This window comes from Streptococcus infantis SPAR10 (assembly GCF_000279535.1).
Lineage (GTDB): Bacteria > Bacillota > Bacilli > Lactobacillales > Streptococcaceae > Streptococcus > Streptococcus infantis_I.
Genome location: NZ_ALCH01000001.1, coordinates 1 through 230,686, shown reverse-complemented (window position 1 = coordinate 230,686; position 230,686 = coordinate 1). Strand labels below are relative to the sequence as shown.

General features: G+C 40.5%; 211 protein-coding genes, 3 tRNA genes, 3 rRNA genes, 1 other RNA gene, 3 pseudogenes and 1 riboswitch (1 of these 222 cut by a window edge). Of the genes and pseudogenes, 57 read left to right on the top strand and 164 right to left on the bottom strand.

What is annotated here, in order from left to right:
- The 3 genes from fusA to rpsL all read right to left on the bottom strand — a co-directional run.
- A protein-coding gene (fusA, locus tag SPAR10_RS03205; protein WP_004250723.1) for an elongation factor G crosses the window boundary here: on the bottom strand, positions 1-776 show its 5' end (the start). The gene continues 1,306 nt to the left of window position 1, outside the view; 776 of the gene's 2,082 nt are visible here — the first part of the coding sequence; the start codon lies at positions 774-776; the stop codon falls past the left edge of the window.
- A 277-nt stretch (positions 777-1,053) separates the two neighbouring features.
- Complete coding sequence (gene rpsG, locus SPAR10_RS03200; RefSeq protein WP_004250722.1) at positions 1,054-1,524, bottom strand: 30S ribosomal protein S7; 471 nt, start codon at positions 1,522-1,524, stop codon at positions 1,054-1,056.
- A gap of 19 nt (positions 1,525-1,543) precedes the next feature.
- Positions 1,544-1,957 (bottom strand): 30S ribosomal protein S12, encoded by a 414-nt coding sequence (gene rpsL / locus SPAR10_RS03195; RefSeq protein WP_001142332.1) that lies wholly within the window; start codon positions 1,955-1,957, stop codon positions 1,544-1,546.
- A 342-nt stretch (positions 1,958-2,299) separates the two neighbouring features.
- On the opposite strand from rpsL, the gene SPAR10_RS03190 reads away from it, so the two are divergent.
- Positions 2,300-2,740 carry a LytTR family DNA-binding domain-containing protein gene (locus SPAR10_RS03190; protein ID WP_004250720.1) on the top strand — a complete coding sequence of 147 codons (441 nt, stop codon included), beginning with the start codon at positions 2,300-2,302 and terminating at the stop codon, positions 2,738-2,740.
- Complete coding sequence (locus tag SPAR10_RS03185; RefSeq protein ID WP_004250718.1) at positions 2,737-3,195, top strand: DUF3021 domain-containing protein; 459 nt, start codon at positions 2,737-2,739, stop codon at positions 3,193-3,195. Before SPAR10_RS03190 ends, SPAR10_RS03185 begins: the two co-directional genes overlap by 4 nt.
- Positions 3,196-3,234: 39 nt before the next feature.
- On the opposite strand, the gene mutS is transcribed toward SPAR10_RS03185, so the two are convergent.
- Together mutS and argR are read right to left on the bottom strand one after the other, a co-directional pair.
- Positions 3,235-5,769 (bottom strand): DNA mismatch repair protein MutS, encoded by a 2,535-nt coding sequence (gene mutS / locus SPAR10_RS03180; protein WP_004250716.1) that lies wholly within the window; start codon positions 5,767-5,769, stop codon positions 3,235-3,237.
- A gap of 46 nt (positions 5,770-5,815) precedes the next feature.
- Entirely contained in the window at positions 5,816-6,262 is a 447-nt protein-coding gene (argR, locus tag SPAR10_RS03175; protein WP_004250715.1) for an arginine repressor, read from the bottom strand.
- Between the two features lie 153 nt (positions 6,263-6,415).
- Between argR and argS the strand changes: the two genes are divergently transcribed.
- Both argS and SPAR10_RS03165 read left to right on the top strand, forming a co-directional pair.
- Entirely contained in the window at positions 6,416-8,107 is a 1,692-nt protein-coding gene (gene argS / locus SPAR10_RS03170) for an arginine--tRNA ligase (RefSeq protein WP_004250713.1), read from the top strand.
- 279 nt (positions 8,108-8,386) lie between these two features.
- Positions 8,387-8,635 carry a hypothetical protein gene (locus SPAR10_RS03165; protein ID WP_004250711.1) on the top strand — a complete coding sequence of 83 codons (249 nt, stop codon included), beginning with the start codon at positions 8,387-8,389 and terminating at the stop codon, positions 8,633-8,635.
- Between the two features lie 34 nt (positions 8,636-8,669).
- On the opposite strand, the gene SPAR10_RS03160 is transcribed toward SPAR10_RS03165, so the two are convergent.
- The 6 genes from SPAR10_RS03160 to SPAR10_RS03135 all read right to left on the bottom strand — a co-directional run bounded on the left by SPAR10_RS03160 (position 8,670) and on the right by SPAR10_RS03135 (position 13,639).
- A complete protein-coding gene (locus SPAR10_RS03160) occupies positions 8,670-8,879 on the bottom strand; it encodes a hypothetical protein (RefSeq protein ID WP_004250709.1) in 210 nt (69 codons plus the stop codon).
- 70 nt (positions 8,880-8,949) lie between these two features.
- The gene (gene nrdI / locus SPAR10_RS03155) at positions 8,950-9,417 is read right to left on the bottom strand and encodes a class Ib ribonucleoside-diphosphate reductase assembly flavoprotein NrdI (RefSeq protein ID WP_004250707.1); all 468 of its coding nucleotides are present in this window, start codon (positions 9,415-9,417) and stop codon (positions 8,950-8,952) included.
- A gap of 75 nt (positions 9,418-9,492) precedes the next feature.
- A complete protein-coding gene (locus SPAR10_RS03150) occupies positions 9,493-10,023 on the bottom strand; it encodes an ABC transporter permease (protein WP_004250706.1) in 531 nt (176 codons plus the stop codon).
- 61 nt (positions 10,024-10,084) lie between these two features.
- Entirely contained in the window at positions 10,085-11,371 is a 1,287-nt protein-coding gene (locus SPAR10_RS03145; protein ID WP_004250704.1) for a response regulator transcription factor, read from the bottom strand.
- A gap of 2 nt (positions 11,372-11,373) precedes the next feature.
- Positions 11,374-13,047, bottom strand: coding sequence for a sensor histidine kinase (locus SPAR10_RS03140; RefSeq protein ID WP_033630847.1), 1,674 nt, complete (start codon positions 13,045-13,047; stop codon positions 11,374-11,376).
- On the bottom strand, positions 13,025-13,639 hold the full coding sequence (locus tag SPAR10_RS03135) for a YesL family protein (protein WP_004250700.1): 615 nt from the start codon (positions 13,637-13,639) through the stop codon (positions 13,025-13,027). Before SPAR10_RS03135 ends, SPAR10_RS03140 begins: the two co-directional genes overlap by 23 nt.
- A gap of 284 nt (positions 13,640-13,923) precedes the next feature.
- Between SPAR10_RS03135 and SPAR10_RS03130 the strand changes: the two genes are divergently transcribed.
- From SPAR10_RS03130 to SPAR10_RS10675, 3 genes are read left to right on the top strand one after another with little or no spacing between them, the layout of a single operon-like run.
- Entirely contained in the window at positions 13,924-14,295 is a 372-nt protein-coding gene (locus SPAR10_RS03130) for a zinc ribbon domain-containing protein (RefSeq protein ID WP_004250686.1), read from the top strand.
- 7 nt (positions 14,296-14,302) lie between these two features.
- Positions 14,303-15,895, top strand: coding sequence for an ATP-binding cassette domain-containing protein (locus tag SPAR10_RS10610; RefSeq protein WP_004250685.1), 1,593 nt, complete (start codon positions 14,303-14,305; stop codon positions 15,893-15,895).
- Between the two features lies 1 nt (position 15,896).
- Positions 15,897-16,709, top strand: a complete 813-nt coding sequence (locus SPAR10_RS10675) for an ABC transporter permease (protein WP_004250683.1) — start codon at positions 15,897-15,899, stop codon at positions 16,707-16,709.
- An 872-nt stretch (positions 16,710-17,581) separates the two neighbouring features.
- Here the strand turns inward: SPAR10_RS10675 and SPAR10_RS03125 are convergent.
- The 7 genes from SPAR10_RS03125 to SPAR10_RS03095 form a co-directional block, all read right to left on the bottom strand.
- A complete protein-coding gene (locus tag SPAR10_RS03125) occupies positions 17,582-17,788 on the bottom strand; it encodes a CsbD family protein (RefSeq protein ID WP_004250682.1) in 207 nt (68 codons plus the stop codon).
- Between the two features lie 36 nt (positions 17,789-17,824).
- Positions 17,825-18,445: an Asp23/Gls24 family envelope stress response protein gene (locus SPAR10_RS03120; RefSeq protein ID WP_004250680.1), complete on the bottom strand. Its 621-nt coding sequence runs from the start codon at positions 18,443-18,445 to the stop codon at positions 17,825-17,827.
- Positions 18,446-18,456: 11 nt separating this feature from the next.
- A complete protein-coding gene (locus SPAR10_RS10670; protein WP_004250679.1) occupies positions 18,457-18,627 on the bottom strand; it encodes a DUF2273 domain-containing protein in 171 nt (56 codons plus the stop codon).
- Between the two features lie 11 nt (positions 18,628-18,638).
- Positions 18,639-19,202 carry an alkaline shock response membrane anchor protein AmaP gene (amaP, locus tag SPAR10_RS03110; protein WP_004250677.1) on the bottom strand — a complete coding sequence of 188 codons (564 nt, stop codon included), beginning with the start codon at positions 19,200-19,202 and terminating at the stop codon, positions 18,639-18,641.
- Positions 19,203-19,287: 85 nt separating this feature from the next.
- Positions 19,288-19,527, bottom strand: coding sequence for a GlsB/YeaQ/YmgE family stress response membrane protein (locus tag SPAR10_RS03105; protein ID WP_004250675.1), 240 nt, complete (start codon positions 19,525-19,527; stop codon positions 19,288-19,290).
- Between the two features lie 429 nt (positions 19,528-19,956).
- The gene (cadX, locus tag SPAR10_RS03100) at positions 19,957-20,295 is read right to left on the bottom strand and encodes a Cd(II)/Zn(II)-sensing metalloregulatory transcriptional regulator CadX (RefSeq protein ID WP_000711083.1); all 339 of its coding nucleotides are present in this window, start codon (positions 20,293-20,295) and stop codon (positions 19,957-19,959) included.
- An 11-nt stretch (positions 20,296-20,306) separates the two neighbouring features.
- The gene (locus SPAR10_RS03095; RefSeq protein ID WP_004250673.1) at positions 20,307-20,921 is read right to left on the bottom strand and encodes a CadD family cadmium resistance transporter; all 615 of its coding nucleotides are present in this window, start codon (positions 20,919-20,921) and stop codon (positions 20,307-20,309) included.
- 28 nt (positions 20,922-20,949) lie between these two features.
- Here SPAR10_RS03095 and SPAR10_RS11205 point away from each other — a divergent pair, with 28 nt between their 5' ends.
- The gene (locus SPAR10_RS11205) at positions 20,950-21,135 is read left to right on the top strand and encodes a FanG protein (protein ID WP_080581391.1); all 186 of its coding nucleotides are present in this window, start codon (positions 20,950-20,952) and stop codon (positions 21,133-21,135) included.
- 77 nt (positions 21,136-21,212) lie between these two features.
- Here SPAR10_RS11205 and rpmG read toward each other — a convergent pair whose 3' ends face one another.
- Complete coding sequence (gene rpmG, locus SPAR10_RS03090) at positions 21,213-21,362, bottom strand: 50S ribosomal protein L33 (RefSeq protein ID WP_001265622.1); 150 nt, start codon at positions 21,360-21,362, stop codon at positions 21,213-21,215.
- Between the two features lie 15 nt (positions 21,363-21,377).
- On the bottom strand, positions 21,378-21,560 hold the full coding sequence (rpmF, locus tag SPAR10_RS03085; protein WP_000290417.1) for a 50S ribosomal protein L32: 183 nt from the start codon (positions 21,558-21,560) through the stop codon (positions 21,378-21,380).
- Between the two features lie 216 nt (positions 21,561-21,776).
- On the opposite strand from rpmF, the gene ilvD reads away from it, so the two are divergent.
- Positions 21,777-23,480 (top strand): dihydroxy-acid dehydratase, encoded by a 1,704-nt coding sequence (gene ilvD / locus SPAR10_RS03080; RefSeq protein WP_004250671.1) that lies wholly within the window; start codon positions 21,777-21,779, stop codon positions 23,478-23,480.
- A gap of 119 nt (positions 23,481-23,599) precedes the next feature.
- On the opposite strand, the gene SPAR10_RS03075 is transcribed toward ilvD, so the two are convergent.
- From SPAR10_RS03075 to tgt, 6 genes are all read right to left on the bottom strand, one after another.
- Entirely contained in the window at positions 23,600-26,197 is a 2,598-nt protein-coding gene (locus tag SPAR10_RS03075) for a YfhO family protein (protein WP_004250670.1), read from the bottom strand.
- Positions 26,198-26,217: 20 nt separating this feature from the next.
- Entirely contained in the window at positions 26,218-28,836 is a 2,619-nt protein-coding gene (locus tag SPAR10_RS03070; RefSeq protein ID WP_004250668.1) for a YfhO family protein, read from the bottom strand.
- Positions 28,826-29,776 carry a glycosyltransferase PgfS gene (pgfS, locus tag SPAR10_RS03065; RefSeq protein ID WP_004250666.1) on the bottom strand — a complete coding sequence of 317 codons (951 nt, stop codon included), beginning with the start codon at positions 29,774-29,776 and terminating at the stop codon, positions 28,826-28,828. The genes SPAR10_RS03070 and pgfS overlap by 11 nt, the downstream gene beginning before the upstream one ends.
- A gap of 178 nt (positions 29,777-29,954) precedes the next feature.
- Positions 29,955-30,296: a metal-sulfur cluster assembly factor gene (locus tag SPAR10_RS03060; protein ID WP_004250665.1), complete on the bottom strand. Its 342-nt coding sequence runs from the start codon at positions 30,294-30,296 to the stop codon at positions 29,955-29,957.
- 117 nt (positions 30,297-30,413) lie between these two features.
- Positions 30,414-32,231, bottom strand: coding sequence for an acyltransferase family protein (locus SPAR10_RS03055; RefSeq protein WP_004250664.1), 1,818 nt, complete (start codon positions 32,229-32,231; stop codon positions 30,414-30,416).
- A gap of 133 nt (positions 32,232-32,364) precedes the next feature.
- Entirely contained in the window at positions 32,365-33,507 is a 1,143-nt protein-coding gene (gene tgt / locus SPAR10_RS03050; RefSeq protein ID WP_004250663.1) for a tRNA guanosine(34) transglycosylase Tgt, read from the bottom strand.
- 115 nt (positions 33,508-33,622) lie between these two features.
- On the opposite strand from tgt, the gene SPAR10_RS03045 reads away from it, so the two are divergent.
- The gene (locus SPAR10_RS03045) at positions 33,623-34,480 is read left to right on the top strand and encodes a DUF975 family protein (RefSeq protein ID WP_004250662.1); all 858 of its coding nucleotides are present in this window, start codon (positions 33,623-33,625) and stop codon (positions 34,478-34,480) included.
- A gap of 47 nt (positions 34,481-34,527) precedes the next feature.
- Here SPAR10_RS03045 and SPAR10_RS03040 read toward each other — a convergent pair whose 3' ends face one another.
- The 8 genes from SPAR10_RS03040 to SPAR10_RS03005 all read right to left on the bottom strand — a co-directional run bounded on the left by SPAR10_RS03040 (position 34,528) and on the right by SPAR10_RS03005 (position 42,565).
- Positions 34,528-34,890, bottom strand: a complete 363-nt coding sequence (locus SPAR10_RS03040; protein WP_004250661.1) for a DUF1304 domain-containing protein — start codon at positions 34,888-34,890, stop codon at positions 34,528-34,530.
- A gap of 10 nt (positions 34,891-34,900) precedes the next feature.
- Positions 34,901-35,326, bottom strand: coding sequence for a MarR family winged helix-turn-helix transcriptional regulator (locus SPAR10_RS03035; protein ID WP_004250660.1), 426 nt, complete (start codon positions 35,324-35,326; stop codon positions 34,901-34,903).
- A gap of 158 nt (positions 35,327-35,484) precedes the next feature.
- A complete protein-coding gene (locus SPAR10_RS03030) occupies positions 35,485-36,348 on the bottom strand; it encodes a DUF2262 domain-containing protein (protein WP_004250659.1) in 864 nt (287 codons plus the stop codon).
- Positions 36,349-36,498: 150 nt separating this feature from the next.
- Positions 36,499-37,593: a LysM peptidoglycan-binding domain-containing protein gene (locus SPAR10_RS03025; RefSeq protein WP_004250657.1), complete on the bottom strand. Its 1,095-nt coding sequence runs from the start codon at positions 37,591-37,593 to the stop codon at positions 36,499-36,501.
- A gap of 176 nt (positions 37,594-37,769) precedes the next feature.
- The gene (locus tag SPAR10_RS03020; protein ID WP_004250655.1) at positions 37,770-38,384 is read right to left on the bottom strand and encodes an HAD-IA family hydrolase; all 615 of its coding nucleotides are present in this window, start codon (positions 38,382-38,384) and stop codon (positions 37,770-37,772) included.
- A gap of 3 nt (positions 38,385-38,387) precedes the next feature.
- Positions 38,388-39,668, bottom strand: coding sequence for an MATE family efflux transporter (locus SPAR10_RS03015; protein WP_004250654.1), 1,281 nt, complete (start codon positions 39,666-39,668; stop codon positions 38,388-38,390).
- A gap of 60 nt (positions 39,669-39,728) precedes the next feature.
- Entirely contained in the window at positions 39,729-41,213 is a 1,485-nt protein-coding gene (gene thrC, locus SPAR10_RS03010; protein WP_004250652.1) for a threonine synthase, read from the bottom strand.
- Between the two features lie 74 nt (positions 41,214-41,287).
- A complete protein-coding gene (locus SPAR10_RS03005) occupies positions 41,288-42,565 on the bottom strand; it encodes a hypothetical protein (RefSeq protein ID WP_004250651.1) in 1,278 nt (425 codons plus the stop codon).
- 319 nt (positions 42,566-42,884) lie between these two features.
- On the opposite strand from SPAR10_RS03005, the gene SPAR10_RS03000 reads away from it, so the two are divergent.
- Genes SPAR10_RS03000 through SPAR10_RS02990 form a run of 3 tightly spaced genes read left to right on the top strand, consistent with a single transcriptional unit; the run spans position 42,885 to position 45,642 of the window.
- Positions 42,885-43,874 carry a PTS sugar transporter subunit IIB gene (locus SPAR10_RS03000; RefSeq protein ID WP_004250650.1) on the top strand — a complete coding sequence of 330 codons (990 nt, stop codon included), beginning with the start codon at positions 42,885-42,887 and terminating at the stop codon, positions 43,872-43,874.
- A 29-nt stretch (positions 43,875-43,903) separates the two neighbouring features.
- Entirely contained in the window at positions 43,904-44,716 is an 813-nt protein-coding gene (locus SPAR10_RS02995; protein WP_004250648.1) for a PTS mannose/fructose/sorbose transporter subunit IIC, read from the top strand.
- 14 nt (positions 44,717-44,730) lie between these two features.
- Positions 44,731-45,642 (top strand): PTS system mannose/fructose/sorbose family transporter subunit IID, encoded by a 912-nt coding sequence (locus SPAR10_RS02990; RefSeq protein ID WP_004250646.1) that lies wholly within the window; start codon positions 44,731-44,733, stop codon positions 45,640-45,642.
- Positions 45,643-45,876: 234 nt separating this feature from the next.
- Here SPAR10_RS02990 and SPAR10_RS02985 read toward each other — a convergent pair whose 3' ends face one another.
- From SPAR10_RS02985 to leuS, 13 genes are all read right to left on the bottom strand, one after another.
- Positions 45,877-46,569: a leucine-rich repeat domain-containing protein gene (locus tag SPAR10_RS02985; RefSeq protein WP_004250645.1), complete on the bottom strand. Its 693-nt coding sequence runs from the start codon at positions 46,567-46,569 to the stop codon at positions 45,877-45,879.
- A 368-nt stretch (positions 46,570-46,937) separates the two neighbouring features.
- Entirely contained in the window at positions 46,938-47,183 is a 246-nt protein-coding gene (locus SPAR10_RS02980) for a hypothetical protein (protein ID WP_004250643.1), read from the bottom strand.
- Positions 47,184-47,349: 166 nt separating this feature from the next.
- Positions 47,350-47,955, bottom strand: a complete 606-nt coding sequence (locus tag SPAR10_RS02975) for a DUF4230 domain-containing protein (RefSeq protein WP_004250641.1) — start codon at positions 47,953-47,955, stop codon at positions 47,350-47,352.
- 234 nt (positions 47,956-48,189) lie between these two features.
- The gene (locus tag SPAR10_RS02970) at positions 48,190-49,506 is read right to left on the bottom strand and encodes an ISL3 family transposase (RefSeq protein ID WP_004250640.1); all 1,317 of its coding nucleotides are present in this window, start codon (positions 49,504-49,506) and stop codon (positions 48,190-48,192) included.
- A 138-nt stretch (positions 49,507-49,644) separates the two neighbouring features.
- Complete coding sequence (gene pepC / locus SPAR10_RS02965; RefSeq protein ID WP_004250638.1) at positions 49,645-50,979, bottom strand: aminopeptidase C; 1,335 nt, start codon at positions 50,977-50,979, stop codon at positions 49,645-49,647.
- A 107-nt stretch (positions 50,980-51,086) separates the two neighbouring features.
- Positions 51,087-51,809 (bottom strand): pseudouridine synthase, encoded by a 723-nt coding sequence (locus tag SPAR10_RS02960; RefSeq protein WP_004250633.1) that lies wholly within the window; start codon positions 51,807-51,809, stop codon positions 51,087-51,089.
- A gap of 164 nt (positions 51,810-51,973) precedes the next feature.
- Entirely contained in the window at positions 51,974-52,546 is a 573-nt protein-coding gene (locus tag SPAR10_RS02955; RefSeq protein ID WP_004250632.1) for a nucleotidyltransferase family protein, read from the bottom strand.
- A complete protein-coding gene (ruvB, locus tag SPAR10_RS02950; RefSeq protein WP_004250631.1) occupies positions 52,527-53,525 on the bottom strand; it encodes a Holliday junction branch migration DNA helicase RuvB in 999 nt (332 codons plus the stop codon). The genes SPAR10_RS02955 and ruvB overlap by 20 nt, the downstream gene beginning before the upstream one ends.
- Before the next feature lie 166 nt (positions 53,526-53,691).
- A complete protein-coding gene (locus SPAR10_RS02945; RefSeq protein ID WP_004250630.1) occupies positions 53,692-54,546 on the bottom strand; it encodes an ABC transporter permease in 855 nt (284 codons plus the stop codon).
- Entirely contained in the window at positions 54,546-55,409 is an 864-nt protein-coding gene (locus tag SPAR10_RS02940; protein ID WP_004250628.1) for an ABC transporter ATP-binding protein, read from the bottom strand. Before SPAR10_RS02940 ends, SPAR10_RS02945 begins: the two co-directional genes overlap by 1 nt.
- 276 nt (positions 55,410-55,685) lie before the next feature.
- A complete protein-coding gene (locus SPAR10_RS02935) occupies positions 55,686-56,108 on the bottom strand; it encodes a GNAT family N-acetyltransferase (protein ID WP_004250626.1) in 423 nt (140 codons plus the stop codon).
- Between the two features lie 12 nt (positions 56,109-56,120).
- A complete protein-coding gene (locus SPAR10_RS02930) occupies positions 56,121-56,813 on the bottom strand; it encodes a GNAT family N-acetyltransferase (protein ID WP_004250624.1) in 693 nt (230 codons plus the stop codon).
- Positions 56,814-56,923: 110 nt separating this feature from the next.
- Complete coding sequence (gene leuS, locus SPAR10_RS02925) at positions 56,924-59,425, bottom strand: leucine--tRNA ligase (RefSeq protein ID WP_004250622.1); 2,502 nt, start codon at positions 59,423-59,425, stop codon at positions 56,924-56,926.
- Between the two features lie 150 nt (positions 59,426-59,575).
- On the opposite strand from leuS, the gene SPAR10_RS02920 reads away from it, so the two are divergent.
- From SPAR10_RS02920 to SPAR10_RS02855, 14 genes are all read left to right on the top strand, one after another.
- Positions 59,576-61,225: a sensor histidine kinase gene (locus tag SPAR10_RS02920; protein ID WP_004250619.1), complete on the top strand. Its 1,650-nt coding sequence runs from the start codon at positions 59,576-59,578 to the stop codon at positions 61,223-61,225.
- Complete coding sequence (locus tag SPAR10_RS02915) at positions 61,218-61,988, top strand: response regulator transcription factor (protein WP_004250617.1); 771 nt, start codon at positions 61,218-61,220, stop codon at positions 61,986-61,988. Before SPAR10_RS02920 ends, SPAR10_RS02915 begins: the two co-directional genes overlap by 8 nt.
- A 299-nt stretch (positions 61,989-62,287) precedes the next feature.
- The gene (locus tag SPAR10_RS02910; RefSeq protein ID WP_004250614.1) at positions 62,288-63,328 is read left to right on the top strand and encodes an ABC transporter substrate-binding protein; all 1,041 of its coding nucleotides are present in this window, start codon (positions 62,288-62,290) and stop codon (positions 63,326-63,328) included.
- Between the two features lie 161 nt (positions 63,329-63,489).
- A complete protein-coding gene (locus tag SPAR10_RS02905; RefSeq protein ID WP_004250612.1) occupies positions 63,490-64,536 on the top strand; it encodes an ABC transporter substrate-binding protein in 1,047 nt (348 codons plus the stop codon).
- 12 nt (positions 64,537-64,548) lie between these two features.
- Entirely contained in the window at positions 64,549-65,640 is a 1,092-nt protein-coding gene (locus tag SPAR10_RS02900; protein ID WP_004250611.1) for an ABC transporter ATP-binding protein, read from the top strand.
- The gene (locus SPAR10_RS02895) at positions 65,630-67,288 is read left to right on the top strand and encodes an ABC transporter permease (RefSeq protein ID WP_004250610.1); all 1,659 of its coding nucleotides are present in this window, start codon (positions 65,630-65,632) and stop codon (positions 67,286-67,288) included. Before SPAR10_RS02900 ends, SPAR10_RS02895 begins: the two co-directional genes overlap by 11 nt.
- A 145-nt stretch (positions 67,289-67,433) precedes the next feature.
- On the top strand, positions 67,434-68,450 hold the full coding sequence (locus SPAR10_RS02890; protein WP_004250609.1) for an NAD(P)H-dependent glycerol-3-phosphate dehydrogenase: 1,017 nt from the start codon (positions 67,434-67,436) through the stop codon (positions 68,448-68,450).
- Between the two features lie 21 nt (positions 68,451-68,471).
- Positions 68,472-69,368 carry a UTP--glucose-1-phosphate uridylyltransferase GalU gene (galU, locus tag SPAR10_RS02885; RefSeq protein ID WP_004250608.1) on the top strand — a complete coding sequence of 299 codons (897 nt, stop codon included), beginning with the start codon at positions 68,472-68,474 and terminating at the stop codon, positions 69,366-69,368.
- A gap of 127 nt (positions 69,369-69,495) precedes the next feature.
- Entirely contained in the window at positions 69,496-72,045 is a 2,550-nt protein-coding gene (gene pbp1b / locus SPAR10_RS02880) for a penicillin-binding protein PBP1B (protein WP_004250607.1), read from the top strand.
- 42 nt (positions 72,046-72,087) lie between these two features.
- The gene (locus tag SPAR10_RS02875) at positions 72,088-73,020 is read left to right on the top strand and encodes a DMT family transporter (protein ID WP_025170516.1); all 933 of its coding nucleotides are present in this window, start codon (positions 72,088-72,090) and stop codon (positions 73,018-73,020) included.
- Between the two features lie 63 nt (positions 73,021-73,083).
- Positions 73,084-73,782 carry a 2,3,4,5-tetrahydropyridine-2,6-dicarboxylate N-acetyltransferase gene (dapD, locus tag SPAR10_RS02870; protein WP_004250605.1) on the top strand — a complete coding sequence of 233 codons (699 nt, stop codon included), beginning with the start codon at positions 73,084-73,086 and terminating at the stop codon, positions 73,780-73,782.
- Between the two features lie 61 nt (positions 73,783-73,843).
- Complete coding sequence (locus tag SPAR10_RS02865; protein WP_004250604.1) at positions 73,844-74,974, top strand: N-acetyldiaminopimelate deacetylase; 1,131 nt, start codon at positions 73,844-73,846, stop codon at positions 74,972-74,974.
- Positions 74,975-74,977: 3 nt separating this feature from the next.
- The gene (locus SPAR10_RS02860; protein ID WP_004250601.1) at positions 74,978-75,517 is read left to right on the top strand and encodes a 5-formyltetrahydrofolate cyclo-ligase; all 540 of its coding nucleotides are present in this window, start codon (positions 74,978-74,980) and stop codon (positions 75,515-75,517) included.
- Entirely contained in the window at positions 75,501-76,175 is a 675-nt protein-coding gene (locus SPAR10_RS02855) for a rhomboid family intramembrane serine protease (RefSeq protein ID WP_004250598.1), read from the top strand. The genes SPAR10_RS02860 and SPAR10_RS02855 overlap by 17 nt, the downstream gene beginning before the upstream one ends.
- A 79-nt stretch (positions 76,176-76,254) precedes the next feature.
- Here SPAR10_RS02855 and SPAR10_RS02850 read toward each other — a convergent pair whose 3' ends face one another.
- From SPAR10_RS02850 to SPAR10_RS02830, 5 genes are all read right to left on the bottom strand, one after another.
- A complete protein-coding gene (locus SPAR10_RS02850; RefSeq protein ID WP_004250596.1) occupies positions 76,255-77,634 on the bottom strand; it encodes a glycoside hydrolase family 1 protein in 1,380 nt (459 codons plus the stop codon).
- Between the two features lie 110 nt (positions 77,635-77,744).
- Complete coding sequence (locus SPAR10_RS02845) at positions 77,745-79,598, bottom strand: proline--tRNA ligase (RefSeq protein ID WP_004250594.1); 1,854 nt, start codon at positions 79,596-79,598, stop codon at positions 77,745-77,747.
- Between the two features lie 16 nt (positions 79,599-79,614).
- Positions 79,615-80,871 (bottom strand): RIP metalloprotease RseP, encoded by a 1,257-nt coding sequence (rseP, locus tag SPAR10_RS02840; protein WP_004250593.1) that lies wholly within the window; start codon positions 80,869-80,871, stop codon positions 79,615-79,617.
- A 21-nt stretch (positions 80,872-80,892) separates the two neighbouring features.
- Positions 80,893-81,696 carry a phosphatidate cytidylyltransferase gene (locus tag SPAR10_RS02835; RefSeq protein ID WP_004250591.1) on the bottom strand — a complete coding sequence of 268 codons (804 nt, stop codon included), beginning with the start codon at positions 81,694-81,696 and terminating at the stop codon, positions 80,893-80,895.
- Between the two features lie 7 nt (positions 81,697-81,703).
- Entirely contained in the window at positions 81,704-82,456 is a 753-nt protein-coding gene (locus tag SPAR10_RS02830) for an isoprenyl transferase (protein WP_004250589.1), read from the bottom strand.
- Positions 82,457-82,669: 213 nt separating this feature from the next.
- On the opposite strand from SPAR10_RS02830, the gene SPAR10_RS02825 reads away from it, so the two are divergent.
- The 8 genes and pseudogenes from SPAR10_RS02825 (at position 82,670) to SPAR10_RS02790 (ending at position 91,843) form a co-directional block, all read left to right on the top strand.
- On the top strand, positions 82,670-83,065 hold the full coding sequence (locus tag SPAR10_RS02825; protein WP_004250587.1) for a helix-hairpin-helix domain-containing protein: 396 nt from the start codon (positions 82,670-82,672) through the stop codon (positions 83,063-83,065).
- Between the two features lie 370 nt (positions 83,066-83,435).
- Entirely contained in the window at positions 83,436-84,014 is a 579-nt protein-coding gene (locus SPAR10_RS02820; RefSeq protein WP_004250585.1) for a flavin reductase family protein, read from the top strand.
- Positions 84,001-84,576, top strand: a complete 576-nt coding sequence (locus SPAR10_RS02815; RefSeq protein ID WP_004250577.1) for a GNAT family N-acetyltransferase — start codon at positions 84,001-84,003, stop codon at positions 84,574-84,576. Before SPAR10_RS02820 ends, SPAR10_RS02815 begins: the two co-directional genes overlap by 14 nt.
- Before the next feature lie 2 nt (positions 84,577-84,578).
- Positions 84,579-86,559, top strand: a pseudogene (locus tag SPAR10_RS02810) (HsdM family class I SAM-dependent methyltransferase).
- Positions 86,552-87,562 carry a RhuM family protein gene (gene rhuM / locus SPAR10_RS02805; RefSeq protein WP_004250571.1) on the top strand — a complete coding sequence of 337 codons (1,011 nt, stop codon included), beginning with the start codon at positions 86,552-86,554 and terminating at the stop codon, positions 87,560-87,562. The pseudogene SPAR10_RS02810 and the gene rhuM overlap by 8 nt, the downstream one beginning before the upstream one ends.
- Positions 87,555-88,676 carry a restriction endonuclease subunit S gene (locus SPAR10_RS02800; protein ID WP_004250568.1) on the top strand — a complete coding sequence of 374 codons (1,122 nt, stop codon included), beginning with the start codon at positions 87,555-87,557 and terminating at the stop codon, positions 88,674-88,676. The genes rhuM and SPAR10_RS02800 overlap by 8 nt, the downstream gene beginning before the upstream one ends.
- Positions 88,660-89,202 (top strand): restriction endonuclease subunit S, encoded by a 543-nt coding sequence (locus SPAR10_RS02795; RefSeq protein WP_029747241.1) that lies wholly within the window; start codon positions 88,660-88,662, stop codon positions 89,200-89,202. The genes SPAR10_RS02800 and SPAR10_RS02795 overlap by 17 nt, the downstream gene beginning before the upstream one ends.
- Positions 89,195-91,843, top strand: a complete 2,649-nt coding sequence (locus SPAR10_RS02790) for a valine--tRNA ligase (RefSeq protein WP_004250564.1) — start codon at positions 89,195-89,197, stop codon at positions 91,841-91,843. The genes SPAR10_RS02795 and SPAR10_RS02790 overlap by 8 nt, the downstream gene beginning before the upstream one ends.
- A 56-nt stretch (positions 91,844-91,899) precedes the next feature.
- Here SPAR10_RS02790 and SPAR10_RS02785 read toward each other — a convergent pair whose 3' ends face one another.
- From SPAR10_RS02785 to SPAR10_RS02710, 16 genes are all read right to left on the bottom strand, one after another.
- Positions 91,900-92,499 carry a response regulator transcription factor gene (locus SPAR10_RS02785; RefSeq protein ID WP_004250563.1) on the bottom strand — a complete coding sequence of 200 codons (600 nt, stop codon included), beginning with the start codon at positions 92,497-92,499 and terminating at the stop codon, positions 91,900-91,902.
- On the bottom strand, positions 92,500-93,597 hold the full coding sequence (locus SPAR10_RS02780) for a sensor histidine kinase (RefSeq protein ID WP_004250561.1): 1,098 nt from the start codon (positions 93,595-93,597) through the stop codon (positions 92,500-92,502). It lies immediately after the preceding gene.
- Positions 93,597-94,334 (bottom strand): ABC transporter permease, encoded by a 738-nt coding sequence (locus SPAR10_RS02775; protein WP_004250559.1) that lies wholly within the window; start codon positions 94,332-94,334, stop codon positions 93,597-93,599. The genes SPAR10_RS02780 and SPAR10_RS02775 overlap by 1 nt, the downstream gene beginning before the upstream one ends.
- Position 94,335: 1 nt before the next feature.
- A complete protein-coding gene (locus tag SPAR10_RS02770; RefSeq protein WP_004250557.1) occupies positions 94,336-95,220 on the bottom strand; it encodes an ABC transporter ATP-binding protein in 885 nt (294 codons plus the stop codon).
- On the bottom strand, positions 95,207-95,401 hold the full coding sequence (locus tag SPAR10_RS02765) for a hypothetical protein (RefSeq protein ID WP_004250555.1): 195 nt from the start codon (positions 95,399-95,401) through the stop codon (positions 95,207-95,209). The genes SPAR10_RS02770 and SPAR10_RS02765 overlap by 14 nt, the downstream gene beginning before the upstream one ends.
- Complete coding sequence (locus tag SPAR10_RS02760; RefSeq protein WP_004250552.1) at positions 95,398-95,589, bottom strand: hypothetical protein; 192 nt, start codon at positions 95,587-95,589, stop codon at positions 95,398-95,400. Before SPAR10_RS02760 ends, SPAR10_RS02765 begins: the two co-directional genes overlap by 4 nt.
- The gene (locus tag SPAR10_RS02755) at positions 95,586-95,792 is read right to left on the bottom strand and encodes a hypothetical protein (protein WP_025170070.1); all 207 of its coding nucleotides are present in this window, start codon (positions 95,790-95,792) and stop codon (positions 95,586-95,588) included. Before SPAR10_RS02755 ends, SPAR10_RS02760 begins: the two co-directional genes overlap by 4 nt.
- 125 nt (positions 95,793-95,917) lie before the next feature.
- Positions 95,918-97,582: a DAK2 domain-containing protein gene (locus tag SPAR10_RS02750; RefSeq protein ID WP_004250551.1), complete on the bottom strand. Its 1,665-nt coding sequence runs from the start codon at positions 97,580-97,582 to the stop codon at positions 95,918-95,920.
- A gap of 2 nt (positions 97,583-97,584) precedes the next feature.
- Positions 97,585-97,950 carry an Asp23/Gls24 family envelope stress response protein gene (locus SPAR10_RS02745; protein ID WP_004250548.1) on the bottom strand — a complete coding sequence of 122 codons (366 nt, stop codon included), beginning with the start codon at positions 97,948-97,950 and terminating at the stop codon, positions 97,585-97,587.
- Between the two features lie 152 nt (positions 97,951-98,102).
- Positions 98,103-98,291, bottom strand: a complete 189-nt coding sequence (gene rpmB / locus SPAR10_RS02740) for a 50S ribosomal protein L28 (RefSeq protein ID WP_001140948.1) — start codon at positions 98,289-98,291, stop codon at positions 98,103-98,105.
- 106 nt (positions 98,292-98,397) lie between these two features.
- Positions 98,398-99,072, bottom strand: coding sequence for a LiaF transmembrane domain-containing protein (locus SPAR10_RS02735; RefSeq protein ID WP_004250546.1), 675 nt, complete (start codon positions 99,070-99,072; stop codon positions 98,398-98,400).
- A 4-nt stretch (positions 99,073-99,076) separates the two neighbouring features.
- A complete protein-coding gene (locus tag SPAR10_RS02730) occupies positions 99,077-99,523 on the bottom strand; it encodes a LytTR family DNA-binding domain-containing protein (protein ID WP_004250544.1) in 447 nt (148 codons plus the stop codon).
- 118 nt (positions 99,524-99,641) lie between these two features.
- Positions 99,642-100,145, bottom strand: coding sequence for a phosphatase PAP2 family protein (locus SPAR10_RS02725; protein WP_004250542.1), 504 nt, complete (start codon positions 100,143-100,145; stop codon positions 99,642-99,644).
- 97 nt (positions 100,146-100,242) lie between these two features.
- Positions 100,243-102,003, bottom strand: a complete 1,761-nt coding sequence (locus SPAR10_RS02720; protein ID WP_004250540.1) for an ABC transporter ATP-binding protein — start codon at positions 102,001-102,003, stop codon at positions 100,243-100,245.
- A complete protein-coding gene (locus tag SPAR10_RS02715; RefSeq protein ID WP_004250538.1) occupies positions 101,993-103,762 on the bottom strand; it encodes an ABC transporter ATP-binding protein in 1,770 nt (589 codons plus the stop codon). The genes SPAR10_RS02720 and SPAR10_RS02715 overlap by 11 nt, the downstream gene beginning before the upstream one ends.
- Positions 103,746-104,207, bottom strand: a complete 462-nt coding sequence (locus SPAR10_RS02710) for a MarR family winged helix-turn-helix transcriptional regulator (RefSeq protein WP_004250536.1) — start codon at positions 104,205-104,207, stop codon at positions 103,746-103,748. The genes SPAR10_RS02715 and SPAR10_RS02710 overlap by 17 nt, the downstream gene beginning before the upstream one ends.
- A gap of 208 nt (positions 104,208-104,415) precedes the next feature.
- Between SPAR10_RS02710 and SPAR10_RS02705 the strand changes: the two genes are divergently transcribed.
- Positions 104,416-105,090 (top strand): hypothetical protein, encoded by a 675-nt coding sequence (locus tag SPAR10_RS02705; protein ID WP_004250534.1) that lies wholly within the window; start codon positions 104,416-104,418, stop codon positions 105,088-105,090.
- Positions 105,091-105,134: 44 nt separating this feature from the next.
- Here the strand turns inward: SPAR10_RS02705 and SPAR10_RS02700 are convergent, their stop codons facing one another.
- The 5 genes from SPAR10_RS02700 to SPAR10_RS02680 form a co-directional block, all read right to left on the bottom strand.
- Entirely contained in the window at positions 105,135-105,851 is a 717-nt protein-coding gene (locus tag SPAR10_RS02700; protein WP_004250532.1) for a YebC/PmpR family DNA-binding transcriptional regulator, read from the bottom strand.
- Positions 105,852-105,948: 97 nt separating this feature from the next.
- On the bottom strand, positions 105,949-107,319 hold the full coding sequence (locus SPAR10_RS02695) for an MATE family efflux transporter (RefSeq protein ID WP_004250530.1): 1,371 nt from the start codon (positions 107,317-107,319) through the stop codon (positions 105,949-105,951).
- 96 nt (positions 107,320-107,415) lie between these two features.
- Positions 107,416-108,897: an ATP-binding protein gene (locus SPAR10_RS02690; RefSeq protein WP_004250528.1), complete on the bottom strand. Its 1,482-nt coding sequence runs from the start codon at positions 108,895-108,897 to the stop codon at positions 107,416-107,418.
- A gap of 27 nt (positions 108,898-108,924) precedes the next feature.
- Positions 108,925-111,561 carry a DEAD/DEAH box helicase family protein gene (locus SPAR10_RS02685; protein ID WP_004250526.1) on the bottom strand — a complete coding sequence of 879 codons (2,637 nt, stop codon included), beginning with the start codon at positions 111,559-111,561 and terminating at the stop codon, positions 108,925-108,927.
- Between the two features lie 3 nt (positions 111,562-111,564).
- Positions 111,565-113,415, bottom strand: a complete 1,851-nt coding sequence (locus tag SPAR10_RS02680; protein ID WP_004250524.1) for a DNA methyltransferase — start codon at positions 113,413-113,415, stop codon at positions 111,565-111,567.
- A gap of 282 nt (positions 113,416-113,697) precedes the next feature.
- Between SPAR10_RS02680 and SPAR10_RS02675 the strand changes: the two genes are divergently transcribed.
- Together SPAR10_RS02675 and SPAR10_RS02670 are read left to right on the top strand one after the other, a co-directional pair.
- Positions 113,698-113,913 (top strand): hypothetical protein, encoded by a 216-nt coding sequence (locus tag SPAR10_RS02675; protein WP_004250522.1) that lies wholly within the window; start codon positions 113,698-113,700, stop codon positions 113,911-113,913.
- Positions 113,914-113,986: 73 nt separating this feature from the next.
- Complete coding sequence (locus tag SPAR10_RS02670; RefSeq protein WP_004250520.1) at positions 113,987-114,541, top strand: GNAT family N-acetyltransferase; 555 nt, start codon at positions 113,987-113,989, stop codon at positions 114,539-114,541.
- A 46-nt stretch (positions 114,542-114,587) separates the two neighbouring features.
- On the opposite strand, the gene recA is transcribed toward SPAR10_RS02670, so the two are convergent.
- The 6 genes from recA to SPAR10_RS02640 all read right to left on the bottom strand — a co-directional run bounded on the left by recA (position 114,588) and on the right by SPAR10_RS02640 (position 120,646).
- Positions 114,588-115,739, bottom strand: coding sequence for a recombinase RecA (recA, locus tag SPAR10_RS02665; RefSeq protein WP_004250518.1), 1,152 nt, complete (start codon positions 115,737-115,739; stop codon positions 114,588-114,590).
- A gap of 54 nt (positions 115,740-115,793) precedes the next feature.
- Positions 115,794-117,050 carry a competence/damage-inducible protein A gene (locus SPAR10_RS02660; RefSeq protein WP_004250517.1) on the bottom strand — a complete coding sequence of 419 codons (1,257 nt, stop codon included), beginning with the start codon at positions 117,048-117,050 and terminating at the stop codon, positions 115,794-115,796.
- Between the two features lie 76 nt (positions 117,051-117,126).
- A complete protein-coding gene (gene lytR / locus SPAR10_RS02655; protein WP_004250515.1) occupies positions 117,127-118,176 on the bottom strand; it encodes a glycopolymer--peptidoglycan transferase LytR in 1,050 nt (349 codons plus the stop codon).
- 4 nt (positions 118,177-118,180) lie between these two features.
- Positions 118,181-118,702: a GNAT family N-acetyltransferase gene (locus SPAR10_RS02650; RefSeq protein WP_004250513.1), complete on the bottom strand. Its 522-nt coding sequence runs from the start codon at positions 118,700-118,702 to the stop codon at positions 118,181-118,183.
- Positions 118,692-119,135 (bottom strand): tRNA (adenosine(37)-N6)-threonylcarbamoyltransferase complex ATPase subunit type 1 TsaE, encoded by a 444-nt coding sequence (tsaE, locus tag SPAR10_RS02645; protein WP_004250512.1) that lies wholly within the window; start codon positions 119,133-119,135, stop codon positions 118,692-118,694. Before tsaE ends, SPAR10_RS02650 begins: the two co-directional genes overlap by 11 nt.
- Before the next feature lie 89 nt (positions 119,136-119,224).
- Complete coding sequence (locus SPAR10_RS02640; protein ID WP_004250510.1) at positions 119,225-120,646, bottom strand: NCS2 family permease; 1,422 nt, start codon at positions 120,644-120,646, stop codon at positions 119,225-119,227.
- 196 nt (positions 120,647-120,842) lie between these two features.
- Here SPAR10_RS02640 and SPAR10_RS02635 point away from each other — a divergent pair, with 196 nt between their 5' ends.
- Positions 120,843-121,655, top strand: coding sequence for a Cof-type HAD-IIB family hydrolase (locus SPAR10_RS02635; RefSeq protein ID WP_004250507.1), 813 nt, complete (start codon positions 120,843-120,845; stop codon positions 121,653-121,655).
- 134 nt (positions 121,656-121,789) lie between these two features.
- Here SPAR10_RS02635 and SPAR10_RS02630 read toward each other — a convergent pair whose 3' ends face one another.
- The 10 genes from SPAR10_RS02630 to uvrA form a co-directional block, all read right to left on the bottom strand.
- The gene (locus tag SPAR10_RS02630) at positions 121,790-122,215 is read right to left on the bottom strand and encodes an SP_0198 family lipoprotein (protein ID WP_004250505.1); all 426 of its coding nucleotides are present in this window, start codon (positions 122,213-122,215) and stop codon (positions 121,790-121,792) included.
- Positions 122,216-122,300: 85 nt separating this feature from the next.
- Positions 122,301-123,551, bottom strand: coding sequence for a bifunctional folylpolyglutamate synthase/dihydrofolate synthase (locus SPAR10_RS02625; protein ID WP_004250504.1), 1,251 nt, complete (start codon positions 123,549-123,551; stop codon positions 122,301-122,303).
- A gap of 261 nt (positions 123,552-123,812) precedes the next feature.
- Positions 123,813-124,118 carry a DUF1292 domain-containing protein gene (locus SPAR10_RS02620; protein ID WP_004250503.1) on the bottom strand — a complete coding sequence of 102 codons (306 nt, stop codon included), beginning with the start codon at positions 124,116-124,118 and terminating at the stop codon, positions 123,813-123,815.
- Positions 124,119-124,133: 15 nt separating this feature from the next.
- The gene (ruvX, locus tag SPAR10_RS02615; RefSeq protein WP_033630844.1) at positions 124,134-124,553 is read right to left on the bottom strand and encodes a Holliday junction resolvase RuvX; all 420 of its coding nucleotides are present in this window, start codon (positions 124,551-124,553) and stop codon (positions 124,134-124,136) included.
- Between the two features lie 3 nt (positions 124,554-124,556).
- A complete protein-coding gene (locus SPAR10_RS02610) occupies positions 124,557-124,823 on the bottom strand; it encodes an IreB family regulatory phosphoprotein (protein WP_004250500.1) in 267 nt (88 codons plus the stop codon).
- Between the two features lie 97 nt (positions 124,824-124,920).
- Entirely contained in the window at positions 124,921-125,493 is a 573-nt protein-coding gene (locus SPAR10_RS02605; protein ID WP_004250498.1) for an SP0191 family lipoprotein, read from the bottom strand.
- A 60-nt stretch (positions 125,494-125,553) separates the two neighbouring features.
- Positions 125,554-125,952, bottom strand: a complete 399-nt coding sequence (spx, locus tag SPAR10_RS02600; protein ID WP_000591164.1) for a transcriptional regulator Spx — start codon at positions 125,950-125,952, stop codon at positions 125,554-125,556.
- Between the two features lie 135 nt (positions 125,953-126,087).
- Positions 126,088-128,748, bottom strand: a complete 2,661-nt coding sequence (gene mgtA, locus SPAR10_RS02595; RefSeq protein ID WP_004250496.1) for a magnesium-translocating P-type ATPase — start codon at positions 128,746-128,748, stop codon at positions 126,088-126,090.
- Positions 128,749-129,046: 298 nt separating this feature from the next.
- Positions 129,047-129,200, bottom strand: a riboswitch (M-box (ykoK) riboswitch).
- A 53-nt stretch (positions 129,201-129,253) separates the two neighbouring features.
- The gene (locus tag SPAR10_RS02590) at positions 129,254-130,315 is read right to left on the bottom strand and encodes a M24 family metallopeptidase (protein WP_004250494.1); all 1,062 of its coding nucleotides are present in this window, start codon (positions 130,313-130,315) and stop codon (positions 129,254-129,256) included.
- A complete protein-coding gene (gene uvrA, locus SPAR10_RS02585) occupies positions 130,308-133,139 on the bottom strand; it encodes an excinuclease ABC subunit UvrA (RefSeq protein WP_004250493.1) in 2,832 nt (943 codons plus the stop codon). Before uvrA ends, SPAR10_RS02590 begins: the two co-directional genes overlap by 8 nt.
- A 142-nt stretch (positions 133,140-133,281) precedes the next feature.
- On the opposite strand from uvrA, the gene SPAR10_RS02580 reads away from it, so the two are divergent.
- The 4 genes from SPAR10_RS02580 (at position 133,282) to SPAR10_RS02565 (ending at position 136,563) form a co-directional block, all read left to right on the top strand.
- Positions 133,282-134,226 carry a magnesium transporter CorA family protein gene (locus SPAR10_RS02580; protein ID WP_004250490.1) on the top strand — a complete coding sequence of 315 codons (945 nt, stop codon included), beginning with the start codon at positions 133,282-133,284 and terminating at the stop codon, positions 134,224-134,226.
- Between the two features lie 12 nt (positions 134,227-134,238).
- A complete protein-coding gene (locus tag SPAR10_RS02575) occupies positions 134,239-134,913 on the top strand; it encodes a DUF1129 domain-containing protein (protein ID WP_004250488.1) in 675 nt (224 codons plus the stop codon).
- Between the two features lie 200 nt (positions 134,914-135,113).
- A complete protein-coding gene (locus tag SPAR10_RS02570) occupies positions 135,114-135,377 on the top strand; it encodes a SemiSWEET family transporter (protein WP_004250486.1) in 264 nt (87 codons plus the stop codon).
- A 148-nt stretch (positions 135,378-135,525) separates the two neighbouring features.
- Positions 135,526-136,563, top strand: coding sequence for a S66 family peptidase (locus tag SPAR10_RS02565; RefSeq protein WP_004250485.1), 1,038 nt, complete (start codon positions 135,526-135,528; stop codon positions 136,561-136,563).
- 45 nt (positions 136,564-136,608) lie between these two features.
- On the opposite strand, the gene SPAR10_RS02560 is transcribed toward SPAR10_RS02565, so the two are convergent.
- The 3 genes from SPAR10_RS02560 to mutL all read right to left on the bottom strand — a co-directional run bounded on the left by SPAR10_RS02560 (position 136,609) and on the right by mutL (position 139,853).
- Positions 136,609-137,181: a DNA-3-methyladenine glycosylase I gene (locus SPAR10_RS02560; RefSeq protein ID WP_004250482.1), complete on the bottom strand. Its 573-nt coding sequence runs from the start codon at positions 137,179-137,181 to the stop codon at positions 136,609-136,611.
- Between the two features lie 9 nt (positions 137,182-137,190).
- The gene (gene ruvA / locus SPAR10_RS02555) at positions 137,191-137,784 is read right to left on the bottom strand and encodes a Holliday junction branch migration protein RuvA (protein ID WP_004250480.1); all 594 of its coding nucleotides are present in this window, start codon (positions 137,782-137,784) and stop codon (positions 137,191-137,193) included.
- Between the two features lie 119 nt (positions 137,785-137,903).
- Entirely contained in the window at positions 137,904-139,853 is a 1,950-nt protein-coding gene (mutL, locus tag SPAR10_RS02550; RefSeq protein WP_004250478.1) for a DNA mismatch repair endonuclease MutL, read from the bottom strand.
- Between the two features lie 183 nt (positions 139,854-140,036).
- Between mutL and tyrS the strand changes: the two genes are divergently transcribed.
- Positions 140,037-141,293, top strand: coding sequence for a tyrosine--tRNA ligase (gene tyrS, locus SPAR10_RS02545; RefSeq protein ID WP_004250476.1), 1,257 nt, complete (start codon positions 140,037-140,039; stop codon positions 141,291-141,293).
- 77 nt (positions 141,294-141,370) lie between these two features.
- On the opposite strand, the gene SPAR10_RS02540 is transcribed toward tyrS, so the two are convergent.
- Both SPAR10_RS02540 and SPAR10_RS02535 read right to left on the bottom strand, forming a co-directional pair.
- Positions 141,371-143,431: a heavy metal translocating P-type ATPase gene (locus tag SPAR10_RS02540; protein ID WP_004250474.1), complete on the bottom strand. Its 2,061-nt coding sequence runs from the start codon at positions 143,429-143,431 to the stop codon at positions 141,371-141,373.
- 1 nt (position 143,432) lies between these two features.
- On the bottom strand, positions 143,433-143,711 hold the full coding sequence (locus tag SPAR10_RS02535; RefSeq protein ID WP_000910903.1) for a DUF6110 family protein: 279 nt from the start codon (positions 143,709-143,711) through the stop codon (positions 143,433-143,435).
- A gap of 150 nt (positions 143,712-143,861) precedes the next feature.
- On the opposite strand from SPAR10_RS02535, the gene SPAR10_RS02530 reads away from it, so the two are divergent.
- On the top strand, positions 143,862-144,710 hold the full coding sequence (locus tag SPAR10_RS02530; protein ID WP_004250472.1) for a putative RNA methyltransferase: 849 nt from the start codon (positions 143,862-143,864) through the stop codon (positions 144,708-144,710).
- 108 nt (positions 144,711-144,818) lie between these two features.
- On the opposite strand, the gene SPAR10_RS11320 is transcribed toward SPAR10_RS02530, so the two are convergent.
- From SPAR10_RS11320 to malQ, 3 genes are all read right to left on the bottom strand, one after another.
- Entirely contained in the window at positions 144,819-145,025 is a 207-nt protein-coding gene (locus SPAR10_RS11320; RefSeq protein WP_080581390.1) for a hypothetical protein, read from the bottom strand.
- 269 nt (positions 145,026-145,294) lie between these two features.
- Positions 145,295-147,553, bottom strand: coding sequence for a glycogen/starch/alpha-glucan family phosphorylase (gene glgP, locus SPAR10_RS02525; protein ID WP_004250470.1), 2,259 nt, complete (start codon positions 147,551-147,553; stop codon positions 145,295-145,297).
- A 22-nt stretch (positions 147,554-147,575) separates the two neighbouring features.
- Entirely contained in the window at positions 147,576-149,093 is a 1,518-nt protein-coding gene (gene malQ / locus SPAR10_RS02520; protein ID WP_004250468.1) for a 4-alpha-glucanotransferase, read from the bottom strand.
- A 416-nt stretch (positions 149,094-149,509) separates the two neighbouring features.
- Between malQ and SPAR10_RS02515 the strand changes: the two genes are divergently transcribed.
- The 5 genes from SPAR10_RS02515 to SPAR10_RS02495 all read left to right on the top strand — a co-directional run bounded on the left by SPAR10_RS02515 (position 149,510) and on the right by SPAR10_RS02495 (position 155,037).
- Positions 149,510-150,778, top strand: a complete 1,269-nt coding sequence (locus SPAR10_RS02515; RefSeq protein ID WP_004250466.1) for an extracellular solute-binding protein — start codon at positions 149,510-149,512, stop codon at positions 150,776-150,778.
- Between the two features lie 123 nt (positions 150,779-150,901).
- Positions 150,902-152,191 carry a carbohydrate ABC transporter permease gene (locus SPAR10_RS02510; protein WP_004250464.1) on the top strand — a complete coding sequence of 430 codons (1,290 nt, stop codon included), beginning with the start codon at positions 150,902-150,904 and terminating at the stop codon, positions 152,189-152,191.
- A gap of 1 nt (position 152,192) precedes the next feature.
- Positions 152,193-153,035 carry a sugar ABC transporter permease gene (locus SPAR10_RS02505; RefSeq protein WP_004250462.1) on the top strand — a complete coding sequence of 281 codons (843 nt, stop codon included), beginning with the start codon at positions 152,193-152,195 and terminating at the stop codon, positions 153,033-153,035.
- Positions 153,036-153,240: 205 nt separating this feature from the next.
- Positions 153,241-154,041: a DUF1189 domain-containing protein gene (locus tag SPAR10_RS02500; RefSeq protein WP_004250460.1), complete on the top strand. Its 801-nt coding sequence runs from the start codon at positions 153,241-153,243 to the stop codon at positions 154,039-154,041.
- A gap of 9 nt (positions 154,042-154,050) precedes the next feature.
- The gene (locus tag SPAR10_RS02495; protein ID WP_004250458.1) at positions 154,051-155,037 is read left to right on the top strand and encodes a LacI family DNA-binding transcriptional regulator; all 987 of its coding nucleotides are present in this window, start codon (positions 154,051-154,053) and stop codon (positions 155,035-155,037) included.
- 53 nt (positions 155,038-155,090) lie between these two features.
- On the opposite strand, the gene SPAR10_RS02490 is transcribed toward SPAR10_RS02495, so the two are convergent.
- From SPAR10_RS02490 to SPAR10_RS02425, 15 genes and pseudogenes are all read right to left on the bottom strand, one after another.
- Positions 155,091-156,032, bottom strand: a complete 942-nt coding sequence (locus SPAR10_RS02490; protein ID WP_004250457.1) for a YitT family protein — start codon at positions 156,030-156,032, stop codon at positions 155,091-155,093.
- On the bottom strand, positions 156,010-157,773 hold the full coding sequence (gene aspS, locus SPAR10_RS02485; protein ID WP_004250455.1) for an aspartate--tRNA ligase: 1,764 nt from the start codon (positions 157,771-157,773) through the stop codon (positions 156,010-156,012). Before aspS ends, SPAR10_RS02490 begins: the two co-directional genes overlap by 23 nt.
- Positions 157,774-157,910: 137 nt before the next feature.
- The gene (locus SPAR10_RS02480; RefSeq protein WP_004250454.1) at positions 157,911-158,126 is read right to left on the bottom strand and encodes a hypothetical protein; all 216 of its coding nucleotides are present in this window, start codon (positions 158,124-158,126) and stop codon (positions 157,911-157,913) included.
- Between the two features lie 18 nt (positions 158,127-158,144).
- Complete coding sequence (locus tag SPAR10_RS02475; RefSeq protein ID WP_004250453.1) at positions 158,145-158,786, bottom strand: CPBP family intramembrane glutamic endopeptidase; 642 nt, start codon at positions 158,784-158,786, stop codon at positions 158,145-158,147.
- 9 nt (positions 158,787-158,795) lie between these two features.
- Entirely contained in the window at positions 158,796-159,518 is a 723-nt protein-coding gene (locus SPAR10_RS02470) for a DUF3169 family protein (RefSeq protein WP_004250452.1), read from the bottom strand.
- A gap of 13 nt (positions 159,519-159,531) precedes the next feature.
- Positions 159,532-159,882: a PspC domain-containing protein gene (locus SPAR10_RS02465; protein ID WP_004250451.1), complete on the bottom strand. Its 351-nt coding sequence runs from the start codon at positions 159,880-159,882 to the stop codon at positions 159,532-159,534.
- Positions 159,879-160,082, bottom strand: coding sequence for a hypothetical protein (locus tag SPAR10_RS02460; protein WP_004250450.1), 204 nt, complete (start codon positions 160,080-160,082; stop codon positions 159,879-159,881). The genes SPAR10_RS02465 and SPAR10_RS02460 overlap by 4 nt, the downstream gene beginning before the upstream one ends.
- Entirely contained in the window at positions 160,082-160,288 is a 207-nt protein-coding gene (locus SPAR10_RS0101770; RefSeq protein WP_001176235.1) for a helix-turn-helix transcriptional regulator, read from the bottom strand. The genes SPAR10_RS02460 and SPAR10_RS0101770 overlap by 1 nt, the downstream gene beginning before the upstream one ends.
- Positions 160,289-160,297: 9 nt before the next feature.
- Positions 160,298-160,713 (bottom strand): annotated as a pseudogene (locus SPAR10_RS11315) (hypothetical protein).
- 66 nt (positions 160,714-160,779) lie between these two features.
- The gene (gene pgfM1 / locus SPAR10_RS02450) at positions 160,780-163,743 is read right to left on the bottom strand and encodes a glycosyltransferase PgfM1 (RefSeq protein WP_004250446.1); all 2,964 of its coding nucleotides are present in this window, start codon (positions 163,741-163,743) and stop codon (positions 160,780-160,782) included.
- Between the two features lie 209 nt (positions 163,744-163,952).
- Entirely contained in the window at positions 163,953-165,740 is a 1,788-nt protein-coding gene (locus tag SPAR10_RS02445) for an Ig-like domain-containing protein (protein WP_004250443.1), read from the bottom strand.
- A gap of 154 nt (positions 165,741-165,894) precedes the next feature.
- Positions 165,895-172,209 carry a G5 domain-containing protein gene (locus tag SPAR10_RS02440; protein WP_004250441.1) on the bottom strand — a complete coding sequence of 2,105 codons (6,315 nt, stop codon included), beginning with the start codon at positions 172,207-172,209 and terminating at the stop codon, positions 165,895-165,897.
- 273 nt (positions 172,210-172,482) lie between these two features.
- The gene (gene hisS, locus SPAR10_RS02435; protein ID WP_004250439.1) at positions 172,483-173,760 is read right to left on the bottom strand and encodes a histidine--tRNA ligase; all 1,278 of its coding nucleotides are present in this window, start codon (positions 173,758-173,760) and stop codon (positions 172,483-172,485) included.
- Between the two features lie 78 nt (positions 173,761-173,838).
- Positions 173,839-175,086, bottom strand: a complete 1,248-nt coding sequence (locus SPAR10_RS02430) for an MFS transporter (protein ID WP_004250437.1) — start codon at positions 175,084-175,086, stop codon at positions 173,839-173,841.
- A gap of 188 nt (positions 175,087-175,274) precedes the next feature.
- On the bottom strand, positions 175,275-176,126 hold the full coding sequence (locus SPAR10_RS02425) for an Rgg/GadR/MutR family transcriptional regulator (RefSeq protein WP_004250435.1): 852 nt from the start codon (positions 176,124-176,126) through the stop codon (positions 175,275-175,277).
- A gap of 131 nt (positions 176,127-176,257) precedes the next feature.
- Between SPAR10_RS02425 and SPAR10_RS02420 the strand changes: the two genes are divergently transcribed.
- Entirely contained in the window at positions 176,258-176,827 is a 570-nt protein-coding gene (locus tag SPAR10_RS02420) for an MptD family putative ECF transporter S component (protein ID WP_004250433.1), read from the top strand.
- Between the two features lie 24 nt (positions 176,828-176,851).
- On the opposite strand, the gene SPAR10_RS02415 is transcribed toward SPAR10_RS02420, so the two are convergent.
- The 11 genes from SPAR10_RS02415 to SPAR10_RS0101765 form a co-directional block, all read right to left on the bottom strand.
- The gene (locus SPAR10_RS02415) at positions 176,852-177,544 is read right to left on the bottom strand and encodes a methionine ABC transporter permease (protein WP_004250431.1); all 693 of its coding nucleotides are present in this window, start codon (positions 177,542-177,544) and stop codon (positions 176,852-176,854) included.
- Position 177,545: 1 nt separating this feature from the next.
- On the bottom strand, positions 177,546-178,607 hold the full coding sequence (locus SPAR10_RS02410) for a methionine ABC transporter ATP-binding protein (RefSeq protein WP_004250429.1): 1,062 nt from the start codon (positions 178,605-178,607) through the stop codon (positions 177,546-177,548).
- Complete coding sequence (locus SPAR10_RS02405) at positions 178,600-179,973, bottom strand: M20 family metallopeptidase (RefSeq protein WP_004250428.1); 1,374 nt, start codon at positions 179,971-179,973, stop codon at positions 178,600-178,602. The genes SPAR10_RS02410 and SPAR10_RS02405 overlap by 8 nt, the downstream gene beginning before the upstream one ends.
- Positions 179,974-180,094: 121 nt before the next feature.
- Complete coding sequence (locus SPAR10_RS02400) at positions 180,095-180,949, bottom strand: MetQ/NlpA family ABC transporter substrate-binding protein (RefSeq protein WP_004250426.1); 855 nt, start codon at positions 180,947-180,949, stop codon at positions 180,095-180,097.
- A gap of 151 nt (positions 180,950-181,100) precedes the next feature.
- Complete coding sequence (locus SPAR10_RS02395) at positions 181,101-181,943, bottom strand: amino acid ABC transporter substrate-binding protein (RefSeq protein ID WP_004250424.1); 843 nt, start codon at positions 181,941-181,943, stop codon at positions 181,101-181,103.
- A gap of 102 nt (positions 181,944-182,045) precedes the next feature.
- Positions 182,046-182,369, bottom strand: coding sequence for an AzlD domain-containing protein (locus SPAR10_RS02390; RefSeq protein ID WP_004250422.1), 324 nt, complete (start codon positions 182,367-182,369; stop codon positions 182,046-182,048).
- Positions 182,359-183,054: an AzlC family ABC transporter permease gene (locus SPAR10_RS02385; protein ID WP_004250421.1), complete on the bottom strand. Its 696-nt coding sequence runs from the start codon at positions 183,052-183,054 to the stop codon at positions 182,359-182,361. The genes SPAR10_RS02390 and SPAR10_RS02385 overlap by 11 nt, the downstream gene beginning before the upstream one ends.
- A 199-nt stretch (positions 183,055-183,253) precedes the next feature.
- Positions 183,254-184,264 carry a tRNA (adenosine(37)-N6)-threonylcarbamoyltransferase complex transferase subunit TsaD gene (gene tsaD, locus SPAR10_RS02380; RefSeq protein ID WP_004250419.1) on the bottom strand — a complete coding sequence of 337 codons (1,011 nt, stop codon included), beginning with the start codon at positions 184,262-184,264 and terminating at the stop codon, positions 183,254-183,256.
- Positions 184,254-184,691 carry a ribosomal protein S18-alanine N-acetyltransferase gene (rimI, locus tag SPAR10_RS02375; protein ID WP_004250417.1) on the bottom strand — a complete coding sequence of 146 codons (438 nt, stop codon included), beginning with the start codon at positions 184,689-184,691 and terminating at the stop codon, positions 184,254-184,256. Before rimI ends, tsaD begins: the two co-directional genes overlap by 11 nt.
- On the bottom strand, positions 184,688-185,371 hold the full coding sequence (gene tsaB, locus SPAR10_RS02370; protein WP_004250415.1) for a tRNA (adenosine(37)-N6)-threonylcarbamoyltransferase complex dimerization subunit type 1 TsaB: 684 nt from the start codon (positions 185,369-185,371) through the stop codon (positions 184,688-184,690). The genes rimI and tsaB overlap by 4 nt, the downstream gene beginning before the upstream one ends.
- Positions 185,372-185,481: 110 nt before the next feature.
- Positions 185,482-185,688, bottom strand: a complete 207-nt coding sequence (locus SPAR10_RS0101765) for a hypothetical protein (RefSeq protein WP_025170512.1) — start codon at positions 185,686-185,688, stop codon at positions 185,482-185,484.
- A 272-nt stretch (positions 185,689-185,960) separates the two neighbouring features.
- On the opposite strand from SPAR10_RS0101765, the gene SPAR10_RS02365 reads away from it, so the two are divergent.
- Together SPAR10_RS02365 and rnjA are read left to right on the top strand one after the other, a co-directional pair.
- Positions 185,961-186,194, top strand: coding sequence for a DNA-dependent RNA polymerase subunit epsilon (locus SPAR10_RS02365; RefSeq protein WP_004250411.1), 234 nt, complete (start codon positions 185,961-185,963; stop codon positions 186,192-186,194).
- A gap of 1 nt (position 186,195) precedes the next feature.
- Positions 186,196-187,875, top strand: coding sequence for a ribonuclease J1 (rnjA, locus tag SPAR10_RS02360; protein ID WP_004250408.1), 1,680 nt, complete (start codon positions 186,196-186,198; stop codon positions 187,873-187,875).
- A 40-nt stretch (positions 187,876-187,915) separates the two neighbouring features.
- Here rnjA and SPAR10_RS02355 read toward each other — a convergent pair whose 3' ends face one another.
- From SPAR10_RS02355 to SPAR10_RS02325, 7 genes are all read right to left on the bottom strand, one after another.
- A complete protein-coding gene (locus SPAR10_RS02355; protein WP_004250407.1) occupies positions 187,916-188,953 on the bottom strand; it encodes an aldose epimerase family protein in 1,038 nt (345 codons plus the stop codon).
- 13 nt (positions 188,954-188,966) lie between these two features.
- Positions 188,967-190,130: an SIS domain-containing protein gene (locus SPAR10_RS02350; RefSeq protein WP_004250405.1), complete on the bottom strand. Its 1,164-nt coding sequence runs from the start codon at positions 190,128-190,130 to the stop codon at positions 188,967-188,969.
- Between the two features lie 219 nt (positions 190,131-190,349).
- Positions 190,350-190,754: a PTS sugar transporter subunit IIA gene (locus tag SPAR10_RS02345; RefSeq protein WP_004250403.1), complete on the bottom strand. Its 405-nt coding sequence runs from the start codon at positions 190,752-190,754 to the stop codon at positions 190,350-190,352.
- A 3-nt stretch (positions 190,755-190,757) separates the two neighbouring features.
- Positions 190,758-191,579: a PTS system mannose/fructose/sorbose family transporter subunit IID gene (locus tag SPAR10_RS02340; RefSeq protein ID WP_004250397.1), complete on the bottom strand. Its 822-nt coding sequence runs from the start codon at positions 191,577-191,579 to the stop codon at positions 190,758-190,760.
- Positions 191,566-192,471: a PTS mannose/fructose/sorbose/N-acetylgalactosamine transporter subunit IIC gene (locus tag SPAR10_RS02335; protein ID WP_004250396.1), complete on the bottom strand. Its 906-nt coding sequence runs from the start codon at positions 192,469-192,471 to the stop codon at positions 191,566-191,568. Before SPAR10_RS02335 ends, SPAR10_RS02340 begins: the two co-directional genes overlap by 14 nt.
- Positions 192,472-192,497: 26 nt before the next feature.
- The gene (locus tag SPAR10_RS02330) at positions 192,498-192,974 is read right to left on the bottom strand and encodes a PTS sugar transporter subunit IIB (protein WP_004250394.1); all 477 of its coding nucleotides are present in this window, start codon (positions 192,972-192,974) and stop codon (positions 192,498-192,500) included.
- Positions 192,971-194,758 carry a glycoside hydrolase family 35 protein gene (locus SPAR10_RS02325; protein ID WP_004250393.1) on the bottom strand — a complete coding sequence of 596 codons (1,788 nt, stop codon included), beginning with the start codon at positions 194,756-194,758 and terminating at the stop codon, positions 192,971-192,973. The genes SPAR10_RS02330 and SPAR10_RS02325 overlap by 4 nt, the downstream gene beginning before the upstream one ends.
- A 321-nt stretch (positions 194,759-195,079) precedes the next feature.
- Here SPAR10_RS02325 and SPAR10_RS02320 point away from each other — a divergent pair, with 321 nt between their 5' ends.
- The 3 genes and pseudogenes from SPAR10_RS02320 to SPAR10_RS11350 all read left to right on the top strand — a co-directional run.
- Positions 195,080-195,796 (top strand): GntR family transcriptional regulator, encoded by a 717-nt coding sequence (locus tag SPAR10_RS02320; RefSeq protein WP_004250391.1) that lies wholly within the window; start codon positions 195,080-195,082, stop codon positions 195,794-195,796.
- Positions 195,797-196,065: 269 nt separating this feature from the next.
- Positions 196,066-196,374, top strand: coding sequence for a YSIRK-type signal peptide-containing protein (locus SPAR10_RS02315; protein ID WP_004250390.1), 309 nt, complete (start codon positions 196,066-196,068; stop codon positions 196,372-196,374).
- A gap of 63 nt (positions 196,375-196,437) precedes the next feature.
- Positions 196,438-196,524, top strand: a pseudogene (locus SPAR10_RS11350) (LPXTG cell wall anchor domain-containing protein); the annotation flags it as partial.
- A gap of 46 nt (positions 196,525-196,570) precedes the next feature.
- Here SPAR10_RS11350 and purB read toward each other — a convergent pair.
- From purB to SPAR10_RS02240, 15 genes are all read right to left on the bottom strand, one after another.
- Positions 196,571-197,869, bottom strand: a complete 1,299-nt coding sequence (gene purB / locus SPAR10_RS02310; RefSeq protein WP_004250388.1) for an adenylosuccinate lyase — start codon at positions 197,867-197,869, stop codon at positions 196,571-196,573.
- Positions 197,870-197,924: 55 nt separating this feature from the next.
- On the bottom strand, positions 197,925-198,152 hold the full coding sequence (locus SPAR10_RS02305) for a hypothetical protein (protein WP_004250386.1): 228 nt from the start codon (positions 198,150-198,152) through the stop codon (positions 197,925-197,927).
- Between the two features lie 9 nt (positions 198,153-198,161).
- The gene (gene purK, locus SPAR10_RS02300) at positions 198,162-199,253 is read right to left on the bottom strand and encodes a 5-(carboxyamino)imidazole ribonucleotide synthase (protein WP_004250385.1); all 1,092 of its coding nucleotides are present in this window, start codon (positions 199,251-199,253) and stop codon (positions 198,162-198,164) included.
- A complete protein-coding gene (gene purE / locus SPAR10_RS02295; protein WP_004250383.1) occupies positions 199,240-199,731 on the bottom strand; it encodes a 5-(carboxyamino)imidazole ribonucleotide mutase in 492 nt (163 codons plus the stop codon). The genes purK and purE overlap by 14 nt, the downstream gene beginning before the upstream one ends.
- A 188-nt stretch (positions 199,732-199,919) precedes the next feature.
- Positions 199,920-201,182 (bottom strand): phosphoribosylamine--glycine ligase, encoded by a 1,263-nt coding sequence (purD, locus tag SPAR10_RS02290; protein WP_004250381.1) that lies wholly within the window; start codon positions 201,180-201,182, stop codon positions 199,920-199,922.
- A 122-nt stretch (positions 201,183-201,304) separates the two neighbouring features.
- Positions 201,305-202,852: a bifunctional phosphoribosylaminoimidazolecarboxamide formyltransferase/IMP cyclohydrolase gene (purH, locus tag SPAR10_RS02285; protein WP_004250379.1), complete on the bottom strand. Its 1,548-nt coding sequence runs from the start codon at positions 202,850-202,852 to the stop codon at positions 201,305-201,307.
- Between the two features lie 74 nt (positions 202,853-202,926).
- Positions 202,927-203,481 carry a phosphoribosylglycinamide formyltransferase gene (gene purN, locus SPAR10_RS02280; protein WP_004250377.1) on the bottom strand — a complete coding sequence of 185 codons (555 nt, stop codon included), beginning with the start codon at positions 203,479-203,481 and terminating at the stop codon, positions 202,927-202,929.
- On the bottom strand, positions 203,481-204,503 hold the full coding sequence (gene purM, locus SPAR10_RS02275; protein WP_004250375.1) for a phosphoribosylformylglycinamidine cyclo-ligase: 1,023 nt from the start codon (positions 204,501-204,503) through the stop codon (positions 203,481-203,483). The genes purN and purM overlap by 1 nt, the downstream gene beginning before the upstream one ends.
- A 226-nt stretch (positions 204,504-204,729) precedes the next feature.
- The gene (purF, locus tag SPAR10_RS02270; protein ID WP_004250374.1) at positions 204,730-206,172 is read right to left on the bottom strand and encodes an amidophosphoribosyltransferase; all 1,443 of its coding nucleotides are present in this window, start codon (positions 206,170-206,172) and stop codon (positions 204,730-204,732) included.
- A 12-nt stretch (positions 206,173-206,184) separates the two neighbouring features.
- Positions 206,185-209,910, bottom strand: a complete 3,726-nt coding sequence (locus SPAR10_RS02265; protein ID WP_004250373.1) for a phosphoribosylformylglycinamidine synthase — start codon at positions 209,908-209,910, stop codon at positions 206,185-206,187.
- Between the two features lie 55 nt (positions 209,911-209,965).
- Positions 209,966-210,673 carry a phosphoribosylaminoimidazolesuccinocarboxamide synthase gene (gene purC, locus SPAR10_RS02260; protein WP_004250372.1) on the bottom strand — a complete coding sequence of 236 codons (708 nt, stop codon included), beginning with the start codon at positions 210,671-210,673 and terminating at the stop codon, positions 209,966-209,968.
- Between the two features lie 199 nt (positions 210,674-210,872).
- The gene (locus SPAR10_RS02255) at positions 210,873-211,109 is read right to left on the bottom strand and encodes an acyl carrier protein (RefSeq protein WP_004250370.1); all 237 of its coding nucleotides are present in this window, start codon (positions 211,107-211,109) and stop codon (positions 210,873-210,875) included.
- Positions 211,110-211,119: 10 nt separating this feature from the next.
- On the bottom strand, positions 211,120-212,112 hold the full coding sequence (plsX, locus tag SPAR10_RS02250; protein WP_004250369.1) for a phosphate acyltransferase PlsX: 993 nt from the start codon (positions 212,110-212,112) through the stop codon (positions 211,120-211,122).
- Complete coding sequence (recO, locus tag SPAR10_RS02245; RefSeq protein ID WP_004250368.1) at positions 212,109-212,879, bottom strand: DNA repair protein RecO; 771 nt, start codon at positions 212,877-212,879, stop codon at positions 212,109-212,111. Before recO ends, plsX begins: the two co-directional genes overlap by 4 nt.
- Complete coding sequence (locus tag SPAR10_RS02240; RefSeq protein WP_004250366.1) at positions 212,876-214,045, bottom strand: pyridoxal phosphate-dependent aminotransferase; 1,170 nt, start codon at positions 214,043-214,045, stop codon at positions 212,876-212,878. Before SPAR10_RS02240 ends, recO begins: the two co-directional genes overlap by 4 nt.
- A 154-nt stretch (positions 214,046-214,199) precedes the next feature.
- Here SPAR10_RS02240 and SPAR10_RS02235 point away from each other — a divergent pair, with 154 nt between their 5' ends.
- Positions 214,200-215,210: a YeiH family protein gene (locus SPAR10_RS02235; RefSeq protein WP_004250363.1), complete on the top strand. Its 1,011-nt coding sequence runs from the start codon at positions 214,200-214,202 to the stop codon at positions 215,208-215,210.
- A 28-nt stretch (positions 215,211-215,238) separates the two neighbouring features.
- Here the strand turns inward: SPAR10_RS02235 and SPAR10_RS02230 are convergent, their stop codons facing one another.
- The 19 genes from SPAR10_RS02230 to SPAR10_RS02150 all read right to left on the bottom strand — a co-directional run bounded on the left by SPAR10_RS02230 (position 215,239) and on the right by SPAR10_RS02150 (position 230,645).
- Positions 215,239-215,676: a CoA-binding protein gene (locus tag SPAR10_RS02230; RefSeq protein WP_004250362.1), complete on the bottom strand. Its 438-nt coding sequence runs from the start codon at positions 215,674-215,676 to the stop codon at positions 215,239-215,241.
- Between the two features lie 133 nt (positions 215,677-215,809).
- The gene (gene srtB / locus SPAR10_RS02225; RefSeq protein ID WP_004250360.1) at positions 215,810-216,652 is read right to left on the bottom strand and encodes a class B sortase, LPKTxAVK-specific; all 843 of its coding nucleotides are present in this window, start codon (positions 216,650-216,652) and stop codon (positions 215,810-215,812) included.
- Positions 216,653-216,728: 76 nt separating this feature from the next.
- Entirely contained in the window at positions 216,729-217,358 is a 630-nt protein-coding gene (abpA, locus tag SPAR10_RS02220) for an amylase-binding adhesin AbpA (protein WP_004250358.1), read from the bottom strand.
- Positions 217,359-217,628: 270 nt separating this feature from the next.
- Complete coding sequence (locus SPAR10_RS02215) at positions 217,629-218,597, bottom strand: ribose-phosphate diphosphokinase (RefSeq protein WP_004250356.1); 969 nt, start codon at positions 218,595-218,597, stop codon at positions 217,629-217,631.
- A 215-nt stretch (positions 218,598-218,812) separates the two neighbouring features.
- Positions 218,813-219,307, bottom strand: coding sequence for a beta-class carbonic anhydrase (locus tag SPAR10_RS02210; RefSeq protein WP_004250355.1), 495 nt, complete (start codon positions 219,305-219,307; stop codon positions 218,813-218,815).
- Between the two features lie 161 nt (positions 219,308-219,468).
- Positions 219,469-220,164, bottom strand: a complete 696-nt coding sequence (locus tag SPAR10_RS02205) for a TIGR00266 family protein (protein ID WP_004250353.1) — start codon at positions 220,162-220,164, stop codon at positions 219,469-219,471.
- A 71-nt stretch (positions 220,165-220,235) separates the two neighbouring features.
- Entirely contained in the window at positions 220,236-221,597 is a 1,362-nt protein-coding gene (radA, locus tag SPAR10_RS02200; RefSeq protein WP_080581389.1) for a DNA repair protein RadA, read from the bottom strand.
- Positions 221,598-221,610: 13 nt separating this feature from the next.
- Positions 221,611-222,177 (bottom strand): histidine phosphatase family protein, encoded by a 567-nt coding sequence (locus SPAR10_RS02195; RefSeq protein WP_033630843.1) that lies wholly within the window; start codon positions 222,175-222,177, stop codon positions 221,611-221,613.
- Complete coding sequence (locus SPAR10_RS02190; RefSeq protein ID WP_004250347.1) at positions 222,128-222,571, bottom strand: dUTP diphosphatase; 444 nt, start codon at positions 222,569-222,571, stop codon at positions 222,128-222,130. Before SPAR10_RS02190 ends, SPAR10_RS02195 begins: the two co-directional genes overlap by 50 nt.
- Positions 222,572-222,624: 53 nt before the next feature.
- Positions 222,625-222,723: signal recognition particle sRNA small type (gene ffs, locus SPAR10_RS10640), an RNA gene on the bottom strand.
- A 32-nt stretch (positions 222,724-222,755) separates the two neighbouring features.
- Positions 222,756-223,223 (bottom strand): tRNA adenosine(34) deaminase TadA, encoded by a 468-nt coding sequence (gene tadA, locus SPAR10_RS02185; RefSeq protein WP_004250346.1) that lies wholly within the window; start codon positions 223,221-223,223, stop codon positions 222,756-222,758.
- 198 nt (positions 223,224-223,421) lie between these two features.
- Positions 223,422-224,708 carry an adenylosuccinate synthase gene (locus tag SPAR10_RS02180; protein WP_004250345.1) on the bottom strand — a complete coding sequence of 429 codons (1,287 nt, stop codon included), beginning with the start codon at positions 224,706-224,708 and terminating at the stop codon, positions 223,422-223,424.
- Between the two features lie 239 nt (positions 224,709-224,947).
- Positions 224,948-225,184 carry a sigma(X)-activator ComW gene (gene comW / locus SPAR10_RS11195; protein ID WP_006149115.1) on the bottom strand — a complete coding sequence of 79 codons (237 nt, stop codon included), beginning with the start codon at positions 225,182-225,184 and terminating at the stop codon, positions 224,948-224,950.
- Positions 225,185-225,382: 198 nt separating this feature from the next.
- Positions 225,383-225,456 (bottom strand) — tRNA-Asn (locus tag SPAR10_RS02175).
- Positions 225,457-225,461: 5 nt separating this feature from the next.
- Positions 225,462-225,577, bottom strand: a 5S ribosomal RNA gene (gene rrf, locus SPAR10_RS02170).
- 77 nt (positions 225,578-225,654) lie between these two features.
- Positions 225,655-228,553: ribosomal RNA gene (locus SPAR10_RS02165) — 23S ribosomal RNA — on the bottom strand.
- Between the two features lie 125 nt (positions 228,554-228,678).
- Positions 228,679-228,751: transfer RNA gene (locus tag SPAR10_RS02160), tRNA-Ala, on the bottom strand.
- A 50-nt stretch (positions 228,752-228,801) separates the two neighbouring features.
- Positions 228,802-230,346, bottom strand: a 16S ribosomal RNA gene (locus tag SPAR10_RS02155).
- The 16S, 23S and 5S rRNA genes sit together here with 3 tRNA genes alongside, the layout of an rRNA operon.
- A 227-nt stretch (positions 230,347-230,573) precedes the next feature.
- Positions 230,574-230,645: transfer RNA gene (locus SPAR10_RS02150), tRNA-Glu, on the bottom strand.
- Between the last annotated feature and the right edge of the window lie 41 nt (positions 230,646-230,686).

Sequence of the window (230,686 nt, the reverse complement as noted above, 5' to 3'; positions counted from 1 at the left end):
CCACAAAGTACTGGGTAGAATTCAACGTTGATAGTCGCTTTACGGATACCAGCTTTCAATTCCTCGTTAGTGATTTCTTCACCTTCGAGATATTTCATCATCAATTCTTCATCAGTTTCAGCAACTGCTTCAACCAATTTTTCACGGTATTCTTGAGCTTGGTCAAGGTATTCAGCTGGAATATCTTCTTCAAGGATATCTGTACCAAGGTCGTTAGTATAGATTTCAGCTTTCATCTTGATCAAGTCGATGATTCCACGGAAGTCATCTTCAGCACCGATTGGCAATTGAATTGGGTGTGCATTTGCTTGAAGACGATCGTGAAGTGTGCTTACTGAGTAAAGGAAGTCAGCACCGATTTTGTCCATTTTATTGGCAAATACGATACGTGGAACCCCGTACTCAGTTGCTTGACGCCAAACTGTTTCAGTTTGAGGCTCAACACCTGATTGTGAGTCAAGAACTGTAACCGCACCGTCCAATACACGAAGAGAACGTTGTACTTCGATTGTGAAGTCCACGTGTCCTGGTGTGTCGATGATGTTTACGCGGTGGTTGTTCCATTGAGCTGTTGTTGCAGCAGATGTGATAGTGATACCACGTTCTTGCTCTTGCTCCATCCAGTCCATTTGAGACGCACCTTCGTGAGTTTCACCGATTTTGTGGATTTTACCAGTGTAGTAAAGAATACGCTCAGTTGTAGTTGTTTTACCAGCATCGACGTGAGCCATGATACCGATATTACGAGTTTTTTCAAGTGAAAATTCGCGTGCCATGAGGTTTGTTTCTCCTATATTTTTTATTTCTATTCTATTATAACACGATTTCAATAAAAACGGATAGGCAGGACCCACCCGTTCTCAATGTTTATCTTGTTTAGTTGGTTTCAACTTGTGAGATGGGAAGTTGAATTGTACTCGGGCTAAAGTTAGTTAGCCGATTTGAGCCGGAATGGGATGCTGTGTGAAAAAGATAAACTTCCTTGTATTCGTCGAATACTGCGTCAGTTTCCTATTTTCACCTTGCATCCTTACCATTCCTAGCATCATTTTATTACCAACGGAAGTGTGCGAAGGCACGGTTAGCTTCAGCCATACGGTGAGTGTCTTCACGTTTCTTAACTGCTGCACCAGTGTTGTTAGCAGCATCCAAGATTTCTTTTGCAAGACGGTCTTGCATTGTGTGTTCACCACGAAGGCGAGCAATTGTTACCAACCAACGAAGTCCAAGTGTTGTACGACGTTCTGGACGAACTTCAACTGGGACTTGGTAGTTAGATCCACCAACACGACGTGCACGTACTTCAAGTACAGGCATGATGTTTTCCATAGCTGTTTCAAATACTTCAAGTGCATCGTTACCAGTAGCTTCTTTGATTTGCTCAAAAGCACCGTAAACGATTGAAGCAGCTGTACCACGTTTACCATCAAGCATAACGCGGTTGATAAGACGAGTAACTAATTGTGAATTGTAAAGCGGATCTGGCAATACTTCACGTTTTGGAGCTCTATTTTTACGACTCATTTCTCTTTATCCCCTTTCCTTATGCTTTTGGACGTTTAGTACCGTATTTAGAACGGCCTTGTTTACGATCGTTAACACCTGCAGTATCAAGTGCACCACGGACGATATGGTAACGTACCCCTGGAAGGTCTTTTACACGTCCACCGCGAAGAAGCACCACGCTGTGCTCTTGCAAGTTGTGTCCGATACCTGGGATGTAGGCAGTAACTTCGATAAGGTTGCTCAAACGTACACGAGCAAATTTACGAAGGGCAGAGTTAGGTTTTTTAGGTGTCATAGTTCCAACACGAGTTGCTACACCACGTTTTTGTGGTGAAGAAACGTTTGTTTGAACTTTTTTATGACTGTTGTAACCAACGTTCAAAGCTGGTGATTTAGATTTTTCTACTTTTGATTTACGCGGTTTGCGAACCAATTGGTTAATTGTAGGCATCTACATTCTCCTGTGTTTTTTTATTTTTGGTGATGATACACTTGGTGACAGCTATCATCTGTGTGTACTTTTGCAACATTTGTCAGCACGTCCCTGTACACTCTTGAGAGACCAAAAGTAAAAAGTACCGTCTAACATTGTACCACTTTTTTTCTATTTTTGTCAATATATTTCTTCTTATTTTTTGACTTCTTTGCTCTAAAATCTCTTTGAAAACGCTCGCCTGCCAGATAGTCTCTTCAACCGACCACATAGACATAGCTTCTTGTATTTGTCGACAAAATGGTGTTTAATAGATTTGTAAGTAAGAGATCTCTATTACAACTTTATAAAGGAGAAATTATGAAACTCAGACTTGATATTGATCAGCAATACACCGAAGAGCAAATCATCATAGAGGCACCGACCTTGTCCCCTAGAGTTCAAAAGGTTCAGGACTTTGTACAAAATCTTGAACAAAAAGAAACTCTTAAAGGAAAATTCCAAGACCAGGTCTACTTGATTCAGATTAGCAAAATTCAGCGTGTATACATTGAAAATCGTAAGGTTCTGGCCGAAACGGATAGCCAAACCTATGCACTTGACATTCGTCTCTACCAAGCAAGTGAAATTCTACCTGCTTCCTTTATCCAAATTTCCCAATCGGAAATTGTCAACATTGATGCAATTAGTCATCTAAAACTAACCTCTAACGGCTTGATTGAAATCTATCTAAAAAACGAAAGTTTTACCTACTCATCTCGCCGTTACCTCAAAACTATTAAGGAGAAATTAGAACTATGAAAAAACAAGTATTCCACGATGCCACAACTGGTATCCTCATCGGCCTCACCCTATCTATTATCTTTTCTTTTATCTATTCACCAAGCAACTACGCACCTCTCAGCCCTGAATCTCCTGTTGGTCAATTCATGAGCAGTCATCAGGTTCACGGTGCTCTAGTTTTACTCTACTGTACACTTATCTGGTCAGCTATTGGAGTCCTCTTTAGTTTTGGTAGCCGTCTATTCGCTCAAGATTGGAGTCTTCTTCGTGCGACTGTCACTCACTTCTTCCTTATGTTGCTAGGTTTTGTACCTCTAGCAATCCTAGCAGGCTGGTTCCCTCTTCACTGGACTTTCATCCTCCAACTCATCCCAGAGTTTGCCATCGTCTACCTCATCATTTGGGCGATTCTCTATAAAAGAGAATCAAAGAAGGTTGCCCACATCAACCAACTATTAGCTCAGAAAAAATAAGACCTAAAAACCCACTCCGTTTTGTGAGTGGGTTTTTGCTTATAATTTTTGTTTCAGCTCTAATAAGAGATTCATGGCTTGCATCGGTGTCATATTGTACACATCTACTTGGGCCAACTCTGCTAGGATAGGATTTTCTTCTTTTTCATCAAAGAGAGACATTTGCTCATTGACAATATTCCTTTGATTGATAGAAATTGGATTTTCCTGACTTTGGCTCTCTAGTTGAGTTAGAATCGCATCCGCTCTTTTTAGCAAATCTGCTGGCAATCCTGCAATCTTAGCAACGTGAATACCGTACGATTTGTCTGCTGGACCTGGTTCAATCTTATGAAGGAAAGTGACCTGACCATTTTGCTCAAGCGTAGCCACGTGTACATTTACTAGATGTTCAAGACTAGCTTCCAGACTGGTTAATTCATGGTAGTGCGTGGCAAAGAGAGTCTTGGCACCAATATGCTCATGGATATACTCGATAATAGACTGGGCTAGAGCCATACCATCATAAGTTGCGGTTCCTCGACCAAGCTCATCAAAAAGAATCAATGAATCCTTTGTCGCATGACTAATGGCATTATTAGCTTCCATCATCTCTACCATAAAGGTAGATTGACCTGAAACCAAGTCATCTGCCGCACCGATACGGGTAAAAATTGCATCAAAAATTGGCAGTCGAGCACTTTCTGCAGGGACATAAGAACCCATCTGAGCCATAACCGCTGTAATGGCTAGTTGACGCATGTAGGTTGACTTCCCGCTCATGTTCGGACCTGTAATTAGTTGAATGCTAGTATCTTCATCCATCTGGATACTATTGGGAATATAGGTCTGAGCTCCCATGACCTTTTCAACAACTGCGTGACGACCATTCTGGATATCAATCCGCGACTCTTGCCCAAACTCTGGTCGAATCAGGTGTTGTTTTTCTGCAACTACTGCCAAGCCTTGCAAGACATCGACAGCAGCAATTCCTTGAGCCAGAGCCTGTAGACGTTGGATATACTTGCCAACCTCCTCACGAATACGCATAAAGATTTCGTACTCTAGGTTTGCTGATTTCTCACGCGCCTCTAACATTTCTCCTTCGATACGCGCCAACTCCTCTGTCCCAAATCGCTCAGAGTTTTTCAGCGTAGCCTTGCGGAAAAAGTGAGCTGGTACGTTACCTAGCTGCGAGTTGGTTACATGGAAATAGTAGCCATCTTTTTTATTGTAGTCAATCTTGAGAGTATTGATGCCAGAGTTTTCTCTTTCCTTGACCTCAATCTCAGCAATCCAGCTGGTCCCTTCTCTCAGCACACGACGGTATTTATCCAAGGTCTCATCAAAGCCCGTTCGGATAATACCACCTTCGGTAATCACGTGAGGGGCCTCAGGAGCAATGGCTGCGCTAATGAGATTTTCCAACTCAGGAATAGCATCCAGTTGTTCAATCAGATAAGCGAGAGCTGGTTGCTCCATTCCTTCTAAAATGGCGCGAATTCGTGGAACACTTCCCAAGGTAGTCGCTAATTGCAAGAGGTCTTTGGGGTTGCTTTTGCCAAAAGATACTCGACTAGCCAGACGTTCGATATCGTAGACTCCCTTAAGGCTTTCTGTTAAATCACTGCGCTCAAAGAAATAATCCAGAAAGACTTGCACAACCTCCTGACGTTCTATGATACGATCTAAATCAATTAAGGGGCGTTGAATCCAAGAACGTAGAAGACGCATACCCATTGCAGTTTTAGTCTCATCTAGCAACCAGAACAGACTCCCTTGTTTCTTACCTGAGCGAGCATTTTCAACCAAATCAAGACTAGCCTTGGTCGCAAAATCCATCTGCAAGAAATCTTTGATTTCATAACGAATAACTGGCTTCAAGTGGCTGAGCTCTCTCATCTGCGTCCGATGAACATACTGAAGAAGTTTCCCACTAGCTGCTCCTTCAACAGTTGTCAATCTTGAATCCAACAGATGGACGTCTTCATATGTTTCTTGTTCATAGGAAAGCACTAGATTCATTTGACGACTGAGAATCTGTTCTTCCACTTCAGACAAGTCGTAACCAATCACCACTTCTCTGGCCTTGAGGTTACGGATTTCACCACAGACTAGAGAGAAATCTGATAATCCCGTTACATAGAAATCACCTGTCACTAGGTCCATATAGGCTAGTCCATACTGGGAACCTTCACGATCAATAGCTACTAAAAAGTTATTGTGACTATCTGGCTTACTACTATCAACCACTGTTCCTGGTGTAATGACCTGAACAACCTCGCGCTTAACGACACCAACAGCTTGCTTAGGGTCTTCCATCTGTTCAGCGATGGCAACCTTGTAGCCACGTTCAACTAGAACATCAATATACTGTTGGGCAGAATGATAAGGAACTCCAGCCATGGGAATAGGATTTTCAGCATTTTTATTGCGACTGGTTAGTGAGATTTCTAGTATCTGTGCAGCATTGACTGCATCTTCATAAAACAACTCATAAAAATCACCCATACGAAAAAGCAAAAAAGCATCTGGATATTGTTTTTTGATATCCACATACTGTTGCATACCAGGTGATAATTTTTCAGTAGTCATTTACTCTCTCCTTGTAAAAACAGTCCTGAGAGAAGCTCTCAAGACCTTATCTATCTTCCATTAACTCTAGCAAGCGTTCTTCCATGACTTTAGCTGCATGTTGATCCTTACAGATAACCAACAAAGTATTCGCTCCGGCAACAGTACCTAAAATCCACCCATCTTTATTTGAATCTACTACATTGGCTAAAACGGATGCTTCTCCAAGTTTAGTGTGGAGAACCAAGGTGAATTCGGCTCTTGCAACACCCTCTAAGTGATGTGAAAGGAATTCGACCAAATCAATCTTCTCTGTCTCATTTGCTAACACATAGTAAACAACATCGTTTTTCTTAACTTTGGTTAAGCCAAGCTCTCGCAAATCACGAGATAAGGTTGTTTGTGTCACAAAGACATCACAGGCTTCCAATCGATCTTGAATTTCCTTTTGAGTTCCTAATTTTTCTTCTGTAATCATTCGCTTGATGAGCTGATGACGTTCTCTTTTTCTCATAAGATCCTTTCAAGTGTATATTTATAACATTTTACATTTTTTTAGTAAGAACATTATATCAAAAAAACTGGATATTTCAAAAAATATCTCTTCTTTCAAAAAAAATGTAGTAAATTGTGATAAAATAGTAGAAAAGCCCTAAAGGAGCCCTAAATGAATACAAAAGAATTGATTGCTAGCGAGTTGGCTAGCGTCATTGATAGCCTGGACCAAGAGGCTATTTTAAATTTACTAGAAACACCTAAAAACTCAGATATGGGAGATATCGCCTTCCCTGCCTTCTCATTGGCAAAGGTCGAACGTAAAGCTCCTCAAATGATTGCTGCTGACATCGCTGAAAAGATCAATAGCCAAGCTTTTGAAAAGGTTGTAGCAACAGGTCCTTACGTCAACTTCTTCCTTGATAAGGCTGCCATTTCTGGTCAAGTTCTACAAAACGTTATCACTGAAAAAGAGCACTACGCTGACCAAGAGATTGGCAATCAAGAAAATGTCGTCATTGACATGTCTAGCCCTAATATCGCTAAACCATTTTCAATCGGTCACCTTCGTTCAACAGTTATCGGAGACAGCTTGTCACATATCTTCCAAAAAATCGGCTATAAAACTGTCAAGGTCAACCATTTGGGAGACTGGGGTAAACAGTTTGGGATGTTGATTGTTGCCTACAAAAAATGGGGTAACGAAGAAGCTGTCAAAGCTCATCCAATCGATGAACTTCTCAAACTCTATGTCCGCATTAACGCTGAAGCTGAGAATGATCCAAGTTTGGATGAAGAAGCACGCGAATGGTTCCGCAAGCTTGAAAACGGCGATGAGGAAGCTCTCGCTCTTTGGCAATGGTTCCGCGATGAAAGCTTGGTAGAATTTAACCGTCTCTACAATGAGCTACAAGTTGAATTCGACAGCTACAACGGAGAAGCTTTCTACAATGATAAAATGGATGCAGTTGTAGACATCCTTTCTGAAAAAGGATTATTAGTCGAATCAGAAGGTGCTCAAGTTGTTAATCTTGAAAAATATGGAATTGAACACCCAGCTCTTATCAAGAAATCTGACGGTGCAACTCTCTACATCACACGTGACTTGGCTGCGGCCCTCTACCGTAAAAACGAATACCAATTTGCCAAATCTATCTATGTCGTTGGTCAAGAGCAATCAGCTCACTTCAAACAACTCAAGGCTGTCTTGCAAGAAATGGGTTACGATTGGAGCCAAGATATTGTCCATGTTCCGTTTGGTTTGGTAACAAAGGAAGGGAAAAAACTTTCTACTCGTAAAGGGAATGTTATCTTGCTAGAACCAACTGTAGCAGAAGCCATCAGCCGTGCTAAAGCGCAGATTGAAGCCAAAAATCCAGAACTTGAAAACAAAGACCAGGTCGCTCATGCTGTTGGAGTTGGGGCCATTAAATTCTATGACCTTAAAACTGACCGTACAAATGGATATGACTTCGACCTTGAAGCTATGGTATCCTTCGAAGGGGAGACTGGCCCTTATGTTCAATACGCCTACGCTCGTATCCAATCAATCTTGCGTAAAGCCGATTTCAAACCTGAAGCAGGTGCCAACTATAGCTTGAACGATTCTGAAAGCTGGGAAATCATCAAGCTAATCCAAGACTTCCCACGTATTATTAAACGTGCAGCTGATAATTACGAACCTTCTATCATCGCTAAATTTGCAATCAGCTTAGCTCAAGCCTTTAACAAATACTATGCCCACACTCGTATCTTAGATGAAAGTCCAGAACGTGACAGTCGCCTAGCCCTTAGCTATGCAACAGCAGTCGTCCTCAAAGAAGCCCTTCGTCTGTTGGGTGTAGATGCGCCAGAGAAGATGTAATTCGTTACAAGAGACTGGAACTAAAGTTACTAGTCTCTTGACGGCAATCGCTATCGGGCGATTTGCCTAAACGCCTTACTAATGCATCCAAATAAATAATATCGACTTATTTGGATGCATGTCGTGATCTATTAAATTAATTTATTACTAAGCAAGCTAAGTAACTAACGCCAAATCCTATTTGGACTTTGGCTAGGCACCTACAGTACTATCACTCGAAAAATAAAAGAATTACTTTTATCTTACCACTTACTTCTTTATTACCTAGGGAGAATTTTTATGAGCCAGTATGCTTATATTCTAGTTGTTATCAGTCTTCTTTTTCTCTTTCTTGTCAATAAATATGAAAAAGAGAAACTTCAAAGACTGCTTCAGGATCAACTATTGAAAGATCCAGCTTTTCGTGCAACTATCAAAGAGAAAATCCAAACGATAGAAAATATCAATGATGTCATTGACTACATCAACAAAGGCTACCGTTTAGGAATTCCAATTGCAAAAGAAATCGTTGACGAAATTCGCAACTAAGAAAAAGACTCGAGATGACATTTCTCGAGTCTTTTTATTTATTTCTGACAGCTAAGATTCCTACCAGGATAACAATCCCTAAGGATACCATGGTTCCAACTGGTGCTACATTTTCATCAAAAATTTTCTCAGAGAACAATAGCAGAGCAATCGCTAATAGTAGCAAGGCACTGCATAGCATAATATCCTTGAAGCTTGGTTTGCGTTTTATATACTTTAAAAATGATCTCTGTAATTTACTCATTTGAACTGGTCTCTTTTGAAATAATTCTATGATCCATGGGATAAAAATCTAACCCAACAACTCTATCCTCTTACAAGGATTCAAGTTCATAAAGCTCTGCAATAATCCCAGCAACCTTTTTGATATCTCCTAGCATTCCGCGCATTTCAAAGTCAGCTAGGACTGGAAAACCAAAGCGTTGGCTGTATTGCTTGGCGGTCAAACAGTATTGGTTGTTAAAATTGCGGTTACCCGATCCTACGACACCAAAACACTTGCTAGCATTATCACCATATGCGATAAAGTCACCTACCGGAGTGGTCAAAATTTCTACATCACCATTGTCAACCCCATTGCCACCTTCTAGGTAAGTCGGTAGAAAAGCCACATATGGGGTGCTCATCTCAAAGAAGTCTTCTCCTTCCTTGACCAAGTCTTTAATATGAATTTTTTCCACATCAATATTCGCATACTGCTCCAACAAATAAGCTTTCAAACGTGTTACAAAGCTCTCCGTGTTGCCGCTTAGACTGATATAAACTAAGGAAATTTTTTTCATCTTTTCCTCCCTCTTTCTCGAATCCAAAAAAATAACTACCAAGATTGTATCTTGATAGTTATCCTTTGTCAAATCTTAGGCGAGTTCTTCCTCTTGAGATTCTGTTAATTCTTTTTGCTGACGCCATATTTTATAGAAGACGATTCCCAAAAAGATAACATTGATGACGATGAAAATAATAGTGGTTGCTTTCGACATGACTTCCATTCCTAAACGTAGGGTGTCATCTTTAATCAATTGCATAGCATCTTGTAGATTCATATTGTCATGGACTAGTCCAACAATAGCTAGTAAGGCATATCCAACATAAGTGTAGTTAGCCAACTGCAAGTTCTTACGAATTAAGAAAACAAAGGCTACTACAACTAGGATAGCAGATAGAATAATGAGTATCGTGTTAAAAATAGAGTGAGATGACTCTGACACTTGGTGGGCATAGTTAACAGCATCTTCTATTTGTTGAGCACTAAGTGTCCCAACATTTTCTTGGCTAGCACGAAGGGCGTCCTTACTAGGTACTGGAGTGAATATTCCAACTACTGCCAAGGCTGAATTAATCGCTGATAAGACTAATAAAATCCATAGATAGATTGGTTTCTTTTTCATAAAAGTAACCTCCTCATAATTTTTAATTTATTATAGCATATTTTAACAAGTAAAACAAATCCTACAAGTTTACTTCCACCTGCTTACGGTATGCTTTCGGAGACTTCCCACATAGTTTTCGAAAGACCTTATAGAAATAGCCTACATTACTGTAACCAACCGTATAGCAAATATCCTCAATACTATCATTTGTAGATAGTAAAAGTTGCTGGGCTGCCTTGATGCGTTGCTTATTGAGAAGCTCAGCAAAGGTTGAATTGGTTTCCTTCTTGATTAACTGACCTAAATACACAGGATTGATAAAGAGATCCTTGCTGATATCCTTGAGAGAAAGCTCTTTTTTATAGTCTCTACCAATAACTTCAAGTACACTGACGACATTTTCATTCATACGATATTGACCAAAGAAGGACGTCAAGGTTTCCTTGGTATAAGCCACTAAATCTTCAAAGTTTGTAATGGCATGAATTCTTTTGACAATATCTGTCATATCATCTGCTTTCAAATGCTCAAAGAGATGGAAAACATCCATCACAAACTGAGTAAAGAGTTGCTTGGTAATGGACACCCTCGGTGTGTTTTCCAACACAATCTTCTCAAGTAGGTTCAACTCCTCGATAATCTGTTGAAGATTGCCCTGGATAATAACTCGATAGATGGGTTCATAATAAGAAAAGAGACTGTCAGATTGATCTAGATTTACAGTCCCATAGAAGAGGGCTTTTTCAACGTCAAATTTCCATTTTTCAAAGTTGGATTGATAAGGTGCTTCAAAAGGCATGACCAACAAGCCCTCAAATTCCTGATCAGCAAGGACGATCTGCCAGTCTTGACCTAGGACGTAGTAAGGAATGACAAAATTCCCTTGTTTTTCTTTTGAAAGTCCAATCCACCAGTTTTCTTTTTGGCTGAGATGAGTCTTGAATGCTTCTTCATCTAGTTGCTGACTCAATATTTCGGGCTCATGAGATTTTTCACCAAGCTGACTGGCAATCTTTTCAAGCAAGCGTTCAAGCTCAACCTTATCAACTGGTTTGACAAGATAATCTACAACATTGAGGTTCATGGCTTTCTTGACATATTCAAATTCTTGATAGCCGGAAAGAAGGATATAGTAAGCCTCTGGCAAGAGTTCCTTCATTTCCCCAATCATTTCAAGTCCTGTCTTGCCAGGCATGTTGACATCAGAAATGACGATATCTACGGGATGTTCTCGAACATAGTCCAAAGCGTCGTCAGCATGATTGGCTGTTGCAACGACTTCCATATCCCATTTTTCAAAAGGGATCAAACGCTTAAGTCCTTCTGTAATCATGTACTCATCGTCAACTAATAGTACTTTATACATCTTTATCCTTTCTCTTCATCCTGAATGGTGATTCTATATTGAACACCTTTTTGTTCAGCTGATTCTACATTGATGTTATAGTGGTCTCCAAAATAGAGCACAAAGCGTTCGTGGATATTAACAATCCCAATAGACTGTCGTTGCCCCTTATAATCTGCTGTGTGTTCAAAGGTTCTTTGAGCCAGTTTAGCTTGAATTTCTGCTAGTTTTTCAGCAGACATCCCACGGCCATTATCGGTTACTAAGATTTCGACATAGCCATCTTTTTTCAAAGCCTTGATACTGATAACATTATCTGTTCTTCTGTGATCAACTCCGTGGGCAAAATAATTTTCCACTAACGGTTGGAGGGTGAATTTTGGAATGCGCATTTCTTCCAAGCCAGGGTCAATCTTAAATCCGTAAGCAATGGATTTTGGATAGCGAACCATACAGAGATAACTGTACTTCCGACAAAACTCCACTTCTTGTTTGAGTGTCGTTTCTCGCTCGTCAGAGATATTATTGCGCAGGAGACTACTGAACTCATAGATAATATCTGCTAGTTCATTTTGGTTCTCCATTACAGCATACATCCGCAAAAATTCCAGAGTATTGTACATAAAATGCGGATTAATCTGAGCTTGTAGTGCTCGCATGTTGGCATCTTTTTGATTGAGTTCCAGTTGATAAATATCGTGAATATTACTTTCTAGTCGATCCAACATATCATTTGTCGACTCAGCAATTAGTAGCAATTCCTGGTCCTTTTTATCTGTGTCGATTCTCTTGGTCTGATCTCCCTTAGTAATGGCTTGGATAGAGTCCACCAAGTCCACAACTTGACTTTGATAGTCAGAAAAAGTCCTTCTTAAGGTCATATACAAAATGATGATAAAGAGAGCGCTCAAACCTAAAATAAGTGCCGAACTCGCTAAAGTCCCACTCCAAACATAATCCTTTGGTACAGCTACTCGAACTTGATAACCATGGGCAGTTGTTCCTACCAACCAAGACTCATTCGTTCCCTTCGCTCCAATATAGAACATATCTGTTTCATATGGTGCAATGACCGTTACGGCAACAGGAATTGTTCCCCTGGTATTGTCAATCGCCTTATAGAGGAATTCTGGTTCTACGGAAATATAAATGACCCCTAGAGCTTGATCCGAGATGGGATCAGACACTGGAACAGCGAAACTATTGGCATCTGGTTTAAAGCTCTCAGCTGGAATCTTCTGTCCACCTCTGTTTCCTCTTTTGGAAACAAATACATCCGTTGAATCCTGTAGAACAATCGAAATACCTGTTACAAAATCGTTTCGCACGTATATATCATCGATATTTTCATAAATAGAAACGGAAATATAGGGTGACGCCTTGCGCTCTAACTGCCAGTAAAAATAATCCGGCGTGCTGAGGCTAAAATACTTGTAAATCCCTTCAATGCGGGCTTGATTCTCGACCAATCCCTGAGCTAGGCGGGTTGACTCCCGATAGTAGTATTCAACCTCATCAACTGTTCGAGCGAGAACACGCTGACCGACACGATTGGCTTCCCTTTCACGCATATCCCAGTCTGCATAAGAAATCAAGAGAGCAAAGCAGGAAATGATGACAATCATTACCAGACTATAGATTCTTAGGAGTGAGTGGAGGCGAAATTGTTTGGTCTTATTTGGTTGCCAATTTTTCATGAATACTTTCATAAACAGGCTCCAATAAATCACTAATAAAGAAGTGCCACATCCCAATACCTACAAAAGCGATGAGGGCCGGCATATAGAAGCCAATAATGGCTAACAAGACGCTACCAAATAGAACTTTGGCCACTGCTGATAAATTCATAAAAATTCCGATAAAGGCAAGCTTTAAGGTGTTTTTATAGGACAATTCAAAGTAAACCTGTAACTTTAAAGATACCGTATAGGCCAAAAATACCAAGGCTACTAAAAAGATATTTAGAAATGTTGCTGCCAAGTGGATAATGGTCTGGTTGGGCAACTGAATCATCAGATACAAGCCATAAATCAAGATTAAGTCAATCCCTATAAAGGTGTAGAAACTGAGATTACTTTTGACAAAATTGCTCTTAAATAAAGCCCATGCTTCCTTGAAACGATAAGCACGGTAAGAATAGCCATTTTCAGCAAATAAACTCATAAGAGTTGCACTAGCGGGTGCTATACCAAAAATCACTCCTCCTGCTAGTGTCAATAACCAAAAATAAGCCGTCGCAATCATCCCCAAAAAGAAACGATGAAAGACTAGCTCAATGAAATTCCCCACGGTTTTCCTCCAAAAATTTAATCTAGTTTTATTATAACATATTTCAAGCGCTCTCAAAAACAGGAGCAATAAATATAAATAGAAAAAAGCTAGATTGGAATTGTGTCCGTTACAACCATCACTTCTCTAAATACAAGCTTGATTAGAAATTATGAATCTCAATATCAAACTATTTTCTATTAGCTTTTAAAACGGTATATGAAAATTTTGATAATGTTATCATATGTGTTATACTGGAATCAAGTGAAATATATACTTACAATAAGCATAGATAAGGAGAACAGATGGCTTTTTTAGATCAATTGAAAGATGGAGCTAGACTTGTCAAAGAGACAACAAGCACTGTTATTTCAGAAGGAAAGCAAAATGCAGAAAATCTTCGCAAGAAAAAGGAAATTCAAGTACTACAAAATCAAATCAATGACTTGTATAGATTAATAGGCATCAAATTTGTTGAAGAACATTTAGAAGAAATAAAGGAAAATCCTCTCTATTCAACTGAAATCGCTGAAATCACTAAGCTCTTTCAAGAGCAGATTTCTCTTCAAAAATCTATTGATTCATCTGGTCAAGACTTAGTTTCTTGTCCCCATTGTGGAACAAGTCTATCAAAAAGCTTCGAATTTTGCATCAATTGTGGAAAAGTAGTAAAGTAGAGTCGAAATGAAGGATTATATTGTAAAATCAAAATGTCCTAGCTGCTTCAAAAATATTGGAATCGGTTGGAAGTTCTGTCCTTTTTGTGGAGAATATGTAGATAATACAAAACCCAAGGTGGACTTAAAGTATGTCGATAAAATTTATAGAGACAATGATCAAGAAAACAAAAACATTCCTTTCAAAATGCCATCAACCCTCAAACATATGGGTGATAGGATAAAAGAAACGATCTCTGAAAAATTAGACAAAGGAGAGGAAGTTCAAGATCATACAATTTCCTTTTTTACCTTCGTTCTCAAAGAAGCTAGTGTTGTGACCAAGGAAATACCTGAGATTTTGAACGATGATAAGAATATATTATTAGAAAAAGATCATATTGGTTACTATTTACAGAGTGATTCAGAAGTCATCTATATAAATAATGCAAAAATTGATATCGGTAAAAAACACTACCTAAATAATCGAGATACCCTCCGTGTTGATGATACTATTTATATTTTTAGTCTCATGAACCAGAAGTATATCGAATGGAAGCAAAAGGAAATCAACACAAGTCTAGCAGAGAAAGTAGACAAGCATTTTGAAGTCCTAGACAACAGTAATATATATGTCCACCCTCTCGGAGACATGATTTATTTGAATAATCATCTAATTAAGGATAAAACATACCTAAATAACTATGATTTAGTATCCATAAACCATCGACTCTTCGTCATTTATAATAATTCCTTAGTTTTTCAACATGAATTAACTGAAAGTCAAGAAAAGAGTCTCGCAGATAATATCAATAGAATTGAACAAGATACACAGTTATCTGTTCGAATTCGAAAGCGTCTCGCAGGAGAGAAACTTTTATTATCAGAGATTGACTTTCAAGTATCCTCTGGCGAAATCGTGCTCATTTTAGGTGGTTCAGGAGCAGGAAAAACCACACTGATCAATGCAATCATGGGCATAGAAAAAGCGGATGCTGATATCTTATTAGGAAATATAAACATCTATAATCAATTTGACAAAGTTCGAAGAATGATTGCCAATGTCCCTCAATTTAGTCTTCATCGTGAAAAAGATAGTGTTTATATGACTCTGAAAAATGCCGCAGAGATGAAACTAGTACGAGATTTTACTAAAGATCCTGCTTTATTAGAAGAAAAAATTTCAAAAGTATTAGAAACAGTCAAACTAACAAAGAAAAAAGAGGCTTTGGTCTATGAATTAAGTGGCGGAGAGAAAAAAAGATTGAGTATTGCTACTGAGTATATTGCAGATCCAGTTGTATTTGTTCTAGATGAACCAGATTCTGGAGTAGATGGCAGTAACGCTCGTTCAATTATGGCTAGCTTAAGAAGTATCGCAGATGACAATAAGATTGTTTTTGTTATCTCACATAGTCCAGATCGAACACCAGAATTATTTGATAAAGTATTAGTTCTCGCTAAAAGTGAGGAAGAATCGTGCGGTAAAATGGCCTTTTATGGTTCTGTAGAAGATACCCTAGAATTCTTTAATGTCAATCAACTTGAACTCGTGGTGTCTGAAGTAGAGCGAACTTCAGATTACTACATCGAAAAATATAGAGAATATAGAGGAGGTTAAGATGAATTACGCATCGAATAAAGAACAAATTTTGATCTATTTGGGTAAATTTAAACGAAATTTTTTAAATTCTAACGGATGGTATTCTTTTATAAGTACTGCTATCATTGCCCTTATTACTTGCATTGTAGCTGGAAAAGACGGATTTTCAACCGGCTTAGGTGCAGAAGTGAAATCCACTTCATTCATTATTGTTTGTGCCTGTATTTGGATAGGAGTTTTTAATTCTATTACATTGATCTGTAAAGAAAGAGATATTATTAAACACGAATACCGAGGGGGCATGAACCTATCATCGTATATGTTCGCCCACATGTTATTCCAAGCCCTTGTTTCTCTAATTCAAGCTATTATTTTCTCCAGTATTTTATTCTTATTCTATCACCACTCGATTTCAGAATTTAAGACTATCTTTGATAATGATAGTTTACGATTCATCTCTTATTTCTTAACTATATTTTTAACCATTTATTCGGCAGATGCTTTGGGTCTATTTGTCTCTTCAATTGTTAAAAATGTTGAGAAAGCAATGACTGTTATGCCCTTTGTCATTCTCCTTCAATTTCTCTTTGCAGGAAATATCCCCTTAAATGGCTTTTTGCAGTTCTTATCTTATTTTACACTTAGTCGTTATAGTTTTGATGGGCTTTTAGACTTAGCCGGCTTTAAAGAAGGAGGATCATTTTTCAGTACCTCAACCAAGGTACAAGTAAATTTATTATTTGCTTGGATTCTACTCATTGCTTTCTCTATTCTTTTAGCCTATCTAGCAAGTAAACTATTAAAATCAGTTGAAAAAGATACTAGAGGTTAACATTGCTTGAATTAGTTTAGTAAACTAGATTTATAGTTCAAAAAAGGTAGTAAGATTTTCTCTTACTACCTTTTCTATCATAAGATGTTTAAATTAGTAAAATTGGAATCCATATTAGCTACGATATTGACTCTGACAAATGTGCATTAATAAAAATAAATAACAAAAACAACCCAAAAGTTAGATTTTTTTCTGTCTAACTTTTGAGGTGCAATTCATATGACTAAATCGTTTTCTATATATCCGAACACCTAATTTATTTCACAAAAAATGTAGTCATTTTATCCAGTTGTTAGTTCTGAGATTTTTTTGATAAATATCAACTGCTTTAAATTGCTTTTTTAGGAGTAAATTCAGAGCAGGTATCCCTCGTTTTCATAATTTTACAGATGCCAAACTATAAAAAATTACATTTATTGGTTTAATAAGGATATTTGTACTATAATTAAGATAGATAGAGATACCGATTAATAATCAAAGAACAAAGGCTTTACCAGGGCAGATGGATATGTTTGAAAATTATATAATTACTATTCAACTTATTTACTGGATTAACAAAATAACGAAAGGAGTATGGACTATGACTATTTTTATTTTAAGAACTACTTTGTTTTTTGTTGTGCTTGGATTGAGTCTTTTCTCTGATAAATTGTTCAAACAACAATATGTAAAAATCGTAAAAATAATTTGCACTATAATCTTATTAGTCATTTCATTAACATATCTGTTCTAAGTTATTTTAAGAATACAGGAATTTGTTTGTCCTGTATTCTTTTTTTCTCTATAAAACGTGCATTGATAAAAACGAATAACAAAAACACCCCCAGTTAGGGAGTGTTTTCAAGGATAATAGCAAGATTACCTAAATTTTATTATTTAGCGTCGTCTTTTTTAAAGATGTTTTTAACACCTTCAACAGCGCCTTCAATAGCGTCTTTTGCATCTTCAGCGACTTCTTTAACTTTAGAAGCAACTTTTTCAGCAGCTCCTTCGCTTTCAAGTCCTTTGTCACCTACTAATTTACCAACGCCTTCTTTAACAGCTCCTGCTGCTTGGTTGAATTTTTCTTCTGTAGACATAAGTATGTCCTCCTTTTATTTTTTCTAAATTAGTAATTATTGAACACGTGGTTCTGCTTTGGCTGCAGCGTCTTTAACATTATCAACGCCTTGGCCAACTTTTTCTTGAACGAATTCAGCGCCTTCACTAATTTTTTCTTGTGCTGCTGCGACACCTGAACCGATACCAGATTTCACTCTAGACAATTGTTCTGACGCGAACTCGCCTGTTGATTCTGCCACGTCAGTTACACGATCTTGAAGGCTAACTGAGTCTGCTTCATATTGTTCTTTAGTTTTGATGTCAACAACATTAACGTTAACTTCAACTACTTCTAGATCAGTCATTTTCGCAACTTCTGATACGATAACGTCTTTGATTTCCTTGTATAGAGTTGGAACGTTTTTTCTGTACTCTACGATAACGTTCAAGTCAACTGCTACTTGTTCTTTACCAACTTCAACGTTAACACCGTGTGTTACATCATTAGTATTGACAAGTTTTTCTGTAAGATTTGAGAAGAATCCGCCGTCAACATGTAATAGTCCTGGGACTCTTTCTAGTGAAAGACCGATAATTTTTTGAATAACTTTATTTTCGTAAGTTAATTCTCCTCGAACATCTTTAGAAACAACAACATCTTTTTTTTCAGTTACATTTTTTTCTACGTTTGACATATGAAACTCCTTTATTTATTTAAATAATTCTTCTGTACATAGTATCCCAACCAAATTCCTAAGGCTCCACAGATTAAAACGAACAATGTTTTAAAGAAACCGAAGGATAGGATGAAGCAGGCTAGAATAATACCTACTACACCACATAGAATTGGGTATTGATATTTTTTAAACCATTCCATTTTTTACTTCCTTACTTTACACGACTAACAATTTTCTTAGCTGCTTTTTGAGGGTCATATTCTTTCACTGAAACTTCCAGTTTAACCTCTCGATCAATACCAAAGAATTCTTTCAGTCCTTGAGTGATTTCGTTTTGAACTACTTCAAATTTGTTAGCAATGTTATCTGAAAGAACAGCTGTACCTTCTACATAAACGAAACATTTCTTTTTCCGAGTATGTACCTGAATTTTGGGATTTTTGACTATCTTGTGTTCATCCAATAAACATCGAACAAACCCTTCAATAGCTGAATTTTTTAGTTTTAATTTATCGTCTTTAGTTCCAAGTTTTATTTCCAGATATTGTCTAGGATAAAACAGGATTACTAACATCCATAATAAAACTAAGATAGACAGGCCTAGAAGCCCCCAAAATACATATCTAGCGAGATAATATTCAAATGATGTCTGTCGCCAGCTAGTCAATTGAATTCCTAAATCACTAACCTGGTGGTAATCTATCAAAATAGGAAGGAAAATTGTCAAGATTAAAATACAGAAAATAAACAATAATATTTTCTTTGATTTTGACATATAAAATCCTTTCAATTAGTGCAACAAACCATAGCTTTACCCGTCATTATAAATTAAAAGCTATAGTCTGCTTTCGAGTAAAACATTAACCTTTTTTACCCAAAAAGAACGATACCACAGAAACTACAATCACTGCACCAATAATAGATGGAATGATAGCCATACCAGCTAGTGAAGGTCCCCAAGTACCAAGGAGTGATTGACCTACTGATGAACCGATTAAACCGGCAAATATATTAGCAATTACTCCCATTGAGCCACCTTTTTTAGTGATTGCCCCTGCTGCAAGGCCGATAAAACCTCCTACAATAATGGACCACAACATAATATGCGCCTCCTTTCATAGCCCCAATATATCTGGGTTAAATTTAGTATATCATAACATGAGAGCGCACTCAAATTATATGCTCACGAATATGTGCTTTAATAAATTTTAAAACAATACAAAAACGCTCTAGTCATTGTGACTAGAGCGTTTTCTATATATCCGAACATCTAATTTATTTCACAAAAAATGTAGTCAAAAATGTAGTCATTCGGTTGATTATCTTTGAAATACTTTGAATTTGGAAAAAAGAAAAAACGCTTAAAATCGGCGTTTTTCTTATATATTGATTCGTATTGAATGCTTACTTCACTTCTATAAAAAATTAAATAATTTCTATTTTAGCTGTTAGAAACGTTGGTACATCAATGTTTTTAGAATGCTACATAATAAAAGGCAGAGTGGATGGTAGAGTAGTAAAAATAGTTGTTATCCTAGTTGATTAAAAAAGTCTTTGATTTCCTCATCTTTTATAAAATAATATATAATTTTCCCCTCTCTTCTAGTATCCAAGATGTTTTGATTGGCTAGTTTACGAAGATGGTGGGAGGCAGATGCCATACTGAGATTTAGTAAACAGGCTATATCACAGACACAGAGTTCTTCAACAGCAAGGAGATAAAAGATGATATTTATCTGTTTATTATCGGTAAACTTTGATAAAATACGAAGTGATTTTTGGACTTTTTCCTTTTCAAGGTAGTTCGTTGCGGTTGTAACATTTTGTTGATTTATAATATTCACTTGGCAGATACTATCTTTTTTCATAATTTTTTCTCCTAGCCGAACACAGTCCTTAGCATGTCAAAAACGTTGTTTTCAATCAGGATATATATCCCCAGTCCTAAATAAACACTGGCAATAAACCATCTGCTATATTTTTCCAAAATTTCTCCAACAGAAGGTACTTGTACCAATTTTTGGGCAGAAAAAACCAAGAGATAAATCATGACTAGAAAGGTAAGTAAAGCCACTATCAAATTCGCTAAATTTAAGGTAATAAAATATGGGACAAAAACACCAATATTGTCAGCACCACAACTTGCAAAAGTAATCATAGCGACTAGAAAAATCAGGTTTTTATCATCTTTGCGCAAACCATCTTTTGCAATAGCTTCTCCATCAGAATCTCCTAAAAGCAAAACTTTGAGTCCTAGGAAAATTGGAATCAAACCGAGCAAACCTAAAATCTCTTTACTAGGAATATAATTTAAGACAAATGCAAAAAGTAAACTTAGCAATATTAGACTAACAGAGCCTAGAAATTGTCCTAAATAGATGTTAATAATGTCTTTTCTGCTTTTTCTTTTGGCAAAAAATAACATTAGGATAATAAGTAAGTCTACGGCTGTCCCAGAATACAGGATTATTGAAGTAACAACATTTTGAACCATAAAACACCTCATTCAAATATATTTTTGAATGTATTTTAACATTAAACTTTGTAGATGTCAACTTCAGCTCCATCAAAATATAGATAAGAAGGTAGTGTACCAAACATTAAAAAGCCCTGCCATCGAAATGATAGCAGGGCTTAACTTCAATATCCATATGATATATTTATCTAAAAAAGGTAGAGAAAAAGGTAGAGTTTGGACTGAAATATAGTGAAATGTATTGAAATTGAAAAAAGAAAAAACGCTTGAAATCAGCGTTTTTCTTATGTATTGATTCGTATTGAATGCTTACTTCACTTCTGTAAACACAACGTGTTTGCGAAGTTTTGGTGAGTATTTCTTCAATTGAAGACGGTCTGGAGTGTTACGTTTGTTTTTAGAAGTAAGGTACAAGCGTTCACCAGATTCTTTGTGTTCAAGTGTAATATTTACGCGCATGGTATCTCCCTTCTATTATTCAGCTGATGCAGCTTTAGCGATCTTACGTCCTTTGTAGTATCCTTTAAGTGATACGCGGTGAGAACGTGAGTAATCTCCAGTAGTTTCGTCAAAGTTTACAGATGGAGCTGTTACTTTGTAGTGTGTACGACGTTTGTTTTTCTTCGCTTTTGATGTGCGACGTGCAGGTACTGCCATTTCGTTTTTCTCCTTTTAAGATATAAATTCAATTAGGTTTGATTTTCATCAACTTTAATAGTATATCAAAACTTTTTTGTAAAGTAAAGTTACTTGACAAAAAAAGTTGTATTTTTTATCGTACACTGCTGAATTGTCTGAAAATTTAAAAATTTTCTTCTGTTATTCATGTGAAAATTGTGCTATAATGGAACAAACTGAAATGGGAGGGAACAAATGACAGAATTAGATAAACGTCACCGCAGTAGCATCTATGACAGCATGGTAAAATCACCTAACCGTGCCATGCTTCGTGCGACTGGTATGACTGATAAGGACTTTGAAACACCGATTGTTGGGGTCATTTCGACTTGGGCAGAAAACACTCCGTGTAATATTCACTTGCATGACTTTGGGAAATTGGCTAAAGAAGGTGTTAAATCTGCTGGTGCTTGGCCTGTGCAGTTTGGAACCATTACGGTAGCCGACGGTATTGCCATGGGAACGCCGGGTATGCGCTTCTCCCTAACGTCTCGTGATATCATCGCGGACTCTATCGAAGCAGCTATGGGTGGTCATAACGTCGATGCATTTGTAGCTATCGGGGGTTGTGACAAGAACATGCCTGGTTCCATGATTGCCATTGCCAATATGGATATCCCAGCTATTTTCGCTTACGGTGGTACTATCGCCCCTGGAAAACTGGATGGCAAAGACATTGACTTGGTTTCTGTATTTGAAGGAATCGGAAAATGGAATCACGGCGATATGACCGCTGAGGACGTGAAACGTCTGGAATGTAATGCCTGCCCTGGCCCTGGTGGTTGTGGTGGTATGTATACTGCCAATACTATGGCTACTGCTATCGAAGTTTTGGGGATGAGTTTGCCAGGTTCTTCTTCTCACCCAGCTGAATCTGCTGATAAGAAAGAAGACATCGAAGCAGCCGGTCGTGCAGTTGTCAAAATGCTTGAACTTGGGATCAAACCTTCAGATATCTTGACTCGTGAAGCTTTTGAAGATGCCATTACAGTGACAATGGCTCTCGGTGGTTCTACTAACGCCACTCTTCACTTGCTTGCTATTGCCCACGCAGCTAATGTTGACTTGTCACTTGAGGACTTCAATACCATCCAAGAACGTGTGCCTCACTTGGCCGACTTGAAACCTTCTGGTCAATATGTCTTCCAAGATCTTTACGAAGTTGGTGGTGTGCCTGCGGTTATGAAATACTTATTGGCAAATGGATTCCTTCATGGAGACCGTATCACATGTACTGGTAAGACTGTCGCTGAAAACTTAGCTGACTTTGCAGATCTTACTCCAGGTCAAAAAGTCATCATGCCACTTGAAAATCCTAAACGTGCGGACGGTCCGCTTATCATCTTGAACGGTAATCTTGCTCCTGACGGTGCGGTTGCCAAGGTGTCAGGCGTTAAGGTTCGTCGTCACGTTGGACCAGCTAAGGTCTTTGACTCAGAAGAAGATGCTATCCAAGCTGTCTTGTCAGATGAAATCGTTGATGGCGACGTTGTCGTTGTTCGTTTCGTTGGACCTAAGGGTGGTCCTGGTATGCCTGAAATGCTATCACTTTCATCAATGATCGTTGGTAAAGGTCAAGGAGACAAAGTTGCCCTCTTGACAGACGGACGCTTCTCTGGTGGTACTTATGGATTGGTTGTTGGACATATCGCTCCTGAAGCTCAGGATGGTGGACCAATTGCCTATCTCCGTACAGGGGATATCGTTACGGTTGACCAAGATACTAAAGAAATTTCCATGGACGTTTCCGATGAAGAACTTGAAAAACGCAAGGCAGAAACAACCTTGCCACCACTCTATAGCCGTGGTGTCCTCGGTAAATATGCCCATACCGTATCTTCTGCATCACGTGGTGCCGTTACAGATTTCTGGAATATGGAACAATCTGGTAAAAAATAAGCTCTCATATTATCCTATAAAGAATTACCTTATTACAGTGGTATAATAGGCACACAAAAAGGATGAAGTTCTTACGAACTTCATCCTTTTTCATTGGAATAGGCAACAAAGTATGTTATCTACTCCACTTTTTTCTTTTTCCACAAGTAAATGAGTACGATGAGAGAAGTCATTGAAAGTACTATTCCAGTGTTTAACCCTGGTGGGCTATAACTCCATATAATCTCATGTTCTCCTTCAGTTAGTGAAACACCCATAAAGAAACCAAGAGATTTTTGAGCTTCTTGATTTTGACCATCTACTGTTACACTCCAACCTGAGTGATATGGAATAGTGAAGGTTGCAAAGGATTGTTCACTATTTGGAACATTGACATGTGCTTTCACCGTTGAATTTGAATAGGAATCAATGGTGATGTCATTTGCTTTTTTAAACTGTTCCAATGCATTTGTTAGCGTTGGTATATCAATTGAATAAAATTTAAAACCTCGAAAATCCCATTCTTTGGCTTTTCCTTCTTCAAAAGTGAGAGTAATCGTTTGATCTAAGTTTCCATTGCCAAGCATCCAAAATTGATTATCTCGGAATCGATTTTCATAGGGATAACTTAATCCGTTGAGCTTCACCTTTGACTTATTTACCGAACCAGCTTGTCTTTCTGGAATTTCAACAAAGTACAACTTATTTGGTTCAAGAGTCAACTTCCATTCAATGTTAGAATATTCTCCTTCATTTGATAGAGTGTATTTGTCTCCCGACTTTGTTAAATTCGAGGTAACTGGTTCCCCAACACTCACTTCGCTTAGTGCATTTGCTCCAGATAATCCAATCACTTGTAATAGCTGATTCAAATTGGCAGCGGGTTGATGTGCTTCAAATGAGATATTCGTCGCTGAACTTTCATTAGTTAAATATCCAAGAGAAAAGGCATATGGATTACGATAAACAGCAAAGTTCTTTAACGTACCTACTTTCTCATACAATCCACGAACGTCTGAAAAAATACGTTTTTCATCTCCATCCATCATAAAGTTTGAGATTCCAAAGAATGAATCCAGAATGACATTACGACTTGTATAGTTAACAACTGATTGCGATGACGGCAATCCTAGATAGCTCAATTCCTCAATCAATGAATACTCGAGACTCGAAGTGAAATGTGATACCCCATTATAATTATAGGCAATAGGGAAGTTGGCATGAGACAAGCCCTTATGCATTTCCATCCGTGTAAATACCTTTGAACCGCCGTAGCCTTCTTGGTCAAAAGCAGTGGCGTATTCCATTTGACTCTTTAATCCTTCATTACCAATGAAAAAAGGTACCCTTTTTAATCCAACAAAAGAACTGATCATTAGTTCGATAATCACCACTCCGGCCACTAATTGTAACCTACGAACTTTATCTACTTTTCTAAAGAAAAACGCTAATAAGATGGTTGTCCAAAAGCAAAATGCGAGTATTTTCTGCGGCGTTTCAACAAATTGAAGACTTCTTTGAGTCGATAATACAAGTATTGAACCAAACCCAAAAATAGCCACTAGAAACTCGCTTAATCGAAACTTATCTTTCCATTGTAGTAAGCTTTCTGATGCCAATACCAGCATAAAACTGTTGGCTACCCATGAATTTCTAAAGAAGAAACCAACGGGACGTTGCCCCATATGCCAAATTTGATCGAAACCTTGAATAGAGAATGAGAGAAACAACACAAGAAGGACGACTATCGCTGACAACTTCTTAAGGAGAGTAATCTCTTTCTTAGCAAAGAATGTAAACAACCCGAAGAGAGCCAAGCCACCAATATATAGCTGTGGTAGAGCCTTAGGATCACCCCATTCTTTTTCTCCGAAGGATCCTAAAATAAATTTTTGAGGCATTCCTACTACATCATTGACGAAGTCCCATGACCACGCGAAGGTACTCCCAGCGCTCGCTTTACTCTCTAACAAGGCACTAAAGACCGGCAATAACCAAAACGCTGCAATTCCTACACCAATTAGTGCAAATAAAGCAACTTTCCCCATTTTTAGTAGCGCCTCAATCAGAGGGTCATCCGTTGAGAAGATAATATAAAACGTATACAGTGCTACAAAAAGGCACATCATATAGCCTGTATAGAAATTCGTAATCAAACTAATGGAAAGAAAAATCGGTAATTTAAACGATCGCTTTCCACCCGCAATTTCTTCAATTCCTAAAAGAATCAATGGTACATAAATTAGATTATCTAAGAAATTAGGATTGTACTGTTGCGATACGATAAAGCCACTAAGAGCATACGACGAAGATAATCCTAACGATAACCAGTAATGTTTAGACACTCCTTGAAATTTCTTTTCCAAGAAATACCCAAAGACGACTCCCATTATCCCAGAACGAATTAGTGGGATTACATAACTCAAAATTTGAAATGTTGAAACCGGGAAGATTACGTATAAAAACGTGAATGGACTTAAACTATTAAAACCCCAAACACTTGGCATTGCTCCTCCAAGTGATTTCTCGAAGGACCAAAACAGACCGCCATAATCTCCACTCCAGAACAGTTTATGTAATCCGATATATAGCGGAAAATATTGTGCAAGAAAGTCTCCACTATGTATCGAATTTTGTGAAAAGGGAGTCAACCCTAAACAAAGGAAGACCCCTAACATAACCATAAATGGAACAAAGAACAGCGAACTATATTTTAATTTCATTTTTGAAATTTTCATTATAGTCTACTCCCACTATATTAAATCCATTTTTTGTAAATTGCAAATCCATAAAGAGCGATAGATACGGTTGAGATTATAAAACCTAAAACAAATCCCTCTGGCAAGTAACTCATTTCAACTGTATGCTCACCTGGTGTAATTTTATATGCCAACAGGCTATCCCAAACTCTTGCAGTTTCAACTACTTTTCCATCTACTTTAACAGTCCAACCTTTTTCAAATGGAATACTTGTCATCATCCAGGTACTGTCATCAGTAATATTCACTGTCCCTTTAAAACTACGATTATCCCAATGAGACAATTTTATTCCTTGAAGCTGACGTTCTTGAATGATACGATTTACTAATGCACCATTTGAACGAGCTAATCGTAATCCAGATAAGTCATATTCATTATCCGTTTCAATTTCAATCGTTAAATCTACAGGTTGGCCAGCAGAATTATGCGCAATTTGTATGAACTGTGTTTGTTGAAATTTATCTTGGAATTCGTAATTTTTGCCATTCAACAAGATACGAACTTTGTTTTTATCTGTATGAGATAATTTTTGCGGAATTGATACCCAATAATCTTCAGCAGATTGAGGTAATAAGTGATAGGTAATCGTTCCTGGTTTAGATGAATCAATTCGTTTGTAAGTTTCTGGTTTAGATGATTCCATATTATCTAACTTCAATTCATTTGCTGCTAATATAGCTAAATAATAATCGCTCGTCGCTCCCATTGCTTGTACTATCTTATTTTGATTTTGAATCGGTTGGTGGTTCTCTAATTTTACATTCACCGTTGCATCATTAACACCATAAGCAATTGGTAAAATCAAATCTGTCTCGAAAGTCTTTGTTCTAGCAGCTTCATAAACAGGTTCTTTTGTCGTAATATCTTTACGCGTTACCATATTTCCGAATACATACAACTTGGATGTATCCGGATAGTCCTCTTTAAGCACTGGTTTTGGAGTCACTAAGTATTTCACTGAGAAGAGTGCATCTTGTAGCGGAGTTCCTTGATAGTAGGTCGTTGCGTTAATTCCATTATTTCCTAAACGGTCAAATAAATCTCGCGTACTATTTTCTAAGTTGGAACTAAAAATTGATAAGCCAGGATAATCCACCATGAATGGATCATTCTTACTTAGATTAAATGATTTATTAATTCTGTAAAAATCACTGTGGTCAGGTCGAATAGGGTTAATAGCATCCTTTAATTGTAAAACAGCATCGTGATACTTGTAGGCATCTGTATAGCCAACACGTGATTGAACAAGTGCTGCATTAGCTGTTAACTCAACTACAGTCAAAGCAGCTATAATCATCCAAGCTCTTTTTACTTTAGGATAGAATAAAGCCCCAAGCAGAACCACAAAAATCAAAATCGTTGCAAGACGTTGCCAAACTGTTAAGAAAGAGTGTTGTTGTAACTGTACAATAGAAAAGATAACTGCACCGCTAATCAGCAGGAAGCTAGCTTCTCTTTTAGTAAATTTCTCCACTTCTCGTAGACTTAGATAAGCCAAATAAACTAAAAAGAAAGCAATAATCCATGAGAATCGATAGAAAAATCCAGCAGGATTTTGTCCCATATGCCACAACTTACTTGTAAATTCATGGGCACAAGAAATCAAAAACACTACGAGAACAAAACTTGCTGCAATTTTACTCCATTTTGAAATCTTACTTGAAATAAAGTAATAAAGTGTTCCTAGTAAACCAAAGCTAGCCACATATATATTTGGCAAGTTAGGTCCAGCTGGCCAAGAAGTATTATCAAAAGCTCCTAAAAAGAGTTTTGCTAAAATCTCAAACGGATTGATTTGTAACTTCCAATCAAATCTCAGAGTGCTTTGCAAGCCCCCTTTTGTTGATACCAAACTAATCAGAATTGGGAGCAATACAGCTGATACTATTCCAACAGCTAGTATAGATGCGGCAGCTAATTTCCCCAGTCTTGTTAGAATAACCTTTCTATTTCTTAAATTCTCTGAACGAATAATGTAGAACAAAGCATAAATGACCACAAAAATGCAGGTCATATAACCCATGTAAAATTGAACAAAGAGAGATAATGCCAGCATGCCAATATAGCCTCTTGGAGACTTATTATCTAGTACTTGTTCAACCCCAATTAAAACTAATGGAAGCATGATCATTCCATCATAGAAAATTGGGTTCATTTGATAACTAACATTAAACCCATTTAATGCGTAGATGGTAGCGACGATTGGAACCAAGTAGGCCTTATTCTTTAATCCATCATATCGTTTAACCAAGAAATGTGCCATGGTTAATCCCATCGCTCCATAACGTAAGGCAATAACAATTGGAACCACCCATTGGAAATTTTCTTCAGAGGTTAATAGAAAGAGTAAGTTAAATGGACTCAACAAGTTGAAGCCCCAAATCCCTAACATCCCCCCTCCAATGGATTTAGAGAAAGAGTAGAAGAAACTACTCCAATCGCCATTTAAAAATAAATGTTTGAAATAAGCATATAAGCCAATATACTGTGCGTTAAAGTCAACCGCCATGAGTGACTTTGTCCCGAAAGGAAAGAAGCCATCAATAGCCCAAGCTACAAACATAATGAGCATAGGCGCAATAAAACTTGCTAGATAGACTTTTTTCTTAGTCGTCATTTTGCTCTCCTTTCACAGTAATGTTCGTTTGGTCAACAAGATAATGTGGACGTTTCTTCACTTCATAATAAATCTTACCGATATATTCTCCGAGTACCCCAATAGAAATCAATTGAATTCCACCAAAGAGAACGACTGAGAAGATTGTAGTAAAGTATCCACTCACGAGTGAATCCGGTACTACGAGATATTGGATAAAGGTCCAAAGAACATAAACCAATGAAATTAATAAGCAGAATAAACCAAAATTAATACACATACGTAGAGGTTTATCGTTGAATGATAAAATCCCTTGAATCGCATAGTTCAATGAGAACTTCAACGAGTATTTTGTTTCACCTACAGTACGAACTTGGTTTTCATATTCGATAACTTTTTCGTTAAAGCCGATCCAAGCAAAAATTCCTTTAGAAAAACGATTGTATTCTTGCATAGATATAATGGCGTTTACAACTTTACGGCTAAACAATCGGAATTCAGAGACTCCGTCCATTAGCTCGATATCCATCATTTTATTGGCAAGTTTATAAAAATGTTTAGCTAAAAAAGTACGGTGACGTTTTTCTCCTGTACGTGTACGACGAGCACTTACAACATCGTATCCTTGCTCATAAGCTTCAATCATTTGTGGAAGCATTGCTGGTGGATGCTGCAAATCTCCATCCATTAGAATAACTGCTTCTCCTGTTGCATATTCAAGCCCTGCAATAGTTCCAGCTTCTTTCCCGAAATTCCGACTGAAGCTGATGTATTTAACACGTGAATCGCCAGCTGCGATGGCTAACATACGTTCAAAAGTACGATCCTTACTTCCGTCATTAATAAAAATAATTTCAAATTCCGCCTTTGTAATTTGATTGATTTCTTTAACCAATTCATCATACATCTTCTGAATCATATTCTCTTCGTTATAAAACGGAATTACTACAGATAATTTCATATCTATTCTACCTTATTCTTTTTATTATAATCACTTCTACTATAATAACATTTTTTTGAGTGAAGTGGTTACTCTTAACAAAAATTTTTGTTTATTGTATGAAATAAATAAACAAAAAAAGAAAAATATAAATCAGGTCTTTAATCCCGATTCATAATTCATCTTATCACTCTATTTTTTATCGCGGAGGCAACCCTAAGGCTATACGTCCATAACGACTAATGCGTGTAATCTTCCATGCTGGAGACCAGGTAACCTCAACCTTGACATCCTCAATCCCATCAATTTGTTTTAAACCTGCCACAATCTCGATTGGTAGACTTTCTGCACAGTCACAGGCAGTATCAGTGAAGGTCATAACAACTGTACAAAGGCCAGCCTCATCTAAATGAATCTCATAAATCAATCCAAGATTGTATACATCTAACTCTACATCTGTATCATAAACTTTTTCGAGTACTTCAATGATTTGATCTTCCAATGCTAGAGCACGGTCATTAATCTTGATGTCTTCTCTCATTGCATTCCCTCCATTTTTTGATTGTTCCTATTTTCTCATAATTCTGACAATTTGGCAAGTTTTTCCCAATTCTCGTTAAAGCAAAAAAGTAGAGATACAATCTCTACTTTTTAGTGATTATTTTGATTTGACAGGTTTGTCTGCAAGAGCTTTAACAGCAGCATTAATGGTTTCTGCGTAAAGTTTTGCTCCTTCATCCTGCTTGGTCGTATCACTACCGAAGTGAACCTGGTCTGTTCCCTTCCAAATATCTGGATGATCTTTAGCGACTTGGTTCCAATCTGCTAGTGCTATATATGAATATTTTTGTGCCAGTTCACGCGCATAGCTTGCATACTGCTCAACATAAGGTTGTGTTTCCTGCGTTGTGTCTCCCTCGTATGGAGTAACTAAAACAAGTTGATGTCCTTTTGGAAGGTTTGTTATCAGCAGATCCAAATCAGCTTTATAATTTTCAGGATTATTAACGCCAGTCGCAATGACTACAATTTTAGGCAAGGCTTTATTCTGACTGTAATTCAACATCAATTCATTTGCCTGTTTGGTATTTCGACTGATCTGACCATCAATCTGCGCATCTGGTAAGATTTCTTTTAGTCCATCTGAAGCACGCAAGGTTACTGAATCACCAATGATGGATACACCCTCAGCTATATTATAGCGACTGGCTTCTGCTTGATCTGCCATGGTTTTTGTTCGGTTTATATTGGTTTGCGCCTGATTGAGACCATTAACCATCAAATCCGTTTCAAATGCGCCTACTTGAGGAGCTATCAGTATCACGATTAAAGTAATCAAACTAAGCACTCCTGCACTACCAGCAAAAATTGGTTTAATGTGCGGAATTTCTTTTGCCTTTTGCAAGAGTTCCGTAGTTTTTCCTGCTACCAAAGGTTCGATGACATAGAAAGAAAGAGTTGCGAAGATATAAGAGAAGATGGTGGTTAAAATCACTGCTAGCAGGTTGCCCATCAATTGAGAAAAGATAATATAAAACGGCCAGTGGAAAAGATAGACAGCATAGCTGGTATCCGCTAAAAAGCTGATAATCTTTGGCTCTTTGATCGTCGGTGTTTTCTCATGCAAGACGCGTGCCGCAACAATCATCAGAAGCGCTGCCAAACTTGCAAACAAGAAGCCGAGTAAATAAGCAAAGAGATATGTAAATTTCACAAAGAAGGTCAATAATAGCAAGACTCCGAGCCCAGCTCCAAAGACTAGCAAAGTCTGCTTCAAATCCAAGCTTCTATTCAAACGTTTAAAAAGTGGCGTTGCATGACGAACCCCTATTACGGTAGCAAGCACACTACCTAAGAAGAATGGATACACATGAGTTAAGCTTGAAAAGTATACTGTTGAATAAGAACTTACAATAAAACTACCGATAAACATCGAAAGGAAACTGACGATAAAGACAGCTGATGAAAGTAGAAATATTGTTCCTCGCAGTTGTCCGCTTGATTTCGCTCGCTTAGATAGGAACCAGACTGCCAAACCCCACAAGATATAATAATGAACTTCAACAGCTAAGCTCCAGTTGTGAACAAAGAGGTGAGGGATAAACTGAGATTCATAACTTCCTCCTGTCAGCATTTCATAGAAGTTAGTCATAAATCCTAGAACACCGGCAATCTGCCCACCAATTCCTGCCACATAATCTTGGCGAACCAAGAAGGTGAATGGCATGATGACAAGAATCATTAAAACGACCGGTGGAAAAATTCGATAGAAACGTCTTCTAAAAAATCCTAAGATATCAATCTTCCCTTTTTGTCCAAATTCTTCTAATAAAAGTGATGTGATCAGAAAACCTGAGAAGGTAAAGAAGACGTCAACCCCGAAGAAACCTCCTGGGAAAGCCGTTTGAAAGAAATGATACAAGAGTACCAAAAGCAAACCTGTAATCCTAATCAAGGAAAACCATTTAATACGCATACGAGTTTATTCTCCATTCATTAGATTGGCAAAAAAGCCATCTAACTTTCATTCATAGTACCTTTATTTTATCAAAAAAAACAGAAAAATCCTAAGATAAAACTTAGGATTTTTAGCTGATTTCAAGCTAAATTTAGAAATTTCGCCCTGACTTGTTATAACCATATTTTTCAACAAAATGTTCACGGAATTCCAGGAGATTATCATCCATGATAGCCTGGCGAACCTGCTTCATCAGATTGAGCAAGAAATACAGGTTATGGTAACTTGTCAAGCGGATACCAAAGGTTTCATCAGCCTTGAGCAAGTGACGAAGATAGGCACGGGTGTAGTTCTTACATGTGTAGCAATCACACTCAGGATCAAGTGGTGTGAAGTCCTCCGCGAACTGGGCATTCTTGACAACCAAACGACCTTGACTGGTCATACAAGTCCCGTTACGAGCGATACGAGTCGGCAAGACACAGTCAAACATATCTACCCCACGAATCACCCCATCAATCAAGCTATCTGGCGCTCCCACTCCCATCAAGTAACGAGGTTTGTTCTCAGGAAGCAGTTGAGTAGTAAAGTCCAAAACTGCATTCATCTCCTCATGGGTTTCTCCAACTGCTAGTCCTCCGATAGAGTAGCCTGGGAAGTCCATACTTACAAGATCATGCGCCGACTGACGACGAAGATCTTCAAATCCAGCCCCCTGTACAATTCCAAATAGACCTTGATCATGTGGACGACGGTGAGCCTTTAAACCACGCTCTGCCCAACGGCTAGTACGTTCTATTGACTTTTTCACATAATCATAGGGTTGGTAGAACTGAGGACATTCATCAAAAGACATCATGATGTCTGAGCCCAGATTGTTCTGGATAGAAATAGCCTTTTCAGGCGAAAGGAACATCTTAGAACCGTTGAGGTGGTTCTTGAAGGTTACCCCTTCTTCTGTAATATTACGGCTGTCTGCTAGGGAATACACTTGGAATCCACCGCTATCCGTTAAGATTGGTTGGTCCCAATTCATAAACTTGTGAAGACCTCCAGCACGGGCAATGAGTTCATCCCCAGGGCGAAGCCACAAGTGATAGGTGTTGGATAGGATAATCCCTGAACCCATCTCTTTCAATTCTTCTGGAGACTGAGTCTTGACCGTTGCCTGAGTCCCTACTGGCATAAACATAGGCGTCGGGAAGGTTCCATGGGGTGTGATAATCTCACCCAAACGAGCTCCTGTGTGTTTTTCTTTTTTAATCAATCGATATTTGATTGGCGAATCTGACATTTTTTACCTCCGAAGCTGGGAAAGACAGTCCCAGTTCTTACTTTGCGCCCAGGGGCATACTGTATGATTCTATCAAAAAAATAGGAACTGTCACGAACTATGGTATAATGAAAGAATGAAGTATCCAAAAATTAATTTAAAAGAAGTTCGCGAGCAGGCTAGACAATTTCAAGCCGAGCACCCTCGCTTGCTGCTTGTCTTTTTATTACCAAGTATTCTCTTGATTCTATCGAGCTTTATCAGACCTTTATCCCTACTTGATGAAGGCATTCTTGAACAGTCCTTCTTGAGTTTTCTAGGGATTACAATCCAGTCTGCTCTCTTTCCGATAGCCGTTGGATTTACAAGTTCCATCATCCTAGCTGGTGCTCTCTTTACCACGATTAATCTTTACAGAATTTCTGAGATAGAGCTTTCCTTTAAAGATAGCCTGTCCTTGCTTGACAACCGCTTCTTTACCCAGACATTTCTAACGCTCTTACTCAAGCGTTTCTATCTCTTTTTATGGAGCATCCCTAATCTTTTTGGAGTCTATTTGCTCTTTTATAGCAGCGCTATGGCTCGTAAATTTGTGGAACTTCATCCCGAATTTCCATCTGTCGACGTGACAAATCCAGATATCGAACACTTCCTACTTACTTTTGCTCTCTATTTCTTTGGTAGCGTCCTAGTAATGATTTTGGGAACCATTATCTATCTTCCACAATATTATGCCTATTCCCAAGTTGAACTACTTTTATGTGACACCCTTGCAATCGGAATTGCCAAGCCAAGTCGCGTACTCAAAACTAGTCGCTTCCTTATGAAAGGCTATAAGTTCCAACGCTTCGTACTTGATTTACAACTCCTACCATGGTATCTTCTTATCTGGATCAGCTTTGGAATTGCGAGCATCCCTTCTTTCCCTTATATCTATAGTAGTCAATTCTTCTTCTATCAAAGATTACTCGAAATCAAGCGGAGAAAAGTTTAATGTGAATGATTAAAACCAGCACCTTCAATAGAAAGTGCTGGTTATTTTTATCTCAAGAAAAGGATACTCAAGAGTGCTAGGATTGCTGGTCCGCCTTGCTTTAGAATGATTTTTTTATCTGCTGTTAAGGCACCATAAGTCGCTGCTCCTACGACAAACAACACAAAGATTGTTACGATTTCTAAGCTATGTGAGAAATAAATTCCATAAATAAGAAATACCCCAATCAAGGCATTATAAATTCCTTGGTTTTTAAACAGTGAGGTGACAGAGGGGCGAGTCAACTCTTCCTTGTCCATATTAAAGACTCGGCTGGTTGCATCTGATTGGGTTGCGATACTTTCCAAATAAAAGATATAAAAATGCTCTAGAGCAACAAGGGTTGCTAAAATAGTAGTAATGATTGACATCGTGTTCTCCTTAAAATTCTATTTTTTCTAAACCTGACACTAGTTTCGTCAGTAAGGTTGTTAGCTCTTTCTGCTCGGCTGTCGATAAGATACTCTCCATCTGTTCCTTCACCTTCAGGTGACGTTGAGGAGGATTAACCAAGAGTTGATTCTTGGCTTCTTGGGTTAATTCAACTAAGACTTCTCGCTGATTGACTGGATTCCGATTGCGACTGACATAGCCCTCTGACTCTAGTATCTTAAAATGACGGGTCAAGGCTGCAGGGTCAATCTCTAACTTCTCCTGAACGGCAATCTGGTTGCAGGGTGACTGCTGCAGTAAAAACTGCAGGATTTGATAGCGGGTCAAACTAATTCCCAATTGTTTCTCAAAAAGTTGAGTGATGGTCTGATCTGTTAAATGGAGCTGGTACAGTAAGTCGTTAATTTCTTTCATTTCTACCTCCCTGCGTAAACTTGATTTATCAACTATTGACTTATCAAGTATATTACAGAAAGATTAAAAACGCAACTATTTTGCTTACTCACGAAAAATAGCCTCTTGGTTTCAATCCCAAAAGGCTATTATTTCTATATTCTAGATAAAATCCAGCACTAACCTACCAAATCTGCTCGAAGGATTTCTCCCTCTTTATCAATGACAACTTCGATGGCATGGCCTGCAAAAATTTCTTCACGATCATCATAGTAGAGGGTCAATTCTCCATCTTCGTTGATCGATAGTTCACTCAAGGAAAGTGAGTTGGTAAAATACTCTTCTGTTAACTCCACATCATTTTCATCTGAATCTATCCAGTCTTGAGCTGTTTCCCACAGTTCTTTGACAATATAGTCTTTAATCCGAGTATCTTGAACTTGGAAAGTTCCCATAAATTTCTTTAGATCATCAAAAGAACTTGGAGGGAGACTTTCATCTGCACTCGCAGCAAAGATAGCATGAATCTTACCACCCTCGTAAGTGATAAATCCTTCAAACCAAGAATAGGCTCTGTTTAAGGTGAATTCGCCAATATCGTCTTGAATGATGACCGGTTTTTGATAGGTTTCAATCAAGGTCTCTAACCTAGAGTCTGAGGATTGGTCATCTAGGTATTCCAGCAAGTGGTAGCAGTTATTAGCTACTTCTGACATATATGGCTCTAGCTCCATGAAGGGGCGTTTTTGACATTTGATACGATGAATTTTGTAGGGTTCAAAACTAAAGCCCCAATGCTTTTCTTCAAATTCTTCTGGGGTCAGGAGCCATTCCAAACGTCCCTCCCGTTCAGAGAAGTCCTGAGTTTCAACATTGACACTAGCTTTAAAATGAACGGACGGCATTTTACAACCATTTTTTAAAGAAGCAGCCCCATTTACATTTTGGAGGGTAAAAATCAAGAGCTCAACAATTTCTCCAGTAAATTCCTGTTCAAAATCATCTCTTGTTTTCTCAAATGGAGTTTTTAATCGATTTGTCATTCTTTTCATCCTTTCTCTCTATGCTTAAAAGCGTTAGTATAGTTTTGTATCCGCTTACATTCTAACATGTTTTAGATTTTATTTCACTTATCAATACTATTTTACACAAAAAGAAGCTACACATTTTAAATGTATAGCTTCTTATTATTCTTAATTCATAGATACGTGGACGTGGTCATAGTGGTTTTCTGTGATACTACCACGGTCTGGCATTGGATTCCAAGTGTAAGCAGGTCCATATTTACTTGGGTATGGTGCGTAGAAACGTTGTTTCCAGATGATGTAGCTAATGCCACGGCTAGCCATATTTTGGATAGCATAATCTGCAATTTGGTCTCCAAGAGCTGAGCTTACTGGAACCATAAAGTCAATTGCAAGGCCTTTCCCGTGGTCTCCGCTATCTCCAGGACGGTAGCCGCTAAATGATGTGATACCAAACAAGTTAGCAATTTCTTCTTTAAAGGCAGCCGTTTGTGGTTGTAGACCTGCATTTTCTGATTTTGAAGCTGCAATACTTGCATAATCAGGTGCTGCTGGTGCTGCATAAGTCGCTGATGAACCTTGGCTTGCTTCAGCTTGGTAAGTTGATGGTGTTGATTGAGTCTCTGCTACAGTTTCTGTAACAAGGGCTTCTGTTGTAGTGGTTTCTTCCACTACAGGTGTTTCTGCTACTGCTTCTTCTGCTGGTGCTGAAACTTCTGCCGTAGTTTCTGTAACAGGTTCTGCTACTGGTACTGAGGCTTCTGTTGTAGTTTCTGCTACTGCTTCTTCAGTCACTTGTGGTGTTACTGCCTCAACTTGAGCCTCTGTTTCTTCAACTGGTTGAGTTAAATCTTCAACCTGTACAGTTTGGTCATCTACAGTGACTTGGTTGGTTGTCAAATCTGCTCTTGCAGTTGTGCCTTCACCTGCCTGAGCTGTGTCAGGGGTTTGGATTTCAACTTCCGTCACTTCTTCCTCATCATTAACAGTTGTAGTAAGCACTGTCTCAGGGAAAATCAGATCAATATTGCTGATCTTGTTCAAGTTAGCAAGAACGGTCACATCCACTCCCAAAGCTTCGGCAATGGTACTTAGAGTATCTCCATACTGAATCGTATAGCTTGTTTTATTCTCATTCTTAGTAACATCGTTTTGAATTTGCTCAACACTGCGCGCTGTCCATACTAGTTCTTCTGCTTGAGTTGCCAATACAGGGGCAAAGGACAAGGCTACTGTTGATGCTAAAATAATTCTTTTCTTCATACTATCAAACTCCTTTTCAAATGTAGTACCTGTCTATCATAACACAAAGAAAATAGAAAAAAAGCCCTTTTGGGGCTATTTAACAGAACTGTACATTCGTTGTAACAAATCACATTACTTGAAATAGTTTGTTAGTTTCTTGTCATCAGGCTGACACATTCTTCTTAAAGAAAGTTCTAGAAAGAAAGTGAGCTAATATCTTCTAAACGCTCTATCTGTTGATTACAAGCTGTAGGTGAGGCAAGAAAATTGATACTCTGAATCCCACTATTTTGGGCAAATTCTATATCCAAAGTCCGATCGCCGATATAATAAGTCTGCTGAGGATTTAATCCATACTTATCTAAAAGATAAATCGCAGCTTCTGGACTAGGCTTCCGAGCAAAGCCACTTTGATTGGTTAAAATTTCTGTGAAATAGTGGGCCAAACCCAAATTCTCCAAAATTGTAAAAGCATTGTCCCCTTTATGGGTATAAACAAACTGCTCAATACCTTGCTGGTCTGCCCAAGCTAAGATTTCACGCGCCCCTGGCATCAGAACCACTTGAGCATTCTTCTCAGCCAAGCTCTGAGCACGAACCTGATTGAGCATATCTGCATCCAAGCCTCTTTCTTCTCCCGCCTTTTCCAACAGATCTTGAACGGAAGTTTGTAGAATAAAGGCACGAACCTCAGCCTTATCATAAGGAATGTCAAACTGGGCAAAAGTCTCTTCGATTCCTGCTAAAATAGCTTCATAAGAGTCCAACAAGGTCCCATCTAAATCCCAGATAAATCCAATTTTTTTCATATGTCATCCTTTCAAAGAGATATATTGCTTATAACGATAGTGCAGGAAAATCCAGCGAAAACCATTATCCAAAAGCGTTCCTGCCCAAATACCAGGCAAGCCCCAACCAAGAACAATTCCCATCAGATACCCTGTTCCGATACGGATACACCACATTCCGATACTTGTCGCATAAAAGGGGAGGCGTGCATTTCCCAAACCCTGCCAGACAGCTGTATAAATGACTGTTCCCGTCGTCATAGGAGTCCCTAGTAGAGAGAACAGCGTCACCATAACACTAGCTTCAATAGCCACAGGATCACTAGTATAGAGGTGACTTAGGGGCGTTCCGAGAGCATAGATACTAAGTGTTAAGGGCAACATAAGAAAGAGGGAAAGCCAAAAAGTTTGCTTACTTAAGTTGTCTACCCTTGCCCAATCATCTTCTCCAACTGCTCGAGCTACCTGCATGACTGTTGCTGTAGCGACACCAAAGGCTGGCATATAGTTAAACTGGGTCAAGACTTCACCGATTGCATTTCCTGCGACTGCCTCAGTTCCGAAAGAAACAACTAAGGCAATAATGACCACATCTCCAGCTCGCATCATGAGACGTTCTCCCGCTGCAGGTAAAGCCAAAGTCAGCAAGTCTTTGTCCAGTCCAAAATTTGGTCTCGTATATGGAAGTTTTAATTGTGACCACAAAATCACAACCCCGACCAAACGAGACAAAATAGTCCCCCAAGCTACACCAGCTATCCCCATATCAAGGATAAAAATGGCGACACTTGAAAATAGGATGTTTAAAGCATTGGATAAAAAACTCACATAAAGGGGAAGTCGAGGATTGTGGGTGGCGCGAATCAAGGCTCCCAGACTAGTCATCAAGCCCAAGAGGACGATTGTCCCACCGACCAAAGCTAGGTATAGTCCACCACTCTTAGCCACAGGCGCTTCAGTACCCAAAAGACCAATCATCTCTTGACCTGCAAAGATGGACAAGCCACCTAAAATTAAACTCAATAGCAAGGTTATCTTGAGAGCTTCTGTCACATGGTAGGCTAGTCTAGACTGATCTTTCTGTCCCAAACTTTTTGATATAACACTAGAAATTGCTGCTCCCAAGGCAATAAAAATAGCCTGATAAATGGTGATAATATTTCCAGCTACAGACACACCCGAAATGGCGATCAACCCCAGATTAGCTACCAAGTAGCTATCTACCATCCCCATGAGCATCTGCAAGAAATTTTCACCCATGGCAGGTAAAGCTATGTTGAGAATATCCTTATTTTTCTTAAACAATCCTTCCTCCTGATGAAAAGAAACTCAGTTAGTTTCCCAACCGAGTTTACTTCCTCTGTTTTAAAGTCCTAAATAAGATTCTACTGCCGCCTGCATATCTGCCGCTGCAACAGTTGTCTTGTGACGAACTGGAGCTGTTTCAAGGCCATCAACTGCTGGTGGCACTGCCACTCCTGAAATTTCGTGCAACTGAGTCAAGGCCTCAAAGTCGCTCAAACCTGATTTCCCTGTTACAGCTTCTACTGCAACTACTGGGAATTTATATGGACTAGCTGTTGATGCAATCACGGTCTTAGCCACATCGCCTGTCGCCGCTTGGTATTTTTTATATACGGCCGAAGCAACTGCTGTATGAGGGTCCTCAATATAAGCATCTGACTCATAAACACGCTTAATTTCTGCTACGGTTTCTGCTTCCGTCGCATACTCAGCTGCAAAGAGATCCAGAATCTCTGCATCAAAATTAGTCAACTCATACTGACCTTGAGTGTTCAAAGCATTCATAAGTTCAGCTGTCTTAACCGCATCATTTCCCAAAAGATGGAAAATGAGACGCTCCAAGTTTGAAGAGACCAAGATATCCATAGATGGGCTAGTAGTTACCTTAAACTCACGCTTCTTGTCATAAACACGAGTTTTGAAGAAGTCTGTCAAAACATTGTTGTCATTTGAAGCACAGATTAGCTTACCGACTGGTAGGCCGATTTGTTTGGCGTAAAAGGCAGCCAAGATATTTCCAAAGTTTCCTGTCGGTACGGTGAAGTTAACCTTGTCACCAGCCTTAATCTCACCAGTTTTAACAAGCTGAGCGTAGGCATACACATAATAGACAATCTGTGGGACCAAACGACCGATATTCATAGAGTTAGCTGATGAAAACTGGAGCTTGTTGGCTGCCAATTTCTCACGAAGAGCCACATCATTGAACATATGTTTTACGTTTGTTTGAGCATCGTCAAAGTTTCCATCAATAGCGATAACATGGGTATTTTCGCCCGTTTGAGTGGTCATTTGCAACTCTTGTACCTTGCTGACACCGTCTTTTGGATAAAAAACGATGATTTCAGTTCCAGGAACATCCGCGAATCCTGCCATAGCAGCTTTACCAGTGTCTCCAGACGTCGCTGTCAAGATGACAATCTTGTTTTCCAAGCCGTGTTTCTTAGCAGCTGTTGTCATAAAGTAGGGCAAGATAGACAAGGCCATATCCTTGAAGGCAATGGTTGAACCATGGAAAAGTTCCAAGTTGTATTGGCCATCAAGTTTGACAAGAGGGGCAATTGCTGGTGTATCAAACTTGCTGTCATAGGCGTTGGTGATACAGTAGTCCAACTCTTCTGCTGTAAAGTCATCCAAGAAGGCTGACAAGACAAGCTTGGCTACTTCTTGGTAAGAAGCGTCTTTCATTGTGTCAAAATCCAAGTCCACCTTTGGATAGCTAACTGGAGTAAACAAGCCTCCATCTGTTGCCAAGCCCTGCAAAATCGCTTGGCTGGCTGTTACGGTATTGTTCGCATCACGCGTTGATTGATAAACTAATGTCATAAATCTCTATCCTTTATCTATAGTCTCATTCATTATAACATGATTTTTCAGAAAATTCTTCCGTTATAAGAAAATTATACGTCCAATTCTTCTTTCAAAGGTTCTAAATAAGTCGTTTCACTCTGACCTCTCATCTCAAGTCCTTGCTCTGCTATCGCTAGCAAGTCTTTGGAGAACTGGACAATCCCAGCTGTTTCTTCATCTGTGAGGTGTTTCTTAGAAAATTGTCTTCTCAAAGACTTGTAGTCACGACCAAAACTTTCAAAGAAAGGAGCTGTTTCTAGGTAGGCTTCAAGCTTGTCAAGATCCACCAACAAACCTAGATGAAAGGCTGCTGAAGCAAAGGTGCGGTCTAGCGACTGTGTACAAACACTCCGAAATTCAACTGTGCCTCTTGTTGTCAAGTCTTGAAACTGGTAGCTACGGTGCGTTTGGAAATCCTTTTCTAGAGGAACAAGAAGAGTTTCTTTCCCATTTAGAGTATAAGCAGGAATCTCATCAGTAGCTAGGTAATCTCTAGCTTGAATCGGAGAAAAATAATAGGTTTCTCCATCTCGTTCTGCTGTGAAAATCGCAGAATGGTCTAAATAATCAAAGAAATCATCCTCATTTTGAAATAGTTTTGAATTGACACCAACATTCTCTGGATAAATCCCATGCATAGAGTCTTCCCAAAAAATATCTCGTGAAATCTGGGTGTCCCAGTCCGCTCCAGAAAACTCAGAATTGGCAAACAGGTACGCTTTGGCTGCCTCTATCTGTGTGAAAGCATTGATGACACGTAGGTAGTTATCGGTCGAAACATCCAACTGGACTTGACTCCCGCAGATGAAGGCTCCGTATTGTGGAAAGTCATGTAAATGCGCACTTTCTTGGTGACTCCCCATACTCAGATAATCCATCAGCATCTGATAGCGTGGATAAGCCACAGGTCGATTGTCATTTTGATTCCAGTTTGGGTGAATCCCCCAACCCTGGATAGCATGATTCTTTTCGCCTAGCTTTTCTTGGATTACCTTCATATAGGCCTGAAAACGTCCTTCAACCTCTTGGATATTCTGAGCCCTACCAAAGGCAAACTCCAAGGTCGTGTAAGAAACTTCAAACAAAATCCGATCTTGACTCATCGGTTCTACAAGTTGAATCGGATTGCCCTCCTGGTCTACCTTTTCAACTTCCAAACTGAGAGCATCCACCAAAAAGCGCAGCAAGTCCTTGCTGACTTCAATATCTGTAGGTTGGCCTTTCGTATGAACAATAGGAAACTCCAACTCAATACCGATATAGAGATCTGGATTTTCTTTGATATTTTTTAAATAGCGGTCTTTTAATAACTGAATTGAAGGGGACATACATACCTCTCACTCTAACTTCTCATACTAGAAAATAAATCACTCTCTATTATACCAAAAATCGGAGATAATCTTGTCGAAAACAAACTTTTTACAAAATAAGGGCAGATTTGGAATTTATATTAAATTTTACATGTTTGCTTTTAAAACCTCTTCTAAAAATGTTGATATATCAATATCTTTAAAAATCATTGCTCCTATAATTTTTGTATAATTTAATTTAATTTGTTGATTTTTTTATGAAAACGGTTTATACTTAGTTAGTCTTAAAGTTTTCTTAAACTACAAGTCAAACATTTTATAAGGAGGAATGACAATAATGAGTATCGGAATCATTATTGCGAGTCACGGTGAATTTGCCGCGGGTATTCATCAGTCAGGATCTATGATCTTTGGTGAACAAGAAAAGGTTCAAGTTGTAACCTTTATGCCAAACGAAGGTCCAGATGATTTATACGCAAAATTCAACAATGCTGTGGCTGCATTTGACGCAGAAGATGAGGTTCTAGTCTTGGCTGACCTTTGGAGTGGTTCTCCATTTAACCAAGCTAGCCGCGTAATGGGAGAAAATCCTGAGCGTAAATTTGCCATCATCACAGGACTTAACTTGCCGATGTTAATCCAAGCCTACACCGAACGTCTGATGGACGCTAATGCCGGAGTGGCTAAAGTTGCTGCGAACATCATTAAAGAAGCCAAAGATGGCATCAAGGCTCTTCCAGAAGAGCTAAACCCAGCTGAGGAAGTTGCAAGTGCTGCAACTGCTCCTGTAGCCCAAGCTGCTATTCCAGAAGGAACTGTTATCGGAGACGGTAAATTGAAAATCAACCTTGCACGTCTTGACACACGTCTCCTTCACGGTCAGGTTGCCACTGCTTGGACTCCAGATTCAAAAGCAGATCGTATCATCGTTGCTTCAGATAACGTTGCTAAAGATGACCTTCGTAAAGAATTGATCAAACAAGCAGCTCCTAACGGAGTGAAGGCTAACGTTGTTCCAATCCAAAAATTGATTGAGGTTGCTAAAGATCCTCGCTTTGGTGAAACACATGCCCTTATCTTGTTTGAAACACCACAAGATGCCCTCCGTGCTATCGAAGGTGGTGTACCAATCAAGACTCTTAACGTAGGATCTATGGCTCACTCAACTGGTAAAACAATGGTCAACAACGTATTGTCAATGGACAAAGACGACGTTGCTACATTTGAAAAAATGCGTGACCTTGGTGTTGAATTTGACGTACGTAAAGTACCAAACGACACGAAAAAAGATTTGTTTGACTTGATTAGCAAAGCTAACGTTCAATAATTTACATTAAATAGAAAAGGAATAAAACCATGTCAGATATTTCAATCATTTCTGCTATCTTGGTTGTAGTTGTTGCCTTCTTCGCAGGTCTTGAAGGTATCCTCGACCAATTCCAATTCCATCAACCAATCGTAGCATGTACCCTTATCGGGCTTGTAACTGGTAACCTCGAAGCTGGGGTTATGCTTGGTGGATCACTTCAAATGATCGCTCTTGGTTGGGCAAACATCGGAGCTGCCGTAGCTCCTGACGCTGCTCTTGCTTCTGTTGCTGCTGCAATCATCATGATTAAAGGTGGTAACTTTACTACTGAAGGTATCGCAGTCGCAACTGCAACTGCAATCCCTCTTGCCGTAGCTGGACTTTTCTTGACTATGATTGTTCGTACAATCTCAGTTGGTTTGGTTCACACTGCTGACGCTGCTGCTAAAGAAGGAAATATTGCAGCTGTTGAACGCGCTCACTACTTTGCCCTTGTTCTTCAAGGTCTACGTATTGCGATTCCTGCAGCCTTCCTTATTGCTATCCCTGCTTCTGCTGTTCAAGATGCTCTTAAATTGATGCCAGACTGGTTGAACGGTGGTATGGCTGTCGGTGGTGCCATGGTCGTTGCCGTTGGTTACGCTTTGGTTATCAACATGATGGCTACTCGTGAAGTATGGCCATTCTTCGCTATCGGTTTTGCTCTTGCAGCAATTTCTCAATTGACTTTGATTGCCCTTGGTGTCATCGGTGTTGCCCTTGCCTTCATCTACCTCAACCTTTCTAAACAAGGTGGAAACGGTGGCGGAGGAGCTGCAACTTCTAACGATCCAATCGGTGATATCCTAGAAGACTACTAGAAAGGGGAACAATCATGGCTGAAAAAATTCAATTATCAAAATCAGATCGCCAAAAAGTTTGGTGGCGTTCACAATTCCTTCAAGGTTCTTGGAACTACGAACGTATGCAAAACTTGGGTTGGGCTTACTCTTTGATCCCAGCTATCAAGAAACTTTACACTAAAAAAGAAGATCAAGCAGCTGCTCTTGAGCGTCACCTTGAATTCTTCAACACTCACCCATACGTAGCTGCTCCAATCATGGGGGTTACTCTTGCACTTGAAGAAGAACGCGCAAACGGTACTGAAATCGATGACGCTGCTATCCAAGGTGTTAAGATCGGTATGATGGGACCTCTTGCTGGTATCGGTGACCCAGTCTTCTGGTTTACAGTTCGTCCGATCCTTGGTGCCCTTGGTGCATCACTTGCTGCAACTGGTAACATCGTTGGACCACTTCTCTTCTTCTTTGGATGGAATGCAATCCGTATGTCATTCCTTTGGTATACACAAGAGTTTGGTTACAAAGCTGGATCTGAAATCACTAAAGACATGTCAGGTGGTATCTTGAAAGACATCACTAAGGGTGCATCTATCCTTGGTATGTTCATCCTTGCCGTTCTTGTACAACGTTGGGTATCCATCAACTTCACTATCAACCTTCCAGGCAAACAATTGTCAGAAGGTGCCTACATCAACTTCCCAGAAGGTGCTGTTACTGGTGGAGAATTGAAGGGCATTCTTGGTCAAGCGCTTAGTGGTATGAGCCTAGATAGCGTTCAACCACAAACGCTTCAAGGTCAGTTGGACTCATTGATTCCAGGATTGATGGGACTTCTCCTTACTTTCCTTTGCATGTGGTTGCTTAAGAAAAAAGTATCTCCAATCACAATCATCCTTGCCCTCTTTGCAGTTGGTATCGCAGCTCGTTTCTTCGGTATCATGTAATCTCGGCGAGAATGTACAAACAAAAAAAGAATCAGGTTTATCACCTGATTCTTTTGGCTCTTTGTCAAATAGTGTTGATGAAGAACCTAATGAAAAAAGAATCCAACAAAAATTGGACTACCTGTCTCCGGTTGAATACCGAAGACGGTAGCCCTAGGGTGTTTTTATTAAATTCTCACTTTTTGGGGTCAGTCCCTAAGCCTGATAGTAGTTTCTTGTTCATACTATTCCCCTTTAGTCATTTACTACTTTGAGTCCTAAACTATTGGCAGCCTCTTCTGCCTTTGATCCCTTAGGTGTATGGATTTCTACATTCTTATTTGAATTTTCTGGGAAGTAAAATAAGTCTGTTATTTCAATTACACTTTCAGGTATTGTGATCGATTTGATTGATGGTGTGTCTGAAAATACCAATTGACCAATTGATTTTGTTCCTTCTGGAAATACAACAGACTCTAGAGAACTTGCTCCTAAAAATGCGTGATCATCAACAGTTTCTAATGATGTTCCTAAATAAATGTACTTCAATGCTTTATCTTGACCAAAAGATGACTCTCCAACATATCTTACTGTATCTGGTAAGACGATTGCTTCACATTTTTCAAGATTTGCCATACCACGCTGTGCAATCGCTATAACAGGTTTACCATTAATGGTTTTTGGTACACGAACAACCTTGTCGTCAGAAGTACAACTATAGATTGCGTATCCTTCTTGCCACTCTTCATATGTGAAGTACTTTTCATCTGTATCCGGGAAGTCTTTGAAGTTCTTCTCTGTTACTTCAGAGTTATTTGTTGTGGTATTTTTTGTTTCTATTGTAGAAGTACTTGTTGTGGTATTTTGTTTTGACTCCTTAGGTCCGCATCCTACTAAACCTGATAAGAGTACTGCTGCACATAAGCCTGATAATAGTTTCTTGTTCATTATTTCTCCTCCTAATATTTTATGAATATATTAATACCTATATGTTATAAGATGTAGATATTCTTGCTAATATCAAATATTTCTATTTAATCTTCCTATAAATATACGCATGTTAATATATTAATATCTTTAAGTATTTATAACTATAGTTCCTTAATTTTCCCAGTAAAAAACGAAAGGCACCACAAGTTATTTATATGTTTTCTTTAAACGATTCATGTACTTCTGTCGCAACTTCTCGCCCGTCTTTAATTGCGGTTGCGATAGATTGAGGACCTAAATATGCATCACCTGTTATTATTTATTTCTAATGTATTCTGATGTTGACCGAAAGTCAAATTTTTACCTTTCATCTAGAACACTAAAGTCTACTTTTGTTCAATTGCTGCAACGACAAGATCACATGGAATAATATGTTCACTACCTGCCACTTCATGCGTTAATCTTCTTCCACTTTCATCTGATTCACCAAGTTCCATTGTAATAACCTTTACACCAGTTACTTTCCCACTCTCATCACGCAATACTTCTTTAATATTCTCTAAGAAATGGAATGTAACACCTTCATTGTGTGCATCTTTGATTTGTAGTATAGCTTCTAGTATATTGTTCATATGGTCATCATCCTTTTGTTTTAGGTTTAGGCGCTTTTAATATAATGGATGTTGGCCTTTTTGTATACACTAAAATAGGGTTGGTGGAAAATTTCCATCAACCCTAAAAATTATAGAACCACACAAAACCCTGACCAGAGATGGTCAGGGTTTTGTATTTCAAAAATTATTCTGTAAATTCTATAGTTACTTTTACTTCAGAATCCATTGAAGAAAATATTGTTTTATAATAATTGATTGCAGATTCTTTAATTTCACTCTTAAATTTATCTAAATACTCTGCTTGTTTATCACTAGAAAGTTGGTTTGTGACCAATTTCCCAGTATCAACATCTTCTGTAGTCCCACTTAATAACTCTCCATGACTATCATATAAATCATAAGGATCATCTTTTGAAAGTTCAACACCAATTACTTCCAATTTTGGAACAATAACCTTATATTCTTTTTCGCTTATTTGTTCAACCTTTACACTACTTTTAATTCCAAATTTAGCGTTATAATTTAAAATTACTAATGCTGCTTTTTTAGAGAACGGCACATCAAACCCAAAAACTTGAGTTGTTTTTGTTTCAGAAATAATTTCATTAATTCCCGCATTCAAAAATACAACTTCATTCACTTTTTCAATACTTTCGATATTAATTGACGATTTGACTTCTGATTTATGTTCCTTAGGTAAGAAAAATAGCACTCCAATAGCTATAATAGCTATTAATACCAGATTCAATAGAACACTAAACTTATTAAATTTCTTCTTTAATATAGACAAGATAAAAAAACCTCACTTTAAATAATCTATCTAAATTTTACACATTCTAAAGAAAACAGTCAATATTTTTTCGTACTATCTTCTAAAATTAATTGTGCCTATTAAAAATGAAATTAGTTTGTTGCATTTGATTATATTTTTTGAACACCAAATCCATTTAAAATTGAGTGCTATTTTGAGCACTAAAAAAGGGCTCTTTGTCAAATAGTGTTGATGAAGAAATTTAGGAAGGGATTAAGCAACTAATTGTTGCTTAATTCCTTTTTGTTTTGGGCCAAACATTTTTGTTATTAAAATAATCCTATTTCTAAAATAGTAATAGTTTCTAAAGCCGTAGGCATTTCTTTTAAGCACTTTTATTTTATTGTTTATTCCTTCAATAGGGCCTTTTGTTCTAGTTGGATACTCACAAGTATTTTGAATATATGGCAAGTAAGTCATAAGAGTCTTTAATACTCTTTTTAAACCAGGAGATAGGTCTAATTGCGTAGCTGCTTCAATCGTTTCCTTGAATTCTATATAATCTCTATCCTGTATACATTCACGAGGTGAATGTACAACCTCATAATCATTTTTTAGAGATGGATTGTTTTCTAAGATATAATCTACGATTCCTTTACTTGTTATGAAGCTTTCAAAAAGCTTATAACGATTATATTTATAGTTCTGAAGTTCATTAGGGTTCTTTAAAATTAACTTCCAATAATGTTTTAACTTTCGATATAATTTAGGATTTTTATAACGATGCTGATTCATGATACGTACCCGAGTTCGATTTAGTTCTCTATTCAAGGCTTGTACAATGTGAAAAGGATCAATGATAATTTTTGCGTTAAGAAACATTTCTTTTATTAATTGAATGTATGGCAAGTACATATCGATGGAGATAGTTTTCACCTTTAATCTAGTCTTAGGCTCAAAACGATAAAAATATTGTTTCAAACTGTAAGATTTTCTATCTCGTACAACATCGACCAACTTGTGTGTAGTGCTATCACAAATAATGAAGCTCATATTACTATCGGAAGATTTAACAGATTTAAATTCATCAAAACACAAATGCTCGGGTAAATCATGTAATGGTTTAATCGTTAATAATCGTGCTGTATCATCTATGATACGTCTAACGGTATGAATTGAAACATTTGTTTCTTTGGCAATATATGTTTCAGATACTGTTTCACTTATTTTTGCCTTAATTTCATTTTTTAATCGTTTCGAGATATGACAGTATTTTTCTACAATTCGACTAGTATCTGCAGTAAATGAAGAACCACATTCTCTACAGAGAAATCTCTGATTTCGTAGATTTAAGTAGGCTGGAAGGCCTGAAACAGAACAGAGAGTGATACGAGAAGTTTTCGTCCCGTTTTTAACTATATTGTTATTTTGGCTAACGCACCCACAAACGGCACAAAATTCTGGTTTATGCGTATATGTAGCTGAATAAAATAAAGATTTTCTATTTTTTAATATCTTCTCTTGAACATTATTATCCCAAATAATGTTTTTATCTTTGATTTGTAGTGTAGCTTCTAGTATATTGTTCATATGGTCATCATTCTTTTGTTTTAGGTTTAGGCGCTTTTAATATAATGGATGTTGGCCTTTTTGTATACACTAAAATAGGGTTGGTGGAAAATTTCCACCAACCCTAAAAATTATAGAAACATTCTTTTTATATCTCATTTATTCTGCCAAGGCACCCATTGGATCCCATGGTGCAAGGACGATTGGTTCTGCTTCATAAGCAGCTCGTTCTTCTGCTGTCAGTAATTCTTTACGGACAACGATTTGGTAAGTATATTCGTCCATCCAAGCATCTGAAGCAACAAAGTAACCATCTGTTCCGACCTTGTCTCCCCATGAGTTTTCAACTTTCCACTTAGTTGATTTACCATTTTCATCCAAATCAACACCTGTCAAGACCATAGCGTGGGTCATCAAGCTTTCGCTGTAGTCCAAACGTCCAGCCTTGTCTTGAGTGAGTTGAATATCCATACTTGATTCAAAATCATAGACATCTGTCGCAAGGATTCCTGCTTTACGGTTGCTGAGCTGGCCGACATCTGAACCAAACCAAACAGTTTCTCCTATTTGCATTTGGGCAATGGCCAATTCCTTCAAGCGTTCCATCGGTACGTTAATGTAGCGAACTGCACGGCTACCAACAACATTTCCCAACATCTCAACTGTATAGGATTTGCCATATGGTTTATCAGCAGTTGGAGCATTGATCACAGAAACATAGTCTTCTAGTGGAAGGTCAACATATTTCTTGTAAAACTCTTGTGGAGTGATGCCTTTTTCGCTTTGGTAGTTGTCATCCTTATCGCGATAAGCAAAGTTAAATTGACGTGGTGGGAGCCCCAATGACATAGCAAGGAAGTTAAAGATTTCTTGCAAGAGGTCTTCTTTCTTGGCTTGAACAGTTGCTTGGTCAGCGCCAGAAGCCAAGAGGTCACGCAAGATTTGAGCATCTTGACGAAGCAATTTGTTAAGGATTGCATTGAGCTCACGGCTGCTACTAGATGAAACAGACTCTGGATAAACAGACTTAGGAACGACACCGTATTTCTCAAAGAGAGAAACTACCATATCCCACTGACCACCATCTTGTTGTGGAGTTTGGAGTAGGAAGCTAACCTTGCGGCTTGTCAATTCTTGGTCAGCAGTCGCAATCACTTGCTCCAAGAACCAATTAGATTTTTCATACTTGTCCCAGAAGAAGGTGTGGGCTTGTGACAATTCAAAGTTTTCAAGTTTGTATTGAGAGATGAGTTTGTGGCGGAAAGTATTAAGTGCCGCAAACATCCAGCAACGGCCAGATGCTTTCTGGTTAGTGACCTTGTCCTTAGTCAAGTCAAGTGAGAAAACAGGTGTGTTGTCTACATGGCTTTGACGACGCTCAAGGGCTGCAAAAATTCCATTGTGACTGGCAGCATTTTCGATAGCTTGGTATTTTACATTTGCTTCATAGTTAGCAAATAATTTATCTGTAAATGATTCTTGAATCGCGTTCATAAAATCCTCCTTTTTTCTTACTGTCTATTATAACTCTTTTCACAAAGGAAGCAACCAAAAACTGAAAAAGGCAGGGACATTTCCCCTACCTTTTCCTATTATCCAGTTTATTGAACACTTTTAAGCAAGCCTTCTAGCTCTTCCTTGCTTAAACGACGCCATTCTCCACTTTTCAAATCCTCATCCAAGGTCAAAGTTCCCATGGTTAAACGTTGCAAGTCCACAACTTCTTTACCACAGTAGGCCACCATCCGTTTGACCTGGTGAAATTTCCCTTCTGCAATGGTCACTCGGACCAGGCTTTGATCCTTTTCCGTATCAATAGACACAAGCTCCAGTTTGGCAGGCTGACAGGTAAAGTCCTTGAGCGGAATTCCTTGCGCAAATGTCTCAATGTCTTCATCCGTCATGATTCCATTGACTTGCGCTAGATAGGTTTTATCCACATGACGTTTTGGTGAAAGAAGAGCATGAGCCAGCTTGCCATCATTGGTCAAGAGCAAGAGTCCATGCGTATCGATATCCAAGCGCCCTACCGGGAAAACTTCCTTGGCACGTGCATAGTCATCCAACAAATCCAAAACAGTCTTGTGTTTAGGATCTTCAGTCGCTGAGATAACGCCCTGGGGCTTGTTCATCATATAGTAAACAAACTCCTCGTAGTCTAGCTTTTGTCCGTCAAAACAAATCTCGTCTGTCTCTTCATCAATTTGTAGCTTGGCAGATTTTTCTTTCTCGCCATTGACCGTCACGCGCCCAGCCTTTAGAAAGTTTTTTACCTCGGTCCGACTCCCGACAGCACAGGCAACTAAAAATTTATCTAATCTCATAGGGCTATTATATCATGAAAAAACATAGAATTAGAACAAAAAAAGCCGCCTGATTGGGCGACTTAATTTTTTATAGGGAGATTATTATGAAAAAGTTTTAGGAGTATAAGTTAAGGTCTTCTTAACTTATGAGATAAGTATACAGCTCCTATCTTAAAGTTTCCTTAAGTATTTTTAAATGTGAGATTTTTCCATTTTTCTCGCCAGTTTTTCTTAGATAAACGCTGTTGATAAAGCTTCATCCGGTCGTCATTTTCTAAAAAATGGGGAGTTGGAGAAACCTGAAAGTTCAAAATATCCTCCAAACCATAAGGCGCAAAGAGCTCTAAAGTTGCGTCAACTTGCAAGCGAAGTCCTATCGCCGTACAACGTTCGGGATATTTACTCATAGCGTCACAGGAATTCACATACGGTTCCGTATGGGGACTATGCTGATGCATATAGGCTTGATTTTTCAACTCCCATTGATACTGGGGAAAATCCTCTCTCAACTTACTTTCTATAGCCAGCGTTTCTTCATAACTCACCTCTGGGTCAAAGAAAATGACGTCCACATCCGTTTCACGGTCAAAAGCTGGTTTATCTGACAAGAGATTCCAGATAAAATTTCGAACCGAACCAGCCGCCAACCAGGAATCTTTCAACTCCAAGTCACGAATGATAGTCAGAATAGCCATCATATCAGGATTTTCTCTGAAAGAGTCTAAAATATCAGCCTTATTTTTCAATGTATTCATACCCCAAATGCTCATAAGCCTTGGCTGTCGCGACCCGTCCTGAACGAGTTCGCATGATAAATCCTTTCTGGATCAGGTAAGGTTCGTACATATCCTCAACCGTCTCACGCTCTTCAGCGATATTAACCGAAAGAGTTCCTAGACCGACAGGACCCCCACCGTACATCTCAATCATGGTGCGAAGGATTTTCTGGTCTACATAGTCCAAACCTTCATGGTCTACATCCAGCATAGTCAAGGCCTTATCCGTAATCACATCATCAATCAAGCCATCGCCCATAATCTGCGCAAAATCACGCACGCGCTTGAGGAGACGATTGGCGATACGAGGAGTTCCACGACTGCGTAAAGCTAACTCGGAAGCCGCCTCATGAGTGATTTCCATCTCAAAGATATCTGCCGTCCGCTCGACAATCTCTGTCAAGTCAGCATGTTCGTAATATTCCATGTGACCTGTAATCCCAAAACGGGCACGAAGAGGATTGGACAGCATCCCAGCTCGTGTCGTTGCCCCAATCAAGGTAAAAGGTGGCAAATCTAGATGGACACTACGGCTAGCTTCTCCTGCACCAATCATGATGTCAATGTAGAAGTCTTCCATGGCACTGTAAAGGACCTCTTCTACCGACATGGGCAAGCGATGAATCTCATCAATAAAAAGAACATCTCCTGGCTCCAAGTCATTCAAAATCGCTACCAAATCACCTGCTTTTTCGATGACAGGACCAGACGTCTGCTTAAGATTGACTCCCAATTCATTGGCAATGACAAAAGCCATGGTTGTTTTCCCGAGACCTGGAGGGCCAAACAAAAGAACATGATCTAGCGCCTCATCACGCATTTTTGCTGCCTCGATAAAGATTTGAAGCTGATCCTTGACCTTGTCTTGTCCGATATATTCACGTAAATATTGGGGACGGAGGGTACGCTCTACCAACTCCTCATCACCCATGATTTCATTATCTAAAATTCTACTCATGTTCCTATTATAGCAAAAATCCAGCCTACAAACAAAAAAGCCACCTGATTTGGTGGCTTCTTTAGGGAGATTATTATGAAAAAGAAAAGTTTAGGATTTCTATTAAATAAAGTTAGGAGGTCTTTACTTAATGATTACATGATACAGTAGAAGACTTAAAGTTAGCTTAACCTATAAATTTTATTTTTTTGCTAGAGATTTTAACTACTACCAGCCAAAGCAGAAAAGTTAGGAGGCAGATACTCACCACTATTAAGTATGTTTCTTCCTTTGTTAAAAGGTTCTGCCAATTAAGCCGGATTCCTAATTTTTCTTGAAACTCTTCTAATAAGCTACTATTCCCCATAAATGTAGTTTCTAATTGCTCCTTCATTAAGACCTGTCTATAGAGAGAAGCAAGATAGGTAGCCGGTGTGCACTTCATGAGAACTTTAGCGAAGTTAGGAAGAATTCCCATTGGTACATAAGTTCCCACTAAAAATCCTGAAGCTGTACCTACAATTGTAGCCAATTTACCCAGACTATCTACTGACTGGAAATGATAAATCAAGAGTACATTTACCAATGTTGAAAGGAGACTACTCAGCAGCATGATTAAACTTATTTCAAATAGCTTACTCATAGCTGGAATTTCTTGAAAATAAAGGCTCATAACAACAAGCATAAAGGCTTGCATAACAAAGGAAATGATAAGGCTACTAATAAGATAAGACAGTTGCAAGCCCCAGCTCCCTAAATCTGTCAAAAAGAGATCCTGATCCACTTGATTTTCACGATCTTGTACCATCTGGGTCAAAGCTGTAAAACTGGTTGTAATCCCAGTCACAGCCAATGTTCCACCCATCAGCCAGTTATTTAAAAGGCTCTTATTATCAGGAAGTTGAGACCAGGCATCCATCAGATTTTTCTGCAAAAAAATGATATAGAGTAGAAAGGAAATCAAAGCTCCCAGTAATGAGAAAAAGACTCCTGAACGATTACGAAAATACAACAAAAAATCACGTTTTAACAAAGCTAACATTAGCGCACCTCTCTTCCTGTAAGGGCTATGAAGGCATCATCCATAGTTCCTGGACGAAATTCAAAGCTAGCAATCTTCTCACGAACTTGGGTCAAATAATCAATAGCTTCCAATTGGCTCTTAGGATAAAGACTATACTCAAACTCATTTTCCTTTTCCACAGGCATATTTTTAGGTAAGAATTTCTCCACCTGCTTGTCTTTAAAACAAATTTTTAAAAGATTGGAAGCGTACTCACTTTTAATTTCAGCAGCAGAACCTTGGGCAATAACCTTTCCATGATCTATAATATAAAGTTGATCTGCCTCATCTGCTTCATCCAGATAATGAGTCGTTAAGATAATAGTCATCCCTTCATCTCTTTGTAGACGATACAATAAATCCCAAATGGATTTGCGAGTCTGAATATCTAGTCCAGTCGTAGGCTCATCTAGAAATAAAATATCGGGATTGGCTAGGAGAGCCCGAGCAATGTCAACTCGACGTTTCTGTCCTCCTGATAAAGTTCCATAAAGTTGTTTCTGAAAAGCAGTCAACCCTAGTTGATTGATTAAATCTTCCACACGACCACCTTTAATCCCCTTATACTGCTGAGCGCGAATGGCTAGGTTTTCTTTGACCGTCAACTTTTCATCCAATACACTTGCTTGAAAAACAACTCCAATCCGAGTATTGGGCGCATAGATGATTTGACCATTAGTTGCTCTTTTAAGTCCGATTAACATTGAAATCGTGGTCGATTTGCCAGCCCCATTAGGTCCTAAGATTGCGTTAAAACTTCCTTTTTTAAACTCTAAATTTATATCTTTTACTGCTGTATAGTCTCCATAGTTCTTAGTGAGGCCTTTTACTTGTAAAATCATATTTCCTTCCTCCTTTTTACACCTTCAGTTTAACAAAAAGGAAAAAGAAAAAATATAGTTTGGTGCTATGTGGTCGAAATGGATGATTATGTGGTCAATTCTACCTTAAAACTTCTGCATTTGAACATAAAAAAAGCCACCTGATTTGGTGGCTTCTTTAGGGAGATTATTATGAAAAAGAAAAGTTTAGGATTTCTATTAAATAAAGTTAGGAGGTCTTTACTTAATGATTACATGATACATGAGTAAACTTAAAGTTAACTTAAGATAAAAGAATTATTTAAATTTTTTTCGATCCACCCAAATCATTCCTGTACAATCATAAGTAGATAAGGTTTCAAACCCCAGAGAACGGTAAAAACCCAAGTTTTTTTCTGTCTGTTCAGTCGCTAGTTGTATTTGGTAGGCATCCTTATAGTCAGCTAAGGCTTCTTTCATCAAATTACTACCAATTCCTTGGCGCTGATAGCTAGGCAAAACAATCAAATCCTGGACAAAAACGGATGAAAAACCGTCTCCAACCAGACGCATTAAACCAACGATTTCCTCACCATCACGCGCAAGATAAGTCGTTAGCGAATGAGACAAGGCCTGCTCCAACATCTGTGGCTGATTGGTATAGTTTGTCCAACCAACTGCCTGATAGAGATGTAAAACGTCATCAATTGAAACAGAGGATTCTTTTGTAAATTTTATCATAGTAGAACCTTTCTAACATTGCCTAAGCGATTTTATCTGCTGCCCATTTTTATCAAAGTTTTTAGGAGCCAACCATGTTTCCAAACGAGCTTTGACTTGTGGCCAGTCCTTATCGATCATGGACAACCAATCCGTATCTCTGGTGCGACCTTTATAGATAACAGCTTGGCGGAAGGTGCCTTCATAGACAAAGCCCAAACGTTCTGCTGCTTTTCTAGATTGAAGATTGAGGGCGTCGCACTTCCACTCATAGCGTCGATAGTTGAGTTCTTCAAAGACATAACGGGCTAGCAAACAGTGAGCTTCTGTTCCCATCCTGGTCTGTTTGAGAGCCGGAGAAAAAGTCACCGAGCCAACTTCAATGGTGCGATTGGCTTGGTCAATACGCATGAGCGAAAAAGTACCCAGTGCTTTACCAGTCGCTTTATCGATAATCGCGTAGTAAAAGCGATCCTTTTGCTCAATCATCTGCTTTAAAGCTACCATTAACTCTTCTAGATTAGCCACAGGTGGTTGAAAAAGGTAGGTCCACATCTCACGAGGACTATCTGGGCCATAGACAGCTAATAAATCCTCTGCATGCTTTTCCACCGATAGAGCTTCTATAGTCGTATATCGCCCTTCTATCCGTATAAGTGAAGGCAAAACTCCAGGTGTATCATCTACAGATTCACCAATCATCTGACCGTATTCATTTACTGGCATAACTTTCTCCTTGTCTCCCACTTATAAGTTTAAAGATGTGAATAGTATATCACATCTCACAGGTAATCTACAAAAAATCCTCCAGATTCTACTCTGAAGGACTTTTAAATTTATTTCGTTACGATATTTACAAGCTTGTTAGGTACACTAATCACTTTCACGATTTCCTTGCCATCAATCTCTGCTTTGACTTTTTCGTCAGCTAGAGCGATTTCTTGCAATTCTTCGCGTGAAAGATCCTTCGCAACCATGAGTTTAGCACGGACTTTACCTTTGATTTGAACGACGATTTCGATTTCGTCTTCAACCAATTTACTTTCGTCCCATGTTGGCCAAGCTACATAAGAGATAGACTCGCCTGTTTCTGCGACAGTTTGCCAGAGTTCTTCTGCCAAGTGAGGCGCAAATGGGGCAATCAATTGGATAAAGCCTTTAGCGTAATCCACATAGAGTCTATCTTCCTTGTTAGCCGCATTGACAAAGACCATGAGTTGAGCAATGGCTGTGTTGAATTTCATAGACTCGATTTGCTCTGTGACAGATTTAACGGTTTCATTGTAAACCTTGTCTAGAGCGCCATTGTTTTCCGCAACGATTTCTTTACTTGTAATCAAACGGTACACACGGTCAAGGAATTTACGACTTCCTTCCAGACCTTCTTCAGACCAAGCGATGGAAGCATCGAGTGGTCCCATGAACATTTCATAGACACGAAGGGTATCGGCACCGTATTGTTCCACTACGTCGTCTGGATTGACAACGTTCTTGAGGGATTTAGACATCTTAGCTGGTGCTTGCTCCAACTCTTCTCCTGTTTCCACATTGAAGAAGGAACCGTCACGTTTTTCAACCTTATCAGTCGCTACAAGAGCACCACGGTGGTCACGGTAGCTTGTTCCTAAGATCATTCCTTGGTTAAAGAGTTTTTGGAATGGTTCTTTGGTTGGAACAACACCGAGGTCATAGAGGAATTTATGCCAGAAACGAGCGTAAAGCAAGTGAAGCACGGCGTGTTCTGCACCACCTACGTAGATATCTACTGGCAACCATTGTTTGAGGAGGTCCTCATCAGCCAATTTCTCTGTGTTATGTGGGTCGATATAGCGAAGGTAGTACCAGCTTGAACCCGCCCATTGTGGCATAGTATTGGTTTCACGACGACCTTTCACTCCATCCTCACGAGTCACTTCAAGCCAGTCTGTCAAATTAGCCAATGGGCTTTCACCAGTACCTGAAGGGCGGATGTCCTTGGTTACTGGCAAGACAAGTGGCAATTCACTTTCTGGAACGGCTGTTGAAGTCCCATCTTCCCAATGAATGATTGGAATTGGTTCACCCCAGTAACGTTGACGGCTAAAGAGCCAGTCACGAAGACGGTAGGTAACCTTTTCTTGACCAAAGCCTTTTTCTTCTAGCCAAGACACGATTTTAGCAATCGCTTCTTCTTTGTTGAGACCGTTCAAGAAGTCAGAGTTAACGTGAAGGCCATCTTCTGTGTATGCAGCTTCTTCAACATTTCCACCTTCAAGTACTTCTACGATTGGAAGGCCGAATTGGTTAGCAAATTCCCAGTCACGTTGGTCGTGGGCAGGTACAGCCATAACAGCACCTGTACCATAGCTAGCAAGAACATAGTCGGCAATCCAGATTGGAATTTCTTTACCATTGACAGGGTTGATAGCATAAGCACCAGTCCAAACCCCTGTTTTTTCCTTGGCAAGGTCAGTACGAGCCAAGTCTGATTTGAGGCTGGCTTGGTGTTTGTAGTCCGCTACAGCCTCAGCTTGTTCAGGACTTGTGATGGCATCTACCAAGTCATGCTCAGGAGCCAAGACAGTGAAGGTCGCACCAAAAAGGGTGTCAGGGCGAGTGGTAAAAACTGTGAATTCCTTGTCTGTCCCTTTTACCTTGAAAGTTACGTTAGCACCTGTTGATTTCCCAATCCAGTTACGTTGCATGTCCTTGATAGATTCTGGCCAATCCAACTCATCCAAGTCATTGAGCAAGCGTTCTGCATAGGCCGTGATTTTAAGCATCCATTGGCGCATTGGTTTACGAACAACTGGATAGCCACCACGCTCAGATGTTCCATCTGGAAGAACTTCTTCATTGGCGATAGCTGTTCCCAATTCTTCCACCCAGTTTACTGGCACTTCAGCTTCATAAGCCAAACCTTTTTCGTAAAGCTTAGTGAAGATCCATTGCGTCCACTTGTAGTAGTTCGGTTCTGTAGTATTGACTTCACGGTCCCAGTCGTAAGAGAATCCAAGCGCATTGATTTGGCGTTTGAAGTTGGCAATGTTTTCTGCTGTGAATTCCGCTGGGTCATTACCAGTATCCATAGCGTATTGCTCTGCAGGTAAACCAAAGGCATCCCATCCCATTGGGTGAAGGACGTTGTAGCCTTGCGCACGTTTGAAACGGCTAAGGATATCTGTTGCTGTGTACCCTTCTGGGTGTCCTACGTGAAGACCCGCTCCAGATGGGTAAGGGAACATGTCGAGTGCATAAAACTTAGGTTTTGAAGCATCTGTTCCTGTCTTAAAAGTATGATGGTCAGCCCAGTATTTTTGCCACTTAGGCTCGATTTCTTTATGATTGTAAAAACTCATGCTGTCTCTCCAATTTTCGTGATGCTCCTATTATACCATTTTTAGAGGGAATTAGCCTCTTTATTCTTAACTCTTTTCTTTTTTGACCTTGCCTTCCATTTTTAATACTGCTATACTTACTTTAACAGACTCTTCCCAAAGAGGTGAATTATGCCCCATTCTTTCAAAAATTCTCTCCAAAAAGAGATTCTTCACCGTAGTTCTTTAGCTGCCCTAGCGACTTCTCTCTTACTCCTTATCCTTCTATTTGGATTTTCCTATTTCCTTCAAAAGCAGCAACTAGCTAAGGATACTCAACAAATTTCTCAACATGTTCAAGACATGAAACAAGCAAATTATGAATTATTGGAAACCATGAATAAAAAAATGGTTCCAGAATTTATAGAAGGTAAACACACTGATAGAGAATTATTTAGTCTATTTTATGAAACAAAAGCTCAACTAAAACTCAGTTCTGATTTTGTCATTCTCGATGAGACTGGCGAACTTTTATTTAGCACCAATCGCAATCATAAAGAAACTCTTTTAGCTCCCTATTATTTAAAATTATTAATTCAAAACACTACCCAAGGATCCATTTCAGAGAAAGTTGCTCTATCGATGGACAAGCAACATTATGCTGTCTTTATTATGCCCATAGTTCACAACCAGCGAGTACAAGCTTACAGTATTTCCTTTGTGAATGAGAACGACTTTTTGTCAAGCATCCCCTTGATTAATTCAAAATACGTCATCACAGACACTTTCGGTAATATATACTCGAGCAATACCAATCAATTCACACAATCAACTCTGGAAAAATTTGATGAGAAATCGCTCCGTTCAAAAACACATTGGTTCGTTGAAAATCCAATTTTGATTGAAAAACGTAAAGTTGATTCAATTTTTTCAATTTACACTTTCCAATCATTCTTTCCTATTCCTAGCTTACTTAGCCTTGCTTCCATACTAACACTTTGTATCTTTCTATTATATTTTTGGCAGGCTAGAAGAATTGCCCATAAAATCGCAACCCATAATGCTGGCCCTATTGAAAGTTTAGTCTTTCAATTACATGAAATTCCTAAGAAAAAAGAAAAGAAACTTACTCTCCATACTGAGGATGAATTTGAACTGATAGCTGAGAAAATTAATGATATGCTGCAGGAGTTGGACGAGCTTCATCAAAAGATGTTAACTATCGAGAAGGAAAAATGGGTTTTTGAAAGAAAGATGCTAGAAGCTCAGTTCAATCCTCACTTCCTCTACAATACCTTGGAAACCATTAAAATCACGAGTATGATTGATGCGAGTATTACACAAGACCTTATTCAAAATCTCACACGCATCCTGCGATACAGCGTGACTGAATTAGAGAAAGAAACGACTCTTGGACAGGACTTAGAGATTATTGAAGCTTACCTAAAGATTCATCAAATCCGCTTTGAACAATTTTCTTATCATATTGACTGTTCTCAAAAACTATATTCCCAAGTCATCCCAAAACTTTTCCTATTACCCCTTGTAGAAAATGCTCTAAAATACGGAAGACAGTATCGTATCGACCTTGCTATCTCTATAAAAATCACTCAAGATCAGGAAAAACTAACCTTTATCGTTATGGATAATGCCGGTGGTTTGACTAAACAAGAACGACTACATATCTTAGAATCTCTGAATAGTCCACATACGCAACATGGTATTGTCAACAGTTATAAACGATTAAATAACTTTTTTGATACTGTCGAATTGGATTTAGGAGTGAACCCTAAAGGCGAAACCTGGGTAAAATTTGTAACGAAAGGAAGAACACATGTTTAAACTTATCATTGTCGAAGACGAACATCTAATTCGAAAATGGCTTGAGATTGCTGTAGACTACTCTTCCTTAGGTATTCAAGTTGTAGGAACCGCTAGTCATGGACAAGAAGGGATGGAACTGATTCAAAAACTAAAACCACATATTGTGCTGACGGACATCACCATGCCAATCATGGATGCTTTCATGATGTTTGAAGCTACAAAGTCTCTCTCTTATGAAAAAGTAATCCTATCTGGTCATGACGATTTTCAAAATGCTAAAAAAGCTATGCAATATGGAGCAGTTGATTTCTTATCCAAACCAATTGATACCAAGGAGTTGACAGAATGTCTTCAAAAAATTGTTTTGCGATTACGAGTTAGCACTCGTCAAGAAACTCCTTTTTTAGAAGAATATCAAACTTTACTCACCTCTATCCAACAAATTGATACACAAAATCAAATCATTCAGCAAATTCTTGAATTTGTGCACCAACACTACTGCATGCACTTTACCATTTCTACCATTGCAGAGAATCTAGGATATAGTGAAAGTTATCTATATAAGGTTATCAAAGAAGACTTCCCAATGACGCTAAATGAATATATCTTACGCTACCGCCTCAAGCAAGCTATAGATAAAATGGCTGAGTCCCCTAATTCTCCCTTAAGCGATATCTCTGAACAAGTTGGATTTTCAGACTATAAATATTTTGCCAAAGTTTTTAAAAAATATCTCCATATTTCTCCAAAAGAATTAAAACTCATGGATAAAAACCATTGATGTAAAAGGATTGCTCAAATCAGGCAATCTTTTTATTTTGTACTTATACTAGAACAAACTAGGAAACTCGCTACAAGCTGCTCAAATCATAGCTTTGAGATCACAGATAAAATGACGTGCTTTGAAGAGGATTACCATCGAAATCCCAGTTACAGTTTCCCCATCCTTGCGCGAGATACCCATTTCCTATTCCCCGTTTTAGATTTCTTTAAGGTTTTTATTATATCCTGTAGAACTCTGCAAATTATAAACATTAAGCAAGTCGTAGAGTAAAAACGTTCGTAAAAAAGGAAATACTTATGAAAAAAATACTATTCTTTCTCTCTTGTGGATGGATATTTCTTACTTTATCAGGATGTTCTTCAACAACAGAAGCGGAAACTAGCGCTGAAAAAGATTCAGATAACACTTTGGTTGTCTACTCGCCTAACCCTGAAGACCTTATCGAAGAAATAATCCCAGCCTTCGAAGAAAAATATGGTATTAAGGTTGACTTAGTACAAGCCAGCACTGGTGAATTGTTTAAAAAAGCTGAGTCAGAAAAAGAAGCTCCTGTAGCGGATGTCATTTTCGGAGGCTCCTACGCCCTCTTCTCTTCTAACGAAAATCTTTTTGAACCTTATATTTCTCAAGAGAACGACCAGATAATCCCTGAATATCAAAATGAAACTGGATTCTACACTCCTTATACACTTGATGTCAGTGTCATCATTGCCAATTCATCTCTTACAAAAGGTATTAAAATTGAAGGCTACAATGATCTACTCAATCCTAAATTAAAAGGAAAAATCGCTACTGCTGATCCAAGTAATGCTTCTAGCGCCTTTGCACAACTAACAAACATGCTTGTAGACCAAGGTGGATACGAAAATGAACAAGCTTGGACCTATGTGAAAAATCTATTTACCCTAGTAGATGGAAAAATTGCATCTAGCTCTTCGAATGTTTACAAAGCTGTCGCCGATGGAGAAATGGCTGTAGGACTCACCTATGAAGATCCTGCCTTAAAACTCTTAAATGATGGGGCTGATGTAAAAGTCATTTATCCAAAAGAAGGAACCGTCTTTTTACCTGGTAACGCGGCTATCGTCAAAAACGCCAAACATATGGAAAACGCTAAGAAATTTATCGATTTCCTCCTTTCTCAAGAAATCCAAGATAAGCTAGGAACTGAAACAACCATCAGACCCATTCGTAAAAATGCTAGAACCAATAAAAATATGAAGGCTATGACAGAAATCAATATTGCCACTGAAGATTCCGATTATGTCATTAAAAACAAATCCGCTATTCTTAAAAAGTACAATGACATTTTTACAGATATCCAATCTAAAAAATAAAATTTGACTTACCAGTTATTAACTGCCAAACCCTGCTATAAAATCAAAAAGATTACTTCCGTTTTTGTAGAGAATTTTACCCTATTAGGATAGAATTCTGAGTTTTAAAAACGCTTACATTTTTTTACAATAGTATTATCAAAACTTTGGAGGTATCCATCATGAAAAAGAAATGGATGTATTTTGCTGCTTGTGGACTTGCTATTTTGGGGCTGACTGCCTGTTCTTCTGATGACGCTTCAGGAGATAAAGCTACTGAAAACGGAGGTAGCGATACTCTTGTAGTCTATTCGCCAAACTCAGAAGGACTAATTGGTGCAACAATCCCTGCCTTTGAAGAAAAATATGGCATTAAAGTTGAACTCATTCAAGCAGGAACTGGTGAACTCTTTAAAAAATTGGAATCTGAAAAAGAAGCACCTGTTGCAGATGTCATCTTTGGTGGTTCTTATACTCAATATGCTACTCATGGGGAGCTTTTTGAAAACTATGTTTCTCCTGAAAATGAAAATGTCATCAAAGAATATCAAAATACAACTGGTTACTCAACTCCTTATACATTGGATGGTAGTGTATTGATTGTAAATCCTGACTTAACTAAGGGTATGAATATCGAAGGATATAGCGATCTTATCAAACCAGAGCTCAAAGGAAAAATTGCAACAGCTGACCCTGCTAACTCTTCTAGTGCCTTTGCTCAACTAACAAACATGCTACAAGCTGAGGGTGGCTATACAGATGAAAAGGCTTGGACTTATGTCAAAGATCTCTTTACTTTAATTGATGGTAAAATCGGTTCAAGTTCATCTGGTGTTTATAAGGCAGTGGCAGATGGAGAAATGGCTGTTGGTCTTTCATATGAAGATCCTGCAGTTAAACTTCTAAATGACGGTGCTAACATTAAAGTTGTTTATCCAAAAGAAGGAACTGTTTTCTTACCAGCAAGTGCTGCTATTATCAAAAACGCAAAAAATAAAGAAAACGCTAAGAAATTTATCGATTTCATCATTTCACAAGAAGTCCAAGACACCCTTGGTACAACAACTACTAATCGTCCAGTTCGTAAAAATGCTAAAACTAGCGAAAATATGAAACCAATCGAACAAATTAAAACACTAACTGAAGACTATGACTATGTCATCAAAAACAAATCAGACATTGTTAAGAAATACAACGAAATCTTTACAGATATCCAATCTAAACAATAATAGGGGTTGACCATGAGCGAGATTAAAATTATTAATGCTAAGAAAATTTACAATGATGTACCCGTTATCGAAAATTTAAATGTTACAATTCCTAAGGGGAGCCTTTTCACTCTCCTTGGGCCTTCAGGATGCGGAAAAACAACTTTGCTTCGTATGATTGCTGGATTCAACAGTATCGAAGGAGGAGAATTTTACTTCGATGATACCAAAATTAATAACATGGAACCTAGCAAACGAAATATTGGGATGGTTTTCCAAAACTATGCGATTTTCCCACATTTGACAGTGCGTGATAACGTAGCATTCGGACTCAAGCAAAAGAAAGTTCCGAAAGAGGAACTCATCAAACAAACAAATAAATACCTTGAGTTGATGCAGATTGCCCAGTACGCTGATCGTAAACCAGATAAACTTAGTGGTGGTCAACAACAACGTGTTGCTCTAGCACGTGCCTTAGCTGTTAATCCAAGCGTTCTCCTCATGGATGAGCCCCTCAGTAACCTAGATGCCAAACTTCGTCTAGATATGCGTCAAGCCATTCGCGAAATCCAACACGAAGTTGGCATTACAACTGTCTATGTAACTCACGACCAAGAAGAAGCTATGGCCATTTCTGACCAAATCGCGGTTATGAAAGATGGTGTTATTCAACAAATTGGTCGTCCAAAAGAGCTATACCACAAGCCCGAGAACGAATTTGTCGCAACCTTTATCGGTAGAACAAACATAATCCCTGCTCGTTTAGAAAAGCAAGCTGATGGAGCTTACATCGTATTCGAAGACGGCTACTCTCTTCGTATGCCAGATCTTGACCAAGTTGAAGAACAAAATATTCGTGTCAGCATTCGTCCTGAAGAATTTATCCGTGATGAAAATGGCACAATCGATGGAACAATTACCGACAGCGTTTACCTTGGCTTGAATACTGAATACTTCATTGAAACAGGATTTGCTCCAAAACTTCAAGTGAGTGAAGAATCTACATTCGAAGAAGATTTAGAAAAAGGAAATCATGTTCGTTTACGTATCAATACTCAGAAACTCAATGTCTTCTCTGAAGATGGTTCTCGGAATCTCATAAAAGGAGTCAGCCATGGAGCGTAAAAAACTTAATATCTGGACTGCATCTTCCTTCTTCATTTTTCTTACATACTTAGTTTTCTTAGTCTACCCAATCGTGACTGTATTAAAACAAGCGTTGATACATGAAGGTAGTTTCTCTTTAGAAAATTTTGTAACATTCTTTAGCAAATCTTATTATTCTGAGACACTCATTAATAGTTTTAAGGTTTCTGTAACTGCCACAATCACTTCTGTCGTTGTTGGTACCTTGCTAGCTTATCTTTTTTCAATGTATGACTTCAAGGGAAAGAAATTTTTACAAATTTTGATTATCATCGCATCCATGTCAGCTCCCTTTGTAGGTGCCTATTCTTGGATTCTACTTCTTGGTAGAAACGGAGTTATCACAAAATTTCTAACCAACACACTACATTTGCCAGGATTTGATATCTACGGCTTTAAAGGTATTGTACTTGTCTTTACACTCCAACTTTTCCCTCTCGTCTTCCTTTATGTAGCTGGAACTATGAAGAGTATTGACAATTCCCTCTTGGAAGCTGCGGAAAGCATGGGATCTTTTGGATTTAAACGTATTGTAAAAGTCATTTTACCTCTTTTGGTCCCAACTTTATTAGCAGCAGCCCTACTGGTATTTATGAGAGCTTTCTCTGACTTTGGTACTCCAATGTTGATTGGAGAGGGATACCGTACCTTCCCAGTGTTAATCTACACACAGTTCATTAGTGAAGTTGGAGGCAACTCAGCATTCGCATCTGCCTTAGCAATCATGGCTATTACAATTGCACTGGCTATCTTCCTCATCCAAAAGTACATTTCAAATCGTTATAGCTTCAGTATGAACTCGCTTCATCCAATCGAACCTAAGAAAACGACAAAAGGAAAGATGGCTGCTATTTATGTGACTGTTTATGGCATTATCTTATTCTCTGTATTACCTCAAGTTTACTTGATTTATACATCATTCCTTAAGACATCCGGTATGGTATTTGTTAAAGGATACTCATTAAATAGTTATAAGACAGCCTTTAACCGTATGGGGTCTGCTATTTTCAATACCATTCGAATCCCTCTACTTGCCTTGGTTCTTGTTGTTGTCTTTGCGACCTTCATCTCATACCTTGCAGTTCGTAAGCGCAACCTATTTACGAATCTAATCGATAGTCTTAGTATGGTGCCTTATATTGTACCAGGAACAGTTCTCGGTATTGCCTTTATTTCTTCATTCAATACAGGTATCTTCGGAAGTGGCTTCCTTATGATTACAGGAACAGCTTTCATCTTGATTATGTCCTTATCTGTCAGAAGACTTCCTTATACTATTCGCTCTTCAGTTGCTAGTTTGCAACAAATTGCTCCTAGTATCGAAGAAGCTGCCGAAAGCTTGGGAAGTAGCCGTCTCAATACCTTTACTAAAATCACAACCCCAATGATGCTTTCAGGTATCATTTCAGGAGCAATCCTATCATGGGTAACAATGATTTCAGAACTTTCTACTTCGATTCTCTTATACAATGTTAAAACTAGAACAATGACCGTAGCAATCTACACTGAAGTACTTCGTGGAAATTATGGCGTGGCAGCTGCTTTGTCAACTATCCTCACTGTCTTGACAGTTACTTCATTGTTACTATTTATGAAAATTTCTAAAAACAATAGTATTACACTCTAGTTTTTCTCCTAAAAACAGTCAAATTTCTTATTGGCTGTTTTTTATTTATACTCTCTATAAGTTAATTCTTAATAAATAATATTAATGCAAGTTAGTCCTTTTTATGGTAGAATATAGGAAAGTGCTTTCTCAGAAGGAGGAAAATATGAACAAACAAACTATCGCTGTCTTAGGTCCTGGTTCTTGGGGTACTGCCTTGTCACAAGTCCTCAATGACAACGGACACCAAGTACGTATCTGGGGAAATATTCCTGATCAAATTGATGAAATCAATACACAACATACTAACAAACGTTATTTTAAAGAAGCTGTATTAGACGAAAAAATTGTTGCCTATCATGATTTGGCAGAAACCTTGAAGGGTGTTGATGCTGTCTTGTTTGTGGTACCAACCAAGGTAACCAGATTGGTAGCTCAGCAAGTCGCTGCAGTTCTTGATCATAAAGTGGTTGTTATGCATGCCTCCAAAGGGCTTGAACCAGATAGCCACAAACGTCTCTCTACTGTTTTGGAAGAAGAAATTCCTGCTGAATTAAGAAGTGATATTGTCGTCGTCTCTGGACCTAGCCATGCTGAGGAAACCATTGTCCGTGACATTACCTTGATTACAGCAGCTTCAAAAAATCTGCAAACAGCACAGTATGTTCAATCACTCTTTAGCAACAACTACTTCCGTCTATATACAAATACGGATGTTATTGGAGTTGAAACAGCTGGAGCTCTAAAAAATATCATCGCTGTTGGGGCAGGGGCTCTCCACGGTCTTGGATTTGGAGACAATGCTAAAGCTGCTATTATCACGCGCGGTCTTGCAGAAATTACACGTCTAGGTGTTCAACTTGGAGCAAATCCACTGACTTATAGCGGTCTCTCAGGAGTTGGGGATTTGATTGTTACAGGAACTTCTGTCCACTCACGTAACTGGCGAGCAGGTGATGCTCTTGGACGTGGCGAAGCCTTGGCAGATATCGAAGCCAATATGGGAATGGTCATCGAAGGAATTTCAACAACCAAAGCTGCTTACGAGTTGGCACAAGAACTTGACGTTTACATGCCTATCACCCAAGCTATTTATCAAGTTATTTATGAAAATGTTAATATTAAGGATGCCGTTGCTGAACTTATGAGCACTGAGTTCAAATCGGAAAACGAGTGGTCATAATCACCGTTAGGAAGGAAGCTCATGAAGCAAAAAGTTAGAAAAGCCGTTATCCCTGCTGCAGGACTTGGAACTCGTTTCCTACCCGCAACCAAAGCCTTGGCCAAAGAAATGTTGCCAATCGTGGATAAACCAACCATCCAGTTTATCGTTGAAGAAGCTCTCAAGTCTGGAATTGAGGATATTCTTGTTGTAACAGGGAAGTCAAAACGCTCCATCGAAGATCATTTTGACTCAAACTTTGAGTTGGAATTCAACCTTAAGGAAAAAGGAAAAACTGATCTTTTGAAATTAGTTGATGAAACAACTGGTATGCGTCTTCACTTCATTCGTCAAACCCACCCACGTGGTCTCGGAGATGCCGTTTTACAAGCCAAAGCTTTCGTTGGAAATGAACCGTTTGTGGTCATGCTTGGAGACGACCTCATGGATATCACTGATGACAATGCTGTCCCATTGACCAAGCAACTTATGAATGATTACGAAGAGACTCACGCTTCTACCATCGCTGTAATGCCTGTACCACACGAAGAAGTCTCTGCTTATGGTGTCATTGCTCCTCAAGGAGAAGGAAAAGACGGACTTTACAGTGTTGAAACCTTCGTTGAAAAACCAGCACCTGAGGATGCTCCTAGTGATTTAGCCATCATCGGTCGTTACCTTCTCACACCAGAGATTTTCGGTATTCTTGAAAATCAAAAACCTGGTGCCGGAAATGAAATCCAGCTAACAGACGCTATTGATACCCTCAACAAAACTCAACGTGTATTCGCCCGTGAATTTAAAGGTTCACGTTATGACGTTGGAGATAAGTTTGGATTCATGAAGACTTCCATCGAATACGCCCTCAAACATCCTCAAGTTAAAGACCACTTGAAAGACTACTTAATTGATCTTGGAAAAGAACTTTCAGGTGAATAACAAACTCTTAAAACCAGGTTGAATTTACCTGGTTTTTTTGTTGCCTAACTCCCTCTAAATCTCGTCCATGACTAATTTCTTGCAATCATTGCTTTTATGGTATAATAAAATAAGAGTGAGGAAAGAAATGAAGAATAAATTGTTAGAACTTAAAGAAAAAGGACTGGCTTTCCTTCAGTCCCTAAAAACAAAGTTAAAAAATATACATTTAGGAAAAAGTAGTCCTAAAAAATCTAAAAAGAAAAAGCAAACCAAAACGAATATTTGGACTATCTTTGCCAATATCTTACTGGGAATTAAGGCAACCTTTAATACCCTATTCATTATCGCCTTTCTTGGTGGACTTTTAGGTACTGGAGTTGTTTTCGGTTATGCAGTTTCCCTGTTTGATAAAGTAAGTGTCCCTCAAACAGAAGATTTAGTCAAACAAGTGAACGATATTTCATCCATCTCTGAGATTTACTATGCTGACGGTTCCATGATTGGCGCTATCGAGAGTGACCTCCTTCGGACATCTGTCGCATCAGATGCTATTTCAGAAAATCTCAAGCAAGCTATCGTTGCGACCGAGGATGAACATTTCGCCGAACATAATGGAGTCGTTCCTAAAGCGGTTATTCGTGCTAGTTTAGGAAACTTTATCGGACTTGGTTCTTCTAGTGGAGGTTCTACACTAACCCAGCAGCTCATCAAGCAGCAAGTGGTTGGGGATGCTCCTACACTAACTCGTAAAGCTACTGAAATCGTGGATGCCTTGGCCTTGGAGAGAGCAATGAGTAAGGACGAAATCTTGACAACTTATCTCAACGTTGCTCCATTTGGTCGTAATAATAAAGGTCAAAACATCGCAGGAGCTCAACAAGCAGCCAAGGGTATTTTCGGGGTTGACGCCAATCAGCTAACGATTCCTCAAGCAGCCTTCATAGCAGGATTGCCACAAAGTCCTATCTCCTACTCACCTTATGAATCAACTGGGGAAATGAAGAGCGAAGAGGATATGGAACTAGGTATCAAACGTTCAAAAGATGTCCTTTACAATATGTACAGAACAGGGGTCCTCAGTCAGGAAGACTACGAAACCTATAAAGCATACGACATCAAACAAGATTTCTTACCAGCTGAAAGTGTAGACGTAACTTCTAGGGGCTATCTCTACTTTACTGCTCTCGATGAAGCAACTAATCTCATGTATGACTACTTGGTACAAAAAGACAACGTCTCTGCCCAAGAACTCAAAAACGAGTCTATCCAAAAATCCTATCGTGAATTAGCTGAAAAAGAAATTCAAAATGGTGGTTACCGTATCACTACTACAATCGACAAAACAATCCACGCTGCCATGCAAGATGCTGTGGCAAATTATGGCTACCTTTTAAATGATAGTAGTGGTCAACCTGAAGTCGGAAATGTCTTAATGGATAATAAAACAGGAGCCATCATAGGATTTGTAGGAGGACGAGATTACCAAAACAATCAAAATAATCATGCTTTTGATACTAAACGCTCTCCTGCCTCTACTACTAAGCCACTATTAGCTTATGGTATTGCTATTGACCAAGGATTGATGGGAAGTGCTAGTATCCTATCAAACTATCCTACCAACTTTGCTAACGGAACCCCTATCATGCACGTCAACAGTCCAGGAACAGCTATGATAAACCTTAAGGAAGCCCTCAATTATTCATGGAACATCCCTGCCTACTGGACCTATCGTATGCTCCGTGAAAAAGGAGTTGATGTCCGTTCTTACATGGAAAAAATGGGCTATGAGATTCCAGAATACGGTATTGAAAGCCTTCCTATGGGCGGAGGAATCGAAGTTACTGTAGCTCAACATACAAATGGATATCAGACACTTGCTAATAATGGAATTTACCATAAAAAATACATGATTTCGAAAATCGAAAAAAGCAATGGCGAGGTCATTTATGAGCATAAAGACGAACCTGTTCAGGTCTACTCTAAAGCTACTGCAACCATTATGCAAAGTCTACTGAGAGATGTACTTTCATCCCGGATAACTACAAGCTTCCAAAGCGATCTTTATAGCATAAATTCCAGTCTAGCAGGTGCTGATTGGATTGGGAAAACTGGTACAACTAACGAGGAAGGTGATATGTGGCTCATGCTTTCAACGCCACGATTGACTCTTGGTGGTTGGGTTGGTCACGATGATAATAGTCCCCTAGCTAACGGCGCATACTTCCGTAATGCTAAGTACATGGCTAATCTGGTAAATGCTATTCAACAAGCTTCTCCTTCTGCTTGGGGAACTGAGCGTTTCAGCCTTGATTCAAGTGTAACTTCTTCTCAAGTTCTTAAATCAACTGGTCAAAAGCCAGGACGAGTTAATCTCAACGGAAAAGATTACGAAATTGGTGGAGAGACTGTTACAAGTTACTGGGCCAACCAAGCTGGTGCCCCAACTACGACATTCCACTTTGCAATTGGTGGTAGTGAGGCTGACTATCGACATGCTTGGAATACAATTGTTGGAAATTTAATAAAACAAGACAACAAAGATAAAGATAAAGACAAGGATAAAGATAAAGACAAGGATAAAGATAAAGACAAGGATAAAGACAAGGATAAAGACAAGGATAAAGATAAAGACAAGGATAAAGATAAAGATAATAACAATAATAACAGCTCTTCTTCGAATAGGTCTCAACGCTAACATACCTATTATCAAGAGTATGTCACCTAACTCGACTTTTATATGAATCACTATCAAAAAAATATTTTCAAGGGAACCATATACTCTCTCCTATCCGGATTAATATGGGGTATCTGTGGCATTTTAGGAGAATTCTTCTTTACGCATTATCCAGTCTCCTCTGGTTGGATCACTTCTATGCGACTAAGCCTTGCAGGTGGTTTCGTACTTATCTTGTCCGGCTTTAAGTTCCGTTCACAGTTATTCGACCTTTGGAGAAACCGCAACAATTATATACCTTTTCTGGCTTATGCTATCCTAGGAATCTTCTCCGTTCAGTATTTCTTCTATCTCTGTGTAGAATACTCTAATGCGACAACGGCAACCATCCTACAATTTATCAGTCCTGTCTTCATTCTTATCTACAACCGCATCATCTACAAGAAAAAAGCTTCTAAAAAAGCAATCTTCTATGTTTTAACTGCTATGCTTGGAGTCTTTTTGATGGCTACCAAAGGCGATTTGTCTAAGTTATCCATCACTCCTATCGCTTTATTAACTGGACTACTCAGTGCACTGGGAGTTATGTTTAATGTCATTTTGCCCCAGCCATTTGCTCGAAAATACGGTTTTGTTCCTACTGTTGGTTGGGGAATGATGCTAGCTGGACTCTTTAGTAATTTTCTCTACCCTGTATATAGAATTAGCTTTCAGCTAGATTGGGTGAGCATCTTGATTTGTTTGACCATTGCCTTTTTGGGAACAGCTTTTGCCTTTTTCCTATCTATGAAGGCTGTCTCGCTGGTATCCCCATTGGTGGTGTCAGTGGTCAGTGCAAGTGAACCGCTATCCTCTGCTATTCTAAGCGTTCTATTTCTAGGTCTGGTCTTAGATGGCTACCTGCTATTAGCTATGATTTTGATTATTATTCCCATGATCTTCTTATCCATCGAAGAATCAAAGGATAAACTGAAAGAATCTTCTTTTAACACTTAAGGCTTCAATTTTGAAGCCTTTTTTGGTAGAATAGTAAGCATTACAAAGAGTGAGGAGACCCCTATGACTGCTACAAAAATGAATGCACAAGAAATTATCCAATTTATCGCCAATGCTGAAAAAAAGACAAGTGTAAAAGTAACCTTTGAAGGACAACTTGCTGGAACTATCCCTACTTCTGTTACCAAGCTTGGTAATGTTCTTTTCGGAGACTGGAAGGATATTGCTCCTCTTCTCGAAGGACTGACTGAAAATAAAGACTATGTTGTTGAGCAAGATGCTCGTAATTCTGCAGTTCCTTTGCTAGATAAACGTGCTATCAACGCTCGTATCGAACCAGGGGCTATCATCCGTGACCAGGTTGAGATTGGCGACAACGCTGTTATCATGATGGGAGCTGTGATCAATATTGGTGCTGAAATCGGTGCTGGCACTATGATTGACATGGGTGCTATTCTAGGTGGACGTGCTATTGTTGGTAAAAATAGTCACGTGGGTGCGGGAGCTGTTCTTGCAGGTGTTATCGAACCAGCTAGTGCAGAACCTGTCCGTGTCGGTGACAATGTACTCATCGGTGCTAACGCTGTGGTTATCGAAGGTGTTCAAATCGGTAGCGGATCTGTTGTTGCAGCAGGTGCCATCGTCACTCAAGATGTTCCAGAAAATGTTGTGGTTGCTGGTGTCCCGGCTCGTGTTATCAAAGAAATCGATAGCCAAACCCAACAAAAAACAGCGCTAGAAGATGCGCTTCGTACCTTGTAATTAGTAACAGAGGCGGAAACTTTTCCAGCCTCTTTATCGTATCAATAGAAGGAAATTAGATATGTTAGATTTGATTCAAACTCGACGTGATCTTCACCAAATTCCTGAGATCGGTTTAGAAGAAGTCAAGACTCAAGCTTATTTGCTCAATATCATTGAGAAATTAACAGCTGGTAAGGATTTTGTTCAGATTCGTACTTGGCAAACAGGTATTTTAGTTTACTTGCAGGGAAGTCAGCCAGAACGTACCATCGGTTGGCGGACAGATATCGACGGACTCCCAATCGTTGAACAAACAGGTCTTGCCTTTGCCTCTCAGCACCCAGACCGTATGCATGCTTGTGGGCACGACTTTCACATGACCATTGCCTTAGGAAGTCTCGAACGTGCTCTAGAAAACCAACCTAAAAACAATCTCCTCTTTCTCTTCCAGCCTGCCGAGGAAAATGAAGCAGGTGGCATGCTCATGTATGAAGATGGGGCCTTTGGCGACTGGTTGCCTAATCAATTTTATGGACTTCATGTCCGTCCAGACCTAAAGGTTGGTCAGATTGCGACCAATACCCATACACTCTTTGCAGGAACTTGCGAGGTCAAGATTCGTTTCAAGGGTAAAGGTGGTCACGCTGCCTTTCCACATCAAGCAAACGACGCTCTGGTTGCAGCTAGCTATTTTGTCACTCAAGTTCAGTCAGTTGTCAGCCGTAATGTCGATCCTATCGAGGGAGCTGTCGTCACTTTCGGTGTCTTTCAAGCTGGTACAACCAATAATGTCATCGCTGATTCAGCTTTCTTGCATGGAACCATTCGAGCCCTCACACATAGCATGAGCCTCTTGGTTCAAAAACGTGTCAAAGCCATCGCTGAAGGTGTCGCAGCTGCTTTTGATATGGATGTGGAAGTTGAACTCAAACAGGGAGGTTACCTACCTGTCGAAAACAACCCTGAATTAGCTCGAGAATTGATGACCTTCTTTGATGAAAAAGAAGGGATTGAACTTATAGATATTGAACCTGCCATGACAGGAGAAGACTTTGGTTATCTTCTCTCTAAGGTTCCCGGTGTCATGTTCTGGCTTGGAATTGATAGTCCCTATGCTCTTCACCATCCACAGATGAGTCCTAAGGAAGAAGCTCTGGCAATTGGAATCGAGGCTGTATCAAGCTTTTTAGCAAAGAAAGCTGCGGAGTAAACAATGAAAAAAGCCCTACGCAAGCAGGTCTTGCAAGAACTCAAATCTCTATCAGCCGAAGAAAAGGAAGTCATGGACGCTTGGTTGACTGAGCAACTACTTCTACATCCCTTCTATAAGGAAGCAAAAACCATCGCTACTTACCTGTCTTTTCCTCATGAATTTCAGACAGCTAGACTCATTGAACAAGCTCAAAAAGATGAGAAGACACTCCTCATTCCCAAAACCTATCCACATGGGAAAATGGACTTTGTTCTATATGAACCAGAGAAACTCGAAAGAAATTCTTTTGGACTTCTTGAACCTCAAGGAGACTTCACAATCCTTGAACCCTCTCAGATTGACCTGATTCATGTTCCTGGTTTGGCCTTCAATTCTTCTGGCTATCGGATTGGGTATGGTGGTGGCTACTATGACAGATATTTGAGCAATTATTCTAGTAACACCATCAGTACGCTTTATCCTTGTCAGATTCAGAATTTTCAACCTGAGCACTACGATATTCCTGTTGAGGAGGTACTCATCTATGAAAGAAATTTTTGATCGTCGGTATCCTGTCACGAGCTTCTTTCTACTCGTGACAACCCTGGTTTTTGTACTCATGTTTCTAACCAGTGGTTTCAACTATACCAGCGCAGCCACCTTGTATAAATTTGGAGCTGTGTATCCCCCTGCTATCAAGGCCATGCCTGAACAAATCTGGCGCTTATTCTCCGCAACCTTTGTCCACATTGGCTTGGAGCACTTTTTAGTCAATATGCTATCCCTCTACTTTTTGGGGCGTCAGATGGAGGACATCTTTGGTTCCAAACAGTTTTTCTTTATCTACCTTCTATCAGGTATGATGGGAAATCTCTTTGTCCTAGTTTTTAGTCCCAATGCTATTACTGCAGGTGCTTCAACTGCCCTCTACGGTATGTTTGCCTCAATTGTTGTTCTCCGATATGCTTCACGCAATCCCTATCTCCAACAACTTGGTCAATCCTACCTCTCCCTCTTGGTCATTAACCTAGTAGGTAGTGTCTTAATCCCTGGAATCAGCCTTGCTGGACATCTAGGTGGAGCTGTTGGTGGTGCATTGCTGGCTATCGTCTTCCCAGTTCGAGGAGAACGAAAGATTTACAGCCCAGGCCAACGTGGTCTATCAACCCTAGCCTTTATTGCTTTATCAGCTCTACTACTTTTTATCGGACTATTCTAAGAACAAGAAAAACCATTGGAAGTTCTCAAATTGAGAAGTTCATTTCCAATGTTTTTTTTGAATCTATTTGAAAAGTAGCTTAAAATCCATTATTGTCACTGAGTTCTTTGAACCAGTGGCCTGATTTCTTCAAGCGACGTTCTTGTGTTTCAAGGTCAAGCTCGACCAAACCATAGCGATTTTTGTAACTATTGAGCCATGACCAGCAATCGATAAAGGTCCAGATCAAGTAGCCTTTACAGTTAGCACCGGCTTCAATGGCGCGATGAAGTTCACGAAGGTGACCTTTGACAAAGTCAATACGATAATCATCCTGAATCATTCCATTTTCGCGAAATTTGTCTTCACCTTCAACACCCATCCCATTCTCTGTCAACATCCACTCGATATTGCCATAGTTTTCCTTGATGTTTTGGGCAATGTCATAAATTCCTTGCTCGTAGATTTCCCAACCACGGTGGGGATTGATCTTACGACCGGGCATGACGTAAGGCTCATAGAAATGTTCTGGCAAGAGCGGGCTGTCAGGATGCTTAGCAAAACGTGGCGCCATGACACGCAAGGGTTGGTAGTAGTTGACTCCAAGGAAATCTACTGTGTGCTCACGAATAAGCTCCAACTCCTCAGCTGTAGAATCTGGCAGCAAATCATGCTCAGCTAAAATTTCCACTAATTCTTCTGGATAAGTTCCCAAGACAGATGGATCTAGGAAAGATTGAGCTTGGAATAGATCAGCAATGCGTGCAGCTTTCACATCCGCAGGATGTTGACTACGTGGATAGGCTGGTGTCAAGTTGAGGACAATCCCAATCTTAGAATCAGGCAAAATCTCATGGCAGGCCTTCACCGCAAGAGTGCTGGCTAGCTGGGTATGATAGGCAACCTTAACGGCAGCTTTGGCATCTACCTTATGAGGATAATGGGCATCATAGAAATAGCCAAACTCTACAGGAACGATAGGCTCATTGAAGGTAATCCATTGGTCTACCAAGTCTCCATAAGTTTCAAAACAGAAACGCGCATAGTCTTCATAAGCCTTGATGGTCGCCTTATTTTCCCAACCATCGCCATCTTCTTGAAGGGCAAAAGGCAGATCAAAGTGATAAAGATTGACTAAGAGACGGATTCCCTTGGCCTTAATAGCTTCAAAGACCTGACGGTAGAAAGCCACACCTTGAGGATTGACTTCACCACGACCCTGTGGGAAAATACGAGACCACTGGATTGAAGTCCGAAAGGCTGTATGACCTGATTCTAACAATAGTTCGATATCTTTTTCCCAATTTTCATAAAAGGTCGATGTTTTGTCTGGTCCAATCCCATTGTAGTAGCGATTTGGTTCTACTTGGTACCAATAATCCCAGAGATTATCTCCCTTTCCGTCACCAGGCACTCGCCCCTCTGTCTGTGGCCCAGAAGTTGAGGAACCCCAGACAAAATCCTTTGGAAATTTTAGCATAGCTCTACCTCTTTATTTACTCTTTTTATCTTTATTTTATCTCATTATAAAGAAAAAACAAGGCAAAAACTAGTTACATTTTTGTCTTGTTTTTCTTCTGATTATAGATTTTATTTATTTGTTAGGATTTCAAGGGTTTCAAGCAAGCTATCTGCGTGAACTTCGATTGTATCCCCTGTCGCCTTAATCTTGACTTCTACAATCCCGTCAGCTGCTTTCTTACCAACAGTGATACGGATTGGAAGACCAATCAAGTCGCTATCGCTAAATTTAACACCGACACGTTCGTTACGGTCATCCGTCAAGACTTCGTAGCCTTTATTGACCAAAGCTTCTTCGATACGATCTGTCAATGCAAGACTTTCTTCATCCTTGACATTAACTGGAATCAAGTGCACATCAAATGGCGCCAATTCTTTAGGAAAATTGATTCCCCAAGCGTAACGGTATTCACCTTTTGGAGTCTTGTTAACAAAGAGGCGAGCGTGTTGTTCCATGACTGCTGAAAGGAGACGGCTGACACCGATACCATAACATCCCATGATAATTGGAATCGCACGACCATTTTCATCCAAGACATCTGCTCCCATACTTGCTGAATAACGAGTACCGAGCTTGAAAATGTGACCAATCTCGATACCACGCGCAAAGTTGAGCACACCTTGTCCGTCAGGGGAGATTTCACCCTCACGAACTTCACGGATATCGACATACTCAGCAGTGAAGTCACGACCTGGGTTGACACCTGTCAAGTGGTAACCATCTTCGTTAGCACCTGCAACAGCATTGCGACTATCTTGGACCTTGCGGTCTGCGATAATCTTGACATTTTCTGGAAGATTGACTGGGCCAAGTGAACCAAAGTCCGCTCCCAACAATTCTTTCACTTCCGCCTCGGTTGCAGGTTCCAAGAAGTCTGCACCAAGGTAGTTTTTCAATTTGACTTCATTAAGTTGGTCATTGCCAACGAGTAGGGCAACAACTGGCTCCTCGTCTGCGATATAAACCAAGGTCTTGATTGTTTGCTCTTCAGAGACATTCAAGAAAGCAGCAACTTCATCAATCGATTTGACACCTGGTGTTTCCACGCGAGCTACTTGATCTTCAGTCACAACACGGTTGCTCGGTTTGTAGGCGTTAGTTGCCATTTCCAAGTTAGCTGCATAGCTTGACTCACTTGAGTAGGCAATGGTATCTTCACCAGAAACCATCCATTTGAGCAATTCTGCCTTGATTTCTTTCTGTACATCTACAGGAATCTCATCAAATGATGCGACAGACTTGTCTAAAACAACCCAACGGTCAAGGTCTGTACGAGCAGGTGTGATGGCCATAAATTCTTGGCTATCCTTACCACCCATAGCTCCACCGTCACCGATGATGGCTTTGAAGTCCAAGCCACTACGAGTAAAGATACGCTCGTAAGCTGCCTTATACTCATCATAGGTTACATCCAAGCTATCGTAGTTAGCGTGGAAGCTATAGCCGTCTTTCATGATGAACTCACGGGTCCGAAGAAGTCCATTACGTGGACGTTTTTCATCACGATACTTAGGCTGGATTTGGTACAAGTTCAAAGGCAATTGCTTGTAAGACTTGACAGAATCACGGACAATCGCTGTGAACGTTTCTTCGTGAGTTGGACCCAAGATAAAGTCTGACTTCTCACGATTTTTCAATTTGTACAAGTCTTCACCGTAGGTTTCATAACGGCCAGATTCACGCCAAAGGTCAGCACTGAGAAGGGCTGGAGCCAACATTTCAACAGCACCCATCTTGTCAAACTCTTGACGCATGATTTTCTTAGCTTTTTCGATAACACGGTTAGCAAGTGGTAGGTAAGAATAAACACCTGCTGATACTTGGCGAACATAACCAGCACGCAACATAAGGGCGTGGCTGATAACTTGAGCATCGCTTGGCATTTCGCGAAGCGTTGGGATTAGCATTTTACTTTGTTTCATATTTTTCCTCTAATTCTTAAAAGAAGGTACGCATGATGTCGTTCCAAGTCACGGCGATCATCAAGACAACCATAATCACAACTCCAACTAGAGTAACATAGGTTTCAATTTCTTGTTTCAGCGGTTTACGGCGAATAGCCTCAATAATATTGAGCACGATTTTTCCACCGTCTAGTGCCGGGATAGGAATCAAGTTGAAAATCCCGATATTGATGGAAATCATAGCCAAGAAGAACAAAACATTCTCAAGACCATTTTTAGCAGCATCACTACTTGCCTTAAAGATAGCAACAGGTCCACCCAATTTATTCAAATCAGGCTGGAAAATCAAGCTCTTCAAGGCGTTGAGAATGCGCAAGGCCGAGTCAGCTGCAGAGGTGAATCCACCTACAAACATAGACCAGATATCTGATTTGAGTCTCGGTTGAACACCTAGAATATAGCGACCTTGGTTTTCCTCAGGGGTCACACTGACTTGCTTCTCAGTCCCATTTTCAGAGACTGTTACATCCAATACAGGCGCTGTTTTATCTTTGGTCTCTACTTCAACTGCCTGAATCAAATCTTGCCAGTTACTAATTTCGTGTGAACCGACTTTAGTGATTTGTGCTGTATTTTCAAGGCCGACTTTTGCTATCGCGCTATCAGGGATGATACTAAAGTTGTTGCTTTGTGTATCACGAACACCACCTTGCATGAAAATCAAAATCCAGAAGACGATGACTCCCAAAATAAAGTTGTTCATGGGGCCCGCAAAATTGGTAATCAGCTTGCCCCAGACAGTCGCATTCTGATATTGAACATCTAGCGGAGCGATACGAACTTCTGTTCCATCAGCTTCCACGATAGTTGCATCATGGTCTACAGAGAAAGTTTTTTCCTCTTCCAAAACCAGACCTGTGATAAAGAGTTTATCCTCAAAGTCAAACTGAGTGACCTGCATAGGTAGAGCCGTTTGGTCGACCTTCTTACCAGAAAGATTGATGCGCTTCACCTTACCATCTTCGGCCAAGGTCAAACTAACAGGAGTTCCTGTCTTAATCTCTGTGGTATCCTCTCCCCAACCTGCCATGCGGACATAACCACCAAGCGGTAGGAGACGAATCGTGTAAGCAGTCCCGTCTTTCCCGATATGGGCAAAGATTTTCGGACCCATACCAATGGCAAATTCACGAACCAGAATTCCAGACTTCTTAGCAAAGTAGAAATGGCCGAACTCGTGAACCACCACGATAATTCCAAAAACAAGGATAAAGGTTAATAATCCTAACATTTAATATTTGTTCACCTTTCCTTAAAATAAGCCAAAGAGGTGCATAATAGGGAAAACAGCCAACATAGAGTCAAAGCGATCCAGTACTCCACCATGGCCTGGGATAAAGAAGCCCGAATCCTTGACACCAAAATGGCGTTTCATAGCACTCTCAATCAAGTCACCCAATTGCCCTGCAATACTAAAGAAAATAGCAAAGAGCATCATTTTGTAAATGCCGTAAGGAAGGGCAACCGTACTATCCACTAACATAAAGATAAGAGTGACAAGCATGGCAGCTAAAATTCCACCAAAGGCTCCCTCGATTGATTTGTTCGGAGAGACTCTCGGAGCCAATCTTCTCTTACCGAAATTCATTCCGACCAAGTAAGCACCACTATCAGTTGCCCATACGATACAGAGGGCCAAGAGGGCTTTATCCAAACCTGCGATTCGAGCATCCACTAAAGCATTGAATCCAAAACCAACATAGAAACTCATGGCAATCGGGTATACAGCATCTTCAATGGTGTAATTCTTGCTAAAAACAGTGCAACCTAACATGATAAAAATCACAACACCATATGCGACAACATTCCCATCTACAGGTAAAAATGTCAAGTAGTTTTCTAGGGGGATTGTCAGTGCAAAAGTCGCTAACAAGGTCAGCAAACCTTCAGGGGTCATGGTGTTTAACCCTTTCATCTGAAGCAACTCATGAACCCCTAGCATAGCTAGAAGTCCCATAGCAATCTGTAACCAAAGCCCACCAATCACCAAGAGCGGGATAAAGATTGCTAATGCCAGAGCGGCAAATATTGTCCTCTTTATTAAGTCCTTTTTCATAATGTTCCTATACTCCTCCAAATCGACGATTGCGGCGATTATACTCTGCAATAGCTTCTTTCAAAGCTTCCTCATCAAAGTCAGGCCACAAGACATCTGTGAAATAAAGTTCACTATAAGCTGCTTGCCAAGGCAAAAAATTACTCAATCGAAGCTCACCACTAGTTCGGATGATTAAGTCTGGGTCACGCAAGGTTTTCGGCAAATGTCCTGTAAAGAGGTATTCCCCAATCAACTCTTCCGTAATATCACCTGGATTCACCTTGGCATCCAAAACATCCTGCGCAATCAACTTGACTGCTTGTGTAATTTCAGCTCTTCCACCGTAATTAAGGGCAAAATTGAGAATCAAACCTGTGTTCAACTTGGTCAACTTTTCTGCCTTTTTCAAAGCTTCAAAAGTCTGATTCGGTAAACGATCCGTTTCCCCAATCATTTGAATCTTCATGTTCTTTTGGTGCAACTCAGGAACATACTTATCATAAAATTCAACCGGCAAGTTCATGATAAACTTGACCTCCTGGTCTGGACGAGTCCAGTTTTCAGTCGAGAAGGCATAAACAGTCAAGGCCTTGACACCCATATCACTAGCAGCAATGGCTACCGTTCTCAGAGCATCCATCCCAGCCTTATGCCCAAAGACACGTGGCTGCATCCGTTTTTTAGCCCAACGACCATTCCCATCCATGATAACTCCGATATGAGTTGGCACTACCGCTGGTGTTTCTGTAACTTTATCTTTTTTTAAAAATCCAAACATGATTGTATTCCTATTCAAAAATCTATCGTTTCATTATACCATATTTTTCGCTTTTCTTCTATCATCTTTTCTTATTCTAGGACGGATTTTCCTATAGGTATCCTGTCTTTCTAAACTAAGAAGCCTTGCATTTCCCAAAGAAAGTTGATACAATAAAACATAAAGATTTATCCTTGTTCAGTCACAGGGGTTTTTTATTGAAAGGATCTTATCATGTCAAAAAAACTACAACGTAAAAAACAATTAAGAAATAGCCTTCGTCGTTCAGGCGCACTTTCAAACGCTGTAAACAAGGTCGTCGAAGAAACAAAAAAAGTTGTGAAGCATGCTGAAAAAGCAGCAAGTGAGGCAGGAAAAGCTGTCTCTAAGCAAGTAGAAAAAGCTGTAGAAGCAACTAAAGAGCAAGCCCACAAGCTTACAACTTCTGTTGAAGATTTCGCAGCTGACCTAGGCGGACTTCCACTTGACCGTGCTAAAACGTTCTACGATGAAGGAATCAAGTCTGCTGCTGACTTCAAAAACTGGACAGAAAAAGAACTCCTTGCCTTGAAAGGAATCGGTCCAGCTACAATCAAGAAATTAAAAGAAAACGGCATCAAGTTCAAGTAATCTTTCTTGTCCCTTGCATTTCCGTCAAAAACTTGTTAAAATAAAGCCATTAGAGGTGTTTTGAGTCCCACATTTTACAGAAAGTGGCGGAGCTGAGAAGTCCACAAATGTGTCAAAACTGGTTGCTAGTGAGTTGAAATTAAAAATTGAAATATAAATCTTTTTGTTTCCTTTTAGGACTAGGCAGCGAGTTGCAGGCTGTACTCAAGTACGCCAAGACGAGCTAACGACGTCATAAAAGTGTAACAAGAAGATTAAAGATGCGGGCATCTGCCCGAAATTGGGTGGTACCGCGGATAAACACATTCGTCCCTGTCATGTAGATGGCAGGGACGATTTTTTTGTTGCGACCTAGCAAAAGGAGGTTGTCATGAAACAATCTTTCAAAACAAGTAAACTCTACTATGGTTTTCCTATCTTCATCTTAGGGTATCAGGACCAGAACTTTGGGTACAATATCACAACCTGCAGTTCCTCTTATAGTCTGGGCGATTGGCTAGTCATCGGTGTTGGTGCTGAGGAAAATGCAGCCGACCAGATTAAGCATTATCAACAGTTTACCGTAAACATCCTTGATGAAAACCTCATGCTTGAGATGGAGCAGGCTGGCTTTATCAGCCATCGGGAGAAATTGAAACATTTGGGACTTGACTACGAGATTTCTGAACAGACTCAGGCGCCGATTTTAGAGGCTTGTCCAGTCGTATTGGATTGCCAGGTGGATAGGATTATCGAGGAAGATGGCATCTGCCATATCTTTGCCAAGATTATCGACCGTCTGGCTGACCCAAAGCTCTTAGATGATAAGGGCCATTTTAAAAATGACTGCTTTGCGCCGACTTACTTTATGGGGGACGGCCATCAGCGCGTTTATCGTTATCTAGATGACCGAGTCGATCCCATGGGAAGCTTTATCAAGAAAGCGAGGAAGAAGGATGACAAGAACTGAACTGCCAGAACGAATAGAAACCGAGCGACTTGTCTTGCGAGTCCGTACAGTGGCGGATGCTGAAGATATTCATGCCTACGCTAGTCTGCCAGAAGTTTCTTACCCAGCTGGCTTTCCACCCGTCAAGACCTTGGAAGATGAAATTTATTACCTAGAACATATCCTTCCTGAACGCAATGAAAAGGACAATCTCCCAGCTGGCTATGGCATTGTGGTCAAAGGGACTAATAATGTTATCGGCTCTGTTGATTTCAACCATCGCTACGAAGATGATGTACTTGAGATTGGCTATACCTTGCACCCCGATTATTGGGGCCGAAGTTATGTGCCAGAAGCAGCGCGTACCTTGATTGACTTAGCTTTTACAGAACTAAACCTACACAAGATAGAATTGTCTTGCTTTGGTTACAACCTTCAAAGTCAACGAGTCGCAGAGAAACTTGGCTTCACCCTCGAAGCTCGCATCCGAGACAGAAAGGATGCTCAAGGTAACCGTTGTGATGATTTGAGATATGGCTTGCTGAAGAGTGAGTGGGAATGTTTAGTAATTAAAAGGAACTAATTATGGCAAAAAAAGAAGTAAATACTGATTTATGGGTTCATGAACTTTTGAAAGAAGCAGGAATTCGTGAAAATTTTGATGCACAGGGAAGTAATATTAAAGAGATTGATGAAGCTCTGAAAACTGCCTCGAAAAAAGGGACTGGAAATTCAGGTTTCCCAGAATACGTTGGAATTGTTAAAGATTTCTTAATCATTATTGAGGATAAACCTGGGTTATCAAAACATATCAATTATACAGATGATGACTTGATTGCTGATGATATTAAATCAAATACAGACTATGCAGTTAACGGAGCGGTCTTTTATGCAAAGCATTTAGCAGATAAGGTTAGTTATAAAAAATTATTGCTATAGGCATTAGTGGTAATGAAAAAAACACCGCATTACTCCTGTTTTTGTAAATGAACGTGGTGAGTATTTTGAACTTGCAGACATTGAAACTTTGATTTCCTTTTCAATAGATAATATTGATGAGTATTACGTAAAAGAGATCCTTCAAGAGGAAACTAATTTTGAAAAAGAAACAGCTGAAATTTTAAAAGATGCAGCAACTTTACATAATGATCTAAGAAATTACGGTAATATTGAGGAAAAGAATAAGCCACTAATTGTTTCAGGGATCCTGTTAGCGTTGAGAGAAACGGAGCATGGAAATTTTTCACTGGAAAGTTTAACAGGAGATACTGTAAAAACAGATGGTTCAAAGATTTATGCTGCCATTAAAGCTAATCTTCAGCGTGCCAATGTATCTCCCGAAGTAAAAAAAGATAAACTACTTAGTCAGTTTGCCATCATCAGAGACGATGTAAAAATTAATGAGAAGAATGCTAATCTAGGCAAAACACCTATCAAACACTTTACAGAATTTCTTTATAAGAGTATTTATCAAAGTTTAAGATATAACAGTTCTGCTGAAGATTATCTTGGTCGTTTCTACGGGGAATTTATGTCCTACTCTGGAGGAGACGGTCAGAACTTAGGTATTGTCTTAACACCAAAACATATTACAGAATTATTTTGTGATTTAGTTGATTTAAAGCCAACGGATAAGGTTTTTGACCCGACTTGCGGTACAGCAGGTTTCTTAATCGCCGCTATGCACGATATGTTAACAAAAGCGGAAAGTGATTCTCAACGTGACCAAATTCGCAAACATCAGCTCTTCGGAATTGAGGAGCAATCTTATATGTTTACAATTGCTACGACGAATATGATATTACGTGGCGATGGGAAAAGCAACCTTGAAAACCAAGACTTTCTACGCCAAAATCCTAGTAAGCTTCAGCTAAAACAATGCAACGTTGGTATGATGAATCCGCCATATTCAATGGGTTCGACAGCTAATACCGAACTGTATGAAATCAACTTTACAGAACATCTGTTAAACTCTTTGGTCGAAGGTGCTAAAGCTGTTGTGATTGTTCCTCAGTCCACCTTTACAGGAAAGACCAGGTTTGAAAAAGAAACTAAACAAAATATTTTAAAACATCATACTTTAGAAGGTGTTATCACACTTAATAAGAATACCTTTTATGGAGTGGGAACAAATCCTTGTATTGCAGTATTTACAGCTGGTATACCACATCGTCCGGAAAAAGAATGCAAATTTATCAACTTTGAAAATGATGGTTTTGAAGTTTCTAAACATATTGGTCTGGTTGAAACAGCTACAGCTAAAGATAAAAAACAACACTTGCTTGATGTCTGGTTTGATCGCACGGAAGCAGAAACTAAATTCTGTGTTCAAACAACGATTGAAGCTGATGATGAATGGCTTCACTCTTTCTATTATTTTAATGATGAAGTTCCTTCTGAGGAAGATTTTCAAAAGACCATTGCAGATTATCTAACTTTTGAAGTCAATATGATTACTCATGGACGAGGTTATCTTTTTGGAATAGAAGAGAAAGAGAATTACCAAGAAACTACCGATATTGAGGAGCTTCCGATGGTAGCAGAAAAAGGTGACAAATATGAATGAAATTTCTAATTTTGTCCTTTATACGACACCTAATGGTGATGTTAATTTAGATATTTTATTACAAGATGAAAATCTTTGGTTGACACAAAAAGGGATTTCTGAGTTGTTCGGAGTTTCTAAATCAACGGTTAGTCACCATTTATCAAATATTTATAGTGATGGCGAGTTAGATAAGCTGGCAACTGTTCGAAAATTTCGAACAGTTCAAAAAGAGGGTACTCGAGCGGTTCAGCGTGAATTGGAGTATTACAATCTTGATGCCATTATATCAGTTGGTTATCGCGTCAATTCAACAAAGGCAACACAATTTCGAATTTGGGCGACTAATACTCTAAAAGAATTTATTATTAAGGGATTCGTACTTGATGATGAACGTCTTAAACAGGGACAAACGGTCTTTGGTCAAGATTACTTCCGTGAACTCCTAGAGCGAATCCGTTCCATTCGTGCAAGTGAACGCCGTATTTATCAGCAAATAACCGATATTTTTGCGGAATGCGCTATTGACTACGATAGAAATTCTGAAATTACCAAGAATTTCTATGCTATGGTGCAGAACAAGTTTCATTTTGCTATCACAGGTAATACCGCTGCTGAGATTATTTATCATAAGGCAGATGCTGATAAGAATCAAATGGGGCTAACGACCTGGAAGAATGCACCAGACGGCCGAGTACTGAAGTCGGATGTGACAGTTGCTAAGAATTATTTGCAAGAAACCGAAATCCGTCAACTAGAGCGGACCGTAACCTCTTACTTTGACTATATTGAAGGTTTGGTTGAGCGACGTAATACCTTTACCATGCAATCTTTGGCAGAAAGTATTGACCGCTTCCTTTCTTTTAATGAATATGATATTCTAGAAGGAAAAGGATCTATTTCTAAAAAAGAGGCAGATGAGAAAGCCAGTCAAGAATATGAGAAATTCAACCGCACCCAGAAAATCGTATCGGATTTTGACAAGCAAATCAAAAAACTAATAGCAGGTGACAAAGATGAGTAAGTTAAAATTGACGGATGTGGAATGGGGAGAGTTTAATCTAATTGATATTTTTGATATAAAAGATGGTTATTATAATAAAAAGCCTCCTCTTGATAAAGATGGGACGATACCATTTTTAGGTGCGACTCAAAATAATAATGGAGTGACAGCATTTTATAGAAAAGAAACTATTGAAAAATGGGATAAAGTTGGCAACTTATCTTCAAAAGATATTCATCTAAGATTTTTCCCTGGAAATTGTTTAGCTGTTACAAACAATGGCTCAGTTGGACATATTTATTATCAGTTGCAAATGTTTACCTGTAGTCATGATATAACTCCGCTTTATCTTAAAAATTACATGTTAACAAAAGAATTGGCCCATTTCTTGATACCACTCCTTCAAAAAAGTGGAGAAAGTTTTGAATATGGTAAAAAATGGAGACCAAAGAGGATGAGAAAATCAAAACTCATGCTCCCTATCAATTCCCAAGGTAAGCCTAACTGGCAGTTAATGGAAGATTACATCAAGCAGGAACAGAAACAACAAGCTCAGAGAATCATTGATTACTATGAGCATAAATTAGTTGAGTTAGCTGGTGATGTGGTTGGGCTAGACAAGGTAGAATGGAAATCGTTTCATTTCACTGAAGTTTTTCAAGGAATTCAAAGAGGAAAACGTCTGACAAAAGCCAATCAGACAGACGGTCCTACACCATATATTTCATCAACGTCTGAAAACAATGGTGTAGATGCCTTTATTGGAAATGAAACAGGAGTCCGAAAGTTTGAAGATGTCCTCACTCTTGCTAATAGCGGAAGTATCGGATCCACTTTTTATCAGCAATTTGAATTTGTGGCTAGTGATCACGTAACAGCTTTAAAGTCTGAGAATGCAGACAAATACGCTTATCTATTTTTATCTACCGTTGTTAAACGCTTAGAAGAAAAATATTCTTTCAACAGAGAAATCAATGACACTCGTATAAAAAGAGAAAAAATCATTCTTCCAGCTGATAAACAAGGTAACCCTGATTTCCAATATATGTCTGACTTTGTGAAAAAATTAGAACTTGACAAAGTCCAAGAAGTACTCGAATATATATATATATATCAGAATGATGACCATTCTTGAAGAAAAAGTTTGTGAAATTTCTTGGAAAGATTTCTGGATTGAAGATATCTGTGAGATTAAATCAGGCGTTCGTTTGACCAAAGCAAATCAAGAAATTGGATTGAGACCATTTGTAGGTGCTAGCGATAGCGATAATGGAGTTACAGCCTTTGTATCTAATAAAAATAAAAGTCTTGATGCAAATGTGCTTGGTGTGAATTACAATGGTAGCGTCGTTGAGAATTTCTATCATCCCTACGAAGCCATTTTTTCTGATGATGTCAAACGATTGAAATGGAAAGATGAAATACACGGGAACAAATATACCTACCTTTTCTTGAAACAAATGATTTTGTCTCAAAAAATCAAATATGCCTACGGTTATAAATTCAATGGCGAACGTATGAAACGTCAAAAACTTATGTTACCAGTTACTGAAACTGGATTGCCAGATTATGACTATATGAAATCTTATATGCAAAAACAAGAGTTAGAACAAATTTTTAAGATATTGAACTACTTAAACAAGGAGCACACACATGTCTAAAGAACTTTCACCTAAATACAATCCAGCCGAGGTTGAGGCTGGTCGTTACCAAAAATGGCTTGATGAAGATGTTTTCAAGCCTTCAGGAGATAAAAAGGCTAAGCCTTACTCAATCGTTATTCCACCACCAAACGTAACTGGGAAACTTCACCTTGGTCACGCTTGGGATACGACTTTGCAAGATATCATTATCCGTCAAAAACGTATGCAAGGTTTTGATACGCTTTGGCTTCCAGGGATGGACCACGCGGGGATTGCGACTCAGGCTAAGGTTGAGGAGCGCTTACGTGGTGAGGGCATTACACGTTATGACCTCGGTCGTGAAAAATTCCTCGAGAAAGTCTGGGAATGGAAAGACGAATATGCCACTACCATCAAGGAACAATGGGGCAAGATGGGGCTCTCTGTAGACTACTCTCGTGAGCGTTTCACTCTTGACGAAGGTTTGTCAAAAGCTGTTCGCAAGGTCTTTGTGGACCTTTACAAAAAAGGCTGGATCTACCGTGGTGAATTTATCATCAACTGGGACCCAGCGGCTCGCACTGCCCTTTCTGATATCGAAGTTATCCACAAGGATGTCGAAGGTGCCTTCTACCACATGAACTACATGCTAGAAGATGGTTCACGCGCCCTTGAAGTGGCGACAACTCGTCCTGAGACTATGTTTGGGGACGTAGCCGTTGCGGTCAATCCAGAAGACCCACGCTACAAGGACTTGATTGGTAAAAACGTCGTCCTTCCAATCGCTAATAAACTCATCCCAATCGTCGGGGATGAGCATGCGGATCCTGAATTTGGTACTGGTGTCGTGAAAATCACACCTGCCCACGATCCAAACGACTTCTTGGTTGGTCAACGCCACAATTTGCCACAAGTCAATGTCATGAACGACGACGGAACTATGAACGACTTGGCCTTCGAATTTGCAGGCATGGACCGTTTCGAAGCTCGTAAGGCAGTCGTTGCCAAGTTAGAAGAAATCGGTGCTCTTGTCAAAATCGAAAAACGTGTCCACAGTGTTGGGCACTCAGAACGTACAGGTGTCGTGGTTGAACCACGCTTGTCTACGCAATGGTTCGTTAAGATGGACCAATTGGCTAAGAACGCTATTGCCAATCAAGACACAGACGACAAGGTAGAATTCTACCCACCTCGTTTCAACGATACCTTCCTCCAATGGATGGAAAATGTTCACGACTGGGTTATCTCTCGTCAGCTCTGGTGGGGTCACCAAATCCCTGCTTGGTACAATGCTGAGGGTGAAATGTACGTCGGAGAAGAAGCTCCAGAAGGTGACGGTTGGACTCAGGACGAAGACGTCTTGGATACGTGGTTCAGTTCTGCCCTTTGGCCATTCTCTACTATGGGCTGGCCTGATGTCGACTCAGAAGACTTCAAACGTTACTTCCCAACTTCAACCTTGGTTACAGGTTACGACATCATCTTCTTCTGGGTGTCTCGTATGATCTTCCAATCATTGGAATTCACTGGCCGTCAGCCGTTCCAAAACGTCCTTATCCATGGTCTCATCCGTGACGAGCAAGGACGTAAAATGTCTAAATCTCTCGGTAACGGGATTGACCCAATGGATGTCATTGAGAAATACGGTGCCGATGCCCTTCGTTGGTTCCTTTCAAACGGTTCTGCTCCTGGTCAAGACGTGCGCTTCTCTTATGAGAAAATGGATGCTTCATGGAACTTCATTAACAAGATTTGGAACATCTCACGCTACATCCTCATGAACAATGAAGGCTTGACCCTTGAGCAAGCAACTGCCAATGTCGAAAAAGTTGTTAACAAGGAAGCTGGAAATGTCACAGACCGCTGGATTCTCCACAACCTCAATGAAACTATCGGAAAAGTCACTGAAAACTTTGATAAATTTGAGTTTGGTGTCGCTGGCCACATCCTCTACAACTTCATCTGGGACGAGTTTGCGGACTGGTACGTTGAGTTGACCAAGGAAGTCCTTTATAGTGACAACGAAGAAGAGAAAGTCATTACACGTTCTGTTCTCCTTTACACTTTGGACAAGATCCTTCGTCTCCTTCACCCAATCATGCCATTCGTGACAGAGGAAATATTTGGACAAATCTCAGAAGGTTCTATCGTTACAGCAGCATACCCAACTGTTAACCCAGCCTTTGAAGACCTGGCGGCTCACACTGGTGTGGAAAGCCTCAAAGACTTGATCCGTGCCGTTCGTAATGCGCGTGCTGAAGTAAACGTTGCTCCAAGCAAGCCTATCACCATCCTTGTTAAGACAAGCGATAGCGACTTGGAAGCCTTTTTTAACAGCAATGTCAACTACATCAAACGCTTCACAAATCCAGAACACTTGGAAATCGCTTCAAACATTCCTGCACCTGAACTCGCTATGTCAAGCGTCATCACAGGAGCAGAAATCTACCTGCCACTCGCAGACCTCCTCAATGTCGAAGAAGAACTAGCTCGCCTCGACAAGGAACTGGCTAAATGGCAAAAAGAACTGGACATGGTCGGTAAGAAGCTCTCTAACGAACGTTTCGTAGCCAATGCCAAACCAGAAGTCGTCCAAAAAGAACGCGACAAACAAGCCGACTACCAAGCGAAATACGATGCAACTGTAGCACGTATTGATGAGATGAAGAAGTTGGTGTAATAAATATAAAAACATCTCTTAGATCTATTTCTAAGAGATGTTTTCTTTCTCTCCCCTCACAACCAGCCTTCTTCTTCGGCAGTTTTGGCTGCTTCGGTTCGGTTGCTGGCACCTAGTTTGGAGAGGATATTGGTCATGTAATTACGGACGGTGCCGTTTGAGAGGTAGAGCTTATCCGCAATTTCTTGGTTGGAGAGACCTTGGGCTACTCCATATAGAACAGCGACTTCCTGCTCGGTCAAGGGATTGGGATGGGTCATCATGACTTCCATGAGCTCTGGAGAATATTCCTTGCGTCCCTCTAACACCGTATGCAGGGTTTGCATGAGCTCGGCAATGCTTCGCTCTTTCAAGACATAGGCATCGACTCCTGCTTTGACCGCTCGTTCAAAATAACCTGGACGTTTAAAGGTCGTAACGATAACCACCTTGGTTTCAGGAATTTCTTGTTTGATCCACTCGAGCGCTTCTAGTCCCGTCTTTACTGGCATTTCGACGTCAAGGATGGCAATATCTACTGCTTCTTTCTCCAAAACCTCGATAGCCTCGGCTCCATTTTTTGCCTGCAAGACAGCCTCCACATCTGGTTGAAAGCTCAAGAGTTGACACATGGCATCTCTAAGCATACTTTGATCTTCTGCGACTAATACTTTCATCTACTTTCTCTCCTTATAAGGCAGATGCACGCGCACCTCTGTGGGATCTTTCAAACTGACCAGCTCTACTTGACCTGAGAAGGCTGCTGCACGGTCTCGGACTGTATGAAGTTCATTCCCTTTTACAGTTGCAAATCCTTTCCCGTCATCTCTGACTGTCAGGACCAATTCCTGATCTGTACGTTCCAGTTTTAGATAGGCTTTTTCAGCGCTGGCATGCTTGATGATATTGGTCGCCAGTTCTAACAAAATCATAGCAGCCGTCGACTCCACATCCTGGGTCAAACTAGCCTTGTCCAATTGATTGTCAACCTCAACCTCAATCCCAGCAATCTCCAGCATCTTTTGGACAGTTTCAAGTTCTGAAGCTAGGGTCCGTGATTTCAGATTTTCCACAATGGTTCGCACTTCATTCATGGAATCCTTGCTGATCTGGTGAATTTCTTTTAATTCCTTCTCCACCTGTGGATAGGCCTGCATCTGAAATAACTGTAGGGCCAGATCTGTCTTGACACTCAGCATAGCAAAGGTATGCCCCAGACTATCATGCAAATCCTGACCGATACGACTGCGTTCATTTTCAGCAAGCAATAGATTTATCTGGGCATTTTGCTTGGCCTGTGCTTTTTTCAAATCCTCGACAATGCGAATCCGAACCAATCCAAATGTCATAAGATCGACAAAAGTAAGAATTCCAAGCAGATAAACTAGAAACTCAACTTCAACTTCCTGAAAAATCAAAAGTTGCCCCACAACAAGGAATTGAGCAAGGAGAAAAGTCCGGACATGTAAAGAATTAAAACTACGTACGCCAAAATGATAAATTAAGAGATTAGCAAGGAAAAAGAAGAACCAGATATAATTTACACCAACAAAGGCGGTATACCCAGCTACATAGGCTAGCATGATAATCCAACAGAGCCAGGATAAGCGCTGGCTCTTGGTGGTTAAAACGCCTAAGTAAGCCACTACAAATAGAATATCAATCAATAAATGCCAGCTAGGAATTTCCCCAGTCATTACAGGAACGATGGGAAAAACCATAAAAATCAAACTGGCCCAGTACATATAGTCTATGCTTTTCAGTCTTTCAAGCATTAAGAATTCTCCTTATGACCTTGAAGGTAAATGGTCAAACCAAGCAAAACTGCTGAAAAAACAAGTAGATAAACTGTGGCTGATAGATTGATGCTACCCTCATTTAAGAAGGTCTTGAGCAACTCCATCAACTGGTAGGTTGGCAGGCACTTACCGATTGCTTGCATCCAGTCTGGAAATAAAGTGATAGGCATCCAGAGTCCGCCTAAAACAGCCAAGCCTAGATAGAGAAGATTCCCCACGACTGACATCAGCTGACTAGAAGGCAAGAGTGTCAGGGTCAAGCCAAGCGCTACAAAGGCTATACTTCCTACTATCAGCAAGAGCGCAGCCCCAACCCAGCTTCCTAGAGGCATCTCCACACCTCTGACCAAGTGACCAACTGAGAAAACAACCAGGATTGAAACCAGATAATCAACCATCATACTTGTTATCTTTGATAGATAATATTCTACCATATTTACTGGAGTATGGCGTAATGTTTTCTGCCAGTTGTTGATTTTATCGGTATGTAAAACAGCTGGGAATGAAAACATAGCTGTCGACATCATGGAAAAGGCCGTCATAGAGATGAGGTAATCACGCATAAAATTAGCCGGTCCACCGGGTGTGTCCTGGTACATGCCTGAAAAGAATAAATAGAAGGCCGTCGGCATCCCTACGGATAATAGATAATAGACTAATTGTCGTTTGGTCAATAGAAATTCGATTTTGTTTAGTGCGATCCATCGTTTCATCTTAGTCATCTCCCTTTTGTGTTTCTTCAAAAATTGTATCCAGCAAGCTACGATTATTGACTTCAATTTCTTGAATCCTACAGCCCGCCTGAACTAACAGTCCCCAGAAAGCATCTGCTTCGCGTGTGACTACTTGCAGGGCATCTTGTTTTTGTGACCAGTTTTCAACCAAGTTAGACTGTTCGACGACTTCCTTGTAAGCTAGAGGTAGGATGAAGTGCTTTTCAATCTCCTCACTGCGCATGGCTAGAGGTGTTGTATCACGAATCAACTCTCCCTTATTTAAGACCAAAATCCGGTCCGCTGTATGCTCTACCTCTTCGATATAATGGGACGAATAGAGAATGGTGACTCCCTGTGCTTTTAGATCCTGGACAATTTCCCAAAAACGTTGACGGGTAGAGGTATCCATGGCAGCGGTTGGTTCATCTAAAAAGACAAGCTTTGGTCGCCCAATCAAGGTCAAGACAAAAGAGAAGAGACGCTTTTGCCCACCTGACAATTTTTCTGCCAATTGTTCTTTTTGTTGCTTGTCAAACTGCAATAGTTGATCAATCTCCTGGTTGCTCAAGGGATTTGGGTAAATGCTTTGAAAGAAAGCAATCAACTCTTTGACCTTTAATTTCTGAACAATGACATTTTCTTGAGGGAGATAGCCTCTAATATAGTCTAACTGAGAACTCGTCACTGGCAAGCCTTGGATAGATATTTGACCGCTGGTGACTAGCTTATCCCCAAGCAAACAATCCAAGAGTGTTGTCTTACCGGCACCATTGGGCCCAATCAAGGCGACGCATTCGCCCTCTGCTACCTCAAAGGAAATATCCTTCAAAATAGCCTTGCCCTTGATGTTTTTATTTAGGCTTTCTACCTTAATCATGTTCATGATATTCTCCTTTCAGCCACTCCTTCCCCATCGGAAAGGCGATAAAAATCATAAATCCTAGTCCCCAGGCACCGCGGATGACTTGGTGAAGGAAGGCTTGGTCAAACCAACCTGTAAACATTTCAACCAACCATACCACTAGTGACAATCCAATAAAGAGATAGAGAATCGCTTTTTTCATTTTTCAAACTCCTTTTTCACATCTGAGACCAATTTCAAACCTTCTCGGATCAACCAAGACATCATACCAAATCCTGCAAATAACTCCCAAGGAAAATGATAGAAGCCTTCGTCCAATCCTGAAAACATGAGATAAGTCATGACTCCTGCTGCTACTAAACTCATTGCGATAATTACTTTATGTTTCATTTTTCAAACTCCTTTTTCACATCTGAGACCAATTTCAAACCTTCTCGGATCAACCAAGACATCATGCCAAATCCTGCAAATAGCTCCCAAGGAAAATGATAGAAGCCTTCATCCAATCCTGAAAACATGAGATAAGTCATGACTCCTGCTGCTACTAAACTCATTGCGACAATTACTTTATGTTTCATTTTTTCTTCCTCCATTTGATACATCTATTATAATTCTTTGAAGGTTGTGTCACTAGAAGCTTCTGTCATGAGGAAATATGACAAATGTCACAAAAAAAGAAAGTTGATTTCTCAACTTTCTTTTTTCTATTATTTAATCTTTATTCCACACTGAAAAGATATGGGTAAACCGGTTGTTGACCTTGGTGGATTTCTACTTCGACATCTTCGAATTCTTCTGCGATTTCTTGAGCAATTTGGTTAGCCAATTCTTCACTTCCGTCTTCTCCGACATAGAAAGTTACGATTTCACTGTCTTCGTCCAACATATGTTTCAATGTTTCAGTCAAGGTTTGGTGCATATCAGGGTTTGATACGAGGATCTTACCATCAACCATACCAAGATTGTCATTTTCATGGATTTCCAAACCATCGATAGTTGTATCACGAACGGCTGTTGTTACACTACCACTGATAACATCGCCAAGGGCTGCAGTCATGCGTTCTTGGTTTTCTTCGATTGATTTGCTTGGGTCAAAGGCAAGAAGACTAGTCAATCCTTGAGGAATTGTACGAGCTTCTACTACAACAGCTGGTTGTTCCAATACTTCAGCTGCAGATTGAGCTGCCATGAAGATGTTTTTGTTGTTTGGCAAGAAGATGATGTTACGGGCATTAACTTTCTCAACAGCCTTGACAAAGTCTTCTGTCGAAGGGTTCATGGTTTGTCCACCCTCGATGACATAGTCCACACCTTGTGCACGGAAGATGTCTGCCAAGCCTTGTCCAGCTACTACTGCGATAAGAGCATATTCTTTTTCTTCAGCTGGCTTGCTGACTTGCGCTTCTTTTTCTACTTGCGCTTCGTGTTGGTTACGCATGTTATCGACTTTAACCTTGACCAAGCTACCATATTTAAGACCTTCTTGCATAACAAGTCCTGGATCTTCTGTATGGACGTGAACTTTAACGATTTCGTCATCATTGACAACAAGTAGAGAATCCCCAAGTTCGTTCAAGTAGTTACGGAATTCTTCGTAGTCAAACTCTTTAGCATAAGTTGGACCTTGCTTGAGGGCAACCATGATTTCAGTACAGTAACCAAAGGTAATGTCTTCAGTTGCTACATGTCCGGCTACAGATTTGTGGTGTTCTGCATTGATCATCTCACCCATATTGGCTGGAGTAGCAACAAAGTCTTCAGATGCACTGTATTCACCAGTAAGAGCTGAAAGGAATCCTTCATAGATGAAGACCAAACCTTGACCACCTGAGTCCACAACGCCAACTTCCTTCAATACTGGAAGCATTTCTGGAGTTTTAGCAAGGGCTGTTTTAGCTCCTTCCAAGGCTGCACGCATAACCTCAACTGCGTCATCTGTCTGCTCTGCTTTTTTCTTAGCACCGATGGCAGCACCACGTGATACTGTCAAGATTGTTCCTTCAACAGGCTTCATAACAGCCTTGTAGGCAACCTCAACACCTGATTGAAAAGCAAGAGCTAGGTCTTTCCCTGTTAGCTCTTCTTTTGTCTTGATGGCTTGTGAAAATCCACGGAAAAGCTGAGAAGTGATAACTCCTGAGTTTCCACGCGCACCCATCAAAAGACCTTTAGCCAAGATACTTGCAGCCTCACCAACAGTTGAAGCTGGTTTGTCTGCTACTTCTTTAGCACCATTTTCGATAGTCATTCCCATGTTTGTTCCTGTATCTCCGTCTGGAACTGGGAAGACGTTCAATGAATTGACATATTCGGCTTGCTTGTTCAAACGAGTTGAAGCAGCCTGTACCATTTCTTGAAATAAGCTTGTAGTAATATTTGACACGATTATTCTCCTACAACTTTGATATTTTGAATGTAGACATTCACAGTTTGAACAGTGATTCCAAGTTGGTTCTCTAGGCTAAAGCGAACACGTTCTTGGATGTTTTTTGAAACTTCACTGATTTTTGTACCGTAGCTCAATACAGTATATACATCAACTGCAATACTACCGTCTTCAGCTGCTTTAACGACTACACCTTTTGAATAATTTTCCTTACCAAGAAGGGCTTGGAAATTATCTTTGAGGGCATTTTTACTAGCCATACCGACTACACCAAAAATTTCAGTTGCTGCACCACCTACGACAGTAGCGATTACATCATCTGTCAGTTCGACTTGACCATCTTTTGTATTAATTTTTACAGTCATTTTTTTTACCTCAAATAGTTGATACTCTATTTTATCATATTTCAGCCCAACTGTAAAAGCAGAATGATGTATCATCGGATATTTGCTTGATTTTTCAAATGATTTCAGCTTTCGAGCAAAAGAAAAAGACCACTTAGGTCTTTTCATGTTTATTAAACGCGTTCTACTTTTCCTGATTTCAAAGCACGAGCTGAAGCCCAAACTTTTTTAGGTTTACCATCGATAAGAACAGTAACTTTTTGAAGGTTTGGTTTTACGGCACGTTTAGTTTGGTTCATCGCGTGTGAACGGTTGTTTCCTGATACAGTCTTACGACCTGTAAAGTAACATACTTTAGCCATTGTGTTTTCCTCCTATTAGATCTAATATAGCGGATGTGCTAGCACCACATACCGTACTATGTTATCACACTTTCTTATTTTTGGCAAGGGAATTGGAAGACTTTTTTTATTTGACGTAGACGACACCAAGTTTCCCGAAAGCTACGTCTCCACGGATAATCAAGGTTTTGCTGGTTGGGGCTACAGGAGCATCTGCCTTGGCTGCACCACAAAAAGTTTCTACCTTCAGGTCCACTCTCCAATGTTGGGGCACATAGATAACTGCATTCCCAAATCCGACTTCTATCTTCAAGGTTGCGCTATCTCCTAACATCTCTGCATTATCATAATAGATTTTGGCATTCCCAAATCCGACTTCAAACTCGTCTTCTACCAATTCTTGGTCTTGCTTGTAAAATGTACCCGCCCCAAAAGCGACTTCCTTGTCTGTCAGAATGGTCTTTTCACCGTCATACCACCATTTTTTCCCATTCCAAGTTCTGTTAGTATGAGTCAGCATACTTACTCCAAGCACGATGAGAACACTTGCCCAGAACAGTGATTGATTGGGAATCGGTAAAATGTCATAAAAATGATTAGCAATCATGAGGGCCACTAGGGCTGTAAAGGAGGCTGAAGTGAAATGACGACGAAGCAGAGCCTCAACTGATTGATAGGCAAAAAATCCAATACCAATCAAGGGCCAAATCTGCCCTCCAAATGAAGGAATTCCAAAATTCCCCTGTAACAATACTAAAGCTGCCAATACTAGCAACACAATACCAAATGCTTTCTTTTTCATGTTCTTACCTCATGTTTCTTAGATTTTCTTTTAGGAGGGATTGATAGTGCCGTGACACGTGAACCTCCTTGTGGGTTTGATAAAAGGAAATAGTGCCTGTCCCTGAGAAGGACTTGTCAACCGAGTAAACTTGCCGGATATTGGCAATGGTCGACTTGGATACCCGACTGAAATAGCGTGGCAGGATGGACTCTAACTCATAAAGCTTGAGCCGAACCTCGTAGGCCTCTTTCTGGGTATGGGCGTAAATCTTGCTACCTTCCGTCTCAAAGAAGAGGATTTCTGCCAAGTCTAAGTAATATTCACCCGTCCCCTTATAAAAGATCAACCTAGGAGCCTTGGTTTCTTGCAAGAGTCGTTGCAAGTCAGCTATCTCATCTGTCAGGGCTGCAGCCTTGATGACAATCTCTGTCTCAGTTAATTCACTATCAATCTCGATTCGTAACTTCATCCTATCTCCTTTCTGCATCTACTATACCAAAGCCTAAAAGACTTTACAAGGGCAAAAAAGCAAGTGGTCACTTTTGACCCGTAAGTGGTTACGAGGCCAAGCCCACTTGCTTTGCTTCTTACAAAATAAAGAAAAGAATTCCCAAGAGGAGGCCACAGGCGTAGCCAACTAAAACATCCTTGGGATAATGAACGCCACCCAAGACTCGGACCAGACCGAGAAGAGCTGATAATACTAATAAAATCAACCCTGCAGGCAGATTTGCGTGCAGACAAGCCATGGAAATGATGGTTGCTGAAAAGACATGGCGGCTGGGCATTGAATTGCCTGCACTATCCTTGTCTAGTAGCGGGATAATTTCCCAAGCCTCATAAGGACGCGGTTGATTGATCCACTTACGAACTAGCGTTAATAGGACAAAGCCAGAAGCCGGCACCATGATATAGGTGGCAAGGTCTTTCCCCAAGCCTTTGCTGATAAAGCTTGCTCCCAGTAAGGTCAAGTATGCCAAGGGCATCAGGACTGTCATCATGCGATTAAAAACACGCATCAGTTGCAAAAGCTGTGGATGTCTAAGGAGATTTGATTTCCTTTTATCATACCACTCTTGATAGTTTTTCATTATTTCTCGATATTCCTATTCTTTACACAAGAAGCCTGTTAGCTTCTCCTACTCTAGTATAGTGTAGAAAAAGAAGGCCGTCAAGCCTTCTTTTAGTTTATTCTTCTACTTGGTCTTCTGTAAATTGACTATTGTAGAGGTCAGCATAGAAACCACCTTGAGCCATGAGCTCATCGTGATTGCCTTGCTCAATGATATTTCCATCTTTCATGACAAGAATCAAATCAGCATTACGAATAGTTGACAAGCGATGGGCAATGACAAAGGACGTACGTCCCTCCATCAAACGGTCCATGGCTTTCTGAATCAACTCCTCTGTACGTGTGTCGACTGAAGATGTCGCTTCATCAAGAATCAAGAGCGGTGCATCCTTGAGAAGGGCACGAGCAATGGTTAAGAGCTGTTTCTGTCCGACTGACAAGGTCACTGTATCATCTAAAACAGTATCGTAGCCATCTGGTAGAGTCATGATAAAGTGGTGGATTCCTACTGCTTTTGCTGCTTCAATCATTCGTTCATCACTAATCCCTGTTTGGTTGTAGATGAGATTATCACGAATGGTTCCTTCAAAGATCCAAGTATCCTGTAAAACCATTGAGAAGGCATCGTGTACTTCTGAACGTTTCATAGACTTGGTATCCACACCATCAATGCGAATGCTTCCCTTATCAATCTCATAAAACTTCATCAAGAGATTAACAATAGTCGTCTTCCCAGCTCCAGTTGGTCCAACAATGGCAATCTTTTGCCCTGCATGAGCTGTCGCAGAAAAGTCATGAACGATGGTTCGCTCAGGTGTGTATCCAAAGGAAACTTGATCAAAGACTACTTCACCTTTCGTATCAGTCAATTGTGTTTCCTTATGAGATTCATCTTCCATCTCAGCTTCACTTAGAAATTCAAAGACACGGGTCATAGCTGCACTGGCTTGTTGTAAGCTGGTAATCCCTTGGGCAATCTGTGATAAGGGTTGAGAGAAGGTACGAACATAAACCATAAAGGCTACGATAATCCCAATACTGATATGGCCTTCAAGAGCCAAGGCAGCACCGACGATAACAACCAAAACATAACTAAAGTTTCCGACAAAGAACATAGCAGGCATCATGATGCCAGAAATAAACTGAGACTTCCAGATACTATCATGTAGATTTTGATTCAATCCTGCGAATGTTTCTTTAGTTGGTTCCACAGCATTATAGCTGGTCACAACATTGTGGCCAGAGTACATTTCTTCTACATAACCGTTTACGGCTGCTAGGTTGTTTTGCTGGGCTTTAAAGTAACCCTGTGACTTAGCCATAATCACTGAAACAGCAGCAAAACCTACAAGGGTTGAAACAACTGTTACCAATGCCAAAATCCAGTTCATGCCAAACATGGTAATCAAAACAGCAATCAGTAGAAAGCTAGCTGAGAGAACCGTTCCCAGACTTTGATTGAGGGACTGAGCCGCCGTATCGACGTCATTGGTTACACGAGAGAGAGTATCTCCTTGAGAATGACGGTCAAAATAAGCAAGAGGCAAACGATTAATCTTTTCAGCGATAGCCGTCCGCAAGCGTTTTGAAAAATGTTGGATACTCGTTGAAAAAATATAGGCTTGTGTATAGTTGAGAATGGCACCAAGCACATACAAAATAGCTAAAAAGCTGGCGATACTTGACACAGCTACCAAATCGATTTCTGTAGCCAAGCCATCTGAAATCAAGTTGGTGATTTCCTTAATCTTAGTTGGTCCATAAACCGTGATGATGCTTGAACATACAGCCGCCACAACCGCAACTAGTAGAGGAAGTTGGAGACCTGCTAGAAAAGGTTTATATTGTTTCCAAAAGGACATCTTCTTATTTTCCATGTTCCAATTCCTCCTTCGATAGTTGTGAATAGGCAATTTCTTGGTAAACTTCGTTGGTCGCAAGAAGTTCCTTGTGGGTGCCTTGTCCCACGACTTTACCTTGATCCAATACTAAGATCAAGTCAGCATCCATAATTGTTGAAATACGTTGGGCAACGATTAACTTAGTCATAGATTGCGTTTTTTCAGCTAATTCTTGGCGCAAGATACGATCTGTCTTGTAGTCCAAGGCCGAGAATGAATCGTCAAAAATGAGAATTTCTGGCTTACGAGCCAAGGCACGCGCAATGGCCAAACGTTGTCTTTGACCTCCTGAGAAGTTAGTCCCACCTTGAGCCACTTCTGAGTTTAGACCTGCTTCCTTATCTTCGATAAAGCTTTTAGACTGGGCCAACTCAAGAGCTTGCCACATAGCAGTCTCGCTTAGCGGAGTTTCTGGACTCTTACCAAAGTCGAGATTGCCCTTGACATCTCCAGAGAAAAGGACTGCTTTTTGTGGGATATAGCCGACTTTATTCCGCAAATCTTCCAAATCATAATCCTGTACATTGACACCGTCCACTAGGATTTCCCCATCAGATACATCATAAAAACGAGGCAAGAGGTTCACAAGCGTAGATTTACCAGAACCAGTTGATCCGATAAAGGCAATGGTTTGACCAGCTTCTGCCTTGAAGCTGACATGTTCCACAACTGCTTCTGAGTTTTTAGAATAGCGGAAGGTGACATCACGGAATTCCACTTGACCTTGAATAGAAGAATCTGCCGTCTGTGGTTGACTAGGATTTTCAATAGAAGAATGCAAGTCTAGCACCTGATTGATACGTCCTGCAGAAACCAAGGTACGAGGAAGGACGAAAAAGAGAGCACTCATGAGCAAGAAGCCCATCACGACCTGCATGGCATAAGACATGAAGACCACCATATCACTAAAGAGTGGTAGACGGTCTGTCAGGCTAGCATCGTTGATGATATAGGCACCAATCCAGTAAATGGCTAGACTCAAGCCACTCGAAATCGCCATCATAATAGGATTCATAATCGCCATCAAACGGTTGACAAAGAGATTAAGACGAGTGACTTCCTCATTGGCTTCTTCGAATTTCTTGTCTTGATAATCCTCGGCATTATAAGCACGCACCACTCGAATCCCTGTCAAACTTTCACGAGTAATACTATTGAGTTTATCTGTCAATTTTTGGATGACAGATTGTTTTGGAAAGGCCAGAGTCAGGAGAACAGTAGTCATCAGAACATTAACGATAACAGCAACCACGACTGCCCAGAGCCAGTACTCAGACTTCCCAAGGATTTTTCCAATGGCCCAGATAGCCATGATTGGTCCACGAGTGACCACCTGGAGTCCCATGGTAAAAAGCATCTGAACCTGTGTGATATCATTAGTCGTCCGAGTCAAGAGACTTGGGATTGAAAAACGTTTGATCTCTGTCTGCGAGAAATCTAGAACACGATTAAAAATATCACTTCGTAAATGAGTTGTGTAAGACGCTGCAACGCGAGCGGCAAAAAATCCAACAGTAACGGATGAGAGAAAAGCAAGTAGAGACAAGCCTATCATCTTAATGGCTGGTGACCAAAGTGCGTCCAACTGCGTACCTGGAGTTCCAAGTAGTTCTGTAATTTCTGAAATGTAAGTCGGTACTTCTAACTCTAGATAGACCGAGAAACAGGTAAAGAGGACAGTCAAGAGAATCATTCCCCACTCTTTTCCTGTGATACGTTTAGCGAGTTTCTTCATTCTTACCTCCCATTTTATCTACATTAGCCTGTAGTAGACCCATGACTTCTTCAAAAACAGCTAGTTTTTCCTCAGAAATTCCATCAAGTAGACTACGGTCAATTCGATCAAAGAAAGACTTGATTGGCTTCATCTGAGAGCGTGATTTATCCGTCAATCGAACGTACTTGGCTCTCTTGTCATTTGGACTCACTTCCAATTCCACCAAACCATTTTGTACCATACGCTTCACTAGATTGCTGGCGACTGACTTGGTGATATTGAGTTCCTGCTCAATATCCTTGATTAACACCGCCTGTTCAGACTCCTCACGATAGTCTAAAAATCGTATAACTTGGCCCTGCGGTCCGCCCATAAATTCAATACCACAACGCTTGGCTTCCTGTTGCACCATAAGGTGAACCTGATGACCAAAACGTTTAAAAGCTAACATTGGCTTATCCATGATTGCTCCTTTTTACATATAAATAGTTCTCTAGAGAACCAATTAGTTTTCATGAGAACTATTTTATCACTTTCAAATAGGATGTCAAGAAAAAAGTTCTTATGAGAACTATTTTATTTAAAATTGACATTAGGGCTCATTTTATCTATAATAAACACTATCTTACACGAATAAGATTCCACCCTGACTAGAAATGAGAAAGCCACAAATGAAACAAAAAGAAGAGAAAATCTTAGGAATCATTGCTATCATCTTGGGAACCCTTGCACTTCTCGGATCCTGGTTGCCAATTATCAGCGTACTATCTTTTTTCTTTGCTATTATTGCAATAGGTCTAGGTGTTTTTGGTATCATCCTCAATCTCCAGAACCGTAAAATATTGGCGATTATTGGTACCGCTCTAGGCATTGGATCCATTTTCCTTGTTTTGACAACGCAAGTACTCCCTTCTGGTGTTTTTACCGACTTGGCTAGAAATTTTCGTCACCCATACAGAAGTTTAACCTCTTTAACAGAAGATGACGATTTTGGAACGCTACCAAATAATAGCATCGATGAGGATGAGGACGACGAGGATACCGATTCCTTCACTTGGACCAAGGAACAATTCGATGCTTTGATAGAAGGTGATACTGCAAATAGAGGAAAAGGGGGCTCCAACTATAAAGATATTATCAGCAAGCATGGACTACCAGATTCTGAAATTGAGTCAACCTCAGGTGACTACGACATCAAGAGAATCACCTATCTATCCCTCGGTTCAAACACCAAGACAGTCGTACTCACTTTCGCAAAGCAGGAAAACGGCCAGTTTCTTCTCATCCGTAAATTTGCCCTAGGCTTGGATAGAAAAGAGCAAACTGATGATGGAGTGAAAGTTTAACATAACAAAAAAGCGAACAGCTATTAAGCCTGTTCGCTTTTTTATTAGAATCCATCTACGTTTGTGTAGATTTTTTGTACGTCTTCGTCGTCTTCAAGTACGCTGTATAATTTTTCGAATGTTTCTAAATCTTCACCTGACAACTCAACTTCTGATTGAGGAATCATCTCAAGTTCTGTTACTTGGAATTCTTCGATACCAGATTCACGCAAAGCCACAATAGCTTTGTGAAGGTCAGTTGGAGCTGTGTAAACAGTGATTGTTCCTTCTTCTGCTTCTACATCGTCTACATCGACATCTGCTTCAAGCAAGAGTTCAAAGATAGCATCAGCGTCGTCACCAGCAAATACGATGACACCCTTGTTGTCAAAGAGGTAAGATACTGAACCTGAAGCTCCCATGTTTCCACCGTTTTTACCAAAAGCAGCACGGACATTGGCAGCTGTACGGTTAACGTTTGAAGTCAAGGTATCCACGATGAGCATTGAACCATTTGGCCCAAAGCCTTCGTAACGTCCTTCTGTAAAGGTTTCGTCTGTATTTCCTTTAGCCTTATCCAAGGCCTTATCAATAACGTGTTTTGGCACTTGCGCTTGTTTAGCACGGTCGATAACGAATTTCAAAGCTGAGTTTGATTCTGGATCTGGATCACCTTTTTTAGCTGCTACATAGATTTCTACACCAAATTTTGCATATACTTTAGAGTTAGCTCCATCTTTAGCCGTTTTCTTGGCTACGATATTGGCCCATTTACGTCCCATTAGGAATCTCCTTTTTTCACATTTTAATCTTTCTTATTATAACACAAGTCTAGTCGATTTTCACTAGAGGAAATGGATTTTTCTTTTATAAATGAAGCTAGGATTGTCCGCCGACAGCCAAGATTTTCTTGCCTTCTTTTATCCAAGGATGCTGAGAGAGTGAGATATAAAGCTGTGCAGTCATAACAAGCCAAAGTAGCGGTTCACATAGAATCACACCTGTATAACCTGCCCATGGAATAATCCAAGCGACGAAAACAATTTTCCCGATAAACTCGATAAAACTAGAGATGAGGGGTAAGAGTTTTTGACCGAGTCCTTGCAAACTATTTCTATAAATCAATAAAAGACTCAAAAACGGATAGAAAACAGAACTAATACGTAGGTACAAGGTCCCATTTTCAATCAAGTAACCATCTGTTGAACTCGCTAAGAAAGAAACTAGGCTAGGACTTGCAAAAAATAGGAACATACAAGCAAAGGTTGCCCAAGCCATACTCAAATAGCTCCCTACACGAAGACCTTGGACGATACGATCTGGACGTTTTGCCCCAAAGTTTTGAGAGATAAAAGTGGTCATAGAAGCTGAAATTGCAGTCATTGGCAATAGGGCAAAGGCCATGATTCTACGTGCTGCCGTTTGGGCACTGATAATAACTGCTCCAAAGCCATTAACAGAGGATTGTAAAATGACACTTCCGACAGAGACGATTGAACCCATCAGCCCCATGGCTAGCCCCTGCTCCAAGAGATCGACATAGAGAGCCTTATTCCATTTGAAGTGCTTCAAGCTTGGAAGAAGCTCTGGAACACTCTTTCGGATATAGAAATAACAGAGAATAGCGGACAAACCTTGCGAGATGATGGTTGCAAGACCTGCAGACTGAACACCCAACTGCAGTTGTGTAATAAAATATAAATCTAGAATGACATTAACAATGGCTGAAAAGATAAGAAAGGCAAGCGCCGCAAGGCTATCACCAATCGAGCGTAGCAATCCTGCAAAGAGATTATAGGCAAAGCTAACTCCCACACAGCTGACAATCATAGAGATGTATTCATAGGATTGGGGGAGGATTTCTGCAGGTGTTTCGAGATATTGTAAGAGCGGATAAAGACCGAAGAAACCCATCAGCATCACAAGACCACTCAGGATTGCACCTAAAATCCAAGTCGCTGCAACAGCCTCTTTAATCTTTGTAAAATTACGAGCACCGTAAAGACGGGCAATAACAACTCCCATCCCATTTCCGACTCCGAGGGCAAATCCAATAATCAAATCAAAAATGGCTGTCGTAGCTCCGACTGCCGCCAAGGAATTTTGTCCCAAAAAACGCCCAACAATCAAAATATCAGCTGTATTGTATAGTTGCTGAAAGATATTGGACAGTAAAATCGGTAATGCAAAACTAATCAGTGAAGGAAGGATTGGACCATGAATCAGGTCTACCGTTGACTTTTTTTTCATAAGGCTATTATACCACAGCTCGGACAGCAGTCCAAAATGATAATATCCCCATAATCCAAAACAGGATGTTCAATTTAAAACATCCTGTTTATGTTTTTACACTAAACTATGCAAAATATTCAAAAGTAATTCTGTTGACTCTTCCAACTCTTCTGCAGTATAACTATTATTTTGATTTTCTGGATGATAGATGATATTACGGATTGCAGTAGGAAGAGTTTTTTGCTCTTGCCGAGTGTCTCCATTTCTTAATAAGCGATTATACCCTCTATTTTGAGTTAATCCTCTACCAACAAGCCATTGTTCAAATTCTCTCTCGTTGTAATTGTTCTCGTTTTCGTCAATTGCTTTAGCTTGGATAAAACCATATAGCTCATTGTGAAATTCTACACTATTTACTCCGAAAGCAGTATAATTTATTTCTCCAATTGTAGGTGAGGAAACTCCAAATAAATTTAATTCTTGCTTATCTGATACAAAATTCACCCCGTCATCATCCTTGGAAAAAATATTGATTTGCTGAGTTCTACTATCAAATTTTTTTAACAAATAAGGAGAATGAGTAGTAATAAAAACTTGATATTTTTCAGAAATTTTATTGAGTGAATCAATAAGTTTATCTTGTGCTTTAGGATGTAAAAACGTCTCAGGTTCATCAATAAAAAACATAATGGGCTTAGATAATGTATCCTCTTCGTTATCAAGAACACCAGCATAAACCTGAATTAAGCTCAGAGCTAATGCACGTTGCATTCCAGTACCTTTTTCCGAAACGGAAGTAGAAATACCATTATCCGAAAGTAGAAGATTTCCTGTTTTAAAGAAATTATCAATTTCTGGTAACCCAAAGTTAAATTGAACTTCACCATCTCCATATTGCTCTTTTAATACTGAAGAAATTTTAGTCGCAATTCCTTCAAGAATCCTACCTAACCCTTCATCTCCAAAAGTCTTTTTATGAGCATTTTGAAATTCTTTCCAAGTATCACCTTTCTGAAAATCTTTTGTTATATCATTAATTATTTTACCTATTATTTTTGTCTTACCAAAATCTTGATAATCTTCATTCTTTATATCCGAATAAACAAACTGAGCATCAAATAATGCAGTAATCGTTTTATCAATACCTGTAGGGTTTTCGAACCTTTTTATATCTTCTTCCTCAGTTGAATTTGGGTTATAAATCCTTACTTTTGAGATATCTAAGGGAACAGTCTTTCTACCTTGTGTTACTTCACATTCCTGTGACGTCCTTAAAACTCTAAGGCTATATGTCCCATCTTCATTGCCTATTAAATACTCACTGTATTTATTTAAATTGAGATTTTCATCATTGATTATTTCACTAAGATCTGCTCCCCTAAATTCAATTTCAACAGATACATTTTCTGTATCAAAACCTTGAGTTACGAAATCTGACTTATTTTTTCCGCTCTGAATAAATTCGACTGCTTTAAAAACTGTCGTCTTACCACAGTTATTATTTCCTACGAAAAAATTAACACCTTCTGAAAATTCAATAACATGCTCTCCCTTAAAGCTTTTAAAGTTTACTAGCTTGATTTTAGCAATATACATCTTGTTATCTCCTATTTACGTCATATATTAAAGCATTAGTAATTCTTCCTTAACTTCATCCTTACTGACGGTTTCATTAAAGAACGGTAAACCGACAATTCGATAACGGTCATCGTCCATCAAAGTTCTTGCCTCATCTCGTTCAGAAATCTGACGCAAGAATTCCTGCTTCCAGCCTTCTTTGCTATTCTTGAAGGTGTTATCAGCATCCAAGAACTGACTTCCTTTTGGTTCAATGAAAATTTGCCAAGAAACATTTCCTGTCTTTTTGTCGTTAGCAAACATGAGAAAGTCTGGTTCAAAGGCTTGACCTTTATCGAAACTATAAATCTTCACAGCTTTTTCATTTCGGAGCAAGTAAATATCTGACCATTTTTCTTCAAGTTCCGCCATCAAATCCTTAATCAACCGAACAAGAAGTTTTTCTTCACTTGTGCCAAAGTTATCATCGTAAGCGTACCAGTCCAGATTATCCAAATCTTCGAAATATTGGGTTTCGGCTGGATTTTTCTGCGACAAGCCAAACTCTGCTTGCCTTTGGTGATTGATGGTATATTTCCGTAAAATATTATCCTCAAACAGGTCTTTAATCTTATACTGTTCAAATTTTTCCGAACCAAAGAAACGTTCCTCGGTCGCAATCCAGTCTTTTTCGATATGATGAAGAAGTTTTTCAGCGACGTAAAGTTTATCATCTGGCGTCAAATCATTAACTAACTTATACTGAGACTCCACTCGCATATCAATATCCGAAAGCATATTAATGAAACTAGCAACACTTGCAAGCCCAACAAAAGCTTTTTGAAGATTATCGAATGAAAACTTCTTATTACGATTAATAGCCGTTCTGACGATATTACCTCCGATAACCTTACCAAATTTAAAGGTCATAGCATCTAACGCCTCCGAGACGTAAGTCGTCTCGTCGAACGCTTCAATATCTCGCACACCATGAGTTGGAAGTTTAACTTCGAACGACTGAGGAATAAAGTTGGTATCAAAAAGATTTTCCTGACGTTGCTCTAACAATTGTTCATAAGATAAGCGTTTGTTCATCCAAATGACACCATCTGTGTAGGTTCGAGTTTTTTTGAATGACTCCTTGAGCTTCAGTTCACGCTCTTCCAGATTTTGGTCATCAAAAATACCAGACTCACGCAAGACTTGCTTGAGCTCTGAAATGTAGCGAGGATTATTGGTAGAATGATAATGGAGTTGTTCAATCACCCGAAGTTCATGATTTTCATTTTCGTCAAATTTTCGAGTGTATTTTTCTTCAAAATTATCACCAATGACAAAAGGATAATAGCGAGCACCACGACCAATCAACTGCTTCTCAGTGTTGGTAGTTTTTCCTGCGACAAAGCCGTTTTTTGTCGTTTTCCCATCTCGAGTGTTGTAGAGACGAACAATGTCAAAAAGGTTCAAAACATCCCAGCCTTCATTGAGCATATCCACGGCGAAAATGGCACGAATTTCATTTGTTGGTAGTTCTAAGGTATTGAGGAGATTGAGACTATCTTTATGCTTGTTCTTTCCGTCAACTAAAAGCAGGCGTTCTTTCCGAAAATCCTCTTGAAGTTCCGCCACCAAATCAGTATCTGTAATACCAGTTTTTTCGAAATAAGAGAAGGATTTTTTTAAAATACTGGATTTTTCGTCCATTTCTGAAACGAGGTCACGCTGTGCTTGAATATCTTCTGGAGAAAGATTGTCTAGTACCCCCAAAAATGCGTCCAGATTTTCTTGACTCTCAGCAATCTTCTGCGACTTGAACATGACCAAGGGTTTTAGGTTGATACCATTTTTCAGAGCGATTTTCTTGCGATATTGACTGATAAGAATGGCTTGAAGCATACGATGGTTGATATCACCATCTACTAAGTGAAAGAGAACATCTTTCGAATACTTGTCCAGTCGAAATTCTTTCAAATCGTACTTGAAAAGTAAGGATTTTTCGTATTTTTGAGACAAAGTTGGATTGGTCAAATCAATCGTCGCTGTAAATTCGAAGATACTAGATTTTTTGGATGTCTTTTGAATAGTTTCAATAGTGCTAGTCCAGCTGGTGTTATCCTTTTTCTCATTAGTATCCAACCCAGCATTCAAGTGATGGGCTTCATCTGCCAGCATGACCACAGAAATATCCTTAAATTGTTCATAAGAGAGGCGATTTTCTCGTGGCGTATTGAGGTCTTGGTGGAGCTTCTGAATAGTAGTGAAAACAATATTAATACTATCATCACGGCTATCTGAAAAATCCATCACTTCACGAACTGTCACGACTTGCCTATCCATGACAATCTTTTCCGCAAAAAGGTACTTACCAGAAGAGCTCTCCAAGAAATTATCCTTGGATTTGGTAAGAATATTATCGTTATTGACAAAGAAGATGAAGTTCCGCTCGCCTTGCTGGTACTTTTCCAAGATAACCGCCGCCATCAAAAGCGTCTTCCCAGAACCAGTCGCCATGTTATAAAGTACTTGTTCAGGGATAGCACGATTATCATCATTTTTATAATATAAATAACGCCCAAGTGCTTCCTGCTGGTATGATCGTAAGGGATATCTTAAATTTTGGGTGATATAATCAGGTAACTCTTCCTTGAAATTTTTAAAGCCTGACTTGCTAACCGTATCATAAGTTTCGTAAATGAAAGTCATAGCTTACTGTTCCTTTCCGTAGAAAGCATGATTGAACTTTTTATCTTGAGCGGAAATCCCGTAATCAATATCGTCAATATCCGAGTAATTCACGTAGAGATTATTGTTATCTATAATTTCAGATAGTATTTGCTTTTGTTCTGCCAAGGAAAGCTTTTCAAACTCACTCGCTTTCAGTTTTTTAGGGTCGATACGGTAAGACAAGAAAGATGATTTTTTAGCAATTTCAAATAACTCTAATAACTCTTCTGTTGTTGTCGCTTCAAAAATTGAGTTTTTAAAATCTTGAGCATCATTTTTAATTTCAGCGTAGACAAAACTACCGCCGCCAGACCAGTTAACGTCTTTTGAGACACCACCTTGTTCACCAGCGATAACCTTTTTCAGTCGCTCCACCGAAACCGTCTCAATATAGTCCATCTGCTCGATACCTATATACTGTCGGTTCATCTTATGAGCGACGGCTGCAGTTGTACCCGAACCAAGGTGGTAGTCAAGGACGATGTCGCCCTTACTGCTTGAAATAGAAATCAGATTCTGAATCAATTTTTCAGGTTTAGCAAAGGTAAAAACTCTGTCTCCAAATAATTCCTTAATTTCATCAGCACTTCGTTGATTAGTTCCATAGGAACCATCCCAGAAATCACTAGTTATTTGACCATTTTCAATCGCATCTTTAAGGTACATTTTTCCATATGGAATTTGTTTTCCTTTTGAAGGCCAATGTATCCCATCAACAGAAACTAATCTATTAAACTCATCTTTATTTATCATCCATGGACCGGATAATATTGTTCCTTCAGGTGTCTGAATATCATAATTGTATTTTCCTCTGGTTAAGTCCAGTATATTTGACCTTCTATATTTCCCGTTTTCATCTTCATATGAATATTCTTTTTGAGCTTTATTGGAAAGTGGTAACCTTTTTAGTTTTGCATCAGAATTTTTTCTATATATCAAAATAAAGTCTATAACATTTGCATAATCACCAATATTCGGCTGATTATCTGTTTTTCTCCAAGTTATCTGTCCTACAAACTTTTTATTATCTGAAGAAACATCAAATACTTCATCTGCTAACAATTTTAAATGATTAACCCCATCTATGCCTATGATAATTGAAATAAAACCATTTTCAGATAAGAGTTCTTTGGCCACTTCTAATCTATTTTTCATAAAAGTTAACCAAGTTGATAGTTTAAAATTTGAATTATAGCTGAATGAATCGTCTGATTTATTTTTATTAAAAAAATATGGAGGATCAATTATTATACTATCAATTTTCCCCACAAAGCGTTTTTTGAGGCTATGAAGGGCAATGAGATTATTACCTTTGATGATGAGGTTATCACTATCACTGAGTTCTTCTACTTCATGCTCACCAGTTTCATCATACCGTTTGAAGTTAGTTAAAACCTTATTATCTAACAGACGATTAATCTCAGTCGGTGCGAGTGTCTCGTTAAAAAAAATTTCCTGTCGTTTGGCATCATCCTTAGTCTGTCCACCCTCTAGCACACAATCTTTGTATGGAAAATTCAGGACAACTTCCTGATTTTCTGATAGGTACTTGTCACCTGTCGCTAAACCGATTTTTGTCTTGTAAGATGTAAAGCTGTCAGGTAAAAACTCCTTGTTATTCAAAAACTGTAAAAAGACATCTTTCTTAAAGATTAGGACGCCGGTTTCAAGCGTCGCAAAGAAATGTTGGGAGATTTTTTCGTTACTCATTAAGAGATTTAGGAGTTCCGGGTTGTATTGTCGTGCCAGCTCCGCTAGTTTGTTTTTGTTTAGCTCTCCCTCAACTAAAAATGCGTCATGTTGTGATAACAGTTGCTCAAGTTCCTGTTTCATCCTAAATTTCACCTTTCAACTTTTTAGAGCGAAGGGCTGATAGGATTCCTTTATTATGAATATAATAAAGGAAGGGTACCCTTCCTTTATTATGAATATAATAAAGGAAGGGTACCCTTCGGGTTTATTTAATTTTTCTAGTTCTATTATAACATATCTCGAGATTGTTTTCACAATCTTCCTATCACTCATCGACCCCCACTTTCTTCAAAAAATACTGTACTTTTCTCGTGAAGAGAGTTATCCTCTGAAAACATCAACTCAACCCGAAAGGAAATTTTTATGGAAAAGATAAAACAAGCACGGATTACTGAACTCAAAAATACCGAACGACTTAATGATATTTATCGACAGGCTTGCTTAGAATTGGAAGTTGGAGACAGAATTAAACTGTCACGTTTCGATAATTTCAAAGTAGACTGGAGGCAAGTCGAAGAAGAAAAGGCCTTCGAGTCGTTTCATGATTTGAATGATGAAGAGGAACAAGGTCAGACTTAGTCTCTAACTCCCAAGAAAGCGTTGCCTATATGTAAACAATCTGGTATAATCGTGACAGAAAAGGAGGGTATGTATGAGCTTAACAAGTCAGTTAATTACAGATGTATTCCCAGACCTTGAGAAAGTGGAACAATTAAACAAGGAGGCCTTCCCCGAAGAAGAACGCGTCTCTTTGGAGGAATTTTTAAGTTACCAGGATAGAGATGACGCCCACTTTTTCGCCTTTTATAACGAAGAAGAATTTGTCGGCTTCGCTTTTGCCATTTCTAATCAAAAAGCTTTCTACATTAGCTTCTTTGCCATTATGCCCCATCTCCGCAGTCATGGCTACGGGAGAGAAATCATTGAAAAACTCATTGATTTTTACCAGCGTACTATGATTCTTGAAGTGGAGCGATTAGACGAAGACTGTGATAATCACGAACAACGAAAGGCCCGCATGGACTTCTACTTGCAAAATGGCTTCAAAACTGCCAATGCCTTTTTAGAATACGAGGGAATGAGTTTTGAAATTCTCTACCGTGGCGACCATTTTGATGAAGAGGCCTATCGAAACATCTTTCAAAAATTGCAAGAAGAGAATTACTTCGACTTTCGCATCAAATACCGACGTTTTAGCGAACATTAGTTCTCATGAAATAAAAAAAGTAGCAGTTTTACTGCTACTTTTCTTTTTATTCTTCAATTTCGATTTCAAGAGCGTCTCCCAAATCAAGTGTTACTTCTTGGTTAGAATCTGCATCAACTGCTGCCGCACTTGCTTTAGAGCCTTCTTCCTCTTCAATCAAACCATATTGAACACGAACTTGGTGGTCAATTTCATCAAAGATTTCTGGGTGATCCGCCAAGTATTTCTTCGCATTTTCAGAACCTTGTCCGATTTTTTCACCCTTGTATGAGTACCAAGCACCTGCTTTTTGGATAATATCCAAATCACTAGCAATCTTCAAGAGTTCACCAGTTCTAGAAATCCCTTCACCATACATGATTTCAACAAGAGCTTCTTTGAACGGTGGAGCCACCTTGTTTTTCACAACTTTAATCTTAGTTTCTTTACCAACGTTGGTATCTTTTTGGTCACCAGTTCCCTTGATTTGTGTACTTCCACGCACATCCAAACGGACTGAAGCATAGAATTTAAGGGCGCGTCCACCAGGAGTTGTTTCTGGATTTCCAAACATAACCCCTACTTTTTCACGCAACTGGTTGATGAAGATAGCAATTGTCTTTGTCTTGTTGATAGAAGCACCGAGTTTACGCATAGCTTGGCTCATCATACGAGCTTGAAGACCAACGTGGCTATCTCCGATATCTCCATCGATTTCCGCACGAGGAACAAGGGCTGCAACTGAGTCAATAACAACAAGGTCAACCGCACCTGAATCAATCAATTTCCCAGCAATTTCAAGACCTTGCTCACCTGAGTCTGGTTGTGACAATAGCAATTCGTCAATGTTAACCCCAAGAGCTGCTGCATAGGCTGGGTCAAGAGCGTGTTCCGCATCGATAAAGGCTGCAATTCCGCCTTCTTTTTGTGCTTGCGCTACAGCGTGAAGGGCAACTGTTGTCTTACCTGATGACTCTGGACCGTAGATTTCGATGATACGTCCCTTTGGATAACCACCTGAACCGAGTGCAATATCAAGTGCCAAAGAGCCTGAACTCATCACTTGCACTTTTTGTTCTGCTCGCTCACCCAAGCGCATGATTGAACCCTTACCGAAGTCTTTTTCAATCAATTTAAGGGCATCATTCAAAGCTTTTTCACGATCAGCTCCAAATTTTTTCCCAATTTCATCTAATTTTTTTGTTGGTTTTTTCGCCATTTTGTTCTCCTATATTTTAATGATTCTAAGAACCTTCTTCTATTATATCAAAAGTCAGTCACTTAATAAAGCTTTGCGAACTAAGTTAAAAGCATGCATGACTGCAATTTTACGAACATCTGCTCGACTTCTTCCAGCTATATTGACCTGAACAACTTCTGTGCCTGATACTTGAGACAAACCGATAAAAACTGTGCCTGCTGGATGGCCTTCTAGACTATCCGGACCAGCCACTCCTGTCAAGCTAACCCCAATGTCTGATTGAGTTTTAAACCGTGCCTGATCTGCCATTTTTTCCGCCGTAAAGGCTGAAACAACTCCATGTTCTTCCAACTCTACTTGTGAAACATCTAACATCTTAGCCTTTTCTTCCAGACTATAAGTGACAAAACCACCTTTAAAGATAGCTGACACTCCCGAAAAGTCTGCCAAAGTTGCTTGAAAAAGCCCTGCTGTCAAACTTTCCGCAGCCGTTATGGTTTTATGCTGCTTTTTCAAGTCCTCAACAACTACACTAGCTAGACTCGCTTCCTCACCATAACCATAGCAGATATCCTTTAAAGCAACACCTTCAAAAGTCTGGCGTGCAAGAATTTGAACCTCAAGACGATCCAAAGATTTTCTTGCTTCTTCTTGACTAGTAGCCTTGGTAGACAAGCGCAGAGTCACTTCTCCTATTTTTGCATAAGGTGCCAAGGTTGGATCTGTCTGCTCTTCAATCAAATCCGACAGAATCGTTACTAGCTGGCTCTCGCCAATGCCAAAGAAACGTAGCACACGTGAGTATAACCTAGCTCCAGTTGTCAATCTCGGAAGCAATTCATTTAAAACCATGGGTTTCAGTTCACTTGGCGGACCTGGTAGGACGACATAGGTTACGCCAGCCACCTCGATCATGCCTCCGACTGCTAGTCCTGTTTCATTAGGTAGCGGGATTGAACCCTCAACGATTTGAGCTTGGCGTTCATTATTTGGAGTTCGGGCATAGTCTGGGCGATGGGCAAAGAAATTATCTAGTTTAGCCTGTGCTTGAGCATCAAAAGTTAAATCACGCCCTAGAAAATGGGCCAAGGTTTGTTTGGTCAAATCATCCTCTGTCGGTCCCAATCCTCCTGTTAGGATAACCAGATTGCTGCGATTCTTAGCAATCTCCAACAAAGATAAGAGACGAGATTCATTATCTCCTACAGCCGTTTGGAAGTAGACATCAACACCGATTTCAGCCAACTTTTCAGATAAAAACTGAGCATTGGTATTGACAATTTGACCTGTTAGAATCTCTGTTCCAACAGCTATGATTTCCGCTTTCATTTTTTCCTCCTACCTATCTATTCGGATTTCTTTGAAAAAATCGCAGGAAAATTCCTACGATTTTAGTATGCACTTCTTATTGTTCTTGTTGGCCTTGTTGTTCCTGATCTGCAACAGAACCAGTTATTTGTGGTAAACGCCCATAAATATTTTCATACAAGACTACATTTGTCTCCAATTCGGTAACTTCTGGCTTATCCAATGAACGACGTAAGAGATTTTGCATTTCTAACATATGCTCAGATGTCACGATTTGGTAAGATGTCTCATCAATCATTGCATCCTCTCCACGCAATTGCTGAGACTCAATATTCTTAAAGGAATCTTGGTAGCCCATCAACTGAGGAATCGTTGTTGTCGTAATCTCGATATTTGTCTGCATGTTATCGCTAAGAGCCTTCAAAATTTCTTGATAGTGGCTGACACTATTCAAACTAAGAATTTTTTCAACAATCTTTTGGATAACTTCGCGCTGACGTTTCTGACGACCGTAGTCTCCCTCTGGATCCTGATAGCGCATGCGTGAATATACTAGCGCCTCGTCACCATTTAGGGTTTGTTCCCCAACACCGATAGAAATCGTGTTAAATGGTTCCTGGTCTTGGATAGAGATTGGGAAACCTAGAGTGTTGTTTACTGTGATACCTCCGACAGCATCAACCATTCTTTGAAGACCGTGCATATTGACCATCACATAGCGGTCGATATGGATATTCATCATTTTTTGAATGGTCGAAATGGCAAGCTCTGCCCCACCGTCAGCATAGGCAGCGTTGAGTTTAGCTTCTCTAACACTACCATCTGGTTGTTGGATTTGTGTCAGAATATCACGTTCCAAACTCATCATAACGACTTTCTTGGTTTTAGGATTCACTGTTACCAAGATCATTGAATCACTATTTCCTGCCCATGGGTCTGTACGTTCAACATTCCCCGTATCTACCCCCATAAGAAGGATTGTCAATGGTTCAGTTGCCTCGATAACCTTGGTTTCTTCTCCGATTTGTTTGTAAGTTTTGGCTAAAGTCTGTGTACTTTGTTGGTAGATAGTATAGGCATAAGCTCCCACACCAAGCACTGTCACAAGAACAAAGCCTAAAAACATTCCGATTATTTTTTTTGCCATATATTTATTTGTCTATCAGTCGACCCATCAGGTAAACATCAAGAAACTCTCCTCCTTCTATACAAGCGCCGCGTTCCTGCTGGCCTTCAATGATGAAGCCCAGCTTTTTATATAGATGAACAGCTGCCAGATTTCGTTTTTGAACTGTCAATTGTAAGCGTCGAATACTTCCGCTCGACTGGGCCCACTCAATAGCTTCTTCCATCACGATACTACCGAGACCATTTCCCCAATAGGCTTTTTTAATACCCAAAAAGATATCCCCAATATGCCGAACTCGCGGACGTTGATCAGCCGTTATATTGATCACTCCTGCCAATTCGTCATTCAAATAAGCTAGTAAAGTAATCTGATTATACGACTGGGCCTGCTTGTTAATAAAACGCTGCATCTCAGATTCACTCATTGCAATTCCATTTTCATCCAGACTGGTAAAACTAGATTCATGACCAATCTGATCCAAAAGTGCAATAAGTTCTGTAGCATCTTGGGCTTCTGCTTCACGAATTAATAAATCATACTCCATCTGTCAACCTCTGCAAGAGTTCTGTCGCTCGTTGACCATGAGCATGAAAAACAACTTCACGGCCCTCACCATCTTTAAGAATTTCTAATTCCAGATAGTCGGCTGGAAGAGCCTCACCTAATAGCTGTCCCCACTCAATAACCGTCACACCTGAACCAAAAAGAAATTCGTCCAAATCGATAGAATCTGCATCCCCTTCGATACGATAAACATCCAAGTGATACAGGGGTAGGCGTCCTTCATATTCTCGAACAATGGTATAAGTAGGACTTTTGATCATTTGATGAATCCCTAGTCCTTTAGCTAGACCTTTTGTTAATGTGGTTTTTCCAGCACCTAATTCACCAGTTAAAATCAATACATCATTTTTTTCAAGTAGACTACCCAACTCTTGTCCAAGAACGATTAGTTCATCTTCATTTTTTGTGTGCATGTTATTATTATACCAAAAAGTTTTCTTTTGCGACATTTCTAGTAATAAAAAAAGAGGAGTTTCCTCCTTCTTTTTTAAAGTTTTTGTCTTTAGTTTAGAGCCATGCTAATGTAGTTCAAGATGAACAGAGCGTCTAAAATCCAAATCATGACATGCACTTCCTTAACTTGACCTTTAACAATCTTCGCTAAAGTGTAAGTTAGGAAACCAACGGCAATCCCTTGTGTAATGGAGTAACTAAATCCCATAAAGATAGATGTGAAGAAGGCTGGAACAGCTTCTGACATATCATCCCAAGGAATGTTTTTCAAATTAGAAAGCATCATAATTCCGACGATAATCAAAATTGGTGCTGTCGCAGCTGAAGGCACAATGGCAAGAAGTGGGCTAAAGAAGCTTGATAGAGCAAAACAGATAGCAACAACTAAGGCTGTCAATCCAGTACGTCCACCAGCACCGATCCCTGCTGCTGACTCAATATAAGTTGTAACGTTTGAAGTACCTGCAATGGCACCAACTGATGTCGCCACCAAGTCAGAATATAGAGCCTTATCCAATTTAGCTGACTCATTGTTTTCACCGCTTGATGCGATGATCCCAACTTTTTCACCTGTACCGATAAGAGTACCAATTGTATCAAAAATATCAGTCAATGAGAAGGCAAGAATGGCCATCAAGGTTTCAGGTAAACGTGAAGTATTTGAAATCAGAGAACCCAAACCTTCTGAACCAAGGGCTGCACCAAATAAAGTTCCTAGGTCGTTAACTGCTGCTGAAAGATTGTTGCTAGCAAAATCGATTCCTGACAAATTCACAAGACCAACCGCAATCGCAAGGACAGTCGTTGTCAAAATAGAAAGAATAATTCCACCTTTAATACCTTTAACAACAAAGAAGATTGTAATGGCAAGACCTGCAATAGCTACCAATACTGCTGGAGTATTGAAATCTACCAATCCTGGAACAGCTGCTGCATTTGCAGTAATCGCTGCTTGAGCCTTATCTGCTCCTTCACCTGCTACAGTATAAGTCCCTGGGTCAATCGAGAATTTCAAGAGACCAGCATTCTTAATACCAACATAGGCAAGGAAAACACCAATACCAGCTGAAATTGCTGAACGAAGAGTTGCAGGGATAGACTCAATGATCATTTTACGAACATTGGTTAATGTGATAATGAGAGAAATAATCCCACAGATGAAGACCATACCAAGAGCTTCTTTCCAAGTATAGCCCATTCCGAATACAACCGTAAATGTAAAGAAAGCATTAAGTCCCATACCTGGAGCTTGTGCGTATGGCAAGTTAGCATAGAAAGCCATCATCAAAGTTCCTACTACAGAACCGATGATTGTTGCCAAGAATACACCCTGAACAGGCATTCCTGTTTGCGAAAGCATTTGAGGGTTTACAAAGAGAATATAACTCATTGCAAAGAAAGTTGTTAAACCAGCAAGCACCTCTGTACGGACATCTGTCCCGTGCTCTTTTAGTTTAAATAATTTGTCCATTTTTAATCTCCTTTGTCATTTTACGAACAATATGACTATTATATCATCAATCATTCACATTTTCAAGCTGTTTTTCCTATTTTTAAAAATTCTTAGAGGATATGATTCTTCTTATTTTTGCTTATAGTCAGCTTTTCTTTCAGCTTTTTGATATAATAGGAAACATCTTATCTGAAACTAAATTCGGGAGGATTTTATGACTAAAAAAATGATTGCCGTGGACTTAGACGGTACCTTACTTAATGGAGAAAGCAAACTCTCTGACTTTACAAAAGAAACCATTAAAAAAATTTCTAAGAAAGGCCACCATGTGGTTATCGCAACCGGTCGCCCATATCGTATGGCCAAAGATTTTTATGACCAACTTGAACTTGAGACTCCTATGATTAACTTCAACGGTTCGCTCACTCACCTACCTGGTAGGGCTTGGAAACATGAAAAATGCCTTACTGTGGACAAAAAATATCTCTTGGATATCGTAAAACGAAAAGAGGATATCGAGGCAGACTTTATCGCAGGTGAATACCGTAAAAAGTTTTACATTACATCCCCAGACAAGGAAATTGCAGATCCTAAATTGTTTGGTGTTGAAAACTTTCGCCCTGAAAATCAATTCAAGCCTGACTTAGTGACTAAGGGGCCTAACTGTATTTTATTACAAACTAGGGCAGACGATAAATATGCACTAGCAGAAGAGATGACTAGCTTTTACAAGCATCAGCTTAATATCAATACTTGGGGCGGTCCCTTGAACATTCTTGAATGTACTCCAAAAGGTGTTCACAAGGCCTTTGCCCTTGAATACCTCCTCAATGTCATGAATATAGACAGACAGAACCTGATTGCCTTTGGTGACGAACACAATGACCAAGAAATGCTCTCCTTTGCAGGTAGAGGATATGCCATGAAAAATGCTAATCCCGCTCTACTTTCTTTCGCAGACGAGCAATTACCACTAACCAACGAAGAAGACGGAGTCGCTCACTTTTTACAAGAGCAGTTCCTTTAATAAAACCTATCCCTCCATACTTTTTTGGTAGAAAATAGCTACCTTAATCGTATGGTTTTTTTATGCCAAAAATCGATTAAAGAAAAAAGGACCCGAATCCGTGTTAACGAGATTCAAATCCTTACAAAAGATGTCTATTTTTTTAGAACGATACGATCAGAAATTTCGCGACCCATATCATCAATGATCATTTGATTGCCATCAGCTACATAAACCTTGATATCATCTCCAATAAAGACTCTCTGATTTTCTGGTTCAAAAGTGACCTTTTTAATTTCCTGATCACCATCAGCTTCGACTTCTGTCCATGTTCCAGTATTACCAGTAACTACGAGAGTAATGCTATCTCCCTCATCTTGCCCTTTATAGGTCCCATCAATGTTGGTTACTGAGCTAGCAGTTGAACTAGAAACAGTCGTTTCCACTTGCTGACCAGTTGTTACTTCCGTACTAGTACTTGCTTGGGTTGAAGGAGCCGCCTGCTCTTTTGGCGAACATGCAACTAAGAGACTAAGACTTGCCAAAGAAGCAAGAGAAAGTGTGAATCTTTTTAATGTCATGATAGCTCCTTTCTTTTGGCGGCTAAAAGTAGCAAAAAACTGCTGAAACATTCCACCTCAACTATATCAAATAAGGGAAGGAGGGTCAATCAAATGAATCTAGAGCCATGAGACAAGCTCGAACCTCTGATATAAAATAGAGAGAACCTGTCACAAATAGCAAGTCTTTCTCTTGTGCAGAAGCTTCAAAATTATCTATAAAATCTCGATAGGAAGCAATGCTTGTATAATCTCCAAAGTCTTGCTCTTCCAAGGAACCCTGATAGTCAAAACTCGTAACATAGAGAGCTACATCAGGTAAATGCTCTGTTAAATAAGTAAGCATCCCACTATAATTTTTCCGCTTTAGAGCACCAAATAGGATGTGAGGCTGATACCCTTGCTGGATTTTTTCTTGGATAAACTCAACCAAACGCTCTAGAGCTGGTAAATTGTGAGCCCCATCCAAATAGATGTGCTCAGTGACAGCTTCTAGTCTTCCAGCCCATTTAGTAGCTTGCAAGGCAGCACGTACTGCTTCTTGATCTACTTTCTTGTCTCTTTGTGCCATAAATAGTAGAAAAGCCTGCAAGGCAAGACCTGCATTTTCCTCCTGATATGCTCCCTCCAATCCCAATATTAGGTGGTTAAAGTCAGCTAGAGAAGAAGAAAAGTTCCCATTTTGGAAAGAAAAATCTTTATTAGCTTGGTAGAGACTTACACCCAAATCAGTGGCTGTCGTTTGACAAACGAGTTGGGCTTCCGGTGCTAAATTTGCAATCACAGCTGATTTCCCAGGCTTAAAAATTCCTGCTTTCTGCTCTGCAATTGCTGTTAAACTATCGCCCAAGGTCTCCTGATGATCGAGGCCGATTGATGTGATGATTGCAATTTCTCCTGTCACGACATTGGTAGTATCAAGAAGTCCACCTATCCCAACTTCTAGTAGGACCAAATCTACTTCTTGCTCTTTAAAATAAAGCAAAGCAATCAAGGTCAGTAACTCAAAAAAAGAGAGCTGATCGTGGGTTTCTAGAAGTCTTTGCTCCATTGCTTTGACTTGATTTGCTAAACGAATAAAATCTTCGTCCGATATAGGCTCACCATTAATACAGATACGGTCATGGATGCTGACAATGTGGGGCGAAGTAAAGGTACCAACCGTTTTCCCATGGGCAACAAAAAGCTCTCTCATAAAAGCAATAGTTGACCCCTTGCCATTTGTCCCTGTCACATGGATAATTGGATAGGTTTGCTCAGGATTCCCCAGCAAATCTACTGCTCTTTGCATCCGTCCCAATCCTGATCTAAAATTCAAGCCAATCCGACTATGAAGCCATTTTTCTACTTCAATCATGCTTATCTCCTTAACAAAAAAGCGAAGATTCTCTTCGCTTTTTACTCATTTTGCTAGATACTAGCTAAATTTTATTTTTAGCGTCAGGCTAAAAACGTCCACTGGACGTTCCAACTCTTTCTAGTTTCTAGGAGTTGGGCTAAAAACGTTCCCCGAACTTACCAGTTCTCTCTTATTTTAAGGAACTGGGCTGATACAGTCTCCCGGACTACCTGCGTTTCTATTTTCTAGCGCAGGGCTAAAAACATCCCCCGGATGTTTTTACTCCTCCATAAAGCTGTTGAAGACTTCTTCAATCATGTTCCATTCATCATCTGAATCTTCAGGGATTGGTTGCAATTCACCTTCAGTTCCATCTTCATTTTCGATGAATGAGTATGCTTGGATTTCAACTTCACCGTTTTCATCTTCTTCTGCATTAACTGGTACAAGAAGAACATAGTTTTTACCAAATTCTTCTTTTCCGTCAATAGTCAAAAGGATTTCAAATAAAGTTTCGTTTCCTTGCTCATCTACAAGTGTAATAAGTTCACGTTCTTCGTGATCGTGGTTGTGATCGTGTGACATAGTTTCTCCTCTGTCTTAAAATTTTCTATCTAAATAATTTTGCAAAATCAACTGAGCTGCCAATTTATCAATAACTTTTTTACGCTTATTGCGACTAATGTCTGCTTGCTCAATCAACATGCGCTCTGCAGCAACCGTAGTCAAGCGTTCATCTTGATACTCTACTGGCAAACCAAAAAGTTCTTCTAGCTTTACACCATAGGCTTGACTAGCTTCAACCCTCGGTCCACTGGTATTATTCATGTTTTTAGGTAAACCAACAACAAAGCGCTCCACCTTATAGGTGTCAACCAATTCCTTGAGTCGTTCAAAGCCGAACTCTCCTTGATCTTCATTGATTTGGATGATTTCAAGCCCTTGTGCTGTAAAACCTAGCGGATCGCTAATCGCTACTCCTACTGTTTTGGAACCAACGTCCAATCCCATAATTCTCATAGATTATAGATCGACTCCTTGTCCCTTAAGGTAGTAGCGAACCAACTCTTCAACAATTTCATCGCGTTCATACTTACGAATTTGATTTCGTGCATTGTTATAACGAGGAACGTAAGCTGGGTCTCCACTGAGAACATAGCCCACAATCTGATTAATAGGGTTATACCCCTTCTCATTCAATGAAGCATAGACTTCTGTCAATGTTTCACTAATTTCTTTTTTATTGGAATCATCCAATTTAAAACGTACGGTTTCTTCAGTAAATCCCATTCTAACACCCTCTTTCCTTAGAATAGTACTATTATAGCACATTCACAGCCATTCTACAAATGACACAGCCTGATTTTGCTGATTTTCTGTGACTTCCTTACTGGACAGTCGCGCCACTTGCAACTCGATTTTCAATATATTCTTCTGGTTCGTTTTTTAGTAGATTTTCTAATCCCACATTTTTTAAATATTCGCTTTCGCTTGCCTTTTTAACGTCTAGAACTTGAAAATCATAACTTGTTTTTGTTTCAATCTCGGTTTCACTTAAAAGATTGGTTTCAATGTTAAATCCAGGAATTTTACGTGCTTCTTGGACCGATTCATCCTTGTCTTCTCCTTCTTTCAAGGCCTTTCTTGCTTCCTCTAATCCATGCTCTGCAATAAAGTTCTTGAGGTCTTCTGAAACTTGTCGTTTTTGCTGAATCGTTAAGGTCAAAAACTGTTTGCCCTTATAGGTAATGGTCTGGGTTTGTTGAACCCCATTTTCGTCAGCAGGTAGAACAAGCGTCTTTGTTACAACTGTATTGTTATTGGCATTTTCTAGGACTGGTAGAGTTGATTGGAGAGCTTCTGTCGTTGTATCTTTAGAAGGTTCCGCAGACTCTTTTTTCTGTCCACAACCAACTAGCAAAAATAGGAGCGCAACTGTACCGATAACTATCTTCTTCATATTTATTTTTCCTTATTTATCTATCAAATAAGGCTAGGAGTCACTCCCAGCCTTTATGTTTTATAGTGCTGCACGTAAACGTGCTTCTGCATTTTCTACATTGCGGACAGAGCGTGGCAAGAAGGCACGAATGTCATCTTCTTTATAGCCAACTTGTAAACGTTTCTCGTCAACAAGAATTGGACTTTTTAGGATGCGTGGTGTTTCCATGATTAAATTAAGCACTTCATTGACACTCAAATCTTCGATATCAACTCCGAGAGCTTTAGCGTAGCGATTCTTTGATGATACAATGCTCGCAATTCCATTGTCTGTTTTTGTTAGAATATCTAATAATTCTTCTCTAGAAATCCCCTCTTTACCGAGGTTTTGTTCTTTATAACTTAACTGGTGGGCATTGAGCCAGGTCTTAGCTTTTTTACAGCTAGTACAACTTGAGACTGTATAAATTTTGATCATGTACCTACCCCTTTCGCTACATGTTACTATCAGTTTATTCTATTATACCATAAAAAACATCCGACTTGCGACCTATTTTTAAAAAAATTTAACTTTTTCTCCAGTTTTCTATCTTTTTTCTTGACAAAAACCGAACTATAACCATTCTTTGTACTTCCTAATGTAAAATTTCTTAATAACTGTGACGCTAAACATGTACAAGAAAATAATACAGGTTAGGAACAAGAAATAAGGAAGTCCTAATGGAGCTAAACGAAGAATATTTACTAGCGGTCCATAAGGCAGACTAGTTACGAAAATTGCGGCAACCAAGGTTGTCAAGATTACAAGCCAAGCTGGTCTGCTTTGTACAAAAGGAACTTTTGCCGTACGAAGCATATGGATAACCATGGTTTGAGACCACATAGATTCAATGAACCATCCTGTTTGGAACAAGATAATAAACTGAAGGGCAGATTCTGACCCATGAACATAATGGTGGCCTGTCATCAAAGGAACAATAATAAAGTAGAGGAAAATAAAGGTCAAAATATCAAAGACAGATGAGATTGGGCCCATCCAAACCATAAATCTAGTAATAGATTTTGCTTCCCATGTATGGGGTTGTTTTAGGAAGTCTTGATCCACATTATCAAACGGCAATGCCACACAAGATAAATCGTAGACTAGGTTTAGGACAATGAGATGAACAGGAGCCATTGGTAAAAATGGCAAGAAAATACTTGCAACCAATAGTGAGAAGATATTCCCAAAGTTTGAACTAACTGTCATCTTAATATATTTGGTCATGTTGGCGTAGACCTTGCGCCCCTCAACGATACCTGTTTCAAGAACCATGAGATCCTTGTCCAACAAAATAACATCCGCAGTTTCCTTTGCGATATCTACTGCTGTATCAACGGAAATTCCAACATCTGCTACCTTCATAGATGGGGCATCATTAATACCGTCACCCATATAACCAACGGCATGACCATTTTTCTTCAATTGTAGAATAATTCGAGCTTTTTGGTCAGGTGACAATTTAGCAAAGACTGTTACTTTTTCAACCGCTTCTGCCAATTCTTGGTCTGTCATTTGATCAATGTCAGCACCTAAGAGCATATGCTCAACGTCCAATCCAACCTTTTCACAGATGGCTTGGGTTACTTTCTCGTTATCTCCAGTTAAAATTTTTGTTCTGACACCATGCTCAAGTAGAGCTTGAATAGCGGGTGCTGCAGATGGTTTTGGTGGATCCAAAAAGGCAAGGTAACCTGTAAGAATCATGTCACTTTCATCAGTCACAGCATAGGCATAATCTTCACGGAGACCTGACTTGTAACCAACACCTAATACACGCAAACCTTGACTGTTTAATTGACCAACTTCTGCCAGTACTTCTTGGCGAATATCTTCCGTAATAGGGATTATTTCTCCACGATATTCCACATGTGTCGAAATGTTCAACATTTCTTCCAAGGCGCCTTTGGTCACCATACTAACAACATTACTATCATCTTTGACGATAACACTCATGCGTCTACGTTCAAAATCAAATGGTAGTTCGTCGATTTTTTGGAAGCTAGTATCCAAATTTTGTAGGATAACATGTTCCTTGGCTTCTTTTTCAGTTCTACTGATGATGGCACGGTCCATCAAGTTCTTCAAACCTGTTTGAAAATGTGAATTTAGATAAGCTCTTCTTAAGACCGCCATATCCAAATCACCATGGATATCCAAGGGATATTCTAAGACAATCTCATCTTGTGTTAGTGTTCCAGTTTTATCCGTACAAAGGATATCGATTGCTCCTAAGTCTTGGATAGCATTGAGTTTTTTGATGACTACCTTTTCCTTGGCCATGATAATGGAACCTTTTGCTAAGCTGGCTGTAATAATCATCGGAAGCATTTCTGGTGTAAGACCGACACCGACGCTCAAGGCAAATACTCCAGCCTCTAGCCAGTCTCCATCGGTCAATCCATTTGCGAAAAACACGATTGGAACCATGACAAGCATCAAGCGGATCAATAGCCAGGAAATGCTGTTCATTTCACGTTCAAAAGAAGTTGGTTCATCATAAGTGTTGAGAGTTTGCTCAATGGCTCCCATCATGGTGTCATCACCAACTGCTAGGACCATAGCTGTCGCACTTCCTGAGATAACGTTTGTCCCCATGAATGCCAAAGATTCTGTTTCTAAGAGACTATCTACATTTTGACCAGTGGCTTTATTTAAAGCTAGCTTTTCAACTGCATCACTTTCTCCAGTCAAACCTGACTGTTGAACGAAAAAGTCGCGCGATTCGAATAAGATGACATCTGCTGGAATCATGTCTCCCGCACTCAATTTCACGAGATCTCCCACAACCAACTCATCGATTGGCAACTCTTGTTCAAGACCATCGCGAATAACAGTTGCAGTGTTGACAATCATTTTTGAAAGATTGGTTGTCGCCTTGTCGCTCCGCAACTCTTGGACAAAACGGATGCCTCCTGAAATCAAAACCAAGACAACGATAATAATAGAGGTCGTAGGGTCCTCTTGGCCAGGTTTGGCAAGCCAAACGTTTGTAACGAGAGAAATAAAGGCAATCACAAGCAAAATGATTGTGAAAGGATTGATAATAGACTCATAAATCTTTTTAAAGATGGAATCCTCTTGACCTTTTGTGATGGTGTTTTCACCATATAGGTCACGGTTTTCTTCGACTTGTTCTTGGTCTAAGCCTTTTAGACTTGTATGGTAAAAAGCTAGACTATCTTTTAATGGAGTTTGAATAGCTACTGCTAGTCTTTCTTTTGTAGTTTTCATTGGTTTCTCCTATCTGTATGAATGGTGATTTCATACTCAATGAAAATCAAAGAGCAAACTAGGAAACTAGCCACAGGCTGTACTTGAGTACGGCAAGGCGACGTTGACGTGGTTTGAATTTGATTTTCGAAGAGTATCATACACAGAGACCAATCACTTTATAGGGACAGAACGACACAAATCAGTGATTGGCTGTGTATGTGCGGTTCTGGATGATCGTCAATTTGCATCGTTTGTCTCCTTTCTGTGTTCTAAAACAGCAGAAAATCCTGCCATAAAATGGCAGGACTAAAAAACTTATTATCTGTTTTCGTTCAAGCTTTAACTCCATAGGGCGATGTAATGAGCTTAGTCTTGACCTTCGCGACCAGGACTGTTGACCAACGAGTAGTGTCTCCACTGCTTTGCGGTAGTCATCCGTATCCCTATGGTAGCCTCACCTACCGTTTTCGCCTTTCAGTATAAACCTTTAACTAGTAAAAGTCAACGATTTATCTCATTTTTCTTAGATTACGATTAATTCTTTTGGAGCACGGGTTAATAACTCACAACCTGTATCTGTAATCAGGATATCATCTTCAATACGAACCCCGTATTTCTCTTCAATATAAATACCCGGTTCATCAGTCAAGACCATACCAGTTTTGATGACTTCTTTGGAAGTTTGGCTAAAGTACGGTTCTTCGTGGATATCAAGTCCAATACCGTGTCCAATACCGTGAGTAAAGTATTGTCCATAGCCTGCTTCCACAATAATATCACGAGGGATTTTATCAAAGTCACGGAAACCTAAGCCATCCTTAGCTTGGTCAATCAGAGCTTGGTTAGCCTTCAAAACAGTGTTGTAGATTTCTGCTTGTTCATCACTGACATGACCTAGATAGATGGTACGTGTCATATCACTGACATAGTGTTTATAAAGGCACCCAAAGTCCATAGTGATTGCTTCGCCTAGTTCTACTGGCTTGTGCATTGGGTGAGCATGGGGTTTAGAAGAGTTGATACCACTTGCTAGGATGGTATCAAAAGACAAACCAGCAGCGCCTAATTCACGCATACGGAAGTCCAGGAAGTTGGCAATTTCAATCTCTGTCTTACCTGGCTTGATAAAGTCAAGAGCATCATGGAAAGCTTGGTCTGAGATGGAACAAGCCTTGCGAATAGTCGCAATTTCTGTCTCATCCTTAATCATACGAAGCGCTTCAACAAACTGAGATTGAGGAAGTAATTCCAAACCTTCAAAGGCGGTTTGCATGCGGTGGTAATAAGAAACCGAAATCTCATCTTCAAAACCAATACGAGAAAGGCCCATATCTTTTGCAATCTTTGCGATAGTAGCCAACTCGTCACGTTCTGCAAAAATCTCAAAACCAGTAACTTCTTGCTTAGCAGCGATAATATAGCGGGCATCTGTCACCAAGACCTGACGGTCACGACTGATAAAGACTGTTCCATTTGAACCCCAAAATCCTGTCAAATAGTAGACATTTTTAAGGTTATTGATAATGATTCCATCTAGTTCTTTTTCTTGCATTTTATCGAGAAATGCTTGCACACGTTTATTCATGATGTAACTTTCCTTTCAAATACTGTCCTGTATAGCTAGCTTGGTTGGCAGCTACTTCTTCTGGAGTTCCTGTTGCAATGATGGTACCACCACCAACACCGCCTTCTGGACCTAAATCGATGATATGGTCTGCTGTTTTGATGACATCTAGATTGTGCTCAATCACGAGAACTGTATTACCATCATCTACAAAGCGAGACAAGACCTTCAGTAGACGCGCGATATCCTCGGTATGAAGACCAGTTGTCGGTTCATCTAGAATGTAGAAGGATTTACCGGTCGAGCGCTTATGAAGCTCGCTAGCCAACTTCATACGCTGCGCTTCTCCACCAGAAAGGGTGGTAGCTGGTTGTCCCAAGGTCACATAGCCTAGACCTACATCCTTGATCGTTTGGAGTTTGCGTTGAATTTTTGGAATGTGTTTGAAAAATTCTACCGCATCGTTGACTGTCATATCCAAGACTTGCGAGATATTCTTTTCCTTATAATGAACTTCTAGGGTTTCACTGTTGTAGCGGGTTCCGTGGCAGACTTCACAAGCTACGTATACGTCTGGCAAGAAGTGCATCTCAATCTTGATAATACCATCACCAGAGCAGGCCTCACAGCGACCGCCCTTGACGTTAAAACTAAAACGACCCTTCTTATAGCCACGAATCTTGGCTTCATTTGTCTGAGCAAAGAGGTCTCGAATGTCATCAAAGACACCTGTATAGGTTGCAGGATTGGACCTTGGAGTTCGTCCGATAGGACTCTGGTCGATGTCAATCAAACGATCGATATGCTCAATCCCTGAGATAGTCTTAAACTTTCCAGGCTTGTCTGAATTGCGATTAAGCTTTTGAGCAATGGCTTTTTTGAGGATACTATTAATAAGTGTCGACTTCCCTGAGCCAGAGACCCCAGTCACCGCAATGAATTTCCCAAGTGGGAAACGAGCAGTGATATTTTGCAAGTTGTTCTCACGCGCACCTGTCACTTCGATAAAACGACCATTTCCAACGCGGCGTTCTGACGGCACTGGAATCGCACGTTTCCCTGACAGATATTGCCCTGTAATGGATTTACTGTTTCGAGCCACCTGCTTGGGCGTTCCTGCAGCGACAATCTCACCACCAAAGACCCCTGCACCAGGGCCAACGTCAATCAAATAATCCGCCTCACGCATGGTATCTTCATCGTGTTCTACCACGATCAAGGTGTTCCCCAAATCACGCATCTTTTTCAGACTGGCAATCAGGCGGTCATTGTCCCTCTGGTGAAGACCGATAGACGGCTCATCTAAGATATAGAGGACTCCTGAGAGATTGGAACCAATCTGGGTCGCTAAGCGAATACGTTGGCTCTCCCCACCTGATAGTGTTCCTGCAGAACGAGAAAGGGTCAGATAGTTAAGACCGACATTATTGAGGAAGGTCAAGCGATCCTTGATTTCCTTAAGAATCGGACGAGCAATAATGGCTTCATTTTTTGATAGGGTCAACTGGTTAATGGCTTCCAAGTGGTCTGCAATAGAAAGGTCAGAAACTTCTCCGATATGAAGCCCCTTCTCTCCTCCTACACGAACGGATAAGGCCTGATCATTGAGGCGATAACCGTGACAAGTGCCACAAGTTAGCTCATTCATATAAAGACGCATCTGTGTGCGGGTGTAGTCGCTATTGGTTTCATGGTAACGTCGCTTAATATTCCCTATAACACCTTCAAAAGGAATGTCGATATCACGAACTCCACCAAATTCATTTTCATAGTGGAAATGGAATTCTTTCCCATCTGAACCATAGAAAATGAGATGTTTCTCCTCCTCAGACAAGTCCTCAAAAGGAGTATCCATGTCCACTCCGAAGGCTGTCATGGCTTGTTCCAGCATATTTGGATAATAGTTAGAAGAGATCGGATTCCAGGGCGCTAAGGCTCCCTCACGAAGAGTCTTACTAGCATCTGGTACGACTAAGTCCGTATCAACCTCTAGCTTGATCCCCAAACCATCACACTCGCTACAAGAACCAAACGGAGCATTGAAGGAGAAGAGACGAGGTTCTAGTTCCGGAACTGTAAAGCCACAAACTGGACAAGCGTAGTGTTCTGAAAAGAGTAACTCGGAATCATCCATAGTATCAATAACTACATAACCTTCAGCGATACGAAGGGCTGCTTCGATGGAATCAAAGAGACGACTACGGATGCCTTCTTTAATGATAATACGGTCTACCACCACATCGATGTTGTGTTGTTTATTCTTTTCAAGTTCAGGAACTTCGGTCACATCATAGACAACCCCATCGACACGGACACGAACATAACCATCCTTTTGAATTTTTTCAATCAGAGTCTTGTGTTGCCCTTTTTTCTTACGAATTACAGGAGCCAAAATCTGCAGACGCTGGCGCTCTGGCAATTCCAAGACCTTGTCGACAATCTGCTCTACAGACGAAGCCTTAATAGCGCCATGTCCATTGATACAGTAGGGTGTTCCTACACGAGCATAGAGGAGACGTAGATAGTCGTTGATTTCCGTCGTTGTCCCAACCGTTGAGCGAGGGTTTTTACTAGTCGTTTTCTGGTCAATAGAAATGGCAGGGCTGAGACCATCGATAGAGTCCACATCTGGCTTTTCCATATTGCCCAAAAACTGACGAGCGTAGGCTGATAAACTCTCTACGTAGCGACGTTGCCCTTCTGCATACAGGGTATCAAAGGCAAGACTGGACTTGCCCGAACCCGACAGCCCCGTCACCACAACTAGCTTGTCACGTGGAATTTCCACGTCAATATTTTTTAAATTATGGGCGCGTGCCCCATGGATGACAATCTTATCTTGCATGTTACTTCTTTCTAGTCCATTGTTGCTTTCCATTATACCAAAAAAAGTGAAATTCTATTACCAAAAAAGCCGAATTTGTAGTATAATAGTACGGTGCTAAAAATCACTTAAACACAGAATAGATTAGGAAAGGATAGGAGATATGAAACAAGTCTTTCTCTCAACAACAACTGAATTTAAAGAGATCGATACGCTCCAGCCGGGCACTTGGATCAATCTCGTCAATCCTACCCAGAGCGAATCGATGGAAATCGCTTCTGCTTTTGATATTGATATCGCTGACCTCCGTGCACCACTCGATGCGGAAGAAATGTCTCGTATTACCATTGAAGATGAATACACTCTGATCATCGTAGACGTCCCAATCACAGAGGAAAGAAATAACCGTACCTACTATGTGACCATTCCCTTGGGGATTATCATCACAGAGGAGGCTATTATTACTACTTGCTTGGAACCTCTCCCACTTCTAGATGTCTTTATCAATCGGAGACTTCGAAATTTCTATACCTTTATGCGTTCTCGCTTTATCTTCCAAATCCTCTACCGCAACGCTGAAATCTACCTGACAGCCCTTCGTTCAATCGAACGCAAGAGTGAGCAAATCGAAACCCAACTTCACAAATCTACTCGAAATGAAGAATTGATTGAACTCATGGAGTTGGAAAAGACCATCGTCTACTTCAAGGCCTCTCTTAAGACAAACGAGCGCGTGATTAAAAAATTGACCAGCGCAACTAGCAATATTAAGAAATACCTTGAAGACGAAGACTTACTTGAAGACACATTGATTGAAACGCAACAGGCCATCGAGATGGCGGATATCTATGGAAACGTCCTTCACTCTATGACAGAGACCTTTGCCTCTATCATTTCAAACAACCAGAACAATATCATGAAAACCTTGGCCCTCGTGACCATCGTTATGTCTATCCCGACTATGATTTTCTCAGCTTACGGAATGAACTTTAAGGACAATGAAATCCCTTTAAACGGAGAACCGCATGCTTTCTGGCTCATCGTCTTTATCGCCTTTGCTATGAGTGTTTCTCTCACTCTTTACCTCATCCATAAAAAATGGTTCTAAACAGGAGTTATTATGTCACAGATTGATTTAAAAGAATTAACAAAGAAAAACCAAGAATTTATCCATATTGCAACCCAGCAATTTCTCAAGGACGGCAAAACCGATGCCGAAATCAAGGCTATCCTTGAAGAAGTGATTCCTCATATCCTTGAAGAACAACCAAAAGGTGTGACTGCTCGTTCTATCTACGGAGCACCAACTCACTGGGCTCACAGCTTTAGTGAAAAAGAGCAATACGAAAAAGAACATCCAAAGGAAAATGACGATCCAAAATTGATGATGTTGGATTCAGCCCTTTTCATCACAGGACTGTTTGCAGTGGTTAGCGCCTTGATGAGCTTCTTCTCAAACCAACCCGTAGCTTACGGATTGGTAACACTTATCAGTGTAGGGGCCTTTGGTGGAGTTGCCTTTTACCTTCTCTATCACTTCATCTACCGCTACTACGGACCAGATACTGACCGTAGCCAACGCCCTCCATTCTGGAAATCACTTTTGGTTATGTTAGCAACTATGTTTGCATGGGTTCTCATTCTCTTCTTGAGCAACTTCCTTCCACAAGCCGTCAACATCAGCCTCCCACCACTTGTTTTATTGGTGATTGGAGGAGCTCTCCTTGCCCTACGTTTCTACCTCAAAAAACGTTTCAACATCAAGAGTGCAAGTGCTGGACCTGCTAGATATTAAGATAAACAATAAAAGTAGTGTGTTTTACAGACAGACTACTTTTATTATGGCTCCAAAGCTTTTTTTTATTCTCCAAAGAAAAGTAGCTACATTTTCTAAAAACGTTCTAATGTAAAGGCTTTCCTTAGAATCCCGAGGTTTTGTCCTTGAATCCAAGTTGTTTTTCTGTTATACTAATAAAGTAATAAGGAGAAATATATATGACTAAACAGAGAATTAATCAAATTGTTGGTTCAATTGGTGCCTTTATCGGGATCATTGTATTTATAGCCTACATCCCTCAAATTTTTGCCAATTTACAAGGGAACAAAGCTCAACCATTCCAACCTTTATCAGCAGCTGTCTCTTGCTTAATCTGGGTCATTTATGGATGGACAAAAGAACCTAAGAAAGACTGGATTCTAATCATTCCAAACTCGGCTGGGGTTATCCTTGGCGGACTGACCTTCCTTACTGCTCTATAAGAATGCAACTACTATAAAAAGCAACCACACAATTGGTTGCTTTTTACTACTTTCTTGATCCAAAAGCCTTCTTCTGGCTCTAATTCTTGTTGTTTTCCCTCATCTTTTGTGATAAAATAAGCTCAATCTATTTCTCGGAGGATAAGATATGGTTTCTACTATTGGTATTGTGAGCTTGTCTAGTGGCATTATCGGAGAGGACTTTGTAAAACACGAAGTGGACTTGGGTATCCAACGTCTCAAGGACCTAGGACTCAGTCCTATCTTTTTGCCCCATTCGCTAAAAGGCTTAGACTTTATCAAAGAACATCCTGAAGCTCGTGCGGAGGATTTGATGCAGGCATTTTCTGATGAAAGCATCGACATGATCTTATGCGCCATCGGTGGAGACGATACCTATCGTTTATTGCCTTATCTTTTTGAAAATGACCAACTACAAAAGGTTATCAAACAAAAAATTTTTCTTGGCTTCTCGGATACAACTATGAACCACCTCATGTTGCATAAACTAGGCATCAAGACTTTTTATGGTCAATCCTTTTTAGCAGACATTTGTGAGTTAGACAAAGAAATGTTGCCATATAGCCTCCACTACTTCAAAGAATTGATTGAGACGGGAAGAATCTCAGAAATTCGACCTAGTGACGTTTGGTATGAGGAACGGACTGATTTTAGTCCCAAAGCCTTGGGAACACCTCGTGTCAGCCATACAAATACAGGTTTTGACTTGTTACAAGGAACTGCCCAGTTCGAGGGAAAAATCCTCGGTGGTTGCCTCGAATCCCTCTACGATATCTTTGACAACTCTCGATATGTAGACAGTACAGAACTCTGCCAAAAGTACAGACTCTTCCCTGACTTATCCGACTGGAAAGGAAAGATTCTATTGCTAGAAACAAGTGAAGAAAAGCCTGAACCTGATGTTTTCAAAAAAATGTTGCAGGCTTTAAAAGAAACTGGGATATTTGAAGTCATCAGTGGACTCTTGGTCGGAAAACCTATGGATGAAACTTTCTATGACGACTATAAAGAGGCACTATTGGATATCATTGACAGCAATACCCCGATTGTCTATAATCTAAACGTTGGTCATGCCACACCAAGAGCAATTGTTCCCTTTGGAGTCCACGCGTATGTAGACGCAACGGAGCAAGTCATTCGATTTGACTATAACAAAGAAAGCTGAGATGAATTTCTCAGCTTTTTCTGTATTCTCCGATGTTCTAGCCATCTACCGGCACTCATTTCTACTTTTCCATTCACAATCATTCTCATGGTCATCAACCAAACCTGCAGCTTGTAGAAATGACAAAACTGCAACAGGACCCGTAAACTTAAAGCCTCGTTTTTTGAGATCTTTGGATAATTTCTCAGATAGAGCTGTTTTGGCAGGCGCCTGGCTGTAGTCAGGCACATCATTGTCAATGGTTTTCCCATCTACAAAAGACCAGAGATAGCTATCAAAAGAGCCATAGTCTTCCTGCACTTGTAGAAAGGCCTGGGCGTTGGCACGTGTCGCAAAAATCTTGGCTCGATTTCGGATGATGGCTGGATTATCCAGCAAAGCTTCCAATTCTTCATCAGTCATGTCCGCAACATCTTGAACTTGATAGTCATGAAAAGCTTCCCGAAAGGCTTGTCGTTTATTGAGTACCGTTTCCCAAGACAGACCAGCCTGATAGGTCTCCATGCAGAGCAACTCAAAAAGAGCCTGGTCATCATGAAGGGGCTGGCCCCACTCCTCATCATGGTAGGCTACATATAGAGGGTTGTTCATTTTAACCCAGCCACAGCGTTTTGGCATAGAAATCTCCTATTTCACCAACATCTTGAGAGCAGATTTAATGTAATTTTCTGCTGTATCCGAAGTTCCTTCAAAGAATTTCTTGATTTTCTTAAGCTCTGTTGCCTTGTAGCCCAAGGCTAACATGGCTTCCATAGCTTCTTCCAATTCTTGGTTGTCGCTGCTAGATGGAACTGCAGCCTTGGCAGGAAGGTCATCACTAGCCACGACTACCTTGCCTTCCAAGTCCAGCACCATCTGTTGGGCTGTTTTCTTGCCAATTTTGGGGAACTTGGTCAAGTAGGTGATGTTCTTAGTCTCGATGGCTTGAACCAAGCCTGCATTGTCATCAGCTGCGATGATAGCCAGAGCTGAAACTGGGCCGATGCCTGATACAGAGATTAAGCTGAGAAAGAGTTTCTTCTCATCTTCCGAGCGAAAACCGTAAAGTAGATGAGCATCTTCGCGAACGACTTGATGCACATAGATTTGTGCTTCTTGGTTGACTTGCCCTGAGTAGGCATAAGGGTTAGCTACGTGTAGGATGTAGCCGATACCGTTAGCTTCTAGAACGATGTATTTAGCAGTAATTTTGGTAATAATACCCTTTAGATATTCGTACATAATTTTCCCTTCAATTTATACTCAATGAAAATCAAGTCTAAACTAGGAAGCTAACTGTAGGCATAACTTGAGTTAGGCAAGGTAAGGCTGATGCAGTTTAGAGAGATTTTCGAAGAGTATTAGTATTTTCCTAGCTCTCGGAGGCTGGTATGATTTTCCTGAATGCGACGGAACATCTTTTCCATGTCCGACTTGGTAAAGTGTACCAAAACAGGACGTCCGTGTGGACAGTTATAGGGGTTGTCACATTGAGAGAGCTGATAGAGGAGTTGTCTAGCCGAGTGGTCATCAATACGATGGTTAGCCTTGATGGACCGCTTGCAGGACATCATAATGGCTAGTTCAGCTCGGTATTTCTTGATTGAAACTTCCTTGGTCAAGAGGAGCATGTCGCACATCTCATAGATTCCAGACTCGATTTCCTCCTCTGCCATCCAAATAGGATGTTCGCGCAAGATAAATTGATTCTCCCCGTACTCTGCTAGAAAGACGCCTACTTCCTCTAAAAGAGACATTCTTTCTTTGAGACGAAGGGCATCATCCGCAGGAAATTCAAAGATATAGGGCACTAGGAGTTGCTGCTGGCTCTGGTCAACATTGCCAATGCTCTCACGGTACTCCTCATACTTAACCCGTTCCTGAGCCGCGTGCTGATCTATGATGTAGAGCCCATCTCGACCTTGTGCAAAGAGATAAGTCCCGTGCATCTGACCAAAAAATTCCAACTCTGGGAAGCTTGAAGATTCTTCCCGCTCCAGCTTATCATAAGCCTTATCCAGACTAGCCAGGTCTAACTCTGGATGGTCCAGTTGGTCATAGCTAGCAGGCTTTCTCTCTGCAAAATGCAGTTTAGCTGGCTTGGTCATCTGGTCTAAGGTTTCCTTAGCAAACAGATTCAAAGCCTGTCTTTCTTCCGTCAGATTCACCTGATGGTCTGCCACCTCAGCTTGTGTCGGTCTTGTCAGCTCCGTTTGCTCGTAGTAAAGATTATTTTCTTTAAGTGGGAGAATGGTTTGCTCTACTTTTTCACGATTGCGAACAGTAGATTTTGCCAGATTTTCCAAGGCATCTGGAATCAAGGTCTGTTCCTTGAGACTCTTTGCGATAGCTTCTGAAACCAACGCCATCAGTTCTCTTTCCTTGGAAATCCGTACTTCTTGCTTGGTTGGATGTACATTGACATCTGCTAGATAAGGATCGATATGAATGTGAATAACGGCTAGTGGAAAACGCCCCACCATGAGCTTACTGCCGTAACCATCTAAAATAGCTCGATTGAGCAAGAAGTTTTTGATATAACGGCCATTGATAAAAAGACTGATATAATTGCGATTTGCACGTGTTAATTCCGGCAATGAGACAAAACCTGAAATTTCAAAATCTAGGTCAGAATTTTCAATCTCAATCATCTTTTTGGCACTAGCCAAACCATAGATTCCAGCAATCGCTTGGCGCAGTTGACCCGTGCCAGCTGTTCGTGTCATTTCCTTACCATCACTAATCAGGCTAAAGGAAATCTCAGGATGGGCCAAGCCTAGACGATTGACAATATCAATGATATGAGACAACTCTGCCTGTTGACTCTTCATATACTTGAGACGGGCTGGTGTGTTGAAAAAGAGATCCTCCACACAAACCTTGGTCCCAACAGGACTGGTCGCAGGGATGATTTCCTCAACTTCTCCCCCACGAGCCACTAACTTGGTCCCGTGACTTGCTCCATCCACCGCAGTCAACAAAGTTAAAACACTAACAGAAGCGATTGAAGGCAGGGCTTCACCACGAAAACCCAGCGTGCGAATCCGAAAGAGATCTGCCTGATTCTTTATCTTACTAGTGGCATGACGACGGAGAGCCAACTCTACTTCGTCGTGGGCAATCCCGTGACCATTATCTGTGATTTGGATCTTCTTAAGTCCAGCTTCCTCGATTTCAACGATAATCTGGCTAGAGCCAGCATCAATGGCGTTTTCAATCAGTTCCTTGACTACACTAGCAGGGCGCTCGATCACTTCTCCTGCCGCAATTTGGTTGGCCAAGACTTCTGGCAATTCAATAATATGAGACATCTTTCAGCCCCTTTCTTAACTATTTTTATCTATTTCTCTGAAAATAAGCTAGTGCTATTATACCATATTTCACTCGTTTCCAAAAAAGTCCAAGCAGCAACTTTCTTCCCGATTTTACTAGGTTATTTACCAAGTTTGTGGTACAATAGGTAGAAACAATATTTTATAAAGGAGAAAAGACACATGCACATTTTTGATGAGCTAAAAGAGCGTGGTTTGATTTTTCAAACGACTGATGAAGAAGCTTTGCGTAAAGCCCTAGAAGAAGGTCAAGTTTCTTATTATACTGGCTACGATCCAACTGCTGACAGCCTTCACCTAGGCCACCTTGTCGCAATCTTGACAAGTCGTCGCTTGCAGTTAGCAGGTCACAAACCTTATGCGCTCGTTGGCGGTGCTACAGGTCTCATCGGAGATCCGTCCTTCAAAGATGCTGAGCGTAGTCTCCAAACAAAAGACACAGTAGATGGCTGGGTCAAGTCTATCCAAGGACAACTTTCTCGCTTTCTTGATTTTGAAAATGGTGAAAATAAAGCTGTCATGGTCAACAACTACGACTGGTTTGGCAGCATCAGCTTCATTGACTTCCTCCGTGATATCGGAAAATACTTCACTGTCAACTACATGATGAGCAAGGAGTCTGTGAAGAAACGGATCGAAACAGGGATTTCTTACACTGAGTTTGCCTACCAAATCATGCAAGGTTACGACTTCTTTGTCCTTAACCAAGATCACAATGTTACCCTGCAAATCGGTGGTTCTGACCAATGGGGAAATATGACTGCTGGTACTGAGTTGCTTCGTCGTAAGGCTGACAAGACTGGTCACGTAATTACTGTTCCACTGATTACAGACGCAACTGGTAAGAAATTTGGTAAATCAGAAGGAAATGCAGTCTGGCTCAACCCTGAAAAGACTTCTCCATACGAAATGTACCAATTCTGGATGAACGTCATGGACGCTGACGCTGTTCGCTTCTTGAAAATCTTTACTTTCTTGTCATTAGACGAGATTGAAGACATCCGTAAACAATTCGAAGCTGCACCACACGAACGCTTGGCTCAAAAAGTCTTGGCTCGTGAAGTCGTAACTCTTGTCCACGGAGAAGAGGCCTACAAAGAAGCCCTTAACATCACTGAACAACTCTTTGCAGGAAATATCAAAAAACTTTCTGTCAAAGAACTCAAACAAGGACTTCGTGGCGTACCAAACTACCAAGTACAAGCAGATGAAAATCACAACATCGTTGAACTTCTCGTATCTTCTGGCGTGGTTAACTCAAAACGTCAAGCCCGTGAAGATATTCAAAACGGTGCCATCTACGTCAACGGCGACCGCATCCAAGACCTTGACTATGTCTTGAGTGATAGCGATAAATTAGAAAATGAATTGACCGTTATCCGTCGCGGTAAGAAAAAATACTTTGTTTTGACTTATTAACCTATTAAATATTTTCTTATAAACTAAGGAGTTACCCTCGAGAAAGGTAACTCCTTTTTGCTGTGAATAGTCCCCACCTATCCCTTAATAGACAGGCTACGCAGTACAATGCGTAAGGTTGTTAGATTATGTAAGATAGAAAGATTTGAAGGGCTGAGCCAGTTAAACAAGCCAAAGCCAATCAAACTACTATTTACGACAACGGTATCTTGAATATTCTTCTTGATGAGTGTTTGCAAAGATGATGATAGCGAATCCAACTCTTGGAAGAAATCCAAACGATTATCTAACAATAAGATATCGCTCATCTGCTTAGAAATATCTGCACTCTCATTCATCACCACACCGATATCTGATAGGGTTAGAGCCGCTGAGTCATTCAAGCCATCTCCAACCATCAAAATAGTGTGACCTGCTTTCTGCAGTTCCTCTACTAACTCAAATTTTCCATCAGGTTTCAAGTCTGTATAGACCTGATCAAAGGGCAAATCTTTGACTAATTCCTCTGTCCTAACCAAGGTGTCCCCTGTTGCCAGAATCAATTTTTTCCCTTGTGCCTTAAGTTTCTCCAAGGCTGCTTTTGCTTCTTTTCTCAAAGGAGTATGAATGCAGAACATTCCAATCAATTCATTCTGGTAGGCTAAGAATAAGAGATTGTAGTGACTCTTGTACTCTTCAATTAAAGCATTTTGTTCTGAACTGATATGAATCTGTTCATCCTGCATCAAGACATAATTCCCAATAAGAACTGGTTGCCCATCTATATGAGATTTGATCCCCTTGCTTGCGATATATTGGAGTTTCCCATGCATTTCCTCATGTTCAATTCCCTCTATCTCAGCTTGCTTGACGATGGCATTAGCAATAGGATGATAGATGTGCTCCTCAAGACAGGCACTGATTCTGAGAATATCCTCCTCACTATAGTCCCCAAAAGGTAACACCTTTTCAACTATCGGATAACTAGTTGTGATTGTTCCCGTCTTGTCAAACAAGAAAGTATCAACTTCCAGGTATTTCTCCAGAACATCCCCATCCTTAATCACCATTTCACGGTTCAACCCCTCCTTGATAGCTGTCAAATAAGCTACAGGAGTAGAGATTTTCAAAGCGCAGGAGAAATCGACCAATAGGAAAGAAATAGCCTTAGAAAAAGAACCTGTTAATAGGTAAGTCAGACCAGCACCCAAGAAATTATATTTGACAACCTTGTCCGCCATCTTGATGAAATAGCGTTGTTTCGTTTTCTTGTTTTCTTCAGATTTCTTCATCAACTCAATCAGCTGTAAAATACGGCTGTTCATCTGATTATCGGTTACACGAATACGCAACTCTCCAGTTTCTAATACTGTATTTGCACAAACCAAATCAGACTCTCTTTTTTCAACTGGAAAACTCTCTCCTGTCAAGGAACTTTCGTTGACCATACCTAAACCTGAAACTACTTGTCCATCAAACAGAATTTCATTTCCTTGAGATAGGACCAAGACATCTCCTATTTGAACATCGGAACTCTTGATACTAACAACCGTATCACCCTGTACCAAGAATACATCGCTCTCTTTTGCAAGAAGGCTTTGTTCTAAATCTGTTGCAGTTTTTTTCAAGGACCACTGATCTAAATGATTCCCCAAATCAAGCATAAACATGATATTACTTGCCGTCTTGGATTGGTTCATAAATAAAGATAATAAAATAGCCGAACAGTCCAAGACCTCCATCGTTAGTTCCTTACGCGCTAGGGTCTGATAGGCTTCTCTAACATAACCCAAAGCCTGATAACAAGTCCATATATAGCGAATAGGATACGGCACAAAACTACGAAAAAATATACGCTTAATCGCTGCACCTGAAACAATAGAATAAGCACTCTCTTCTCTACGAATGGGAAGAGTCATCAACTCAGAAACTTTCCCTTTATCAATTCTTTTTAAAAAGGCTTCTGCATTGTCTAATACAGAGAAGCCTTCTTTTATACGTAGAGTAAAGTGCTGTTGATCCATGTAAAACTGGATAGACTCAATTCCCTTTTCATCTCTCGCCAAGGAACGAAGATAGTCTTGAATATCCAAGGTGAGCGAGAAAGATGATGATAGTCGGATATGTTGGTATCCTCTATGTAGCACTTTAAAAGACATATTATTCCCCTATAAGGCTATCTAATTGCTCTTCTTTTTTCTCTTGCTCGTACAAATATTTGGCATCTTGCAAGACATCGTCTCCATGTTGCTTCACAACAGAAACAGATGCATCTAGCTCGTCCTTTAATTTGTAAGCCTTAGCCAAAGCTTTAGAATAACCTTTTTTAGCTTCCTTACTTGCTAAGATTTTCAAACCAAGGGTACCAAATGCAACACCACCCAAAAAGAGTGATGATTTTTTCGCAACTTTTGCGACGCTTAATACTTCTTTTAACATACTTATTTCCTCCTAGCTATTATTATATATTAATTTGTATATAAAAGCAATTTAATTTTGGTACTTTGAAAAGTAATTATACTACTATTTAATTCTATTACAAATCATCCTAAGGTTGCTTTCATTTGTCTCTTTTGATACACTTAAACTATGAATACAAACCTCAAACCCAAACTCCAACGCTTTGCTTCTGCTAGTGCCTTTACCTGCCCTATCTGTCAAGAAAATCTGACTCTGGTAGAGACTAGTCTCAAATGCAACAATCGCCATTCTTTTGACTTGGCGAAATTCGGCTATGTCAACCTAGCTCCTCAAATCAAGCAATCTACCAACTACGACAAGGAAAATTTTCAAAACCGTCAACAAATCCTAGAAGCTGGCTTTTATCAGGCTATTTTAGAAGGTGTATCGGACTTACTAGCAGCTAATCCATCTGCAAAAACTGTCTTAGATATCGGTTGTGGCGAAGGATTCTATTCTCGCAAACTCCAAGAAAGTCATCCTGACAAAACCTTCTATGCCTTTGATATTTCCAAAGATTCAGTCCAAATCGCTGCCAAGAGCGAACCCAACTGGGCAGTCAATTGGTTCGTTGGCGACCTAGCTCGTCTCCCTATAAAAGACGCCAGCATGGATATTCTACTAGATATCTTTTCACCTGCCAACTATGGAGAATTTCGTCGCGTTTTATCCAAAGACGGTATCTTGATAAAGGTTATCCCAACTGAAAATCACCTCAAAGAAATCCGCCAAAAGGTACAAGACCAGCTGACAAAGAAGGATTATTCCAACCAAGATATCAAAAATCATTTCCAAGAACACTTTACCATCCTATCTAGCCAAACGGCCTCTCTGACTAAGTCTATCACAGCAGAGCAACTCCAAGCCCTACTCAGCATGACTCCTCTACTCTTTCACGTTGACCAGAGCAAGATTGACTGGAGCAAACTGACAGAGATTACCATCGAAGCAGAGATTCTGGTCGGAAAAGCACTGTAAATAAATTCTTGAGATACTACAAAGCCCGCACCTCTTCTTGAGATGCGGGTTTAAAACACGATTTTTCACTGTCTTTCCGAAAAGTATAAAAAATTTTGACCTCTCCATTTATTTTCGATTTGAAATGACAAATTTATCAATAAATAGCAAGTGATATAAGGCAAGTGATGTCCCATAACAACATCCATGAAAAGAGATTTCTTGATGAGTCAGTGGAAACGAAATGCTATTGCCCATATAAAGGCATGACCAAATTACAAAAAGAATCCAAAATAAATCAGTCCATTTATATTTTGAAAAATATTTTTTCCACATAAAAACACCCTCTTTCTTTACTATAATACTATTATAATACTATTTGTAAACGAATACAAGAAATTTGAGGTACAGCTAAGAAGAACCTTAGACTTAATCAGCCTTCTTAGTGTTCTCTAGGTTTGATTTTTAAGGCTAGAAATTATTGACAAATTATTTTTTCTTTTGAGACCAGTCAACCTCAAATCCATAACATTCAAAAAAAAAGCGAATTTCAATTGAAACTCGCTTTTTTGCTAGATAGTGTAATAACTATTAAATTGTATATCTTAGTTCAAGTGCCAGATATCTTCGTTATACTGAGCGATTGTACGGTCAGATGAGAAGAATCCTGCTTTAGAAATGTTAACGATAACTTTGTCCAACCATGCGTCACGGTCTTCGTAGTCAGCCAACATTTGCTCTTTAACTTTGATGTAGTCTTCCAAGTCAAGAAGAGTCATGAACCAGTCTTTGTTGATTAATTCGTTATAAAGACGTTCCAAGCGTTCAATCTTACCAACTGCAAGAACAGCGTCGCTCACGATAAAGTCAACCAATGGTTTGATCGCTTTACGAGCGTAGAATTCGCTTGATTTGTAAGCTGATTTTGCGTAAAGATCGATAACAGTTTCTGAATCTTCACCGAAGATGTAGATGTTTTCATCGCCAACCAACTCAGCGATTTCCACGTTAGCCCCGTCCATAGTACCAAGAGTCAAAGCTCCGTTCAACATGAATTTCATGTTACCAGTACCTGAAGCTTCTTTAGAAGCAAGTGAGATTTGTTCTGATATGTCACATGCTGGGATAAGGAAACTTGCTGCAGTAACGTTGTAGTTTTCAACCATTACCACTTGCAAGTGTGGAGCTACTGCTGGGTCGTTAGCAATCACTTCTGACAAGCAAAGGATCAAGTGGATGATGTCTTGAGCGATTGTGTAGGCAGGAGCTGCTTTACCACCAAAGAAGACTGTGATTGGACGAGCAGGGATGTTACCAGCCTTAATGTCCAAGTATTTGTGAATCACATACAAAGCGTTCATTTGTTGACGTTTGTACTCGTGAAGACGTTTGATTTGGATATCAAAGATAGAGTTAGTATTGATTTCCACACCTTGGTGTTCTTTCAAGTGACGAGCCAATTTACGTTTGTTGTGGGCTTTGATGCTTTCCAATTTTTCTTTGACAGCAGCCTTGTCTTCGTAAGAAAGAAGGTCTTCCAATTTAGAAGCTTCATGGTGCCATTCGCGTCCAAGGATCTCATCCAAGTAGTGAGACAAGCTTGGGTTAGCATGCATGAGCCAACGACGGAAAGTAATACCGTTTGTTTTGTTGTTGAATTTTTCTGGGTAAAGATCGTAGAAAGCTTTCAACTCAGAGTTCTTCAAGATTTCAGTGTGAAGAGCCGCAACTCCGTTTACGCTGTATCCATAGTGGATATCCATGTGAGCCATGTGTACACGATCGTGTTCATCAATGATTTGAACAGCTGGATCTTTGTATTCAGTACGAACACGACGGTCCAATTCTTTGATAATTGGTACCAAGTGAGGAACCACTTCTTCCAAGAATTCAAGAGGCCATTTTTCAAGGGCTTCAGCAAGGATTGTGTGGTTTGTGTAAGCAGTCATGCTACGAACGATAGAGATTGCTTCATCAAGTTCGATACCACGTTCAGTCAAAAGACGGATCAACTCAGGAATCACCATTGATGGGTGAGTATCGTTGATTTGTACAACTGCGTAGTCAGCAAGGTCATGCAAGTTGCTTCCTTTTTCGATTGCTTCATCGATGATCAATTGAGCACCGTTTGAAACCATGAAGTATTGTTGGAAGATACGGAGCAATTCACCTTGTTTGTCGCTATCGTCTGGGTAAAGGAAAAGAGTCAAGTTGCGAGCGATGTCTGTCTTATCAAAGTTAATGCCATCTTCAATGATAGATGAATCAACTGAATCCAAGTCAAACAAACGCAAGCGGTTTTTAGTAGCTGTTTTGTAACCAGGTACATCGATATCGTAAAGAGTAGATGTCAATGTGAAGTGTGCAAATGGTACTTGGTAGCTACGGCTTGAACGAACCAACCAGTTTTGGTCAGTCAACCAAGCGTTAGGGATTGTTTCTTGTTGGTTGTTTTTAAGCACTTGTTGGAAAAGACCGAAGTGGTAGTTCAAACCAACACCGTCACCATTCAAACCAAGTGTAGCGATTGAGTCGATAAAGCAGGCTGCCAAACGTCCCAAACCACCGTTACCAAGTGATGGTTCCAATTCTACTTCTTCGATTTCGATTAACTCTTTACCTGCATCAGCAAGTTCTTTTTTAACTTCGTCATAAAGACCAAGGTTAATCAAGTTGTTTGACAAGAGTTTACCAATCAAGAACTCAGCTGAGATATAGTAAACTTTTTTCTTACCAGTGTTCACTGGTTTTTGGCTGCTAGCAAGTTTGCTGTAGTTAAGAAGAGCAAGGTAAAGCTCTTCGTTACTACATTCTGCGATAGATTTATTGTAACGATTTTGTACAAATTCTTTTAATGGTAACATTTTTGTGTCTCCTGATAATGTCTTATTTCTTTAATTCTACCAAATTTTCATTGATTCGGCGATAAATTGTAGTCAAGTCAAGCAAAGTTTCTTCGACAGCAGGAGTCAATTGATCCTCTGTCATACGCCATGACCAGTTTCCACCAAGAGTAGATGGGAAGTTCATACGAGCTGAACCATCCAACTCTAGCAAGTCTTGCATGGTAGCGATAGCCATGAAGCTAACTGATGAAAATACTGTGCGAAGCATTGCGTGTGGCACTGTTTCATACTCTTTACGGTTCGTGTAACGAGCCATGTATTCACGAGTTGGATCGTCAATCTCATTACGGTACCAACCAAGAACTGTATTGTTATCGTGTGTTCCTGTGTACATAACTGAGTTAGCTGGTGCCAAGTGTGGGCTGTCGATACTTTCGTGCTCTGGATTGAAGGCAAATTGAAGGACTTTCATTCCTGGGAAGCCAGTGCGCTCGCGAAGCTCGATAACTTCGTCAGTCATAAATCCAAGGTCTTCTGCAATGATGTTCAAGTCACCAAGTTCTTCTTTAACCGCTGCAAAGAGTTTGTAATCAGGTCCTTTCACCCATTTACCAGGTGCCGCTGTTTCAGAACCCGCAGGGATTTCCCAGTAAGACTCAAATCCACGGAAGTGGTCGATACGCACGATGTCGTAAATCTTAAAGCTTTCACGCAAGCGTTCAATCCACCACTTGTAACCATCGCGATCCATTGCTTCCCAGTCATAGATTGGGTTACCCCAAAGCTGACCAGTCTCAGAAAACTCATCTGGTGGGCATCCTGCAATGCAAGTTGCTTTTCCGTTTTCATCAGTTTTAAAGAGGTGTGGATTTGCCCACATATCGCTTGAATCTTCAGCAACATAGATTGGCATATCCCCCACAATCTCGATGTGGTTTTCGTTAGCGTATGCTTTCAATTTCAACCATTGTTGGAAGAAGAGATATTGGGTTACTCGGTGGAAAACAAGTTTGTCTGTCAATTGTTCACGGTAGCTTTCAAGAGTTGAAGCTTTACGAGCACGAGCATCTGCATCTGGCCATTCTGTCCAAGCAAGATTATCAAAATGTTCCTTGATAGCCATGTACTCTGCAAATAGTTCAAGCCATGATTGATTTTCTTGAGCAAATTTTTCGAAGTCTTTGACATCTCCAGCTTCAAGGAAACGTTTGACAGCTTTCTCTAGAAGTGGACGACGTGCATAGTAGATTTTAGCGTAGTCAACTTCAGTTGGGTTGCTACCAAAGTCCACACCTTCAAGATCACTTGCTTCCAACAAACCTTGCTCCACCAAAATATCAAGGTCGATAAAATGAGTGTTTCCAGCAAAGGCTGAGAATGATTGGTAAGGAGAATCTCCGTAGCTAGTTGTTCCCAAAGGAAGGATTTGCCAGTAACGTTGCTTTGTACGAACCAAGAAGTCAACGAAATCATAGGCGCTTTGACCAAATGATCCGATTCCGTATGCTCCTGGAAGTGATGAGATGTGCATCAACACACCGCTTTGACGTTTTTTCATATTAGCACCTCAAGTGTTTATATTGTTAATTATTTCAATTTTGCGCAAACGTTTGCGCTAAGTCAAGTATACCCCATTTCTAAAATAAATGCAAGCGTTTGTAAAAAAAACTTTTTCCCTACTTTTTATTTCCGAAATCGGAAATTCCCTATATTTTAAATTTCCCCCTCCCTTTGTTTCGTCTTCTATTTATGCAATCGTTTCCCTTCGATTATTTTTGAATTGAAATTTACACGATTTCCTATTTCTCTTCTATTATACAAACAATTTTAGGAATTAGCCAGTCACAAGCTTTTTAAAATTTTTTCAAAAAAATGCTTGCAACCGTTTTCTGTTTGTACTATACTAAGGTCATAAGGGAAAACGTTTGCGTTTCCTCGAAATTAAAATTTGTTATTCTTTAGGAGGAATACACTATGTCAACTAAATTCATGAAGAGCGCTGCTGTACTTGGTACTGCTACTCTTGCTAGCTTGCTTTTGGTAGCTTGCGGAAGCAAAACCGCTGATAAAGCAGCTGATTCATCTGCATCAGGAAGCAAAGAAATTACTTTCTACGTTGAAGACCAATATAAAGCTTACGCTGAGAAAGTTGCTGCTGCTTATGAAAAAGAATCAGGAACAAAAGTTAACATCAAATCTGGTGACCAACTTGGTGGACTTGACAAACTTTCACTTGACAACCAATCAGGTCAAGCCGCTGACGTTATGATGGCTCCATACGACCGTGTAGGTAGCCTTGGTACTGACGGACAACTTTCAGAAGTAACTTTGAGCGACGGTGCTAAAACTGATGACACTACTAAATCTCTTGTAACTGTTGGTGGTAAAGTTTACGGTGCTCCAGCTGTTATTGAGTCACTTGTTCTATACTACAACAAAGACTTGATTAAAGAAGCTCCAAAAACATTTGCTGACTTAGAAAACCTTGCTAAAGATAGCAAATACGCTTTCGCTGGTGAAGAAGGTAAAACTACTGCTTTCCTAGCTGACTGGACTAACTTCTACTATGCATACGGACTTCTTGCTGGTAACGGAGCTTACGTATTTGGTGACAACGGTAAAGATCCTAAAGATATCGGTCTTGCTAACGATGGTGCTATCGCAGGTATCGAATACGCTAAAACTTGGTACGAAAAATGGCCTAAAGGTATGCAAGATACTGAAGGTGCTGGAAACTTGATCCAAACTCAATTCCAAGAAGGTAAAACAGCTGCTATCATCGATGGTCCTTGGAAAGCTCAAGCATTCAAAGATGCTAAAGTAAACTACGGTGTTGCAACTATCCCAACTCTTCCAAACGGTAAAAACTACGCAGCCTTTGGTGGTGGTAAAGCTTGGATCATCCCATCAAGCACTAAGAATCTTGAAGGCGCTCAAAAATTTGTAGACTTCCTTGTTTCAACTGACCAACAAAAAGCATTCTACGATGCTACTAACGAAATCCCAGCTAACACTGAAGCTCGTGCTTATGCTGAAGGTAAAAACGATGAGTTGACTACAGCTGTTATCGAGCAGTTCAAGAACGCACAACCAATGCCAAACATCTCTCAAATGTCAACAGTTTGGGATCCAGCTAAAACAATGCTCTTTGAAGCTGTAAGTGGTAAGAAAGATGCTAAAACAGCTGCTAATGATGCTGTAACATTGATCAAAGAAACAATCCAACAAAAATTTGGTAACTAATTGATTGATTCAAGGGAGATAATTTAAACATCTCCCTTGATTTTTAGATATATTGACAATGTTTTCAGCAATTTTGCTGATTAGCATCGAGCTCAATGCTCGTATCTTATGAAAGGAGCACTCATGGAACAACAACCAAAAAAAGCAGCCTTGCTTTCATTGATTCCTGGGTTGGGACAAATCTACAACAAACAAAAAGCTAAAGGTTTTATCTTCCTTGCTGTAACAGTGGCTTTTGTCCTCTATTTTATAGTACTTGCAGCACCTGAATTGAGCAACTTAATCACGCTTGGTGAAAAACCTGGCCGTGACAACTCTCTCTTCATGTTGATTCGTGGTGCATTCCACTCTATTTTTGTAATTGTTTATCTAGCCTTTTATATTCTCAATATTAAAGATGCTCACACTATTGCAAAACGTATCAATAATGGCATCCCTGTCCCATTGACACTTAAGGATATGATTAAAGGTATCTATGAAAATGGATTCCCTTACTTGCTTATCATTCCATCTTACGTTGCCATGACATTTGCCATCATCTTCCCGGTTATTGTAACCTTGATGATTGCCTTTACTAACTACGATTTCCAACACTTACCACCAAATAAATTATTGGATTGGGTTGGATTGACTAACTTCACAAATATCTGGAGCTTGAGTACCTTCCGTTCAGCCTTCGGTTCTGTTCTTTCTTGGACTATTATCTGGGCTTTATCTGCATCTACTTTGCAAATCGTACTCGGTATCTTTACAGCTATTATTGCTAACCAACCATTCATCAAGGGTAAACGTATCTTTGGTGTTATCTTCCTTCTACCTTGGGCGGTTCCAGCCTTCATCACTATCTTGACATTCTCAAACATGTTCAACGATAGTGTTGGTGCTATCAATACTCAAGTTTTGCCACTTTTTGCTAAGGTTCTTCCTTTCTTAGATGGCGTTCTTATTCCTTGGAAGACAAATCCAACTTGGACTAAAATTGCCTTGATTATGATGCAAGGATGGCTTGGTTTCCCTTATATCTACGTCTTGACTCTCGGTATCCTACAGTCTATTCCAAATGACTTGTATGAAGCAGCTTATATCGACGGTGCAAACGCTTGGCAAAAATTCCGTAACATCACTTTCCCTATGATTTTGGCTGTTGCGGCGCCTACTTTGATTAGCCAATACACCTTCAACTTCAACAACTTCTCTATCATGTACCTCTTCAATGGTGGTGGTCCTGGTAGTGTCGGTGGTGGAGCTGGTTCAACCGATATCTTGATCTCATGGATCTACCGTCTGACAACTGGTACAGCTCCTCAATACTCTATGGCAGCTGCCGTTACCTTGATTATTTCAATCATCGTCATCTCTATTTCTATGATTGCATTCAAGAAACTACACGCATTTGATATGGAGGACGTCTAAGATGAATAACTCAGTCAAAATCAAACGTAGACTGTCTCAAACCCTTACTTATCTTTACTTAATTGGACTTTCAATCGTTATTATCTATCCTCTTTTAATCACGATTATGTCAGCCTTTAAGGCCGGTAACGTTGTGGCCTTCAAACTCGACAGCAATGTCAATTTCAGTCTTGATAACTTCAAAGGGCTCTTTACAGAAACCTTGTACGGCACATGGTACCTCAACACTTTGATCATCGCTTTGATCACTATGGTTGTTCAGACAAGTATTATCGTACTTGCTGGTTATGCCTATAGCCGTTACAACTTCTTGGCTCGTAAACAAAGTTTGGTCTTCTTCTTGATTATCCAAATGGTGCCAACAATGGCCGCTTTGACTGCCTTCTTCGTTATGGCCCTCATGTTGAACGCCCTTAACCAAAGCTGGTTCCTCATCTTCCTCTACGTTGGTGGAGGTATCCCGATGAATGCTTGGTTGATGAAAGGTTACTTTGACACCGTGCCAATGTCTCTTGATGAGTCTGCAAAACTTGATGGTGCAGGACATTTCCGCCGCTTCTGGCAAATCGTTCTCCCTCTTGTTCGCCCAATGGTTGCTGTACAAGCACTCTGGGCCTTCATGGGACCTTTCGGAGACTATATCCTCTCTAGTTTCTTGCTTCGTGAAAAAGAATACTATACAGTTGCCGTTGGTCTACAAACCTTCGTCAGCAATGCGAAGAACTTGAAGATCGCCTACTTCTCAGCAGGTGCTATCCTCATCGCTCTTCCAATCTGTACACTTTTCTTCTTCTTGCAAAAGAACTTCGTTTCAGGACTTACAAGCGGTGGCGACAAGGGGTAATATACCCCCGCCACCCTTTTTCATTTTTGAACTTGTACATCGATTGTCTGGTGAGAAACAAGAGCTTGCTGAGATTACCTTGTTAGTTAGTGGACGAATCATAACAATCATTCACTTTTACCAAGGATTCTACTATCCCCGCTTGAAATAAAAAACATTTCTCTATATAATACTCATATAGAAAAATGCCTATAGAAAGAGATTTATGTTACCATATCCATTTTCTTATTTTAATAGTATTTGGGGATTTCGTAAGCCCCTCTCTCATCGTTTTGGTCTAAACTGGTTTCAACTGATTTTTACCAGTATTTTCTTGATTAGCTTATCCATGGTGCCTATTGCTATCCAGAACAGTTCTCAGGAAACCTATCCTTTAGAGACGTTCATCGATGATGTCTATGCTCCTTTGACGGACGAAGTCGTTCAGGATCTAGCTACCAATGCTCAGATTGTAGATGGTAAACTAAGCTATACTGGTTCGACTCCTCATCAAGCTTCTGTACAAATCGGGGCTACTGCTAGTTCAAGTTTCCCTAAGGAATTACTTCTTAGCTTTGAACCCGAGCATCTCGTCATCAGTAAGCAAGGAAAAGAACTAACCAGCATTCGCTATCATGCTATCACAACTGATAGTTTCCAAAGCAAGGAAAGCTTGACTCAGGCTATTTCTAAAGACTGGTATCAACAGAACCGCGTCTATATCAGCCTCTTCCTAGTCTTAGTTGCTGGTTTTCTATTTGGACTCAATTTTTTCATTGTAGCTTTAGGTGCTAGCCTTCTGCTCTACTTCACGAAAAAATCTCGTCTCTTCTCATTTAAGACCTATAAAGAGTGCTATCATTTCATCTTGAATTGTTTAGGATTACCAACTTTGCTTGCCATGATTCTCGGTCTCCTAGGCCAAAACATGTCAACTTTGATTACTATTCAAAATATTTTATTTGTTCTGTACCTGGTCACTATCTTTTACAAAACGCATTTTCGTGATCCAGACTACCATAAGTAGGAGATTATTATGCCTGTTACGATTAAAGACGTGGCCAAGGCTGCAGGAGTTTCTCCTTCAACCGTAACCCGTGTTATTCAAAACAAATCAACGATTAGTGACGAAACAAAAAAACGAGTTCGAAAAGCAATGAAAGAGCTCAATTATCATCCTAATCTTAATGCTCGAAGTCTTGTTAGCAGTTATACGCAAGTTATTGGCTTAGTCCTTCCAGATGATTCAGATGTTTTCTACCAAAACCCTTTCTTCCCTTCTGTTCTTAGAGGGATTGCACAGGTTGCCTCGGAAAATCACTATGCCATTCAGATTGCGACTGGTAAGGATGAAAAAGAGCGTTTAAACGCCATTTCACAAATGGTCTACGGAAAACGTGTGGATGGACTTATCTTCTTGTATGCTCAAGAAAATGATCCCTTGGTACAACTGGTTGTCGAGGAGCAATTCCCCTTCCTCATTCTTGGAAAATCACTTTCTCCTTTCATTCCGCTTGTTGATAATGATAACATCCAAGCCGGATTTGATGCGACCGAATATTTCATCAAAAAAGGTTGTAGTCGCATTGCTTTCATTGGTGGTACCAAGAAACTCTTCGTTACCCAGGACCGTCTGACAGGTTACGAGCAAGCTCTTCAAGAACACAATCTGCCTCTCGATAGTCACCGTACCTTCTTTGCAGACGAGTTTCTAGAAGAAAAGGGCTATAACTTTAGTAAACAACTCTTTAAACACGACCCTCAGACCGATGCTATTATCACAACGGATAGCCTCTTAGCTGAAGGTGTCTGTAATTACCTCAACGAACACCAGCTTGATGTTCCGGTTCTCAGCTTTGATTCGGTCAATCCAAGATTGAATCTAGCTGCCTATGTTGATATCAATAGTCTTGCTCTTGGTCGAACTTCATTTGAAACCATTCTTCAAATCATTAATGATGTCAAAGAGAATCGTCAAATCTGCTATCGTCAGGTGATCGCACACGAAATCGTTGAAAAATAAAAACCAACTCTCTATTTTGAGTTGGTTTTTTTGTATCCTATTTACCTGAACAACTAGTTTTCAACTTCGACAAATCGCCCAAGAATATGGACATTTTCTGAGACAGATACAAAGGCTGTCGGATCCACTTGTTTCATGATTAGTTTAAAATCATTAAACTCTGCGCGAGTGATAACCGTTATCAAAACTGCCTTACGCTCATGGTTATAGGTCCCTTCCGCATCGTGAATCATGGTCGCACCACGGTGTAATTTGTGATGGATTTTCTCAATGACTGCGTCAGGATTGCTAGTGACGATCATGGCCTGCATGCGTTTCTGTTTGGTGAAAACTGCATCTGTTACACGGCTTGAGACAAAGATCGTAATCATGGAATAAAGGGCATATTTCCAACCAAATGTCAAGCCAGCAATCAGCATGATTGTCCCGTTCACTAGGAAGGAGATGCTTCCAACGTTACGACCTGTCTTCTTGCGAATAGTCAGGCTGACAATATCTGTTCCACCACTGGAGATGTTATGGCGTAAAGCAAAGCCGATTCCCAGTCCCATGACGACCCCACCAAAGAGAGCATTGATGATTGGATCCTCTGTCAAGACCACCACTGGCACAAACTGGATAAAGAGCGAGCTCATGGATACCGTGATAAAGGTAAAAATCGTAAACTTATATCCAATTTGGTACCAGGCTAAAATCATCAGCGGGATATTGATAGCGTAAAATGCTACTGAAATTGGGAAATAAAAGCCAAACAAGTGATTACTAAGCGCAGAAATAATCTGAGCCAAACCTGTTGCTCCACTTGAATAAACATGTCCTGGTTGGAAGAAAAAATTGACAGCTACTGCTGATAGAAAACCATATACTAGAGAAGCTGAAATTTTTTCATCGTATTTTTCTCGGGAGATACTTTGCAAAACACGCAAAATCTTCACTCGGTGAGCAAAGCGGCGCAAATAATAGTGCCACTTTTTAGTTAGTTTCGTTTGTTTCATCTTGTTCTACTTGTAGATTGAGTTCTTCTAATTGTTTAAGAGCTACTGTTGATGGCGCTTGGGTCATTGGGTCAGTTGCTTTGTTGTTCTTAGGAAAGGCAATCACTTCACGGATATTTTCTTCGCCTGCTAAGAGCATTACAAAGCGATCAAGTCCGATAGCCAAGCCACCGTGTGGTGGGAATCCATAGTCCATGGCTTCCAAAAGGAATCCAAACTGGTCATTAGCTTCTTCAACTGAGAATCCTAGGGCCTTGAACATGCGTTCTTGGAGTTCTTTTTGGTTGATACGAAGGCTACCACCGCCAAGCTCATAACCGTTCAAGACGATATCGTAGGCAATGGCACGGACATTGGCCAAATCACCTTCAAGCTCATGAGCAGTTTCTGCTTGAGGAAGCGTAAATGGATGGTGGGCGCTCATATAACGACCTTCTTCTTCAGACCATTCAAACATTGGCCAGTCAACTACCCAGAGGAAGTTAAATTTGTCGTTATCAATCAAGCCAAGCTCTTTGGCAATACGTCCACGAAGTGCCCCAAGTGTTGCATTGGCTACTTCAAGCGTGTCAGCCACAAAGAGAACCAAGTCTTTATCTCCAAGACCAAGCGCACTTATTAAATCGCCTTGAATGCTAGTCAAGAATTTAGCAACAGGTCCGTTCAATTCTCCATCAACAACCTTAACCCAAGCAAGACCTTTAGCACCATACTGTTTGGCTACTTCTGTCATTTTGTCGATGTCTTTACGTGAGTAGTTGTCTGCTGCACCTTTGACCACAATGGCTTTAACAGCAGGTGCTTCTGAGAAGACTTTGAAATCGACACCCTTGACAAGATCTGTCAAGTCCTGAAGCAACATCTCAAAACGAGTATCAGGCTTGTCAGAACCATAAAGAGCCATGGCATCATCATACTTCATACGAGGGAATGGCAGCGTTACTTCAATCCCTTTTGTTTCCTTCATCACGCGCGCAATCAAGCCTTCTGTGATATCTTGGATTTCTTGCTCAGTAAGGAATGAAGTTTCCAAGTCAACCTGAGTAAATTCAGGCTGGCGGTCACCGCGCAAGTCTTCGTCACGAAAACATTTGACGATTTGGTAGTAACGGTCAAATCCAGCATTCATCAACAACTGTTTTGTAATCTGCGGACTTTGAGGAAGTGCGTAAAAATGCCCTTTATTGACACGAGATGGCACCAAGTAGTCACGCGCCCCTTCTGGTGTTGACTTAGAAAGGAATGGCGTTTCCACATCGATAAATTCCAACTCGTCCAAGTAGTTGCGGATCGAATGTGTCACCTTGGCACGAAGCTTAAGGTTCTCCAACATCTCTGGACGACGAAGGTCAAGGTAACGGTAACGTAGGCGTGTATCGTCGTTTGCCTCAATGCCATCCTTGATTTCAAATGGTGTTGTTTTGGCTGTATTAAGCACAGTAAGAGCCGTTACATTCAGTTCAACCGCTCCAGTCGCCAGTTTATCATTTGCCTGCTCACGTGCTGCAACCTGACCAGTAACCTCGATGACAAATTCACTACGAAGGCTTTCAGCTGTTGCCATCACATCTGCAGAAACTTTTTCAGGGTTGATAACTAACTGCATGATCCCTTCACGGTCACGAAGGTCGATAAAGATCAATCCACCCAAGTCACGACGACGGGCAACCCATCCTTTCAAGGTAATTTCTTGTCCGATGTGCTCCTCACGAACACGACCAGCATACATACTACGTTTCATGTTTTCTCTCCTCTTGTATTCTGTTACTATTTTACCATAAAAGCGCAGGCTCTTCATGAAAATCAGCAGAAAAGTTGAGAGAATCCTCTTATAAATGAAAAAATCCAGCAAAGTCATTCGCTGGATTTAGGTTTTCTTTATTTTTTACGCTTTTCAGCAATCCCTTCTGTTTTCTTAGGAAGGACAATTTCTGTCACATAAGCTGTCGCAAATCGTATCACTCCTGCGATAGGAGCAAAGATAATCGCTAGATTGTTATAAAAGAAATCCCCCTTAATGAAATAGACAAGTAGGCCGATGACAAAGAAGAGAAATACAGCCTGAATAACTGCTAATAATAGTACTCGTTTCATGATTTCCTCCTGAGTCTATTATAGCATGACTATCATTAAAAATGCGATTAAATTATTCAAAGCATGTAGGGCTATACTATAAGCCAAACCACCTTTACTGATATAAGCCAAGCCCATGCTAAATCCAAGTGAAGCATAAACTAGGAACTGTAGTGGAGTTCCAGGAAAATGAACAAGAGCAAAAATGAGACTACTTACAAGAAGAAAGATAGCTGTTTGCTTGATGTTATCTTGCTGAGGGAAGACAAAGCGAGCTAACATACCTCTAAATGTTAACTCTTCTGTCAGAGGTGCAAAGACAACCACCATAAAGAAAGAGAAAAGAGGTTGATTATGAGTCAATTCTTCTACCATCTTTTGATTGACTGATGGATCATGTGGTAAAAAGTTTTCTGCAACAATGACAAGGACCCATACCAAAGCTGGTAGCCAGATGTATTTGTTAAGGGCCGTTTTTTCTATTGTAACAGTTCCTGTCTTATACCACTTGTAGGTAACGAAGGTGAAGATTCCTGCTAATAAGACATAAACAGGGACAGCAACGTAGCTAGGTGCTCCCAATATCAAGGCGGCTAAACCTACGCCCTGAATAAAACTATAGACCATAAGAAATGATAAGAAGGCAAGGGTAAACCATCCAATATTTTTAAGTGTTTTCATAATATTCTCCTATTTAAAATAACGTTTTATCATCGGTATCTGCATTATATTGATATAAACATGGACAACAGCTACGGCTAATAGGGCTAATAACTGAATTTCTCCTGTTAGTACAGAAACGATATCAATCAAAATATACAAACCTGGTAAAACATATTGGTTTAATTGGAATAAAACCCGAAAACTCTGTTCCAAATTAGCTTGTCGTTCTCCTTCGTCGTAAGAATTTATATAATCTAACACATCCTTTGGAATAGAGAAAAATGCCAAATCAAACTGACGAACAATCGAAATCGTCTTGAAAAGATATTTTTGAAGTACTGCAACTAAAATAAGAGCTGGGAAAGAAAGTCCTAGAACGATAGAACTTGTATGGAGTATTATCACTTCATTCATAGAGATAAATAAAGCTAATATAGTCATAACTGAAGCAATGTTAAACGCAAGCGTACCGAACTCAAGATTTCGATACATTTGCACATAATAAGTTTTATTCACATCGTCATCTATTTCCATTTGATATAAAGCATGGAATTTCCGACTCTTTTTTAAGAAATAGATAGTTAAAAAAATGCTAATTAAAGCTATCAATAAACAAGATGCTGAAATCCAAGGAACTAGAGTATTCAAATTAAAACTTGTCCCCAATGCCCAAGCACGGCCTGCAAGCATACCAGTAAAATAGCCTAAAACAACAGTCACTAAGAAGTATAAAATTCGTTTCTTTTTCATATTCATCCTCCCTCTAAACCAATCCAACTAACCACTGACCAAATGCTTTCCCTGATTCGAAGATAGCAGTCAAGCCTTCTGTTCCAAGTGATACCAAAATCAAACAAACAGCAAGTAAGAGAATAGCTTGATTTCCTGCTTTTTTTGCTCCATCTCCCAAGGGCTCATTTCCAAGCCAACCTGCTAGATAGGCATAGAGAGTTACTGTTATAATCCCAATCTCCGTTGAAGAAAGAAACAAGAAGACTGTCATCAAACGAACGACGTTGGTCTGGATGTTAAAATAATTTCCTAGACCCGCACAAACACCTGCAAGTTCTTTGTGCTCAGTATCTACTTGAAAACCTGCTAAAAATTCTTTCATAATTCTTCTCCTTTTAGAATCTCTTTAAACTTTATCTTTTTCCCTACCCATCTAAAGACTAATAGTAGCACTATATTATTCCAGAAGAGGTACTTGCCTTCTACGAACGTAAACCAACCAAATAGGCTTCCAATCATAGCCAAAAGATTTACGATAAACACAACTATAGATAGATAATAAATCACTTTATACTTGTTCATCACTCATCCTCCTCTAAGCGAAAGACCGACTCGACCGGCTCATTGAATATCTGAGCAATCTTCAGGGCAATGACGATGGATGGGGTGTACTCATCCCGTTCTAGCAAACTGATGGTTTGCCTGGACACGCCAGCTAGTTTGGCCAGCTCGGTTTGATTCAGGCCATCGCGAGCCCGAAGCTCTTTTAGACGATTTTTTAGTTGCATGTCACACACCTACTCTCCGTCAAATTCAACAGTTTGGATATCCTCAATACGTTGCAACTTGAATTTTTCTTTCCCCTTTTTATCAACATGACGTAGTTTGACCCATTCCTCATCAACATCCACAACTTCCCATAAATTTGTTCCAAACACTTGTCCAACGATTGTTGGGCTTTTCCCAATTAATTCTTGCAATAATCTTGACATATCTATATTTCCTTTCTCTTTTCTTTCGATTACCTTTAACCTCTTCTCTAACCGCTTGATTTTTTTAGATTGACTACTATAAATCAAGACGAGAAAAGGAAAAAAATCCATACCCACATGTGGCTCCCTCCTATTTTTTTATTTCTTAACTTGATTTCATTGTAACACATCTTTTTATTTTTGACAAGCATATTTGTCAAAAAGTTTAAGATTTTTGTCATTTTGTAAAAGAAAACGGTCAGGAATGGTATCCTGACCGTATTTTTTTATAGTTGATAAAAGATTGCTTACTCAGCTGATGGAGCGTCTTGATTTTCTTTCAGCTGGTTTTTATCATCCTTCTTGTAATTTCTTCTGACGATATAAAGCGTTGTTAGACTGATGAGAGTCAATACAGCACCTGTAACCCTTCCTTTTTGAGAGAAGACAAATTCTACTTTGTGTTGTCCAGAAGTAATCGGGAATGAAATAAAGCTGTTCCATGCTTTTGTCACAGGGACATCCTTACCATCCACCTTCACCTTCCAACCCTCACTATAAGGGATAGAGGTCATCATGTATTTACTGTCGTCAGTAATATTCACTGAACCGACGATATGAGTATTCGAGAATTTCTCAACTTGTAGACCTTGTTCCTTCCGCTTTTCTAAAGCACTTTGAATTTGACTGATTTCTGCGCGGTAAACTCCTGCGTTTGAAAGGTCAACCTTGTCTGTTTTAAAGCGGAACTCCAGTACAGACTCTTGATTCTCTGCATTGTCAGCGATTTGCCATAGTTGACGTTGCGTATTTCTCTTAGAATGAGTGAACCACTTGCCGTTCAGAAGGACGGAGTAATCTTTCTCTGAATTTAGACTTGCTGGTACGAAGAAGTAATAGGTCAAGTTTGTTCGCGGAGTAATTCGGTAGCGAACGATTGCATCCTTAGAAGAATCCACCCGCTTGTAGACTGCAGTTCCTTTTTCTTTGTCGACATTTTCCTCAGTAAGATTTTCTGTTTCAACATCTCCGTAAGCTAGGGGTTTGAAGTAGTCGAGATAATTCTCTTCGCCTTTTTTCACGCCTTCCATAGAGTTAAGGATGATATTTTGATTTTGGATAGCGTTGTTTCTACCAAAGTTGATGTTTCTTACTAAATCATTTGTTCCATAGGCTAATGGGAAAGAATTTGGATTTTCGTACACGATATAGCGTTCATCTTCGTAGACCTTCTGCGTGAAATAACGCTGCATATCAAAACGACTTGCAAAACGTGTGAAATACATTCTCTCAGGATGAGCTTCTTTCTCAGTAGGATCCAGGTCTTTGACATCCATATAGTAGCGAACACCGTATAAGGCATCTGTCAGAGGAGTTCCATTTTCATACTCTGTCGCTGCATTAATCCCTTGGTCACCCATAAAGGCAAATTGATCCATGGTCGTACGCTCTAAGCTTGAACTGAAGGTACTTAAACCTGGGTAGGAAACAAGCGATGGCACTGTTTTTGAATAGGCAAAGGTTGTAGCAATTCGGTAGAATGGTTGATCTGCTTGTTTCTGAACATCGTCTGTCACTTGTTTTACAGATACCGTCGCATCTACAAACTTGTCTACATCTGCATACCCAAAGGTCACTTGAGATAGATAGGCATTATAGCCTAACTCAAATACTGTCAGAGTTGATAACAAGACAACAGCTAAGCGAATCATTCGTGGACGTAGCAAGGCCAGTACAGCTAAGTAAATGAGTAGAGTTAAGACTACACGAGAAAAGAGATAACCTGTTTGCAACAATAACAGCAATACCACCACAGATCCAGCCGCAATCACCAATACCCTCTCCTTTTCTTTCTGGGACTTGGCAGAGCGTTCCCAGTATAGATAAAATCCTATAGCTGTAGCTGATACAACCAGTGTCACAATGGCAATAAAATGGCTATTGATAAACAGAGTTAGAGCCTCAGGTTGTTTTTTGGGTAGATAGGTAAAGTCTTTAGTATAGAGGTAGATTGCCGATAAGACTAGGGCTACAACTGATAGCAATTTCCCTCGGCGAGAGATTCTAAATTTCTCTTTTAACGCTTGATAGGCTAGAAGCAGCATGAAGAAAGAGAATAACCATGAGAAGCGGAAGAAGAATCCGGCAGGGTTCTGTCCCATATGCCAAATCTTACTAACAAATTCGTTTACAAAGGAAGTAAAGAAGATGAGAGTAACCACTCCCGCAGCCCATCTTCTTTCTTTGACTATCTCTCTTGATACAAAGTACAAGATAAAGCCGATAAACCCGAGAGCTCCAATATAGATATTTGGCAGGTTTGGTCCAGCTGCCCAACCTGATTGCGCATCAAAGCCCCCGATAGTTAGTTTGGATAAAATGTCTAAGGGATTAATCTGAAAGGCCATGGAAAATGTCATGGCCCCTCCTGCTTGTCCCTTACTTTCAATCAAGTTGAAAAATACTGGAACAAATAAGATTGAAGCCGCAGTAGACCCTAGGATAGAGTAGAGAAATACATCCCATAAGGGTTTGACGTAATGTTTGAGTTTTACTTTCCATGTCCCCTCGATAGAAAGACGAGGTGAAAGATAATAGCAGGTATATAAGACAACAAATAGCGATATCATATAGCCCATGTAGAATTGAAGGAATACCGTAAGACCAAGTACAAAGGCATATGGATAAGCCGCTTTGCCATCTAACAACTGCTCTAGATATAGGATGACAAGAGGAAGCATGAACATGGCATCATAAAAGATAACATTCATCTGGTAGGATACCAACATACCAGACAGGGCATAAGCTGTCGCAAACAAGGGAACCATCCATCGTTTTGACTCTGCACCCTTATAACGTTTAATTAAGAGATGAGCAAAGGAAAGTCCAAAAGCTCCATATCTGAGCCAGATTGTTAGAAAAACAGATAACCCTATATATTTTAAAGGCAGCAGAACATAAATAACATTGAAAGGGCTCATCAAATAATAGCCCAACTCACCAACCATATCTCCACCTATAGATTTAGTAAAGGAATATGTCAGACTACTTAAATCACCAGATAGAATGGCATTCTTTAGCAATCCATAAAAACTAATATACTGCTGATCAAAGACAACTGTCATTAAACTTTTATTTCCAAAAGGATAACTCCCCATGAAAAACCATACCACCAGCATGATGGTCATTGGTAGCAAGGCACTACTGACATAAAGGACACCCTTCGGATATTTTTCCTTTAATTTCTGCCATTGTGTCAACCAATTTTCCATTATTGATTTCTCCTCTATGTTTTTAACCAACTTCTGTTTGTTGTTTGCCACCGGCTACGTTAGCTAGTATTGTAATGTTGGCTTTGTGACTTTGTGATAAGTAGGGTTTCCCCTTGAAAAGGGAAGGATAGTATCTACTATTCCATCATTTTAACATTTAAAAAAGGAGAGAGCAATGCTCTCTCCTCTCTAAAGAAATTTATCTAATATTATTTAGTAAATTTACGTTTCATTACTACAGTACCTGACAAGATTACCACACCTGCCAATACAAGTACTAGGCTTGTAGCTTCACCAGTAAATGGAAGAGTTGGTCCTTCTTCTGTTGTAGTCGTTGTATCTGCAGGTTTTGGAGCCTCAGTCGTTGTTGGAGCCTCAGTTGTTGTTGTAACTTCTGAAGGAGCTTCTGTTGTTGGAGCTTCTGTTGTTGTTGGAGCTTCTGTTGTCGTTGGTGCTGCAGTTGTTGATTCAGTAGTCGTTGTTGACTCTGTTGTTGATGCAGTCGTTGATTCAGTAGTCGTTGTTGACTCTGTTGTTGATGCAGTCGTTGATTCAGTAGTCGTTGTTGACTCTGTTGTTGATGCAGTTGTTGATTCAGTAGTCGTTGTTGACTCTGTTGTTGATGCAGTCGTTGATTCAGTAGTCGTTGTTGACTCTGTTGTTGATGCAGTCGTTGATTCAGTAGTCGTTGTTGACTCTGTTGTTGATGCAGTCGTTGATTCAGTAGTCGTTGTTGACTCTGTTGTTGATGCAGTCGTTGATTCAGTAGTCGTTGTTGACTCTGTTGTTGATGCAGTTGTTGATTCAGTAGTCGTTGTGGTTGTTGTTGGAGCTGCAGTTGTTGACTCTGTTGTCGTTGTGGTTGTTGTTGGAGCTGCAGTTGTTGACTCTGTTGTCGTTGTGGTTGTTGTTGGAGCTGCAGTTGTTGACTCTGTTGTCGTTGTGGTTGTTGTTGGAGCTGCAGTTGTTGACTCTGTTGTCGTTGTTGTAGTCTTATCACCGCTACCTTCACCTGAACCAGTCTCTAAACGAGTATATTTAGTGATAGTACGTTCATTAGGGAAGTTAGTTGCTTTCCACTTCAATGTGTTAGCTACTTTAGTTTTTGCTGGAAGATCTTCTGTAAGTTCTGTTGAATACTCAATCCAAATTGGCCAGCCCCAAACTTCTTTTAGTTCAAATTTGAATCCTGTGATTTGACCTGCTGCATTTCTTGTGAATTCAGCTGTCTTAGTGAAGTTATCGTCTGGAGTCAACTTGAAGAGTTCATTTTCATTTTGGATTCTGTTTGGTTGTTTTGGGTAACGAACTGCACGCAATGTACCTTCTACAAGAACTTGACCTTTATCACTGAAGTCATCTTCGATAACCATGTTATCCATTTTATCTTGAACAGCATTCAAAAGGATACGCCATTTGATACGTTTAGGGTTTTCTTTGTCTTGGTAACCGTATTTGTACTCATAGTCACCTGGAGTACCTACGTATTGCTCATAGGTTACATTGTAAGTTTCTTCACCAAACTTAAATGTGTACTTACCAGATTCTTTCAAATTTGTTGCGTTCGGACGAACTGAGTATTTCAAAGACATGACTTTGTCTTTGTAGTTTTTAGAGAAGTAATCCGTGAAAGTAATGGTTACTTTACCAGTTTTTGGATCCGTTACGGCATCACCAACCTTTTCACCGTTGGCGTGAAGGATTGGGAACTCAAGTTTAGTAACAAGTTCCAATTCTTTTGGAAGGTCCAAAGTCAAAGTATCCCCAGCATTAATCGCTTGTGAGTCTGGGAAAGTAAGGCTATTTGTTGCCTCCAAGACACGACCAGTCGTAATCTTTTTGTCCGCAGTTATAGGTTTACCATCAACCTTAACTTCTGTGTGCATAGTATATTGAGTTACTTCAGTAGCGAAAACTGTCGTCAGTGTCGCCAATGAAAGAACTAAGATGCTTAACATCGCTAAAATACGCGTAGTGCTAAGTTGTGAATTCTTCATCACAATAAACTCCTTTAATTTAATCAGACAAATCATAGCATTTTTTTAATCCTTTTACAAGCCCTTTTTAGTTGTTTTTAAAGGATTTTTTATTGTTTTTTTGCTAAGAATGTTCTTTTTTGTTTTTTTATTCATTTTTAGACGTATTTCGTCTTTAACGATCGTCTTTTTTCTCTCGAATTCCGACCAAGGTTAAGAACATCATCAAGATTCCAAGCAGGCTAATCCACCAGTTTGATTGGTCTCCAGTCTCTGGTAGGAGCTGGTCTTGGACAACTGGCGCTTCAGCTGTTTGAGGTTCTTGAGCTGAAACTGCTAATGGCTTCATTTCCTCCTCCTGTTTAAGAGTTGGAATTGCTGGGATAACCTTATCGGCTGGTACCATTGGTTTCGATTCGGGTTTCAATTCTGGCTTCTCAACCAGTGGTTGAAACTCAGGGATGTGAGCCTGTGGTTTTTCAACCAGTGTTCCGATTTCAATAATCTCTGTTTGTGGTTCTTCTAAGACTTCTGAGCCAAGCAATTCTTTCTTAATCACAACTCCATTCTGCAAAGTCAAACGATACATATATTGACGTTTTCCTGGTTTACCTTTTTGTAGAAGAATTTGTGTACCTTTAGCAAACTTAGGATTTTCAACTATTTGTTTCTCAAAGTCAATTTCTTCTACTTGGATGAGTTCCTCTTGTGTAATAGTAGGAATTCGTTTTGTCCCTATCAAAATAACACGATTTACTGCTTTTCGGATAACTTTCGTATCAACCAATGTTGCAGAACGTTCTTCATCATTGAAGTAGTATTTTTCAAAAGTCTTATGGATGAGTCCATCTTGACCTTCTTGGAAAACTCTAGTTTCACCTTCTGGTAAGCTATCATCATTGCGATATTCTGTTTGATGAGTAATGACCTCATCCTCAGTTACTAGGACTGTACGCTCAACTCCAGTACCCACCACAAGAACTTGGTTGACAGGTTGAGTCGTGATCACAGTTCTTAGATACTCACGTTGAGTTTCTTTACCATTGACATAGGTTACTTGATAGTAGTCTGTTTGAGTTCCTTCTTGGCCCTCTACTTCGACCAGACGGTAGCTAACAGGCTTAGTCTTGTCCTCACGAACGATGATATTGTAAGGAATTGAACTTGTTGTGCTGATTTCCCTAGTTTCAGTAACTTGAGAACCGATATGGATGATCTGTTCTAGAGCTGGACGTAACTCCTTGATGCTAATCAAATCAGTCTTGACCAGAACACCATCTCTGTAGGTTAGTTGATAGACTTTTTCAACTAGACCTGCACGACCTTCTTGAACAAGTTTATGTTCACCCTTCGGCAAATTTTCATCTATAACAGTCACAGTTCTAAAATCAGTTTCCTCGGTTCTAGTTTCTTGCTTGACTGTAATATTTGGAACATGTTTTGTTCCGACTAAAATGATGGTTGGAACTGCTTCTCTGACAACTTTAGTTTCGATTAGTCTTGAAGAACGTTCTTCATCATTGAAGTATTGCTTCTCGATTGTCTTATGAATTAGACCATCTTGACCTTCTTGGATAATCTTCGTTTCACCTTCTGGAAGAGTGTCATCATTACGGAATACCGTTGATCTTGTGATTCTCTCTTCTTGAATTTCGAAGATTGTGCGTTCGATACCAGAACCTTCAACTAGGACTTTATTGACAGGTTGAGCTGTAATGACTGTTCTGAGGTGTTCACGCTTAGTTTCCTTGCCATTGACGTAAGTTACTTGATAGTAGTCTGTTTGAATTCCCTCTTGGCCCTCTACTTCAACAAGGCTGTATCCAACTGGCTTGGTCTTATCCTTACGGATAATAACATTGTATGGAATTGGACTTGTTGCGTTGATTTCCTTAGTTTCAGTGACTTGAGTACCGATATGGATAATCTCATCTTGGACTTTCTGAACTTCCTTGCTACTGATTAAGTCTGTCTTAATCAAGACTCCGTCTGTGTAGGTCAGTTGGTAAACTTTTTCTATGATTCCATTTTGACCTACTTGCACTACCTTGGTCTCTCCTTTTGGTAGGTCAGGATCTTCGATCTTTTGGGTCTTATAAGCAATATTCTCAATTTGAGTATTTTGCTCTACCTTGATCGTCGGTACATGTTTTGTACCTACTAAGATGATAGTTGGAGTTGCTTCTTTAATCAGTTTGCTGTCTACTAATTTCGTAGAACGCAATTCGTCATTGAAGTATTGTTTTTCGATTGTCTTGCGAAGGAGACCTTCCTCACCAACCTGAACAACTTTTGTTTCACCTTCTGGAAGAGTATCATCATTACGATACTCAGTTGTGCTGGCTACTTTATCTTCTTGAATCTCTAAGAGAGTTCGTTCCACGCCTGCACCTTCGACGATGACCCTATTGATAGCTTCTTTAACAACTGTTGTCTTAAGATGTTCGCGTTTTGTTTCTGCTCCGTTGATATAGGTAACTTTATAGAGATCTGATTGTTCTCCGTCTTGACCTTCAACTTCCACGACCTTATAACCAATTGGTTTCGTAATATCTTTGCGAACTATTACAGTGTATGGAATTGGACTTGACTCACTTGCTTCTCTAACCTCTTTAACACGAGTTCCTACTTGGATGATTTTATCCTCAGGCTCTATAGTGATGTTAGATTCAACAAATGTTCGAGAAGTTTCTTCACCGTTCACCTTAGTTACAGAGTAGCGACTTGTCTTTTGCCCCTTCTTACCAGGCTGAATAATCTTAGTTGTTCCTGAAGGAAGTTGGTCTGTAAATTCCTCAACAGTATTGTAGTCAATTACTTCTGTTTCTTCTACAAGTTCCGTTGTCTCAACAATAGGTGTTGAATTACCGACACGGACGACACGATTGACAGCATCTGTAACCTTGTGTTCCGAAACGATAGTACGACTAATCTCATTACCATTCTTATAGCTTACCAAGAATGTTCGGATAATTTGTCCAGGACTACCTTCTTCCTCGACAACACTTTCACCTGCCGGAAGTGTATTGTCAGCGATATAGATTGTCTTAAACGGAACATCAATCTGCTCATCCACTGTACGTTCTGTCATTTTAGAAGTTCCGATTACAGTGATTTCATCAATCGCTTTTGGATCTTCCACTTTCGAAAGTTCCTTGCGAGCAACTTCAATATCGTCCTCATAGGTGACTTCATAGGTTATTGTTATTGCCCCTGGGGAACCCACTTGAGTAACCTTGTTGTAACCCTCAGGTTGGGTTTCGTCTTTTTCAATGACCTTGTTGAAGTCTTTTTCTTCGACAACAACTACGGATCTGACTGAGACAACCACACCCAGACCTTTAACAATAATCTTGTCTTTCTTCTCTTTGAGGCTGTTTTCATTGACTAAGGCACGGTCAACAAGTTCATCATTGAGGTAAGTCAGTTTGTATTGCTTTTCAATTCGACCTTTCTCACCGTCTTGACGGACTTCTTCGTAACCTTTTGGTTTCGTGTAGTCATATTCGATGACAGTTTCAAAGTCTACATCTTTGATTTCAGTAGTGTATTCTACTTTTTCTACTGCACTACCAACTGTGATAATACGTTTAACTGGTTGATCAATCACTTTTTCAGACGTCAAAGTCTTACCAGCTTCCTTACCATTCAGTTTTCTGATTTGGTAAGTCTTTTCAACAGAACCGTTCTTACCAGCTTGATTTTCAAATTGGTAAGTCTTTGGTTTTGTTGGATCCGTTCTAACCTCTGTATCGTATTCGACCGTTTCTTTCTCAGAGACAGTTTCAAAGGTTTCTGTCGCTGTACCAATCAAGATAATCTCTTTTGTAGGTTCAAGAATTGTTTCTTCAGAAATGATCTGACGTCCTACTACTTTATCACCAACTTTGGTAATCTTGTATACATTAACTTTCTTACCAGCGATACCTTTTTGAACAGTCTCCTTAAATCCAATAGGAAGCTCGTCTGTCTCACGAGTTTCGATGATGTACTCTGTTATTGTCGTTGTACGAAGTGTTTCAACCGTTTTATCACCAACGATATCCACTGGAGCTAATGGTTTGCCGTCTAGAGTGTTACGTCCTAGGAAGACATTCTTACTCTTAGCATTCAAGTTCACCCATTCCCCATTGTATAGTCTAAAGAAACCATTTTTGTTTGGTGTGTCTGCGATGAATTTGTTGTCTGTTGCTGTTACTTTAACACTATCGTTGAGACGGTTGATACCAAAGAAAGCTTGCATCAAGTCTTTGATAACTGCTCCGTCTGTTTTACGAGTGACATCGTAACGTTGCCATGGCTCATTGTCTTTATACTTGAAGGTATTGCTATTGACGTCAATAGAAGCTGCGTTTGTACTTTCAATAGCGACCGCATTCTTCCATCTTGATTTAATTTTCGATACGGTCAACTCATTGTTGTCAATGTTGATGCTTCCTCTAGTCTTGGTAAATGGTACTTTTGTAACCTTGTTGACACGTTTTCCAGTAGTACGGTCAATAACACTTGCTACATAAGTTGTATCATCATTGATGTAAATCGGTAACTGCTTGATGTCATCTACTTCAATCTTGTTTCTTGAAATAGTGATGTCACCTGAACCGCCACCTTCAACACCTCTAGATGCTTGAGCAGTATTGTTGTTGACAGAGATGATATAGTCTGTCGAATCACCAGTGATGGTGTTTCCTTCAATGTTTAGGCTATAATCATTTGAACTTTCGTTGTTTCTAAAGAGAATACCAAATGTTCCTAGTTGTCCATTTTCAAATGATTTTGTTAAACCTTCAATGGTGTTATTTGAAATGACATAACGACCTTTATCAAGAGGTTTGGTCCATTTATGGTTTTTCTCATTTGTCAGGATAGAGATGGCTGTGTAACCACGGTAACGAGCTGGATCATCATCATCGTTTTCCAACTTAGAGTTTGGATCTTGTGTTACCTTGTTGTTACGAATAATGACATCTGTCATTGGATTGGCACGGTTATAGACCTCAATACCATTCAAACGGTCTCCAAGCGAGACGTTGTTTTCGATGAGGATCTTATTCCCGTCGTGAATATCCAAGCCTTTACGGTAGTTGTAGTTTGTATAGTTTCCAGTATAGGTAATGCCATCATTATAAGACCCTGCCATTGAGGCAGCACCATATCCAGTACCACCGTCCAACACATGACCGTTGTATGACAGGATATTATTGTCTACCACAAAATTACGTTGGTAACCGAACATAACACCAGCAACACGGTTGTTATGAAGGAAAGAGTTGGTTACCTTGTTACCGTCCATGATAGGAACATCTGGATCTCCAATAGACTTGACTTCATTTGAAACCTTCTCAGAGATACTGCTGTAACGGATTGGTCTACCGCTAGCATCATACTCTTGAGCTGTCGCCTTGCTTGAACTAAAGAAGACACCGGCTCTGTTGAATTTCATAGCACGAACATCATTGATCGTAACATTTGAAGAATCGTTTACGTAGATACCGTTTGAACGCCCAAAGTAAGATTTTCCTTTACGGTAAAACTCATTATCCTTAGTGTAGTCTGATGAATCATAGGCGTGCTCAACAGTTAAGCGGCCTACAGTAAAGTTATTCTGATTTTGAATGAGGACCGCAGACTCGTAACGGTTATCCGTCAAGTTTGTTTCAGGATCGTGCTCTCCATCTTGCTTTTTGTTAAACACAATTTTTGTATTGTTACGACTTGGACCACTACCAATCAAACCTTTTACATTGGCATAGTTCTCATCGATAACCAAGGTTTTCTTCAAGAGGACATTCCCTGAAACCATTACGGCAGCTCCTCCCTCGACCTCATTGGCTGCTTTCAGAGCTTTTTGAAGAGAATCACTTGCTTCAACCTTACCTGTTGTATCTAATCCGAAATCCGTAGCTTTTACATACTTACCGTATGTTGCATCTTCATATACTTTTGTATTGCTAGCAGCAGCTCTTCTGCGACGAACTTTAGGGATTGTAGATGCCTCTTGAGTTTTCTCTTTAGAAGCATCGGATAATTTCTTATCCCCCTCAGCAACTGATGTTTCTGCTTTGCTTTTCTTCTCAGCTTCTGGTTGCTCTTTTTCCCCTTTATCTGACTTTTCTTTATCTGCTTGTTCTACATGTGGTTTCTCTTGGACAGGTTGTTCTGTTGCTGGTTTCTCTCCAGCAACTTCCTTCTCAGCAGGAGCCTTGTCTGCTTCCTTTTCTGCCACTTCCGTTGTAGTAGTAGAGTCTTCTGGCGTTAAAACTGCAGACTTACCCTCATTAGTTATCGCCTCTTTCTTGTCTGTAGCAGTAGTTGCACTCTTTTCATTTAAGTTCTTATTTAATGAAGTGTCTTTTTCATCCTGATTTTGAACAACTGTATTATTTAAAAAATCAATTGTATCAGCTTTGACATGCACTTGACTTAATTGGAAGGTAGTTAAAATCCCAATTGTCAATAGTGAATATTTTGTTGATTTTTTAATATTCATTTCCTTTTTCTCCAAATTCTCATTTAACCATCATCTCTTTATAAGATTTGAATTATGCATAAATATTTTCATCATACCTAAATTAGGGCGCAATATGTTCATTCTATTCTATACAATAATACAGTGACCAAGAGGGAAAGTCAATAAATTTTAACCAAAATTTTGATTTATCCAACTAATACCTTTTATTTGCTATTTTTTCTAATATTTGTGTCTTTTTGGTACTTTTTATTCAAAAAAGCTAGGAGTTTTTCCCTAGCTTTTTTGGTTCTTTTATACTAATTTTTCAAAGATTTCTGAGAAATTTTTGCTAATAGTTTCAAGCGAAACTTCTACTTCTTCTCGAGTTTGGTTGTTCTTAACCTTGACTTGTCCACTTTCGACTTCGCTCTCTCCCAGAGTGATAAGAGTCTTAGCTCCAAAAACATCTGCTGACTTGAACTGAGCTTTAAGTTTACGATTGAGGTAATCACGCTCTGCTTTGAAACCTTGTTGGCGCAATGCTTGTACTAACTCCAAGGCTTTCAGATTTGCTCCTTCACCAAGGACAGCAATATAAACATCTAGGGCGTTTTCGATAGGTAGGGCCACACCTTGCTTTTCAAGAACTAAAAGGAGACGTTCTACACCAAGTCCAAAACCAAATCCAGCAGTTTCAGGACCACCGAAGTAGGCAACCAAACCATCGTAGCGACCACCTGCACAGACTGTCAAGTCATTGCCCTCAATCTCTGTGATAAACTCAAAGATCGTATGGTTATAGTAGTCCAAACCACGTACCATATTGGTATCGATGATGTAGTCTACTCCAAGATTTTCCAACATCTGACGAACAGCATCAAAGTGAGCTTGGCTTTCTGCATCTAGGTAATCCAAGATAGATGGTGCATTCTCCACTGCCACCTTGTCTTCTTTTTCCTTCGAGTCCAAGACACGAAGAGGGTTTTCCTCCAAACGACGCTGGCTATCCTTAGACAAACTATCTTTCATAGGTGTCAAATAGTCAATCAAGGCCTGACGGTAGGCCGCACGGCTCTCAGGATTTCCAAGGGTGTTGAGATGTAGTTTGACACCTTGAATCCCAATTTCTTTCAGGAAGTGGGCTGCCATAGCGATTGTTTCCACATCCGTAGCTGGATTGCTAGAGCCAAAACACTCCACACCAATCTGGTGGAATTGACGCAAGCGACCTGCTTGTGGACGCTCATAGCGGAACATTGGACCCATGTAGTAGAACTTACTTGGCTTTTGCACTTCTGGTGCGAAGAGTTTATTTTCCACATAAGAACGAACGACTGGAGCGGTTCCTTCTGGACGGAGGGTAATATGACGGTCTCCCTTGTCGTAAAAGTCATACATTTCCTTGGTTACGATATCAGTTGTGTCTCCAACAGAACGACTGATGACTTCGTAGTGCTCAAAAATAGGGGTACGTACTTCTGCGTAGTTGTAGCGTTTGAAGATTTCACGCGCAAATCCTTCAACGTACTGCCATTTGGCAGACTCAGCAGGTAAAATATCCTGCGTTCCTTTTGGTTTTTGTAATTTCATAGGGAATCCTCTTTATAACTTAATAGTCCTATTTTACCATAAATGAAAGGATTGGGATAGTGTGAAGAAAACATGGATTTAAAGATTATTTTTGAGATTGAGACTTGTCATAAGAATAGCTATCAGAGAAAGACCTACGAAAAGTATCCAAGTCAACTGTATATCCCATACCGCTACCAGTGAAAAACAGGCAGTCCCCACTGGTATGGATAGAGTAAACAATAAACCTAAAAAATTACTGGTACGAGAGAGAACCTCTGGAGCAAGATTTTTCATGAGCAGAGCACTAATTTTTGGAGAAATTTTCCCAGAGATATACATGGTAAAAAAGACGAAAATCATCCCGAACAAGACTTGGTTTAACAAATTAGATAGACCAACTAGACTGGCTCCTAATGTGACCCACATCATCAATCTAGGCAAAGATTGCTTCCCAAAATAATCATTTCCAGTAAGGCTACTGATGATAACTGCTAATAAGGTAATCAATTGTAGGATAAACAATGCATCCTTGTAGGAGAAATCCAGTAATGAATGATTTAAAAGGAAGATGTTATAGATACCACCTAAGGCACCACCCAAAGCATTGATAATCAAGATAGCAAAGAGCATAAAACCAAAGTTTTTCTGTCCACTTTTAAGAAAAACGAGACGTAAGTTTCGGTAAATCGTTAAAAACTGATCTTTGATAGAAAGTTTCTCACTTTTCAGTGATTTACTGTCAACAAGTGGAGTTGATAAGCTTATTTCAGCCCTTCCTAAAAAGAGAATGAGAGCTGATACTAGGAAAAATATGGCATTGATTCCTGCTACGAGCGAAAAGTTCTGCGTCGATACCCCTAATAGCCAAACACCGAAAGCTTGGCCACCAATAGCAGAAATATAGGTAATAAACTGAGAAAAGGAATAGGCCTCCATCAGATCTGACTCTGCTACTTTTTCTTTAACGAGAGGCATTCGCAAGCCCCCAGCAAAATCACTGGCTACATCACTAATGACATTGATGAGACAAAGGGTCGAAAAGGCAAAGAAACTAGCTTGCTGAACAACTAGGGCTGCTAGAAAAAATAAAACCGCCTGAAATAAACCGACATAGGTCATCCATTTTACCTTGTCCCTCGTATAATCTGCCCGAATCCCCACAAAAACTGTAAAAAGAGTTGGAAGCATCATCACAACATTCGCAATGGCAACGGCAACAGAAGCCTCTGGCAAAGTCGAGGCATAGACCACAAATACTAAATTAAAAATGGAAGCTCCAAAAGCATTGAAAAATCGTGATAAGCTCAAAACTCTATATGCTTGATTTCTTAGTAATAGTTTCATATAATTTCCTTTCTTGCTAACATACTACTTTTATGGTAGTTCTAGTATAGCATCAAGAATCCCTCGAGAATAATTTTTTGAATATATGCAACAGGCTAAAGCCCTAACGAAAACGATAGAACTTGCTAATACTAATAAGTATCTTTACAGTCCTATCGTTTCAATTTAATTTATCCAGTTGCAAATACTCAACACTCTATGGCGCTTCTATAATAATCTGCAGATTTGCTACAACCAATCATCTCGAAAATACGGACAGCATCCTCCATTTTTCTCTGCCCATCCTCTACTCTTCCTTGTTTACTATCAAGCAAACCTTCTGCCCATAGGTAGACTATTCGAAAATAGGTTTCATTTTCTTCAAAGAAGTTCTTTTCAATTTGTTTTTTGAAATAGAGGGCATTGGTAAAATCATCAACTTCAATACAGGCCATAAAACCATTGAGGAGCAAGGTGTGCATCATGTTTCGATTTTTTCCAACTCCTTGCAAAAAATCTGACTTCCGCAACATTTCCCGAGTATACTTTGTCAAAAGCTGGACTGATAATAGAGGAGAGCAGAAAGAAAAGAACGAAAGTTCATAGAGTCCCCAAATTTCAACAGAAAATAGATAATCATGTAGGACTCTTTCTTCCTCAGAGGTCAATGTAATCGTCTCATCAATAGCTTTCATATAGGATTTTATCAAAATAGCATTGAGAATATGTTCTTGTTTATCCTTTGAAAAAGGGATTTTTTGGTATTCTCTCTGATAGAGGGTATGCAAAGATGTTAAATCTTTTGGGTTTACGGCTTTAAACAGTTGATTTCTGAATTCAGAATTAGCATCGTGGTGAAAGTCTCTCGCTAAAAATAAGAGTTCTTCTACGTTAGCATGGATATTCTCTAAAGCAGCAAATAACTTTTGAGCAGATATTTCACTCTGACCATTTTCAAAACGCGACAATAAGGATGCTGAAAAGCGTCCACCTGTTGCTTTTCTCAAGGAAATTTTTCTTGATTCTCGTAGCTCTTTAAAAACTTTTCCTAAATTCTTCATCCTCTTACCACTCATCTTTTATTTTTTCCTATTTTACCACATTTCCTAATAAATACTAGTTCCAAACTAGCATTTACAATCTGCCACAGGCATGATACAATGAAAACCATCAGATATACGAAGGAGAACTTATGAAAAAGAATATCTTGACAACTCTTGTGGCTGCCCTTGTCTACTTTCTCTGTATCGGAGTGGGGGTTCTACTAGGAAACCTTATCGACCACACTGGAAATATGTTTTATGCCCCTGCCTTTTCTGCTCTTGTAGGTGGTAGCGTCTATATGATTCTTTTAGAAAAAGTGCCTCGCTTTGGAGCGATTACAACGATTGGGCTCGTTATCTCTCTCTTTTTCCTCGGGAGCAAGCATGGTGCTGGAGCCTTTCTCCCAGGAATCATCTGTGGACTTGCAGCGGATGGCATCGCCCATCTTGGTCATTACAAGGATAAGGTCAAGAACCTTCTTTCCTTCCTAGTATTTGCTTTTGGCACCACCGGTCCCATTCTACTTATGTGGATAACCCCTCAAGCTTATATAGCAACTCTAGTAGCTCGTGGGAAATCTCAGGACTATATTGACCGCATTATGGTCTCACCGAATCTCGGTAATATCCTACTTTTTATCGCAAGTGTCCTCATTGGTGCTTTACTTGGCACCCTGATTGGACAAGCACTTAGTAAGAAGTTGACACATAAAAGATAAATAAAAAGAGCCGAATGGCTCTTTTTATTTATGACTTAATTTCTTGGTCAAGAAGTCTCCCAAAAACTGAATTGTAAAGATAATCAGGATAATGATGAGCGTCGCAAGGACTGTCACATCATGATTGAAACGGTTAAATCCATAAGCGATAGCTACGTTACCGATACCACCTGCTCCGACCGCTCCCGCCATAGCTGTTTCACCGACTAGTGAGATCAAGGTCACAGTTGTCACACGGATCAAGTCTGGTAGACCTTCTGATAGGTAAACACCTACGATGTCCCAGAAAGTAGCTCCACTAGCTTGAGCTGCCTCGATGACACCACCATCTAGCTCAGCTAATACCACCTGTACTTGACGAGCAAAGAAGGCAAAGACTGCAAAAGATAGGGGTACAATAGCCGCATTTGGCCCGATACTTGTCCCTACGATTAGATGAGAGAAGGGTGACAAGACAGCCAAGAGAATGATGAATGGCACCGCACGGAAGATAGAGGTAATCTTGTCCAAAATCCAGAAAACAACTTTATTTTCCAAGACACCACCTGGAGCTGTCAAGACAAGGAAAAGCCCTGCAACCAGCCCTAGGAAACCTCCGATGATGAAGGAAAGAACCGTCATATAAAGGGTCAAGTAGATTGCTGTTCCCCAGCCAGCTTGACCAGACCAACCCATCTTGTAGACGTTTGGTAAGTATGCTTTAATCAATTCTGCCATCTTACTGTCCTCCCTTCAATACTTTTAGTTGCACACCAGCCTGACGGATGGCATCTTGAGCGATTGCCAATGCTTCTTTTTCTCCTGACAAGACGACGACTAATTCACCCACAGGGGTACCATCCAAAATTTCAATGTTCCCATAGAGAATATTGGCTGTTACTTGGTAGTGTTTGTACAACTCATTTAAAAGTGGCTCATCTGTAGAAGCACCTGCATACTTGAGTTGTACCAAAATGCTGTTTTCAGATAAGTGCTCTACAATTTCTTGTTTCTCAATCTTGACCATGGCTTCATCAATACCTGTCGCAGTTGAGATAAAGTCCTGAGTCAATGGTTGCTTAGGATCTGAGAAGATTTCAAGAACACTGCCCTCTTCAATCAAGCGACCATCCTGCATCACAGCTACACGGTTAGCAATGTCTTTGACAATCTGCATCTCATGTGTAATCAAGACAATGGTCAAACCTAGCTTACGATTCAAATCTTGCAAGAGAGATAAGATTTGTTTCGTTGTCTTAGGGTCGAGAGCTGAAGTCGACTCGTCTGAAATCAAGATTTTTGGATCATTGGCCAAGGCACGTGCAATAGCCACACGTTGTTTTTGACCTCCAGAAAGTTGTGAAGGATAGTTTTCGGCACGGTCAGCCAAGCCGACCAAGTCTAATAATTCAGCCACTTTAGCCTTCTTATCTTTCTCGCTAAGTCCAGAGTGTTTGAGGGCGAAGGCTACGTTTTCCTCTGCTGTTTTCTGGCTCATGAGGTTAAAGTGTTGGAAAATCATCCCAATATCTTGACGTTTGCGGCGCAATTGTCCCGCAGTCAAAGTCACCTTATTATCAAAAATTACATCATCATCAATGGTAATTCTACCTGCAGATGGTTTTTGCAAAAGATTAATAACACGAACCAGGGTTGATTTTCCTGCTCCAGAATATCCTACAATTCCGTAGATATCCCCTTCTTGGATGTGAATGGTCACATCCTTGACCGCTGTGATGGTTCTTTTCTTTTGGTGGAAAGTCACATCAATCTGGTCTAATTTGATAATGTCTCTACTCATAACTTCTAATCAGCTCCTCTACTAATTCAATATGGGTGTAATAATCGGCGATTCGCACATTTTCATCTCCACCGTGGTCTCGGCTATTGGCATTTCCTAGACCAAAGGCAATCATAGGTACTTCTAAGGCATCAAATACCGTATGCATAGGACCTGTACCAGCCGTTGTTGGCAAGACAGATACGCCCTGTGGATAGAATTTCTTGGCTAGCTCAATAACATTGAGAATAGATGGTGCACTCATGTCACTTCGATAGCTCATCTCACCCAAGGTATAGTACAATTCTACCTTATCAAAGCCATTTTTGTCTAGTTGTTTTCGGATTTTCTCCAAAACATCATGGGGTTCAAGCCCTGGAACCAAACGGACTTCTAGCTTGGCACTAGCCTCTGCTGGCAAGATTGTTTTGACTCCTTGACCTTGATAACCAGACTGAATTCCTTCGATATTGAGCGCTGGCTCAAAAAAGAAACGTTTTAGAAAGGCGGTACGTTCCTCTTGTAAAAGTGGTAATTCCAAGCCATAAATCTGGCTGATTTCCTCTGGATTGCGTTGGGCATAAGTTTCAACCAAGGCTAACTCTCGTTCGTTTGGTTCCTGCACATCATCGTACAAGCCTTCTACCAAGATACGGCCGTCGGCAGCGCGAAGACTAGTCAAAGCTTGAATGAGATACCATGGAGCTGATTCGATGACTCCACCATAGCTAGAATGGATATCGACGTCTGCACTCTTAACCTTGGCATCAAAGGTCACAATCCCCTTGTTTCCACCAGAGATTTCTAACTGTTCTAAGGCATTCTTTGTTCCTTGTTCCCAGACTAATAAATCTGCGCCTCGGAGTTTGTCCGCATGTTTTTCTAAATATTTATCCAAATCCATAGAGGCCGATTCCTCTGCCCCTTCCATGATGAAGCTGATATTGACTGGAAGATCATCGTGATGTTGCATATATTTTCTCAGAGCGCTCAAGCGAGCAGTGATATGCCCCTTGTCATCATCAACCCCGCGTCCATACATGATGCCATCACGGACAGAAAGCGTAAATGGATCCTCGGTCCAAACTTGATCACCATCTGCTGGTACTGTGTCATAGTGGTTGTAGAAAATGATAGTCTTGGCATTTGGTCGTGAACTTTTGAAATGTGCCGTGACAAAAGGCGCTGTATAGCTCTCATCAATCTCAACTTCTGCACCAACACGTTTAAAAATCTCACCTAGATAACGAGCCACCTCTTTCAGGCCAACTCGTTGGGCAAAGACTGATTTTTTAGAAATCAAGGTACGCAAAACTTCAAAATAATGTTGCGCTACATGATCCTTTTCAAACTTTTCAATTTGTTCTTCTTGGCTAGGGAAAACCATTTTCTCTCTACCTTTCTACTAGGACTTGTACCTTTAGAATCAATACAAGTGGATTTCATTTGCTTGAGGCTCTATATAAAAGCAAGAGGTGGAAAAAATCTCTCCCACCTCCCTGTGTTTATTACCAAACTGGTTGATCCAAGCCGTCTGAAGTTTCTTCGATGACTTTTTTCACTTCATCAGTGTGGTAAGCTGCGATAATTTTCTTGATTGCATCAGCTTTAGGTGATGATTCCCAATCTTTTTTCGCAACGATGATGTTGTACCATTGTTTTGAGTTTTCGTCAGCTTGCTCTTTAAAGAGTGCTTTCTTGTAGTCCAATTTGGCTTCTGTAACAAAAGTGTTGTTTACAACAGCTGCATCAACTGATGTCAATGAACGAGCTGTTTGGCTAGCATCCAATTCAGTGATTTTCAAGTTCTTTGGATTTTCTTTGATGTTTGCGATTGTAGCAAGTTCAGTTCCTGAAACATCCAATTTAATCAAACCAGCTGATTGAAGAAGGTAAAGGGCACGGCTTTCGTTAGTAGCATCGTTTGGAATTGCGATTTCACCCTTATCTGGGATTTCTTCCACTTTAGTGTACTTGTTTTCTTCTCCGTTTTTACCTGAGTAAAGGCGGATTGGTGAGATATAAGTATCTGCAATCGCTACAAGATCTTTACCGTTTTCTTTGTTCCAGTTGTTCAAGAAGTTGTAGTGTTGGAAAGCGTTCAAGTCTACTTCACCATCAGCAGTTGCTTTATTTGGTTGTGAGTAGTCTGTAAACTCTGTGAATTCCAATTTAATTCCGTCTTTTTCAACCAATTCTTGGACTTTGTCCCAACGTGCTTCTTCTGAACCGCTACGGTTAACAGTCGCAATTTTAACTGTAGTTGTATTGTCCGCTTTCTTGTCTGAATTTCCGCAAGCTGCAAGTGTAAGGCCTGCTACTGTAGCGATAGTTGCTACGCTTAACCATTTTTTGATTTTCATGATTCATTCTCCTTTAAAAATAATACCGTAATAGTATCTCATACTTTATTTGATTTCGCAAATTGTTATTAGATAGGCAGACGTATAGTTTGAAACTATATGCCTAAAAGTTGCAAATCATCCATCTCTGAGAGATGGATGATTTACAAACTTATTTAATGTCAGCTTCTGCTGGGAGGTAAGAACCACCGAAGAACTGTTGAGATAGTTTTTCAAGAGTTCCGTCTTTATATAGTTCTTGGATGCGTTTGTCTACAAATGATTTCAACTCATCTTGACCTTTGGCAAGAAGTGGGTATACGTAAGGTTGTTGGTCGCTTGGGAGTTCGATGACTTTCAAATTATCCAAACCTTGGTTTTTGATAACTGTCTCTACACCGATCTTGTCAAAAATCTTATAGTCAAATTGTCCATCGCTCAAACGAGACATGATTTGTTGGAAATCTGCCTTAGTATAATTAAGGATAGTTGGATTGTCCGCATGTTCTGTGTTGTATGCTTCCAATTGTTTAGCTGAGGTTGTTCCTTGAACGACTTCAGTAGATTTTCCACCGATATCATCAAGAGACTTGATGCTAGTGTCGTCCTTCTTCACAACAAGAACGTTAGGGTTTTTAGCAGTTGGCGCTGCGTAGAGGTATTTCTCTGCACGTTCTTTAGTGTAGCTGATGTTGTTAACTGCCATTTGGTAACGATCTGCGTCAAGACCTGCAAAGATACCTGACCATTCTGTCTTTTCAAACTTGACATCATATTTGTCAGAGTCTTTAAAGATAGCACGAATAACTTCGATTTCGTAACCAGTCAACTCACCATTATCTTCATAGTTAAATGGTTTTGGTGAAGCGTTAGTCGCTACGATAATTTCTTTCTTACCAGATGTTGCTTCACTAGTTGCAGCATCTTTCTTCTCACCGCCTGAGCAAGCTGCTAATACACCGGCGGCAACAAGCCCTAGGGCAGCAAGTGATGAATATTTAACGATTTTTTTCATGATAATTCCTCCAAAATAAAATACAGTCTTATCTTAACAGAAAAATTAGGATTGCGCCATTATATGATTTCTATATTTGTGATAGGTTTTCTTTATGGCTGATTAAAAGACCAAACGGAGGACTGCTATCAAAACCACTCCAAAGAGAACCGTCCCCACCAGATTGCGGTAGCGAAAGGCTACAAAGGCTGTCGGAAAGACTGCTAAAAAGTCCAACCATTTTATCTGTGGGAAGCTTCCAACTTTTCCGCTCACAACACTTGAAAGAATCAAGGCAAAGATAATAGAAACTGGGAGGAATTTCAAAAAGCGTTCGACAATAGGCGGCAACCCCTTGTATTTGGCTAGGATGAAAGGAACCATTCTTGGAATCCAAGTCACCAAGCCAGAAAAGATGATTGCCATTAAAATATACTTACTGACCATCTAAAATCACCCCCATGGTACAACCTAGCAAGGTCACAAACAGGACAGCTAGAGACTGAGACACTACTGTCAAGAGTACAAAAAAGGAAACAGCAACAACTCCCAGAATGATGAAGAGATTGCGTAAGGGAATCCGTTTTTGCATAATCTGAAACTGGGAAGTGAAAATCCCGATAAACATTCCCACTAAGGCAAAATCTAGACCAAAAACTTCCGGATTTGGCAAAAGGCCGCCTAGAGCAGTTCCGACAACTGTTCCCAAAAACCAAGAAATATAGCTATTGAGATTGTTCCCATGCATCCACATTGGGTTGACCTTATCCCTATGCACTAGCTCTCCCATCAAGACCCCGTAAGTCTCATCGGTCAAGAGACTGGACATTCCGATATTATGCCAGAGACTAGTCTGACGGAAATAGGTCGACGCATGCAAACTCAGCAAGAAGAGACGCAGATTAATCAAAAAGACCGTCATAGCAATGGCTGCCACAGGTGCTTGAACTGCTATCAAGGCTATCATGGCAAACTGAGCACTCCCAGCATAGACAAAGAGGCTCATCAAGCCCATTTCCACAGGTGTTACATAGGGAGATCCGATAATACCGCAAGCAAGGCCAATGCTGATATAACCTAAAGCCGTCGGCACAGCAGCCTGTACACCTTCCCAAAATCCTTTTTCTTTCATAAACCTCCTCACTATTCATTCCTTCATCAACTGCTTTCTAAACAGTCATAGCAAAAATTATTATAACACATTCATAAAATAGAAAAAAGTTTAGAATTTGAAGTTAATAAAACACTGTTTGTTTTTGTCATCAAATAGCTGCTATCTTAATAAACTCTCTCATTTGTCCAAACAAAAAAGCCAGCCTAGAGCTAACTCTTTATTCCATAGTATCAAAAGCGAGGCTAGGTTTGGCGTTTAGCTCCAAGCCTGCAAAGTTTTCTTTGTTCCACTCGCTGACGCTGGCGTAGGCAATCATGCCTGCATTGTCTCCGCAAAGACGCAGAGGAGGAATGATAACCTTGACGTCGGTGATTTCAGCTGCTAAGCGTTCTCTGAGACCTTTATTGGCAGCCACACCACCGGCCACAACTAGAGTTTTAACAGGATATTTCTCCAAGGCTTTCTTGGTTTTTGCCATGAGAATATCCATGACTGCCTCTTGGAAGGAAGCAGATAGGTCTTCCTTGGACAAGCTTTCTCCCTTTTGCTCGGCATTGTGGTGGAGATTGATAAAGGCAGACTTCAAACCTGAGAATGAAAACTCCAGATTGTCTTCCTTGATCATGGCACGAGGGAAGTCATAAATATCCTGCCCCTGATGAGCCAACTCGTCAATCTCCCGACCTGCTGGATAGGTCAAACCCATAACACGGCCGACCTTATCATAGGCTTCACCAACTGCATCATCACGCGTTTCCCCAACAATCTTATAATCACCAGCTTCTGAAACATAAACCAACTCTGTGTGTCCACCACTAACCAATAGAGCTAGCAAGGGGAATTCCAAGGGCTCCACACTTTGAGCCGCCATGAGGTGGCCAGCCATGTGATTCACAGGGATAAGCGGAAGTCCATGAGCCCAAGCAAAGGCCTTAGCAGCGGATAAACCAACTAGTAAGGCTCCGACCAAGCCCGGCCCATAGGTAACGGCAACAGCTGTCACGTCCTCTTCGGTAATCCCTGCCTCTACTAGCGCCTCCTCTATACAGGCTGTAATGACCTCGACATGGTGACGACTGGCTACTTCTGGCACTACGCCACCAAAACGTTTGTGACTCTCAATTTGACTCGCAATGACATTGGATAAGAGCTCGTCGTCGTTTTTCAGGACGGCGACACTGGTCTCATCGCAGGATGTCTCAAATGCTAAAATATATCTATCCTTCATCTATTTCTCTCTTCATGATAATGGCGTCCTCAACTGGATTATGGTAATAGGCCTTTCTCTCAGCGATAACTGCCATTTTTTCTTTCTTGTAAAATGCTTGCGCTCTTTGATTTGACTTTCTAACTTCGAGGAAAATCTCTTTATCTATCGGCAGTGTCGCAAACAAGGCTATGGCTATCCCCTGACCTTGATAAGCTTTCTTGACAGCGATTTGCAGGACTTCTGCTTCAAAAAGATTCTCCTGAATTGCTAGAAAACCTATCACTTCTTCCCCATCATAAGCTAGAGCATACCAAGTCTGGTCTTGAGACAGGTCTGCTTGGATTTGTTCCAACGTCCAAGGACTGACGGGATAAACATCCGTCATCACTTCGTAGATAGCTTGTGCCACATCAGGCTGCTGTTGGATTCGTTTGATTTCTATCATAGGCGTTTAATGTAAGACTCGCCAGACTCCGTATGGTTCTTGAGCCAATTTTCCTCAGCTTCGACACGCTTGAGATAATTCGGCACAAAGTCGTGCAGGGAGTCTGCTTCCTTGTCCCAGGCCCAAAGAGCAAGATTCGCTGCGTTTGGTAAGGTTTCTTGATAGTTAGCCTGTAGTAATTGCTCTTGAATCTGCTCGATAAAGGCACCCACTTCACCAACAAAGGTCACTTGGTCGGCATCCTTGACCTGCTCTAGGACCTCCTCGAAAGACAGATGCGCTTCTGGAAAGACAGGTTGAGCATGTTCATAGAATCCTGCGTATACATTGTTACGGCGTGCATCCATGATAGGAACCACCAAGCCTTCTTGTTGGCGTGGAACCAGAGCCAATAGACTAGACATCCCCACTAACTCAATGTTTAGGGTATGAGCCAAGGTCTTGGCAGTTGCTACTGCGATTCGCAAACCTGTATAGCTACCCGGCCCCTCTGCTACGACGATTCGATCCAAATCCTTTGGCGTCAAATCCAAACTTGCCATCAAAAAATCAATAGCAGGCATGAGGGTAATACTGTGATTTTTCTTGATATTAATCGTCGTCTCGGCAAGAAGCTGCTTGTCCTCTAAAATAGCTAGAGAAAGAGCCTTGCTGGACGTATCAAAAGCTAATACTTTCATAACACATTCCTATCTTTTTGTCTGCTTACTATTATACTACAAAAGCCGACGCATGGGAATTTTCTTTGTTTCCAAACAAGAATGCCCTGCCAAACAGACAGGACAAGCACTCAAGAATTCAAACCAAAGTAAAATACGAACCAGACCACATAGGTCACTAGGAGAAGGAAAAACGAATACAGAGTCACGAAGCCAATCTTCCATAGGAATTTGGCCTTCCGATACTCTAGCCGAGTATACAAAATATTTCCTCCGTAAACACAGGCAACAAATCCCGCAAAGGCCAGAAGACGAATGATAATAGCTAGTTGAAACATATCCTGCCCTCCTTCATAAGGAAAAACCTCTTTTCTAACTTTATTATAGCACGTGATTTCAAAGTCTTCAAATACTTGTATCGGGCAAAATGAAACACATTTCAAGCTCCTTACTTTCATGTTTCCTGCTTTTACTAATTCCCCTTTTTATGTTATAATTGAGATAATTGTAACGAATCAAGGTCAATACAGGCAGAAAATGAAATAGAAACAAACAGCTTCAAGCTGGTAATTTTTTGAATACAGCTGACCTGAAAACAGAAAGGAAACACATGATTTACAAAGTTTTTTATCAAGAAACAAAAGACCGTAGCCCACGTCGTGAAACAACACGCTCACTTTACTTAGACATTGATGCCAGCTCAGAACTTGAGGGACGTATCATTGCCCGTGAACTTGTTGAAAAAAACCGTCCAGAATTTAACGTTGAATATATCGAGCTCTTGTCTGACAAATTGCTAGACTACGAAAAAGAAACTGGCTCATTCGAAATTACGGAGTTCTAATATGGCCTATACTCTTAAACCAGAAGAAGTGGGCGTTTTTGCCATTGGTGGTCTAGGAGAAATCGGTAAAAATACATACGGAATCGAATACCAAGACGAAATCATCATCGTTGATGCAGGGATTAAATTCCCCGAGGATGACTTGCTTGGTATCGACTACGTTATCCCTGATTACTCTTACATTGTCGAAAATATCGACCGCGTCAAGGCTCTCTTGATTACACACGGACACGAGGACCATATTGGTGGGATTCCTTTCTTGCTCAAGCAAGCAAATATCCCTATCTATGCAGGTCCACTAGCCCTCGCTTTGATCCGTGGAAAACTCGAAGAACATGGCCTTTTGCGCAATGCTACACTTCACGAAATCAACCACAACACTGAGTTGACCTTTAAAAATCTTAAAGCAACTTTCTTTAGAACAACTCACTCAATCCCAGAACCTTTGGGAATTGTTATCCACACACCTCAAGGAAAAATCGTCTGTACCGGTGACTTCAAGTTTGACTTTACACCAGTTGGTGAACCTGCAGACTTGCATCGTATGGCAGCCCTAGGTGAAGACGGAGTACTTTGCTTACTCTCAGACTCAACAAATGCTGAAGTGCCAACCTTTACAAACTCTGAAAAGGTCGTTGGTCAGTCTATTATGAAGATTATCCAAGGTATCGAGGGACGTATCATCTTTGCATCCTTTGCCTCAAACATCTTCCGTCTCCAACAAGCAACAGATGCTGCTGTTAAGACTGGACGCAAGATTGCTGTCTTTGGACGCTCTATGGAAAAGGCTATTGTTAACGGAATCGAACTTGGCTATATCAAAGCGCCAAAGGGAACCTTTATCGAGCCAAATGAAATCAAAGATTACCCTGCAGGTGAGATTCTTATCCTTTGTACAGGTAGCCAGGGCGAACCTATGGCAGCCCTCTCTCGTATTGCTAACGGAACCCACCGTCAAGTGCAACTCCAACCTGGCGATACGGTTATCTTCTCATCTAGTCCAATCCCAGGAAACACCACTAGCGTTAACAAGCTGATTAACATCATTTCTGAAGCTGGTGTTGAAGTCATCCATGGTAAGATTAACAACATCCATACATCTGGACACGGTGGTCAACAAGAGCAAAAACTCATGCTTCGCCTCATCAAACCAAAATACTTCATGCCTGTTCACGGTGAATATCGCATGCAAAAAGTCCACGCTGGACTTGCCGTAGATACTGGAGTTGAAAAAGACAATATCTTTATTATGAGCAATGGTGATGTCCTTGCCCTTACTGCAAACTCTGCTCGTATCGCAGGTCACTTCAATGCTCAAGATATCTACGTCGATGGAAATCGTATCGGCGAAATCGGTGCGGCAGTCCTAAAAGACCGCCGAGACCTATCCGAAGATGGTGTCGTACTTGCCGTCGCAACGGTAGACTTTGAGTCTCAGATGATTATTTCTGGACCAGATATCCTTAGTCGTGGTTTCGTCTACATGCGCGAATCTGGCGACTTAATCCGTCAAAGCCAACGCATCCTTTTCAATGCTATTCGTATCGCTTTGAAAAACAAGGATGCCAGCGTCCAATCTGTCAATGGTGCTATCGTAAACGCCATTCGACCATTCCTTTACGAAAACACTGAACGTGAACCAATCATCATTCCAATGATTCTCACACCAGATGAAGAATAAAAAAAATTCTCTGAAATCCTATGACTTCAGAGAATTTTTTTTATTTAACGACAATTTCGTAACGAGTTTTGCTAGTGAAAGTCTCACCTGCTTTTAGAATGACTTGATCTTTCAGGTCACTGTGAATAGCATCTGGTAAAGCCTGTGCTTCAAGAGCAATCCCATTGTGCTGCGTCATTGGTTGACCAGCGATGATGACACTCTCATCCACAAAGTTTGCGGTGTAAACTACAAAGCAAGGTGCTTCTGTCTTAAAGAGTAAGAAACGACCTGAATTTTGGTCATACAAGAAACCAGCATTGTCATGTCCTGCAGGCAGAGCAAATGGGTGGTCCAAACCAGATACGAGCTGAATTTGCTCATCTTTTTCTGCAAAGATATCTTTCAACAAGGCGCCATTGTAGATATGTTTGACCACATCACGATCGGCATCTGGAGCTTTAGCTGGGACACCGTCAGGAGCGATTGGATAAATACCTTCTGTATTCAGTTGGAAAACATGGCGGTCAACAGTCTGAGTGAAATCACCAGACAAGTTAAAGTAGCTATGGTTGGTTGGATTGACCAAGGTATCCTGATCCGTCGTCACCTTGTAGCTAACTTCGTAGGCACCAGTTTCTTCCAAGTGGTAGCTAATCCAGATTTTAAGGTTTCCAGGGAAACCTCCTGTCCCGTCTGTTCTTTCTGTGTAAAGAGTTAAGCCATGGTCGCTCACCTCGACTAGCTCAAACAGACTAGAATCCCAACCTGTTGATCCGCTGTGGTTACAGTTGCTTGCGTTATTGACTTCGAGTTCATAGGTTTTCCCATTCAATTCGAATGTCGCACCTGCGATACGACCTGCAACTGGACCTACACTCGCTCCATGTTTAGGACTGTTACCTACATAGCTGTCAAAATCATCAAAGCCTAGGATAACATTGGCAAAATTACCAGCCTTATCAGGAGTTACATAACGTAGAATCGTTGCACCATAGGTCATGATTTCTAGTTGATAGCCTGCTTCTGTTTCAAAGCGATAAGCGACAACATCCTTGTCATCAACTTTCCCAAATACACGTTCTGTGTATGCTTTCATCCTTATCTCCTTATTATTTGAATTCGTGAATAATAACACCTTGAACGACGCGGTTTACTGTACCTGTAGGTGATGGTGTATCAGGTCTGTTTCCAACCTTAAGCGAAGTCAAAAGGGCAAAGAGTTGGGCATAAACGATGTAAGGGAAGACACGGTAAATATCGTTCAAGACACCGCCACAACCAAGTGCTACTTCTTTGACATTTTCAAGTCCAAAAGTTTGGTCACTCAAGAGAACAACGCGACGAGCAATTTTATCACCTGCAACTTCACGAACTAAGTCTAAGTCATACTGACGAGTATAATCTGTTGTAGAACCAAAGACTAAAACAACAGTATCTTCATTGATAAGAGATTTTGGACCATGACGGAAGCCAACTGGGCTTTCATACATAGTTGCAACCTGACCAGCAGTCAATTCCAAAATTTTGAGCTGGGCTTCGTGAGCAAGTCCGAAGAATGGACCTGCACCTAAGTAAATCACTCGGTTAAAGTCTAGGTCAACCAATTCTTTCACATCTGCCACATTGTCAAGAACTTTACAAGCAAGACTAGAAAGCACTTCAAAACGTTCAGCTTTAACAGCAAATTCAGTTGGATCAAAGACCAAAAGGGCTGTCAACATCATTGAAGTAAAGCTTGATGTCATAGCAAAGCCAGCATCGTTAGAAGCTGCCGGTTGCAAGAGCAAGAGGTTGCGATCGTCACCGTGAGCTTGAAGTGCTAATTCCCCTTCAGCCGCACAAGTGATCGTTACTTGATAAAGCTCGTCAACCAAGGCCTTAGCCAGGTCAACCGTTGCTACACTCTCAGGTGAATTTCCACTACGTGCGAATGATACCAAAACAGTTGCCACGTCTTTTTTCAAATAAGTTTGTGGATTGGCAACAATATCCGTTGTCGCAATAGAGTTAAAATTCCATTTACGTTCATCATAGACTTCCTTGAAGTAAGGAACTAGGGTATCACCTACATAAGCAGAAGTCCCAGCACCAGTCAGGATAACCTTAATGTAGTCATGTTTATCTGCAATTCCTTGCAAAAAGGCTGCAATTTCATCACGGCGGGCTTGATAGGATTCAAAAGCTTCCTTCCAAACATCTGGTTGTTGGTAAATTTCACGTGTGGTGATCTCTGCTCCCAACTCAAGCAAATCTTCTTTTGTATAATCTAGCATTGAAAACCTCTAATCTAATATTATTTCATGATTGAAAACATGGGAATGGGAGTCGCTCCCATTCCCATGTATATTTTCTATAAGATGATTTAACATTTTAATGCAATCACATCTTATACTCAATGAAAATCAAAGAACAAACTAGGAAGCTAGCCGAAGGCTGTGCTCAAGTACGGCAAGGCGAAGCTGACGTGGTTTGAATTTGATTTTTGAAGAGTATTATTCATCTTCATCGTCATCGAAGCTAGCTAATAAATCATTAACTTTCACAATGCTTTCTGACGCACGACTCTTATAGTCTGCATCGATACCTGTTAGGCTTGCATTGATAAACTCAATGACCATTGGAAGGTTCATTCCTGCATAAAGTTCAATGTCACGACCTTCCATAATCAAACGGCTCACCACGTTACATGGAGTTCCGCCAAGAAGATCCGCAAAGACTAGGAAATCATCCAATCCTTCAACAGCAGCTTCAAACTTAGCAGTAAATTCTTCTGGTCCATCTTCTGGAAGAAGAGCGACCGCATGAATGTTATCTTGTGGTCCCATAATCATCTCTGTGCTACCTTTAAGTTCTTCACAGAAACGACCGTGGCTCACTAAAATTAATGATTTCGTCATAAATTATGCGCCCATTCCAAGTGCAAATTTACCAAAGGCAGAAAGAGCCAAGGCAAGCACGATAATGATACCGATAGCTTTTGTAGAGTTCATACCCTTCTTACCAAGCAACCAGAAGATGAAGGCAGTGAAGATTGCTGGAAGCAAACGTGGGAAGATTGAGTTCAAGATATCTTGGAAGTCAATCATCTTTTCACCGATTGGCAATTTGTATGAAATTTCAAAGTTGATCATTGTTGCTACAAGAGCACCCATCATGAACACACCAAGTACAGATGCAGCTTCAATCAAAGCTGTCAAAGTACTTTGCATGTTGTTGATAAGGTTAACCCCTTCTTTGTAGGCAAATTCCAACTGTTTCCAACGGAAGATGTCATACGCTACTGCAACTGCAATCCAAAGGAAGATACCCCAAGGTTGACCAGCGATAGCCATTGTTGCAGCGATAGATCCCATGATAGCAGGTACAAGTGAACCAAAGATAGTATCTCCAAGAGGAGCGAATGGTCCCATCAAACCTGTCTTGATACCGTTAACCGCATCTTTAGAGACAACGCCATCTTTTTCTTCCATGGCAAGGTCAAAACCAGCGATGATTGTGTGGAAGAATGGTGAAGTGTTGAAGAATTGAGTATGAACTTTCATCATTTCTTTCAACTCAGGAGTTCCATCTCCATACATTTTACGCAATTGTGGCAAGATCATGTATAGGTAACCTGATGCTTGCATACGTTCGTAGTTCCATCCCAATTGGAAAGTGAACAAGCTACGTTTGTTAATTTGATTAAAATCTTCTTTTGTTAATTTGTAATTAGAATTCGTCATCTTCAATTTCCCCACTTTCTGATGGTGTAGAAGGTGCTGCTACAGCAACTTTTTGGCTGTTCTTGAAGTGAACAACTGCAAGGAAGATACCCACGATAGAGATACCGATCATAGACAATCCTTTGAAGTTGTTAACAAAGCCAATTTTTTCAGCAACTTCAGCAGGAAGAGTGCTAATGATACCAGCAACTGCTCCACCAAGACTTTGTACGTTTGAGTAAAGAACAGTCAACATAGCTGTCAAACCAAATCCCATAGCAAGGTAGTGAAGGTTACGTTTAACTGGAAGGTAACGAAGCAAGATAGCGAATCCAAGACCTGGAAGCATACGACCTGCAAGAGTCAAACCGTCTGCAACCCATTGGTATTCTTTAACAAGGTTTACAACACCTTGTACGAATTCTCCACCGAAAGCAAGGGCGAAGAATACTGGAAGGGCACGAGATAGAGCCCAAGGAAGCGCACCAAGAAGATAGTTACGTTCGATTCCTTTGTAGTCAAAGCGTTCAATCGCAGCGTCAATACGGTGAGCGAAGAATGTTGTAGTCATACGACCAAGTACGTCGAAGTAAGTCAAAAGTGCTGCTACTGGTACAGCGATTGTAGTGATCGCAAGGTCTGTTTCGATTCCTTGTGAAACTGAGAAAGCAGTCGCAAGAACCGCACCAGAAGTTGCGTCGATACGAGAAGCACCACCGAAGGTACCTACCCCAAGTACGAACAACTGCAAGCTACCACCGATAAACAAACCAGTTGTCAAATCTCCCATGACTAAACCAGTAATAAAACCAGCGAATACAGGCGAACCTGCAGAAGAAACGATCGTCAACTCATCACAGATTTGATAAGCTGAGTACAAAGTGAGAAGTAAAATTTGCCACCATTGTATCATAACAATGACCTCCTAAAAATTTTTTCCTATTTTAATAAGCTCAAAAAGTCTGAAACTGGATCATTTGGAACCATTTGAGCAGTAAGTTTAACACCTTTTTCCGCCAATTTGTGGAAATCTTCTACGTCTTTATCAACAACGTTAATAGAACGTGTGATCGCACGAGTTTCTGGTGTTTGAGACATGTTGCCGACATTGACAGTTTCAAGTGGCACACCTGCTTCTACCAAACCAAGGAAACGGTCAGGTTTGCGTGCTACAATCAAAAGACGTTGGCTATCATATTTACCAGCAAGGATATTCGCTGCTGCTTTATCAACTGGCAAAATACTAAGTTTTACACCTGGTGGTGTTGCAAGTTTCAAGCCGCTTTTTTCAACGTCGTTATTCACAACATCATTGTCAACGACCATGATACGTGAAACATTCAGTTTAGCAGACCAAAGGTTTGCGACTTGTCCGTGAATTAAGCGCCCATCGATACGGCATCCTACAATTGTCATAAGTTTTCCCCCTTTATAAGTTTTAGTGTAGGTTTACAAGTTAAATGTATGTGTTCCTTATACTCCCCTTCTGTTTCAAAGATAATGATGCGGTTGGCACCTTCTTTGAGATAGCTATGTGGAATATAAAGAGATAAGGTTGGACCGACATTCCAGAAACGACCTAGATGATGTCCGTTGATATAAGCAATCCCTTTACCAAACTCAGATAAGTCTAAGTAGGTATCCTTTGGCGCCTCAACTTCAAAGTCATAAGCGTAAAAGGCAGGTTGCCCTTCTGTCCATCCCTTAGAGAAATCAATATTCTCTGGGTTATCAAGAGGAAGTGGATATTGCTTCCAGTTGAGCAAGAAATGCAAATCTTTACAAATACCTGTGCGAATTCCTTTTCGCTGTGTATCTGCTAAGAATTTGTGTCCATAGTTGACACGCCCCATATTTTCAATAAGTATATCAATATTGGATAGCGTTTTCTTTTTACCTTGATAAAAGATATCTTCACCGATTTCTGTTTGGTACTGTGTCGCCACCCATTTACCATCGATAAAGAGCTGAGCTCTATCTCGTCCGTCAATAATTCGAATGCGTTCTTCATCCGCATCCCAACTTGCTTCCGTACGATAGAGTAGGTAGCCGTAACCTTGTCCTAACTCTTCCATTTTCTTAGGGTAGAGACTTTCAATCGGACTGGATAGGCTATCCAAGGTTTCAAACAAGGAAACTTTTTCAACTAGCGGAATCGCGTCAACTTCCATACTTGCCTTGTGAAGTGGCTCAGATTGCGGATACTCAGGATAGTAAGTCGCCATCATGTCTTTGACTGCAAAATATTTAGCAGTTGGGTTTCCAGCTTCATCAAGAAGAGCGTCATAATCATAAGATGTTACTTGTGGTAAATCAATGGTTCCTCGAGCTGAACAACCATTCATAAAACCAAAGTTGGTCCCACCGTGGAACATGTAAAGATTAATAGAACCTTGCTCTAAAACCTCGTGGACAGCTTCTGCTAATTCCTCAGGTTCACGCTTGATGATTGGTTCTTTCCATCGATTGAACCAGCCATCCCAGAATTCCATACACATGAGTGGCCATTTCTTGCCGTGCTCATCAAAGAATTCTTGCATCTGTGAGAAATTATAAGTAGCCTTGGAACCAAAGTTCCCTGTCACAAAGAGATCATCCTCAATTAAGGTTCCAGCCTTAAGAGTTGCTCGCCATGGTCCATCTGATGTGAAAAGCGGACAAGTAACTGCTCGTCCTTCCATCAAACGTCGAATTTCCCTCAAGTAGGTCTTGTCCTCGCCATAGGATCCGTACTCATTTTCGACTTGCATCATGAGAATGTTCCCACCGTTTTCCAATAATCTCGGAACTAGACGTGGAAGCAACTGATCATAGTAGCGACCAACCATATCAATGAAAGCTGGGTCAGATGACCGAATTCTCATATCCTTGGTCAAGAGCCATGCTGGTAAACCACCGAATTCCCATTCTGCACAGATAAATGGAGAAGGACGTACAATTGCATATAAGCCCAAATCTTGTGCAGTTTGAAGAAATCTCTCTAAATCAAGATTACCTTCAAAGTTAAATTTTCCTTCAGCAGGTTCATGCATGTTCCAGGCGACATAAGTCTCAACTGTATTGAAACCTAAAGCCTTGAGGTTATACAATGAATGATGCCAATCTTCCACAGGAATTCTAAAATAGTGAATGGCACCAGACAAAACCTTGAATGGTTTTCCATTCAGATAGAAATCATCTTTAATTTCAAATCTTGCCATTCTTCCTCCTCTGAAAACGAAAAAGATTGCGCTTTCATTTGTTGTTATATCAACTATAAACTAATCGGGGATTAATGTCAATACTTTTTGAAATTTTCTTTAAAAATTTTCTGTCTTTTACTAAATTTTTTCTAAAAAATATCAAAATGCCATAAAATCAACGTTCTAAATAGAAAGCAAAAATAGGAATTAAAACTCAAATTATTTATATGTATCCTAATTTCTTATTCCGATATTTTAAATTTTTTCATTGCTTTTCTACTCTTTTTTTCGATTTTATGTTAAAATCATAGGTGGAGAAGGAAAAAATGAGGTGAAATTATGGCAATTCCAAAGTATCAATATATTAAAGATGAATTGAAAAACAAGATTATTTCTGGTCAATTTGCTAGTGGAGATAAATTCTACACTGAAGCAGAATTGATTTCCATGTATGATGTTAGCTCAATCACAGTGGTTCGTGCCTTGAATGATCTTGCTAAAGACGGATACATTGTTCGTCAACAAGGTAAAGGAACTTTCGTAGCTCGTGCCCGCAAGCATAAACTCGTTGAATTTTCTGATGTAGAAATCTTCGAGACCAAAGACGATAAGGTAACTGTTCTTTCTATCGAACGCGGGAACGATCTTAAATATCTAGAAAAGCTCGGCCTACGTGGCGATCAATTCTACTACAAGATTGAACGTGTTCGTGAAACAAATGGCATCACCTATATCTATCACAGTTCATACATTCCTGAACAGTACATCAATGCCAACTATCCAAATCTTGAATACTATAGTTCTATCTATACTCGTTTCAAATTGGACTACCACATTCACATGAATGATGAGCATTTTGAAGAAATTAATGAAATTGTATTTCCAACTCCAGAACATGCCGCTTCTGTATTAGGAATCGACACTCATTTCCCAACTGTTTTCCAAACTAAGACAACTAAGCTTGAAGCAACTGGTCAAGTTTTGGAATATATCGAGACATATAAACGATCTGATTTCTACAAAATCAAATTCATTTCTTGTGATCGTGACCACTAATCTTTAAAAATCCTGAGGCGACTGTCTCAGGTTTTTTATATACCCATTATAGCATCAGCTCACTTTCCTGAGAATAGCATTTCAAGCAATTCTATAATTAGTAACCTTTTTACTAAAAAATAGTCAAAATTAGAAAAATATATCTTAATTTATAAATTATTCTATTTTTTATAGTAATTCCCTCAAAAACTTGACTTTATTTTAGTAAGAACATACAATAGGATCAATGTATGAAAACGTTATCAAAGAATTCAAAAGGGAGGTTTTTAATGAAACCAGAAAATAAACAGCGCTTCTCTATTCGTAAATATGCAATTTGGGCCGCTTCTGTATTGATTGGCTTTGCCTTTCAGGCTCAAGCTGTTGCTACTGACGGAGTTGTGCCTGCTCCAACAGAGAATCAACCTGCTGTCCAAACCACTGGAGAAGTCACTCCACCAACGAGTGAAGAAAAACTCGAGACTACTCCTTCAACAGAAAATGTAGCTCAAGCATCTCCAGTCGCTCCAGTAACAAATACTGAAGCTCCAACAAAATCAGAAGTAACTGGAGAAGCTAAGAAGTCAGAACCAGAATAGGTAGAAAATAAAAAAGTTGCTACAGTTGAGGCTCCTTCAGCCAATGAATATAAACTTCCTGAAACAGGAAGTCAAGGTTCAGAATGGTTGATTGCTACAGGTTTGATGGCTGCACTCACAGCTTATGGACTTAGCAAGAAAAAAGATTAAGCACAAATAAAAAAGCGAGATTGAATCTCGCTTTTTTATTTTATGATTAGTCACCCAAACCGATGCGTTCGAAAATTTCATCCACTCGTTTGGTGTAGTAAGTTGGGTTGAAGATTTCGTCGATTTCTTCTTGAGTCAAACGTGATGTTACTTCTGGGTCTGCTTCCAAAAGTGGTTTGAAGTCAACTTGGTTATCCCATGATTGAGCTGTCTTCGGTTGAACAAGGTCGTAAGCTTGCTCACGCGTCATGCCTTTTTCAATCAAGGTCAACATGGCACGTTGGCTAAAGATAAGACCAAAAGTAGAGTTCATGTTGCGGATCATGTTTTCTGGGAAGACCGTCAAGTTCTTGACGATATTTCCAAAACGGTTGAGCATGTAGTCAATCAAGATGGTTGTATCTGGTGTGATGATACGCTCAGCTGATGAGTGAGAGATATCACGTTCATGCCAGAGTGACACATTTTCATAAGCTGTTACCATGTGACCACGGATGACACGTGCAAGACCAGTCATATTCTCAGAACCGATAGGGTTGCGTTTGTGAGGCATTGCTGAAGAACCTTTTTGACCTTTAGCAAAGAACTCTTCCACTTCACGTTGTTCAGATTTTTGAAGACCACGGATCTCCGTTGCCATGCGTTCAATAGAAGTCGCAATGCTGGCAAGAACTGCAAAGTACTCAGCGTGAAGGTCACGAGGAAGCACCTGTGTAGAGATTTCTTGAGCACGGATACCCAGCTTGTCGCAGACGTATTTTTCAACGAATGGTGGGATATTGGCAAAGTTACCAACCGCACCAGAAATCTTACCAGCTTCCACACCAGCAGCCGCATGCTCGAAACGCTCGATGTTGCGCGTCATTTCGCTGTACCAAGTCGCCAATTTAAGACCAAAAGTTGTCGGCTCAGCGTGCACACCGTGGGTACGACCCATCATGATGGTGAACTTGTGCTCCTTAGCCTTGTCAGCGATGATGTTAGTGAAGTTTTCAAGATCCTTGCGGATGATGTCGTTGGCTTGTTTGTAAAGGTAACCGTAGGCAGTATCGACTACGTCAGTAGAAGTCAAACCATAGTGGACCCACTTACGCTCTTCACCAAGAGTCTCAGAAACCGCACGCGTGAAGGCAACCACATCGTGGCGAGTCTCCTGCTCGATTTCAAGAATACGGTCGATGTCAAAATCCGCTTTTTCACGAATCAAAGCCACATCTTCCTTAGGGATTTCCCCCAACTCAGCCCATGCCTCGTCAGCCAAGATTTCTACCTCAAGCCAAGCACGGTATTTATTTTCTTCAGTCCAAATGTTCGCCATTTCGGGGCGAGAGTAACGTTCGATCATGTTTTTATTTTCCTTTCTTTTGATGTTTTACATCAGTTAGCAATCGACTGTCGCTTTATTCAAATTCCTCTTTCCCAATCCACACCGATGGATAATGATCCAGTGTATTCAAATCCGTATCTAACGGTAGATCATAGATGGCTAAATAGTTTTCAGGATATTGAGCAGTCAGCTCTTCATACTTAGCTTTCACTTTTTCGTGATTGCTACTAGCATACAAGACTTCGACGACTGCTCCCGTCTTTTCTTTTTCAACAAATGCGTTGACAATGAGTTGAATCATAGGCATGTCCTAAAAATCAATCCCTTTCCCAAATTCTTCAACCTCATCTGGCACATCACTAAACAAAGTCACATGTCCCATTTTGCGGTTGTGCTTCGCTTCTATTTTACCATATAGGTGGAGGTGGGCGCTTGGATTTTCTGTCACATATGTTTCAGCTGCTTCGACGTGTTGGCCGAGGACGTTGAGCATGACTGCTGGAGCATGGAGGTGGATTGTTGGAAGTGGCGCTCCGAGAACGCCCAAGATATGTGTGTCAAATTGTGAAAAATCACAGGCTTCGATTGAGTAGTGTCCAGAGTTATGTGGGCGTGGCGCGATTTCGTTGACAATAATGTCATCAGCTGTCGCAAACATTTCCACACAAAGAGTTCCAGACAAGTTCAGCTGTTCAGCGATTCGCACTGCCATGGCTTTGGCTTTTTCAGCTAGACTTTCTGAAATGCGAGCAGGTACAATGGTTTTCGAAAGAATGTTGTTGTGGTGGATATTTTCCTGAACCGGGAAAACTGTCACATCCTTGCCATTTCCTGACACAATGACAGAAATCTCAAGGTCAAAGTTGACGAATTCTTCTAAAACGCAATCTGCTGAATCCGCTAGTGCATTGGCTTCTGCCAAATCTTCTGCCGAACGAATAACCTTCTGACCATGGCCATCGTAGCCACCAGTCGCAGTCTTGAGGACATAGCTTTTCGACAAGTCGATATCTACCAAATCTTGGCTTGAGATCACAACCTTGTAAGGAGCAACGGTGACTTTGGCCTTGTTAGAAAGAAAGTCCTTCTCAAAGATCCGGTTTTGGGAGATACGAAGTAGGTCGGTCCCTTGTGGGAGTTGTCCTTCTTTGATAACAGCGTCAAGGCCGTCAGCATCGACATTTTCGAATTCATAAGTGAGAACATCACAGCGCTCTGCCAACTGACGAAGGGCGTCCACATCATTATAAGGCGCCACGATAATTTCCGCCACGCGAGAGGCCGGGCAATCCGCTGCAGGATCCAGCGCTATGACCTTGTGCCCCATGTAGATAGCAGAAATGGCCATCATCTGACCCAGCTGACCGCCACCGATAATTCCGATTGTTTTAGATGAGCTCATTTGTCGACTCCTCTGCGATTTTTCCTTGTTCTTCTGCATAATCTGCCAAAGCTGTCGCGATAGCCTGATCCTCTACTGATAGGAGACGAAGGGCAAAGAGAGCCGCATTTGTCGCCCCTGCTTCACCGATAGCCATGGTTGCGACTGGCACACCACCTGGCATCTGAACGATTGAATAGAGTGAATCCACACCGCTAAGAGCACGTGATTTGACGGGTACACCGATGACAGGAAGGGTTGTTTTAGCTGCGACCATCCCTGGCAAATGGGCTGCGCCACCCGCACCAGCGATGATGACTTTAATGCCACGACTACGGGCTTCCTCCGCATGTTTGAACATGAGGTCAGGCGTCCGGTGGGCAGAGACAACTTTCTTTTCGTAGGCTACACCGAAGCGGTCTAGGACTTCTGCTGTTTTTTGCATGGTTGCCCAGTCGGATTTGGAGCCCATGATGATGGAAATAATTGGTTTAGTCATAATTTTTCCTTTTTTCTTTTTTGATAATGGTCTTAGGTGGTGGGGACGGAAGCAAACCTTCGGTTTCATTCCTAAAATTTGAGCCTAAGGTCTCAAATTTTCCCTAGACCAGAACAGATACTGTTCTGGTCTTTTCACCAAGGCGACCATTGTCGTGTTTGGCGACTGCGTCGCCTTTTCTTATATCTTTATCGAATCGCCTTGCTTCCGATATCCGTACGATAGAAAAAGCCTTCTGTGTTTTGTTTGTCGAGTTGGCTGTAGATGGTGTTTTGACCGTCTTTGACGGTGTCTGCTGTGGTAACTAGCATATAGACACGTCCGCCGTTTGAGAGAAGGGCTTGACCATTTTCAGCGAATTTGGCACCGGCGTAGTAAGTGATGATGTCGCCTTCTGTCTTGGTAGGAAGCTTGACACCTTTCTCATAAGCGAGTGGGTAGCCATTTGAAGCTACAACCACGCCTAGTGTCACACCCTTGTCCGTCCAAGTGATGGCTGGCTCTTTGCGCTCCAAAATGTCAGTGATATTTTGTGCAAAGTCAGATGTCAAACGAGGCAAAATAATTTGCGTTTCAGGATCTCCGAAACGAGCGTTAAACTCGATGACTTTAGGCCCGTCAGCAGTCAAGATAAGCCCCGCGTAAAGGACACCTGTGTATGGACGACCTTCTTTGATCATACCTTCGAGAACTGGCTTGACAATGGTGTCAACCGCTGTGTCAACCACACTCTGTGGCAAGTGAGGAACTGGCGCATAGGCACCCATCCCACCAGTGTTGGGACCCTTGTCGCCATCGTAGGCACGTTTGTGGTCCTGAGCCGTTGGCATGATATAGAACTTGTCCCCATTGACAAAGGCAAAGAGAGAGAACTCTTCCCCATCCAGGAATTCCTCGATGACCACACGTGCACCTGAGTCACCGAATTTATTGTCCAGAAGCATCTCGTGAGTGGCTTCGACTGCTTGCTCGACTGTCTCCGCAACGACGACACCTTTCCCAAGGGCCAAGCCATCTGCCTTGACGACGATTGGAGCGCCTTTTTCTTCGATATAGGCCTTGGCTTCCTCGAAATCTGAGAAGGTCCCATAGGCTGCTGTCGGAACGCCGTACTTGACCATGATTTCCTTAGCAAAATCCTTGGACCACTCCAGCTCAGCCGCAACCTTGGTCGGGCCAAAGGCTTTGAGACCAGCTGCATTGAAATCATCCACGATACCAGCCGCAAGGGCATCATCTGGCCCGATAAAGGACCAAGCTATATCGTTGGCTTTTGCAAACTCAATCAATTTAGAATGTTCGGAAATAGAGATATTTACCAATTCCAGATCATCCAGAGTCATCCCGTCGTTCCCAGGAGCTACAAAGACTTTTTCAACATCTTTTGACTCAAGCAACTTCTTAGCAATGGCATGTTCACGACCACCCGAGCCGACAACTAACAGCTTCATCTTTCAACCTCTTTTGCGAATTATTTACTAATATTATACCATAAACGTTCGTTTTAATCTTGTTTCGTTTCGCTTTTAAAGCAAAAAAAAGGAAAGAAACTGTTTTCTTCCCTTTTATTTTCTTAATGTCTAAAATGTCTCACGCCTGTGAAGACCATGGTTAAGCCGTATTTATCAGCAGCTTCGATGGATTCTTGGTCACGGACGGATCCACCAGGCTGGATGATAGCCTTAATACCTGCTTTAGCGATTTCTTCCACGTTATCCGCAAATGGGAAGAAGGCATCTGAAGCAAGAACAGCGCCGTCAAGGCGGTCTTTGGCTTGATTGATGGCAATACGAACAGAGGCCACACGGTTGGTTTGACCTGGGCCAACACCCAGTGTCATGTGGTCATTAGTCACGATGATTCCATTTGATTTGACATACTTGATAGCTTTCCAAGCAAACTCAAGGGCAGTCGCTTCTGTCTCAGTTGGTTGGCGTTTGGTTACCACTTGCCAGTCAGCTGGGCTTTCTTTGACCACGTCTTGATTTTGAACGAGGAGTCCACCGACAACACCTGTATATTCTGCTTCCACTTCACTAGCATCTTGTGCGTCAAATGGCAAGGCAAGAATGCGCAAATTTTTCTTTTTGTTGGTCAAAATGGCTAGCGCTTCATCCGTATAGCTTGGTGCAATGATGATTTCGAGGAAAACACCGTGCATCTTCTCAGCTGTCGCAGCATCTACCTCACGGTTGAGAACGACAATTCCACCAAAGATAGAAACTGGGTCAGACTCATAAGCGTAGTCCCAAGCATTCTCGATGTCATCAGCTTGACCAATCCCACATGGGTTCATGTGTTTCAAAGCCACAACCGTTGGGCGTTCTTTGAAATCGCGAATGATACGGATGGCAGCATCAGCGTCACGGATATTGTTGAAGGACAATTCCTTACCGTTGAGCTGTTTCGCTGAAGCAATTGAGTAGTCCGTTGGCAAGGCTTTTTGGTAGAAGTCTGCGTCTTGTTGAGGGTTTTCACCATAACGCATAGCTTGTTTAAGGTCATAAGTCAAGGTGAGTTTTTCAGGTTTACTTTCACCCACTTGAGCTGTGAAGTATTCTGCAATCAAGGCATCGTATGAAGCTGTGTGACGGAAAACCTTAGCTGCCAAGCGTTGGCGAGTTTCGTAACTTGTTTCGCCGTTGGCTGCCAATTCGTCAAGCACAACAGCGTAGTCAGCTGGGTCTACCACAACTGTTACGCTAGCGTGGTTTTTTGCTGCTGAACGAAGCATTGATGGACCACCGATATCGATGTTTTCAACGGCATCCGTATAAGTCACGTCTGGTTTAAGAATGGTTTCCTTGAATGGGTAAAGATTGACCACAACAAGGTCAATCAATTCGATTTTGTTATCCTTGGCTGCTTCTAAGTGACTATCCAGGTCGCGACGAGCGAGGAGACCGCCATGGATATTGGGGTGGAGGGTCTTGACACGACCGTCCATCATTTCCGGGAAACCAGTCACATCATCGATAGCAATGGTATCAACCCCAGCATTGTCTAGGACAACTTTGGTACCACCTGTTGAGATGATGTCCCAACCAAGTTTTTTAAGTTCTTGGGCAAATTCAACAATGCCCGCTTTATCTGAGACTGAAATAAGTGCTCGTTTAGTCATGTTCTTTCTTTTCCTTTTTAAAAAAGTTCTTTCTTTGCTACAGTCGAAAATTTTCTTTCAGCTCAAGGGCTTCCTTATTTTCGTGCAGCCCCCAAACTATCCAAGACTTCTGGATAGAGCTTGTACTCTGTTTCGTGGATGCGAGTCTCGAAAGTATCAAGGGTATCCCCTTCATGCCTTGGCACACGGACCTGTTTGATGACCTTGCCGGTATCAACACCAGAGTCCACCCAGTGAATAGTCACGCCAGACTGGTCCACACCTGCATTCCAAGCATCTTCAATACCATGAGCACCTGGAAATTCTGGCAGATAAGCTGGGTGAATATTGATGATACGGCCTTCATAAGCCGCTAGCAAGGTTGGACCGACGATTTTCATATAACCCGCCAAACAGACTAGATCAATCTCGTGCTCATCCAAGAGCTCGACAATGGCTCCTTCGTAGTCTGCTTTGCTCTCAAACTCCTTGAGTTCGAAGGCATAGGATAAAACTCCAAGATTTTCGGCACGCTCAAGTACATAGGCATCCCGGTGATCTGAAAAGACAAATTCTACTGGAAATTGTTCCGCAATCACCTGAAAGTTTGAGCCGTTGCCAGAAGCAAAAACAGCAATCTTTTTAGCCATTATTTAATCACCACACTTGCGCCATCTTTCTTCACAATACGACCGATTTCATAAACAGGTTCGTCAAGAAGTTCTTTGACACGTTCCACATGTTCTGGTTTCACTGCAAGCATAAGCCCCACACCCATGTTGAAGATTTCAAACATTTCTTCATGTTTGATTTGGCCATATTTTTCAAGGGCATTGAAAATTGGAAGGACCGGAACTTTGCTTTCATCAATTTCAGCAGCCAAGTCATCTGCGAACATACGAGGTACATTTTCGATGAAACCACCACCTGTGATGTGGGCAATCCCGTTGACCAACTCTTCCTTAATGAGTGGTAAAACAGCCTTGACATAGATACGAGTTGGTTCCAAAAGAACGTCTTTGAGTTTCTTGCCTTCCAATTCTGGCAAGATTTCTTCACCTGTATAGTCCGCAAAGACACGACGAACGAGCGAGTAACCATTTGAGTGAATACCACTGGAAGCAAGTCCGAGAAGGACGTCTCCCTCTGCCACTTTTGAACCGTCTATAATTTGAGATTTTTCTGCAACACCAACAGCAAATCCAGCCAAGTCATAGTCGTCTTCGCCATACATACCAGGCATTTCAGCCGTTTCACCACCGATGAGGGCTGCACCTGCTTGTACACAACCTTCAGCCACACCAGCGACCACTTGTTCTAGCTTAGCTGGTTCATTTTTACCAGTTGCGACGTAGTCCAAGAAGTAGAGAGGCTCTGCACCTGCAGCGATGATATCGTTGACACACATAGCCACACAGTCTTGACCGATGGTATCGTGTTTGTCGTACTTGATAGCAAGCAAGAGCTTGGTCCCAACACCGTCAGTTCCTGAAATCAAAACTGGCTCTTTAACACCTGTTTTTGAAAGGTCGAACATGCCACCAAAACCGCCAAGAGCTCCCATAACACCAGCACGCTCTGTACGTGCCACGTGTTTTTTGATGCGTTCAACAACTTCATAACCCGCTTCAACATCCACACCAGACTGCGCATAAGCATTTTTATTCGTCATTTTATTCATTCCTTTTCTTTTTTTGAGAAAGACTGCGACGTATTTTTAGATAAACAATTATTTTATCTAAAAATACTAGTCAGGTCTCTAGCTTTGGTCCCATAGGAGAAAGCGTCTACTGACAAATGCTTTAGCTTTTAGTCAGTAGTGAGACGTGGAGCGTATGCATTTTTATTTGTCATCTTTGTCTCCTCTTCCTTTCCTTTAATGGAGAGTTTTTATCCGTCTATTTGTAAAAACTGATCTTGTCATCCAAACTTCTACGATAGTCTTCTTCATAGTCGTAGAGAGGCGTTGGGTAGTCACCGTCAAAGTAAGCGACACAGAGACCACCGTTCGGCGCATCTGTTTCGATGCCGATAGAATCAATCAAGCCATCAATCGAAAGATAGGTCAAGCTATCCGCACCAATGATTTGGCGAGTCTCTTCGACCGTATGATTGGCCGCAATCAGCTCCTGACGTGTCTGGATATCAATCCCGTAGAAACATGGATAGGCAAGAGCAGGACTACCAATGGCAACGTGCACTTCTGATGCCCCCGCTTCTTTCAAGAGTTGGACAATACGACGAGATGTTGTTCCTCGCACGATAGAGTCATCAATCATAACCACACGTTTGCCTTTTACAACACCAGAAACAGCAGATAACTTCATCCGAACCCCTTGCTCGCGTAATTCTTGAGTCGGCTGGATAAAGGTCCGTTGCGTATATTGGTTCTTGATTAGTCCCATTTCATTTGGTAGACCTGATTCTTCCGCAAATCCCATAGCTGCGCTAAGAGAGGAGTTTGGCACCCCGACTACGATATCAGCTTCATACTTGAACTCACGTGCCAGTTGAGCCCCCATTCTCTTACGAGCCGTATGGACATTGACACCATGGATGTTAGAGTCGGGACGGGCAAAATAGATATACTCCATGGAACAGATAGCCAGTTGAGTATCGTTTGTATAGCTGTCATACTGGATACCATTGTCATCAATAATGACAATCTCGCCTGGTTTTACGTCGCGAATCCACTCAGCACCGATTACTTCAAAGGCACAGGTTTCAGATGAAACCACTACTGCTCCATTAGCCATTTTCCCGATTGACAGAGGACGGAAGCCATTTGGATCAAGCGCTGCAATTAACTTATCTTCAAACATCAAGAGATAAGCAAAACCACCTTTGACAAGACTGAGCGCTTCCTTGATTTTACCCATCAAATTTGGATTGTGGCTACGGCGAATAAGGTGAGCCAAGATTTCAGAGTCAGAAGTTGAGCTGAAAATCGCTCCTCTTTGTTCCAATTCTTGTTTGAGCGATTCTGCATTAGTCAGATTTCCATTATGAGCCAAACCAAACTGCATATCGTGAAAGCGGAAAAGGAAAGGTTGGATATTGTCTACAGAAGCTTCTCCCGCAGTCGCATAACGCACGTGCCCAATGGCTCCAGTTCCTGTCAATTTATCCAAATTCGCAGGATTTTTGAAGACTTCTGATAAAAGCCCCATATCACGATGACGCTTCAATTTCCCTTGGTCATTGGAGAGGATTCCTGCCCCCTCCTGACCACGGTGCTGAAGACTATGGAGTCCAAAATAGGTCAATTTGGCAGCATCTGGGTGACCCCAGATACCAAAAACACCACACTCTTCATTAAGAGATTTTACTTCGTATGTCATGTTGTATACCTTTTATTTTCCAGTAAAATATTGAACCGCTGATGCAAAGAGATACTGGTCTTTATTTCCTGGAATATTTTGGAAGAGACCGTCTTCGAAACGTTCTGAGTGTCCCATCTTCCCAATGATTTGACCGTTCTTGCTTGTGATACCTTCAATCGCATTAACAGAACCATTTGGATTGTACTTAGAGTCCATGCTTGGTTTGCCTTCGAAGTCAACATATTGGGTAAAGATTTGACCATTGTCACGAAGTTCTGCAAATTCCTCAGCTGTCACGACAAACTTACCTTCACCGTGTGATACTGGTATGGCATGGATGTCACCAACTTTCACGCCAGCAAGCCATGGTGAGTTGGTGTTGGCAATCCGTGTTTCAACCATCTTAGCCACGTGTTGGTTAGCATCATTGTAGAAGAGAGTTGGACTGGTGCTACTTGCATCTTCAAAGTTACCATATGGAAGAAGACCTGATTTAACAAGCGCTTGGAATCCGTTACAGATACCGATAATCAAACCACCACCTTCAATGAAGCCATCGATAGCTGTACGCACTTTTTCATTGAGCAAGATGTTCACGATGAATTTAGCGGATCCATCTGGTTCATCCGCTGCTGAGAAGCCACCTGCAAAGAAGATAATATTCGCTTTTTCGATATTGTCAACCATAGTGTCAACAGACTTGACAATCGCTTCTTCATTCAATGTTACAAATGGTACTAAGTTGACTTTTGCACCTTCTTTTTCAAAGGCCTTAGCTGAATCGTACTCAGAGTTAGTACCTGGGAACACTGGGATGTAAACCACTGGTGTCTTAACTGTTTCCTTAGCTTTGATAACAGCATCTGATGCTACAGCAGGTACTTCTTCCAACTCAGTTGCCTGTGCAAATTCCGTTGGATAAACTTCTTCCAATTTACCTTGGAAGGCACTGTCAAGTTTGTGTCCATCAAGCCTTACACCATTGACAGTAAGTGTAAAGTCCGCTACTGTTTGTCCGATCTTGGCAACACCTGCAATTTCTTCAGGAGATGTGAAGACGAATCCACCCAATTGAGCTGTCAAGGCAGCCTCAAGATTTTCAAGGGTTACAGTGGCACCGATATGGTTACCAAATGTTGCAAGGGCAAGAGCTTCAAGGATACCACCATATTTGACCGCTGATGCTGCTGTGACTTTGTGAGTTGCTTGGATGGCTTCAAACTTAGCAAAGTTAGACTTTATCAGTTCAAAGTCAATTTCTTGTGCCAAAGCTTGACCTGGGATGTAATAGATATTTTTACCAGCAGCTTTAAATTCTGGAGAAAGAACCTTACGGCTGTCTGCTGTTGTCACACCAAAAGCAACCAAGGTTGGTGGTACTGTCAATTCTTCAAAGGTACCAGACATAGAGTCCTTCCCACCGATAGATGGCAAACCAAGTTGAATCTGAGCTTCAATTGATCCAAGAAGAGCTGCTACTGGTTGGCCAAAGCGCTCCGCTTGCTTGTCCATGCGCTCGAAGTATTCTTGATAAGAGAAACGAGCCTTAGACCAGTTTGCACCAGCAGCAACCAAACGAGCAGTTGCTTCGATAACCGCATAAGCAGCACCGTGGTACGGAGACCATTCTGCGATGTATGGGTTAAAGCCTTGTGCCATGACTGATGCCGTATGAGTCACACCATGTTGGACTGGCAATTTCTGTACTGAAGCCTCCGTTGGTGTGATTTGGTAGCGACCTCCTAGTGGGTGATTGACTGTTGAACGTCCAACTGAACTATCAAAGATGGTTTGTAGCCCTTTTTGACTAGCATGGTTGAGGTCAGACAAGACTTCAAGAGTATCAGCTTCAAGGGTTTCGGCAGATGTTTGGCGTTCTTCTGGAAGCTTGACATCCTTGTCAACCACCTTAGCATCCACAACTACACGTACACCGTTTGTATCAAGGAAACGACGTTCCAAATCAACGATGGTTTCACCATTCCAGTGCATGACAAGATTTGGTTTTTCGGTCACTGTCGCAACGACAACCGCGTCAATATTTTCTTTGTTACATGCTGCAATGAAGGCATCTACATCTTCTGGACGAACCACTACAGCCATCCGTTCTTGAGATTCAGAGATGGCAATTTCTGTACCGTTCAAGCCTTGATATTTTAATGGCACTTTGTCTAGATCAATTTCAAGACCATCTGCCAATTCACCGATAGCCACACAGACACCACCAGCACCAAAGTCATTTGATTTCTTGATCAGACGTGTCACTTCCCCATTACGGAAAAGACGTTGGATCTTACGTTCTTCGATGGCATTCCCTTTTTGAACCTCAGCACCAGCTGTTTCAACAGATTCAACTGTTTGAACTTTAGAAGAACCTGTCGCACCACCGACACCGTCACGTCCAGTCTTACCACCGAGCAAGATAATCACATCACCTGCTTCAGGTTTTTCACGGACAACATTTTCCTTAGGAGCTGCACCGACAACTGCACCTAGCTCCATACGTTTAGCAACGAAACCTGGGTGGAAGTATTCACGAACATAGGTCGTCGCCAGACCAATTTGGTTCCCATATGAAGAATAACCGTGAGCCGCTGTTTTAGAAATCACTTGTTGTGGTAATTTCCCAGCGCGAGTTTCTGAAATTGGAGCTGTAATATCGCCAGCACCTGAAATACGCATGGCTTGGTAAACGTAGGAGCGACCTGACAATGGGTCACGAATGGCACCACCGATACAAGTTGCCGCTCCACCAAATGGTTCGATCTCCGTTGGGTGGTTGTGAGTTTCGTTTTTGAACATGAGAAGCCATGGTTCTTTCACACCATTGACATCCACTTCAATTTCAACGGAGCAGGCATTGATTTCATCAGACACTTCCATGTCGTCCAAACGACCATTGGCACGCTCATAACGACCAAAAATAGTCGCCATATCCATCAAGGTTTGAGGTTTTTCTGTACGTCCCAACTCATCACGCATGGCAATATACTTGTCATAAGTCGCTTGCAATTGTTTTTGGAATTTAGAAGCTGAGAAGTCGATGTTTTTCAACTCAGTCTCGAAAGTTGTGTGACGACAGTGGTCAGACCAGTAAGTATCCAACACCTTCAACTCAGTCTCAGTTGGTACACGACCAATAGACTTGAAGTAATCTTGAATGAAGAGAAGGTCATCCACTTCCATGGCCAATCCTTGCTCAGCCTTATACTGTGCAAAATCTTCTGCTGTATATGTTTCAAAGAAATCCAAATTTGGAATGGTCTTGTCAGACTCAGAGAAATCCTGTTTCGCAATACCAAGAGTGATGTCTTTGAAACGAGAATCCACTGGGTTCAAGAGATAGTTTTTAACAGCTTCCAATTCATTCGCATCAATATCCTTATTGACCAAGTAAAGTTGTGCTGTGTTCACTGTTACATCATTTGAACTACCCAACAAAAGCAAAGCTTCTTGTGAAGACGCCGCACGTTGATCAAATTGACCAGGCAAACTTTCGATAGCAAAGAAAGCATACTTCTCAAGATCAGCCTTAACCTCAGCTTCATCCAAAACAGTATCGGTCACCTGCTCAGAAAAAATATGTTTTTCCGCACGCGCAAACAAGTCCTCTGCCAAATTAAAGACATCGTAAACCTGAACAATCCGAAGATCCTTCAAGGTTTTCAACTGAAGATTATGCTGTAATTCTTTTACTAAAGAGTCAGATTTGACACGAAAATCAGCTTTTTTCTCAACGAAAATACGTTTATCCATTTTAGTTCCTTTATCTATTTCTACTTAAAGATTGTAGTGACGACCAAGTAAAACTTTACTTCAATCCTTGCAATTTTTCTAACACGACCTTATAAACATCCGTTAGACTGCCCAAATCTCTACGGAAAACATCCTTGTCCATATGGTGCCCTTCAGCATCCCAAAGGCGGCAGTTATCTGGTGAAAATTCATCTGCCAAGATGATCTTGCCATCCTTATCAAAACCAAATTCCAATTTGAAGTCAATCAAACGAAGACCAATTTGTGCAAACCAATCTTTCAGCAATCCATTGATGCGACGTGTTTCTTCCTTGATATAAGCGATTTGTTCATCATTGGCAATATCCAAGAACTTCACATGCTCATCATTGATGAATGGATCATCCAACTCATCGTTCTTGTAGTAAAATTCAACGATTGGAGTTTTCAAGTCCAAACCTTCTTCCACGCCAAAACGTTTTGAGAAAGAACCCGCAGTCACGTTACGAAGCACAACCTCCAAAGGAATGATGGTCACTTTCTTGTTGAGTTGTTCTGTGTCAGAGATACGTTCGATAAAGTGAGTAGCCACACCTGCAGCATTCAATTTTTCAAAAATAAGAGACGAAATCTGATTATTGAGCACACCTTTGCCTTCGATGGTCTCTTTACGAGCACCATTAAGCATGGTAGCTTGGTCCTTATAAACGGACCTAATCACATGTTCGTCTTCTGTAGTATAGATATCTTTAGCTTTTCCCGTATAAATAAGTTTGCTGGACATTTTATTATTCGCCTTTCGTATTACTTTGCCTCATTCTAACACAAAAATAAGCATAAATCAAATGTTTTACGAACGTAAACGTATTCTTCACTCTAAAACATTTAGAAAAAAATCAAATCAGACTATTTAGATAACCAGACCACAATCATTCAAACTTCACACAATCAAAAAAGCAACATGACCAGCATGTTGCTTTTTCTTATATTCTATTTTTGATGATTGCTAATACGTCTGCAACACTTTGGAGGTTGTCAATTTCTTCATCACTGATCTCAATTCCAAATTCATCCTCAACGGTTAGGACAAATTCCATCAAATCTACTGAATCAGCATCTAAATCATCCTTTAAGCTCAAGTTTTCGGTTACGACAAAGTCTTCTCCTTGACGCTCTTGAATGATGGTTACGATACGGTCAAAAATTTGTTGTTCTGTCATATTGTTCTCCTTATTCCTCTGAAAATTCACGCGCAGTTTGAGCAACTACATCTGTCTCAAGCATGGTACGAATCTGGCGTATTGTGCTATAGACAGCCTTGGCATCACTTGAGCCATGAGTCTTAACTACTGGTGCCTTAACACCAAACAGAACCGCGCCTCCAACATCTGAATAGTTGAGCTGTTTTTTCAAACCTCTGAGGTTATCCTTAAGAAGGAAAGCCCCTAGCTTGGCTCTAAGACCGCCACCTACAATAGCATTTTTAAGCAAGCCCATGATACCCATAGCAGTCCCTTCAATAGCTTTGAGAACAGCGTTTCCCGTGAAACCATCTGTTACGACTACATCAGCAACACCATCCATCAAATCACGTGCTTCCACGTTCCCGACGAAATTCAAACTCTTATCAGCCACTAATAGGTCATAGGCTTCCTTGCGGAGTGGATCTCCCTTGCTGCTCTCTGTCCCGTTATTAAGCAAACCTACACGAGGTTTTTCAATGCCACGAACATTTCTAGCATAGAAGGAACCTAGGATAGCGTATTGATGCAGGTGATGAGCTGTATTTTCTGCATTAGCACCAAGGTCAAGCATATCAAAACCTTTTCCATCAATAGTTGGCAAGGTTGACATAAGACCTGGTCGATCGATATTTTTGATACGACCAACGATGAAGAATCCTGCTGCTAACAAGGCACCTGTATTTCCTGCAGAAAGAACTGCATCTGCCTCTCCATCTTTGACAGCCTTAGCTGCCAATACCATGCTGGAATTTTTCTTCTTGCGGATGGCTTTTGTAGGCTCATCATCTGAGTCGATTTTTTCATCCGTATGGATAATGCTGACGCGCTCTGTAGCTGTTAGATATTGCTTGATTTTGCTTTCATCTCCATAAAGTTGGACTTCAATATCTGAAAAGTCAGCAAGGGCTTGATTAACTCCCTCTACAATAGCTTGTGGTGCGTAATCGCCACCCATTGCATCAACTGCGATTTTTTTCATTTGTCTTCCTCTTTCAGTAGTTGTCCCCAGTCGGCTAGGGAATCAATAAATTTCTTTGATTTTAGATGAATGCCGACATATTCCTCGTAGATTTGGTCCATAAACTTACGCAAGTCTTGCTTGATTTCGGCCTTAAGTGAGATAGCCTCCAAGGTCTCAAAATCAATGGCTTGAAATTGATTGAGCAGATAAGGAATATTGGGATTTAGATGACATCGTTTCTCATCTTCATGGTAATGATCGGGACAAAGACAAGCCCCGTATTTGAAGGAGAAGTCAAAGGCTTGTCCCACACGGTGGCAAAAAGTACACTCATTAAAGTTGAGACTGATTCCGAAACGTGTCAATATTTGAATTTCAAAAATATTGGTCAAAACTTGATAATCCAGACCCTCTTCCATCAGCTCTAAAGTCTTTTGCAAAAAAGCAAATAAGGGAGCATCTTCTTGATTATCCTGCAAACTCGCATCTGCCAAGGCTGCAACGTAAGTCGCATAAGCCATAACAAAGAGGTCACTATTGATTTTCGGAAAAGTCTTCACCTCATGATAATCTTCTATATAACTAAGTCCATCGTCATTGACTTTTAGGAGAAAATGGGCTAAGACTAAAGGTTGAATGACAGGAGCTAGTTTGGATTGGCCGGCGTGTTTGACAAAAAACATGCGCTTCCCTGCCTGTTCTGTAAAGATTTTAACAAGCTTATCATCCTCTCGAAAATTTCGATTGTAAAGTACTAAACCCTGACTCGTAATCGATTGAATCATGCTTCTCTCATGTACTCCTCAAGTCGTTTCATAGCTTCTCTGATGGTTCCCATGCTAGCTGCATAAGATAGGCGAACATAGCCCTCTCCATACTGACCAAAGGCAGCACCAGGAATAAAAGCAACAGCCTTCTTCTGGGCAAAATCCTTCAGAAAAGCAAAGGAATCTTGATTATAGCCTGCCGGAATCTTAGCAAAGATATAAAAAGCCCCATCTGGTTTGATAATCTCAAAGCCGAGGTCAGTCATCTTGTCGATAATGTAGTCCCGACGCTGGATATATTCCTTCTTCATGGGTTCTGCATCATCTTTACCAGCTGTCAATGCTTCCACCGCAGCATGTTGTGCCATGGTGTTTGCAGCAGTTACCAAATACTGATGACTCTTGATGAGTTGAGCTGTGAAGTTTGCTGGTGCAAAGATAAAACCTAAACGCCAACCTGTCATGGCATGGGATTTAGAAAGACCGTTAATGATAATTGCCTGATCTCTCAACATAGTTCCCAAAGATACATGATTTTCCCCTGTATAGGTCAATTCTGAGTAGACTTCATCACAGACTACGAAAATCTCATACTTGCGTAAAACAGCTGCCAAGGCTTCTAATTGCTCGCGACTATAAGTAATTCCTGTAGGGTTGGCTGGATAGTTGAGAATAACTGCCTTGAGCTTGTCACCTTGCTCTAAAATCGCTTTTTCTAGCATTTCTGGAGTTAAGACAAAACCATTCTCAGTCGTATCAATCTCGACAATCTCTGCACCAACTAGATTAACTATTGGCTCATAGCCAGGATAGGCAGGAGCTGGCAAGAGAACCTTGTCTCCTTCCTCCAAAATAGCTGTCAGAGTGGCTGATAGAGCCTCTGTCGCACCAATTGTGACCAAGATTTCATTCTCTGGATTGTAGTCCAGCTGATATTTCTCTTTTACAAAATCACTCGCCGCCTGACGCAATGTCAACAAACCACTCATACCTGCATAGTAGGATTGATCTTGATCAATGGCTCGCTTTGCAGCTTCCTTGACATGATCTGGCGTTGTAAAATCTGGTTCTCCCAAGGTCAATCGCAGGACACCAGGAATCTCTGAAATAGCCTGGTCAAATTGACGAATCAAGGAAACTTGTATCTTATCTAATTGTTTATTAAAGCGTTTGGTTAAGTCCATATATATCCTCCTTGATCAAAGAACATATATCTATTATACTACAAAAGCTCTCTGACCGCAAAATTCCGTTAATTTACAACCTTATTCCTACTTTCTATTTTACTTTTCTGACAGATAAGATTATAATAAGTAGTATTTATTTTCGGAGGTTTTTATGTCATTTCTATCAAAAAATTGGGCAGGACTGCTAGTCTGTCTAATCATTTCTATCATCTCTTGGGTTTTAGGAGGCTTTCTGCCTGTTGTGGGAGCACCTGTTTTCGCCATTTTTATCGGAATGATTCTCCATCCCTTTCTCACTTCTTATAAACAACTGGATGCCGGCTTGACTTATAGCTCCAAAAAACTGCTTCAATATGCTGTTATCTTGCTTGGGTTTGGACTCAATATCTCACAAGTTTTCGCAGTTGGAAAATCTTCCCTCCCTGTTATCCTTTCGACTATTTCTATCGCTTTGATTATAGCTTTCTTTTTCCAACGATTTTTTAACCTTGATACAAAGCTAGCTACCTTGATTGGAGTTGGATCTTCTATCTGTGGCGGTTCTGCCATTGCAGCGACTGCTCCTGTTATTCACGCCAAGGAAAAAGAAGTAGCCCAAGCCATTTCTGTTATCTTTTTCTTCAATGTCTTGGCAGCTCTTATCTTTCCAACTCTAGGTTCTTGGCTCCATCTTTCCAACGAAGGTTTTGCTCTCTTTGCGGGTACTGCGGTCAACGATACGTCCTCTGTAACAGCCACAGCTAGCGCCTGGGATAGCCTCTACCAAAGCAATACTCTCGAATCTGCTACTATTGTCAAACTGACTCGTACCTTAGCTATTATCCCTATTACTCTCTTTCTCTCATACTGGCAAAGTCGCCAACAAGGTGATAACCAAGGAGTAAAACTCAAAAAAATCTTCCCCGTTTTCATTCTCTACTTTATCCTAGCTTCTCTGCTAACTACCGTCCTTACTTCTTTTGGTGTTAGCAATAGCTTCTTTGCACCTCTCAAACAACTCTCTAAATTCCTTATTATCATGGCCATGAGTGCTATCGGTCTCAAAACCAACCTCGTTGCTATGATCAAATCCAGTGGAAAATCCATTCTTCTTGGAGCCCTTTGCTGGATTGCTATCATCCTGACTAGTCTTGGCATGCAAATACTCATCGGTATTTTCTAATAAAAAAGGTAGCCTTTAGGCTACCTTTTTATTGTTCAAGAATTAAACGTGTATGTTCTCTCTTAATACAACGGTTCATCACGATGTCATCGCATCCCCCAGCACGCAAGATTTCTGCTGCTTCCAAACTTTCAAGTTCTAATTGTGCCCAGAAAATCTTGGCATCCGCCTTGAGAAAGTCTCGTGCTACATCAGGTAAAAATTCACTGCGACGATAGACATTGACGATATCTACAGGGAAAGGAATTTCAGCTAGACTGGCATAAGCCTTTTCTCCCAAAATCTCGCCACCTGCAGCTTTAGGGTTAACTGGAATAATTTTATAGCCACGAGCCTGCATTTCTTTAGTCACTCGATTGCTAGTTGTTTCCTCACGATCGGATAAGCCTACTACAGCTAGAGTTTTACTGCTTGCTAGATACCGACGGATCACTCCATCACTTGGATTGATAAATTCTTGAGTCATAGAAACCCTCCTTTTTCATCAGTATAGCATATTTTGAAAGGGTTTGTAGAAATTTGCTATGAAAATAAAAAATCCTCTTAAAATTAAACTATTCATTTAATTTTAAGAGGATCATAAAGATTTTATTTAAAGATTATTCTCTTGTTGGTTTATACTGAAGGCTTTCTCCGTGTTGTTTGACAAAGTCACTCAACTCTGAATCAGGAATTTGTCGAAGGTAGAGATTGGCACGAATCGTATCATCTTCTTCACGACAAGTAGAAAGCACAAGATATTTATCCTTAGCTGATACCTTGACATTTGGTTTCTTAACCTCTGCAGTATCATAAATAGTAGTTAGCTGTTTCTCAAAATCTGCATCATCATCAAAAGAAGTACGGTAAAAAGCTGTTTCTTCTGGAACAATAATCATGGCAACAGCTTCATAATAGTACTTTCTCTCTGGAGTTTCAATGACAACATAAGGGTGTGCATCAAAATATTCTTGGCGACTGAAATAGTTCACATCTTTAAACATACGGTGATCAGGAACTTTACTACCACGAGCGTGACCAAATAACCAAGTTAATCGATCGCTAAAATCCTTCTTGTTATCAGCGTCCATAAAGACTGTCCCCATTAAAGGCTCGTTAACTCCATCAAAGCGCTTATCTAAATAAGTCGCATTATCCGTTGTTTGAACGACTGGTTCATCTAACTGTGTACCCGGAATATATACATACCCCACAGTTTCAGAGTTTGTTGCAAGTAAACCTTTAAATTTATTAGAGAGATATTCCTTTTCTTCCTCGCTAGCAGTATAAGCTTGCTTTGACGCTTCCTGGGTAACGGTAGTTTCAGTCGTCTTATTCTCACTTGATGCTGAGAAGCTGTTATTATATATAAACAAGCCTCCCAAAGCAACGATAGCTACTGCTGCGATAGAAGCAATTATTTTAGTAATTGGTGTTTTCTTTGTTCTAGAGTGTCCACTCATTTTTCTACCTCGTTATTTACTAAAAAAATCACTGAAACAAAGTTTCAGTGATAGTATACTTCACCAAATAAATAAATTATTTAACAGCGTGTGTTTTTGGAAGGGCTTTTTGACCTGCTTTTGCAGAAGCTCCTGCTTTTTTAGCTGCTGCATCTGCTTTTTTAGCTTGGTCTACAGCACCTGGTTTACCACCTTCTGGTTGAGTTGCTGCTTGATCAGCTGCTGCTTGATCAGGAGATACTTGTTCAGCTACACCATGGTTAAGAGCTTTATCTTCTTGATCACGCATGTCTTTTGTTTTGTTGTCTTGAACGCCAGTTGGATCGTTCCAGTATTTACCTTCAGCATAAGCAGTGTCACGGTATGCATCTTGAAGGCGAGCTACATATTTGTTGCGTACAACATTACGTGCTTCAGTACGAGCTGCTTCAAGTTTAGCAACGTAATCACCGTAAAGGTGACCTGATCCGTATGCTTCAAGAGCTTGTTTTGCTGCTACAACTGCTGCATCGTTTTCAGCTTCAGCGTTAATTTCAGCTTCGTGTGCTGCTACTTGTGTGTTTGCTTCGTCAGCGATATCACGTTCTGAAACGTAGTGTTTTTGAATCAATGCATTTGAGCTATATGAATTGTCAGATGCAAATGCTGGAGCTGCTGCAGAAAATACTGCAAGAGCTGCTACTGATGATAATAAAACTTTCTTCATTGTTTTATCTCCTCTTTAATTTTAAAATTTAATTATAAGGATAATCCTTACTAACTCAAATTATATCACATATATTAGAGTTGTCAAGCTTTTTTAAAAATAAATTTATATTTTCTGGTAAAAACAAGTAAAATTCATTCGAATTACAAAAATCAAATAAAATTCTTGAAATAATTGATATAAAAATGTTTGAAATCCGAACAATGCAGAGTTTTGCGAGTGTTAGGTTCTGTATTTCTAAGAGTATATTTTATTTTTTCAGCTGTAATTTTAAATAGTCTTCTCGATACTAAACAATGGAGAAAGAGGACGTTTTTCGTGGATACGGATGATTGCATCGCCTAAAAGATGAGCGATAGAAATTTGTTCAATCTTATCAATCAAACGTTCTTCTGGAAGATAGATAGTATCCAAAACAACCAATTTTTTAATGGCTGATTTCTGGATATTCTCCATTGCTGGACCAGAAAGAACTGGGTGCGTACAACTTGCGTAAACTTCAACAGCTCCTGCTTCTGCTAGAGCATCAGCCGCATGACAAATGGTTCCAGCTGTATCAATCATATCGTCAATCAAGATACAAGTCTTACCTTCTACCTTACCAATGATATTCATAACTTCACTAGTATTCATCTTGTCTACACTACGACGCTTGTCGATAATGGCAATTGGAGTTTTCAAAAATTCTGCTAATTTACGAGCACGAGTCACCCCACCGTGGTCCGGGCTGACAACGACATAGTCAGAACCAACCATGCCACGACGCTCAAAGTAATCCGCAATCAATGGAGCACCCATCAAGTGATCCACCGGAATATCAAAGAACCCTTGAATCTGTGCTGCGTGCAAGTCGATTGTCAACAAACGATCAACTCCAGCTACTTCAAGCATATTTGCAACGAGTTTTGAAGTGATTGGCTCACGCGCTCTTGCCTTTCTATCCTGACGTGCATAACCATAGTAAGGCATAACAACGTTGACAGATTCTGCACTGGCGCGCTTCAAAGCGTCTACCATAATCAAAATCTCAAGTAGATTATCATTTACTGGTGAGCTAGTTGATTGTAGAATAAAGACGTGTTTTCCACGGATCGATTCTTCGATATTAACTTGAATTTCTCCATCTGAAAATTGACGAACAGTCGATTTTCCCAATTCTATCCCAATCTCTTGTGCCACACGTTCTGCCAATTCTTTATTTGAAGAAAGGGCAAATAGCTTTAAATCAGAAAAAGACATGATTTCCTCCAGTATTTATGTATCACTTGTGTTTTTCACAACATTTTTCCATCTACCATTGTAGCGCTTTTTTCTCGATTTTTCAATAAAAAATAAGACAAGAGTAGACTTTTATACTATTGTCTTATGCTATTTTATATTAGTGATATTGAGGATGAAATGTGTCAATCTTATCATCCTACTTCATGCTACTCCAGAAGCTTTTAATTAAAAAGTTAGTATATCTCCCTCATACTACCTGTATCCACATCGTAAACAGCTCCTGAAATAATAACATCATCTGGAATTAAGGGGCATTCTCGCAGCAATTTCATATCCTCTCGAACACTCTCATCGATGTCTTGAAACGGTAAAAAGTCCTGCCCAGATACATCAACTCCCAATTCACATTTTAGGTGCTCTTGAAAATCCTCGTTATTGAAGGTTTGAGCCCCGCAGTCTGTATGATGAAGAACCACAATTTCTCTTGTCCCCATTTGTTGTTGGGAAATTACAAGTGAGCGAATCATATCCTCAGTCACTCGACCACCCGCATTCCGTAAGATATGGGCATCTCCCAGAGCTAACCCCAGAGCTGGCGCAACGTGTAGACGCGAATCCATACAAGTTACGATTGCAACCTTGGTCTTGGGTTTAATGGATAAATGCAAATCTCCATGTAGTTCTACATAAGCTTGATTGGCTTTTAAAAAATTTTCAAAATAGGACATGACAACTCACTTTCTAGTCTGCCAGATAATTTGAACACCAAATTATTTATCTCCTATCTTACCATCTTTTCTTTGTCTTGTCAGCTGTTAACTTTCATATAAAAAAACTGGGACAGAGACATCCAGCAACTAGCTTGGGTTTCTGTCCTAGTTTTTTAATATTATGAACCTTTTTGGATATACTTGTTAAGAGAGCCTGCAAAGCTCTGAAGATTGAGACTTTGTACATAGACCTCACCGGTACCTCGGAAGGTATTCACCACTCCTTCGCCTGTACCAATAGACTGCCAGAAGCCATTTTCTAAGTGGATATCATAGTCCAGAGATTGACTCCAAGCCACCACATGGGCATTGTCGATGGTTATTTCTTGGTTTTGTAGCTCAATTTTCTTAATAGATCCAAAAGCATTGGCCAAAAGAGTTCCCTGACCTTGGGTTGTCATCACAAAGAGACCGCCTTGCCCTCCGAACAGAGCTTTCCCAATAGACTGGCGCTCCATTGTATAGAAAGCTGTACCATCAAGAGCTAAAAAGGCCCCATCATTCAATCGGTACTGGTTTTCGCCTAGCTCAAGAGCAATCACTTGACCAGGAGTATCTGGTGCTAAAGCAAGGTTGCCGTTGTCAGACTCTGCAACAGCTTGAGTGATAAAGGTACTTTCACCAGAAACCATTGAACGCCCTACAGCTTTGACAAAACGTCCCAAACCAGAACCGCTTGCATTGAGCTGGGTATTGAGACTTACATTAGGTGTATGGTAGACCATGCTACCACGCTGAATAAAGACCGTTTCCCCCTGATTGAGCGACAACTCTACCAAAGGAAACTGCATTTGACTATCCATAGAAAATTTCATCAGAAATTCCTCCTTATTTTTAATAAATGTTAGCAATAAAATAATTAGTCATCTAAAACTGACCATAACGATTAGGAGAATACTTTTTTCAAGACTTCCTGAATAGTCGTCACCCCAATCACCTGAATTTCCTTAGGTGGCTTTATACCTGTTAGGGAGTTTTTTGGTACATAGATTTTTGTAAATCCAAGCTTAGCGGCTTCATTGATCCGTTGTTCGATACGATTTACGCGCCGAATCTCTCCCGTCAAGCCCAACTCTCCTACAAAACATTCCTGGGGATTGGTTGGCTTGTCCTTGTAGCTAGAAGCAATAGCAACTGCAACAGCCAGGTCAATAGCAGGTTCATCTAATTTGACACCACCAGCTGATTTAAGATAGGCATCCTGATTTTGAAGCAAGAGACCAGCCCGTTTTTCCAAGACAGCCATAATCAGACTAGCACGATTGAAATCAAGCCCTGTCGTCGTACGCTTAGCATTCCCAAACATGGTCGGCGTCACCAAGGCCTGCACTTCAGCAAGAATTGGACGTGTTCCTTCCATAGTCACAACGATGGACGAACCAGTCGCTCCATCCAAGCGTTCTTCCAGAAACACTTCACTAGGATTCAGGACTTCAACCAAACCACCTGATTGCATTTCAAAAATCCCGATTTCATTGGTCGATCCAAAACGGTTCTTGACTGCTCTCAGAATCCGGAAGGTATGGTGACGTTCCCCTTCAAAGTAAAGCACCGTATCCACCATATGTTCCAACATACGAGGACCAGCCAAAGTTCCTTCCTTGGTCACATGCCCTACGATAAAGATAGCAATGTTATTGGTCTTGGCCAGCTGCATGAGTTCAGCTGTCACCTCGCGTACTTGGGAAACCGACCCTTGTACCCCTGAAATCTCAGGAGACATAATGGTCTGGATCGAATCGATGATAAGAAAGTCTGGTTGGATTCGCTCCACCTCAGCTCTCACGCTCTGCATATTGGTCTCAGCATAGAGATAAAACTCGCTATCAATATCCCCCAAGCGCTCTGCACGGAGTTTGATCTGTTGAGCAGACTCCTCCCCACTGACATAGAGAACTGTTCCTACTTGAGACAACTGAGTTGATACTTGTAAGAGAAGGGTTGATTTTCCAATACCTGGATCTCCACCAATTAGGACGAGACTCCCTGGCACCACACCTCCACCGAGTACACGGTTGAATTCCTCCATCTCAGTCTTGGTTCGATTGACATTAATAGAAGTTACTTCTGCCAATTTCATGGGCTTGGTTTTCTCACCTGTCAAGGACACACGCGCATTCTTGACTTCTGCAACCTCAACCTCCTCAACAAAAGAAGACCAAGCTCCACAGTTTGGACAGCGTCCTAAATACTTTGGTGAATTATATTCACAATTTTGACACACAAATGTCGCCTTTTTCTTTGCGATAATAAACCTCTTTCTATATCTCTATCTCACATTCAATCACTTGGCAAAAATCAATCTTCTCATTTGGTACAAACTGCCGTATCAGCATTCGATGGGCTACAACTACCACAGTTTGATGTTCCCGATACTTAGCCATGCATTCTAGAAAACGAGTCTTCATCTCTACAGCTGTCTCATATTGAACAGGAGAATTTAGGAGCAACTCCCCATTATTTTCTAAAAATAGTCTTCTAGCTTCTTCAAATCTATCTATGCCACTTTCATAGACCTGCCATTCATGCAATAATGGCTCCACTCTCAAAGGAAGCCCAGTAGCACAAGATACATAAGAAGCCGTTTCTAATGCTCGCGTCACTGCAGAAGACACCAGTATATCAGCTGAGCCAAACAAAAGATTTTTGCAAAGTTCCTGAGCTTGTTGTCTTCCTTTTACCGATAAAGGGGCCAAGTCTATCCCAAATCCCGTATAAGAACGCTCCTCTAACTCACGGTAATCTGGCTCTCCATGACGTACAAAGATAATCTTCATCTTAGTGCCCAGTTGATCCAAACCCACCAGTACGAACTCCGTCTGCCTCATCTCCATCTGCAATTAAAAATGGTGCAAAGACAGCCTGAACTACACGTTCTCCAACTTCAAGAACAACTTCTTGATCTGTGATATTCTTCATCTGTGCAAAGATATGTCCCTCATTCCCTGGATTGCCATAATAATCTCCGTCAATGACACCCACAGAGTTAATCAAGACCAAACCTTTTTTACGAGGATTTGATGAACGGTCATAAAGATAGAGCACTTCAGTCGGCTGCATATAAGCCTTAACACCTGTTGGGACGAGGACGATTTCTCCTGGTCCAATCACTGTGCGCTCTGCCACCTTTAAGTCGTAGCCAGCTGCGTGTGCTGTCTCTCGTTTAGGTAACAAAGTTTCATCTGTAAAGCTAGAAACTAATTCAAAACCACGAATTTTCATATTATTCCTCTTTTTAATCTTTTATTCTAGGCTATTTTATCTTATTTATTCGAAAAAAGCACGAAAAAAGAGCACACAATTCACACTCGCTTAGGGCTGCTGGATTCCTCCCCTGACCCGCTTCACGCAGAACTGTTGCTCCACTAGTTATTATACCACATTCCCCTCTATTTTTAAAGAGAAATTATTTTTTACGTCGATTTCGGAAAAAGTCTTGCATAATCTCTGCGCACTCATTCTCTAAAACACCTGTTTCAACGTCCACACGGTGATTGAGCCTCTCATCTGTTAGAATATCGTACAAGCTCCCAGCGGCGCCAAATTTCTGATTTTTAGCCCCGTAGACCACGTTTGGAATCCGTGCGAGACCAATTGCCCCACTACACATGACACACGGCTCTATGGTCACAAAAAGCGTACAATCGAGCAAACGCCAACTCTCTTCGCTCAAATTAGCATTCTCTATGGCCATAATTTCCGCATGCATGACTGCCCGTTGCAACTCCTCTCGAGCATTGTGTCCTCTCCCAATGACTTTTCCATCCTTGACAATTACACAACCAATCGGGATTTCATCATGCTCTAAAGCAATCTCTGCCTCTTTTAAGGCCTCTCTCATAAAAGCTTCTTTTTCTTCAAGCGTGTAATTCATCTCTTCTCTCTTCCTAGCTATCAATTCTATCATTATACCATGTTTCTCAACACAAAAAAAGCCACCGAATGCGGTGACTTTATAGGGAGATTATTATGAAAAAGAAAAGTTTAGGAAATTTGTTACAACAAGTTAGGAGGTCTTCTTGTAACTGTCTATAGTATATCCAACCTGTCTTAAACAAATCTTAAAAATCTGCTATGACCAAACACTTTCTAAAATATTTGTCTGTTCACGACCAGGACCTACTGAGAATGTTGAAATACGAACACCCACCAATTCGCTAACACGGCGAACATAGTTGCGTGCATTTTCAGGAAGGTCTTCCAAATTACGTACTCCAGTGATATCTTCAGACCAACCAGGCAATTCTTCGTAGATTGGTTTACAACGTTTCAATTGTTCGAGACTAGCTGGGTAGTAATCAATACGTTGACCGTCAAGATCATAGGCCACACAGATTTTTACTGTATCCAAGCCACTCAAAACATCAATAGAGTTCAAAGAGAGATTTGTGATACCAGAAACACGACGGCTATGACGCATAACAACTGAGTCGAACCAACCTACACGGCGAGGACGCCCAGTAGTTGTCCCATACTCATGCCCCACTTCACGAATACGATCACCAACTTCATCAAATAGCTCGGTTGGGAAAGGACCATCACCTACACGACTTGTATAAGCCTTACATACACCGACAACTTTGTCAATCTTGCTTGGACCTACTCCAGAACCAATTGTCACACCACCAGCCACTGGGTTTGATGAAGTAACAAATGGATAAGTACCTTGGTCAATATCCAACATGACACCTTGTGCACCCTCAAAGAGAACCCGTTTACCATTATCAAGCGCGTCGTTCAAGATAACAGAAGTATCAGTCACATATTGCTTGATTTGTTGGCCATACTCATAGTATTCTTCAAAAATATCATCAATTGAAATAGGTTCACTATCATACAATTTTACAAATTGACGATTTTTCTCAGCAAGATTACGTTCTAAACGTTCACGGAAGATTTCTTTATCCAAAAGATCCGCAATACGAATTCCAACACGAGCTGCCTTGTCCATATAGGCTGGACCAATTCCTTTAATTGTCGTCCCAATCTTGTTATCACCCTTAGCTTCTTCTTGAAGACGGTCTAACTCAATGTGATAAGGCAAAATAACATGCGCACGATCAGAAATTCTAAGATTATCTGTTGTAACACCTTCTTCATGCAAATAAGACAATTCTTTCACAAGAGATTTAGGGTTGACAACCATCCCATTACCAATAACAGAGATTTTTTCTGGGAAGAAAATACCTGAAGGAATCAAGTGCAATTTAAATTTCTTTCCATCAATAACAATTGTGTGACCTGCATTATCTCCGCCTTGGTAACGAGCAATCACTTCCGCATTAGCTGAAAGAAAATCTGTAATTTTCCCTTTACCTTCATCACCCCATTGGGTACCTACAACAACAACTGAAGTCATAATAAATTTTCGTCTGAGCCAAAAGGCTCGTCCTTTCTCATATACATGGTGGGAGTCTCACCCACAATAATATCTTACAATTTATTATAAGAAAAAAAGCCTATTTTATCAAGAATTAACACTAGAAAAGATTAGGGAATTCTTTTACTTTTGATTTAAAAAAATACAAAAAATTAGCATAATCTAAATATTTTTTAAAATTAATTATTATTGTTCGTAATAGATGAAATGAAATTTTATTAAAATGAATAATTTAAATTTTGCCCTAATAGATAATTAAGATAGATCCGGTACGCTGCTCGAAAATGACAGAGGAGAAAATCCTTCTCATTCTTTATCTTAAAACGAATTAAATAATAAAGTAAAAATTTAAGATGAAGTAATTCCCATTCATCAGTACTTTGAAATAAAATTGAATATTCATTTTCGATTTGCTTTAGAAAAACCAAAGATCGATCGTAATATTTTTGAAGCATATAAAAAACCTTTCTTATTGATAAAACAAGTTTATCAGAAAGGCTAAATAAATAGATAAATATTTCTATAAAGTAAAAATTTTAAGCTGAACAAACTTAAAACAAAGAAAAGAAGTAAAAATAGATGAAAAAAATACTGAAAAATCCTCGTAAATAAACCCAAGGAAACAAAAAAACGTTCCTTAGAACGTTTAACTACTCCGCCAGTAGGACTCGAACCTACGACATCATGATTAACAGTCATGCGCTACTACCAACTGAGCTATGGCGGATAAAAGCTAAGCGACTTCCATATCTCACAGGGGGCAACCCCCAACTACTTCCGGCGTTCTAGGGCTTAACTTCTGTGTTCGGCATGGGTACAGGTGTATCTCCTAGGCTATCGTCACTTAACTCTGAGTAATACCTACTCAAAATTGAATATCTATCAAATTCCAAGAAAACCTTACGCTTTCGTATTCTCAGTTACTTTGGATAAGTCCTCGAGCTATTAGTATTAGTCCGCTACATGTGTCGCCACACTTCCACTTCTAACCTATCTACCTGATCATCTCTCAGGGCTCTTACTGATATAAAATCATGGGAAATCTCATCTTGAGGTGGGTTTCACACTTAGATGCTTTCAGCGTTTATCCCTTCCCTACATAGCTACCCAGCGATGCCTTTGGCAAGACAACTGGTACACCAGCGGTAAGTCCACTCTGGTCCTCTCGTACTAGGAGCAGATCCTCTCAAATTTCCTACGCCCGCGACGGATAGGGACCGAACTGTCTCACGACGTTCTGAACCCAGCTCGCGTGCCGCTTTAATGGGCGAACAGCCCAACCCTTGGGACCGACTACAGCCCCAGGATGCGACGAGCCGACATCGAGGTGCCAAACCTCCCCGTCGATGTGAACTCTTGGGGGAGATAAGCCTGTTATCCCCAGGGTAGCTTTTATCCGTTGAGCGATGGCCCTTCCATACGGAACCACCGGATCACTAAGCCCGACTTTCGTCCCTGCTCGAGTTGTAGCTCTCGCAGTCAAGCTCCCTTATACCTTTACACTCTGCGAATGATTTCCAACCATTCTGAGGGAACCTTTGGGCGCCTCCGTTACCTTTTAGGAGGCGACCGCCCCAGTCAAACTGCCCGTCAGACACTGTCTCCGATAGGGATCACCTATCCGGGTTAGAGTGGCCATAACACAAGGGTAGTATCCCAACATCGTCTCCTTCGAAACTGGCGTCCCGATCTCATAGACTCCTACCTATCCTGTACATGTGGTACAGACACTCAATATCAAACTGCAGTAAAGCTCCATGGGGTCTTTCCGTCCTGTCGCGGGTAACCTGCATCTTCACAGGTACTAAAATTTCACCGAATCTCTCGTTGAGACAGTGCCCAAATCATTACGCCTTTCGTGCGGGTCGGAACTTACCCGACAAGGAATTTCGCTACCTTAGGACCGTTATAGTTACGGCCGCCGTTTACTGGGGCTTCAATTCATACCTTCGCTTACGCTAAGCACTCCTCTTAACCTTCCAGCACCGGGCAGGCGTCACCCCCTATACATCATCTTACGATTTAGCAGAGAGCTGTGTTTTTGATAAACAGTTGCTTGGGCCTATTCACTGCGGCTGACGTAAAGTCAGCACCCCTTCTCCCGAAGTTACGGGGTCATTTTGCCGAGTTCCTTAACGAGAGTTCTCTCGCTCACCTGAGGCTACTCGCCTCGACTACCTGTGTCGGTTTGCGGTACGGGTAGAGTATGTTAAACGCTAGAAGCTTTTCTTGGCAGTGTGACGTCACTAACTTCGCTACTAAACTTCGCTCCCCATCACAGCTCAATGTTATAGAATTAAGCATTTAACTCAATTCACACCTCACTGCTTAGACAGACACTTCCAATCGTCTGCTTTAGTTAGCCTACTGCGTCCCTCCATCACTACATACTCTAGTACAGGAATATCAACCTGTTGTCCATCGGATACACCTTTCGGTCTCTCCTTAGGTCCCGACTAACCCAGGGCGGACGAGCCTTCCCCTGGAAACCTTAGTCTTACGGTGGACAGGATTCTCACCTGTCTTTCGCTACTCATACCGGCATTCTCACTTCTATGCGTTCCAGCGCTCCTCACGGTACACCTTCTCCACACATAGAACGCTCTCCTACCATACCTATAAAGGTATCCACAGCTTCGGTAAATTGTTTTAGCCCCGGTACATTTTCGGCGCAGGGTCACTCGACTAGTGAGCTATTACGCACTCTTTGAATGAATAGCTGCTTCTAAGCTAACATCCTAGTTGTCTGTGCAACCCCACATCCTTTTCCACTTAACAATTATTTTGGGACCTTAGCTGGTGGTCTGGGCTGTTTCCCTTTCGACTACGGATCTTAGCACTCGCAGTCTGACTGCCGACCATAATTCATTGGCATTCGGAGTTTATCTGAGATTGGTAATCCGGGATGGACCCCTCACCCAAACAGTGCTCTACCTCCAAGAATCTTGATGTCGACGCTAGCCCTAAAGCTATTTCGGAGAGAACCAGCTATCTCCAAGTTCGTTTGGAATTTCTCCGCTACCCACAAGTCATCCAAGCACTTTTCAACGTGCCCTGGTTCGGTCCTCCAGTGCGTCTTACCGCACCTTCAACCTGCTCATGGGTAGGTCACATGGTTTCGGGTCTACGACATAATACTAAAGCGCCCTATTCAGACTCGGTTTCCCTACGGCTCCGTCTCTTCAACTTAACCTCGCATCATATCGTAACTCGCCGGTTCATTCTACAAAAGGCACGCTCTCACCCATTAACGGGCTCGAACTTGTTGTAGGCACACGGTTTCAGGTTCTATTTCACTCCCCTCCCGGGGTGCTTTTCACCTTTCCCTCACGGTACTGGTTCACTATCGGTCACTAGGGAGTATTTAGGGTTGGGAGATGGTCCTCCCAGATTCCGACGAGATTTCACGTGTCTCGCCGTACTCAGGATACTGCTAGGTACAAAGACTATTTTAAATACGAGGCTCTCACTCTCTTTGGCTGACCTTCCCATGTCATTCTTCTATAGCTTTGAGTCCACATTGCAGTCCTACAACCCCGAAGAGTAAACTCTTCGGTTTGCCCTCCTGCCGTTTCGCTCGCCGCTACTAAGGCAATCGCTTTTGCTTTCTCTTCCTGCAGCTACTTAGATGTTTCAGTTCACTGCGTCTTCCTCCTCATATCCTTAACAGATATGGGTAACAGGTAGTACCTGTTGGGTTCCCCCATTCGGAAATCCCTGGATCATCGCTTACTTACAGCTACCCAAGGCATATCGTCGTTTGTCACGTCCTTCTTCGGCTCCTAGTGCCAAGGCATCCACCGTGCGCCCTTATTAACTTAACCTTACTTTTTTGACCTTTCAGTCATAAACTCTTATTAATACTACAGCGTTTTCGGTTTATTTTCTTGTTACTATTTGATATAGATATTCAATTTTCAATGTGCATTACTTGGTGATCTCTCACCAATGGAGCCTAGCGGGATCGAACCGCTGACCTCCTGCGTGCAAAGCAGGCGCTCTCCCAGCTGAGCTAAGGCCCCACAAGACCTCTCAAGACTAAACAAGACCAATGTGCATTCCTTATCCTTAGAAAGGAGGTGATCCAGCCGCACCTTCCGATACGGCTACCTTGTTACGACTTCACCCCAATCATCTATCCCACCTTAGGCGGCTGGCTCCTAAAAGGTTACCTCACCGACTTCGGGTGTTACAAACTCTCGTGGTGTGACGGGCGGTGTGTACAAGGCCCGGGAACGTATTCACCGCGGCGTGCTGATCCGCGATTACTAGCGATTCCGACTTCATGTAGGCGAGTTGCAGCCTACAATCCGAACTGAGATTGGCTTTAAGAGATTAGCTTGCCGTCACCGGCTTGCGACTCGTTGTACCAACCATTGTAGCACGTGTGTAGCCCAGGTCATAAGGGGCATGATGATTTGACGTCATCCCCACCTTCCTCCGGTTTATTACCGGCAGTCTCGCTAGAGTGCCCAACTGAATGATGGCAACTAACAATAGGGGTTGCGCTCGTTGCGGGACTTAACCCAACATCTCACGACACGAGCTGACGACAACCATGCACCACCTGTCACCTCTGTCCCGAAGGAAAACTCTATCTCTAGAGCGGTCAGAGGGATGTCAAGACCTGGTAAGGTTCTTCGCGTTGCTTCGAATTAAACCACATGCTCCACCGCTTGTGCGGGCCCCCGTCAATTCCTTTGAGTTTCAACCTTGCGGTCGTACTCCCCAGGCGGAGTGCTTAATGCGTTAGCTACGGCACTAAACCCCGGAAAGGGTCTAACACCTAGCACTCATCGTTTACGGCGTGGACTACCAGGGTATCTAATCCTGTTTGCTCCCCACGCTTTCGAGCCTCAGCGTCAGTTACAAGCCAGAGAGCCGCTTTCGCCACCGGTGTTCCTCCATATATCTACGCATTTCACCGCTACACATGGAATTCCACTCTCCCCTCTTGCACTCAAGTTAAACAGTTTCCAAAGCGTACTATGGTTAAGCCACAGCCTTTAACTTCAGACTTATCTAACCGCCTGCGCTCGCTTTACGCCCAATAAATCCGGACAACGCTCGGGACCTACGTATTACCGCGGCTGCTGGCACGTAGTTAGCCGTCCCTTTCTGGTAAGATACCGTCACAGTGTGAACTTTCCACTCTCACACTCGTTCTTCTCTTACAACAGAGCTTTACGATCCGAAAACCTTCTTCACTCACGCGGCGTTGCTCGGTCAGACTTCCGTCCATTGCCGAAGATTCCCTACTGCTGCCTCCCGTAGGAGTCTGGGCCGTGTCTCAGTCCCAGTGTGGCCGATCACCCTCTCAGGTCGGCTATGTATCGTTGCCTTGGTGAGCCGTTACCTCACCAACTAGCTAATACAACGCAGGTCCATCTGGTAGTGGTGCAATTGCACCTTTCAAGCAGCTATCATGCGATATCTACTTTATGCGGTATTAGCTATCGTTTCCAATAGTTATCCCCCGCTACCAGGCAGGTTACCTACGCGTTACTCACCCGTTCGCAACTCATCCGAAGAGCAAGCTCCTCCTTCAGCGTTCTACTTGCATGTATTAGGCACGCCGCCAGCGTTCGTCCTGAGCCAGGATCAAACTCTCATTAAAAGTTTGAGTTCTCACTCATTTCTGTCACTGACAGATTTATTGTTTTTTCATTGTTCAGTACTACAACCTTAAGTTATAGTGCCCTGCACATTGGTTCGTCTTGTTCAGTTTTCAAAGGTCTTTGTCGCGCTTGCGACAACTATATTAGTATATCACAGTCACTTTTCTCTGTCAACAGGTTTTTTTAACTTTTTTAAATCCTATTTCCATCAACCGCGATACACCCATAGTCCGTACGGGATTCGAACCCGTGTTACCGCCGTGAAAAGGCGGTGTCTTAACCCCTTGACCAACGGACCTTGAGCTTTTTCAACTCTTTCTATTATACCTACTTTTAGAA

What these genes read in the sequence shown, in the direction of transcription:
- rpsG (WP_004250722.1), bottom strand. Translation starts at nt 1,524, where the DNA reads ATGAGTCGTAAAAATAGAGCTCCAAAACGTGAAGTATTGCCAGATCCG.
- rpsL (WP_001142332.1), bottom strand. Translation starts at nt 1,957, where the DNA reads ATGCCTACAATTAACCAATTGGTTCGCAAACCGCGTAAATCAAAAGTA.
- SPAR10_RS03190 (WP_004250720.1), top strand. Translation starts at nt 2,300, where the DNA reads ATGAAACTCAGACTTGATATTGATCAGCAATACACCGAAGAGCAAATC.
- SPAR10_RS03185 (WP_004250718.1), top strand. Translation starts at nt 2,737, where the DNA reads ATGAAAAAACAAGTATTCCACGATGCCACAACTGGTATCCTCATCGGC.
- mutS (WP_004250716.1), bottom strand. Translation starts at nt 5,769, where the DNA reads ATGACTACTGAAAAATTATCACCTGGTATGCAACAGTATGTGGATATC.
- argR (WP_004250715.1), bottom strand. Translation starts at nt 6,262, where the DNA reads ATGAGAAAAAGAGAACGTCATCAGCTCATCAAGCGAATGATTACAGAA.
- argS (WP_004250713.1), top strand. Translation starts at nt 6,416, where the DNA reads ATGAATACAAAAGAATTGATTGCTAGCGAGTTGGCTAGCGTCATTGAT.
- SPAR10_RS03165 (WP_004250711.1), top strand. Translation starts at nt 8,387, where the DNA reads ATGAGCCAGTATGCTTATATTCTAGTTGTTATCAGTCTTCTTTTTCTC.
- SPAR10_RS03160 (WP_004250709.1), bottom strand. Translation starts at nt 8,879, where the DNA reads ATGAGTAAATTACAGAGATCATTTTTAAAGTATATAAAACGCAAACCA.
- nrdI (WP_004250707.1), bottom strand. Translation starts at nt 9,417, where the DNA reads ATGAAAAAAATTTCCTTAGTTTATATCAGTCTAAGCGGCAACACGGAG.
- SPAR10_RS03150 (WP_004250706.1), bottom strand. Translation starts at nt 10,023, where the DNA reads ATGAAAAAGAAACCAATCTATCTATGGATTTTATTAGTCTTATCAGCG.
- SPAR10_RS03145 (WP_004250704.1), bottom strand. Translation starts at nt 11,371, where the DNA reads ATGTATAAAGTACTATTAGTTGACGATGAGTACATGATTACAGAAGGA.
- SPAR10_RS03140 (WP_033630847.1), bottom strand. Translation starts at nt 13,047, where the DNA reads ATGAAAAATTGGCAACCAAATAAGACCAAACAATTTCGCCTCCACTCA.
- SPAR10_RS03130 (WP_004250686.1), top strand. Translation starts at nt 13,924, where the DNA reads ATGGCTTTTTTAGATCAATTGAAAGATGGAGCTAGACTTGTCAAAGAG.
- SPAR10_RS10610 (WP_004250685.1), top strand. Translation starts at nt 14,303, where the DNA reads ATGAAGGATTATATTGTAAAATCAAAATGTCCTAGCTGCTTCAAAAAT.
- SPAR10_RS10675 (WP_004250683.1), top strand. Translation starts at nt 15,897, where the DNA reads ATGAATTACGCATCGAATAAAGAACAAATTTTGATCTATTTGGGTAAA.
- SPAR10_RS03125 (WP_004250682.1), bottom strand. Translation starts at nt 17,788, where the DNA reads ATGTCTACAGAAGAAAAATTCAACCAAGCAGCAGGAGCTGTTAAAGAA.
- SPAR10_RS03120 (WP_004250680.1), bottom strand. Translation starts at nt 18,445, where the DNA reads ATGTCAAACGTAGAAAAAAATGTAACTGAAAAAAAAGATGTTGTTGTT.
- SPAR10_RS10670 (WP_004250679.1), bottom strand. Translation starts at nt 18,627, where the DNA reads ATGGAATGGTTTAAAAAATATCAATACCCAATTCTATGTGGTGTAGTA.
- amaP (WP_004250677.1), bottom strand. Translation starts at nt 19,202, where the DNA reads ATGTCAAAATCAAAGAAAATATTATTGTTTATTTTCTGTATTTTAATC.
- SPAR10_RS03105 (WP_004250675.1), bottom strand. Translation starts at nt 19,527, where the DNA reads ATGTTGTGGTCCATTATTGTAGGAGGTTTTATCGGCCTTGCAGCAGGG.
- cadX (WP_000711083.1), bottom strand. Translation starts at nt 20,295, where the DNA reads ATGAAAAAAGATAGTATCTGCCAAGTGAATATTATAAATCAACAAAAT.
- SPAR10_RS03095 (WP_004250673.1), bottom strand. Translation starts at nt 20,921, where the DNA reads ATGGTTCAAAATGTTGTTACTTCAATAATCCTGTATTCTGGGACAGCC.
- SPAR10_RS11205 (WP_080581391.1), top strand. Translation starts at nt 20,950, where the DNA reads ATGTATTTTAACATTAAACTTTGTAGATGTCAACTTCAGCTCCATCAA.
- rpmG (WP_001265622.1), bottom strand. Translation starts at nt 21,362, where the DNA reads ATGCGCGTAAATATTACACTTGAACACAAAGAATCTGGTGAACGCTTG.
- rpmF (WP_000290417.1), bottom strand. Translation starts at nt 21,560, where the DNA reads ATGGCAGTACCTGCACGTCGCACATCAAAAGCGAAGAAAAACAAACGT.
- ilvD (WP_004250671.1), top strand. Translation starts at nt 21,777, where the DNA reads ATGACAGAATTAGATAAACGTCACCGCAGTAGCATCTATGACAGCATG.
- SPAR10_RS03075 (WP_004250670.1), bottom strand. Translation starts at nt 26,197, where the DNA reads ATGAAAATTTCAAAAATGAAATTAAAATATAGTTCGCTGTTCTTTGTT.
- SPAR10_RS03070 (WP_004250668.1), bottom strand. Translation starts at nt 28,836, where the DNA reads ATGACGACTAAGAAAAAAGTCTATCTAGCAAGTTTTATTGCGCCTATG.
- pgfS (WP_004250666.1), bottom strand. Translation starts at nt 29,776, where the DNA reads ATGAAATTATCTGTAGTAATTCCGTTTTATAACGAAGAGAATATGATT.
- SPAR10_RS03060 (WP_004250665.1), bottom strand. Translation starts at nt 30,296, where the DNA reads ATGAGAGAAGACATCAAGATTAATGACCGTGCTCTAGCATTGGAAGAT.
- SPAR10_RS03055 (WP_004250664.1), bottom strand. Translation starts at nt 32,231, where the DNA reads ATGCGTATTAAATGGTTTTCCTTGATTAGGATTACAGGTTTGCTTTTG.
- tgt (WP_004250663.1), bottom strand. Translation starts at nt 33,507, where the DNA reads ATGTCAGATTCGCCAATCAAATATCGATTGATTAAAAAAGAAAAACAC.
- SPAR10_RS03045 (WP_004250662.1), top strand. Translation starts at nt 33,623, where the DNA reads ATGAAGTATCCAAAAATTAATTTAAAAGAAGTTCGCGAGCAGGCTAGA.
- SPAR10_RS03040 (WP_004250661.1), bottom strand. Translation starts at nt 34,890, where the DNA reads ATGTCAATCATTACTACTATTTTAGCAACCCTTGTTGCTCTAGAGCAT.
- SPAR10_RS03035 (WP_004250660.1), bottom strand. Translation starts at nt 35,326, where the DNA reads ATGAAAGAAATTAACGACTTACTGTACCAGCTCCATTTAACAGATCAG.
- SPAR10_RS03030 (WP_004250659.1), bottom strand. Translation starts at nt 36,348, where the DNA reads ATGACAAATCGATTAAAAACTCCATTTGAGAAAACAAGAGATGATTTT.
- SPAR10_RS03025 (WP_004250657.1), bottom strand. Translation starts at nt 37,593, where the DNA reads ATGAAGAAAAGAATTATTTTAGCATCAACAGTAGCCTTGTCCTTTGCC.
- SPAR10_RS03020 (WP_004250655.1), bottom strand. Translation starts at nt 38,384, where the DNA reads ATGAAAAAAATTGGATTTATCTGGGATTTAGATGGGACCTTGTTGGAC.
- thrC (WP_004250652.1), bottom strand. Translation starts at nt 41,213, where the DNA reads ATGACATTAGTTTATCAATCAACGCGTGATGCGAACAATACCGTAACA.
- SPAR10_RS03005 (WP_004250651.1), bottom strand. Translation starts at nt 42,565, where the DNA reads ATGTCCCCTTCAATTCAGTTATTAAAAGACCGCTATTTAAAAAATATC.
- SPAR10_RS03000 (WP_004250650.1), top strand. Translation starts at nt 42,885, where the DNA reads ATGAGTATCGGAATCATTATTGCGAGTCACGGTGAATTTGCCGCGGGT.
- SPAR10_RS02995 (WP_004250648.1), top strand. Translation starts at nt 43,904, where the DNA reads ATGTCAGATATTTCAATCATTTCTGCTATCTTGGTTGTAGTTGTTGCC.
- SPAR10_RS02990 (WP_004250646.1), top strand. Translation starts at nt 44,731, where the DNA reads ATGGCTGAAAAAATTCAATTATCAAAATCAGATCGCCAAAAAGTTTGG.
- SPAR10_RS02985 (WP_004250645.1), bottom strand. Translation starts at nt 46,569, where the DNA reads ATGAACAAGAAACTATTATCAGGCTTATGTGCAGCAGTACTCTTATCA.
- SPAR10_RS02980 (WP_004250643.1), bottom strand. Translation starts at nt 47,183, where the DNA reads ATGAACAATATACTAGAAGCTATACTACAAATCAAAGATGCACACAAT.
- SPAR10_RS02970 (WP_004250640.1), bottom strand. Translation starts at nt 49,506, where the DNA reads ATGAACAATATACTAGAAGCTACACTACAAATCAAAGATAAAAACATT.
- pepC (WP_004250638.1), bottom strand. Translation starts at nt 50,979, where the DNA reads ATGAACGCGATTCAAGAATCATTTACAGATAAATTATTTGCTAACTAT.
- SPAR10_RS02960 (WP_004250633.1), bottom strand. Translation starts at nt 51,809, where the DNA reads ATGAGATTAGATAAATTTTTAGTTGCCTGTGCTGTCGGGAGTCGGACC.
- SPAR10_RS02955 (WP_004250632.1), bottom strand. Translation starts at nt 52,546, where the DNA reads ATGAATACATTGAAAAATAAGGCTGATATTTTAGACTCTTTCAGAGAA.
- ruvB (WP_004250631.1), bottom strand. Translation starts at nt 53,525, where the DNA reads ATGAGTAGAATTTTAGATAATGAAATCATGGGTGATGAGGAGTTGGTA.
- SPAR10_RS02945 (WP_004250630.1), bottom strand. Translation starts at nt 54,546, where the DNA reads ATGTTAGCTTTGTTAAAACGTGATTTTTTGTTGTATTTTCGTAATCGT.
- SPAR10_RS02940 (WP_004250628.1), bottom strand. Translation starts at nt 55,409, where the DNA reads ATGATTTTACAAGTAAAAGGCCTCACTAAGAACTATGGAGACTATACA.
- SPAR10_RS02935 (WP_004250626.1), bottom strand. Translation starts at nt 56,108, where the DNA reads ATGATAAAATTTACAAAAGAATCCTCTGTTTCAATTGATGACGTTTTA.
- SPAR10_RS02930 (WP_004250624.1), bottom strand. Translation starts at nt 56,813, where the DNA reads ATGCCAGTAAATGAATACGGTCAGATGATTGGTGAATCTGTAGATGAT.
- leuS (WP_004250622.1), bottom strand. Translation starts at nt 59,425, where the DNA reads ATGAGTTTTTACAATCATAAAGAAATCGAGCCTAAGTGGCAAAAATAC.
- SPAR10_RS02920 (WP_004250619.1), top strand. Translation starts at nt 59,576, where the DNA reads ATGCCCCATTCTTTCAAAAATTCTCTCCAAAAAGAGATTCTTCACCGT.
- SPAR10_RS02915 (WP_004250617.1), top strand. Translation starts at nt 61,218, where the DNA reads ATGTTTAAACTTATCATTGTCGAAGACGAACATCTAATTCGAAAATGG.
- SPAR10_RS02910 (WP_004250614.1), top strand. Translation starts at nt 62,288, where the DNA reads ATGAAAAAAATACTATTCTTTCTCTCTTGTGGATGGATATTTCTTACT.
- SPAR10_RS02905 (WP_004250612.1), top strand. Translation starts at nt 63,490, where the DNA reads ATGAAAAAGAAATGGATGTATTTTGCTGCTTGTGGACTTGCTATTTTG.
- SPAR10_RS02900 (WP_004250611.1), top strand. Translation starts at nt 64,549, where the DNA reads ATGAGCGAGATTAAAATTATTAATGCTAAGAAAATTTACAATGATGTA.
- SPAR10_RS02895 (WP_004250610.1), top strand. Translation starts at nt 65,630, where the DNA reads ATGGAGCGTAAAAAACTTAATATCTGGACTGCATCTTCCTTCTTCATT.
- SPAR10_RS02890 (WP_004250609.1), top strand. Translation starts at nt 67,434, where the DNA reads ATGAACAAACAAACTATCGCTGTCTTAGGTCCTGGTTCTTGGGGTACT.
- galU (WP_004250608.1), top strand. Translation starts at nt 68,472, where the DNA reads ATGAAGCAAAAAGTTAGAAAAGCCGTTATCCCTGCTGCAGGACTTGGA.
- pbp1b (WP_004250607.1), top strand. Translation starts at nt 69,496, where the DNA reads ATGAAGAATAAATTGTTAGAACTTAAAGAAAAAGGACTGGCTTTCCTT.
- SPAR10_RS02875 (WP_025170516.1), top strand. Translation starts at nt 72,088, where the DNA reads ATGAATCACTATCAAAAAAATATTTTCAAGGGAACCATATACTCTCTC.
- dapD (WP_004250605.1), top strand. Translation starts at nt 73,084, where the DNA reads ATGACTGCTACAAAAATGAATGCACAAGAAATTATCCAATTTATCGCC.
- SPAR10_RS02865 (WP_004250604.1), top strand. Translation starts at nt 73,844, where the DNA reads ATGTTAGATTTGATTCAAACTCGACGTGATCTTCACCAAATTCCTGAG.
- SPAR10_RS02860 (WP_004250601.1), top strand. Translation starts at nt 74,978, where the DNA reads ATGAAAAAAGCCCTACGCAAGCAGGTCTTGCAAGAACTCAAATCTCTA.
- SPAR10_RS02855 (WP_004250598.1), top strand. Translation starts at nt 75,501, where the DNA reads ATGAAAGAAATTTTTGATCGTCGGTATCCTGTCACGAGCTTCTTTCTA.
- SPAR10_RS02850 (WP_004250596.1), bottom strand. Translation starts at nt 77,634, where the DNA reads ATGCTAAAATTTCCAAAGGATTTTGTCTGGGGTTCCTCAACTTCTGGG.
- SPAR10_RS02845 (WP_004250594.1), bottom strand. Translation starts at nt 79,598, where the DNA reads ATGAAACAAAGTAAAATGCTAATCCCAACGCTTCGCGAAATGCCAAGC.
- rseP (WP_004250593.1), bottom strand. Translation starts at nt 80,871, where the DNA reads ATGTTAGGATTATTAACCTTTATCCTTGTTTTTGGAATTATCGTGGTG.
- SPAR10_RS02835 (WP_004250591.1), bottom strand. Translation starts at nt 81,696, where the DNA reads ATGAAAAAGGACTTAATAAAGAGGACAATATTTGCCGCTCTGGCATTA.
- SPAR10_RS02830 (WP_004250589.1), bottom strand. Translation starts at nt 82,456, where the DNA reads ATGTTTGGATTTTTAAAAAAAGATAAAGTTACAGAAACACCAGCGGTA.
- SPAR10_RS02825 (WP_004250587.1), top strand. Translation starts at nt 82,670, where the DNA reads ATGTCAAAAAAACTACAACGTAAAAAACAATTAAGAAATAGCCTTCGT.
- SPAR10_RS02820 (WP_004250585.1), top strand. Translation starts at nt 83,436, where the DNA reads ATGAAACAATCTTTCAAAACAAGTAAACTCTACTATGGTTTTCCTATC.
- SPAR10_RS02815 (WP_004250577.1), top strand. Translation starts at nt 84,001, where the DNA reads ATGACAAGAACTGAACTGCCAGAACGAATAGAAACCGAGCGACTTGTC.
- rhuM (WP_004250571.1), top strand. Translation starts at nt 86,552, where the DNA reads ATGAATGAAATTTCTAATTTTGTCCTTTATACGACACCTAATGGTGAT.
- SPAR10_RS02800 (WP_004250568.1), top strand. Translation starts at nt 87,555, where the DNA reads ATGAGTAAGTTAAAATTGACGGATGTGGAATGGGGAGAGTTTAATCTA.
- SPAR10_RS02795 (WP_029747241.1), top strand. Translation starts at nt 88,660, where the DNA reads ATGATGACCATTCTTGAAGAAAAAGTTTGTGAAATTTCTTGGAAAGAT.
- SPAR10_RS02790 (WP_004250564.1), top strand. Translation starts at nt 89,195, where the DNA reads ATGTCTAAAGAACTTTCACCTAAATACAATCCAGCCGAGGTTGAGGCT.
- SPAR10_RS02785 (WP_004250563.1), bottom strand. Translation starts at nt 92,499, where the DNA reads ATGAAAGTATTAGTCGCAGAAGATCAAAGTATGCTTAGAGATGCCATG.
- SPAR10_RS02780 (WP_004250561.1), bottom strand. Translation starts at nt 93,597, where the DNA reads ATGCTTGAAAGACTGAAAAGCATAGACTATATGTACTGGGCCAGTTTG.
- SPAR10_RS02775 (WP_004250559.1), bottom strand. Translation starts at nt 94,334, where the DNA reads ATGAAACGATGGATCGCACTAAACAAAATCGAATTTCTATTGACCAAA.
- SPAR10_RS02770 (WP_004250557.1), bottom strand. Translation starts at nt 95,220, where the DNA reads ATGAACATGATTAAGGTAGAAAGCCTAAATAAAAACATCAAGGGCAAG.
- SPAR10_RS02765 (WP_004250555.1), bottom strand. Translation starts at nt 95,401, where the DNA reads ATGAAAAAAGCGATTCTCTATCTCTTTATTGGATTGTCACTAGTGGTA.
- SPAR10_RS02760 (WP_004250552.1), bottom strand. Translation starts at nt 95,589, where the DNA reads ATGAAACATAAAGTAATTATCGCAATGAGTTTAGTAGCAGCAGGAGTC.
- SPAR10_RS02755 (WP_025170070.1), bottom strand. Translation starts at nt 95,792, where the DNA reads ATGGAGGAAGAAAAAATGAAACATAAAGTAATTGTCGCAATGAGTTTA.
- SPAR10_RS02745 (WP_004250548.1), bottom strand. Translation starts at nt 97,950, where the DNA reads ATGACTGTAAAAATTAATACAAAAGATGGTCAAGTCGAACTGACAGAT.
- rpmB (WP_001140948.1), bottom strand. Translation starts at nt 98,291, where the DNA reads ATGGCTAAAGTATGTTACTTTACAGGTCGTAAGACTGTATCAGGAAAC.
- SPAR10_RS02735 (WP_004250546.1), bottom strand. Translation starts at nt 99,072, where the DNA reads ATGAAAAAGAAAGCATTTGGTATTGTGTTGCTAGTATTGGCAGCTTTA.
- SPAR10_RS02730 (WP_004250544.1), bottom strand. Translation starts at nt 99,523, where the DNA reads ATGAAGTTACGAATCGAGATTGATAGTGAATTAACTGAGACAGAGATT.
- SPAR10_RS02725 (WP_004250542.1), bottom strand. Translation starts at nt 100,145, where the DNA reads ATGAAAAACTATCAAGAGTGGTATGATAAAAGGAAATCAAATCTCCTT.
- SPAR10_RS02720 (WP_004250540.1), bottom strand. Translation starts at nt 102,003, where the DNA reads ATGGAAAATAAGAAGATGTCCTTTTGGAAACAATATAAACCTTTTCTA.
- SPAR10_RS02715 (WP_004250538.1), bottom strand. Translation starts at nt 103,762, where the DNA reads ATGAAGAAACTCGCTAAACGTATCACAGGAAAAGAGTGGGGAATGATT.
- SPAR10_RS02710 (WP_004250536.1), bottom strand. Translation starts at nt 104,207, where the DNA reads ATGGATAAGCCAATGTTAGCTTTTAAACGTTTTGGTCATCAGGTTCAC.
- SPAR10_RS02705 (WP_004250534.1), top strand. Translation starts at nt 104,416, where the DNA reads ATGAAACAAAAAGAAGAGAAAATCTTAGGAATCATTGCTATCATCTTG.
- SPAR10_RS02700 (WP_004250532.1), bottom strand. Translation starts at nt 105,851, where the DNA reads ATGGGACGTAAATGGGCCAATATCGTAGCCAAGAAAACGGCTAAAGAT.
- SPAR10_RS02695 (WP_004250530.1), bottom strand. Translation starts at nt 107,319, where the DNA reads ATGAAAAAAAAGTCAACGGTAGACCTGATTCATGGTCCAATCCTTCCT.
- SPAR10_RS02690 (WP_004250528.1), bottom strand. Translation starts at nt 108,897, where the DNA reads ATGTATATTGCTAAAATCAAGCTAGTAAACTTTAAAAGCTTTAAGGGA.
- SPAR10_RS02685 (WP_004250526.1), bottom strand. Translation starts at nt 111,561, where the DNA reads ATGACTTTCATTTACGAAACTTATGATACGGTTAGCAAGTCAGGCTTT.
- SPAR10_RS02680 (WP_004250524.1), bottom strand. Translation starts at nt 113,415, where the DNA reads ATGAAACAGGAACTTGAGCAACTGTTATCACAACATGACGCATTTTTA.
- SPAR10_RS02675 (WP_004250522.1), top strand. Translation starts at nt 113,698, where the DNA reads ATGGAAAAGATAAAACAAGCACGGATTACTGAACTCAAAAATACCGAA.
- SPAR10_RS02670 (WP_004250520.1), top strand. Translation starts at nt 113,987, where the DNA reads ATGAGCTTAACAAGTCAGTTAATTACAGATGTATTCCCAGACCTTGAG.
- recA (WP_004250518.1), bottom strand. Translation starts at nt 115,739, where the DNA reads ATGGCGAAAAAACCAACAAAAAAATTAGATGAAATTGGGAAAAAATTT.
- SPAR10_RS02660 (WP_004250517.1), bottom strand. Translation starts at nt 117,050, where the DNA reads ATGAAAGCGGAAATCATAGCTGTTGGAACAGAGATTCTAACAGGTCAA.
- lytR (WP_004250515.1), bottom strand. Translation starts at nt 118,176, where the DNA reads ATGGCAAAAAAAATAATCGGAATGTTTTTAGGCTTTGTTCTTGTGACA.
- SPAR10_RS02650 (WP_004250513.1), bottom strand. Translation starts at nt 118,702, where the DNA reads ATGGAGTATGATTTATTAATTCGTGAAGCAGAAGCCCAAGATGCTACA.
- tsaE (WP_004250512.1), bottom strand. Translation starts at nt 119,135, where the DNA reads ATGCACACAAAAAATGAAGATGAACTAATCGTTCTTGGACAAGAGTTG.
- SPAR10_RS02640 (WP_004250510.1), bottom strand. Translation starts at nt 120,646, where the DNA reads ATGGACAAATTATTTAAACTAAAAGAGCACGGGACAGATGTCCGTACA.
- SPAR10_RS02635 (WP_004250507.1), top strand. Translation starts at nt 120,843, where the DNA reads ATGACTAAAAAAATGATTGCCGTGGACTTAGACGGTACCTTACTTAAT.
- SPAR10_RS02630 (WP_004250505.1), bottom strand. Translation starts at nt 122,215, where the DNA reads ATGACATTAAAAAGATTCACACTTTCTCTTGCTTCTTTGGCAAGTCTT.
- SPAR10_RS02625 (WP_004250504.1), bottom strand. Translation starts at nt 123,551, where the DNA reads ATGATTGAAGTAGAAAAATGGCTTCATAGTCGGATTGGCTTGAATTTT.
- SPAR10_RS02620 (WP_004250503.1), bottom strand. Translation starts at nt 124,118, where the DNA reads ATGTCACACGATCACAACCACGATCACGAAGAACGTGAACTTATTACA.
- ruvX (WP_033630844.1), bottom strand. Translation starts at nt 124,553, where the DNA reads ATGAGAATTATGGGATTGGACGTTGGTTCCAAAACAGTAGGAGTAGCG.
- SPAR10_RS02610 (WP_004250500.1), bottom strand. Translation starts at nt 124,823, where the DNA reads ATGGGATTTACTGAAGAAACCGTACGTTTTAAATTGGATGATTCCAAT.
- SPAR10_RS02605 (WP_004250498.1), bottom strand. Translation starts at nt 125,493, where the DNA reads ATGAAGAAGATAGTTATCGGTACAGTTGCGCTCCTATTTTTGCTAGTT.
- spx (WP_000591164.1), bottom strand. Translation starts at nt 125,952, where the DNA reads ATGATCAAAATTTATACAGTCTCAAGTTGTACTAGCTGTAAAAAAGCT.
- mgtA (WP_004250496.1), bottom strand. Translation starts at nt 128,748, where the DNA reads ATGAAAACTACAAAAGAAAGACTAGCAGTAGCTATTCAAACTCCATTA.
- SPAR10_RS02590 (WP_004250494.1), bottom strand. Translation starts at nt 130,315, where the DNA reads ATGAATAAACGTGTGCAAGCATTTCTCGATAAAATGCAAGAAAAAGAA.
- uvrA (WP_004250493.1), bottom strand. Translation starts at nt 133,139, where the DNA reads ATGCAAGATAAGATTGTCATCCATGGGGCACGCGCCCATAATTTAAAA.
- SPAR10_RS02580 (WP_004250490.1), top strand. Translation starts at nt 133,282, where the DNA reads ATGAAACAAGTCTTTCTCTCAACAACAACTGAATTTAAAGAGATCGAT.
- SPAR10_RS02575 (WP_004250488.1), top strand. Translation starts at nt 134,239, where the DNA reads ATGTCACAGATTGATTTAAAAGAATTAACAAAGAAAAACCAAGAATTT.
- SPAR10_RS02570 (WP_004250486.1), top strand. Translation starts at nt 135,114, where the DNA reads ATGACTAAACAGAGAATTAATCAAATTGTTGGTTCAATTGGTGCCTTT.
- SPAR10_RS02565 (WP_004250485.1), top strand. Translation starts at nt 135,526, where the DNA reads ATGGTTTCTACTATTGGTATTGTGAGCTTGTCTAGTGGCATTATCGGA.
- SPAR10_RS02560 (WP_004250482.1), bottom strand. Translation starts at nt 137,181, where the DNA reads ATGCCAAAACGCTGTGGCTGGGTTAAAATGAACAACCCTCTATATGTA.
- ruvA (WP_004250480.1), bottom strand. Translation starts at nt 137,784, where the DNA reads ATGTACGAATATCTAAAGGGTATTATTACCAAAATTACTGCTAAATAC.
- mutL (WP_004250478.1), bottom strand. Translation starts at nt 139,853, where the DNA reads ATGTCTCATATTATTGAATTGCCAGAAGTCTTGGCCAACCAAATTGCG.
- tyrS (WP_004250476.1), top strand. Translation starts at nt 140,037, where the DNA reads ATGCACATTTTTGATGAGCTAAAAGAGCGTGGTTTGATTTTTCAAACG.
- SPAR10_RS02540 (WP_004250474.1), bottom strand. Translation starts at nt 143,431, where the DNA reads ATGTCTTTTAAAGTGCTACATAGAGGATACCAACATATCCGACTATCA.
- SPAR10_RS02535 (WP_000910903.1), bottom strand. Translation starts at nt 143,711, where the DNA reads ATGTTAAAAGAAGTATTAAGCGTCGCAAAAGTTGCGAAAAAATCATCA.
- SPAR10_RS02530 (WP_004250472.1), top strand. Translation starts at nt 143,862, where the DNA reads ATGAATACAAACCTCAAACCCAAACTCCAACGCTTTGCTTCTGCTAGT.
- SPAR10_RS11320 (WP_080581390.1), bottom strand. Translation starts at nt 145,025, where the DNA reads ATGTGGAAAAAATATTTTTCAAAATATAAATGGACTGATTTATTTTGG.
- glgP (WP_004250470.1), bottom strand. Translation starts at nt 147,553, where the DNA reads ATGTTACCATTAAAAGAATTTGTACAAAATCGTTACAATAAATCTATC.
- malQ (WP_004250468.1), bottom strand. Translation starts at nt 149,093, where the DNA reads ATGAAAAAACGTCAAAGCGGTGTGTTGATGCACATCTCATCACTTCCA.
- SPAR10_RS02515 (WP_004250466.1), top strand. Translation starts at nt 149,510, where the DNA reads ATGTCAACTAAATTCATGAAGAGCGCTGCTGTACTTGGTACTGCTACT.
- SPAR10_RS02510 (WP_004250464.1), top strand. Translation starts at nt 150,902, where the DNA reads ATGGAACAACAACCAAAAAAAGCAGCCTTGCTTTCATTGATTCCTGGG.
- SPAR10_RS02505 (WP_004250462.1), top strand. Translation starts at nt 152,193, where the DNA reads ATGAATAACTCAGTCAAAATCAAACGTAGACTGTCTCAAACCCTTACT.
- SPAR10_RS02500 (WP_004250460.1), top strand. Translation starts at nt 153,241, where the DNA reads ATGTTACCATATCCATTTTCTTATTTTAATAGTATTTGGGGATTTCGT.
- SPAR10_RS02495 (WP_004250458.1), top strand. Translation starts at nt 154,051, where the DNA reads ATGCCTGTTACGATTAAAGACGTGGCCAAGGCTGCAGGAGTTTCTCCT.
- SPAR10_RS02490 (WP_004250457.1), bottom strand. Translation starts at nt 156,032, where the DNA reads ATGAAACAAACGAAACTAACTAAAAAGTGGCACTATTATTTGCGCCGC.
- aspS (WP_004250455.1), bottom strand. Translation starts at nt 157,773, where the DNA reads ATGAAACGTAGTATGTATGCTGGTCGTGTTCGTGAGGAGCACATCGGA.
- SPAR10_RS02480 (WP_004250454.1), bottom strand. Translation starts at nt 158,126, where the DNA reads ATGAAACGAGTACTATTATTAGCAGTTATTCAGGCTGTATTTCTCTTC.
- SPAR10_RS02475 (WP_004250453.1), bottom strand. Translation starts at nt 158,786, where the DNA reads ATGAAAACACTTAAAAATATTGGATGGTTTACCCTTGCCTTCTTATCA.
- SPAR10_RS02470 (WP_004250452.1), bottom strand. Translation starts at nt 159,518, where the DNA reads ATGAAAAAGAAACGAATTTTATACTTCTTAGTGACTGTTGTTTTAGGC.
- SPAR10_RS02465 (WP_004250451.1), bottom strand. Translation starts at nt 159,882, where the DNA reads ATGAAAGAATTTTTAGCAGGTTTTCAAGTAGATACTGAGCACAAAGAA.
- SPAR10_RS02460 (WP_004250450.1), bottom strand. Translation starts at nt 160,082, where the DNA reads ATGAACAAGTATAAAGTGATTTATTATCTATCTATAGTTGTGTTTATC.
- SPAR10_RS0101770 (WP_001176235.1), bottom strand. Translation starts at nt 160,288, where the DNA reads ATGCAACTAAAAAATCGTCTAAAAGAGCTTCGGGCTCGCGATGGCCTG.
- pgfM1 (WP_004250446.1), bottom strand. Translation starts at nt 163,743, where the DNA reads ATGGAAAATTGGTTGACACAATGGCAGAAATTAAAGGAAAAATATCCG.
- SPAR10_RS02445 (WP_004250443.1), bottom strand. Translation starts at nt 165,740, where the DNA reads ATGAAGAATTCACAACTTAGCACTACGCGTATTTTAGCGATGTTAAGC.
- SPAR10_RS02440 (WP_004250441.1), bottom strand. Translation starts at nt 172,209, where the DNA reads ATGAATATTAAAAAATCAACAAAATATTCACTATTGACAATTGGGATT.
- hisS (WP_004250439.1), bottom strand. Translation starts at nt 173,760, where the DNA reads ATGAAATTACAAAAACCAAAAGGAACGCAGGATATTTTACCTGCTGAG.
- SPAR10_RS02430 (WP_004250437.1), bottom strand. Translation starts at nt 175,086, where the DNA reads ATGAAACTATTACTAAGAAATCAAGCATATAGAGTTTTGAGCTTATCA.
- SPAR10_RS02425 (WP_004250435.1), bottom strand. Translation starts at nt 176,126, where the DNA reads ATGAAGAATTTAGGAAAAGTTTTTAAAGAGCTACGAGAATCAAGAAAA.
- SPAR10_RS02420 (WP_004250433.1), top strand. Translation starts at nt 176,258, where the DNA reads ATGAAAAAGAATATCTTGACAACTCTTGTGGCTGCCCTTGTCTACTTT.
- SPAR10_RS02415 (WP_004250431.1), bottom strand. Translation starts at nt 177,544, where the DNA reads ATGGCAGAATTGATTAAAGCATACTTACCAAACGTCTACAAGATGGGT.
- SPAR10_RS02410 (WP_004250429.1), bottom strand. Translation starts at nt 178,607, where the DNA reads ATGAGTAGAGACATTATCAAATTAGACCAGATTGATGTGACTTTCCAC.
- SPAR10_RS02405 (WP_004250428.1), bottom strand. Translation starts at nt 179,973, where the DNA reads ATGGTTTTCCCTAGCCAAGAAGAACAAATTGAAAAGTTTGAAAAGGAT.
- SPAR10_RS02400 (WP_004250426.1), bottom strand. Translation starts at nt 180,949, where the DNA reads ATGAAAATCAAAAAATGGTTAAGCGTAGCAACTATCGCTACAGTAGCA.
- SPAR10_RS02395 (WP_004250424.1), bottom strand. Translation starts at nt 181,943, where the DNA reads ATGAAAAAAATCGTTAAATATTCATCACTTGCTGCCCTAGGGCTTGTT.
- SPAR10_RS02390 (WP_004250422.1), bottom strand. Translation starts at nt 182,369, where the DNA reads ATGGTCAGTAAGTATATTTTAATGGCAATCATCTTTTCTGGCTTGGTG.
- SPAR10_RS02385 (WP_004250421.1), bottom strand. Translation starts at nt 183,054, where the DNA reads ATGAAAGAAAAAGGATTTTGGGAAGGTGTACAGGCTGCTGTGCCGACG.
- tsaD (WP_004250419.1), bottom strand. Translation starts at nt 184,264, where the DNA reads ATGAAGGATAGATATATTTTAGCATTTGAGACATCCTGCGATGAGACC.
- rimI (WP_004250417.1), bottom strand. Translation starts at nt 184,691, where the DNA reads ATGATAGAAATCAAACGAATCCAACAGCAGCCTGATGTGGCACAAGCT.
- tsaB (WP_004250415.1), bottom strand. Translation starts at nt 185,371, where the DNA reads ATGAAAGTATTAGCTTTTGATACGTCCAGCAAGGCTCTTTCTCTAGCT.
- SPAR10_RS0101765 (WP_025170512.1), bottom strand. Translation starts at nt 185,688, where the DNA reads ATGTTTCAACTAGCTATTATCATTCGTCTTCTGGCCTTTGCGGGATTT.
- SPAR10_RS02365 (WP_004250411.1), top strand. Translation starts at nt 185,961, where the DNA reads ATGATTTACAAAGTTTTTTATCAAGAAACAAAAGACCGTAGCCCACGT.
- rnjA (WP_004250408.1), top strand. Translation starts at nt 186,196, where the DNA reads ATGGCCTATACTCTTAAACCAGAAGAAGTGGGCGTTTTTGCCATTGGT.
- SPAR10_RS02355 (WP_004250407.1), bottom strand. Translation starts at nt 188,953, where the DNA reads ATGAAAGCATACACAGAACGTGTATTTGGGAAAGTTGATGACAAGGAT.
- SPAR10_RS02350 (WP_004250405.1), bottom strand. Translation starts at nt 190,130, where the DNA reads ATGCTAGATTATACAAAAGAAGATTTGCTTGAGTTGGGAGCAGAGATC.
- SPAR10_RS02345 (WP_004250403.1), bottom strand. Translation starts at nt 190,754, where the DNA reads ATGACGAAATCATTAATTTTAGTGAGCCACGGTCGTTTCTGTGAAGAA.
- SPAR10_RS02340 (WP_004250397.1), bottom strand. Translation starts at nt 191,579, where the DNA reads ATGACGAATTCTAATTACAAATTAACAAAAGAAGATTTTAATCAAATT.
- SPAR10_RS02335 (WP_004250396.1), bottom strand. Translation starts at nt 192,471, where the DNA reads ATGATACAATGGTGGCAAATTTTACTTCTCACTTTGTACTCAGCTTAT.
- SPAR10_RS02330 (WP_004250394.1), bottom strand. Translation starts at nt 192,974, where the DNA reads ATGACAATTGTAGGATGCCGTATCGATGGGCGCTTAATTCACGGACAA.
- SPAR10_RS02325 (WP_004250393.1), bottom strand. Translation starts at nt 194,758, where the DNA reads ATGGCAAGATTTGAAATTAAAGATGATTTCTATCTGAATGGAAAACCA.
- SPAR10_RS02320 (WP_004250391.1), top strand. Translation starts at nt 195,080, where the DNA reads ATGGCAATTCCAAAGTATCAATATATTAAAGATGAATTGAAAAACAAG.
- SPAR10_RS02315 (WP_004250390.1), top strand. Translation starts at nt 196,066, where the DNA reads ATGAAACCAGAAAATAAACAGCGCTTCTCTATTCGTAAATATGCAATT.
- purB (WP_004250388.1), bottom strand. Translation starts at nt 197,869, where the DNA reads ATGATCGAACGTTACTCTCGCCCCGAAATGGCGAACATTTGGACTGAA.
- SPAR10_RS02305 (WP_004250386.1), bottom strand. Translation starts at nt 198,152, where the DNA reads ATGATTCAACTCATTGTCAACGCATTTGTTGAAAAAGAAAAGACGGGA.
- purK (WP_004250385.1), bottom strand. Translation starts at nt 199,253, where the DNA reads ATGAGCTCATCTAAAACAATCGGAATTATCGGTGGCGGTCAGCTGGGT.
- purE (WP_004250383.1), bottom strand. Translation starts at nt 199,731, where the DNA reads ATGACTAAACCAATTATTTCCATCATCATGGGCTCCAAATCCGACTGG.
- purD (WP_004250381.1), bottom strand. Translation starts at nt 201,182, where the DNA reads ATGAAGCTGTTAGTTGTCGGCTCGGGTGGTCGTGAACATGCCATTGCT.
- purH (WP_004250379.1), bottom strand. Translation starts at nt 202,852, where the DNA reads ATGACTAAACGAGCACTTATTTCAGTCTCAGATAAAGCGGGCATTGTT.
- purN (WP_004250377.1), bottom strand. Translation starts at nt 203,481, where the DNA reads ATGGCTAAAAAGATTGCTGTTTTTGCTTCTGGCAACGGCTCAAACTTT.
- purM (WP_004250375.1), bottom strand. Translation starts at nt 204,503, where the DNA reads ATGACGAATAAAAATGCTTATGCGCAGTCTGGTGTGGATGTTGAAGCG.
- purF (WP_004250374.1), bottom strand. Translation starts at nt 206,172, where the DNA reads ATGACATACGAAGTAAAATCTCTTAATGAAGAGTGTGGTGTTTTTGGT.
- SPAR10_RS02265 (WP_004250373.1), bottom strand. Translation starts at nt 209,910, where the DNA reads ATGGATAAACGTATTTTCGTTGAGAAAAAAGCTGATTTTCGTGTCAAA.
- purC (WP_004250372.1), bottom strand. Translation starts at nt 210,673, where the DNA reads ATGTCCAGCAAACTTATTTATACGGGAAAAGCTAAAGATATCTATACT.
- SPAR10_RS02255 (WP_004250370.1), bottom strand. Translation starts at nt 211,109, where the DNA reads ATGACAGAACAACAAATTTTTGACCGTATCGTAACCATCATTCAAGAG.
- plsX (WP_004250369.1), bottom strand. Translation starts at nt 212,112, where the DNA reads ATGAAAAAAATCGCAGTTGATGCAATGGGTGGCGATTACGCACCACAA.
- recO (WP_004250368.1), bottom strand. Translation starts at nt 212,879, where the DNA reads ATGATTCAATCGATTACGAGTCAGGGTTTAGTACTTTACAATCGAAAT.
- SPAR10_RS02240 (WP_004250366.1), bottom strand. Translation starts at nt 214,045, where the DNA reads ATGGACTTAACCAAACGCTTTAATAAACAATTAGATAAGATACAAGTT.
- SPAR10_RS02235 (WP_004250363.1), top strand. Translation starts at nt 214,200, where the DNA reads ATGTCATTTCTATCAAAAAATTGGGCAGGACTGCTAGTCTGTCTAATC.
- SPAR10_RS02230 (WP_004250362.1), bottom strand. Translation starts at nt 215,676, where the DNA reads ATGACTCAAGAATTTATCAATCCAAGTGATGGAGTGATCCGTCGGTAT.
- srtB (WP_004250360.1), bottom strand. Translation starts at nt 216,652, where the DNA reads ATGAGTGGACACTCTAGAACAAAGAAAACACCAATTACTAAAATAATT.
- abpA (WP_004250358.1), bottom strand. Translation starts at nt 217,358, where the DNA reads ATGAAGAAAGTTTTATTATCATCAGTAGCAGCTCTTGCAGTATTTTCT.
- SPAR10_RS02215 (WP_004250356.1), bottom strand. Translation starts at nt 218,597, where the DNA reads ATGTCTTTTTCTGATTTAAAGCTATTTGCCCTTTCTTCAAATAAAGAA.
- SPAR10_RS02210 (WP_004250355.1), bottom strand. Translation starts at nt 219,307, where the DNA reads ATGTCCTATTTTGAAAATTTTTTAAAAGCCAATCAAGCTTATGTAGAA.
- SPAR10_RS02205 (WP_004250353.1), bottom strand. Translation starts at nt 220,164, where the DNA reads ATGAAATTTTCTATGGATAGTCAAATGCAGTTTCCTTTGGTAGAGTTG.
- SPAR10_RS02195 (WP_033630843.1), bottom strand. Translation starts at nt 222,177, where the DNA reads ATGAGGCAGACGGAGTTCGTACTGGTGGGTTTGGATCAACTGGGCACT.
- SPAR10_RS02190 (WP_004250347.1), bottom strand. Translation starts at nt 222,571, where the DNA reads ATGAAAATTCGTGGTTTTGAATTAGTTTCTAGCTTTACAGATGAAACT.
- tadA (WP_004250346.1), bottom strand. Translation starts at nt 223,223, where the DNA reads ATGAATTACACGCTTGAAGAAAAAGAAGCTTTTATGAGAGAGGCCTTA.
- SPAR10_RS02180 (WP_004250345.1), bottom strand. Translation starts at nt 224,708, where the DNA reads ATGACTTCAGTTGTTGTTGTAGGTACCCAATGGGGTGATGAAGGTAAA.
- comW (WP_006149115.1), bottom strand. Translation starts at nt 225,184, where the DNA reads ATGCTTCAAAAATATTACGATCGATCTTTGGTTTTTCTAAAGCAAATC.